Source organism: Vibrio sp. Vb0888, from assembly GCF_033338835.1.
Classification (GTDB): Bacteria; Pseudomonadota; Gammaproteobacteria; order Enterobacterales; family Vibrionaceae; genus Vibrio; species Vibrio alginolyticus.
Map to the genome: position 1 here is coordinate 57,672 of NZ_JAWOTL010000007.1, position 203,696 is coordinate 261,367.

At 44.8% G+C, this 203,696-nt stretch carries 169 protein-coding genes and 3 pseudogenes (1 of these 172 only partly in view); 83 read left to right on the top strand and 89 right to left on the bottom strand.

Going from position 1 to position 203,696, the window contains the following annotated elements:
* From R7P72_RS12035 to malK, 4 genes are all read right to left on the bottom strand, one after another.
* Positions 1-453, bottom strand: partial view of a polysaccharide biosynthesis/export family protein gene (locus R7P72_RS12035; RefSeq protein ID WP_005375265.1) — the 5' portion only. The gene continues 81 nt to the left of window position 1, outside the view; 453 of the gene's 534 nt are visible here — the first part of the coding sequence; its start codon is at positions 451-453; its stop codon lies beyond the left edge, outside the window.
* A 12-nt stretch (positions 454-465) separates the two neighbouring features.
* Positions 466-1,671 carry an outer membrane beta-barrel protein gene (locus tag R7P72_RS12040; protein ID WP_213906925.1) on the bottom strand — a complete coding sequence of 402 codons (1,206 nt, stop codon included), beginning with the start codon at positions 1,669-1,671 and terminating at the stop codon, positions 466-468.
* A 10-nt stretch (positions 1,672-1,681) separates the two neighbouring features.
* A complete protein-coding gene (locus tag R7P72_RS12045) occupies positions 1,682-3,082 on the bottom strand; it encodes an undecaprenyl-phosphate glucose phosphotransferase (RefSeq protein WP_005375269.1) in 1,401 nt (466 codons plus the stop codon).
* Positions 3,083-3,502: 420 nt separating this feature from the next.
* Positions 3,503-4,621: a maltose/maltodextrin ABC transporter ATP-binding protein MalK gene (malK, locus tag R7P72_RS12050; RefSeq protein WP_005375271.1), complete on the bottom strand. Its 1,119-nt coding sequence runs from the start codon at positions 4,619-4,621 to the stop codon at positions 3,503-3,505.
* A gap of 672 nt (positions 4,622-5,293) precedes the next feature.
* On the opposite strand from malK, the gene malE reads away from it, so the two are divergent.
* The 3 genes from malE to malG all read left to right on the top strand — a co-directional run bounded on the left by malE (position 5,294) and on the right by malG (position 9,029).
* The gene (gene malE, locus R7P72_RS12055) at positions 5,294-6,472 is read left to right on the top strand and encodes a maltose/maltodextrin ABC transporter substrate-binding protein MalE (protein WP_005375272.1); all 1,179 of its coding nucleotides are present in this window, start codon (positions 5,294-5,296) and stop codon (positions 6,470-6,472) included.
* Between the two features lie 79 nt (positions 6,473-6,551).
* Positions 6,552-8,126 (top strand): maltose ABC transporter permease MalF, encoded by a 1,575-nt coding sequence (gene malF / locus R7P72_RS12060; protein ID WP_005375273.1) that lies wholly within the window; start codon positions 6,552-6,554, stop codon positions 8,124-8,126.
* A 12-nt stretch (positions 8,127-8,138) separates the two neighbouring features.
* On the top strand, positions 8,139-9,029 hold the full coding sequence (gene malG / locus R7P72_RS12065; protein ID WP_005375275.1) for a maltose ABC transporter permease MalG: 891 nt from the start codon (positions 8,139-8,141) through the stop codon (positions 9,027-9,029).
* A gap of 367 nt (positions 9,030-9,396) precedes the next feature.
* On the opposite strand, the gene R7P72_RS12070 is transcribed toward malG, so the two are convergent.
* The 3 genes from R7P72_RS12070 to R7P72_RS12080 form a co-directional block, all read right to left on the bottom strand.
* Positions 9,397-9,642: a hypothetical protein gene (locus tag R7P72_RS12070; RefSeq protein ID WP_005375277.1), complete on the bottom strand. Its 246-nt coding sequence runs from the start codon at positions 9,640-9,642 to the stop codon at positions 9,397-9,399.
* 171 nt (positions 9,643-9,813) lie between these two features.
* Positions 9,814-10,299 carry an acyl-CoA thioesterase gene (locus R7P72_RS12075; RefSeq protein WP_005375279.1) on the bottom strand — a complete coding sequence of 162 codons (486 nt, stop codon included), beginning with the start codon at positions 10,297-10,299 and terminating at the stop codon, positions 9,814-9,816.
* Positions 10,300-10,444: 145 nt separating this feature from the next.
* Positions 10,445-11,350: a DMT family transporter gene (locus R7P72_RS12080; RefSeq protein WP_213906924.1), complete on the bottom strand. Its 906-nt coding sequence runs from the start codon at positions 11,348-11,350 to the stop codon at positions 10,445-10,447.
* A gap of 98 nt (positions 11,351-11,448) precedes the next feature.
* Here R7P72_RS12080 and R7P72_RS12085 point away from each other — a divergent pair, with 98 nt between their 5' ends.
* Positions 11,449-12,237 carry an AraC family transcriptional regulator gene (locus tag R7P72_RS12085; RefSeq protein WP_213906923.1) on the top strand — a complete coding sequence of 263 codons (789 nt, stop codon included), beginning with the start codon at positions 11,449-11,451 and terminating at the stop codon, positions 12,235-12,237.
* Between the two features lie 204 nt (positions 12,238-12,441).
* Here R7P72_RS12085 and R7P72_RS12090 read toward each other — a convergent pair whose 3' ends face one another.
* The 7 genes from R7P72_RS12090 to R7P72_RS12120 form a co-directional block, all read right to left on the bottom strand.
* Positions 12,442-14,133 carry an ABC transporter ATP-binding protein gene (locus R7P72_RS12090; RefSeq protein ID WP_005375285.1) on the bottom strand — a complete coding sequence of 564 codons (1,692 nt, stop codon included), beginning with the start codon at positions 14,131-14,133 and terminating at the stop codon, positions 12,442-12,444.
* Positions 14,130-15,740: an ATP-binding cassette domain-containing protein gene (locus tag R7P72_RS12095; RefSeq protein WP_005375287.1), complete on the bottom strand. Its 1,611-nt coding sequence runs from the start codon at positions 15,738-15,740 to the stop codon at positions 14,130-14,132. Before R7P72_RS12095 ends, R7P72_RS12090 begins: the two co-directional genes overlap by 4 nt.
* Before the next feature lie 264 nt (positions 15,741-16,004).
* Positions 16,005-18,185, bottom strand: a complete 2,181-nt coding sequence (locus R7P72_RS12100; RefSeq protein ID WP_104980108.1) for a TonB-dependent receptor — start codon at positions 18,183-18,185, stop codon at positions 16,005-16,007.
* Between the two features lie 94 nt (positions 18,186-18,279).
* Entirely contained in the window at positions 18,280-19,248 is a 969-nt protein-coding gene (locus tag R7P72_RS12105; RefSeq protein ID WP_054701806.1) for a siderophore ABC transporter substrate-binding protein, read from the bottom strand.
* A gap of 53 nt (positions 19,249-19,301) precedes the next feature.
* Positions 19,302-20,255 (bottom strand): iron chelate uptake ABC transporter family permease subunit, encoded by a 954-nt coding sequence (locus tag R7P72_RS12110; protein ID WP_213906922.1) that lies wholly within the window; start codon positions 20,253-20,255, stop codon positions 19,302-19,304.
* The gene (locus R7P72_RS12115) at positions 20,252-21,196 is read right to left on the bottom strand and encodes an ABC transporter permease (RefSeq protein WP_213906921.1); all 945 of its coding nucleotides are present in this window, start codon (positions 21,194-21,196) and stop codon (positions 20,252-20,254) included. Before R7P72_RS12115 ends, R7P72_RS12110 begins: the two co-directional genes overlap by 4 nt.
* Before the next feature lie 761 nt (positions 21,197-21,957).
* Complete coding sequence (locus tag R7P72_RS12120; protein WP_005375292.1) at positions 21,958-22,878, bottom strand: M14 family metallocarboxypeptidase; 921 nt, start codon at positions 22,876-22,878, stop codon at positions 21,958-21,960.
* Between the two features lie 172 nt (positions 22,879-23,050).
* Here R7P72_RS12120 and R7P72_RS12125 point away from each other — a divergent pair, with 172 nt between their 5' ends.
* Positions 23,051-23,956, top strand: coding sequence for a DUF808 domain-containing protein (locus tag R7P72_RS12125; RefSeq protein ID WP_005375293.1), 906 nt, complete (start codon positions 23,051-23,053; stop codon positions 23,954-23,956).
* A gap of 95 nt (positions 23,957-24,051) precedes the next feature.
* On the opposite strand, the gene pyrC is transcribed toward R7P72_RS12125, so the two are convergent.
* Both pyrC and R7P72_RS12135 read right to left on the bottom strand, forming a co-directional pair.
* Positions 24,052-25,080, bottom strand: coding sequence for a dihydroorotase (gene pyrC, locus R7P72_RS12130; protein ID WP_005375294.1), 1,029 nt, complete (start codon positions 25,078-25,080; stop codon positions 24,052-24,054).
* Between the two features lie 155 nt (positions 25,081-25,235).
* Positions 25,236-25,400 carry a YqaE/Pmp3 family membrane protein gene (locus tag R7P72_RS12135; protein ID WP_005375297.1) on the bottom strand — a complete coding sequence of 55 codons (165 nt, stop codon included), beginning with the start codon at positions 25,398-25,400 and terminating at the stop codon, positions 25,236-25,238.
* Between the two features lie 267 nt (positions 25,401-25,667).
* Here R7P72_RS12135 and R7P72_RS12140 point away from each other — a divergent pair, with 267 nt between their 5' ends.
* The gene (locus R7P72_RS12140) at positions 25,668-27,485 is read left to right on the top strand and encodes a hybrid-cluster NAD(P)-dependent oxidoreductase (RefSeq protein ID WP_005375298.1); all 1,818 of its coding nucleotides are present in this window, start codon (positions 25,668-25,670) and stop codon (positions 27,483-27,485) included.
* 83 nt (positions 27,486-27,568) lie between these two features.
* Here the strand turns inward: R7P72_RS12140 and nadE are convergent, their stop codons facing one another.
* Positions 27,569-28,399, bottom strand: a complete 831-nt coding sequence (gene nadE / locus R7P72_RS12145) for an ammonia-dependent NAD(+) synthetase (RefSeq protein ID WP_005375299.1) — start codon at positions 28,397-28,399, stop codon at positions 27,569-27,571.
* Between the two features lie 178 nt (positions 28,400-28,577).
* On the opposite strand from nadE, the gene R7P72_RS12150 reads away from it, so the two are divergent.
* Complete coding sequence (locus R7P72_RS12150; protein ID WP_258658355.1) at positions 28,578-29,111, top strand: nicotinate-nicotinamide nucleotide adenylyltransferase; 534 nt, start codon at positions 28,578-28,580, stop codon at positions 29,109-29,111.
* Between the two features lie 14 nt (positions 29,112-29,125).
* A complete protein-coding gene (locus tag R7P72_RS12155; RefSeq protein WP_017635276.1) occupies positions 29,126-29,608 on the top strand; it encodes a hypothetical protein in 483 nt (160 codons plus the stop codon).
* Between the two features lie 127 nt (positions 29,609-29,735).
* Here the strand turns inward: R7P72_RS12155 and R7P72_RS12160 are convergent, their stop codons facing one another.
* Positions 29,736-30,344 (bottom strand): hypothetical protein, encoded by a 609-nt coding sequence (locus R7P72_RS12160; RefSeq protein WP_064369671.1) that lies wholly within the window; start codon positions 30,342-30,344, stop codon positions 29,736-29,738.
* A gap of 191 nt (positions 30,345-30,535) precedes the next feature.
* On the opposite strand from R7P72_RS12160, the gene R7P72_RS12165 reads away from it, so the two are divergent.
* On the top strand, positions 30,536-31,645 hold the full coding sequence (locus tag R7P72_RS12165; protein WP_005385027.1) for a 1-acyl-sn-glycerol-3-phosphate acyltransferase: 1,110 nt from the start codon (positions 30,536-30,538) through the stop codon (positions 31,643-31,645).
* A gap of 73 nt (positions 31,646-31,718) precedes the next feature.
* Here R7P72_RS12165 and R7P72_RS12170 read toward each other — a convergent pair whose 3' ends face one another.
* Positions 31,719-32,318: a hypothetical protein gene (locus tag R7P72_RS12170; protein WP_318110545.1), complete on the bottom strand. Its 600-nt coding sequence runs from the start codon at positions 32,316-32,318 to the stop codon at positions 31,719-31,721.
* Positions 32,319-32,637: 319 nt separating this feature from the next.
* On the opposite strand from R7P72_RS12170, the gene R7P72_RS12175 reads away from it, so the two are divergent.
* Positions 32,638-32,910 (top strand): YnjH family protein, encoded by a 273-nt coding sequence (locus R7P72_RS12175; RefSeq protein ID WP_005375306.1) that lies wholly within the window; start codon positions 32,638-32,640, stop codon positions 32,908-32,910.
* An 88-nt stretch (positions 32,911-32,998) separates the two neighbouring features.
* Here R7P72_RS12175 and R7P72_RS12180 read toward each other — a convergent pair whose 3' ends face one another.
* Positions 32,999-33,298, bottom strand: a complete 300-nt coding sequence (locus R7P72_RS12180) for a YfcZ/YiiS family protein (protein ID WP_005385031.1) — start codon at positions 33,296-33,298, stop codon at positions 32,999-33,001.
* Between the two features lie 607 nt (positions 33,299-33,905).
* Between R7P72_RS12180 and R7P72_RS12185 the strand changes: the two genes are divergently transcribed.
* Positions 33,906-34,367 carry a TetR/AcrR family transcriptional regulator gene (locus R7P72_RS12185; protein WP_005385033.1) on the top strand — a complete coding sequence of 154 codons (462 nt, stop codon included), beginning with the start codon at positions 33,906-33,908 and terminating at the stop codon, positions 34,365-34,367.
* Between the two features lie 112 nt (positions 34,368-34,479).
* Here the strand turns inward: R7P72_RS12185 and R7P72_RS12190 are convergent, their stop codons facing one another.
* Genes R7P72_RS12190 through R7P72_RS12215 form a run of 6 tightly spaced genes read right to left on the bottom strand, consistent with a single transcriptional unit; the run spans position 34,480 to position 39,061 of the window.
* Positions 34,480-35,262 (bottom strand): heme ABC transporter ATP-binding protein, encoded by a 783-nt coding sequence (locus tag R7P72_RS12190; RefSeq protein ID WP_005385036.1) that lies wholly within the window; start codon positions 35,260-35,262, stop codon positions 34,480-34,482.
* Positions 35,262-36,299: a FecCD family ABC transporter permease gene (locus R7P72_RS12195; protein ID WP_054578656.1), complete on the bottom strand. Its 1,038-nt coding sequence runs from the start codon at positions 36,297-36,299 to the stop codon at positions 35,262-35,264. Before R7P72_RS12195 ends, R7P72_RS12190 begins: the two co-directional genes overlap by 1 nt.
* A 9-nt stretch (positions 36,300-36,308) precedes the next feature.
* Positions 36,309-37,178 (bottom strand): hemin ABC transporter substrate-binding protein, encoded by an 870-nt coding sequence (locus R7P72_RS12200; RefSeq protein ID WP_005375320.1) that lies wholly within the window; start codon positions 37,176-37,178, stop codon positions 36,309-36,311.
* Between the two features lie 28 nt (positions 37,179-37,206).
* Positions 37,207-37,620, bottom strand: a complete 414-nt coding sequence (locus R7P72_RS12205; protein ID WP_005375322.1) for an ExbD/TolR family protein — start codon at positions 37,618-37,620, stop codon at positions 37,207-37,209.
* Positions 37,617-38,315, bottom strand: coding sequence for a MotA/TolQ/ExbB proton channel family protein (locus R7P72_RS12210; protein ID WP_005375324.1), 699 nt, complete (start codon positions 38,313-38,315; stop codon positions 37,617-37,619). The genes R7P72_RS12205 and R7P72_RS12210 overlap by 4 nt, the downstream gene beginning before the upstream one ends.
* Positions 38,315-39,061, bottom strand: coding sequence for an energy transducer TonB (locus tag R7P72_RS12215; protein WP_318110546.1), 747 nt, complete (start codon positions 39,059-39,061; stop codon positions 38,315-38,317). The genes R7P72_RS12210 and R7P72_RS12215 overlap by 1 nt, the downstream gene beginning before the upstream one ends.
* A gap of 160 nt (positions 39,062-39,221) precedes the next feature.
* Here R7P72_RS12215 and hutW point away from each other — a divergent pair, with 160 nt between their 5' ends.
* From hutW to R7P72_RS12235, 4 genes are all read left to right on the top strand, one after another.
* Positions 39,222-40,592 carry a heme anaerobic degradation radical SAM methyltransferase ChuW/HutW gene (gene hutW / locus R7P72_RS12220; RefSeq protein WP_031778893.1) on the top strand — a complete coding sequence of 457 codons (1,371 nt, stop codon included), beginning with the start codon at positions 39,222-39,224 and terminating at the stop codon, positions 40,590-40,592.
* A 32-nt stretch (positions 40,593-40,624) separates the two neighbouring features.
* Positions 40,625-41,128 (top strand): heme utilization cystosolic carrier protein HutX, encoded by a 504-nt coding sequence (gene hutX / locus R7P72_RS12225; protein ID WP_005375329.1) that lies wholly within the window; start codon positions 40,625-40,627, stop codon positions 41,126-41,128.
* A gap of 56 nt (positions 41,129-41,184) precedes the next feature.
* A complete protein-coding gene (gene hutZ / locus R7P72_RS12230; RefSeq protein ID WP_005375331.1) occupies positions 41,185-41,715 on the top strand; it encodes a heme utilization protein HutZ in 531 nt (176 codons plus the stop codon).
* Between the two features lie 97 nt (positions 41,716-41,812).
* A complete protein-coding gene (locus R7P72_RS12235) occupies positions 41,813-42,349 on the top strand; it encodes an ATP:cob(I)alamin adenosyltransferase (RefSeq protein ID WP_005375333.1) in 537 nt (178 codons plus the stop codon).
* Positions 42,350-42,429: 80 nt separating this feature from the next.
* On the opposite strand, the gene R7P72_RS12240 is transcribed toward R7P72_RS12235, so the two are convergent.
* Positions 42,430-43,344 carry a chemotaxis protein gene (locus tag R7P72_RS12240; RefSeq protein WP_005375335.1) on the bottom strand — a complete coding sequence of 305 codons (915 nt, stop codon included), beginning with the start codon at positions 43,342-43,344 and terminating at the stop codon, positions 42,430-42,432.
* Between the two features lie 214 nt (positions 43,345-43,558).
* On the opposite strand from R7P72_RS12240, the gene ppiC reads away from it, so the two are divergent.
* From ppiC to R7P72_RS12270, 6 genes are all read left to right on the top strand, one after another.
* A complete protein-coding gene (ppiC, locus tag R7P72_RS12245) occupies positions 43,559-43,900 on the top strand; it encodes a peptidylprolyl isomerase PpiC (RefSeq protein ID WP_080276970.1) in 342 nt (113 codons plus the stop codon).
* A 343-nt stretch (positions 43,901-44,243) separates the two neighbouring features.
* Positions 44,244-45,548, top strand: a complete 1,305-nt coding sequence (locus R7P72_RS12250; RefSeq protein ID WP_005375345.1) for an MATE family efflux transporter — start codon at positions 44,244-44,246, stop codon at positions 45,546-45,548.
* A 172-nt stretch (positions 45,549-45,720) separates the two neighbouring features.
* Positions 45,721-46,482: an ATP-binding cassette domain-containing protein gene (locus tag R7P72_RS12255; RefSeq protein ID WP_005375347.1), complete on the top strand. Its 762-nt coding sequence runs from the start codon at positions 45,721-45,723 to the stop codon at positions 46,480-46,482.
* A 20-nt stretch (positions 46,483-46,502) separates the two neighbouring features.
* Positions 46,503-47,351, top strand: coding sequence for an ABC transporter ATP-binding protein (locus tag R7P72_RS12260; RefSeq protein ID WP_005375349.1), 849 nt, complete (start codon positions 46,503-46,505; stop codon positions 47,349-47,351).
* A complete protein-coding gene (locus tag R7P72_RS12265; RefSeq protein ID WP_005375350.1) occupies positions 47,341-48,855 on the top strand; it encodes an ABC transporter substrate-binding protein in 1,515 nt (504 codons plus the stop codon). Before R7P72_RS12260 ends, R7P72_RS12265 begins: the two co-directional genes overlap by 11 nt.
* 4 nt (positions 48,856-48,859) lie before the next feature.
* Positions 48,860-50,614: an ABC transporter permease subunit gene (locus R7P72_RS12270; protein WP_005375352.1), complete on the top strand. Its 1,755-nt coding sequence runs from the start codon at positions 48,860-48,862 to the stop codon at positions 50,612-50,614.
* A 178-nt stretch (positions 50,615-50,792) separates the two neighbouring features.
* On the opposite strand, the gene R7P72_RS12275 is transcribed toward R7P72_RS12270, so the two are convergent.
* On the bottom strand, positions 50,793-51,551 hold the full coding sequence (locus R7P72_RS12275) for a DeoR/GlpR family DNA-binding transcription regulator (protein WP_005375354.1): 759 nt from the start codon (positions 51,549-51,551) through the stop codon (positions 50,793-50,795).
* A gap of 274 nt (positions 51,552-51,825) precedes the next feature.
* Between R7P72_RS12275 and ltnD the strand changes: the two genes are divergently transcribed.
* The 6 genes from ltnD (at position 51,826) to R7P72_RS12305 (ending at position 57,965) form a co-directional block, all read left to right on the top strand.
* Positions 51,826-52,734: an L-threonate dehydrogenase gene (gene ltnD, locus R7P72_RS12280; RefSeq protein ID WP_005375356.1), complete on the top strand. Its 909-nt coding sequence runs from the start codon at positions 51,826-51,828 to the stop codon at positions 52,732-52,734.
* Between the two features lie 25 nt (positions 52,735-52,759).
* Complete coding sequence (otnK, locus tag R7P72_RS12285; RefSeq protein WP_005375358.1) at positions 52,760-54,016, top strand: 3-oxo-tetronate kinase; 1,257 nt, start codon at positions 52,760-52,762, stop codon at positions 54,014-54,016.
* Between the two features lie 11 nt (positions 54,017-54,027).
* A complete protein-coding gene (locus R7P72_RS12290) occupies positions 54,028-54,675 on the top strand; it encodes an aldolase (RefSeq protein WP_005385078.1) in 648 nt (215 codons plus the stop codon).
* Positions 54,675-55,451: a 2-oxo-tetronate isomerase gene (gene otnI, locus R7P72_RS12295; protein ID WP_047101720.1), complete on the top strand. Its 777-nt coding sequence runs from the start codon at positions 54,675-54,677 to the stop codon at positions 55,449-55,451. Before R7P72_RS12290 ends, otnI begins: the two co-directional genes overlap by 1 nt.
* 61 nt (positions 55,452-55,512) lie before the next feature.
* Positions 55,513-56,472 carry a D-erythronate dehydrogenase gene (gene denD / locus R7P72_RS12300; protein ID WP_085569322.1) on the top strand — a complete coding sequence of 320 codons (960 nt, stop codon included), beginning with the start codon at positions 55,513-55,515 and terminating at the stop codon, positions 56,470-56,472.
* Positions 56,472-57,965, top strand: a complete 1,494-nt coding sequence (locus tag R7P72_RS12305; RefSeq protein ID WP_213906918.1) for a GntP family permease — start codon at positions 56,472-56,474, stop codon at positions 57,963-57,965. The genes denD and R7P72_RS12305 overlap by 1 nt, the downstream gene beginning before the upstream one ends.
* Before the next feature lie 266 nt (positions 57,966-58,231).
* Here R7P72_RS12305 and rcnR read toward each other — a convergent pair whose 3' ends face one another.
* Positions 58,232-58,504 (bottom strand): Ni(II)/Co(II)-binding transcriptional repressor RcnR, encoded by a 273-nt coding sequence (gene rcnR / locus R7P72_RS12310; protein ID WP_005375370.1) that lies wholly within the window; start codon positions 58,502-58,504, stop codon positions 58,232-58,234.
* Positions 58,505-58,639: 135 nt separating this feature from the next.
* Between rcnR and R7P72_RS12315 the strand changes: the two genes are divergently transcribed.
* Entirely contained in the window at positions 58,640-59,716 is a 1,077-nt protein-coding gene (locus R7P72_RS12315; RefSeq protein WP_213906917.1) for a nickel/cobalt efflux protein RcnA, read from the top strand.
* Positions 59,717-60,266: 550 nt separating this feature from the next.
* Positions 60,267-61,826, top strand: a complete 1,560-nt coding sequence (locus tag R7P72_RS12320) for a methyl-accepting chemotaxis protein (RefSeq protein WP_031778895.1) — start codon at positions 60,267-60,269, stop codon at positions 61,824-61,826.
* 147 nt (positions 61,827-61,973) lie between these two features.
* On the opposite strand, the gene R7P72_RS12325 is transcribed toward R7P72_RS12320, so the two are convergent.
* Entirely contained in the window at positions 61,974-62,873 is a 900-nt protein-coding gene (locus R7P72_RS12325; protein WP_064376759.1) for a LysR family transcriptional regulator, read from the bottom strand.
* Between the two features lie 141 nt (positions 62,874-63,014).
* Between R7P72_RS12325 and accD the strand changes: the two genes are divergently transcribed.
* A complete protein-coding gene (gene accD, locus R7P72_RS12330) occupies positions 63,015-63,878 on the top strand; it encodes an acetyl-CoA carboxylase, carboxyltransferase subunit beta (protein WP_017821534.1) in 864 nt (287 codons plus the stop codon).
* Between the two features lie 31 nt (positions 63,879-63,909).
* Here the strand turns inward: accD and R7P72_RS12335 are convergent, their stop codons facing one another.
* Positions 63,910-64,887 (bottom strand): hypothetical protein, encoded by a 978-nt coding sequence (locus tag R7P72_RS12335; protein WP_053303803.1) that lies wholly within the window; start codon positions 64,885-64,887, stop codon positions 63,910-63,912.
* Between the two features lie 448 nt (positions 64,888-65,335).
* Between R7P72_RS12335 and R7P72_RS12340 the strand changes: the two are divergent.
* Together R7P72_RS12340 and R7P72_RS12345 are read left to right on the top strand one after the other, a co-directional pair.
* Positions 65,336-67,762, top strand: a pseudogene (locus tag R7P72_RS12340) (M9 family metallopeptidase).
* 282 nt (positions 67,763-68,044) lie between these two features.
* Positions 68,045-68,275: a PAS factor family protein gene (locus tag R7P72_RS12345; protein ID WP_005375384.1), complete on the top strand. Its 231-nt coding sequence runs from the start codon at positions 68,045-68,047 to the stop codon at positions 68,273-68,275.
* A gap of 77 nt (positions 68,276-68,352) precedes the next feature.
* Here the strand turns inward: R7P72_RS12345 and R7P72_RS12350 are convergent, their stop codons facing one another.
* Together R7P72_RS12350 and R7P72_RS12355 are read right to left on the bottom strand one after the other, a co-directional pair.
* Positions 68,353-68,730 carry a carboxymuconolactone decarboxylase family protein gene (locus R7P72_RS12350; RefSeq protein ID WP_042521541.1) on the bottom strand — a complete coding sequence of 126 codons (378 nt, stop codon included), beginning with the start codon at positions 68,728-68,730 and terminating at the stop codon, positions 68,353-68,355.
* Positions 68,731-68,788: 58 nt separating this feature from the next.
* Positions 68,789-69,145: a MerR family transcriptional regulator gene (locus tag R7P72_RS12355; protein ID WP_017821530.1), complete on the bottom strand. Its 357-nt coding sequence runs from the start codon at positions 69,143-69,145 to the stop codon at positions 68,789-68,791.
* A gap of 521 nt (positions 69,146-69,666) precedes the next feature.
* Here R7P72_RS12355 and R7P72_RS12360 point away from each other — a divergent pair.
* Positions 69,667-71,016, top strand: coding sequence for an alpha-amylase family protein (locus tag R7P72_RS12360; RefSeq protein WP_053350526.1), 1,350 nt, complete (start codon positions 69,667-69,669; stop codon positions 71,014-71,016).
* A gap of 108 nt (positions 71,017-71,124) precedes the next feature.
* Here the strand turns inward: R7P72_RS12360 and R7P72_RS12365 are convergent, their stop codons facing one another.
* A complete protein-coding gene (locus tag R7P72_RS12365; RefSeq protein ID WP_005375388.1) occupies positions 71,125-71,418 on the bottom strand; it encodes an ArsR/SmtB family transcription factor in 294 nt (97 codons plus the stop codon).
* A 245-nt stretch (positions 71,419-71,663) separates the two neighbouring features.
* Between R7P72_RS12365 and R7P72_RS12370 the strand changes: the two genes are divergently transcribed.
* Positions 71,664-71,957, top strand: a complete 294-nt coding sequence (locus tag R7P72_RS12370) for a hypothetical protein (protein WP_005375389.1) — start codon at positions 71,664-71,666, stop codon at positions 71,955-71,957.
* Between the two features lie 91 nt (positions 71,958-72,048).
* On the opposite strand, the gene R7P72_RS12375 is transcribed toward R7P72_RS12370, so the two are convergent.
* From R7P72_RS12375 to R7P72_RS12385, 3 genes are all read right to left on the bottom strand, one after another.
* Complete coding sequence (locus R7P72_RS12375; RefSeq protein WP_005385095.1) at positions 72,049-74,013, bottom strand: monovalent cation:proton antiporter-2 (CPA2) family protein; 1,965 nt, start codon at positions 74,011-74,013, stop codon at positions 72,049-72,051.
* Positions 74,010-74,627 (bottom strand): NAD(P)H-dependent oxidoreductase, encoded by a 618-nt coding sequence (locus tag R7P72_RS12380; protein WP_005375391.1) that lies wholly within the window; start codon positions 74,625-74,627, stop codon positions 74,010-74,012. The genes R7P72_RS12375 and R7P72_RS12380 overlap by 4 nt, the downstream gene beginning before the upstream one ends.
* Before the next feature lie 166 nt (positions 74,628-74,793).
* Complete coding sequence (locus R7P72_RS12385) at positions 74,794-75,219, bottom strand: universal stress protein (protein WP_005375398.1); 426 nt, start codon at positions 75,217-75,219, stop codon at positions 74,794-74,796.
* Between the two features lie 445 nt (positions 75,220-75,664).
* Here R7P72_RS12385 and R7P72_RS12390 point away from each other — a divergent pair, with 445 nt between their 5' ends.
* The 7 genes from R7P72_RS12390 to R7P72_RS12420 all read left to right on the top strand — a co-directional run bounded on the left by R7P72_RS12390 (position 75,665) and on the right by R7P72_RS12420 (position 87,482).
* Entirely contained in the window at positions 75,665-77,236 is a 1,572-nt protein-coding gene (locus R7P72_RS12390) for an ATP-binding cassette domain-containing protein (RefSeq protein WP_053303800.1), read from the top strand.
* Between the two features lie 206 nt (positions 77,237-77,442).
* Positions 77,443-79,602 (top strand): prolyl oligopeptidase family serine peptidase, encoded by a 2,160-nt coding sequence (locus tag R7P72_RS12395; protein ID WP_285437715.1) that lies wholly within the window; start codon positions 77,443-77,445, stop codon positions 79,600-79,602.
* Between the two features lie 528 nt (positions 79,603-80,130).
* Positions 80,131-80,922: a hypothetical protein gene (locus tag R7P72_RS12400; protein ID WP_017635247.1), complete on the top strand. Its 792-nt coding sequence runs from the start codon at positions 80,131-80,133 to the stop codon at positions 80,920-80,922.
* A 90-nt stretch (positions 80,923-81,012) separates the two neighbouring features.
* The gene (gene vmeP / locus R7P72_RS12405) at positions 81,013-82,155 is read left to right on the top strand and encodes an efflux RND transporter periplasmic adaptor subunit VmeP (protein ID WP_005391278.1); all 1,143 of its coding nucleotides are present in this window, start codon (positions 81,013-81,015) and stop codon (positions 82,153-82,155) included.
* Between the two features lie 10 nt (positions 82,156-82,165).
* On the top strand, positions 82,166-85,306 hold the full coding sequence (gene vmeQ / locus R7P72_RS12410) for an efflux RND transporter permease subunit VmeQ (protein WP_318110553.1): 3,141 nt from the start codon (positions 82,166-82,168) through the stop codon (positions 85,304-85,306).
* A 116-nt stretch (positions 85,307-85,422) separates the two neighbouring features.
* Positions 85,423-86,508: an OmpP1/FadL family transporter gene (locus R7P72_RS12415; protein ID WP_213906914.1), complete on the top strand. Its 1,086-nt coding sequence runs from the start codon at positions 85,423-85,425 to the stop codon at positions 86,506-86,508.
* Between the two features lie 176 nt (positions 86,509-86,684).
* The gene (locus R7P72_RS12420; protein ID WP_053307859.1) at positions 86,685-87,482 is read left to right on the top strand and encodes a hypothetical protein; all 798 of its coding nucleotides are present in this window, start codon (positions 86,685-86,687) and stop codon (positions 87,480-87,482) included.
* A 47-nt stretch (positions 87,483-87,529) separates the two neighbouring features.
* Here R7P72_RS12420 and speG read toward each other — a convergent pair whose 3' ends face one another.
* Positions 87,530-88,069 carry a spermidine N1-acetyltransferase gene (gene speG / locus R7P72_RS12425; protein ID WP_005375417.1) on the bottom strand — a complete coding sequence of 180 codons (540 nt, stop codon included), beginning with the start codon at positions 88,067-88,069 and terminating at the stop codon, positions 87,530-87,532.
* Between the two features lie 245 nt (positions 88,070-88,314).
* Here speG and R7P72_RS12430 point away from each other — a divergent pair, with 245 nt between their 5' ends.
* Positions 88,315-88,467, top strand: a complete 153-nt coding sequence (locus R7P72_RS12430) for a hypothetical protein (protein WP_005375418.1) — start codon at positions 88,315-88,317, stop codon at positions 88,465-88,467.
* 112 nt (positions 88,468-88,579) lie between these two features.
* Here R7P72_RS12430 and R7P72_RS12435 read toward each other — a convergent pair whose 3' ends face one another.
* From R7P72_RS12435 to R7P72_RS12465, 7 genes are all read right to left on the bottom strand, one after another.
* A complete protein-coding gene (locus R7P72_RS12435) occupies positions 88,580-89,629 on the bottom strand; it encodes a sensor domain-containing diguanylate cyclase (protein ID WP_053303796.1) in 1,050 nt (349 codons plus the stop codon).
* A 282-nt stretch (positions 89,630-89,911) separates the two neighbouring features.
* Complete coding sequence (locus tag R7P72_RS12440; RefSeq protein WP_005375420.1) at positions 89,912-90,763, bottom strand: carbenicillin-hydrolyzing class A beta-lactamase CARB-42; 852 nt, start codon at positions 90,761-90,763, stop codon at positions 89,912-89,914.
* 324 nt (positions 90,764-91,087) lie between these two features.
* The gene (gene copI, locus R7P72_RS12445) at positions 91,088-91,654 is read right to left on the bottom strand and encodes a copper-resistant cuproprotein CopI (protein WP_213889720.1); all 567 of its coding nucleotides are present in this window, start codon (positions 91,652-91,654) and stop codon (positions 91,088-91,090) included.
* Between the two features lie 76 nt (positions 91,655-91,730).
* On the bottom strand, positions 91,731-94,940 hold the full coding sequence (locus R7P72_RS12450) for an efflux RND transporter permease subunit (protein WP_213906913.1): 3,210 nt from the start codon (positions 94,938-94,940) through the stop codon (positions 91,731-91,733).
* A gap of 2 nt (positions 94,941-94,942) precedes the next feature.
* On the bottom strand, positions 94,943-96,661 hold the full coding sequence (locus R7P72_RS12455) for an efflux RND transporter periplasmic adaptor subunit (protein WP_053307856.1): 1,719 nt from the start codon (positions 96,659-96,661) through the stop codon (positions 94,943-94,945).
* 164 nt (positions 96,662-96,825) lie between these two features.
* The gene (locus tag R7P72_RS12460; RefSeq protein ID WP_213906912.1) at positions 96,826-98,217 is read right to left on the bottom strand and encodes a TolC family protein; all 1,392 of its coding nucleotides are present in this window, start codon (positions 98,215-98,217) and stop codon (positions 96,826-96,828) included.
* A 135-nt stretch (positions 98,218-98,352) separates the two neighbouring features.
* Positions 98,353-98,775 carry a hypothetical protein gene (locus R7P72_RS12465; protein ID WP_132936334.1) on the bottom strand — a complete coding sequence of 141 codons (423 nt, stop codon included), beginning with the start codon at positions 98,773-98,775 and terminating at the stop codon, positions 98,353-98,355.
* 315 nt (positions 98,776-99,090) lie between these two features.
* Between R7P72_RS12465 and fdhF the strand changes: the two genes are divergently transcribed.
* The 3 genes from fdhF (at position 99,091) to R7P72_RS12480 (ending at position 104,913) form a co-directional block, all read left to right on the top strand.
* Entirely contained in the window at positions 99,091-103,329 is a 4,239-nt protein-coding gene (gene fdhF / locus R7P72_RS12470) for a formate dehydrogenase subunit alpha (RefSeq protein WP_213906911.1), read from the top strand.
* Between the two features lie 93 nt (positions 103,330-103,422).
* Positions 103,423-104,349: an endonuclease/exonuclease/phosphatase family protein gene (locus R7P72_RS12475; protein ID WP_213906910.1), complete on the top strand. Its 927-nt coding sequence runs from the start codon at positions 103,423-103,425 to the stop codon at positions 104,347-104,349.
* A gap of 192 nt (positions 104,350-104,541) precedes the next feature.
* The gene (locus R7P72_RS12480; protein WP_027726579.1) at positions 104,542-104,913 is read left to right on the top strand and encodes a hypothetical protein; all 372 of its coding nucleotides are present in this window, start codon (positions 104,542-104,544) and stop codon (positions 104,911-104,913) included.
* A 76-nt stretch (positions 104,914-104,989) separates the two neighbouring features.
* On the opposite strand, the gene R7P72_RS12485 is transcribed toward R7P72_RS12480, so the two are convergent.
* The 4 genes from R7P72_RS12485 to R7P72_RS12500 form a co-directional block, all read right to left on the bottom strand.
* Positions 104,990-106,087: an ABC transporter permease gene (locus R7P72_RS12485; protein WP_213906989.1), complete on the bottom strand. Its 1,098-nt coding sequence runs from the start codon at positions 106,085-106,087 to the stop codon at positions 104,990-104,992.
* Positions 106,087-107,013 (bottom strand): ATP-binding cassette domain-containing protein, encoded by a 927-nt coding sequence (locus R7P72_RS12490; protein WP_213906909.1) that lies wholly within the window; start codon positions 107,011-107,013, stop codon positions 106,087-106,089. Before R7P72_RS12490 ends, R7P72_RS12485 begins: the two co-directional genes overlap by 1 nt.
* Before the next feature lie 4 nt (positions 107,014-107,017).
* On the bottom strand, positions 107,018-107,968 hold the full coding sequence (locus R7P72_RS12495; protein ID WP_005375436.1) for an HlyD family secretion protein: 951 nt from the start codon (positions 107,966-107,968) through the stop codon (positions 107,018-107,020).
* 207 nt (positions 107,969-108,175) lie between these two features.
* A complete protein-coding gene (locus R7P72_RS12500) occupies positions 108,176-108,967 on the bottom strand; it encodes a PhzF family phenazine biosynthesis protein (protein WP_005375437.1) in 792 nt (263 codons plus the stop codon).
* Positions 108,968-109,154: 187 nt separating this feature from the next.
* Here R7P72_RS12500 and R7P72_RS12505 point away from each other — a divergent pair, with 187 nt between their 5' ends.
* Entirely contained in the window at positions 109,155-109,688 is a 534-nt protein-coding gene (locus tag R7P72_RS12505; protein ID WP_005375444.1) for a YbhB/YbcL family Raf kinase inhibitor-like protein, read from the top strand.
* 19 nt (positions 109,689-109,707) lie between these two features.
* On the top strand, positions 109,708-110,487 hold the full coding sequence (locus R7P72_RS12510) for a helix-turn-helix domain-containing protein (RefSeq protein WP_005375447.1): 780 nt from the start codon (positions 109,708-109,710) through the stop codon (positions 110,485-110,487).
* A 36-nt stretch (positions 110,488-110,523) separates the two neighbouring features.
* Here the strand turns inward: R7P72_RS12510 and arsB are convergent, their stop codons facing one another.
* Both arsB and R7P72_RS12520 read right to left on the bottom strand, forming a co-directional pair.
* Positions 110,524-111,579, bottom strand: a complete 1,056-nt coding sequence (gene arsB, locus R7P72_RS12515) for an ACR3 family arsenite efflux transporter (RefSeq protein WP_005375449.1) — start codon at positions 111,577-111,579, stop codon at positions 110,524-110,526.
* Positions 111,580-111,664: 85 nt separating this feature from the next.
* Positions 111,665-112,006, bottom strand: coding sequence for an ArsR/SmtB family transcription factor (locus R7P72_RS12520; protein WP_005375451.1), 342 nt, complete (start codon positions 112,004-112,006; stop codon positions 111,665-111,667).
* Positions 112,007-112,276: 270 nt separating this feature from the next.
* Between R7P72_RS12520 and R7P72_RS12525 the strand changes: the two genes are divergently transcribed.
* Together R7P72_RS12525 and R7P72_RS12530 are read left to right on the top strand one after the other, a co-directional pair.
* A complete protein-coding gene (locus tag R7P72_RS12525) occupies positions 112,277-112,861 on the top strand; it encodes an NAD(P)H-dependent oxidoreductase (RefSeq protein WP_005375454.1) in 585 nt (194 codons plus the stop codon).
* Positions 112,862-113,028: 167 nt separating this feature from the next.
* Positions 113,029-113,394, top strand: coding sequence for a winged helix-turn-helix transcriptional regulator (locus R7P72_RS12530; RefSeq protein WP_005375456.1), 366 nt, complete (start codon positions 113,029-113,031; stop codon positions 113,392-113,394).
* A gap of 195 nt (positions 113,395-113,589) precedes the next feature.
* Here R7P72_RS12530 and R7P72_RS12535 read toward each other — a convergent pair whose 3' ends face one another.
* Positions 113,590-114,273, bottom strand: a complete 684-nt coding sequence (locus tag R7P72_RS12535) for a hypothetical protein (protein WP_005375458.1) — start codon at positions 114,271-114,273, stop codon at positions 113,590-113,592.
* Positions 114,274-114,786: 513 nt separating this feature from the next.
* Complete coding sequence (locus tag R7P72_RS12540; protein WP_005375460.1) at positions 114,787-115,326, bottom strand: redoxin domain-containing protein; 540 nt, start codon at positions 115,324-115,326, stop codon at positions 114,787-114,789.
* Positions 115,327-115,890: 564 nt separating this feature from the next.
* On the opposite strand from R7P72_RS12540, the gene R7P72_RS12545 reads away from it, so the two are divergent.
* Positions 115,891-117,648, top strand: a complete 1,758-nt coding sequence (locus R7P72_RS12545) for an SgrR family transcriptional regulator (protein ID WP_005375462.1) — start codon at positions 115,891-115,893, stop codon at positions 117,646-117,648.
* A 9-nt stretch (positions 117,649-117,657) separates the two neighbouring features.
* Here R7P72_RS12545 and R7P72_RS12550 read toward each other — a convergent pair whose 3' ends face one another.
* Positions 117,658-118,533: a LysR family transcriptional regulator gene (locus R7P72_RS12550; protein WP_017635840.1), complete on the bottom strand. Its 876-nt coding sequence runs from the start codon at positions 118,531-118,533 to the stop codon at positions 117,658-117,660.
* Between the two features lie 141 nt (positions 118,534-118,674).
* Here R7P72_RS12550 and R7P72_RS12555 point away from each other — a divergent pair, with 141 nt between their 5' ends.
* From R7P72_RS12555 to R7P72_RS12565, 3 genes are all read left to right on the top strand, one after another.
* Complete coding sequence (locus R7P72_RS12555) at positions 118,675-119,643, top strand: aldo/keto reductase family oxidoreductase (protein WP_033906813.1); 969 nt, start codon at positions 118,675-118,677, stop codon at positions 119,641-119,643.
* Between the two features lie 9 nt (positions 119,644-119,652).
* On the top strand, positions 119,653-120,039 hold the full coding sequence (locus tag R7P72_RS12560; protein ID WP_005375465.1) for a GlcG/HbpS family heme-binding protein: 387 nt from the start codon (positions 119,653-119,655) through the stop codon (positions 120,037-120,039).
* A gap of 167 nt (positions 120,040-120,206) precedes the next feature.
* Positions 120,207-120,587 carry a hypothetical protein gene (locus R7P72_RS12565; protein WP_005375467.1) on the top strand — a complete coding sequence of 127 codons (381 nt, stop codon included), beginning with the start codon at positions 120,207-120,209 and terminating at the stop codon, positions 120,585-120,587.
* 110 nt (positions 120,588-120,697) lie between these two features.
* Here the strand turns inward: R7P72_RS12565 and R7P72_RS12570 are convergent, their stop codons facing one another.
* The gene (locus R7P72_RS12570; RefSeq protein WP_005375470.1) at positions 120,698-121,030 is read right to left on the bottom strand and encodes a helix-turn-helix transcriptional regulator; all 333 of its coding nucleotides are present in this window, start codon (positions 121,028-121,030) and stop codon (positions 120,698-120,700) included.
* Between the two features lie 141 nt (positions 121,031-121,171).
* Between R7P72_RS12570 and R7P72_RS12575 the strand changes: the two genes are divergently transcribed.
* The 3 genes from R7P72_RS12575 to R7P72_RS12585 all read left to right on the top strand — a co-directional run bounded on the left by R7P72_RS12575 (position 121,172) and on the right by R7P72_RS12585 (position 123,943).
* Positions 121,172-121,483 (top strand): hypothetical protein, encoded by a 312-nt coding sequence (locus R7P72_RS12575; RefSeq protein WP_005375472.1) that lies wholly within the window; start codon positions 121,172-121,174, stop codon positions 121,481-121,483.
* A gap of 722 nt (positions 121,484-122,205) precedes the next feature.
* Positions 122,206-123,363, top strand: a complete 1,158-nt coding sequence (locus R7P72_RS12580) for an amino acid permease (RefSeq protein WP_005375474.1) — start codon at positions 122,206-122,208, stop codon at positions 123,361-123,363.
* Positions 123,364-123,595: 232 nt separating this feature from the next.
* Complete coding sequence (locus R7P72_RS12585; protein WP_017821612.1) at positions 123,596-123,943, top strand: hypothetical protein; 348 nt, start codon at positions 123,596-123,598, stop codon at positions 123,941-123,943.
* Between the two features lie 144 nt (positions 123,944-124,087).
* Here R7P72_RS12585 and R7P72_RS12590 read toward each other — a convergent pair whose 3' ends face one another.
* The 4 genes from R7P72_RS12590 to R7P72_RS12605 form a co-directional block, all read right to left on the bottom strand.
* Positions 124,088-125,959 (bottom strand): methyl-accepting chemotaxis protein, encoded by a 1,872-nt coding sequence (locus tag R7P72_RS12590; protein ID WP_005375479.1) that lies wholly within the window; start codon positions 125,957-125,959, stop codon positions 124,088-124,090.
* Positions 125,960-126,395: 436 nt separating this feature from the next.
* Positions 126,396-127,760, bottom strand: coding sequence for a YjiH family protein (locus tag R7P72_RS12595; RefSeq protein WP_005375481.1), 1,365 nt, complete (start codon positions 127,758-127,760; stop codon positions 126,396-126,398).
* A 455-nt stretch (positions 127,761-128,215) separates the two neighbouring features.
* A complete protein-coding gene (locus R7P72_RS12600) occupies positions 128,216-128,887 on the bottom strand; it encodes a YoaK family protein (protein WP_005375484.1) in 672 nt (223 codons plus the stop codon).
* Between the two features lie 153 nt (positions 128,888-129,040).
* Positions 129,041-129,442: a GFA family protein gene (locus R7P72_RS12605; protein WP_025768472.1), complete on the bottom strand. Its 402-nt coding sequence runs from the start codon at positions 129,440-129,442 to the stop codon at positions 129,041-129,043.
* A 200-nt stretch (positions 129,443-129,642) separates the two neighbouring features.
* Between R7P72_RS12605 and R7P72_RS12610 the strand changes: the two genes are divergently transcribed.
* Both R7P72_RS12610 and R7P72_RS12615 read left to right on the top strand, forming a co-directional pair.
* Positions 129,643-130,272 (top strand): hypothetical protein, encoded by a 630-nt coding sequence (locus R7P72_RS12610; RefSeq protein ID WP_005375490.1) that lies wholly within the window; start codon positions 129,643-129,645, stop codon positions 130,270-130,272.
* A gap of 124 nt (positions 130,273-130,396) precedes the next feature.
* Positions 130,397-131,680, top strand: a complete 1,284-nt coding sequence (locus R7P72_RS12615) for a peptidoglycan DD-metalloendopeptidase family protein (protein WP_025768471.1) — start codon at positions 130,397-130,399, stop codon at positions 131,678-131,680.
* Positions 131,681-131,786: 106 nt separating this feature from the next.
* On the opposite strand, the pseudogene R7P72_RS12620 reads toward R7P72_RS12615, so the two are convergent.
* Together R7P72_RS12620 and R7P72_RS12625 are read right to left on the bottom strand one after the other, a co-directional pair.
* Positions 131,787-133,607, bottom strand: a pseudogene (locus tag R7P72_RS12620) (putative bifunctional diguanylate cyclase/phosphodiesterase).
* 183 nt (positions 133,608-133,790) lie between these two features.
* Positions 133,791-134,678: a LysR family transcriptional regulator gene (locus R7P72_RS12625; protein ID WP_025768470.1), complete on the bottom strand. Its 888-nt coding sequence runs from the start codon at positions 134,676-134,678 to the stop codon at positions 133,791-133,793.
* 105 nt (positions 134,679-134,783) lie between these two features.
* On the opposite strand from R7P72_RS12625, the gene R7P72_RS12630 reads away from it, so the two are divergent.
* The 3 genes from R7P72_RS12630 (at position 134,784) to R7P72_RS12640 (ending at position 136,769) form a co-directional block, all read left to right on the top strand.
* A complete protein-coding gene (locus R7P72_RS12630) occupies positions 134,784-135,977 on the top strand; it encodes a multidrug effflux MFS transporter (protein ID WP_005375499.1) in 1,194 nt (397 codons plus the stop codon).
* A gap of 176 nt (positions 135,978-136,153) precedes the next feature.
* A complete protein-coding gene (locus R7P72_RS12635; protein ID WP_005375501.1) occupies positions 136,154-136,501 on the top strand; it encodes a hypothetical protein in 348 nt (115 codons plus the stop codon).
* Positions 136,502-136,634: 133 nt separating this feature from the next.
* Positions 136,635-136,769, top strand: coding sequence for a hypothetical protein (locus R7P72_RS12640; protein WP_017635854.1), 135 nt, complete (start codon positions 136,635-136,637; stop codon positions 136,767-136,769).
* A gap of 127 nt (positions 136,770-136,896) precedes the next feature.
* Here the strand turns inward: R7P72_RS12640 and R7P72_RS12645 are convergent, their stop codons facing one another.
* The 3 genes from R7P72_RS12645 to R7P72_RS12655 all read right to left on the bottom strand — a co-directional run bounded on the left by R7P72_RS12645 (position 136,897) and on the right by R7P72_RS12655 (position 139,848).
* Complete coding sequence (locus tag R7P72_RS12645; RefSeq protein WP_005375543.1) at positions 136,897-137,511, bottom strand: glutaredoxin domain-containing protein; 615 nt, start codon at positions 137,509-137,511, stop codon at positions 136,897-136,899.
* Between the two features lie 43 nt (positions 137,512-137,554).
* On the bottom strand, positions 137,555-138,412 hold the full coding sequence (locus R7P72_RS12650) for a DMT family transporter (protein WP_005375542.1): 858 nt from the start codon (positions 138,410-138,412) through the stop codon (positions 137,555-137,557).
* Between the two features lie 464 nt (positions 138,413-138,876).
* Positions 138,877-139,848: a porin gene (locus R7P72_RS12655; RefSeq protein WP_005375535.1), complete on the bottom strand. Its 972-nt coding sequence runs from the start codon at positions 139,846-139,848 to the stop codon at positions 138,877-138,879.
* A 609-nt stretch (positions 139,849-140,457) separates the two neighbouring features.
* Here R7P72_RS12655 and R7P72_RS12660 point away from each other — a divergent pair.
* The gene (locus R7P72_RS12660; protein ID WP_005375532.1) at positions 140,458-141,516 is read left to right on the top strand and encodes a porin; all 1,059 of its coding nucleotides are present in this window, start codon (positions 140,458-140,460) and stop codon (positions 141,514-141,516) included.
* A gap of 220 nt (positions 141,517-141,736) precedes the next feature.
* Positions 141,737-142,351 (top strand): fumarylacetoacetate hydrolase family protein, encoded by a 615-nt coding sequence (locus R7P72_RS12665; RefSeq protein ID WP_017635857.1) that lies wholly within the window; start codon positions 141,737-141,739, stop codon positions 142,349-142,351.
* Here R7P72_RS12665 and R7P72_RS12670 read toward each other — a convergent pair.
* The 3 genes from R7P72_RS12670 to R7P72_RS12680 form a co-directional block, all read right to left on the bottom strand.
* Positions 142,348-142,659, bottom strand: a complete 312-nt coding sequence (locus R7P72_RS12670) for an AzlD domain-containing protein (protein WP_005375528.1) — start codon at positions 142,657-142,659, stop codon at positions 142,348-142,350. The genes R7P72_RS12665 and R7P72_RS12670 overlap by 4 nt on opposite strands.
* Positions 142,659-143,369 carry an AzlC family ABC transporter permease gene (locus R7P72_RS12675; protein ID WP_054578691.1) on the bottom strand — a complete coding sequence of 237 codons (711 nt, stop codon included), beginning with the start codon at positions 143,367-143,369 and terminating at the stop codon, positions 142,659-142,661. Before R7P72_RS12675 ends, R7P72_RS12670 begins: the two co-directional genes overlap by 1 nt.
* Positions 143,370-143,448: 79 nt before the next feature.
* A complete protein-coding gene (locus R7P72_RS12680) occupies positions 143,449-144,276 on the bottom strand; it encodes an AraC family transcriptional regulator (RefSeq protein ID WP_005385198.1) in 828 nt (275 codons plus the stop codon).
* A gap of 229 nt (positions 144,277-144,505) precedes the next feature.
* Between R7P72_RS12680 and R7P72_RS12685 the strand changes: the two genes are divergently transcribed.
* Positions 144,506-145,138 carry a LysE family translocator gene (locus R7P72_RS12685; RefSeq protein ID WP_005375522.1) on the top strand — a complete coding sequence of 211 codons (633 nt, stop codon included), beginning with the start codon at positions 144,506-144,508 and terminating at the stop codon, positions 145,136-145,138.
* Positions 145,139-145,217: 79 nt separating this feature from the next.
* Positions 145,218-145,640, top strand: coding sequence for a GNAT family N-acetyltransferase (locus R7P72_RS12690; protein ID WP_053303770.1), 423 nt, complete (start codon positions 145,218-145,220; stop codon positions 145,638-145,640).
* A gap of 98 nt (positions 145,641-145,738) precedes the next feature.
* On the opposite strand, the gene R7P72_RS12695 is transcribed toward R7P72_RS12690, so the two are convergent.
* The gene (locus R7P72_RS12695; protein WP_213906908.1) at positions 145,739-147,433 is read right to left on the bottom strand and encodes a phospho-sugar mutase; all 1,695 of its coding nucleotides are present in this window, start codon (positions 147,431-147,433) and stop codon (positions 145,739-145,741) included.
* 330 nt (positions 147,434-147,763) lie between these two features.
* Between R7P72_RS12695 and coxB the strand changes: the two genes are divergently transcribed.
* Genes coxB through R7P72_RS12715 form a run of 4 tightly spaced genes read left to right on the top strand, consistent with a single transcriptional unit; the run spans position 147,764 to position 152,051 of the window.
* Complete coding sequence (gene coxB, locus R7P72_RS12700; RefSeq protein WP_053350487.1) at positions 147,764-148,927, top strand: cytochrome c oxidase subunit II; 1,164 nt, start codon at positions 147,764-147,766, stop codon at positions 148,925-148,927.
* Complete coding sequence (gene ctaD, locus R7P72_RS12705; RefSeq protein ID WP_017821601.1) at positions 148,924-150,555, top strand: cytochrome c oxidase subunit I; 1,632 nt, start codon at positions 148,924-148,926, stop codon at positions 150,553-150,555. The genes coxB and ctaD overlap by 4 nt, the downstream gene beginning before the upstream one ends.
* A 20-nt stretch (positions 150,556-150,575) precedes the next feature.
* Positions 150,576-151,115, top strand: coding sequence for a cytochrome c oxidase assembly protein (locus R7P72_RS12710; protein ID WP_017821600.1), 540 nt, complete (start codon positions 150,576-150,578; stop codon positions 151,113-151,115).
* A 51-nt stretch (positions 151,116-151,166) separates the two neighbouring features.
* Positions 151,167-152,051, top strand: coding sequence for a cytochrome c oxidase subunit 3 (locus R7P72_RS12715; protein WP_213906907.1), 885 nt, complete (start codon positions 151,167-151,169; stop codon positions 152,049-152,051).
* 24 nt (positions 152,052-152,075) lie between these two features.
* Here R7P72_RS12715 and R7P72_RS12720 read toward each other — a convergent pair whose 3' ends face one another.
* Positions 152,076-152,312 (bottom strand): DUF2909 domain-containing protein, encoded by a 237-nt coding sequence (locus R7P72_RS12720; RefSeq protein ID WP_005375504.1) that lies wholly within the window; start codon positions 152,310-152,312, stop codon positions 152,076-152,078.
* On the opposite strand from R7P72_RS12720, the gene R7P72_RS12725 reads away from it, so the two are divergent.
* Genes R7P72_RS12725 through cyoE form a run of 4 tightly spaced genes read left to right on the top strand, consistent with a single transcriptional unit; the run spans position 152,311 to position 155,551 of the window.
* Complete coding sequence (locus R7P72_RS12725) at positions 152,311-153,102, top strand: SURF1 family protein (protein ID WP_005375503.1); 792 nt, start codon at positions 152,311-152,313, stop codon at positions 153,100-153,102. The two genes, R7P72_RS12720 and R7P72_RS12725, sit on opposite strands and share 2 nt — an antisense overlap.
* A complete protein-coding gene (locus R7P72_RS12730) occupies positions 153,092-153,628 on the top strand; it encodes a hypothetical protein (RefSeq protein ID WP_025768462.1) in 537 nt (178 codons plus the stop codon). Before R7P72_RS12725 ends, R7P72_RS12730 begins: the two co-directional genes overlap by 11 nt.
* Before the next feature lie 11 nt (positions 153,629-153,639).
* Entirely contained in the window at positions 153,640-154,659 is a 1,020-nt protein-coding gene (locus R7P72_RS12735) for a COX15/CtaA family protein (RefSeq protein WP_025768461.1), read from the top strand.
* Positions 154,652-155,551 (top strand): heme o synthase, encoded by a 900-nt coding sequence (gene cyoE, locus R7P72_RS12740; protein ID WP_005375639.1) that lies wholly within the window; start codon positions 154,652-154,654, stop codon positions 155,549-155,551. Before R7P72_RS12735 ends, cyoE begins: the two co-directional genes overlap by 8 nt.
* Before the next feature lie 82 nt (positions 155,552-155,633).
* On the opposite strand, the gene R7P72_RS12745 is transcribed toward cyoE, so the two are convergent.
* A complete protein-coding gene (locus R7P72_RS12745; RefSeq protein ID WP_005375638.1) occupies positions 155,634-156,107 on the bottom strand; it encodes an FKBP-type peptidyl-prolyl cis-trans isomerase in 474 nt (157 codons plus the stop codon).
* Positions 156,108-156,120: 13 nt separating this feature from the next.
* The gene (locus R7P72_RS12750; protein ID WP_005375635.1) at positions 156,121-156,753 is read right to left on the bottom strand and encodes a thiol:disulfide interchange protein DsbA/DsbL; all 633 of its coding nucleotides are present in this window, start codon (positions 156,751-156,753) and stop codon (positions 156,121-156,123) included.
* A gap of 282 nt (positions 156,754-157,035) precedes the next feature.
* On the opposite strand from R7P72_RS12750, the gene R7P72_RS12755 reads away from it, so the two are divergent.
* Complete coding sequence (locus tag R7P72_RS12755) at positions 157,036-157,662, top strand: OmpA family protein (RefSeq protein ID WP_025768460.1); 627 nt, start codon at positions 157,036-157,038, stop codon at positions 157,660-157,662.
* Positions 157,663-157,853: 191 nt separating this feature from the next.
* Here the strand turns inward: R7P72_RS12755 and R7P72_RS12760 are convergent, their stop codons facing one another.
* From R7P72_RS12760 to R7P72_RS12775, 4 genes are all read right to left on the bottom strand, one after another.
* Complete coding sequence (locus R7P72_RS12760; RefSeq protein WP_005375631.1) at positions 157,854-158,213, bottom strand: glutaredoxin family protein; 360 nt, start codon at positions 158,211-158,213, stop codon at positions 157,854-157,856.
* Between the two features lie 111 nt (positions 158,214-158,324).
* Positions 158,325-158,867, bottom strand: a complete 543-nt coding sequence (locus R7P72_RS12765; RefSeq protein WP_005375629.1) for a hypothetical protein — start codon at positions 158,865-158,867, stop codon at positions 158,325-158,327.
* The gene (locus R7P72_RS12770) at positions 158,854-159,399 is read right to left on the bottom strand and encodes a YaeQ family protein (protein WP_005375627.1); all 546 of its coding nucleotides are present in this window, start codon (positions 159,397-159,399) and stop codon (positions 158,854-158,856) included. Before R7P72_RS12770 ends, R7P72_RS12765 begins: the two co-directional genes overlap by 14 nt.
* Positions 159,400-159,488: 89 nt before the next feature.
* Positions 159,489-159,698: a cold-shock protein gene (locus R7P72_RS12775; RefSeq protein WP_005375625.1), complete on the bottom strand. Its 210-nt coding sequence runs from the start codon at positions 159,696-159,698 to the stop codon at positions 159,489-159,491.
* A 365-nt stretch (positions 159,699-160,063) separates the two neighbouring features.
* On the opposite strand from R7P72_RS12775, the gene R7P72_RS12780 reads away from it, so the two are divergent.
* The 3 genes from R7P72_RS12780 to R7P72_RS12790 all read left to right on the top strand — a co-directional run bounded on the left by R7P72_RS12780 (position 160,064) and on the right by R7P72_RS12790 (position 163,256).
* Complete coding sequence (locus tag R7P72_RS12780) at positions 160,064-160,351, top strand: alternative ribosome-rescue factor A (protein WP_005375622.1); 288 nt, start codon at positions 160,064-160,066, stop codon at positions 160,349-160,351.
* A gap of 239 nt (positions 160,352-160,590) precedes the next feature.
* Complete coding sequence (locus R7P72_RS12785) at positions 160,591-162,033, top strand: diguanylate cyclase domain-containing protein (protein WP_005375621.1); 1,443 nt, start codon at positions 160,591-160,593, stop codon at positions 162,031-162,033.
* A 332-nt stretch (positions 162,034-162,365) separates the two neighbouring features.
* Positions 162,366-163,256, top strand: a complete 891-nt coding sequence (locus R7P72_RS12790; protein WP_017635872.1) for an RNA polymerase sigma factor RpoD/SigA — start codon at positions 162,366-162,368, stop codon at positions 163,254-163,256.
* 26 nt (positions 163,257-163,282) lie between these two features.
* Here R7P72_RS12790 and R7P72_RS12795 read toward each other — a convergent pair whose 3' ends face one another.
* The 7 genes from R7P72_RS12795 to R7P72_RS12825 form a co-directional block, all read right to left on the bottom strand.
* Positions 163,283-163,657 carry a hypothetical protein gene (locus tag R7P72_RS12795; RefSeq protein ID WP_213906906.1) on the bottom strand — a complete coding sequence of 125 codons (375 nt, stop codon included), beginning with the start codon at positions 163,655-163,657 and terminating at the stop codon, positions 163,283-163,285.
* Positions 163,658-163,765: 108 nt separating this feature from the next.
* A complete protein-coding gene (locus R7P72_RS12800) occupies positions 163,766-165,904 on the bottom strand; it encodes an ATP-binding cassette domain-containing protein (protein ID WP_213906905.1) in 2,139 nt (712 codons plus the stop codon).
* Positions 165,901-167,487 carry an ATP-binding cassette domain-containing protein gene (locus R7P72_RS12805; RefSeq protein ID WP_054577118.1) on the bottom strand — a complete coding sequence of 529 codons (1,587 nt, stop codon included), beginning with the start codon at positions 167,485-167,487 and terminating at the stop codon, positions 165,901-165,903. The genes R7P72_RS12800 and R7P72_RS12805 overlap by 4 nt, the downstream gene beginning before the upstream one ends.
* Entirely contained in the window at positions 167,477-168,901 is a 1,425-nt protein-coding gene (locus R7P72_RS12810; protein WP_054577119.1) for a TolC family protein, read from the bottom strand. Before R7P72_RS12810 ends, R7P72_RS12805 begins: the two co-directional genes overlap by 11 nt.
* A complete protein-coding gene (locus R7P72_RS12815) occupies positions 168,876-171,107 on the bottom strand; it encodes a response regulator (protein WP_054577120.1) in 2,232 nt (743 codons plus the stop codon). Before R7P72_RS12815 ends, R7P72_RS12810 begins: the two co-directional genes overlap by 26 nt.
* A 3-nt stretch (positions 171,108-171,110) precedes the next feature.
* Complete coding sequence (locus tag R7P72_RS12820; RefSeq protein WP_005375593.1) at positions 171,111-172,460, bottom strand: HlyD family type I secretion periplasmic adaptor subunit; 1,350 nt, start codon at positions 172,458-172,460, stop codon at positions 171,111-171,113.
* A 9-nt stretch (positions 172,461-172,469) separates the two neighbouring features.
* The gene (locus R7P72_RS12825; protein WP_031777210.1) at positions 172,470-172,838 is read right to left on the bottom strand and encodes a hypothetical protein; all 369 of its coding nucleotides are present in this window, start codon (positions 172,836-172,838) and stop codon (positions 172,470-172,472) included.
* 183 nt (positions 172,839-173,021) lie between these two features.
* Here R7P72_RS12825 and R7P72_RS12830 point away from each other — a divergent pair, with 183 nt between their 5' ends.
* The 4 genes from R7P72_RS12830 (at position 173,022) to R7P72_RS12845 (ending at position 195,959) form a co-directional block, all read left to right on the top strand.
* On the top strand, positions 173,022-192,272 hold the full coding sequence (locus R7P72_RS12830) for a tandem-95 repeat protein (RefSeq protein ID WP_285437713.1): 19,251 nt from the start codon (positions 173,022-173,024) through the stop codon (positions 192,270-192,272).
* Positions 192,273-192,704: 432 nt separating this feature from the next.
* Positions 192,705-193,058 carry a hypothetical protein gene (locus R7P72_RS12835; RefSeq protein ID WP_054577123.1) on the top strand — a complete coding sequence of 118 codons (354 nt, stop codon included), beginning with the start codon at positions 192,705-192,707 and terminating at the stop codon, positions 193,056-193,058.
* Between the two features lie 121 nt (positions 193,059-193,179).
* Positions 193,180-195,180, top strand: a complete 2,001-nt coding sequence (locus R7P72_RS12840; RefSeq protein WP_054577124.1) for a methyl-accepting chemotaxis protein — start codon at positions 193,180-193,182, stop codon at positions 195,178-195,180.
* Between the two features lie 299 nt (positions 195,181-195,479).
* The gene (locus R7P72_RS12845; RefSeq protein WP_318110565.1) at positions 195,480-195,959 is read left to right on the top strand and encodes a Dps family protein; all 480 of its coding nucleotides are present in this window, start codon (positions 195,480-195,482) and stop codon (positions 195,957-195,959) included.
* Positions 195,960-196,067: 108 nt separating this feature from the next.
* Here the strand turns inward: R7P72_RS12845 and R7P72_RS12850 are convergent, their stop codons facing one another.
* The 5 genes from R7P72_RS12850 to R7P72_RS12870 all read right to left on the bottom strand — a co-directional run bounded on the left by R7P72_RS12850 (position 196,068) and on the right by R7P72_RS12870 (position 200,345).
* Positions 196,068-196,682: an HAD family hydrolase gene (locus R7P72_RS12850; RefSeq protein ID WP_017634376.1), complete on the bottom strand. Its 615-nt coding sequence runs from the start codon at positions 196,680-196,682 to the stop codon at positions 196,068-196,070.
* A gap of 142 nt (positions 196,683-196,824) precedes the next feature.
* The gene (locus tag R7P72_RS12855) at positions 196,825-197,901 is read right to left on the bottom strand and encodes a PQQ-dependent sugar dehydrogenase (protein ID WP_213906903.1); all 1,077 of its coding nucleotides are present in this window, start codon (positions 197,899-197,901) and stop codon (positions 196,825-196,827) included.
* Between the two features lie 149 nt (positions 197,902-198,050).
* Positions 198,051-199,199 (bottom strand): L-threonine dehydrogenase, encoded by a 1,149-nt coding sequence (yiaY, locus tag R7P72_RS12860; RefSeq protein ID WP_005375581.1) that lies wholly within the window; start codon positions 199,197-199,199, stop codon positions 198,051-198,053.
* Between the two features lie 333 nt (positions 199,200-199,532).
* Positions 199,533-200,183: an isoprenoid biosynthesis glyoxalase ElbB gene (gene elbB / locus R7P72_RS12865; RefSeq protein WP_005375580.1), complete on the bottom strand. Its 651-nt coding sequence runs from the start codon at positions 200,181-200,183 to the stop codon at positions 199,533-199,535.
* A gap of 12 nt (positions 200,184-200,195) precedes the next feature.
* Complete coding sequence (locus R7P72_RS12870) at positions 200,196-200,345, bottom strand: hypothetical protein (protein ID WP_017634379.1); 150 nt, start codon at positions 200,343-200,345, stop codon at positions 200,196-200,198.
* A 120-nt stretch (positions 200,346-200,465) separates the two neighbouring features.
* On the opposite strand from R7P72_RS12870, the gene yddG reads away from it, so the two are divergent.
* Entirely contained in the window at positions 200,466-201,368 is a 903-nt protein-coding gene (gene yddG, locus R7P72_RS12875) for an aromatic amino acid DMT transporter YddG (protein WP_005375578.1), read from the top strand.
* Positions 201,369-201,519: 151 nt separating this feature from the next.
* Here the strand turns inward: yddG and R7P72_RS12880 are convergent, their stop codons facing one another.
* Complete coding sequence (locus tag R7P72_RS12880; RefSeq protein WP_005375571.1) at positions 201,520-202,413, bottom strand: cation diffusion facilitator family transporter; 894 nt, start codon at positions 202,411-202,413, stop codon at positions 201,520-201,522.
* Positions 202,414-202,589: 176 nt separating this feature from the next.
* Positions 202,590-203,468: a LysR family transcriptional regulator gene (locus tag R7P72_RS12885; protein ID WP_005375568.1), complete on the bottom strand. Its 879-nt coding sequence runs from the start codon at positions 203,466-203,468 to the stop codon at positions 202,590-202,592.
* A 108-nt stretch (positions 203,469-203,576) separates the two neighbouring features.
* Here R7P72_RS12885 and R7P72_RS12890 point away from each other — a divergent pair.
* Positions 203,577-203,696 (top strand): annotated as a pseudogene (locus R7P72_RS12890) (SAM-dependent methyltransferase); the annotation flags it as partial.

The following is a 203,696-nucleotide window of genomic DNA, read 5'->3' on the forward strand; positions in this document are numbered from 1 at the left end:
CGTTTTATGCTTGGTTAGGTTAATGCCTTTGCGTGAGGCTCTGTCGGTCAAGCCACCTGCTAGAGCGATGGCCTTCTCTATGGTTAACCCTGGACGGTACTCAAATCCACCAGGTTTCCTGACTTCGCCATTAACGTAAAACAGACGAAAGTTATTGATGGTGACCATCACTTTTGGATTGATGAGATAATCGCCTTTTAAGCCCGTTTCTATTTCGTACTTGAGTTGTTTTGGTGTTTTTTTGATTGCTTTAATTCGGCCAAGGTAGGGGTAATCAAAGTAGCCATCTGACGTTATTAGAATATTTTTAATCGTAAGATCTTCTTCACCATAGACCTGCACGGAAATGGTATCGCCAGTATCGAGTAAGTAATCTTCCTCGTTTGAGTCAGCGTTGACCAAAGTGCTAAATAGCAACAACGCTACACTCATGAATTTGATGAATGCCTTCATTAATAATCCTTTTTACAGAGAAAACTGTGCGCTTAAAGTCCAAATATTTTGTTCGAAGCTATAATCCGATCGGCTAGAGTTTTTATCTTGGTATTGCCAATCGGCTTGCAGCTGTATCCAACGTTTGATCTGATAATCGATACCAAAAGATAGAGTGTACCGATCGTCGTTTCTGGAGATTCCCGTGTAATCATCTTGTTGATAAACAGCACCTAAGCGAGTTGCAAGGTAACTATTCCAATCGTGCTTCAGGTTCAGTCGGTAACGAGTTTGTAGGTTGTAATCGCCATCTTGATCGGGGTTAACCGCCGCTTGAGTGGTTTTCACGCTGACTAGAGTTTGTTCTTGAGGCAACCATTCAAAGCCGATATCCCAACTAAAGCCTTTAAATGTCTCTCGTTTAGCGCTGTCAAAATCTTTGATTTGATAACCGAGTCGAGCGATGCCTTTGGTTTTTCCTGTGACTTCCCATTCGGCACCGGTGTAATAGAAACTGGTGTTGTTATCTTTCGATGGCTGCGCAGAATTTCGGTGCTGATACTCGGTTACGATTTGGTTTGTTCCGACTAACCAATAGGTTCTTGGCGTCGCTCTTAAATAGAACTCCAAATGTGCATTGGGAGCTCGAAAATCGTTGTATTTAGTTTTAGCGTTTGGGCGACCAGGCAAGCCGTCACGATAGTTTTGATAGGTTTTATCACTATAGCCTAAACCGAATTCGAGTCTGCCTTTGGCACCGTTAGATCCAAAGACATAATTGGTTTTTACATCGTTACGGTTGAACTCTATTGGTGCGTCGATTGCGTTACCATTACCTTCGGTAATATCTTCTCCTCGAACTTCATGCTGGGCGCGAAAACGGTAATCAACCACTAAACGATGACGATGATTAAATTCGAAAAAGTTGGAAAACTGAAAAGTGTGGTCGTCGAAGTCGTTGCGATCGTCAGATGAAAAGCCAGCTTTTAACTTATATAAAATATCTGCGCGATAGCGATTCCGTTCTATACGTGCTAGTAAGCTTGGTTCTATACCCCAAATATTGACTGACTCTACATTGCCGGATTTTTCCGCTTTATTGATGTTGTCATCTCCCTCGTAGAAAGTTTTTACGAGGGGAATCAACTCTATACCAGACTCGGTTTGGTAAGCCATCGGTTCTGCGAGCAAGTCAGTAGAAAACAGACTCAATGCTATTGCCATTGTCAGTTTCTTCATAATCTCAACCTTAGTAAGCGTTAGCACCAGTGAAGCCTTTGAAAACGGTCATAAAGATGATTTTGATGTCCATCCAAACCGACCAATGGTGGATGTAATCCAAATCAAACTCGACTCTCTTTTCCATTTTTTCTAAGGTGTCGGTTTCGCCGCGATAACCATTAATCTGCGCCCAGCCAGTAATGCCTGGTTTTACTTTGTGACGTAGCATGTAGCGATCCACGATCTGACGGTATTCTTCATTGTGTGCCACGGCATGAGGGCGTGGGCCGACAATAGACATGGTCCCTTGCAGTACATTGATAAATTGAGGTAGTTCGTCCAAAGAGGTGCGACGTAGAAATCCGCCAAAAGGCGTAATACGAGGATCGTTCTTTGTCGCCTGTTTCACGTTGGAACCTTGATCCATGGTTGTCATTGAACGGAACTTCCAGACTTCAATCTTGCGTCCATCAAGACCGTACCGATGTTGTTTAAAGATGACAGGGCCTTTAGACGTTGCCTTAATGACAATCGCAATGACGAATAGAATAGGGGCGATTAAGACCAAAATAATGCTCGAAAACAAGATGTCTTCAAACCGTTTTACCCAAGAAGAAATTCCAGCAAAAGGTGTATCAAAGACACTTAGTGTTTGAACTTGGCCGATCTGCGCCCAACGAGAATGTAAAAGGTTATAAGTGAAGAAGTCGGGAATCAGATACGTATTTGCGGTGGTATCTGAGAATTGGTTAAGAAGTGACGCAATGCGCTCTTTTGCGTGCATTGGCATCGCGATATAGACGTAATCTACTTCCCCTTTTTTAGCTCGCTCAAGGGCGTGGTCAACAGCTCCTTTAATAGGATAATCAGAATTTGGCAATCTGTCGGAAGATCGTTCGTCGTAAAAGCCATCAAAAAGCACGCCGTGTTCTGTGTGGTTTTGAATTTCGTTAGCTAGGGTAATGCCGTGAGGAGTTTGGCCGATGATGATCGCAGTGCGAGTGTTGAATCCTTTCTTTCTCAAATAGGCTAATCCGGTACGGAATGTTACTCGCCATGCTAAGAGCAGAGCGGGCGTAATCGCAAACCACAGCACTAAAATTGTGTTATCAAATAAGGTATGGACTTCAGAAAAATACAGCACAATAAAGATAAGTGCAGAAGTCACCGCCCAAGAAACACAGACAATAAACATCTGCTCTTTAAACGAACTGGTTCGCCAAGAGCGATACAGATTGCCGCTTTCTGCCATAAATAGAAAAGAGATGCCTCCAACGAAAGCCAATATGACGTAATCTTTCCCCATCGCAGTATTCATGTCTTTGAACACTAAAAGCAGCATAAAAGAGACGATGACAGCAAGATCTGAGATGCGATATAAAAAAGCGAACTCCATCTCATGAGAGCGGATAAGTCCTTTTTGTTTCATGACTCAGTTTCCCTTCTGACACGCTACCGCCCTTGGGTGTCTTCCCCAATTGCCGTGTCGTGAACGTTATTAGTAGTTAGTGCACAGAGCATTCTGTGGAATGCTGCTGAGTTTTTTGTCACGTGTAATTTCGTTGATAAGTGTAAAAATTTGCGTTGTTGAGGTAAGTGGAAATAAGAATGATATTTAGCCCTTTGGCTAAGTTTGGCGGGTTAGGAAAAAGCTGGTACTTACTTATGAGGGATGAGGAAAAGTATTAAAAATGAAGTATCAGTACAAAGACAATGGTTTATGTGAGGGTAGAAGAAACGGGTGATTTGATTCGTTCACGATTAATGATTTAGTATCGAATTGCTGATATTTATTAAGATAAAAAAATCCCTCTCAAGTGAGAGGGATTTTTGAGTAAGGACGAATGAACTATTCGACTTCTACGCCGTTTTCTTTGTATAGGCGGCGGCATGCGCGACCATCACTGTGGAACAGGTGACAACGATGAGCTGGAATACCGATCTCGATTTTATCGCCAGTGTCGACTGCAAGCGTGTCCGGCTGACGGAAAATAACGTCGGCGTCCGCGCCTTCTAGATTTAGGTATACTTGAGTTTCGTTACCTAGCTTCTCAACAATCATCACTTCACCGTGAATACTTGCATCAGCTTCAGAAGCGGATAATAGGTGCTCAGGGCGAATGCCTAAAGACATTCGGTCGCCGCGGTTAACTGTTGTACCATCCACCGGAATCCAGAAAGATACGCCGTTAGATAGTTGAACTTTGACGCGCTCTGCTTCTACTTCATCAATGAACACGCTCATGAAGTTCATTTTCGGAGAACCGATAAAGCCAGCTACAAAGCGGTTTTGTGGGTAATGGTAAAGCTCAAGCGGCTTACCAACTTGCGATACATAACCGCCGTCTAGTACAACGATTTTATCTGCCATTGTCATCGCTTCTACCTGATCGTGCGTTACGTAGATCATGGTACAACCAAGTTGGCGTTGTAGCTTAGTAATTTGTGCACGCATGTTTACACGCAGTGCCGCATCCAAGTTTGATAGTGGCTCGTCTAGAAGGAATACATTTGGCTGCGATACCAATGTTCGGCCAATCGCCACACGTTGACGCTGTCCACCAGAAAGTGCTTTTGGTTGGCGCTCAAGCAAGTGGCCTAGTTGTAGGATTTCTGCTGCTTGTTCAACACGCTTGTCGATTTCTGCTTTGTCTGCTTTTGCTAGTTTCAAGCCAAATGACATGTTGTCATATAAGTTAAGGTGCGGGTAAAGAGCGTAAGACTGGAATACCATACCAACACCACGTTTGGATGGTTCGACGTCATTCATGCGCTGGTCACCAATATACAAATCACCTGAAGTAATGTCTTCAAGACCGGCAATACAACGTAAAAGGGTAGATTTACCACAACCTGATGGACCTACGAAAACAACAAATTCACCTTCGTTGATTGTTAGGTCTACGTTCTTAGAAATCAGTACGTCGCCATACGCTTTACAAACATTTTTTAACGTGACACTCGCCATGTAGCTCGTCCTCGATCAATTTTTTATTATTCACCGCTCATCATTATATGAATTATCTAGCGAGCAGTAACAGTAGGAATCGGTAAGTTCTTGCGGTTGGTAAGAAAAGTAGGGTAGCACTTCAATAAAATGTCCTGAATAGAAGTGCTACCCATCATAGCCAAGTACGAGTTTCTCTCCCCCACATTATTCGTATTGTCTCCCCCGTGAAATAATTACCACAAACAACACTAATAATGACATTCCACTCGTCTGGCAATGCAAAACCAGCAAATCTTTTTCCTAATACGTAGGCACTGCTGGGAAAGGGTTCTTACCATCCACTCTTGGATGACTGCAGTTTCTAAGATTGTGCGTAGTGCGACATCCTCCTAATAGAAATAATTGTAGGGGGAGTAGAAAGGGAGGAGTAAAAAAGGAGGAGGAAGAAAGCAGTTGGTCGGAAATCACATTATTGCACCACCTAAAGTTGAAACCGATCACAGGAACTATCCATTTTGTGATTTGAGTCTCTTACCCTTGGCGATTTAGATCACGAAAATACGTCATAATTGTAAGGGCGTAGGGATTAGGAGGATGAGACATATTGGATTATTTCAGATGATATATGTCGAAATACGGCTGAACCTCAATGGACTAGCCCTACATCAAAAATATAAAAAGGATACGAACATGAAAAAGTTAAGCGCTGTAGCACTAGGTACTCTTGTTGCTTTGGGTTCTTTTGGTGCTAATGCTGCCATCGAAGAAGGACAACTTACTATCTGGATCAACGGTGATAAAGGCTACAACGGCCTTGCTGAAGTTGGTAAGAAATTTGAAGAAGACACAGGCATTAAAGTGACTGTGGCTCACCCAGATGGCCTTCAAGACAAATTCCCTCAAACTGCAGCGACTGGCGACGGTCCTGATATCGTATTCTGGGCTCACGACCGTTTCGGTGGTTACGCAGAAGCTGGCCTGCTAGCAGAAATTAAACCTTCTAAGAATATTCAAGAAGGTATCGTTGATTTCGCTTGGGATGCAGTACGTTACGACGGCAAATTGATCGGCTATCCAGTTGCGGTTGAGTCTCTATCTCTAATCTACAACAAAGACCTAGTTCCAAACCCACCAAAGTCTTGGGAAGAGGTTGCAGCATTAGATGCAAAACTTAAAAAAGACGGCAAGTCTGCAATCATGTGGAACCTAAAAGAACCGTACTTCACTTGGCCACTAATGGCGGCTGATGGCGGCTACGCGTTCAAATACACTTCTGAAGGTTACGATGTTAAAGACGCTGGTATCGCGAAAGAAGGCGTTAAAGACGCAATGAGCTTCGTAAAAGGCTTAGTTGATAAAGGCGTAATCTCTGCGGATATGGATTACTCCGTGTCTGAGTCTGCGTTCAACCAAGGCAAAACAGCGATGACGATTAACGGTCCATGGTCTTGGGGCAACATTGAGAAGTCAGGCGTTAACTACGGCGTGACTACGCTACCTAAGTTCCAAGGTCAATCTTCTAAGCCATTCGTTGGTGTTCTAACGGCTGGTATCAGCACTGCGTCTCCAAACAAAGACCTAGCAGTTGAGTTCATTGAGAACTACCTACTAACAAACGATGGCCTACGTATGGTTAACAACGATAAGCCTCTAGGTGCGGTAGCACTTAACTCGTTCCAACGTGAGCTTGATTCAGATACTCGTATCGCAGCAACAATGGACAATGCGATGAACGGCGAAATCATGCCAAATATCCCTCAAATGAACGCATTCTGGGGTGCGGCTAAGAACGCAATCATCAACGTAGTTGACGGTCGTCAAACTGTCGATGCAGCTCTTGCAGATGCAGAAAAACAAATGACTAAATAATTAAGTAAGACCTTTTTAAGGAGGAGGCAACTCCTCCTTACTTTTCTATATTTATTCTATATTCGCTAGCAGGTTCCCTATGCAGTCAGTTCAAGGTACAAATGCTATGACAGCACCAGAAGCCAGCCTTCCGAGCAGCAAAAAAGTGTTCATGAAATGGTCACTTTTAGGCACAGTCGGCATCATCAATGGCTACGCAACAATCCTTATGTATTCTCGCGGTGAGATTGCGTTTGCACTACTTACGCTCATTCTTACCGCTTTAGCGTTGTTCATCTTTGGTAGCAAAAAGACGTACGCACACCGTTACATCTACCCTGGTATAGCAGGGATGATCCTTTTCATTCTTTTTCCTTTGGCGTACACCATAGGTTTGGCGTTTACCAACTATAGCGCGAAGAACCAACTCTCTTTTGATCGCGCTCAGAACGTACTTTTGGACCGAACTTACCAAAGTGGTGATAGCTACCCGTTCACTTTGTATAAAACGGAGCAAGGCCATCAACTTGTGGTTGAAAAAGATGGTGAGCTACTTGCAAGCCCGACTTTTCAGCTTGATAACCTTTCAGCATCGGAGTTTGATCTTTCACCAATTGAAGAAGTAACGGGTGAAAAAGAATCAATCAAGGCGATTGTTAAGAACCGCAGTGCGTTGAGCAGTGTCGATTTACATTTGCCAAGTGGTGATGATATCCGCATGAGTGGGCTGCGCAAATTTGCTGCAGTTGTACCTTTGTACACATTACAAGAAGATGGTGAAACGCTTTACAACAACCGGACTGAAGAAACGCTACGTCCAAATATGGAAGTAGGTTACTACCAGCCTGTCGATGAAAATGGTCAATTTGTTGGTAGCACAGTGTCACCAGGTTTCGTGGTGAACATTGGTACCCACAATTTTGAGCGTGTTTGGAAAGATGATGGTATCAAAGAGCCGTTTATCAGTATCTTTATCTGGACCATTGTTTTCTCTGCGCTAACCGTATTGTTTACGCTTGTTATTGGTCTTGTCCTTGCCAGTGTGGTTCAGTGGGAAGCACTTAAAGGTCGCTCAGTTTACCGTTTGTTGCTAATCCTGCCTTATGCAGTTCCGGCGTTTATTTCTATCTTGATCTTTAAAGGTTTGTTTAACCAAAGCTTTGGTGAGATCAACATGTTGTTGGAAGGCTTATTCGGCATTAGCCCGGCTTGGTTCTCTGATCCGTTCATGGCGAAAACCATGATCTTAATTGTTAACACTTGGCTTGGTTTCCCTTACATGATGATTTTGTGTATGGGCTTACTAAAAGCGATTCCAGACGATTTATATGAAGCATCAGCAATTGATGGTGCGAACTTTGTCACGAACTTCACACGTATCACACTACCAATGATGTTGAAGCCGTTAACACCATTGTTGATCGCGAGTTTTGCATTTAACTTCAACAACTTCGTACTTATCCAGTTGTTGACTGGCGGTGGTCCAAACATGATTGGTACATCAGAGCCTGCGGGTTACACCGACCTGCTAGTAAGTTACACCTACCGAATCGCATTCGAAGGTGCTGGTGGTCAAGACTTCGGTCTAGCAAGTGCAGTAGCAACGCTTATCTTCCTATTGGTTGGCGCATTGGCACTTATCAACCTACGCGTAACTAAAGTAGCTCAGGACTAAGGAGAAATTACAATGGCAATGGTACAAGGTAAGTCATTAAAGTATCGTGTTTGGGCTACTCATATTGCAATGTGGGCATTCTTGGCACTGATTATTTTCCCTTTACTGATGATCATCGCGATTTCATTCCGTGAAGGTAACTTTGCAACGGGTAGCCTGATCCCAGACAACCCAACACTTGATCACTGGAAATTGGCATTAGGTTTCTCGGTGACTAATCCAGACGGTACAGTTACACCGCCACCATTCCCAGTAATGACATGGTTGTGGAACTCGGTAAAAGTGGGTGGTATTTCTGCAATCCTAATCGTGGCGCTATCAACCACATCGGCTTACGCGTTTGCTCGTATGAAGTTCAAAGGTAAGAACACCATTCTTAAAGCGATGATGATCTTCCAGATGTTCCCTGCGGTGTTGGCACTGGTTGCTCTGTACGCGTTGTTCGACAAACTGGGTCAGTACATTCCTTTCCTTGGTCTGAACACGCATGGCGGTCTGATCTTCGCTTACTTAGGTGGTATCGCACTGCACGTTTGGACCATTAAAGGCTACTTCGAAAGTATTGACTCGTCTCTAGAAGAAGCGGCGGCTCTTGATGGTGCTACACCATGGCAAGCATTCCGTTTGGTATTGCTGCCACTGTCTGTGCCAATCCTAGCGGTAGTCTTCATATTGTCGTTCATCATGGTAATTGGTGAAGTTCCTGTAGCGTCACTACTGCTTTCTGATGTAGACTCGTACACACTTGCAGTGGGTATGCAGCAATACCTATATCCACAAAACTACTTGTGGGGTGACTTTGCCGCAGCTGCTGTACTTTCAGCAGTGCCAATCACTGCCGTATTCTTACTTGCGCAGCGCTGGTTGGTTGGTGGTCTAACCGCTGGTGGTGTGAAAGGATAATCTCTTGTGGTCTGAGATTGATAAGAATAACTAGAAAAGGGCGACCACATGGTCGCCCTTATACTTAGCACGGATATTACAATTTTGGTTTGGCCGCCGATCAGTAATATCTTGGCTTTTATTGGCGTTACGCATAGCTGGCTGTTAGCTTAGTTCCTTACGATTCAATCACTAACAGTTTTTGTAACCATAACCTGAGTTTAGACTCAGGTTTTTTTATGCCTGTTAAAGGCAATTGTGCAATAAGTAGATAGAGATTAGCGGCTTTGCAATGGATTACACAGGGCTTGAATAATGCCCTGCGTAGCACTTCACATAAATAACTAGAGCTTAGTAAAAAGCTAAATTGAGGTAGGGAAGGAAGAGATTAAAACTCTCGGCTGGAAGGTGCGCATCCAACGTATTGAAGCAGCGTGTACAAACTTTCTTGCTGCAGTGCGACGCGACGAAATAGATTAGCAAAGGTAACGTCACCGCCAAAGCAAGTTTGAATGTAATGATTAATTTCTGTTTCGTTATACCCCTCGACGTACATGGTTCTCACCCACTGGTACTCGACCGCTTTTAAATTGGTCAACGTCTCTTCACTTAAGGTCGTTTCTTTTAGTCTCAAGATCCAAACTCTATCCAACTCTAAAATAATGGATGGATTTAAGCAAAGCTAGGTGAAGGATTTATGACAGAGAAGGGCGAGCGTGAAACAAATGGCAAAACCATGATGTTGCTCCACACTCTGGGTCTAGGTAACGTTGAGGTACTTAATAGCGTTCTTAACGGATGCCAGTTACTTGAGGTATTTAACGTGTGCTTCCATTTCTTCCCCAATCTCTTTACGCATGTTCATAAGACGGATAGCGGATTGCTCTAAGGCTTTGTCTTCATCTGACTCTGGAATCCATTTCGGTACATCGGTTGGTTTTCCGTTTTCATCTACAGCAACCATGATAACGATACAGTGAGTGGTGAGTCTGTTTTTCATTTGCTTTGGATCACTAGCTTGCACGTCAATCGCAATGTGCATTGAGCTTCGTCCGGTATAAATGACTTTCGCGCTAACTTCGACTAAGTTGCCGACATGAATCGGAGCAACAAACCGAATGCCGCCAGCATATGCGGTAATGCAATATTTACCACTCCACGCTGCAGAACAGGCGTACGCTGCCAAGTCGATCCATTTCATTACGGCGCCGCCGTGCACTTTTCCGCCAAAATTTACGTCGCTGGGTTCTGCTAAAAAGCGAAGGGTAATGTCTCTTTGACCACTGCTCATCTGTCTTTCCTTGATGGGTTATTGTTTTCCCAATTTAGCAGCAAGATGAATTTTCGGGAATAGCGAATGAAACAAAATATTAACTTTTATTCGAACGCTGGAAGTGACAAGCCACAGCGTAGTTCTGTGGCTTGGGGTGTAGATGTTAATTGGCGGTAGAGGCAACCTCAGAATTGGACAATGGTTTTCTCTGTCTTACTTTTATTTGCGACAGGATAACGCCAGAGATGACTAACAACCCACCAATAATATGGTAAGCGTAAATTTTCTCACCAATTAGTGTTGAAGCAAGTATGACGGAAACCACAGGCATTAGGTTCATGAACATAGCACTTGAATCAGCACCAATTGAATCAATCGCTTTGACCCACATCAGCGGCGCGAAAATGGAAGCAGCAATACCAGCATAAGCGATTAATGGTAGCGCGTCTTGGCTTGGTAACAGTTGCTCACTAGAGAGCCAAAGTGGTGTGAGCATCAAAACAGAAAAGAAGCCCTGCATGTAAACCAGAGTCAAACTACTGAATGGCATTTTCCAGCGTTTTAGCAGAACACAATAAGCCGCGTATACCATGGCAGCAACGAGCATTAAGCTGTCACCTTGCGTTAAGTCTTGATGTAAAAAGTAAGTGATATCACCGTGACCAAGCATAAATGCCAAGCCGCCGAGCGAAATGACACCACCGACGATACTTAACATTGATATAGATTTACCGAGCAATGGGACACTTAAAAACACACTGAGCAAAGGAACTAAAGAGGTGATCAGAGCCATATTAGAGGCCGTTGTTGTTAAACCGGCATAGTATCCAAGTGACTGGTTGAGAACCATACCAAGTAACGCAAGAAACGCCAACTTAGCTAAGTAAGGTCGAATAATGTGTCGTTGTTTGATGATTGCAGGCAGGCAAAATGGCGTTAGGAGTACCATTGCGACAAACCAACGGTAGAAACTCATCGCACTTGGTTCAATGGCGCTTGCTGCCATCTTGTTCACAATTGAGTTACCACCCCAAATCATAACGGTGAAAAACGGAAGTAAATAAATCATGAGAACCCTATAGCACAATTATTGATGGCGCTAGTCTGGCAGGTCTTTATAATAAAAAGTATCTCTTAAAAGACATCGTAAGCGATAGGAAGACAATTTTGAAAAAGAGCGACAGAAATCTTCACCCCTCCTTATCAATAGATCGTGCGCCATCAGATGTATTTATGAATTTCGAAGCGTTTCTCTCTAATACAGAAACACGAATTCATAGCCACCCTTGGGGGCAAGTGCAACTGATCAGCGGTGGGATTCTTGAGATGGATGCAGAAGACACAAGATTTCTAGCACCTCCACATCTTGCTATTTGGGTTCCCGCCGGAATTCGTCACACTAGCTACAACCGTAAGCCAATCGAATATTGTTCTTTGAACATTGCCCCTGAATTGACAGCGCATTTTCCTACCAAAACGAGCTTGATCAAAGTGACTCCAATCGTGTCATCTATTATTGAGGACTTTCGTCAGCGAGACATTAACGTGGCGCAAACTGATGAAGACAAGCGCTTGGTACAAGTGTTATTGGACCAGCTTGCAAAGCAAGAAGTCGAACATCACTTTTTACCGACTACCGACAATAAGTATCTTGAACCGATTTTAAAAGCAGTAGAAGAATCGCCGACGGATGAGATCAGTTTGGCGGAATGGGCAGAAAAAGTGCACACCACTGAACGCACGTTAGCGAGACATTGCCAGAGTGAGTTAGGCATGAGCTTTACTGAGTGGCGCTTACGTGTGCGATATTTACATTCTATGGAGTTGCTGCGTAAAGGGCAGACTGTGAAAGAAGTCGCTCTGACGTTAGGTTATAACCAAGCTAGCCCTTTTATCGCGATGTTCAAGAAATACTCCGGCATGACACCGGAGCAATACAAGAATCGATTGTTGTAAAAGTGTAGAGTCTATTTTTAACAAAATTGACAATGCGCTGTATGATGACCGACTCGAAAAGCTGATGGTATTGGAAAGACTTACGTCTATCTTGTGTCAGATTGAGTCAGAATTATAACCTTGAGAATTCGCTTTATTATTATTGCTTTACAACATGCCTGTAAGATTCTTTAGATGATACAATTTGCTAAAGTGACAAAAAACTCAATTGACACCGCTTAGATTTAAGTATTGATTGTTATTAGTTTCTTCAGCCGCCAATTTGTCCCTACTTTTCAAGGAAGTAGAGTTGTACTGTGCAACTATAACTCTTCTACCCTCAATCGTGAGTTCCAATGTGGGTGACCATATATTCTGATCGCGATGCGTCACAATAATCACGGTCGAGTTCAATGTTTGAATATGTTGAGCAATACTTTTTTCGGTTGCTTCGTCTAATGCTGCCGTCGCTTCGTCGAAAATGAGGATTGGCGCCTTTTTAATGAGAGCTCGCGCAATTGCGACTCTCTGTCTTTCACCTCCTGACAACCCTGAGCCTCTTTGTCCTACTGTTTGATGTATTCCTTTAGGAGATGAGTCAATAAGTTTGTCCAATTGTGCGTGTCTTGCAAAGCTCTCAACTTCATAATCACTTGCATTGGGATTACCTAACCGAATGTTATCCGCCAATGTGCCAGTAAAAATGACCGGTTCTTGAGCAACATAGGCTATATGCTGGGTGAGCACGTCATAAGGGATACTCTTTAGATCTATCCCTCCGAGCGAAATAAGACCTTGGTCAGGATCATCAAACCTTAGAAACAGGCCCAGTAAAGTGCTTTTGCCACTGCCACTGACTCCATTGATGACGACGGTATCACCTTGTTTGATCTCCGTGCTAGCATCTTCAAAGAGATCTAAATGGCCCACAAGGTTCAGTTCGAACTTATGGTTTTTGGGGGAGGTTGCAAATTGAGGATTAGGCTCAGGCAGAACAGGGACATTCGTTAACTGAGCGTAATTTTTAATTGAGGATTTTACGTCGTTAATCGCAAAGCCTGCCAACGCGAGTTCACCCAAAGGTGCAGCTGCACGGGTAATCAATATCAATAAAGCCAAGACTAATAAGGGTTGAGTAATCGGCTCTAAGACGAGATAGATGGCGATACCTGCAAGGGGTAAAATCGTTGCCAATCCTGATACTAAGGTTGCGATAGAAGCGTTACGATTAATAGTTGAATGAGCTTCTTCTTGTGCGTGCCAACTCTGTTCAATACGCTCGATTGAGCGCTCAGGCCCCGCTGTTGAGCGAAGTAACTCAAGGTTATCTATGAGCTCAAGTGTTGATTTAGTCGCTTGAAGCTCTGCGTCATGTCGGTCGCTATCTGAGCGACTTAGGTATCTTTGCGCCTTGTACTGAACGAGCAGTGCAACTAGTAACAATACGGCACTGAGTAGTGCAATTTCACCTCCTCCAACGACCCCAATACCGATAATTAAAAATATGGGTAACATTGGAGCGTGTAAAAATGTTTGTAGCTGATGAGCAGGAATGGCCATAAAGCCAGGTATTCCTCGTTCTGCTAGTTGGGTGAGCTGAGTTCTATGCTGATCATTAAACCAAGCTAACTTTGCTTTACTGAGCGAATGACCTACTGATGAATAAAGATCCCCAGCCAGTTTCGCACCAGAGAGAAATCCAGAACGAGTTACAATAACGGTAACTATCACAGTTAGAACAGCAGCTATTATGACGTTCAATGGTGAAGCTTGTTCGACAATAGATATTGCAAGAAATGTGTAAGCCGTTGCCTCAAATAATGCAACTAGTCCCCAACCTATAGCGACTCGATATAGACGGTGCTTTGCACTTTGTGGAATTGTCGAATTGGAATAGAGGGTATTGTGAGCCGTCATACTTCTTCATCCTGTCGTTGAGCCTTTCTGTTGAGCATCAATGTAGTGTCTGCAAGTTTCGCGAGTTCTGAGTCGTGAGTAATTATGATCAATATCTTGTCTTGTGTTTTCGCAAACTTCGCGAGATTTCTGATCACAGTGAAGGCCGTATTTTTATCGAGAGCACTGGTTGGTTCATCCAGTAATAGAACGTTGGCTTGAGTTAGAAATGTGTTAGCTATTGCGACACGTTGTTGCTCGCCTCCTGAAAGCACGCTTGCATCAGAATTGAGGTCAATCTTTAATTGAGCTTGTTGCAAAGCTTGGTTCAGCTCGTCGTCACTTGAACTTGGCGTTGATAGTTTCAAATTCTGCCTAATGGTAGTTTTGAGTACACCGATATCTTGGGGTACATAGCGTATGGCGGAGTATCGGGATATCTCAGAGAGTTTAGACAGTTGATTGCCTCCTAAGGTAACGAAGCCTGAAAGAGGTGTTTCTTGACCTGCTAATAGACGTAGTAACGTACTTTTGCCTGCTCCGCTAGGCCCCATGATGGCTGTAAATGAACCCCGTGGGAAGTAGTGGGAGAAGTTATCAATAATATTAACAGTTCCATTAGCCACTACGATATTTGATGCTTGTAGTGATAGCGGTTTTTCTCCCGCGCTCAAACTGCCACTTTCTATTTGTGGTTGCTGTAAAAAGTCGCTGATGTTCTTTGCAGCATTCTTTCCTGCGTTAACGTAGTCCAATCCATGGCCAAGCTTCAGTGCGGGTGATACGACGGCCAAACCAAAAAAGAATAGCGACGCCATTGCCACGGGACTTAATTCATAGCCAATGGTATAGGCCATTGCGAAAGTCGAAACCGCTTGAAGTAATGCGGTAGCAATTGCTGCTGGAAGGGCAACGCTACCAACCCATTTCACTATGCCGTGAGTAAAGCGTCTTGTGGCATCATTATAGCTGTCGAGTGCTCCTGCTTGCGTGCCGTAAATTCGATTTACTCGGATACCTCTTGTGTAGTCGTTTACTGCGGTAACGATATCACCCATTATTGTCATGCGCTCTTTGCCATGTTTAGCGGCGAACCTAGGTAAAAAGAGTAGGTAGTACAATGATGCAATTAGACCAGGGAGCAGAGTAAGCATCGCTACCGGACCTGTGAGATTCAACATGATAAAAATAGAAGTTGCGGGTACGACAATGAATGTCACGAGTTCTGAAGGCAAATGCGCAACCATGTGGTGAAGCGTGCTGATGTCTTCGGAAACTATGCGACGCAGTTGATTATCACCATATTGAGAGATGGTCTTGCTTGGCAAGCGCGTCAAGTGCTGAGCAACTTGGCGACGTAATCGAGTGGAAAACTGCGACTCGGCATCATGAACTAACCACGAGCCCACTGATGAGGCAAGTGCGCTAGCCGCCCAAAGTCCTATGGCACCGTAAATCCATTGGTTTGCAAATTTATCGATAAGGTTTATCAAGCATAGCAGTGCACCAACTTTTGCCACAGCGGCAAGTGCTTCACAAAACGTTCCCAAAGCAAGCTTCTTAATCGATGGCTTTAAGGCTGGCATTAAGCTAGGCGTAACGTAATGTTGGCTGATTTTACTTATCATATTGTCACCTTATCTAGCCTATCAAGCGAAAATAAGGAGAACGTGGTAGAGCATATTGAGCTCTTATCGTTTTTCATATAAAGCCTATGGAAGTGGACGTTGATGGATTATGTTTTGAATTAACTTTGGCCGTAGGTGTTGCGAGCTCTTTGTCTGCTTGAATGTTGAAGATGAGTACTTCCTTTGATTTGTTGTGAATTTTCATGAATAGCCAAATGGGAGTAAGTCCCCCTTAGAAGGCAGGCTAAAGGGGAGGTTGAGGGATTAGAAATCCGCAGTAGCTGACAGCATCACTGTACGTGGTGCGCCAAGAGCTAGGTCCGCATAGTGGGTGGTTGTCCAGTAATCTTCATCCAGTACATTGTTTACGCTAAGGCGCCAAACCACGCTTGTTTCAGCAATTTTTGAGTTGTAGCGTGCGCCAAGATCAAGAATAGTCTGTGCAGGTAATGCCTGAGTGTTTTGTGCATCAATGTATTGTTCAGACATATAGTTCGCTTGGCCGATAAGCGTGAGATCACGCATCGCAGGGAGGTTCCATTCTAATGCGAGTTTAGCTTGTAAATCGGGTAGCTTAGTTGCTTGTTTCCCCTCTTCTGTCACATCTGTTGCTTTTGTAATCTCTGCATCTGTATAGGCGATACCACCGATGAGTGTATAGTCCTTTGATAGTGTGCCGTAGAACCCCCATTCAATACCGCGATTGCGCTGTTCACCACCGAAAGAAAAAATGTTGGTATCCGGATCTTGGTACCCATTTGGCTTTTTAATCTCAAATAAACTGAACGTATGAGCAAAGCCGTCCAGGTCAAGCTTCACGCCTGCTTCAGTCTGTTTGGTTTTTTGGGGTTCAAAAGCCTCTCCTGCGTTTGCAGCGCTAGAGCCTGCTGTTTTCCCATTCGTTAAGCCTTCGGTGTAGTTACCATAAAGCGAAACTGAGCTCGAAACTTTGTATAATGCTGCAAGTGCGGGAGTGTAAGTACTTTCCTTAAACTTGGTGGTAGGAAGCGACATTCCGTTCATTATTATTCCAGATTCATAATCAATGCTCTGGTAACGCAAGCCGAGCGTGATTTGGTATTTCCCATCAACAAAAGATAACGTATCGGCAATGCCATAGCTGACCTGAGTTGAATCGATAGGTAAACCATAGTAGTTGTCGTAAACTGAATTTTCTGGTCCCCAAACAGGATCATAAATATTCGAGTTCCAAGGGGCTGGATTATTATTACCTGTTGGAGAATCATTTTTATCTTCTCTAAAGTAAGTACTATTCAGTACAAGGTGGTGTTCTACTGGGCCAGTGTCAAAGTTGCTACGAACACCTATCTCACCTGAAGTCCGTTTGTTCTCAAGCTTAACTGATCCGAGAGATACCTCTAGGTTACCCTCGTTATCGATGATTTTGATTCGTTGCGGTACATTTGAATGAAAATCTGTACGGCTACCACCCAATGCGCTGTATACAGTTACAGAGTCACTAACGCTTAGCTCCCCGCGAATCATCATCCCTTTATCTTCGCTATCATTGTAGGCCCAACTTGGCGTCAATAATGTGTCAGATGGAGGAGGTGATGGGATTTTGAGACCAGAAGCGATGCTTAACCCACGGTTTGCACCTTCAACTCGCTCTGTACTGTAGTAAAAATCTGCTTCAAGGAAAGCAATGTCATTACGCCAATCAAGGCTTAATGATGCAAGTTGAGTTTTGTTGCTTTGGTTGTTTATCGCGGTGTCTCCATCTTTAAATGCACCGTTGAAACGAATACCAAATTCTTCATTTGTACCAAAGCGACGTCCAATATCGATATGTCCTCCGAATTGAGTGTCCGATAAGTAGCTGCCGGTGAAAGATGTGATTGGTGTTTCTTGTGCTCTTTTTGTCACTAAGTTGATGGTGCCACCAACAGATCCATTCGGTGGCATACCGTTGAGCAAAGAAGCAGGACCTTTAAGTACATCAATACGTTGATACATTTCAGGAGAGGTTCGGTAATAAGGAGCGATACCATACAATCCATTAAGCATAACGTCGCTAATGTCTGAGTTGAAACCTCTTATTTTGAAACTTTCTTTGTTTAAGCCGGTTTCACCGCTGGTGAAAACAGAGGGATCAGAAGCTGAGATTACATCTGAGATATCGCGTGCTTGTTGGTCTTGAATGTGTTTTTCTGTGTATCCAATCGTATTGAAAGGCGTTTCCATGAAGTTTTTGTCGCCAAGCATTCCTATATTACTCGCGTGAGAAACTTTGCCAGCGGCATAAACTCTGTTTGCTTCACCATAAACTGTCATTGATTCATCTACGACTTCTTCAGCTTGAGCGATACTAATTGGTACGACAAAAGTACTAAATTGAAGTGAAATAAAGAGGGCGATATGACATGGGCTTGGTTTGTTTTTCTGTGAAGAGTCCATCGCTATCTGATGATAGTCATGAGTCATTATAGATTCCTTTTCTTTGTTTGGGCTAGCTCACATCCGTTCTGACGTCGATTGAGTGTTGAATTACTTAAGATCCAACTCATTGTTATTAGATTTAGCTTTGGTAACCTTTTAGGATGTCTTCAATTATGATTTTCAGAGATGTGATGCTTGCTGAAGTGATGTACCAAGCATCGGCATCAACAAAAACGACGTTGTCGTTTTTCCATGCTTTGGTTTGACGGAGTAGTGGGTTTGCTAAGTGTTCCGCATCAATGACAGGCTTTCCTTCCATTACTGCTGTTCGATCAATGATGTAAAGAATGTCTGGATCAGCTTGGCTAATGAACTCGCTAGAAATTGGCTGACCATGCAAACCTGTCTCCACTTTTTCACTCGCTGGTTTTACCCCCAGAACATCGAAAACGAAGCCATAACGAGACTCAACGCCAAATGAGCTGAAAGCACCATTGTTATGCATGACAACCAAAGCTTTTTCAGAACGCTCTTTCGTAACAGCGCGCACTTCTGCGACTTTTGCATCGATTTCGGCAACTTTCTGTTGGGCTAGCTCCTGCTTTTCAAAGATCTCACCAAGCTCTACAAGGTGTTTCTTAATGGTATCGACGTGATGGTCACGACTATTACGGTAGTTGATGTCAAAATGTAAAGTCGGAGCTAGTTGAGAGAGTTCTTCATACTGATTAGCATGTAGCGGAGTCATCAATACGAGATCTGGTTTTAGGGCATAGATCTTTTCCATATTAGGCTGAACTATCGCACCAAGATCCGCTATCTCAGGTGTGTCTTTGTATTTCGCTAGAAAGTGAGGAACAAAGTCTTTCACCATTCCTGAGATTGGAACATTTAGCTGATCTAAAAAGTCCACTTCGTTCATATCTAATGCTGCCACTCGTTGAGGGCGATGAGAAATAGTAGTTGCTCCGAGATTGTGTTCAATCACGATGAGCTTTTCTAATGGCTGAGTATCTTCAATTTTAGTTATTTCCGGCTCGCAACCTGATAAGGTTCCTAGAGCGCAGCAAGCAAGCGCGATACTCAAACGTAGGGGGCTCTTAAACATGGGGTATTTCCTTTTTGTCAGTGAGTTGTCTTTAAACAGGCGAGTAACAGTTTTCATATTTGGCTTCTTGTTCTTATCGTGATGGCTAGGAAATATCCCCCACAAAGGACATTCACCAAAATAGAGACGGTGGTTTTAAAGTTAAATAAGTGCTCTATCAGAAGTTGACCAGACAAGAACATGACAATTGCAATAGCACAAGCAACGAGCAATATGTGTCTGTAGTTCGGTGCGCTAGTAACGGAATAAGCAATATTGGCAATAAAAATTCCCATAAAAGCCGTTGGGCCAATCAAGCTCGTCGAAATTGCTACTAAAATGGCGATTACAGCAAAGAACTTTGGTACATATTGCTTATCATTTAGTCCTAATGACATCGCTTGGTCTCGACCTAGACCTATCACATCTAGCTCGCGTGACCATCTGTTAGCAAAGAGTGCCAAAACGCTTAACGCAATACTGGAAAAAAGTAACGTAGAAGGTTTCGCTCGCTCAAACGAGGTATAGCTGAGCCCTTGAAGGATAGAGAATTCTCCAGGGCTTATTCTGAGCTGGATAAATTGAGCAAGAGTTGTCAGCACCATTGTCAAAACAAAGCCAATCAGCAGAACTTGGTGCATGTCATGTTTAAATCTATTGAGTACCCAAGATTGAATCGCTAAGGAATACAACAGAATGAGTATTGCAGAGACAGCGAAATTACCGACAACACCTAATGTAGCAATGCCAGAAGTGCCCCCTAGTAATAAGAGTAGGGTTTGCCAAACCAGATAAACCGACTCATATCCCATAATGGATGGCGTAAGAATACGATTACCAGCTAAAGCTTGGAAAATAACAGCAGAGATGGCCACGCAGCTGCCCCCAATAACTATGGCACCAAGTTTAATCAGCCTCTTAGGGATGACGTAATCAAAATCCCACCCAGAGCTTGTAAAGATAAAGGCGATAGACAGTATGCAAACGAGTATAATGCTCACTCGTATGTTTGAGTAATGTGATCTCATACTCGTGCTCCTTTCAAAAGAAACACAAGAAACATGACTCCCCCGATAGCACTGGCTGTTAATCCAATTGGGACTTCAAAAGGAAAGGCAACAACTCTGCCTATGACATCGCAAAAAATAAGTAACGAAGCGCCGCCTAGTGCAACGATTGGTAGGGTGTTTTTAAGGTGATCGCCATATTTTAGTGCGACTAGGTTAGGTATGACTAAACCGATAAAATGAATGGCACCTACGGTCACCACTGTTATAGCAACTGTCACGGAAACTAGCATTAGACCCAAGGCGGCAGTGAACGCAATATTAATTCCTAAGTTGGACGCAACATCTTCGCCCATTCCCATCACAGTAAACTTATGTGCATATAAGTAAGTCAGTAGGGTGATGGGTAAAATCAAGAAAATTATTTCATAGTGTTCTTGGACCACTTTGGAGAAATCTCCCATTAACCAACCGGACATACTCTGTAAGATGTTGTTTTGATAAGCATAAAACTCCGCTATAGCACTTAGTACACTACCAAACATAAGCCCAATCACAGGTATTAACGCAGAGTTACTGAATTTAATTTTTCGTACGATGGCAATGTAGATAAGGCCAGCGGCGAAGCAAAATAGTACGGCGAAGAGCATACGTTCAAGCTTGTCTGAGGATGGAAGCATGACGATAGATACCAAAATACCGAGCTTTGCCGCATCGATACCGCCTGTGGTGCCCGGCTCAACAAAACGATTTCTAACAATATGTTGAAGAATAACACCACATATTGCGAGACCAGATCCGGTAAGAATTAGTGCGATTAGCCTTGGTAATCTGCTAGCAGTAATCGGTAGCCAAGCTTTGTCATCCATGGTCAGCAATAACGACAAATCTAGTTGGTTTGCGCCGACGAAAATTGAAGTTAAGCACAGTATAAAAAACAGGCTTACTACGTGAATACTCATACAGAATCTGCCCCAAAATAAAGTGAGTTTCTCTTAACTTATGACTTGGGGATGGAATACGAATAATGAATATCTATTCGCATATAGGTTCTAAATTCCAACAAAACATAACCAAGTTATTTTTTATAAACATTAAGGTCACAATCCAGCCCTCAAAGTATCACTAGGCCATACCTAAAAATTCAACGTGCTGATTTGGCTTTAAAACTGGATTAACTAGCAAAAGAAAAGTGCCGCTTTCAATGCAAAGAGAAAGAGGTTCTCGATTTAAAATTAAAATACAAATGATAATTATTTTCATTATATCTTTGTTTTTTCGGTTAAGCAATGAAGTTCATATGTGTTTCTCTAAAAAGATCAATCGCGTATAAAAAACAAGGCAATGGCTAATGCATGTGCTTTTGGGTAAGTGATTAAAAAATAAAGCCAAAGAGCATTAAGCTTTCTTATTGTTTAAGGATGTTTTTCGCTTCAGAAGCTCGTTGGTTGAGGTTTGATTTAAATGATATGACGATAGTTTGTTCAGGAAGAGGAGTTAGTAGTGACGATGATGTCTAGATGTCGTTTGTATTTAAGGATTTATTAGATACCGCATTAAAATAGCGTCATAAAGTCGTGATGCTTCGCATCTTCAGTGTTAGCGATGTTAATGCGGTAATTTCTAAGAAACTAGCGGATTAATGTCTCAACTTGCTTTTGGAGCAAAGTAAAGCTGATTCACAATTCAAAGACATCGTCAGTTGCTTTATTGTTAACCTGTGTTATTCGAGCTTACTTAGTACGTAATTCAGACCACCGACCACGGCTGCAACTTGCGCATCGTTGCATTCTTCGTCGGTCACCGTTGGGCTGTCTGGGTACACTTCCGTTGTCGTGCCGTAAACGCAATTTGTTACACCGCCACACAGGCCCAGTTTTACCATTGGGTAGTTGATAACGCCAAACTGTACGACGGGTGAACCGATGATTTCGCCGTTTTCATCTGCTGGTGCAATGTGAGTCACTTTTGCAACTGACTCAATGACCGCTTTTTGGAAGTCAGGCTGAGGGTTTTCACTATCTCCCACCGTGTAAAAGCCATCTGGGATCATACCTTCAATGTACTCAATACCATCACGAGCAGCTAAGGCTGGACGGAACTCAGTTTCGTCAGAATCTGTCGTTTCATGTAGATCAATGTGCATTAACACATCGCCTAAAGTTGCAACTAGCTTTATGAGGTTAGCGGACTCTTCGGCAGGGCTATCCTTATAGAAAGAGCGGTTTGGATCAATCGCGTTTGGATTCCAGCGGTTGATCACCTCGTAACCCCAAGGGCTTACGCAGGGTGCAACGACAATATTGAAATGCTCTGCATAGCGCTCTGCTTCTGTTTCTACAAACTTTAATGCGCCATGTACACCGCTGGTTTCGTAACCGTGCACGCCGCCTGTGACCAACACAACAGGTTTAGTTGAATCCCAATTGCGTGTTTTGATACAAAACAGAGGGAAGCGTGCCTCGTTGTATGAGAGCGCCCCATATTGTTCAACATCAAAACGCTCACGTAGGGCATCGATTTTACTGACGACTTCATCTTGGTAGCTACGTTTTACTTCTTGCGTTGCTAACCAAGCTTTACGTTCTTCTTCGTTCCAAGGTTGGCCAGGAGTACCGATCGGGTAAATGTATCCACTTTTCATCTATACTTTTTCTTTTGACTGCTGAAAGGTATCACAAGACTAGACCTGTCTTATCTTTACGGCAATATAAAACACCATTTGGGGTGGTATTCTTTGCAAAATCATCACTTTGATGAGTGATTCATTGGTGTTACATTTTGTTACTTACTCAATTTCATATAAGAGACCAAAAATGGCTGGAGCAAGTTTACTCACACTGTTGGACGATATTGCCACGGTGCTTGATGATGTCGCCTTAATGTCAAAAATGGCTGCAAAGAAAACCGCAGGTGTGTTGGGAGATGATCTAGCGTTAAACGCTCAACAAGTGTCTGGTGTTGCATCTGAGCGAGAGATTCCAGTGGTTTGGGCGGTTGCAAAAGGCTCATTCAAAAATAAATTGATTTTAGTTCCTTCAGCTTTACTTATTAGCGCGATTATTCCATGGCTTATCATGCCATTATTGCTAATTGGCGGCTTATTTCTCTGCTTTGAAGGGGCAGAGAAAGTACTTGAGAAAGTGTTTCCTCACCCGCATCCGCACGAAGAAAAAGAGGAGCTAGTTAATACTGGCGAGTCGATAGAAGAGTATGAAAAGCGTAAAGTTTCTGGTGCGATTCGAACAGACTTTATCCTTTCAGCAGAGATCATCGTGATTGCGTTAGGTACCGTGACAGGAGCCAGTCTTGTTACGCAAATTTTAGTTGTCAGTTTAATTGCAGTGATTATGACGGTTGGAGTTTATGGACTAGTCGCTGGGATTGTGAAGCTAGATGATTTAGGCCTTTACCTTGAAAGTCGCTCAAACGGTAAAGGTTGGGTGGCGAAAGTCGGAGGGGCCTTGGTCGCTTTTGCACCAAAGTTGATGAAGTTGTTAACCATTGTAGGAACTGCTGCGATGTTTTTGGTGGGTGGAGGAATTGTGGTGCACAACGTGCCAGCCATTCATCACTTTGTAGAGCCGATTATTATGAACTTTAGTGGTCATTCGGTTGCTACAGCCATTTTGCCTATTTTACTGAACGGTATTATCGGCTTTGTGGCGGGGTTGGTTGTGGTTGCGGTATGGACGATGGTTGAAAAGCTTCGTGGTCAATAATCACATCTAAAACATGAGACGATAATAACAAGGGTCATGACTTCTTTTTACAAAAAGCATGACCCTGTTTTATGGGTGAAACGTCAGTAAAGTACTTACTTCACTTTCCACTCGATCTGTTCATTTGCTCGAATAGGCACAACGATATCATTGCCAAATGGCATCGTTTCTGGCACATCCCAAGCGGATTTTTCTAACGTCACTGTATCTGTGTTACGTGCAATGCCGTAAAAATCAGGACCGTTGAAGCTTGCGAAAGCTTCCAAGTTTTCCAACTTGCCTTCTTTTTCGAAGACTTCTGCATAAAGCTCTAGCGCAGCGTGTGCAGTGTAAGAACCAGCACAACCGCAAGCCGATTCTTTTGCCCCTTTCGCATGTGGCGCTGAGTCTGTACCTAGGAAAAACTTCTTGCTACCACTAGTTGCTGCTTCGATCAGCGCTTGCTGGTGGGTTCCGCGCTTAAGAATTGGCAAACAGTAGAAATGAGGTTTAATACCACCCACAAGCATGTGGTTACGGTTGAAAAGAAGGTGGTGGGCAGTGATGGTAGCCGCTACGTTGTCTGAGGCGTTGTTAACGAAGTTTGCTGCGTCGGCGGTGGTGATATGTTCTAGAACGATTTTAAGATTAGGGAAGTCATTGACGATAGGAGCGAGGACGGTATCAAGGAATTCTTTTTCTCGGTCGAAGATATCAACATCGTGATGTGTTACTTCGCCATGAACCAGAAGTAACATTCCGACTTCATCCATCGCTTCTAAAACGTGATAAATGTTCTTCGCATTGGTCACACCGGAATCTGAGTTTGTTGTGGCGCCAGCAGGATAGAGCTTGGCAGCAACAATGTGTCCGGTTGCTTTAGCCTTACGTATTTCGTCTGGTGTCGTGTTATCTGTAAGGTAAAGCGCCATTAAAGGCTTAAACTGTTCGCCATGTTGCTCTTTGAGAATTCGGTCACGGTAGGCTAGGGCGAGCTCAGTTGTAGTAACAGGTGGGACGGTATTTGGCATAATCAGCGCACGGCCATTGTAGCGGCTGATGTCGCGAACGGTGTCTTTAAGAACTTCCCCATCGCGTAAGTGAACGTGCCAGTCGTCAGGACGAGTGATAGTCAGTGTTGTCATTAATTGCTCCCACCATTGAAAAGTTGTCTGATTGGAGCCTAAGCGCCGTATTTGCTTTTGAGCAAACGCTTGCGCTTAGGCGACAGGATGATAGAGGAATTGCCCTCATATTTCATCCCATTTTTCAATTTTATAAAGAGTGAGAGTGTAAGTGGTTACTTCATTGTTAACCAAAGCGCATGGATCGTACCTGGTAGAAAGAAGAAACACGTCAATATTAGATTAATCAAAAAGTCTTTATTTAGACCTTTCTCCATAAACACCGCGACAGGCGGAAGAAAGATACATAACAAAATCAGAACCAGTTTTCTTGTATCCATAATTAAGCTCCAAATCGATAAATGGGAGTAGTGATAACTTGGGTGAATTATGTGTGTCGTATCACACTTTATCAAACGGTATTTGGTCAGAACGGTGTTAAAAAACGCGAATATTGAGTGTAGTAAATACTTGTCACTAAAACCAAATTTATAAGAATATGGTTTCGAGAAAGTTGAAATGGATGAAGAGGCAGCAGACTCTGCAACTTAATGTGATTTGAGTATACAATACCGCAACAAATAAAAAACACCCGTAGGAAGAAGGCCATGTCGCAACCCGTTTTATCCCTAATTAATGTTTTTCCGGTTAAGTCAGTTGGCGGATTATCGCTGTCGTCCGTATGGGTTGAGAAGCAAGGATTGAGCTTCGATCGTCGCTTTATGATTGCGAAAGCTGATGGCTCGATGATCACTGCGCGAAAGTATCCGCAAATGGTAACCATTAAGTCTGCCTTATTGTCCGATGGAGTGGTGTTTAGTAGTTTGGGTATGGAGCCACTTAAAATCCGTTACCAAGATTTCAAAATGCAGGAGACACCTGCAACGGTTTGGAAAGATACATTTACTGCCTATACCACGACAGATGATGCAGATGACTGGTTTAGTCGTGTTTTGGGGCAGCGCGTTGAGTTGTTATTTAGTGGTGAGCAATCGAATCGTGTCCGTGAAAAGCTAGGTCAAAACGTCAGTTTTGCTGATGGTTATCCGGTTTTAGTGATCAGCCAAGCTTCACTTGATGAGCTGAATCGAAGAAGTTCAGAGCTGCACTCAATGGATCAGTTTCGTACTAACTTAGTTGTCTCTGATACTAAGCCATTTGAAGAAGATTCATGGAAGCGCATACGAATCGGTGAGGTAGAGTTTGAGTCTCTCAAACCTTGCGAGCGCTGTATCCTGACTACGGTGAATACCCAAAGAGGCACATTCCGTGAGAGCAAAGAGCCGCTCAAAACCTTGCAACAGTTCCGTGCAAACGATGTCGGTGGTGTGTTCTTTGGCCAGAATCTTGTCGCGCGAAATGAAGGCATTATTCGTCAAGGCGATAAAGTTGAAGTATTGGAGTACAAAGAGCCGGAGTTTTACGCAGATAACTCGCCAGTGCGCATGAAGCTTACATGTGTTGAGCGTGAAGAAATTGCCCAAGACTTTGTGACCTTATGGTTAGAGCCAAACAAAGGTTCGTTGCCTAATTACTTGCCAGGACAACACCTGCCAATAGAGGTGAATATTGATGGTAAGAAAGTGGGTCGACGCTATACCTTATCATCCAGTCCTTCTCGCCCGGGTCGTTATGCTATTTCTGTAAAGCGTATCGCGGGTGGAAGAGTCTCTAACTCACTCTTAGACAACTTACAAGTCGGTGATGTTTTAGAGGCAGAACAACCTGACGGTCAGTTCCACCTTAAAGCGCATGAAGCGCAGCCTCTGCTGTTACTCTCTGCGGGTAGCGGAGTAACACCAATGTTATCAATGGTGCGTTACTTAGCGGATCACAATCAGTTGGATAACGTGGTTTTCTACCATCAATGTCGCACCGAGAATGATATTCCTTGTCGCTCAGAGTTGGAGCAGTTAAAGCGTGAGCACCCAGGGCTAGAAGTAAAAGTCTGTTTAACGCAACCTGCTGTTGATTGGTTTGGTTTGAAAGGGCGTTTAAGTTTGTCACACATTAAGCAAATCAAAGATGTTGAACAGCGTCAGGTGTTTGTGTGTGGCCCGGATGGGTTTATGGATAAAGCAAAAAGTCTTCTACTAAGAAAAGGGCTGCCAGAGGAAAACTACCATCAAGAAGCGTTTGGAGTTTCTTCTCTTACGTCAAAGCCAGAGAAAAGTCTCGCTATTGACTTTAATGGAACGAAAGTCGTAGGCAACAACCAAAAAACGTTGTTAGATCAGCTCGAAGATGCTGGGAAGGTCATCAGCAATAGCTGTCGTGCAGGCTTATGTGGTGCCTGTAAAGTTCAGCTTACGTCGGGTCAAGTACATCATCCGGACGTGCCCGTGCTGACTGATGAGGAACGTGCAATGGGAACCGTATTGGCGTGTTGTGCTGTGCCAGAGACGGACGTAACAGTAACCAACTAGGCGAGAGCAACTTTGTCCTTCGACAAAAAAACGCTGCTATTTTTAGCAGCGTTTTGAGTTTTAAAGAGAGCTGAAAATATCGCTTAGTCGTAAATCGTCGGAATTGGCTGGCGTTTGTGCTGCGTTGCTTTGTAAATCGCTACCAGACGGTCACTCACTTGCTGTGGAACAGGTTTGCCCTCTAAGAAGTCGTCGATTTGCTCGTAAGTTAGGCTTAGCGCATCTTCATCTGCTTTTTGTGGAGCAAGCTCTTCTAAGTCTGCTGTTGGCACTTTCTTCACTAGTTGCTCAGGTGCACCCAATGTAGCAGCTACTTCACGAACTTGGCGCTTACTTAATCCGAACAATGGTGCCATGTCACAAGCGCCATCACCAAATTTAGTGTAGAAACCAGTGATGTTTTCTGCTGAGTGATCAGTACCAAGAACAAGGCCGCCTACGTAGCCCGCGATCTCGTATTGAGCAACCATGCGAGCCCGCGCTTTTACATTGCCTTTTACGAAGTCGACTTTTGCTGCATCAGTTGGTAGAAGATCTGTGCCTTCTAATGCAACGTGAGAAGCCGAATGAAGCCCGTCAACACCTGCTTTGATGTTCACCGATACAGAATGGGTTGGCTGGATAAAAGACAGAGCGAGCTGAGCCTCATCTTCATCTTTTTGCTCCCCGTAAGGCAGGCGAACTGCGATAAATTGGTAGCTATTGTTGCCCGCTTCTTCGTTTAGTTGGTCTACAGCCAACTGAGCTAAACGACCACATGTCGTTGAGTCAACGCCACCGCTGATGCCAAGAACAAGAGACTTACAGCCCGCTTCTTGCAATTTACGCTTAATAAAAGCGACACGGCGTTCAATTTCAAAATGCGGATCAATTGAAGGGAGTACGCGCATTTCGTCACGGATGGATTGTTCCATTTAGGGTTCCTTTTCCTGCAAATATTTCAGACTCTAAAGCACATTTGCTCAAATGGTGATAAACCATACAGTTGAGGCTCATTAAACGCGACTTTAGGGTCAAAAGCTGTAAAGATTAGTAGTATCATACCGAAATCATCAGATTAGAAAACTCTCTTCAACCAGGTAATCACCGGATATGAAAAAAATCGCCATTTTTGGTAGTGCATTTAACCCACCTAGTTTAGGGCATAAAAGTGTTATTGAGTCTTTGAGCCACTTTGATCTTGTGCTACTTGAGCCAAGCATTGCACATGCTTGGGGCAAGAACATGCTTGATTACCCAACTCGGTGCAAAATGGTTGATGTGTTCATCAAGGATATGGGGCTTTCTAATGTTCAGCGTTCTGATGCGGAGCAAGCTTTATACCAACCTGGACAAAGTGTGACGACCTATGCGTTGTTAGAAAAAATTCAAGAAATCTACCCAACTGCCGATATAACTTTTGTCATTGGTCCTGATAATTTCTTCAAATTTGCTAAATTTAGTAGAGCTGAAGAGATTACGGAACGTTGGACTGTTATGGCATGTCCTGAAAAAGTAAAAGTCAGAAGCACAGATATTCGCAAAGCATTGGCCGAGGGTGAAGAGATCGGCGCCTATACAACACCTTCCGTAAGTGATTTATTACTTAGTAAAGGCTTATACAGAGAAACATTGTCTGGGAACTGAGAGGTCAGATTTTCATGGTCAGAGTCGTTTTATTTAGTGCATGTGCGCTGCTTGTGGTGACACAAGCTCATTCCGCGTGTAACTATTTTTCTGATCGTTCCGTGGTGTTTGAAGATAACACGCTTCCAATCTGTGAAGAAATTTTAGATTCCATCGGCGTGTTAAGTACTGAAGCATTGATTTGGTATGCAGCGGAAGCGAAGCTTGAAGGACCAACAGAAAACTATTGGGAGGAGTGGGCGATTAAGCCGGAAGACACCCCACTTCTAACTCAAAACTTAGAAAAGAATTACTTTGGTCTTGGTTTTTGGATGCCGGAAGAGCTCCGAGACGAAGAGAGTAAAATGGATACAGAAGAGTGGCTTCGTAGTCACGGGTTGATGTTCAGCGTCGGTTTTGGTGATAAATCAGACGGACAGCCAAGAATGCGGTTTGATTATCGTTGGCACGAATATTATGACGCTGACTGGATGATGCAGATAGAAGTACCTTTCTAGACATCTCAAGCAAATGAAAAAAGGGCGTACATTATCAATGTACGCCCTTTTTGTTTTTACTTGAATCTCTACTTTCTGTATCCGTAACTCTACGTAATGCTGAAAACGTAGCTTGTTAAAGAGCAAGTTATAGCGCTTCTCCAAAGACTAAAAAGCAAAGCTGTTCATATTCTTCGGTGTTACCAGCAAAAAGAGAGTCAACAATTTGCTCTTCCTTCTTCCCCGACAGTTTCATTTTTCTTGCTTCACGTAGTGTTAGTACCAAGCAAAGCTCTTTAGAAATATTCATGTCACAGCCAGGAGTCCACTGATTGATGGTTCTTGTTAACGTTGAGTGCGCTAGTTTAGGAGACAGCGTCAATACTTCATGTCTTACTACTGTCAGTAGATCGGTTTGCAGATCCGAGCGTTCGGCTGTTGTTGCTAGCTTCTCGACGAGCGCTTTTAGTAGCGGTGAAGGCTTCACAAAGCCCGCCTGTTGTGAGAACTCGTCATTTAAACGCACAGAAAAATCACAACGATATACACGAGAATTAGGTAAAAAGGTGAGGGAGCTCAAACATCCTTGAGGAATCCAAAAATATTGGCCTGGTTCAATGGCATACTCCTGCTTACCCAATTTAATGACGGCTAACCCTTCGATGACAGATAGTAGACTGTGCTTCAGTGCTTTTTTACGCGCAGCTACATCAAGAAAGGGGTATTTAGCGTCGTGAAATTCAATTGCGTAGTTCATTATGAGTACCAGTGTTTTTTGGCGCTAAGGGTAACGTTAAACCCATACGATTCCAACCTGCTGAGAGAATTTTTTAGCATGATAAATGGTGGCTTAACTGGTATGACCATGTTAAAAGTATGGGTTGAAATGCTGCTTGTCAGCAAAACTATGCGTAAAATGTGCCAGCTTTTTTTGATATGTAATGAACAATGACAGCCAATACCGATCCTTATATTGAAATTCGTCCTTACAACGACGAAGAAATTCCAGCAGCGCTGGATCGTCTAATCCAAGATGATGAATTTATCACTGCTATCCTAGAACATCGCTTTGCTAATAAAGCAGCGTGGTTCAAAACGCTAATGAGCCCGATCCTGCGCATCTACCTGAAAGCCAAGTGGAGCAAGCTTGATTCTGTCGAAGCAATTCAGATTGAAGTGAAGAAGTATCTGAAAGATACATTGAATAAGACAACGGATGGCGTCACTTTTTCTGGTTTGGATAAGCTGGATAAAAACACGTCATACCTATTCGTTTCTAACCACCGTGATATTGCGATGGACCCTGCGCTCGTAAATTATGGCTTGTACCAAAGTGGGCACCGTACAGTTCGTATAGCGATTGGCGATAACCTGCTGAAGAAGCCATGTGCGACAGAATTGATGCGACTCAATAAGAGCTTCATCGTTAAGCGCTCTGCTAAAGCGCCTAGAGAAATGATGAAAGCATTGGGACAATTGTCAAGCTATATCAAACATTCGCTTGATACTGGCAATTCAATTTGGATTGCCCAAAAGGAAGGTCGTGCTAAAGATGGAAACGACTTTACTGATCCTGCGATTTTAAAAATGTTCCATGTTGAAGGTCGTAAACAAAAGATCAGCTTTGGTGAGTACACGCGTTCTCTGAAAATCGTTCCAGTCTCGATTGCCTATGAAAATGATCCATGTGACATTGCCAAAGCAAAAGAGCTGTACGAAAAAGCAGAAAATGGCCGCTATGAAAAAGGCGAATTTGAAGATATCGAAAGTATCATTCAAGGTATCGTTGGCTATAAAGGCCGTGTACATGTTGCGTTTGGTGATGTGATTGAGCAAGAGTTTGAAACGCCGGAATCTCTTGCTGGTGAAATCGACCGCCAAATTCACAACAACTACAAGTTGTACCCAATCAACTTGTTAGCTGCTGGGCATGAAGATTCGAGCATCATTACGGAAGCGGTTAAGCGTCATCTCGCGGATAAGTTGGATCAGCTACCTGAAGGCGCAAGACCTTATTTGGTGGCGAGCTATGCTAATCCTGTGAATAACCAAGAGTAATCTTCGTCACTGAACTCGTTGATTCAGAATGCCTTAAAGCCTCGGTCTGCCGGGGCTTTTGTTTATCTGCTCTTTAAGGTGCGACGGCACCACCAAGGGTTAAATTGCTGGGCCATTTTGTGATCCTGTTACCACCTAAATAGATATTCCCTTTCACCGTCATTGTGTCTGGAAATACTTTCAGCGCTGATCCTCCAATATAGAGATTACCATCAACCACCAATCCTTCAGGAAGATCAGAAATGGGAGTGCGAATAACACTTAGATCACCTTTTACTCGAAGTTTAGCTGGAAGCGATTTTAACGGTGTATCCGTCAGATTTAGGTAACCGCCTAGTTTGATACCTTTAGGCCAGTTTTCGATCTTACTACCTAGTAGGTTTGCATAGCCTTTTATCTTTGTTCCTGAGCGAATAACTTTGAGTGCGCTGTTAGTTGCTTCCAGACTGCCTTCAACATCAAGCCCTTTAGGCAAGGTTTTGATAGGGGTTTGTGAGATGTTTAAGTTGCCCTTTACCACTAGGCCAGAGGGTAGTTGGGTGTAAGGCTTGTTTCTAAGGTCAAGATTGCCGTAATTATCGATGTGACCAAACTTAGAATAGTAATCTAGCTCATATGCCAAAGGAGACGAGCAGAGCAGGATTGAAGTAAGGCATAGGGAAACAAAACGCATAGTCAAAGATTTAGTTAAATACCGAGATCAACAGGTGCTTATCTTATACTTAAATAAACCTATTATGCATTTTTTGCTCACAGTTTTTGATTCATAACTTAAATATTCAAATTAGAGATACACGTTAAAAGTGTGCGCTTCTTTACTGCGCTAAGTAACTTCAAGCTTACTAAAATGAGATAAATTAAATGATTGAATGTGAAGCAGACCCAAGTGTAGAGGTGAGAAAAATATCAGTAGATATTTGAATAATATGAGATTCTTCCAAGAACTTCACAAGGGTCCTTGTTAGTATTATTGAGGTTTGAGGGAGATTTTCATGAAGTTAAAAAGTGTATCTATTTTTACCGCTGGTGTTTTTGCAGTACTGCTGTCGGGTTCCGTTTTTGCTAAATCATACAGTACACCAGAAAACAAAGCGCTAATAGTTGCTGACGGTAAGGTAGGCCAGCGTATCTGTTACTACGATGATAAAGCCTACACCACAGGGGCCGTGATTAATGTTGAAGGCGTATTACTGATGTGTACCGCTGAGAACGATTTTGAAACCAATGGCTCGTTAAAGTGGGTCGTGTTCAAAAAAGATAAATAAACGCGCCGAAGTTGTCTGTTTCATTTAGAGCGGTTTAAGATTAAGAGATTGGAAAAATAAAAAGCGAGCATCATGCTCGCTTTTTTCATTAACGCGCGAGTGAGCGAGTTTTTAATTCAAAGATAAGTTTTTCAGCACTTACTTCAAATTTGAATCGAGCCGTCGCTTGGTTCGCTTCTTCGGTTATTTCTGAAACATTGTATTCAACATCAGCACATACTGATTTAGCGAGCTCGATGTATTTCTGTAGTTCAGACTCTAGCTCTGTTTTTGTCTGTGCGAAAACCGTTACGTCGGCAACTTCGTCACCTTCTTTGATGATAAAGCCTATCTCGCCAGCACAGCCGCAGGCCTCACATACTTGGTTTTTTTCTAATTCGACACTCATAACGAATCCTCTTGTAAATACTAAGGGTATTCTATCAGGTATTTGATCTGTATCTACAAAAATGACGACTTTTGCGTAAAAAAGGAACAGAATAGGCCCTTGTTAAGTAAGGGTTAAAGATTGGATTACTAAATCATCAAGAACGTTAATGTGATATATATCAACATTTAAAATCAATTAACGAACATAGTGACGAGATTTTGCTCAGTCCAGTTGAACTAATGGTTAATTTATAAGACTATTTCTTGATTGATTATTTTTAATAATTATCATTCTTGGTCTTTGAATAGTTTCGATGAATAATTGGCGCAAGGTTTTGATGAGACTAAATTTTCGCCTTATTTTGAGTAGCATGTATTGACAAAAACATAACTGAAAATTACACATTACGCAGTGTAAAGACGTTATGGTTTGGAACTCGACATGATATTAAATAGTCGCAATACATATACCCAAAGCGCTTTAAAGTGCAGCGCTTAGCAACCTGATTTCTAGGTTTTCGCTAATCGAACCGCATCGGCGAGCCGGGTATAATGCTAAGAATGATTTCATTCTGGCCTCATTTAATAGTGAGTTAGATGGATTTACAAAGAGAAGAGCTTAAAATATGCCAAAGCGTAGTAAAGAAGATACCGAAATCACTATCCAAAAGATCATGGATGCCGTTATTGATCAGCTACTCAGATTAGGTTACGACAAAATGTCGTACACGACGCTAAGCCAGCAGACAGGTATATCGCGTACCGGTATTAGCCATCACTTCCCTAAGAAAACGGACTTCACCGCCGCACTGGATGGCCGTATCTTTAAAATGTTTATTGAACACTTAGAGTTTGATAAAGGATTAAATGCATTTTCACAAAGTTGGATTAAAGCGCTGGAAGATGCTGAATTCCTCGCGATTTTACGACTGCTATTCCATCACATTGTCACCGCTGAAAATGCGCAAGAATTTGCTGCTAATGGTATTGACCGCTTATACAAAATGGTTGAAAGCCAGTTTGGTGCGGGTGGTGACAAAGAGCTTGAGTGGTTGATTGGTCGATCATTGATCCAAATGAGCAAGTAATAGCCTTTAAAGCACCAAATTCTGCCACTATCAAAGCAAAGGCCCGCAACTCTCATATTGCGGGCCTTTGTCGTATCGAAGTGTTTTAGAGACGGCATAGAGGAGATACGCTTTATGCTGCGGCATGCACTTGAGGGAAGTCTAGCGTCGGATGTTTTGTCACAATAGATCGATAGCCATAAACTTGCTCAATGCGCTCTGACGTTAGTGCATTCCATGGCGTGTCATCACAAACTAGTTTCCCGTTATGCAAGAGTACAAGGCGGTCTGCGTACTGAGAGGCTAGATTCAAGTCATGTAACACCACAACCACCGCTGCGTTTTGTGCTTTTGCCGTTTCACGAGCAATCTTTAACGTGTTGTGTTGGTGGGCGAGATCCAACGCTGAGGTAGGTTCATCAAGCATTAAGATTCGTTTTTCGCCAGATTGATGTAGTTGTGTCATCACTCGTGCTAGATGCAGTCGTTGCTTTTCTCCACCAGATAAAGACGGGTACAGGCTTTCTGCTAAATGCAATACGTCGGTTTGTTCCATGTAATGTAAAGCCAGTTTAGTGGTTTCTTTATTGGACAGTGATAGCGGTATTGCCCCCAGCTCTACTACTTCTCTGGCTAGAAATGGGAAGGTTAAGGTGCTGTGCTGCGGGAGCATTGCAATATGTTTGGCGCTTTTTTCAGGCTCCCAATCATGCTTTTGTTTACCGAAGTAGGTGATGTGATGATTCGAAGAGATCTCACCGCATAGAAGCTTGAGCAAAGTACTTTTACCTGCGCCATTGGGGCCGAGTAGGGCGGTCACTTCACCAGCTCGGATATCAATGTTGATGTCATCGAGCACCACACGGTTGCCATACGTCATCGAAATGTTTTTCCCCGATAAAACGATCTGGTTCATTACAAAATCTTCCCTTTTTGCTGGAACAATAAGTAGATGAAAAAGGGCGCGCCAATCAATGCGGTCACGATTCCAACTGGTAATTCAGCTGGTGCCACGGCAACACGAGCAAACATATCTGCGGCAGTAAGAAGCAGTGCTCCCATTAAGGCAGATATTGGTAATAGCGTTCGATGGTCAGGCCCAGCGAGCATGCGCCCTAAGTGAGGAATCACGAGCCCAATAAAGCCAATTGCACCACTGATGCTCACCGTAATACCAACACCCAGTGCAGAAAGTAAAATAAGCTGACGTTTGAGTTTTTGAACCGGAACTCCTAAGTGTCTTGCTTCTGATTCCCCTAACAACAGAGCATTCAGCGCCATCGACTTCTTCTGAAACCAGAGCAATAGGATGACGAGTGTTACAGCAGATAGAGCAATCCCTGACCAATTTGCACCAGCTAATGAGCCCATCGACCAAAGCGTCAAGTCTCGCAGCATCTGATCATCTGCGATAAAGTTCATGTAGCCAATCGCAGCACCCGAGAGCGCGCTGATGGCAACGCCGGCTAACAACATAATTGTAACTGAGGTACCAAACTTACTTGTGCCGAGTTTATAAACGAGAATAGTCGTTAGTGCACCGCCAATGAAAGCAAAAAGAGGCAGAGCCGCTAAGTTCATTAGTTGCGGATAGTTTTGGCTAAATTCAGCAAATACAACAATAGCGAATGCACCACCAAGAGCAGCGCCAGCAGACACACCAATGATACCAGGCTCGGCTAATGGGTTACGGAACAAGCCCTGCATAACCACACCACAAATTGCTAAAATGGCGCCGATGAACATACACAAAATGGTGCGAGGCAATCGGATTTCGTTAATGACCAACTGAATGTGAGGAGCGAGATCAGAACTGCCTCCCGTTAGGCTACGCAAACTGTCAGCAAAGCTAATGTTCATTGGGCCAACGGTAATAGAGGCGATAGCAATAAATGCTAAAAATCCACTAAGCACTGATAACGTCGTTGAAAGGGGGATGCGTCTTAACAACATGTCATGTCTCTATGGGTAAAGCAGTGCATTCAAGCGTTTAGCTTCTGCAAGGCTTTTAAGGCCCAAACCACCTACCAGAGCATGGCCATCAATCGTTATGATGTCTTTGTTCTTTCCAGCGGGTGTTGCAGCAAGAAGCGGCATTGCTTTTAAAATTGCATCGGCACCACCCAACGTTTCATAGCTGCGACCACTAACAAGAATCACGTCAGGCTGCATCTCTACCATCGCTTCTGTGGATAGAGGCTTGTAAGACGAGAGTTGTGTAGCGGCTGGGTTTTGTCCGCCGGCGAGTTGAATAATTGCATCGGGTGTCGTTTGTGAGCCCGCAACATTTGCAGGTCGCCCTTCATGGATCAGCAGAAAGAGCACTTTCTTTTTCTTCGCTTGATCAGGTTGGTTTGCATTGAGTGCTTGTACTTGCGCCTGGACATCTTGCTTTAAGCTTTCAGCTTGAGCTTTGCGATCCATAAGGTTCGCAATTTGATCAATACGTTGATAAAGGCCCTCGACATTTGCATCAGTATTAACGATTTCTACATCTACGCCAGCCGATTTCAATTGGCTCAATGTTGTTTTCGGCCCCATCTCATCAGAACCAATGACTTTTGTCGGACGTAAGGCGAGCAACCCCTCCGCTGAAAGACGACGATGGTAGCCCACTTTAGGCAGTTCCATTCCTTTTGGTAATTGACTGGTGACGTCGATAGCAACCAAGCTATCTTTAGCGTCGAGTTCAAGCAAGAGTTCAGTGACGGCGCTGCCTGCGCTAACAACGCGCTCTGAGGATGGCGTTTCATTGGCAAAAAGTTGACTACTCGCAAGTAGGGAAATAGCTGCCGTGACAACAGCATGAATAGTGATGCGTGTGTTCTTCATTTTGAAAGGATCTCTATCTTACTTATTTTTATGATGGCTCTTCAGTGAGTAACTGAGTTGCTTGAATTCCGTTTTCTTGTAAAAAGCCGAGAAGTTGTACTAGCGACTGAATATTCGCGGTTTTTTCTGCTCCAATTACAATCGGTTTATCGCTTGACTTACTCTCTTCTAACAGCGCGAGGGTAAAGTTGTCCCAATCGATATATGTCTTGCCGTTAATAGCCCAGTAAGGCTCGTCTTTAAGAATATTTACCGTGATGGATTGCTTATCGACATCTGCAACAGCCTGAGATTCTGTGCTCGGTAAATTGACGTCTAATGAATCGAGTTTGACCGCTGCGGTTAACATCAGGAAAACCATGACGATAAAAATAATGTCTAACAGCGGTGTTAAATCGGGGGTTAAACCGTTACGACTATTTTCTTGTGGTGTTTTAATCATTTAGTTGCTGCCTCAATCTTCTCAGAAGAGCGCAGTGTTACTTTTGAGTGGTCTGGCGAGACATGCTGTAACGAGATACCTTCAAGCCATAAGTTGACGTAGTTTAAAGTGTGCTCAAGCTTGGCGATTACACGATCCGCCCACAAACCAATGATCTGCGCTCCTGAAATGGCAGGAAGTGCGATAATGAGACCCGCGGCAGTGGTGCGCATAGCAAGACCTAGGCCGTCAGCCAAATCATTCGGAGTGATATTCCCCGTTGAAACCGCGATGCCTTTAAACATGTCAATTAAGCCAAGTACCGTACCAAGCAAGCCAATTAAAGGGCTTATGACGCCAATCAGCGTCAGCAAACGAAGGCCGGAATGCAACTGATGGCGTTTTTCTTGCAGCCAAATACCTGCGGCATCTTCTCTTAAAGATTTCGAAAACGAATGATGAGCAAGCAACATCGCAACACCACGGTACAGAAGCGGCCGCTTATTCGACAACTCTTCAGCAAGTGCTTCAAGTTCGCTCCCATTTGTTGGGTCTAATCCTGTGAGCTTTTGGCGAATGGCTCGCTTTCCTACACCAAGGCTAATTAACACATGGAATAATCGCTCGGCGATGATCATCACGGTTAGAGCTGAGCAAATGATCAAAGGCCATGTCATCAGCCCAAATTGAGTTTGTAATTCTTGTAGTTGTTCCATTATCCATCCAACTTAAAACGAACAGGTACTTGTACTCGGTGAGCGACTTTTAGCCCACCTGAAATATGTGGTGTAAATTGCCACTGTGTGATCGCACGAAGTGCTGAGGCATCTAGCGACTCTGTGCCGGAAGACTCAATCAAAACCTGTTTAATCTGGTTACCATTCTCATCTAGCCATATCTCATACAAGGCTACACCTTCAATACCGCGTCTTTGTGCAGATCTTGGGTAACGGGGTTGTGTTGGTTGACTCACAAACGTTGGTTTGTCGACCAAGACAGGCTGAGACGTTGCCCCTTTGGATTGGCTCGCAGGTGCGGATTGTTGAGCTACCGTCTCTTTCTTCACTGGTTCCGTTTTTTTCTTTGGTTTCGCTTCGGGCTGAACCTTTTGCTTTGTTACGGTTTTGGTGGGCTCGACCGCTTTAGGTTTAGATTGTTTAACCGGTTCAGGTTTTTTCTCTACTACCTTCTTCTTAACAGCGTCTTTCTTGACGACCTGTTTTTTTACAATCTTCTTTTCTGGTTCAGGTTGGTCTTGAGGCTGCTGCTCTTTTGGTGGCGCTACATTTTCTGGTGTAGATTTTTCGACAGCGGGAGGAGCAGACACAAGATTTAGACTTACCGAACTTGCTGGGTTTCCAGCCGGCATCGCGAACACCTTTGTCTCTTGAGAAACAAAAAGAAGTGCGGCATGGATGGCAAGGGAAGCACCTCCTGCAATGACATATCTTTGTACGTTCACGGAATATCTCGGGAAACTATGAAAACTTGGGCAGATTATTACTTACAATGGAAATAAGATCAATTATCAATTGCATTATCATTACGCTCAAATTATGATTCTTGCAGAATTTTTAAGATCAGCTTCCATCCCTTACATGATGGGAGTTAAGCGAGTATATATGAGCGTCGATATCGATAAGCTTGATGAATCAGTGTTGGGCAGTGATAGTCCTGATCCATTGCGATTTGCTTTTGTTAAGAAGCATTCTGCACATGCCGGGGGAGCGAGCGTACCTGTGCCCTCGTCTCAACAACAGGCGATTTTTTCGAGTATTACGGCTAACTCAATTAAAGCGACCAATAAGCGCTGTCTTTATATTCATGTTCCGTTTTGTCGCGTTCGTTGCACTTTTTGTAACTTCTTTCAAAATGCTGCAAGTCGCACACTGGTTGATGAGTACTTTGAAGCATTAATGCAGGAGCTTAGAGAGAAAGCGGCATTACCTTGGACACAAAATGGTATTTTTCACGCCGTATATATCGGGGGCGGAACGCCAACGGATTTATCTCCAATACAGGTTCGTGTGTTAGGCCAGGCTATCCGAGACCACTTTCCTTTGGCCGCAGACTGCGAAATCACCTTAGAAGGTCGCATCAATCGTTTTTCTGATGAGTTGTATCAAGGCGCTTTAGACGGTGGGTTTAATCGTTTCTCTTTTGGTGTGCAAAGTTTTAATACACAAGTGCGCCGCAGCGCAAAACGTTTAGATGATAGAGAAGATGTCCTCAAACGGGTGAGCGAGATCGCCAAAGAAGACAAAATTCCGGTCATTATCGATTTACTCTATGGCTTACCTTATCAAACCAAAGAAGTGTTAGAGCAAGATTTAAATGATTTCCTCTCGACTGGCGCACACGGACTGGACTTGTATCAGTTAGTGGTTGGTGGGTCAGCTCCCATGCTCAACCTCGTAGAAAAGGGAAAAATCCCGCCACCTGCGACCACACCAGAAAAAGCGGGAATGTATGAGTTCGGTGTGAACTTTATGGCCAAACACCATATGAAGCAACTGAGTGTGAACCATTGGGCAATCGATAACCGCGAGCGTAGTTTATACAATAGTTTAGCCAAGACTTATGCAGAGGTATTGCCAATTGGCTGTGGTGCTGGAGGTAATATCGGTGGCTACGGGATGATGCAACACCGCACACTAGAGACCTATATTAAAGCGGTCAAAGAAGGTCAAAGCACCATCGCGATGATGATGAAGCAAAGCCCTCTAGAACCACTTTTTTCTGCACTCAAATCTGCGTTTGACCGTGGCATTGTTCAAGCAAATCAACTTCCATCATTTATGGGAGAGGACGCGTTCGTGTTTTTATTGCCTCTATTTAAAGTGTGGCAAGCGAAAGGCTTAGTACAGCTACATGAACGTAGCGCAGTCCTTACTCTTGCAGGCAGCTTCTGGGCAGTGTCATTGGCTCAAAGTTGTATTCAGGTACTCACGTCAGAGATGAACGAAACGGTACCGAAAGCATTCAATAATTAATGAAAACAAATTGAACAAAAACGGAAGACACAATGGAATCAATCAAGCAACAAGTTGAAGTATTACTAGAGCAAGAACCACAATTATTGCCAGCTGCGATGGCAGAGCGTCTTGGCATTTCCGAGTTTGAGGTTGTTGCGGCTCTACCTCAGGAAATGGTGGCTATTGCACCAGGAGAGCAAGCGCAAAGCATCTTAGAAAGTTTGGTTGGTTTTGGCCCGGTGACGACCATCGTCCACTCTTTTGGTTCTATCTTTGAAGTTAAAGCGCCGTTTCCAAAAGGAAAAGTGGCGCGTGGCTATTACAATTTAATGGGTAGAGAAGGTGAACTGCACGGCCACCTTAAATTAGATAACGTTAAAAATGTCGCATTAGTCAGTAAACCGTTTATGGGTAGAGAGAGTCACTATTTTGGTTTTTTCTCAGAGTGCGGAAGCAATATTTTCAAGATTTATTTAGGCCGTAACGAAAAGCGCGAGTTGATTGAAGAGCAAGTCACCGCATTTCGCGCCCTACAAGCCGAATTAAAAAAGTAATCACAAACATAATCGAGGCTTAACTCGAATACTAATTAGTAAAGTCAGGTATCAATATGGATCAACAAGTTAAACAAGAGCGTTTGCAAGGTCGTTTAGGGCCAGAGATCAAAGAGTTTCGTCAGGAGCGCCGTACACTTCAGCTTGCAACTGTCGATGCAGAAGGTCGCCCGAATGTAAGCTACGCGCCTTATGTCCAAAACCAGGAAGGTTATTTCGTTCTCATTTCTAAAATCGCTCGTCATGCCCGTAACCTTTTAGAAAATCCAAATGTTTCATTGATGATGATCGAAGATGAAGAGTCTTCAAAGCAGCTGTTTGCTCGTAAGCGCTTAACTTTTGATGCGGTAGCAAATGTAGTTGAGCGAGACACAGAGATGTGGCAACAAGTTGTTGGACAAATGAAAGAGCGTTTTGGTGAGATTATTGATGGTCTAAGCCAGCTAGAGGATTTCGTTTTGTTCAACTTAAAGCCAGAATCGGGGCTATTTGTTAAAGGTTTTGGTCAGGCGTATCAAGTGTCTGGTGATGATTTAGTCGATTTTGTTCACCTTCAAGAAGGTCACAAGAAAGTCGAAAGTGCCTGATTGTAAACCGATCATATGAATGTCGCTCATTTGGCATAATGAACGTTTAAAGGGAGTTAGGTTATACTGACTCCCTTTTTTATATTGGAACAAAAGCATGAAACCTGTAAGTAAGGAATTGAGCGAGATTTGCTATCCGTTTATTTACGAGGACAGTCCGGTTTGTGACTTTGAAATTACAGCAGATGAACTTTGTAGTCGTATTGGCCTTGTTCTCGCTATGGAGTTGGACGAGTTTAGCCGCGATATACTGACAAGAATGCAGCCTAATGTTTATCATCTAAATGGTTCGGTTCGCGGGAAATTAGCGATTACAGAGACGGAAGTTGAAGAGTTAAAGGCCGATTATGCTTTGCTCAAGCAACGTATTGATGGCGGCTTCAAAGGCTTTGTTCTACCCGGGGGGCACCCGGCAGCCAGTCAATTGCATTTGTGCCGTTGCCAAGCTAAAAAAACGGTACGAGCATTAGTTGCCGTTGAACATACAGGTAAGAAGCAGCCCGCACCTATTTTGTTTCGTTACGCGAACTTATTAGCGAATGTACTTTACAGCCTAGCTTCTTATATTAATCATGCTCACCAAGTCAAAGAGACGGAATTCGTTTCTCGTAGTTACGCGATGCCAAAGAAGTGAGCTGAGAAATTAGCGGATGTGAGCATCAGGGATAGGACAAGCACTGCATTATATTCTCAAATCAACTCGTCCAATAAGAGTTAAGAAGTCATAGCTTTGGCTTCTAGCTCTTTTGCTCCGCGAAGCATCGCTTCGATTAGTTCTCCTGCATTGAATTTCTCAAGTGCCTCATGCGCGCCAACTTGGTGAGCTCTGTCTACACAGATTTCGCTCGATAACGATGTATGTAAAATGCGGTATGAATGGTTCAGAGAGGAATTATTCTGAACTTCAAATGCTAATTCATAACCGTCTAATCCGGGCATTTCAATATCGCTGACCAGAATATCAATTGGGCGATGAGCCGCAGCGTCACTTTTCATCAGTTCCAATGCATCTAAACCATTTTTACAGATTTGATACCCAATATTGATGCTATCGAGTGCGTCACACAGCTGTTTACGAGCGATGGAAGAGTCATCCACCAATAGAATACTGAGTGCTTTTAGGCGTTCTCGCTCAATATCTGTCAGCATTGGTATCTTTGAATTCTCGTACTGCGGATAAATTTTGGAAAGTAGCAGCTCCACATCCAGCATTTGAACAGTTTTGTCCTCGTAGCGAGTAATTCCAGTCACGAAAATATTTTTTCCAGCGCTCGGAGGTGGCGTTTCAATAGCTTTCCAATCACACTCAATGATCTTCTCTATACTACGAACCATAAACGCAACCACGGTTCGCAAGCAATCTGTCACGATCAAGTAGCAGCTTTTATATTCTTCTTCATTAATAGGACGAAAGCCAACAGCCGCTGACATATCGATCACTGGTACTGTTAAGTTACGTATCGTAACGGTTCCAATGACGTGATGATGCGAGTAAGGGATCTTTGTCGTTGGCATGTACGGGACGATTTCACGGACTTTTAGCGTACCGATAGCGAAACTCTGTTGCAGGGTGAGCTTAAACATCAACATGCCCTGAGATTGATTCGCTTTGCTAACGACTTTTGCCATGAAAATAACCTTATAAATACCACCGAATTGTGTCTAATCTAATCTTATCAGACGAAGGCTTCAACCATCGGAGAGACAAATGTGAGCTTTTTAGACAATCTTTTAGAGAATAGTGATTAACTGAGCAAAACTTGTTTGTATTTTAAACTCATTATGTAGACGATTTTATATTCCTCGTGTATTTGGGCCTTTACCGCTGAGCTATTATTAAGAAATGTTTGGTCTGTTAAAAAGGATTGGGTACACTTGCGCGACCAGAATAGTGAGAGATAGATCAATGGCAAATACAGCAGCCGCATTACATATTCTTGTGAAGCACAAAGAGCAAGCGGAAGACATAATCAAGCAACTGAAAAAAGGCGCAAAGTTTCAGACATTAGCGAAGAAGTATTCAACTTGCCCGTCAGGCAAACGCGGTGGTGACCTTGGTGAATTCCGCCGTGGTCAAATGGTACCTCAATTCGACAAAGTGTGCTTTTCTGGCGAAGTGTTAACGCCGCATCTAGTTAAAACCAAGTTCGGTTGGCATGTTGTAAAGGTGCTTTACAGAACATAAGGCTTGGTATCGACCTAAACATTGTCAGATGAAACCCACAAGCATTAAATATCATCTGTACGGTCTCTTTTCACCAATCACTACCGTTATGACATGGCAGATACATTCTGATCTGCCATGCTCAACCAAACGCTAATCTTTCCAAACTAGAAACTCATTTATATGCAGTTAACTTGGCTTTTCTCATAAGTCGTTATCCTATTTCAAGCTTTGGTATGAGAATACGTTGGCTGGTTGTATCAATTATCAATGCTATTCCTTGCTGGTGAACTTTGGTTCATGTTCGGGCGCCATTCGCATATGATAGCGACCTTATAAAAATTAATCTTGTTCATAATTTAAGATGTCCCTGACTCATAAAGACTATTTTAAAATCGCATTTCCTTTCATCGTTTCTACGGTAACCCAACCATTATTGGGGGCGGTGGACACCGCGGTGATCGGTAAACTCGGTGTGGCTGAGATGATTGGTGGTGTAGCGATCGGCACCGTCATCATGAATACCTTGTATTGGCTGTTTGGCTTCTTCCGCGTCAGTACTACCGGGCAAAGTGCAATCGCATTAGGTAAAAATAGCCCAGAAGATCAAGCGAGCAGCTTATTCCGTCCTTTCGTGCTTTCGCTCTGCCTTGGCTTGATTTTCATTGCGTTGCAGTCCGTGATTTGGATGGGGGCAGAGCTGATTATCTCCCCTGATGCAGTCGTGGCAGAAAACGCTAAGACTTACTTCGATATCATGATCTTTGGTGCGCCGTTTGTACTGCTGAACTACACCGTGATTGGTTGGTTGATGGGACAGGCGAAAGCCAAAGAAACCTTGTTCACGCAAGTGTTTGGTAACGTGCTGAACATCGTGCTGGATATCGTCTTTGTGTTGTACTTCGATATGGGCATTGCTGGCGTTGCGGTAGCGACACTTATCGCGCAAATTTCGACGTTTGTTATTGGTGCGGTGCTGGTGTTGAAAACCTGTCGCTTCCCGCTGTTTGATTACATTCAGACCGCGAAAATGACGCGTAAAGATCTCAAAGTTATCGCGTCTTCCAATATGGATCTGCTGCTTCGCACTGTGTGTCTATTGGTGTTCTTCAACATGATGGCGCGTGTAGGCTCTCAGCTTGGTTCTGATGTGCTTGCTGCGAACGCAATCTTGATGCAAGTGACCTTTATCGTCAGCTACATGTTCGATGGTGTGGCGAATGCGTCGAGCGTCTTCGCAGGTAAAGCCGTAGGCCAGAAGAATCCGACATTGCTTGATAACGTGATTAAGCTAAACACGCAATGGACCGCGGCGTTCGTTGTTGTCTTGACCTTGCTGTTAGTGCTGTTCAAACATCAAGTGGTGTCGTTATTTACCACTTTGCCAAACCTTGTTGAGCTGTATCTAGACATGAGCCCTTGGTTATTGGCATTTCCGTTGGTTGCTGGTTTTGGTCTTACGTTTTACGGCATCTTTACCGGTACAGGGACGACGCGACCAGTGCGTAACTCTACCTTTCTAACCATGGTGTTGTTCTTAGTGACCCAATTTATTGCGGTGCAATATTGGGGCAATCACGGTTTGTGGCTGGCATTCACTTTGTTCTACGTTGGGCGTTTTGTCTTCTTGTTCCCATACCTCGGTCAAGTTAAACAAAAGTGTCTTTAATTCACACTGTCACAAACGACCTAATTTAGATGTTCTTATGACAAGGGTGGAGCCATCTGCCCTTGCTGATAAATCTGAAAAAGGTGATGAAATAACCTTTCCGACTGGTTTCCTTGCTTTAACCCGCATGATATTATTTGTGATGTTATATTATTACATTTAGTTTGATGCCGTGATTTCTCAACCAATACTCTCCGTTAATAATCTCAGCCTTACAGACTCAGAACGCACACTCTTCAAAGACATTTCTTTTGAGCTGTTTCAAGGTGAAGCTCTTGCCATTATGGGACCTTCCGGCATTGGTAAATCCATGTTGTCGAAAGCCGTCGCAGGTTTTTTGCCGTCAGATATTTGGGTAGACGGAAGTATCCAGCTTAACAGCAGTGAAGTCGCACAAACTGCCATGCTGCAACGGAGTCAATCCCAGCGTCCCGCGGTCATTTTCCAAGATGCACTTAAAGCGCTGAATCCATTGGCGTCTGTCGAGCAACAACTGTGTTTGGCATTGACGGGCAACAAAACACGCTTGTCTTCAGCAAACCGAGAAACGGTGACGACCTTGTTGTCTCAACTCGGATTTGCAGATCCAAAAGCAGCATTGGCGCAGCATCCAAGCCAGTTATCTGGTGGTCAGCGCCAGCGTATTTGTATTGCGATTGCGTTGCTTGGTAGTGCCAACTTGATCATCGCTGATGAGCCCACCAGTGCGCTCGATCCAATCACCGAAGCGGAGATCCTTGAGTTGTTTCGCAGTAGTGTTCAGCAACGCAACATCAGTGGTTTGTTGATCACGCACGATCTATCTGCGGCTTTGGCGTGTGACAAAGTCTTGGTGATTGCGGACAACACCATGGTGGCTTATGGCGCACCTTGGCAAGCCATTCAGCAAAGTTCGCATCCTTTCTGCCAACAACTTGCGCAACTGCTGCCTTAACCTCATCTCTGGAGCCTATTTTGACTAAGCACAACTTGAGCGGGCACACGCAGCCTAAATCGGCGGAAGTTCGCTTTGAGCAAGCCAGTGTTCACTATTACTCCAAACCAAGTTGGTTGGGGGGCAAACCGTTTAAAGCGCTCGAACAATTGGATCTTTCCATCGACACAAAGAACATTGCGATTGTTGGTCCTTCTGGTGCGGGTAAATCGACTTTGATTGAGCTTCTGTTTGGTCTTCGTAAACCCACATCTGGTGAAGTGTATGTGTGTGGCTATCCGCTATCGCGTAGCTCGGCTAAGCAGCGCCAAGAGTTGTGCCAGCACATTCAATTGATTCCGCAAGAGCCGCAATCGAGCTTGAATCCTTATTACGCCGTTCGCCAGATCTTACTGGAGCCGCTAAGCAACATTGGTTTGACACAAGAGCTCAATGAGAAGGTGGAAAAGGTGTTGGCGGATGTCGGTTTGGATCTCACATTGTTGGATCGTAACCCGCAGCAATTATCAGTTGGGCAAGCCCAACGTGTGGCTATCGCCAGAGCTTTGATTGTTGAGCCTTGCGTATTGGTTGCCGATGAGCCAACCAGCAGCTTAGACCCCGTCAGTCGTAAACAGATTCTCGACTTGTTGGCAGGCATTCAAAAGAGTCGTCAGATGCGCCTGATTTTGGTGACACATGACCTCGATGCGGCACAAACCCTATGCGATGAAATCCTAGTGTTAGACAAAGGACGCGTTGTCGAACACGGCACGGCACAAAACGTGACAAATAACCCATCGCACTTGATCACGAGAGCCTTGATGAGCGCTCAACACAAAAGTAATGAATTCACAAAAACCATTGGAGAGGTTTCTTATGCACCTTAGTACTCCCAAGTTAGCTTTGTCGCTGGCTTTAAGCGCACTACTGACGGGTTGTTTTGACTCTGGCGAAAGTAAGCCAGATGCGGAAAAAGCAGCGGCACCGCAAGCAACGAAAATTCGCGTTGCCATGATGCAGCCACCACGCACAGGTTTGTCGCCACTTTCAGATGACGCGTTCAAACTGTCACGTTGGAGCACGGCAGAAACGCTAGTGAACCTAAACGATCAGTCGGTAGCAGAGCCTATGCTGGCAACGGAGTGGGAACAAGTTGACCCGATGACGTGGCAATTTACGGTACGTAAGGGCGTGAAATTCCACGATGGTTCTGACCTTGATGCCAACGCGGTTGTGAACTCTCTACAAAAAGCATTAGATGCCGCACCAAAACCACGCATTTTGGATGGTATCGAATGGCAAGTTAGCGCATTGGACGACTTCACTGTTGAAATCAAAACGACCTTTAACGATCCATTGTTGCCAAGTCGTCTATCTAGTCCACAGTTAGCGATCCTTTCTGGTGCTGCATACCAAGAAAACGGTCGTGTTGTGCCAATCAATGCGGGTACGGGCCCATTCGTTCTGACAGAAATCAACGGGACAACCAGCGCTAAATTGAAGCGTTTTGATGGTTACTGGGGTGAAAAAGCGAAAGTAGATAGCATTTTTGCGGAATACGTACCAAACGGTTTTGCTCGTGCTGCAGCGCTGCGTACCGGTGAGGCGGATGTCGTTGAAGCGGTTCCTGTATCGCAAATCGCGATGATGGAATCTTCACAGCTGCACGAAGTCGCAATGCCGCGTACCAACACGCTTTACCTAAACAATAAATCAGACGTGTTTGGCCAGTTCGGTTTGCGTAAAGCTGCAGCTCAAGCGGTTAACCGTGAGCAAATCATCAAAACGGTTTACGAGAACCACGCCGATTCAGCGAAAGGTCTGTTAGGTCCAGCATTGGCATGGGCTCAACCAATTCGTGATGCGAACCCTCGTATGGAAACCATGGAAATGCGCCACGCGAACGGTGAGAAGATCACCATCGGTACATTTACCGACCGTGCTGAGTTGCCAGAAGTAGCGGTGCTGCTAAAGCAACAACTTGAAGCGGCTGGCTTTGTGGTTGAGCTAGACGTTCGTGAATACGCACAAATCGAAAACGATGCACTAGCAGGTAAGTTCGATGCGTTCTTGTTGTCACGTGCAACGGTGCTGGATTCTGGTGACCCAGTGGCGTACATGCAAAGTGACTTTAGCTGTAAAGGTTCTTACAACCTAGGTCAGTTCTGCTCTGAAGAAGTGGACGCAGCATTGAAACACGCTGATCGTCAGCCTTTGGGTGAGAAACGCCAACAAGCGATCATCGAAGCAGAAAGCAAAATCCTTGAGCAATACGCTGTGATTCCACTGCTTCACGAGCGTGTAATCCAAGGTGAGAGTGACCGCGTGAAGAATGCACAACGTGACCCACGTGAGCGTCGCCTGATCGACCAGTTTACTGAGGTGAACTAACTCGATGTCGTCTGTTGCCAACATGCGCTCTCGTTGGAGCGCTTGTATGCCTGAATGGTTTACGCGTTTTTTGTCGCGCTTCCTGTCACTCGGGGTAGTGGTTGTGCTGGTGGGTTTGATGCCGGATATTGCAGGTATCGACCCAAGCCAATCAATCCTCCGTGCTCGTGCGGGTGCTCAACAATTGCTGACGGCAGAAGCTCTGCAAGCCATTCGAGAGGATCTTCAACTTGACCGCAGCGCTGCTGAGCGATTGTGGGATTGGTTGACGCTTGCCATGCAAGGAGACTTAGGTGTCTCTTGGGTGAGCGGCGCATCCGTGATGGAGAGCGTTCAACAAACCGCAAAAACGTCGTTACTACTGATGCTTACAGCGCTGGGCATGGCATTTGTAATGTGCATGGCGAGCGTGCTTTACACTGTGCGTCGTTGGCAACAGAATCGTTTAGACAAACATCATGACACGCTCAGTTCGGTGTTGGTTTCACTGCCGGAATACGTGATTGCTTCGCTGCTGATCATGGTGTTTTCCATTTGGTTGGGTTGGTTCCCACCTTATGGTTGGCAAGGCGTGCAAAACCTCTGGTTACCCAGTTTGGCAATGGCATTGCCTGCTGCTGGTTTGTTCGGTCGTTTGCTCAATGACAGCCTCAAGCGTGTATTAGATGAACCTTGGGTGATCACTTGGCTATCGGCGAACGTCAGTAAGTTTCAAATCTTACGCTTTGCCTTGTGGCGTGCCGTTAGTAACTTGATTCCTCAAATCGCAATGACGGTGATTGGTTTAACCGGCGGTGCGGTTGCTGTGGAACAGGTGTTTTCCATTCCGGGTATTGGACGATTGATCTTAGGTGCAGCGAAGTCACAAGATCTGCCGATGCTGCAAGGTGGCTTGTTGGTGTTGCTGGTGTTCTCGATGTTGATCAGCAGTGCGAGCATCTTATTGCAACGCTGGTTACTCGGGCACAGTGTCACAAGTGGCAAGCTGATCAGCAGTCACAGCACGTTCCGTTTTACCCAAAGCACCACCAAACGCATCGTCAGTGCCATAATCTTTGCCTTGCTGATTGGTTGTGCGGGATGGGCGTTAATGCGCGATCCTTACACCATCCAATTTACCCGCCTTGAATCGCCAAGCTTGGCTGCCCCGTTTGGTGCCGATGCGGTCGGGCGAGATCTGCTTGCTCGCGTTGGTGGCGGTATGATGTCGACAATCAAAATGGGCATCATCGCGACGTTCCTAAGTTTGGTGATTGGTTTGCTGCTCGGCTTCGTGACTCGTTATAGCCAAGGCTTAATTGAGATCACCAAAGGTGTGCCATACATCGTGGCGGGTCTACTGATTGCTGGTCTAACGGGGATGAACCCAAACAGTGCCTTGATTGCGATTGTTATGGTGTCATGGGCACCATTAGCGGCGCACTGTGCGAGCTTGTTGATGGAAGCCAAAGCGCAGCCATATACGCATCTTGCGCCCATTTGGGGAACCAGTCAGTGGCGAGTACTCCGTTACTACTTGTTGCCTTATGTGCTGCCGCCATTGATTCGTCATGCGTTTCTGCGTTTGCCTTACATTACGCTTAGCCTGACGTCTCTGAGTTTTATCGGACTTGGCGTTAAGCCGCCCGAACCTGAGTGGGGCTTATTGATTGCTGAAAACTTGCCTTACATAGAGCGCTCACCATTGGGTGTCTTGCTGCCAATCTTAGGCTTAGTTTTGATGGCAATTGCGGTGAATTTGATTTTTGATGACAAGTGACGAGCAGCGATAAAGCGAAGTGAGCTTCCATATCCCAGATGTAATCAGTAATTTGGTAATTTAGAAAACAAAAGGATGTGTTTTCTGCCAGAAAGTACACAGCACGGTCTATGTATATTGGAAGCACCTATAAATTAACGAGTATAAAAGTTACGCGAACTCAGATATTTAGGTAGTGTTACTCTTTATACACACGTAATCCTTTATCCGTTAATTCTTGAGTGACCACTTCGGATAGGTTTCGATCGGTAATAATTCCGTCCAATTGCTCGATGTCTAATGCATGAAAGCTCGCTATCTGACCGTATTTAGTTGAGTCTGAGATCAGATAATTGGTTTGTGCCGCCTTGATGATTGCTTTTTTAACGAGAACTTTATTTTCATTAGGTGTTGATAAGCCTTTCAAGCTCCAAGATGAAGTCGAAATAAAGGCGATATCAATATTTAGCCCATTCAAGAACTCTGCGACTTTTCCTCCAATGGTGGATTGGTTCTCGCGGTCAATTTTTCCCCCAGTGTGGTAAAGCTCACATTCACTGTGCGTCATAAGGAAAGCAGCAATAGAGAAGTCATTGGTGATCACTAAAAGATCATTACGATTTGCTATTTGATGGGCGATTTCTAGAGAGGTTGTTCCCGCATCCAAGTAAATCGTAGCGTCTTGACCAATTAACGTAGCCGCCAGCTTACCAATTTGAATTTTTTCATCCGCTTGTTGCTCGACCTTCGCATCATGGGAAAGTTCGGAATGTAGAGCTTGAGCGAGTTGCACTCCACCAGAAACAGAAACGACTTTACCTGAGGATTCAAGCTTCACGATATCACGACGAATGGTCATATGTGATACGCCAAGGTGGTCGGTTAAATCTGAAATGCTTAACACTTCTTGATGTGATAACAGGGATAATATGGTTCTTTGACGTTCTGCTGGGATCATAGTTTCACTTCTATATTCTTGTTTTTCAGTATCCTACCAATCTTTTCATTTGTTGTGAATATCTGTGAATTATGTTCTCAACGTTGTAAGAACAGCCTTCGCTTGTGTTAACTGCTCGGAATATCTCTGCCCATAAAGAGGTATATATCACGACATTGTTAATTTGTGTGAAAAAATGTGATTCAAAGCGAGGTCTTAGTATTAATCTTCACATATAATCACATCAACCAAACAAGAATTAACAAAGTTTAATAGACCAGAAGGCATTGTTTTTATGAGTGAAGTTCAATCTGTAGGTGTTATCGGTTTAGGCTCTATGGGAATGGGCGCCGCAAAGTCATGTGTGCGTGCAGGCCTAGATGTCTATGGTTTCGATTTAAATTCTCAAGCGCTTGAAGAGTTAGGTTCATTCGGTGCAAAAGCTGTTTCTACAAATGCAGTTGAGTTTGCAGATAAGCTTGATTCGGTTCTAGTTCTTGTTGTGAACGCAGCTCAAGTTAACACGGTCTTGTTCAAAACCGGTCTTGCTACAGCGCTTAAGCCGAATACGCCAGTAATGGTTTCAGCAACCATCTCAGCAGAAGACGCAAAACAAATTGAAGCGAAATTGGCAGAACACAATCTTGTGATGCTTGATGCACCGGTATCTGGTGGTGCTGCAAAAGCAGAATTAGGTGAGATGACTATTATGGCGTCGGGAGCGCAAAGCACATTTGATGCACTTGAACCAGTACTCAACGCAACGGCAGCTAAAGTCTACAACATCGGTGAAGCGATTGGCCTAGGCGCAACTGTGAAGATTATCCACCAATTGCTAGCAGGTGTTCATATCGCAGCTGGTGCTGAAGCAATGGCATTAGCGGCACGTGCAAACATTCCTCTTGACCTGATGTACGACGTGGTGACGAATGCAGCGGGTAACTCTTGGATGTTTGAGAACCGCATGAAGCATGTAGTTGATGGTGATTACTCCCCTAAATCTATGGTCGACATCTTTGTGAAAGATTTAAACCTCGTATCGGACACAGCAAAAGATCTCAAATTTCCACTTCCTCTATCAAGCACAGCACTAAACATGTTTTTGAGTGCAAGCAATGCTGGTTTTGGCCAGGAGGACGACAGTGCCGTTATCAAGATTTTTGATGGTATTGAGCTTCCAGGTGTAGAAAACAAACAGAAATAAGCGCACGTAAAACGGAGAAAAAATGATGTTATTAGGCGTTATCGCAGACGACTTTACTGGCGCAACAGACATCGCAGGTTTTCTTGTAGAAAACGGCATGCGCACAGTTCAGCTTAACGGTATTCCAAAAGAAGAGATTGATGTAAACGCAGATGCGGTCGTGATCAGTCTTAAATCTCGCTCTTGTCCTGTAGATGAGGCAATCGAGGATTCAGTAGCGGCGCTTAAGTGGCTGCAAGCAAATGGCTGTCAGCAGTTTTACTTCAAGTACTGCTCAACGTTTGACAGCACAGCAGAAGGTAACATTGGTCCTGTAACGGATGCACTGCTTGCAGAGCTAGGTGAAGCGTTCACCATTGTATGCCCATCATTACCAGTGAATGGTCGCACAGTTTACAACGGCCATCTATTTGTATTCCAAGACTTGCTAAGCGACTCAGGTATGCGTAATCACCCTGTGACACCAATGACTGATTCAAGCCTAGTTCGTATGATGGATGCTCAATCTCAAGGCAAATCTGGCCTGGTGAACTTCCAAATAATTGAACAAGGTCCAAAAGCGGTAATTGGGCGCTTTGAAGAGCTAAAAGTACAAGGCAACCGCTATGCAGTGGTTGATGCATTCAATGCAGAGCATCTTGTCACACTTGGTCAAGCGGCGAAGTCTCTAAAACTGGTAACTGGTGGTTCTGGTTTGGCTGCGGGTATTGCTAAGAACTGGATAGAGAACCTTGAAGATCAAAGTGATGCGAAGCAAGAGGGGAACCCTAAAAAGGCACCAACCGTTGTGTTATCTGGATCTTGTTCTGTCATGACCAACCAACAGGTCGCTGTTTACAAAGAAAAAGCGCCACACTTTGCTATTGATGTGAAGGCGTGTCTGACGGAAGAAGATTACTTAAATCAAGTGTTTGATTGGGTCATGACCAACATCGAAAGCGAGTTCGCACCACTGGTTTACGCAACCGCAGATGCAGCGGCGTTAAAAGCGATTCAACAAGAGTTTGGCGCGCATGCTTCAAGTCACGCGGTTGAACAATTCTTTAGCCAACTTGCAGTTAAACTTCAGCAGAACGGTGTGAAAAATTTCATCGTTGCGGGTGGGGAAACCTCAGGGGTTGTAACCCAAAGCCTAGCCGTAAAAGGTTTTCATATCGGTCCTCAAATCGCACCAGGTGTACCTTGGGTGAAGTCACTTGAAGGCGAGCTTTCTTTGGCTCTGAAATCGGGCAACTTCGGCGATGAACACTTCTTTGCCAAAGCACAGTCGTTTTTTGAATAGGTGAGGTTGTGATGAATAAAGAATTGATGACAGAACAACAACTGCGAGAGCAAATGGTCACTATGGCGCGCTCTATGTTTGAACGTGGCTATGCGACTGGCGGCGCTGGCAACCTTTCTCTAAAACTGCCTAATGGACACTTTCTGGCAACGCCAACTGGTTCTTCGTTCGGCCGCTTGATTGCTGAAGAGCTTTCGGTTGTGGATATTGATGGCAACCATATCTCTGGTGAAAAGCCATCAAAAGAAGTCGCTTTTCATCTGGCGATTTATCGAAATAACTCAAAGTGTAATGCGATTGTGCATCTGCATTCTACTTACTTGACGGCGCTTTCTTGTCTTGAAGGTCTAGATCGCGAGAATGCCATCAAAGCTTTTACACCTTACTTTGTAATGCGCATTGGCGAACTGCCAGTGATTCCGTACCTGCGCCCGGGCGACCCTCAGATTGCTGAAGAACTTGCGCAACGGGCTAGTGACTACCGAGCTTTCCTCCTGGCGAACCATGGTCCAGTGATCACGGGTACGGACTTTGAAGATGCAGTGGATAACGCAGAAGAGCTAGAAGAGACAGCGAAGCTAGCGTTCATTCTTAAAGACAGCAACATCCGCTACTTAACGGATACTGAGATTCAAGACCTAAAAGGGAGAGGTAAGTAATGGCTAAATTCGCAGCAAATCTGACAATGTTATTCACAGAAGTTCCTTTTCTAGATCGTTTCGAAAAAGCACACCAAGCGGGCTTCAAAGCGGTGGAATACCTTTTCCCATACGCATTCGAAGCGCAAGAACTAGCAAGCAAGATACAGCAGTTTGGTTTTGAGCAAGCGTTATTCAACATGCCTCCAGGTGATTGGGATGCAGGTGAACGAGGTTTTGCAGCTATTCCGGGGCGTGAGGATGAATTTAAAACGAGCGTCGAGACTGCGCTGATGTACGCCAAGGCACTGAACTGTAAAAAGGTTCACGCTATGTCTGGCATTGTTGATTCACGCTTCACTCGTGATCAGCATATTGAAACCTTTATCTCAAACATTCGTTATGCAGCGGATAAGTTTGCCGAACAAGGTGTTGAGCTGATGATTGAGCCACTCAACAATCGCGATGTACCGAACTACTTTGTTGCACATCAACGTGAAGCGGTGGAACTCATCAAACAAGTGGCTCGTCCAAACGTGAAATTGCAGCTCGATCTCTATCACGCACAAATTATGGACGGTGATCTGAGTACGTTGATTCGCGATGTGGCGCCATACACAGGCCATATTCAAATTGCTTCTGTGCCTGAAAGGCACGAACCATCGGAAGGCGAACTGAATTACCCACACCTATTCAATGTTTTGGATGACTCTGGTTACCAAGGCTGGATCGGTTGTGAATACAACCCAAGGCATAGCACGCAGCTGGGCCTTAGTTGGGTTAAACCATACCTATAACAATTTTAATTTCTATCCATAAATAACTTGAAACCAATTACAAAAACAAAGGGTCGTGACTATGAATATTATCATAACTGGAGGGGCGGGTTTTCTCGGAACCCTACTTGCCAAATCACTACTAAAAGAAAACAAAGCTGAAAGTATTACTATTGTCGACATTCAAAAGTCGCGCTTAGAGGGCATTGATGACCGAGTCGTTTCTTTAGTCATGGATATGACAAAGCGAGAAAATATAGACCAAGTTATTACTGCCGAAACGACACACATTTTTCATTTAGCGGCAATTGTATCGAGCCATGCTGAGCAAGATTTTGATTTAGGCGTAGCTGTAAATCTGACGACCACACAGTTATTGCTTGAGCGTTGCCGTAAAGTAAACCCTAATATTCGTTTTACGTTTGCTTCATCTTTAGCTGTATTTGGTGGTGATCTTCCGGAAACGATTACACCAATAACAGCACTTCATCCTCAGTCATCCTACGGGACGCAAAAAGCTATAGGTGAGTTATTGGTGAACGACTATGCCCGTAAAGGCTTTGTTAAAGCTGTATCCGTACGTTTACCGACTATTTGTATTCGCCCTGGGAAACCAAACCTTGCCGCTAGCTCTTTCGTAAGCGGAATTATTCGTGAGCCTTTGAATGCTCAAGAATCAAATTGTCCTGTAGACCCTACGCTAAAACTTTGGATATCGAGCCCGTCTAGAGTGGTTGACAATATTCAGTATGCAGGGCTAATGCCTTATGAGCAGTTAAATAATCTGTCCTATAGAACGCTTAATTTACCTGGAATTCAAACTACACCAGCTGAGATGATTCAAACAATGGACACTTTAGTGGGTAAGCAACTTTCTAATTATATTACCTATGAGCATGATGCGGGTATTGATCGTATTGTGAGTAGTTGGCCACAAAAAATTGATTGTACTAAAGAACTGGAGCTTGGATTTAAAGCAGACAGTAATTTCAAGGATGTATTACAACAATTTATTTCTGTTAACAATATGGAGATTGTCTAATGTTACCAACCTCAGTAATTGGACTAATAGTAGCCGTATCAGTCCTTGTTTTTCTTGTATTACGTACAAAAGTACATGTGTTAATTGCGATGTTAATTGCGGCATGTATCGCAGGTATTATTGGTGGGTTAAGTGTTGACGACACGATTGCGACCGTTAGCAAAGGATTTGGTGGAACATTAGGCGGTATAGGGATTGTCATCGGTCTCGGCGTTATGATGGGGGCTATTTTAGAGGCTTCTGGAGCAGGAGAAAGTATTGCCTATAATTTTATAAAGTGGTTAGGAAAAAAGAAAGAAGAGGCCGCTCTTGCTGTAACTGGCTATATTGTTAGCATCCCAATCTTTGTGGATAGCGCGCTTATCATTCTTTATCCAATTGCGAAGTCTTTGTCAAAAACGTCCAATCGCTCGATTTTAACGCTTACGGTTGCTCTGGCGGGCGGCTTGGTCGTAGCGCATCACGCTATTCCGCCGACTCCAGGACCTTTGGGCGTTGCTGGTATCTTTGGTGTCGATCTTGCCAGCATGTTAGGTTTTGGTTTGATGATCGCAGCGCCTTGTGTCATAGGTATTGTTTGGTATGCAAGATGGTTAGAAAAGCAGTTTCCTGAATTCATTCCAACCGAACATTTCTCGAAGTCTAGTGAGCAACTGATTAATGATCACAAAGAGTACATTGCAAGTAAAGAAGCGAAAGACCTACCATCTTTAAGTAAATCTATCGCTCCAATTATTATCCCAATTTTACTTATACTTGCGAAATCAGTGATGGGTTTATTAGAGGGGACTTTCGGTTTCGAAGGGCTGACTGTAACAACATTTGGTCAATTTATCGCTTTTATCGGCAGCCCTACTATTGCACTATCAATAGCGACGTTATTAGCGGTTTACACATTGGGTAATAACCTTACCAAAGAAGAAGCGAATGAAAAGATGGAACAAGGAATCTCCACTTGTGGCATCATTTTGTTAGTAACAGGAGCTGGTGGCGCGTTAGGTGCCGTATTGCGTGAAACGGGTGCGGGCGCAGAGATTGCTAACCAAGTTGCAGGGCTTCCTATTTCTGCGGTTATGATTCCATTTATTATTGCGACGTTAGTTCGTATTATTCAGGGCTCTGGTACAGTCTCCATGATAACCGCTGCTTCTATATCTGCCCCAGTTTTAGTAAATATTCCTGACGTTAACCTTTTATTCGCAGCGACGGCAGCTACGATGGGATCTCTATTTGCTGGCTACTTTAATGACTCGCTATTCCATATTGTTAATCGATTAATGGGGGTGACTGAGGTTAAGAAACAACTCATTATTTGGACTATTCCAACAACAATTGCTTGGGCTATTGGTGGTTCATTAGTCATGATTCTTAACTTATTCTTCGGATCTCATGGTTCAATCTTTGATCCTGTGTTACCACTTGCTGTACTTTTGGGGTGTGTTGCATTTACAAAATCTTACAGCGCTAAGCACGTCGAATTACAAGAGGTATAAAGGTTTACTTGTACTCTTCCATAAAGTAAAAACCTATCACAATATGTATTTTTATCAGATAGTTTAGAGTTTTTTAATAATATGAACGGCCCTATGTTTGGGCCGTTTTAGTTCTTATAAATAAACTATTTAACTTGAACCGATATAGGTTCCATTTTCAAATTAATCAATATGAAATGGAATTGTTATTTCCCGCTTAGTAAGCGATTACCTATAAAGGATATATTCGAGTTTAACCCTAGTGACTTTACTCTAGCGAAGTAGGGTTACTTTATATAAGAGTCCAGTACTTTTAATACGACTTCCATATCTTTTTCACGTTGAGTTTTGTCTTCCTCAAGTACGACGTGTTCAAGTAAGTGACCTTTAATTACTTCTCGCATCAAACCATTTACTGCCCCCCGAATAGCGGCAATCTGCTGCAACACATCTTGGCATTCATGCTCTTCTTCCAGCATTTTTTTAAGTCCATTCACCTGACCCTGTATTTTACTGACTCGAGTGTTGAGCTTCTTTTGATCTCTGGTTGTATGCGACATGTCTTATCTTCTTTAAGTTACGGGCAGAGTTATTCTAACTGATAATGTAGCACTCAATTTATACTGGGGGGTAGTATTTAATACTAGGGGGGAGTATAGTTTGCGATAAATTAGAATCAACAACAGAGAACAACAATGGATTTTGTCGCGTTACTACAACAAGGTAATGGGTGGTTCTTTATTCCCAGTGCCATTTTGCTTGGCGCTTTGCATGGTTTAGAACCTGGGCACTCTAAAACGATGATGGCGGCGTTCATTGTCGCGGTGAAAGGAACGGTCAAACAAGCCGTGATGCTGGGTTTAGCTGCCACACTTTCTCACACTGTAATTGTATGGTTAATCGCTGTTGGCGGGATGTATATTAGCCAGAAATTCACCGCTGAAGCGGCTGAACCATGGATGCAACTTATGTCTGGGGTCATTATCGTGACAACCGGCGTATGGATGTTTTGGCGGACATGGAGCGATGAGCGAGCTTGGAACAAAGCTCAGGATCATGCTCGCGATTGGACGACGCAAGTTGTGGATACAGGACATGGGCATGTTTCGCTTTCGATTACAGAGGAAGGGGAGCATCACCGTTTCCAGTTGCGAACACTCAGCGGTAAACCTTTAACTGCTGAAGGTATCAAGGTTTCGGTATCGAGTGATGGTTATCAACCTGCTGATATTTATCACTTTATAGAGCGTGATGGATACTTGGAATCGGCGTCTTGCATTGAAGTCTCTAATGGACTTTCTGTCACTTTGATCATCGGGCACCATGATCATACCCATGACTTTGATGTACATTTCCGTCCTGGTTCTCATTTAGAAAGCGAAGATAAGGAATATCAAGATGCTCACGAGCGCGCTCACGCTTTAGACATTCAAAAGCGCTTTGAGAATCGAGACGTGACGAATGGGCAAATTCTGCTGTTTGGATTAACGGGCGGTTTGATTCCATGCCCTGCTGCGGTAACGGTTTTGCTTATCTGTTTGCAGCTTAAGGCAATGACTCTTGGTGCGACTTTAGTTGTGTCATTCAGTATTGGCTTAGCCTTGACTCTGGTTGCTGTTGGCGTTGTGGCAGCAGTGGGCGTGCAAAAAGCGACATCTAAATGGAGCGGTTTGAATGATGTTGCACGTCGAGCTCCTTACTTATCGGGCGTCTTGATCAGTGCAGTTGGTTTATACATGGGTATGCATGGATACATATCGCTGACGAGTTAAACTCTGTGGTAAAGATTCTTTTTCTTTCTTTTTGCATTGGTAATGGCTTAATGCCTTGGTTTGCCTATTTTTCTGCCGATTTTTGATTGATAATCACTCGATCTGACATCGCTGCCATATCTACAAACCAAGTCATTCTCGCTTCATCAAGCATCTCGTATTACAACCGCTGCGATTGTGGCTCTAATATTCGAATCTGAGATACTAAATGATAAAACGGGAGCACTGACCAAAGCGATCCCGATAGTCAAAACGCTAATTAGAAGTCTTTTCTTTAATGTTCGATACCAATTTGGTCGCATAGTTAAATTTAACTATGCAAACGTTTCCTTTTGCGTACTCGTCCCTTCGCCAAACCTCGTAGAAATGTGACGTTTTGAAGACTTTTTTTCCTTCTGTCTAAAGTAATCGGGAACCAAGCAGATACATAGTTATAAAGTTATGTCTTGCTCTGCCAAACAGACCCAAAATGCAGTTTGGTTGGTTTTGGAGAAGAAAGGCTTAGCGCTCGATTAATGAGCATCAATTGAATTGTATTGAGACAATTATAATGAAAAGAATCATCTTATTAGCAGTCTGCGCCATGTTTGGTATTGCTGTCGTGGCGAGTATGGCATCAACGTACCTAATTTCGAGTCAGAAAATCGATGACATCATCTTAAACAAATCCCAAGTTCAAGCTGAGTTTCTAGCGGGAAATGCGAGTTATATTTTGGAGAACTCAGCCAATCCAATGCAAGATTTACAATCGCTTGTTGAGGGGCTGAAACAACGTTCAGACGTGAGTTATGCCGTTGTAATTGACCGTAACGTAACGGCAGTAGCCCACAGTGATAAGCACAAGCTGAACAAAACCTATAATGATGAATATACTGTTGAAGGCGCGACGAGAGGTGTTCAACAGTACTCAAAGTGGTATGCCGATGTCCAGAAAGTATGGGTGTTTGACATCATGGCACCAATTTATGTAGATGGTCAGTTATACGGTACTTTTGATATTGGTATTCCTATTACCGAAGTGAGCCAAGCGACGAATGGAATTATTACTTACCAGTTGATCTCTATGGTGGCGATCTTCGTTATGTGTGTTTTGATTCTGTCACTTCTGCTAAATAAGCTGATGAGACCGCTTTCTGCGCTTAAAGACGCTCTACAAGACATCTCAAAAGGAGACGGAGACTTAACCGTTCGTTTGCCAGCGAAAGGTAATGACGAAGTCGCGCAAATTTCTTCTGCTTTCAACGTTTTTGTTGGGAAAGTACATGAGATTATTACACAAGTTGTAAATACTGGTGTGGAGCTTAATAGTTCAGCTGTCGCTTTGCGTGGGCAATCTCAGCAAGCGCTCACAAGAGGGCAAGAGCAGAACGAGCAAACCATGCTGGTTGTCACATCCATGAACGAAATGATTGCGACGGTCAATGAAATTGCCTCCAATGCTGCCGGGGCGGCAAATGCTGCGAGTGCAGCAAGTAATGAAGCGCAAGATGGCTACACGACGCTAGAAAGAACCAAAACGGCGATGACTAATCTTGAAAACGAGATGAACAGCACTTCCAACATTATCGTGAGTCTTGCTGAAAATACTCAGTCGATTGGTAGTATTCTAGAGGTGATTAGAGGTATTTCGGAGCAAACCAATCTATTGGCTCTCAATGCGGCTATCGAAGCGGCACGCGCTGGTGACGCTGGCCGAGGTTTTGCAGTAGTCGCTGATGAAGTTCGCAACCTAGCGACTAAAACGGCTCATTCTACCGATGAAATTGACAATATGATTCACCAGCTACAAACTGAAGCTCAAAGTGCGGTGAATTCAATGAGTAATAGTAAGACTCTTATTGAAGAAGGAACGGCAGAAACTGAGTTAGCTCGACAGGCTTTAGAAGCAATAGCTGCACAAGTGACGACTATTTCAGATATCAATACTCAAGTAGCAACCGCAACAGAACAGCAATCAACGGTAGCAAACGAAATTAATATGAACATGGATACCGTCAGCCACTCAGTGAAAAGTGCGCTAACGGCGAGTGAGCAACTAGAAGCATCAAGTCAACAACTCGCGGAGCTATCGCGAACACTCGATCGTCACGTAGGAGCGTTTAGAATCTAAACGCCAACTGACCCTCTTTAATAAAAGCCAGTAAATGTTAATTGCTGGCTTTTTTATTTGAAAAAATCGAGTCTCAAATCGCTTAGCGGTGTTTGTCCTTTCTAGACGATAAAACAGAATACGATAAATTAGTTGAGTAAAGCTTAGCTAGGCGTTAAGTTTTGCGTTTTGCTTTAAATGTTCAACAAACATAGATATTTTCTTAGCTACATGTTTTCTTGACGAGTAAAAGGCGTAAAGCACTAAATCCTCAGGTTCGTACTCTAGAGTGACGATTTCTAGCTCACCATTTTTGATCTCATTTTGGCATGACTCAATTGGCAATATTGCGTATCCAAGCCCTGATAACGCGCCATATCTGGCGAGATGACCGCTGTTTACTTTGAATGAAGATTGCACAGTTTGAGTAATATGGCCCCCAGCAGGGTTTCTGAATACCCATGGTGCACCATTTACTGCGGTAAGCGTCGTGATGCAGGGAACATGACTTAGATCCGTAATTTTGTAAGGGGGGGCGTATTTCTCAATTAGTTGAGGCGCGGCTAAAATGGCACTGGGCCAGCGTTTTATCTCTCTCGCCACCCAGTTACTGTCTGACAAAGTCCCTCTATGAAAACTCAAAATGACATCAAAGCTGTCAATAACATCATCTTTAGGGTTTAGCGTTGTATCGCAAGACAAAGAGATTGACGGGTATTGCGTGCAAAAGGTGACAACCGCTTTGGCCAGTACAGGTGTGTCTGGCATAAGAGTTCGCAGTTCCCCTGTTACCGTGTGCGAGTGGCGCGTTACCGTTTCTAGTGCGGCGTTGAGTTGCTCCAATAACGGACGAGTGCTGCTATAGAGCTCTTCTCCAGCCTCGGTAGGCGTCATTCGCCTTGTTGTTCTATTGAACAACCTAATGTTTAACTTTTCTTCAAGCAGGGCAATGTGTCGGCTGATATTTGATGTTGGTATATTCAAACACTCAGCGGCTCGCTTAAAGCTGTTGTTCTCATAAACACAGTGAAAACTTTTTAACCAGATTTGGTCAACGTTATCAAACATTTCATTATCCCACTTTATTGGATTATCAAGCCAGCATATCGCACTTTATCCCTGTACTAAGTTACATACAATTTTATTTACAAGTTTAAGCGAACAAACAACGAGATATCGCGCTAGAACGTAATCAATAGTGGTGAATTTATGAGCTGGTTAGAACGGTTATTTGAGAATAAAAATATAATAGGTTCGCGCAAAGCGTCTATCCCTGAGGGCGTTTGGACAAAGTGTCCTGAGTGTGAACAAATACTTTATCGTGCCGCGTTAAAAGAAAATTTGGAAGTATGCCCTAAATGCTCATATCACATGAGAATGGCTGCGCGTCAAAGGTTGATCTCTTTTCTGGACCATGGAACACAACAAGAGTTGGCAAGTGAGTTGGAGCCACAAGATATTTTGGGTTTTAAAGACTTAAAGCGATATAAAGAGCGAATTGCTTTAGCACAGAAAACGACTGGAGAAAAAGATGCGTTGGTGGTGATGGAGGGCAAGTTATTGGGGCTGCCTGTTGTTGCGTGTGCATTCGAATTCTCTTTCATGGCAGGCTCGATGGGCGCAGTGGTTGGCGAGAAGTTTGTCCGAGCAGTTGAAAGCGCAATTAATACAAAATCTGGGTTAGTATGTTTTTCCGCTTGCGGAGGGGCGCGCATGCAAGAGTCTTTGGTGGCACTCATGCAAATGTCAAAAACCAGCGCCGCGTTAAACCACTTATCTGAGCACAGATTACCCTATATCTCAGTATTGACGGACCAAACTTATGGTGGCGTCTCGGCGAGTTTAGCCATGTTAGGAGACATCAATATTGGTGAACCTAAAGCAAGTATTGGCTTTGCGGGAAGACGGGTCATTGAGCAAACGGTACGTGAAAAGCTACCAGACGAGTTTCAGCGAAGTGAATTTTTACTAGCGCATGGTGCGCTAGATATGATTGTCGATAGACGTGAAATGCGCGATCGCGTTGGCCGCTTACTGGCTAAGTTAACCAACGCGAGGGTGGTCTCAGAATAGGTTGTATTAAAGTTAGACTTAGTACTTGCGTTTATTGAGCCGTAATCATTACAAACCGTTCATTTTGCCCCCATCTTGGTTCCGCATTCATTAGGCTGAGATCCAACGCCGTTTGGTATGGGTCAACAGCAAAATGGTCGCTTACTAACCCCCAGAGCATCCAGTTGATTGCGGTTTCATTCTCGGTAAGCTCTTCGAGTGGCGCTTGGAGGAAAAAGTACTCATCTTCGCCATCGTAACCGAGCCGATCATAGATAATGTTGCGTAGCTCTCGATCCAAATCATGTTGGAGGTTGATTGAGTCGTACAGTTGCTCTTCTGTTGGGCCATTCTCATGGTGATAAACATTGCGTTTTGACTCTTTGTGTAAAGTACCTGCGCCAGTTTCAATGCTTACTTTCTTTTGCGAGTGTTGCTCAAGAACTTGAATGATTTCATCCTCTAGTTGATCGAGTTTACTCAGCAAAACTTGATTGTTTATGTCACCAGCGGGGGAGGCCATCGTTTGGAAGGCTTTCACTCTCTCGTAGACTGCTTTCCCGTGAGGAAGGGCTGCAAAACACTGTTCTTGGAGCGCTTCATTGGCTTGCCAAATGCCCGAGTAGAGCTCGTAATCATGTGTATATGGTGGAAGCTCTTCAGTATCTTCCCCTAATAATTCTCGCCAGCGCTTTTGCCACTGTTCTTCTTTTGCGTGTTTTACACGCGCGTATTGCTTAACCCAGCGGTTACGAAGTTTTACCCCAAAAATGGCAAGTCCCCATGGAGCGAGCAAATAAAAATAATAGTGAGAAGAGTTATCCCAAAAGTAACCGTAAACGTAAACACCAAAAGCAAGCACCCAAGTTCCAATAGTACAAGCAATAACCCCGGACATTATTGATGATTGGCGCTTTGTTTCTCTTAATGTATTACCTTCAGCACATAACCAAAAAATGCCACCAAAAACAAAGGCAAACGTTGTCATGAAGTAGGCAATCCCCGCTCCCAAAAATCCCCAAAGTGACATGTATTATCCCTAGCCAAATATCTGCTTTATTCACTCATCAATGACTGGAGGAGTAAATGTGTTTGATTTGGCGGAGAATTTACCATTAATGCCAGCCTTTTGATATGCACTCGATGACTTATTGGGAATGAGTCACAAATAAAAATAGATGGTATCAAGCATCAAAATTTAATTTAGAACCTTTGATTGTCGTGAACTCTATCTGGAAGAGTTAAGGGGGGCGTTTAAGGGCAATTTTCCTCATAAAGTCGTTATTTAGAAAAAGGTAAATTAATGTTTTTATTGATAATTGTGAGTTTTTTGGGAGTGGGATTGCTCCCATTTAATTAGAGTAAAAGACCTATTTTTGGGAGCGGTTTCATAAATTTTATGACACTGATTTCACTGTTTGAGCTGTAAAGAATATAAATCCCCACTCAATGTATGTTAATAATCAATGAGTGTTGTTATGTCTCATATCCGTTTTTTCCCGCGCCATCGTTTGGCGCTTGCTTGTATGCTAGCGAGTGTGTCTGGCTTCTCTTTTGCACAAAATCAGTGTGCTGTTGCTGATTTACAACAATCGCGAGATCTGGCTACTGCCGTTTCTGGTGCTGAGTATGATTGCTACCACGCTTGGTTTTCAGCACCTTCAGAAACGCTGAATGATATCTATAGTGAAGCGAGCCTAAGCCGTATCCAAGTCGCGCTGGATCAAGAAATCGCTCGCTATCGTGGTGAAGCAGATCAAGCTCGTATTCTAGAGAACCTAGGCGAATTTATTCGAGCGGCCTACTACGTTCGCTACAACGCTGGTACTGGTACACCTGAGTTTTCGCAAGCGTTGAGTCAGCGTTTTGCTCAGTCGACGAACCTATTCCTAAACAACCCTCATGCTTTGGATCAAGGTCGTGAACAAGTTGGTGCAATGAAGAGCCTGACTTTGATGGTTGATAACGTTAAGCAGTTGCCGCTGACCATGGATAGCATGATGGCCGCGTTGATGCACTTTAATCGTGAAACCGCGCAGGACACGCAATGGGTTGATGGTTTAAACAACTTGTTCCGCTCTATGGCAGGCCATGCGGCGAACGATGCGTTCTACCGATACATGGCAAACAATACACACCATATTGATACGTTGGTGAAATTCGCATCTGATAATGCTTGGGCATTAGATACGGATGCAAGCTTTATCGTTTTCAATGCATTACGTGAAACTGGTCGTTTGCTCGCGAGCCCAGATCAGGAGACCAAACGCAAAGCATTGGCAGTAATGCAACAGGTGATGCAGCGTTATCCACTGGGTAGTGAGCATGACAAACTATGGCTTGCTGCCGTTGAAATGATGAGCTACTACGCACCAGAAGGCCTAAATGGTCTGAATATTGAGCAAGCCAAGCAAGATTTAGCTGCACGTGTAATGCCAAATCGTTTTGAATGTCAGGGACCTGCCATTATTCGCTCTGAAGATCTGACCGATGCTCAAGCAGCGAAAGCGTGTGAAGTGCTAGCGGCAAAAGAAGCCGACTTCCATCAAGTTGCGAATACGGGTAATCAACCTGTCGCTGATGATTAGAATGATCGTGTTGAAGTGGCGGTATTCGCGAGTAACGCTAGTTACGTTGATTACTCTTCATTCCTATTTGGTAATACAACGGACAACGGTGGTCAGTACCTAGAAGGTGACCCTTCAAAAGCGGACAATACTGCGCGTTTCGTCGCTTATCGCTACGCGAATGGTGAAGATCTCTCTATCTTGAACCTAGAACATGAATACACGCACTATTTAGATGCACGATTTAACCAATACGGTTCGTTCAGCGATAACTTGGCTCATGGTCATATTGTTTGGTGGCTAGAAGGTTTTGCTGAATACATGCATTACAAGCAAGGTTACCAAGCTGCGATTGAGCTGATTGCAGATGGTAAACTGAGCCTTTCCACTGTGTTTGATACCACTTACTCTCACGATACCAATCGTATCTATCGTTGGGGTTATCTAGCTGTTCGATTCATGTTAGAAAATCATCCACAAGACGTCGAAAGCTTGTTGGCATTGTCGCGCTCTGGCCAGTTCGAACAATGGGCACAGCAGGTGACGTCTTTAGGTCAACAATACGATGCTGAGTTTGAACGTTGGTTGGACACATTAAAAGTGGAACCTGAGCAACCTGGTACAGACCCAGAAGAACCAACAGAACCAACAAGCCCTGAAGCACAAGTGACTGAATTGACGGCGAACCAAAGCCTTCAGCTCAGTGGCGAAGCATACAGCGAAAAACTGTTCTACGTTGATGTTCCAGCCAACACCGTTAACTTCAATGTATCTATTGAGGGTGCGGGTGATGCGGATCTTTACATGAGCTACAACAAAGTCGCGCATTACTATGATTTCGAAATGAGTCAATATGCTGATGGCAGCAATGAAGAGATTGTGTTTGAACCAGAGCAAGATGGTTACGTTAAAGCGGGTCGTTACTACATCAGCTTAACTGGACGTGATAGCTATGACTCAGTGAATCTTGTGGCTGCGTTAGAAGTGGAAGCGCAAACACCGCCAACCCAAGTGCAAGATGATTTAGCACCTGTGGTATTAGAGTCTGGTGAAGCCAAAATGCTTACCGTTCACAAGCAGCGTTATGCAGCAGTTTATGTGCCTGAAGGTGTTGAAGAGGTTCGTGTATGGCTAACGGCTCACTCTCAAACTGGTAATGTCGATCTATACGCGAGTAGGGAGCATTGGCCTACAGTAGAGCAGCACGAGTATGCGTCCAACTATGCAGGCAGCAATGAATACCTTGCGATTCCTATGACTGAAGCAGGGTACGTGCACTTCGCTCTTCAGGCTCCAGAGCAAGGCGATGACGTTGAAATGCTAGTGCACTTCAACTAAAAAAATTCGATTAACTAAAGTCGAGATAAAACGTCGCTGATACAGCGACGTTTTTGTTTATATCGGACACGATTATAAACAAACAGCGGCGAATGCTAGTTAATCGGCTGATCTATCGAGTTATCAGTTGCCCTTTTTCTAAACGACTTTAAGTTTGTATTGCAATTTACCGAGTACATAAACTTTTTTAGCGACGCGTTCTGTGACCTAGCTTCTGATTTGTGCTTCCCAAATGGATACAATATATATGCACCCCGTGCAATAAAGTGAAAAGGGAAAGACATGAAAACGCTTATTTATGAAACGTTGATTAGCCTTGCTAACCAAGAACCAGAACAACATGCAAGAATCCGACAAAATCTCTATGAACAGTTGGATCTGCCGTTCGATAAGCAGCTGGCTTTGTATTCTTGTGCCCTTGGTCCTGCAAGTTCAGGTAAGTTGGAGAGCAGTCAAGGCATTAACAACGCGGTAGATTGCGCAGTTAAACTGCTTGAAACTCCTGAGCGCTAATTCACTCGTTGTTTTAATCACGGCCCGATCCCCAAGGGCCGTTTTTAATTGCGGTTAAATTGATGTCAACGTTGTTATTACTCTGCTCTTTCCGCTAGCACTTCTTTGAATGCAAACATGCCGTTTAATGCCGCGGGAAACCCTGCGTAGACGGACATCTGCAAAATGATCTCTTTAATCTCATCCTCGCTACAGCCTACATTCAGCGCTGCATTTAAGTGCACTTTTAGTTGCGGCGCGCAATTCCCCATTGCCGTTAGCGCGGCGACGGTTGCGATTTCTCTCGATTTTAGGTCTAAGCCCGGGCGAGCATAAATATCGCCAAACGGATACTCAATGGTGTACTGAGCTAAATCTGGACAAATATCTTGTAAGCTTTCGATGACATTATGACCAGCGTCGCCATCAATTTGAGAGAGTAGTTCTAATCCTTTGTTAAAGCGCGATTGTTCCATCGGTATGTTCCTAGTGAATAAATGTAAACACACCTTAATCGTTAGAGTTAACTCTAAGTCAACGAACTTTTCCACTTGTATACAAGGCAATTTTTTCTTCTAGAGCCGATAAGTGCTTTTTCTGTTGCTCAATGTGGCGTTTGAGGTTTTCTTGGTGTTGTTCTAACAGGGCTTGACGTTGTGGTACAGATTGAGAGCCGACTTCCCTTAATTTGGCATACTCTAGAATCTCTTCAAGTGGCATTGCAGTTTCTTTTAAACGCTTAACAAAGCTTATCCAGTTTAGATCTTTCGAACTATACATTCGATGTCCACTCGCGTTTCTATGGACATGTTTAAGTAAACCGATTTTTTCATAGTATCGAAGAGTATGAGCAGATAGCCCGACGAGGTCAGAAAATTCTTTGATATTCAATATTATCCTCCAAGGTAGAGCATACCCCCATAGAGATAAGCTAAGTTTCGCATTTTGAAGTCATTTCGGGACAGATACAAACAGAAATCTTTAGTCTTTTAACACTAGGTATGGCGATTTACTGGATTTTTGAAACGCGCCAAACGTGATCCACCTGCCAGTTTCGTTTTATTAACAATTGATTACTCAACGGGTTGGCTTGGCTATTTTTATCCTTTGGGCCTATTTTAGGGCGTACATAGATCTTATGTTCTATCTTTTTAAATTGAAGTTTTTGTCAAGCAAAACAATGCTTTAGGTTTGTTTTGGGCTATTTGGGTTGTATGTTGTGTGCCCGTTATTCACTCAGAACGATTTATCGCTGTGCAATGGATGAGTCGCTACGCCTTCGATTTCAGCCTTGAGTTAGTGCTAAAAGGGTGAGTGCCTCTGATGAATAGCTTTTATAATTTCGATTATTGAATTCACTCACAAAAAAATGCAAACAAGTAATCGTGAGTGGAAACGAGCAGGAGAACAACATGAGTGGCTCACAGGAAACACAATCATTCGGTGCAAACGTTATCTTACATGCGTTTGATTGGAAGTATGCTGACATTGCCCAACGAGCAAAAGAAATCCGCAAGCTTGGTTATGGCTCTGTGTTGGTTTCGCCACCAATGAAAAGCGCACACGATGAGCGCTGGTGGCAGCGTTATCAACCACAAGATTATCGTGTTATCGATAATGCCTTGGGTGATACCAAAGATTTTATTCATATGGTTCGTGAACTGGAGCAAGTTGGTGTGTGGGTTTATGCCGACGTAGTGTTTAACCATATGGCAAATGAGGCCCACCTTCGCAGAGACCTTCAGTACCCAAGACAAGAGGTCTTGGAGGAATACCAGAACAACAAGCAGAAATATCAGTCGCTAGCGTTGTTTGGCGATCTATCTCAACCACTTTTTGATGAAGAGGACTTTGTTGAAGCATTCGGCATTAAAGACTGGAAAGATAAGTGGCAGGTTCAAAATGGACGTATCACAGGTGGACCAACCGATCCTGGCTTGCCAACTCTTCGTGTTTGTGACCATGTCGTTGAACAGCAGCGAGCGTACCTAACGGCGCTGAAAGCTATTGGTGTGAAAGGTTTTCGTATTGACGCTGCGAAACACATGACGTTAGAGCATCTTAAGCGTGTTTGGACAGACGACATCACGCGGGATGTGCATATATTTGGTGAAATTATTACCGATGGCGGTGCGACGGAAGAAGAGTATCAGCTGTTTCTTGAGCCGTATCTACAGGAAACTCGCCTAGGTGCGTACGATTTCCCTTTGTTCTCAACCATGTTTAAGGCGTTTGCTAAAAAGGGCAGCTTCAAGTCTCTGATTGATCCCTATTGTTTTGGTCAGGCTCTGTCCCCCGGTCGTGCGATTACATTTGCTATCACACATGATATTCCTAACAATGATGTCTTTCTTGATCTCATCATGGACGAGGAAAACGAATGGTTAGCTTATGCCTATATTCTAGGCCGAGATGGTGGTGTGCCGTTGATTTATACCGACTTAAACACCAGCGGTATTAAAGGCAAAAATGGTCAGCCAAGATGGCAGGGTGCATGGAGCGATCCGAGAATGGCAAAAATGATCCAGTTCCATAATATGACGCATGGCGAGCCGATGAGTGTTCTTGAAGGTAACGATGACATGCTCGTACTTAAGCGAGGTGACAAAGGTATTGTGGTGCTTAATAAATCACAGCGTCAACAGTCTTTGACATTAAAAATCGATGGTAATTGGGTTGATTTGATGACAGAACAAATCATTCCAACTGACGGTAAGTTAATCGTACCATCTAAGTCGTCAATGTTACTTGTCGCGAACTAGAAGATGTACACACCGAGGTTAGCAACTTCGGTGTGTATGTTTTTCATCGTCATTCACGTTCTGCTGAAGTTCAATAGAAACTCAAACTCTCTCGTTTTTGCTAGAAATTTATGAGCACTCGTTAACGCAACATTCTGCTTTTAAAAAACCAATTACGTCATCTAAGCACTGATACTCTGCAACACAAAAAAGGGTTCTACCCTCGCGGCGCTGGGTGAGAAGACCAGCTGAAGCAAGGCTCGAGATATGATGAGAGAGAGTGGATGCTGGAATGCCAAGCTTTTCTTGTACGCCGCCTACCGCGATACCTTTGTATCCCGCTTTGACGACTTCTTTGTAAATACTTAAACGAGTCGGATGCCCTAACTCTTTTAGTGCTTTAGCAACGGCTTCAAGCTCCATACTGACCTCTAAAGAATGACCACAGTAATTTTGTTTCGATAATAGGGAAAGTCTCGGTAAATGCCAACTATTACGATCTCAGAACAATTTAAATCAGATGAGATTCATACTGGCTCATGCCTTCATGACAACAATTGTCTGTTCTAATGAGACAGATCAATCTTCATTATTATTTCACGCCACGTTCAAAATCCCTCGTCTACACTCAATGTTGAGTTGTCAGTTGGCAGACCAAGGAGGCGGCCATGATTGCGGTTCATAGAGATTATTGTTTGTCTAACAGTTCGGAGTTACATGCCCACGTTAAAGTCAATCCTGTCGGTAAATTAGAAGTTGAGATTGTTGAACTTCAAGAGCGCCACACCACAGAGTTTGATGATTTGTCTTTTGAGAGTCGTGGGTGTGAAACTCGAATCTGTGGTAAAGAAGACACAACTCCGTGGCAGTTCAATCTTGCAGTTACTGATGCGTTAGAGCTTTCTCATTTAGTGGAAGAAGCAAACGAAGAGTATGAGATTTTAATGAATGATCTTATGTAATATCGAGAAGATCATTTTATCCTGCACGGCGTGTGGCTCTGTACTGAAAAAATAAAAACCTCCCAAGTGGGAGGTTTTAATATGGAGTGCGTTATCGTTGGATAGGCTCTTCTCTTGGTGGTGTTAGCTCTTGGACGTTATCTTCATTAAAATCATCGGCGTAACCTTTAGGTGGCGGTGTCCAACCACGTTCTGACCGCGATAGTTTGTCATGACGATCTTTTTGCATCTCTTCCGCCATTTTCTCCTCTAACTGAATAAACAGTTGTCGGAAATTGTTGTCATAGCGTTCACCTTCAGAATCATCCTCCCAAGCTTTGTAAAGTATTTCTGACTTACGTGCTTCAACACGCTTATATGTCGCCTTCTGTTGTTCAACAAAGAAGGGGTGAATGCCAAGGGCTTTCATTGTGTGACCGCCCATCTCCAATGCAGAATGGTAGGTCTCTGATTCAATAATATCAGCCCCCGCTTGACGCAAAAGATAGCCATGTCCACGGTCAAAGGCACGTGCAATCACTGTTACTTTTGGGTACGTGTGCTTAACGTACTTCACCAGTTCTACACTCGATTCTTGGTTATCAATCGCCACAACCAACGCAGCGGCGTGCTCAATGCCGGCTGTATGTAGCATATCTGGTCGAGTCGCGTCGCCAAAATAGGCGCGAGTGCCAATCTGGCGCATGTTATCGACTTGGTCAGATTGATGATCAAGTACCACGGTAGTCACGCCGTTTGATACCAATAGGCGATTCACTATTTGTCCAAAGCGGCCGATGCCGGCGATGATCACCGTGCCTGTTTCCTCAATCGTATCGCTTTCGCGTTCATTTGACTGGCTTTCAAAGCGCGGCAGAATCACTCTATCAAACAGAATAAACAAACCTGGTGTCAGGAACATCGAAATCGCAACCACTAACGCAAGAGTTTGTGAAAGTTCAAATGGGATGACGTGGTTTTGCACTGAAAAGCTTAGAAGCACAAAGCCGAATTCACCTGCTTGAGCCAAGCTTAGGGTAAACAGCCAGCGGTTGCTGCCTTTCACCCTAAATATCAGTGCAAGAATAAACAGCACCAAGGCTTTCAAAACCATCACGCCAATGGTCAATGCCATGACCAACCAGAAATCACCAAAAAGGACCGAGAAGTTGATCCCTGCGCCAACGGTAATAAAGAACAGACCTAACAATAGACCTTTAAATGGTTCGATATTGGATTCTAACTCGTGGCGGAATTCACTGTTCGCCAATACAACGCCAGCCAAGAAGGTTCCTAAGGCAGGAGATAAGCCCACTAAACTCATCAGTGCAGCGATACCAATGACAAGCATGAGTGCAGTTGCGGTAAAGATTTCTCGCAAACCAGAGCTAGCCACATAATTGAGCAGAGGTCGACTTAAAAAGTGTCCACCAACGACGACGATTGCTATCGATGCTGTGATTACAATGCCGTATGCCCAGCCGGGTAACCCCGCAACGAGGCTTAATTCTTCATGGTGCGCTGCGGCTGTTTGTGCTGCGGACTGTGCCTGTTCAATTAATTCAGGTAAGGCCAATAGGGGAATGAACGCCAACATTGGTATCACTGCAATATCTTGAAAAAGCAACACGGAGAAAGCGTTTTGTCCACCTTCCGTCTTCGTTAATCCTTTTTCGCTAAAAGTTTGCAAAACAATCGCAGTAGAAGAGAGGGCGAAGATCAAACCTATGGCTAAGGCTATGGTCCAAGGCTGGTCAAAATACAAGGCAATACCCATAATCGCCGCGACGGTACCACCGACTTGCAGACCTCCTAAACCCATTAAGCGATTGCGCATCGCCCACAACATTTTGGGTTCGAGCTCTAAACCAACGAGAAACAGCATCATCACCACGCCAAACTCGGCAAAGTGCTGGATTGTTGTTGTTTCTTCACCGACTAAACCGATAATTGGGCCAATGACCACACCTGCGATGAGATAGCCTAAAACGGACCCAAGTCCCAAACGCTTAGCAAGTGGGACTGCAATTACAGCAGCAATCAAATATATGAAGGCTTGTAAGAATATTCCTGTCATGAAGCCTCCTTAATGAGCTCTGGCAATGCGCTGTTAAGCTTGATTAATGACGCCGCAGCTTCAACATCCAACCTATCTTCGACTAAAGCTGTTAGCAGGCTCTTGTACCGCTCAACATGACGAGGGATTCGCCCTTCTTCATCTGCTGTACGTGCGCCAAACATCGCGAGAGGGGCAATGTAGTTCATGCCGGTCAGTGCGGACATTTGTTCAATGGGCGCAAGCAGTTGACGAATCGTAAAGTGGTTGTAGCCCTCTGCCTTATAAGCTTCTTCTTTGCCCCCTGCAGACAGCACACAAAGCATGGTCTTGCCTTGCAGTGCTGTGCCATCTGTACCGTAAGCAAAGCCATATTCCAAAACCAGATCTTGCCACTCTTTTAAAATCGCAGGCGTTGAATACCAATATAGTGGGAATTGGAAAATCACCACGTCATGCTCACGTAAGCGTTGCTGCTCACGGTCGATATTAATATCGAAACGAGGGTATTCGCCATAGAGATCAACACATGTCACGCCTTCAATTTTTTGAGCTTCTTTGAAAAGTGGAGTATTCACTTCTGAACGATGCTGGGAAGGATGAGCAAAGAGAATGAGTACTTTTTTATTTGCCATAGGGATCCTTGCTATCTAAATAACCATGCCCAGTAGGAGCGCGGGTTGGTTAGAAAATGTAACTCATAAATGATCGCCAAGCTAGTTTGGAAAACTGTTTAAGCTGTTTCAATATCAATAAAAAACCACCAAATAAATTGGTGGTTTTGGGAAGCGTTACGTTTTACTAATCATGAATAGGGACGACTAGAATATCCACCGGTGACTTGTTAATTAAGTGTCTGGAGTAAGAAATAATCTTGCTCCAGAAATCTTGGTGGTGACCACAAATCAGAAGATCCACTTCTTGCTCTTTAATGGTGACCTCTAATTTATCAGCCAAGTCGCCAGTACCTACGAAGAAATGTTTAAGTGGGTAATCCATGTAATCACTAAATGTTTTTAAACATTCCATTGAATGCTCATTCAACGGCCTTTGATCCGGGTTTTCTTTGATGTCTACAAGCTCACGATAGATTTCTCCGTGCGTACCATCAATATGAATAAAGGAGATATCGGAGTCGAGATAGTTTGCCATTGATACCGCTCTGTCGATAAGCACGGTGCTTTCATCTGACAGTTCGAGTGCAACAAGGATATGTTTGTATTTCATAACCACGCCCTTATGTGGATTATCTTTACCCTAAGCATAGTATGGCTTGGATAAAAATTGTGTTGCTAAGATCTCGAAATTGTTCAAAGACTTGTTAAAAAGTTAATGTGATATAACAACTTACTGTGAAACTTTCTTTTTGTTCACATTTGGTTAGAAAGCTTGCTTTTTGAACAAAAAAGCGGCTACACTCTGCGCATCATTTCTCTAGGAGATTACGCCAACATGAAGAACTAAACCTGTCATCCATATTTTTACTTATTTTTTGGATCTGCAGGGTTAGTAGGCGTAGCTCACTTTCCGATATTTCTTTGCAACAAGACGACTTTTTGATTTGACGTATATCGTCGAACTTTACATAGAGCTTAATGCGTTTGTGCACGCGTTTTGTTGCAATTTCAAATCATAGCTACGGCTGTTGTCCCTGTCATACAGGAGGCAAATTATGCCGGTTTTACAAGCTTTTAATGTTAGCCATCAGTTTGATAATGGCGATACGCTATTCCAGTCTACTTCTTGTTCCATGACTAAACGACGTGTTGGTTTGGTTGGGCGCAATGGCATCGGTAAGTCGCTTTTGGCTTCCATTTTGGCGGGCGAAACTCAGCCTGCCAGCGGTGTTGTGACTGCTCCCTCTTCTTTCATGATGTATCGCCAGCAGCCGTCTGATCTGCTTTCAGGTCAGCAATCGATCGCCCAGTTTCTGGGCAAAGATGCGGTCTTGCATGCTTTAAAGCAGATTGAACAAGGTGATGTTTCTGAACATTGGTTCGAACTGGTTGGCGAGCAGTGGGATATTGAATTAAAACTCAAACAGCAGCTCGCTGCGATGGGATTACCGCAAGACCCTGATTTCTCTTGTGCTCGGCTCAGTGGTGGTCAGTTGGCACGTTTGCAGTTATGGCAGTTGTTTGAAAACGAAACGGAGCTTTTGATTCTCGATGAGCCATCCAATCACCTTGATACCGAGGCGAAACAATGGCTGATAGAGTCTATGACGCATTTCAGCGGTGCGATTTTACTCATCAGTCACGATCGTGAGCTGCTGCGAGAGATGGAGGAAATTTGGGAGCTATCGGGCCTAGGTTTACAGGCTTTTGGTGGAAATTACGATGTGTACGCCGAGAAAAAACGCACTGAACTGCAAGCGATCGAGAGGCAGTTAGCGCAAGTCGATAAACAGAAAAAACGGTTAGCCGAGCAAGCCCAAAAAAATCGCGAAAAAGCAGACCAACGCGCCGCGCAAGGGAACAAACTGCGCAAAGACGGCAGTCAGCCCAAAATTTTGCTTGATGGAAAAAAGGATAGCGCGACCGCCAGCGCCTCAAATCGCAATAAGAATGAGCAACTCAGACAAACGCATTTACAAGCCAAAGAACAGGCGTTGCAATTGCGACATGAGCAACTCAAGGCGCAAAAGCTTTATCTTACAGATAATCCGAACCGTTCGCGAAAAGTATTGTCGATACAAGAAGGTATATTACCTTTTGGGAATTCTACACCTATCACGTTGCAGATTTTTGCGAACGACAAAGTCCATCTCAAAGGGAGAAATGGCTGCGGAAAATCAACCTTGTTAAAGACGTTGCTTGGCGAGTTATCGTTGCAGAGTGGTGAGCTGAAAGTGAATACGCCTTTGTATTATCTCGACCAACATTTTGGTGCAGTGAATCCAAATCTTTCGTTACTTGAAAACGTGATGGAGAGCTGCCAGGAGATGACGGAAAGTGAAGCGAGAACCTTATTGGCCGGGATCGGTTTTCGTCGAGATGCTGTGTTTCGGTTGGGGCGCCTACTGAGCGGTGGCGAGAAGATGAAGCTCGCGATGCTGATAGTCAGCCACCAAAACTCTCAGCCTTTGCTGCTGCTTGATGAGCCAGATAATCATCTCGACCTCGAGTCAAAAATAATGCTTAGTCAGGCGTTAAATGTATACAAAGGTGGATTTGTTCTGATTAGTCACGACCAAGATTTCGCTTCTGAGTCTGGGGTTTTGCGCCAAATCGAGCTGACTTAGACGAAAGAGAGTAAACGTCATCGTAGCTCTTCAGTATTGTTCCCAAGTTCTACACTTCCACTTACTAGTTTGTAGAACTGGAAGGAAATGAGGGAGTTAGGATGGCTTTCACAACTCGTTTAATGAAATTAGATTCATTTTGTCGATATATAGTAGAGTTCTGATGTATTGCACAAAAAGACAACAGAAAAATAAAAAGGAATTTCATGAAAAAGAACACCCTAGCACTCACAACCGCTCTCGCACTCGGAAGTGTGTTGTCTGTGGCGCATGCCAATGAAGCGGCGCAATCGTCGGTTGAACAGGTAAGCCCGAAAGCCATCACGTATCCAACCACACAAAAAGTGGATATTGTCGATGACTACTTTGGTACAAAAGTGAGTGATCCTTATCGCTGGTTGGAAGACGATCTCAGCCCAGAAACCGCAGAATGGGTGAAGGCGCAAAATGCAGTGACGTTTGATTATCTGGCGAAAATCCCTTACCGCGAGCAGATTGAAGAGCGCATCACTAAGCTCATGGATTACGAAAAACAAAGCCAGCCGTTCAAAGAGGGTAAGTTCACTTACTTCTACAAAAATGACGGGTTACAAAACCAAGACGTGCTTTATCGGCAGCTAGGTGATGGTGAAGCAGAAATTTTCCTCGATCCAAATACTTTTAGTGAAGATGGCACCACATCGTTAGCGGGAGTGAGCTTTTCACGAGATGGATCTTTGGTTGCATACAGCATTTCGGAAGGCGGTAGCGATTGGCGCAAAGTCATTGTGTTAGACACAGAAACCAAAAAGCCCGTCGGTGAAACGCTGGTGGATATTAAGTTCAGCGGCATCAGTTGGCTCGGCAATCAAGGTTTCTATTACTCAAGTTATGACAAGCCAAAAGGGAGTGAACTTTCCGCGAAGACAGACCAACACAAGCTCTACTTTCATAAACTTGGAACGAAACAAAGTGAAGACCAGCTGATTTTTGGCGGCTTTGAGGAAGAGAAATACCGTTATGTTGGCGGCTATACGTCGGATGATGAACGCTACTTGTTTATCTCAGCCAGCGTATCGACATCGGGTAACAAACTGTTCTTTAAAGATCTGAGTAAGCCAAACAGCCCGCTTAAAACCATTTTAGATAACACCAGTTCTGATACTTGGGTGATAGACAACCAAGGCACGAAACTGTACTTGGTTACGAACCTTAATGCGCCGAACAAACGCGTCGTGACGGTGGATGCGAGTCAGCCGCAACCCAAAAACTGGAAAGATTTGATCCCTGAAACAAAGAACGTGTTACGTGTTTCTACCGCGGGTGGCAATTTGTTTGCGAGCTATATTGTTGATGCGATCTCGATGGTGAAGCAATACGACATGAACGGCAAACTCATCCGAGAAATCAAATTGCCTGATATTGGCAGCGCATACGGTTTCTCGGGTAAAAAAGATGAAACCGAAGTCTACTATTCTTTCACCAACTACAAGATGCCCAGCACTACGTATCGTCTGAACATCAAAGATGGTGATAGCGAGGTGTACTACAAATCTAAAGCGCCATTTGATCCAGCTTTGTATGACTCTCGCCAGGTGTTTTACACCTCAAAAGACGGAACAAAAGTGCCGATGATCATCACCTATAAAAAAGGGACACCGATGGACGGCAGTGCACCAACCATCCTATATGGTTATGGTGGTTTCAACATTAGCCTCACACCATCTTTTAGCCCGACACGTGCGGCTTGGTTGGAGCTTGGTGGTGTTTACGCGGTAGCGAACATTCGTGGCGGTGGGGAGTATGGTAAAGAGTGGCACAACGCTGGCATTCAAATGCAAAAGCAAAATGTGTTTGATGACTTTATTGCTGCGGCTGAATTCCTAATTGATGAAAAGGTAACGTCATCAAACAAGTTAGCCATTAACGGTGGATCGAATGGTGGCTTGTTAGTGGGGGCCGTTATGACGCAACGTCCACAGCTGTTTAAAGTGGCGCTGCCAGCAGTCGGCGTACTGGATATGCTGCGTTACCATACTTTTACCGCAGGTGCTGGTTGGGCGTATGACTACGGCACGGCAGAGCAAAGTAAAGAGATGTTCCAATATCTGAAAAGTTATTCGCCGGTGCACAATGTAAAAGCAGGGGTGGAATACCCAGCAACATTGATTACAACCGGTGATCATGATGACCGTGTTGTTCCTGCTCACTCATACAAATTTGCTGCTGAGTTGCAATCGAAGCAAGCGGGGTCAAATCCGACCTTAATTCGCATCGAAACCAATGCAGGACATGGTGCAGGCACACCAACGCGTAAAATAATTGAGACAAATGCAGATATTTATAGTTTTGCACTGTTCAATATGGGAATAGAGAAACTGCAATAGTGCGAATTGTTTGCGTTTTAGTTATCGAAACGCATCGGCGCTTTATCGCTCGATAATAAAAGGGAATCACAGAGAGTGACTCCCTTTTTATTTATTATAGGCCTACTATTCTAATCTGATGCTAGGCTAATCAAACTAAGGTTTTTTAAATTATTATAATGTTCTAATTAATCTGAAGAGTGTTGTACGATCGAAATGAAACATTGATCGCGATCACCTAAATCCATTGCACTCTCTATTTATATGGTAAAATTAATTAATCATTTGTTCTAATGATAATTGAATTTTCATAAGTTTTAATATTTCCTTCTTCATTGGTATTACCAAATTTCAAGTTATATAAGATATAAGTAGCGGTGATTGAACTTTTACGATGCTTTATTTTATTTTAATTAAAACGTCGAATGTTTCGTCATTATTGAATTTGCTTTGATAATTTATGTTATCCAAAGCGAGTTGTGTTGCTTGCTATTTATGATGACCTCATGACGTGAATAATTTTATAATCATTAAAATGGATACAGTTTTATGAATTTAGTGAAACCGTCTGTTGCCATTATGGTTGCAGCCCTACAACTCGCGTCTTCTGCCTATGCGCAGACAAACAATAACGAAGAACTACAAGATATGTCTGACCCACTTGCGGTATACACCCAAGCGGGCTTTGGTATTACTGATAAAGGCGCGAACATCAAAATCGGTCAAACTTATCAATCTAGCCAGCCTGGTACCATGGCGATGAACATCATTGAAATGAAAGGCATTGGTGGTGAGCTATTTGGCATTCGCGACAATGACGATCCAATATATGCCAACGTTGATGACAGCATTGACTCTTTCAGACTACGTAATTTCCAAGTAGAAGTCGCAAAAGGTCTAGGCCGTCAATTAGATGTAAACTACGACGTTGATAACGATAAATTAGATGCATCTTATAGCTTTATTCAAGGCCTACCTAAGTTTGGCATGTTGCAGTTATTTCCTTTGGCTGGTGCGGGTGTCACTATTGCTAATGATTTTAGTGGTGATGACAAAGGTTATGAAATTCCAGGTACTTTCACTGTTGTCGGTATGTACTCAAAAATTGAATTAACCGATAAAATCTGGATTAACTACAACCCAATGTATATGCATACATTATCAGGGTCTAGTCAATATAAAGATACTTATTACGCGGGTGAAGATAATATCTTAACTCATGAGTTTGCGTTGTCTTATCAAATTAATCCTCGCGCAAATATTCGTTACTTTGCAAACTGGAATGAGCACGTTAATTTCGGTGATGGTGATCACCGTATCGAATTTAACTACCAATTCTAACTCCCTCGTTTATTTCCAGAATAGAAAGTGCGTTTATCCATATATTTAAATATTTAGGCTAGGGCACTTTCTACATAAAGTAGGTTTATCATGAAAGCCAAATATAAATTTGCGTTGGTATCTATTGCTATATCTTCTGCATTACTATCAGGATGCAAAACTGGCGATATCGCAACGAAAACTGCCCAAGCACCCTCTGTTGAAACCGTTACCCTAACCGAAACAAAAATCACTCCTTATCATACTTTTATCGGTCGAACTGAAGCGGTAAATGACGTTGATATTATGCCTCGAGTCGGTGGCGAATTAACCGCGATTCATTTTAAAGATGGCGATATGGTCGAAAAAGGCCAATTGCTGTTTGAAATCGACGACCGTCCTTACAAAGCGGCACTGGCGTATGCAAAAGCGTCGTTGCAAAAAGCAAAAGCACAACTCGTTCAAACTACGCGTGATGCAGAACGTGTGAAGAAACTTATCAAAGATAAAAGCATCAGTGAGCAGCAATACGATGACGCCATTGCTGCGCACGCCGCAGCGATTGCCTCGGTAGAAGAGGCGAAAGCGACGCTGGTTTCAGCAAGGCTCGATCTTGAATTTAGCTCTGTGCGTGCTCCTTTCTCTGGCCGCGTGGGTTTCAGCAACTTCCGAGTGGGTGACCGTATTTCGAAAATTCAACTCGTTCCTCTTGTTTCGATCACTCAAATCGACCCAATTCGCTTTGGCTTTGATGTTGATGAGAAGCTCTACCGCCGCGTAAGAAGCGCGATTGATGTGGCTCATCGTAACGATGATAAACTGGATGTTGATTTAACACTGACGCTTTCAGACGGTTCATTGTATCCGCTTGATGGCAAGATCTACGCCGTTGGCAACAAGATCGATTTAGAAACAGGCTCAATTCGAGCAGAAGCACAATTCGATAACCCAACTTACGCGCTTATGCCGGGTGAATATGGCAACTTGACCATCAAGCTGCGCAACAAAACCATTGATGGTTTGCTTATCCCATCGGCGGCTGTTCAGCAAGACCAAGCGGGTGACTACGTCATGGTGGTTGGTGATGATCACGTGGTGTCTCGTCGTAACGTTGAACTCGGTCAGACCTACGGTGTGAAACGTGCTGTGCTGACTGGTTTGGCGGCTAACGAAAAAGTCATCGTCAATGGTCTACAAAAAGTGCGTCCGGGTGCAACGGTGAAAGACGTTGAGCTACAGAGTGAACAAGGCTGAGTGAGTACTGATGTTAAGTAAATTTTTCATTCACCGGCCGAAGTTTGCTTTGGTGATCTCACTGGCGATGACATTGATGGGTATGATCGCCCTGAAAGTCTTGCCAATTTCTGAGTATCCTCAAATCTCTCCAACGGTAATTACGGTGAGCACCATGTATCCGGGTGCAAACGCGGACGTGGTTAAAAAGACCGTAGCACAACCGATAGAAGCCAAAGTCAACGGCGTTGAAGACATGATTTACATGTCTTCTGTGATTGGTAACGATGGCTCATACACATTGCGTATTTACTTCCGAGTGGGCGCAGATGGCGATATGGCGCAGGTTCGTGTGAACAACTTGGTGGCACAGGCGACGTCGTCTCTACCACAAGAAGTAAACCAAATCGGTGTGACGGTTAAGAAGAAATCTTCCGACATGCTGGGCGTTATCACACTGCGTTCTCCGAAACAGTCTCACGACAGTATCTACCTTTCTAACTACGCGGATCTCAATATTGTCGAGCGTCTAAAACGTATCGAAGGTATGAGTGACATTACGCTGCTGGGTAAGAAAGACTACTCAATGCGTATTTGGTTGAACCCAAATAAACTGGCTACCTTGAAGCTTTCTGCTAGCGATGTTATTGGCGCAATTAAAACGCAAAACATCCAAGTGGCGGCGGGTAAGATCGGTGGTATGCCAGCTCCAGGTGACCAGCAATATCAATATGTTTTGCAAACCAAAGGCCGCCTCACTTCTGCGGAAGAGTTCGAGAACATCATCATTCGTGCGAGCAAGAAAGGTTCTTTGATTCGCTTGAAAGATGTGGCTCGTGTGGAAGTTGGTGCACAAGGTTACGAAGCTGATGGTCGTATGAATAACGAACCAGCCGCCGTTCTGGCCTTGTACCAGTTGCCGACCGCGAACGCGCTAGACGTGATGGAACGCGTGAAAGAGGCCATGAAAGAGTACGAGAAATCGTTCCCAGATGATTTGGTCTACGACATCGCGTATGACTCTACCGAATACGTAGAGACATCGATTGATGAAGTGTACGAGACGCTGGTGATTGCAGTACTTCTTGTCACCTTCGTTGTGTACGTTTTCTTGCAGAACTGGCGAGCGACCATCATTCCAACCTTAGCGATTCCGGTTTTCATCATTGCGACGTTCGCAATCATAGGCGTGATGGGCATGACCATTAACACGATCTCGTTGTTTGGCTTGATCCTCGCCATCGGTATCGTGGTGGACGATGCGATCATCGTGGTAGAGAACGTGGAGCGGGTTATCCATGAAGAGCATTTAGACCCGATTCCGGCCACGATCCAAGCTATGAAAGAAGTGACAGGGCCAGTATTGGCAACAACGCTTATTTTGTTGGCGGTATTTGTACCGGTTGCGCTATTGCCGGGTATTTCTGGTCGAATGTTCAACCAGTTCGCGGTCACCATCTGTGTATCGGTGCTGCTCTCTGCGATCAACGCATTAACGTTAACGCCAGCGCTTTGTGCGTTGATGTTGAAATCTACTCACTCGCAACCTATTGCGCCTTTGCGTGCGTTTAACCGAGGTTTTGAAGCAATAACGCGCAAATACCAAGGTTTAGTTGGCTTCTTGAGCCGCCGCATTGTGCTGAGTATCGGTGTTTATGGCGCGCTTATTGCGGTGCTGGCATTTGCGTTCATGACCGTACCTTCTTCTTTCGTTCCGAACGAAGATAAAGGCGTGTTCATGGTCGAAATGCGTTTGCCAGACGCAGCAGCATTGCAGCGTACTGCACCATTAATGAAGAAGTACGTTGATGAGCTAAAACAGATGGAAGGTGTGGAGAACGTGGTTTCGGTTGCGGGCTTCTCGGTAATTAACATGGCGTCGATTCCAAACTCGGGCATGTTGATCATCAAACTGGATAACTGGAGCAAACGTAAAGACCCTGAACTACACCAACGTGCGTTGATGAACAAAGTTAACCAAATGCTGAACTCAACGCCAGATGCCGCTTCGTTCGTTTTCGCGACGCCGGCAATCAAAGGCATGGGTGCGGTGGATGGTTTCAACCTTGTGCTGCAGGACAACTTGGGCCGTTCTCCACAAGAGTTGGCAAAAACAACCGCTGATTTTGTTGCCCAAATCAATCAACTGCCTGAAGTGGCGCGTGCGTTCTCGATTTTCCGTGCGAACATTCCGCAACGCTACATCGATATTGATCGCGATAAAGCGATTTCGATGGGCGTACCGTTGAATGAAATCTTCAGCACACTGCAAGCACAGTTGGGCGGTGCCTACATTTCTGACTTCAACTTGTTTGGTCGTTCGTACCAAGTGAAAGTGCAAGCAGAAGAGCAATACCGTGACAACATCGACGACATCGACCATCTGTTTGTTCGCTCAAGCTCTGGAAAAATGGTGTCACTGGCAACGCTAGTGAAAGTGAAGCCGATCTTCGGCCCTGATACCTTATCGAACTACAACATGTTCAGTTCTGCAACCGTGAACGGTGCGCCAGCGCCAGGTTACAGCTCGGGTGATGTTGTAAAAGCCATTGAAAAACTGGCTGCGGAATCTTTGCCAAGTGGTTACTCGTACGAGTGGTCAGGCATGACTTACCAAGAGATGAAAGCAGGCAACATGGCACCAATCGCGTTCGCATTGTCTTTGCTGTTCACCTACTTGTTCTTGGTGGCTCAGTACGAAAGTTGGACCATTCCTGCTGCGGTAATGATGGCGGTTCCAGTCGCGATTCTCGGCGCAATGGGCACGCTACTGCTGGTGGGACAACCGTTCGATTTGTACGTGCAGATTGGTGTCGTCATCTTGATCGGTATGTCCGCCAAAGTGGCGATTCTTATCGTGGAATTTGCCAAAGTTCTGCGAGAAGAAAAGGGCTTATCCATCATTGATGCTGCCAAAGAAGCTGCTCGAATTCGTTTCCGTGCAGTACAGATGACCGCATTCGCCTTCATCTGGGGGGTATTCCCGTTGGTGATTGCATCGGGTGCTGGTGCGGCATCTCGTCACTCACTGGGCTTTGCGGTATTCGGCGGCATGATTCTCTCTACGTTTGTAGGCACGTTGCTGACGCCGGTGTTCTTCGTGATGATGCAATCTCTGCGCGAGAAGTTTAAGCGAAAGAAACCCACTGAACTTGAGGTGAGCGAGCAATAACGCTGATTTCAACTGACTCCACAACACCCCCACGCTGTGTGCGATTGGCCAATGCCTTTCATTGATATACAACCACCGTCGCAGCGTGGGTTCCCCAAAAAATAATAGGTTTTAGCATGAAAAATCTTTCAAAAATCATCGTAGCGAGCTCTCTACTGACGTGTGCTGCTGCGCAAGCGGGTGGGTTATACCTTTACGAAACAACAGCATCGGATATTGGTTTGGCATCCGCTGGTATGGCGGCTCGTGCGCAAGATGCCTCAGTAATGGCAGCAAACCCGGCTGGTCTGGCGAATGTTTCTGGTAAATCTTTCTCTGGTAACCTGATTGGCCTTTACGGTGACGCGCAACTAGACACGATGACTGGCGATGCGGGCAACGTGATTGGTTTTGTTCCTATGGCGTCGGCATTTTACAGCCAACAAGTAAACGACAAATGGACGCTGGGTATTGGTCTGTATGGCAACTACGGTCTTGGCCTCGAGTACGAAGGTCTTTTGAATAATCATTTAGATATTCCTACAGCAACGACGCAAGCCTTAACCATTCAACCTTCCGCTTCTTACCGCATCAATGATCACTGGTCTGTGGGTGCGGCGCTTGGCATTCAGTACGGTATGTATGAAGTGGAAACGAAGGGAGCCCTGAACTTCAATGACGAAGACCAAGATACTCAGCTCAACGGCCGAGTAGGTGTGCTTTATGAGGCAACACCAGGCACGCGTCTTGGGTTGTCTTACTCTTCTGAAACCGAATTTGAATTCGACAATAGTAACTCCATTGCTCCACAACAACTGATCTTCAGTGCTTACCATGAAGTGAATGATGACCTAGCGGTGATGTGGAACGTGAACTGGCAAGACTGGAGCGAATACACAACCACGCTGGGCGTAGAGACACAAGACACTTACCAAATCGCATTGGGTACTCAGTACAAACTGAATGAAAAAATGATGTGGAATGCAGGTTTTGCATTCGATACCAGCATGTATGAAAGCCAATCAAACGGTGACATTACCGTTCCTACTGGCAAGGCGTACCGCATTGGTACAGGCATTGATTACAAATTGGATTCAGAAAACTCAATTGGTTTCGCGTTTGAAGCGATCTTGATGGAATCGTCAGAAACGCCACGCTCACAAGCTGGCTTTGATGAGCCTGCGCTGTACTTCATGAGCATGAGCTACAACTGGAAAAACTAATCATTCCTAATCGCTAAAACGCCTTCCTTACAGGCCATTCTACCCTAACTACCTGCACTGGATGCTGTCACGCCATCTAAGGTAGTTAGGGCGCTTTTGTCACATCCAGTGAGTGATGATTCAAAAAATATCTGCGCAGCTAAGTGCGGGTATTCAACATCTCAAAGGACTAAAAAATGAAAAACAAACTAGCGTTAGTGTGTACGACTTTGTTGGTCAGTACGCTGGCTCATGGTGCCGAGCATCGAGTAAAAGACAATAAAAACAAGTTGGCGGATGACCCAACAAAAGTCATCACGAAATTTGGCGCGTCGTACGCAAACAACTACGATTTTGATGATCAAAACATCTCATTCTCGGGCTCACTTGCGCTTGACCAAGCGCGCAAAATTAACCTGCGTATCAATGATGATGCGAGCGAGTGGCGTATTGGTGGCTCGTGGTTGTTTCCGGTCGGTATCGTGAACTTCAACTTCGGTAAAAATGAATACGTAAACGGCGCGGATCAAACCAACTACAGCGTTGGTACCTTTATGCCGCTAAGTTATTTCGGGATTGAGCCAGCAGGCTTCCAAATTTTCCCAATGGCAGGCTATACGTACAACACTGGTGATGTTCCTGTTTGTGACGGTGCAGAAAGTAGCCACTGTAGCGAGCCTAACTTTACGGGCACGCCAAGTGCAGAGAATGGCTTCAATATGATGAGCTCTTCAGGCAGTAGCGGTTACGTTGGTGTATTTGCGCTGAAATCGTTTACCAAAGAGCTGACGTTAATCAGCTTCGCAGCGGGCACTTACGGCTCAGAAAACAGTGAAGGAGAGAATTACAAAGGCTTCTTTGGTGGGATCGGTCTTGGTTACCTTGTGAACAGACGCCACTCGTTTAACGTAATGACGTTTGTCATGGACAACAACACCTATTTGGATGAAGCAGACAAGCGCATCGTATTATCATATCAATATCAATTTGAATAAATAAAAACGCAGCCCAAATAGCTGCGTTTTTACTTTGATAGAATGAACTAGTGAATTGAGTTGTTTTCTTCGATCTTTTTCTGGTACTGGTGTTTTAATATATACATGCGCTTAACATCGCTGTAAGCGCCGTTAATAAAGTATTCTTCTACAAGGTGACCTTCTTCAATAAAGCCGCATTTTTTGTATAAGTGAATAGCGACTTCGTTATCCACTGCGACTAATAAGTAGATTTTACGTAGATTAAGAATTGAGAATGAGTAATCTAACGCACGATTAATCATCTCTGTCGCATAACCTCTGCCTTGATGCTCTGGGGCGATGATTATCTGAAATTCCGCGCTGCGGTGAATGTAGTTAATCTCGATCAGCTCAACTAAGCCAATTACGATGCCGTCTTCATCTTCGACGACAAAACGCCTTTCAGCGTCATCATGTATATGTTTTCGATAAAGTTCTTCGAGCTCGTCATAAGACTCGTAAGGTTCTTCGAACCAGTAGGCCATGATATTTCGGTTGTTATTCAGTTCATGAATAAAGCGCAAATCAGAACGCTCTAATGCACGCATTTTTAGGCCTTTCTTCATCATTTTTCTCCAATGAGGGCGGAGAATACCTCCGCACTTGATGCTAGAAAATATTACCGTATTTCACAAGAATAGCGCATCTTTTTTGGAAAATATCCTGTGATTTTCAATGTGGAAACTTAGAGTTCACGACAAATATAAATTAATCTTTACGATAAAAAACTCGATTAGGTGCTTTGCCTAATATCGTATTAAATACCGCGCAACGACTTAGTGTCTTAATCTAAACAAACAAGGTATTCAATATGTTTTCAATCGGTGACGTAGTAGTAGCGACTAAAGGTATCGATCTTGGCGAAATGGTTGTTACAGGTTTAAGCAGTGGCGGTTTTTACACACATGTAAAAGCAGGCGAAAAAACACTAACTTACCCAGCTAAAGATCTTAAGAAAGCATAATTAAATTTGCTCATTCTTATTTTTAGCTGGCTTAAAGTTCGTATTAGTTATTTTAAGCGGGTTAGAATCGATAAAAGGTAGCGCAATGAGTCGCTACCTTTTTTTATTTTTTCTACCTTTCTTCACCAATATGAAACTCAACGCGATTTCTTCCGGTTTCTTTTGCCTTGTAAAGTGCTAAGTCGGCGCGTTTAACGAGTGGTTCAAATGAGTCGTCGAGACGACAGACTTGAGTTACCCCAATACTCGCGGTGAAGCTCATATCACAACCTGAATGTTGAACGGTCGTCGTTTCTAGTGCATTACGAATCGTTTCTAATGTGTCTAGAGCTTGCTGTGATGAGCGACTTCTTAATACGATGGCAAACTCTTCACCGCCAACTCTGGCAAGTAAGTCACAATCAAGTAGATGACTTTTAATAGTATTAACTGCATGGATCAGTGATTTATCGCCTGCGTCATGACCAAATCGGTCATTGAGGCTTTTAAAATTGTCGAGATCTAAAATAGCAACATGGAAGTCAATGCCCTGGGTTCGGTATTCATTTAGGCGGCTTTCGATTTGTCGCATGAACTCTCTGCGGTTTGGAATACCTGTTAGATCATCCGTCGTGGCGAGGTGCTCCATTTTCATGATCTGTATATGAAGGGCAATGTTTAAAGCAATCCAATTAGCGATGCACTGAAGCTGTGCCGCTTGTTCGTTTGTGTAAATGTGCGTTTGATGATGCGCAACATTAAGCGTTCCTAGGCAGACTTTACCGTGCATTAAAGGCGCGTCCATACACGTACCCATACCATTGGATGCGAGCATCACACAATCGATCTCATCAGATTGAGTAACATCGTCGCAGATCATCAGTTGTTGCTTTTTGAACACTCGGCCAACAAACGCTTGATGAATGGGCACTAAAAATTCAGCGGGAATCGCTTTACTACCAGAGAAAGAGTAGACCTTTAAATGATCATTGTTTTCATAAAGTGTGATACTCGCACGGTCAGAATTAAATATGCGATTTATCCATTCTGCCACCGTATCAAGTACTTGCTGTAGTGTTTCCGATTGAGCTAAAAAGTGAACAAACCCTATCGGCATACATATCGGACTTTCCATGTTTTGCATCGATAAGTCATCAGGGTTAAAAGTTCTTTCAAGTCTCAATAGACATCTCCTTGGCAATGTTGCAAATACCAACAATAAATTACGTGAAGCTATTTTGTAGAAAATGTGCTTCTTGGTAAGAGTATGGTTCAATTATCGCCGTTTGTGTGCATTTGGTTGCTTAATGTGGGCGTTAACTCACCCTAAATAAGTAAATCTTATACCTATTTATAAGTAAGTCATTACTCAATAAGTGGTGTTTTTAAGATGGAAGTACAGAATGAGCCCTTCTGGAAGAGAAGGGCTAGAAAAGGATACAAATAGGGTCAGGTGAGTGGTGACTTAATTGTCTTTATACTTTTGTAAAATCAACTGACTTATCTGCGCAACGAGTTGGTCCCTAGCTTGAAGTGAGAGCTCGGTTTCTGTGACATAAATACTAATGTAAACAGGTCGATGATTTTCCTTCCATATAATCGCGTTAATGCCACGCGAACCATGACCTCCCGCACCAGAACGGTCTGCAATAGACCAACCTGTTGGTAATACAGAACGCATTAACGAGTCTGAAACTTTGTTGTCCTGCATCCAGATTTTTAATTGTACACGAGACTCATAAGACAACGTTTCGCCTTCGACCAAAGTTCGAAGAGTGTTTAGTATGGCGTTAGGTGTGGTTGTGTCGCGGCTGTCGCCTGGTGTGGCTTCGTTCAAGCGAGGTTCTATTCTGTCTAGGCGCGTTGCTTTATCTCCAATTGTTCGCAGAAACATTGTTACGGCCTTAGGGCCGCCAATTTCATTTAATACTAAGTTGGCTGCGGTATTATCACTCATTAACATAGCGGCTTCACACGCGTGCTCTATGCGTGTGTTTTGGCCTGCGAGCTTATCCATCACTGGAGACCATACAACGATACTGCGCTCATCGACTTTTGCGGTCGCATTTTTACTTAGCTTACCGCTGTCCATATCACTTAGCATTTTGGCACAAGCTAGGGTTTTGAATGTGCTCATGAGTGGGAAGCGTTCATCGCCACGGTAATCCCAACGCTCGTCTGCTTGGGTATCCCAAACTGACACCCCAATTCTGCTTGAGGTTTGTTGCTCGAGGAGAGAAATGTCCTCATTCAGTTGGGACGCGTAACTTAGGGTTGAGCAAACCATTAGCCCAGCCAACAAAAATAACTTTTTCATGGATCGTGTTCTTCAATTTTAGTTTTAGTTCGCACGGTAGCGATGTCACGTAAACTATAACGAGCCAGTACTCTAAACACTGTTAAATCTATGTCTATTTTATGTAGGATTCTTTGCAATACGCTTAAACGGTCTCAATATGGGGAGAAGAGTGTTGCTATCAAGGCCTGTAGTTTGGCTTATATATTACGTCGGTGATTCGGTCACAAAAATATCTTAGCGAGAGACACTGGCTCAGAATTTCTTATCATGAGCTAACGAATAGTTTGATCCAGAAATAAAAGGAGCTGAATCATCAGCTCCTTTGTCTAGTTGGATAATTACTTACAGTTCAATCTTTTTAACCATGCCCGATTCTGCATGGCCCGGAATGTTGCACGCGAACTCAACCTTGTTGTCACCGTGGAAGTGCCACAGTAATTGCTTCGCTTTACCCGGTTCTACCGTCACAGAGTTGCCCGAGTCGTGCATATGATCACCGCTCATTGTCTTCATCATTTCACGATGTTCTAGCTGCTCTTTAGCCGAACCAATCGTAAACTCGTGGTTGATCTTACCGGTGTTCATGACTACAAACTGCACCACATCGTTTGGCTCAATCTTAACGTCTTTCTTGAACTTGATGGTCATGTCATCACCCAAGATAACGTGTACCACCTTGTCTGGCTTTGCCCCTTTTGCTGGCATACCAACAGTCGACATGCCCGGCATATCCATCATGTTTGAATGGTCCATTTTACTGTGGTCCATCTTCATGCTGCCGTGGTCCATATTTTCATGCTTCATATTGCTATGATCCATGTTCGCGTGGTCCATGTTTGAATGATCCATTTGAGCAAACGCAGTCGTTGTTGTTAGGGCTAGAGCAAGAGTGATTAGTGTCTTTTTCATTTTTATATCCTTGTTTTAATTCATTAATAACTTGGTTGCTTCCCCCCAAACGGCATGTTTGAGGGGAAGGTAGGGATTAAGCGTTGTTACCAGTGCGATCTGTGTTGTCGGCGTTTTCGATTTGGTTGCCAGCTTGCGTGCTTGTTTGGCTCGGAGTTGAGTTGTTTGGGCGCAACTCACGTTGTTTCCACAGCTTGAAGATGGCTGGAAGTACCAACAGCGTCAGCAGCAGTGCCGATGCCATACCGCCAATCATTGGCGCGGCGATACGTTGCATGACTTCTGATCCTGTCCCTTCGCCGTACATGATCGGAATCAGACCAATAATGACCGTCAGTACCGTCATCATTACTGGGCGAACACGTAGGCCTGCACCTTCACGAATGGCATCAGTTAGGTCTTTCGCCTCAAGCTTCTGTTGGCTCTCTTCTGCATCGAGTTTTTTGTAGTGCCACGCTTGGTTGAGGTAGACGAGCATGATGACCCCAATTTCAACCGCGACGCCTGCGAGGGCAATAAAGCCGACCCCAACAGCAATCGAGAAGTTGTAGTTGAGGATATGCATGAGCCACAAACCACCAACCATAGCGAGTGGTAGCGTAAGCATGATGATCATCACTTCGCCGACGCGACGGAAGCTGAAGTAAAGCAGCAGCATAATGATGGCGATGGTGATTGGTACCACGACGCTCAAGCGGTCTTTCGCACGCTCCATGTATTCGTATTGACCAGACCAAGCCAGTGAGTAACCCGCAGGAAGTTCCAATTGATCAGCAACAACCTGTTGCGCTTCTACGACGTAAGAGCCAAGGTCACGACCATCGATGTCGACAAATACCCAGCCGTTCGGGCGTGCGTTTTCTGTCTTGATCATCGGAGGGCCATCTTCATAACGAATGTCCGCTACATCAGCCAGCGCAATACGAGCGCCATTTGGTGTCACTAACGGTAGGTTTTGCAGTTTAACCACTGAATCACGGTAGTCTTGTGGGTAACGAACGTTGATTGGGTAACGCTCCAAGCCTTCAATGGTTTCACCCACATTCATGCCACCCACCGCAGTGGAGATCACTTGCTGAACGTCTTTGATGCTTAAGCCGTAACGCGCTGCTGCACGACGTTTAATGTCGATCGTGACATAACGACCACCTGCTACACGCTCAGCGTAAACCGATGCCGTGCCTTGTACGCCATTAAGAATTGGCTCCAGCTGAGAACCGATCTTCTCAATCACTTTCAGATCAGGTCCGGCGATCTTAATGCCGATAGGGGTTTTGATGCCCGTTGCCAACATGTCGATACGCGTTTTGATAGGCATTACCCAAGCGTTAGTAAGACCAGGGAACTGAACCAACTTGTCGAACTCTTTGCGCAGTGACTCGGTTGTTACCCCTTCGCGCCATTGATCGCGTGGCTTCAACTGAATCACGGTTTCAATCATGGTGAGTGGCGCTGGATCGGTTGCGGTCTCAGCTCGGCCAATCTTGCCCCATACGGTTTTCACTTCAGGAACGGTTTTGATCAGCTTGTTGGTTTGTTGTAGAAGCTCGCGTGCTTTACCAATTGAGATACCCGGATAGGTCGTTGGCATGTACATCAAGTCGCCTTCATCCAGCGGCGGGATGAACTCGCTACCCAGTTTACTGGTTGGGTAGTAAGCCGACGCCATCAGACCTAATGCGATAACAATCATGGTCTTAGGGTATTTTAAGCTGGTATTCAACAGCGGGCGGTACAGCGCGACCAAGCCACGGTTAACTGGGTTTTTGTGTTCCGGTAACACCTTACCGCGAATGAAGTAGCCCATAAGTACAGGCACGAGCGTGATTGCCAAACCTGCTGCCGCTGCCATGGCGTACGTCTTAGTGAACGCAAGCGGCGAGAACATCTTGCCTTCTTGGCCTTCTAAGGCGAACACCGGTACGAAGCTAAGAGTAATGATCAGCAATGAGAAGAACAGCGGTGCGCCGACCTCTTCTGCGGCTTTGCCGATTACTTGCCAGCGGTTTTTGTCGGTCAGTGGCGTTCGTTCAATGTGCTTATGAACGTTTTCAATCATCACGATTGCACCATCCACCATGGCACCGATGGCAATCGCGATACCACCAAGGGACATGATGTTGGCATTGATGCCTTGCCAATGCATTACGATAAACGCAGTGAGAATACCGACCGGTAGACTCAGAGCGATAACCAATGAAGAACGAATGTGGAATAAGAACAACGCGCACACAATCGCAACGACGATGAACTCTTCTGCAAGCTTCTTCCATAGGTTTTCTACCGCTGAATCGATAAGGGTAGAGCGGTCGTAGGTTGCAACAATTTCCACGCCTTCTGGTAGGCTGCGTTGCAGGTCTGCGAGTTTGTCTTTGACTTTCGCAATCACTTCACTGGCGTTCTCGCCAAAGCGCATTACGATAACGCCACCCACTGCTTCACCTTCGCCATTCAACTCTGAGATACCTCGTCGCATTTGTGGACCAAGGTTAATGTCTGCGATGTCTCCTAATAGCAACGGCGTGCCTTTCTCGGTGACTTTTAGCGGCAGTGATTTTATGTCTTCAATGCTGGTTAGGTAACCCGTGGTACGAACCATGTGCTCGGCTTCGGCCACTTCGATAACGGACGCGCCGGTTTCTTGGTTACCGTTTTGGATTGCCATGTTCACTTGTTGCAGAGTGAGGTTGTAAGCACGAAGCTTGGCAGGGTCAATCTGCACTTGATACTGCTTCACCATGCCGCCCACGGTCGCAACTTCAGAAACGCCATCAACGGTTTGCAATTCGTACTTCAAGAACCAGTCTTGCAGGCTGCGAAGATCCGCCAAATCATGCTTGCCGGTTTTGTCTTGTAATACGTAGCTGTAAACCCAGCCCACGCCCGTTGCATCAGGACCTAGGGTTGGTTTTGCGTTCGGTGGCAGCTTTGGTGCTACTTGGCTCAAGTACTCCAACACGCGTGAACGTGCCCAGTACATGTCGGTATCATCGTTGAAAATGATATAAACGTAAGAGTCACCAAAGAAAGAGTAGCCACGAACCGTCTCAGCACCCGGCACGGCAAGCATGGCGGTGGTGAGTGGGTAAGTAACTTGATCCTCGACGACTTGAGGAGCTTGACCCGGATAGCTTGTCTTGATGATCACTTGCACATCAGAAAGATCCGGAATCGCATCAACAGGCGTATTCTTTACACTGTAAAGTCCGCCTAATACAAGGGCTAAGGTCGCGACCAACACTAGGAATCGGTTGCTCAGTGACCAACGAATAATAGCATTGATCATAATTAACCCTCGACGGCTGTTGTTGCAGGAACTAGCTGTTTAAGAACGTAGTCAGATCCTTGTTTTTCAACTAGAAACCGAACTTTCTGTCCTTCTTCAAAACCCGATAGATCAACGTCTTCTCCCACAGAGAAGTTCATCTCACCTGCATCCCAGTTCCATTCTGCAACCGGTAGGTGGTTTAAGGTGATCATGCCAAAATCAGCCATCAGCATGCTAATGTCACCAGTTAGCCAAACTTCTGCTGCAATGACGCTGTTGTCTGCCTTATAGTCAACGATTTGGTACTGACCGGACTCCGTCTTTTGCATTTCAAATTCGATAGCCTGACCTTTTTTCAAGTCACCCATCTCAACGCCATCTGCGAAAGTGAAGTTCATTACCATGCCCGGCCAATCCCATTCTGGTACAGGCTGGTGGTTGATGGTCAGCATGCGGTGATCTTTCATTACGTCTGTGACCTCACCTTTGGCCCATGCTGTTTCTGCCGCTGCTTCTACACCATTGATGCGAGACAGATCCGCAGACTGGCTTGATTCAGAATCGAGCATGAAGTGAGATGAAGTAACGATCTTATCGCCTTGTTTAAGTCCTTGTAATACTTCGATTTGTTCGCCAGCTTCGCGGCCAACTTCAATTCGAGCAGAACGGTATTTGCCATCACCTTCCGCCAGAACAACGCGAGTCATACCGCCAGAGCGGATAACAGATGACTTAGGAATCGTTAACACTGCGTCGTCAGTGACAGGCTGCAAGGCAATATTGGCGAACATGTTTGGCTTCAATGCGCCATCTGGGTTAGGGAATTTAAGACGCACACGCAACGTACGTGTTTTCGGATCGAGGATTGGGTACACGTAATCTACGACACCTTGCCATTCATTGCCCGGAATCGCGTCAAGGGTCATCGTGGCTTGAGAGCCCGCTTTCATCCAGTGTGCTTGACGCTCAAAGACTTCTGCATCAACCCAAACATTGTCCAAAGGACCTGCACTGATCACCGCTTGAGCAGGGGATAAATAGCCACCTTCACGCACGTTTAAGCTCGCGATAACGCCATCAGCAGGCGCTTTGATTTCAATGGTTTGCGATGCTTTACCACTACGAGTAATGGATTTGATTTGAGCGCGGTCAACACCAAGCGTTACCAAGCGTTCGGTCGCGCCTTTTACAAGACCTTTGCGGCCAGTGCGGTACGCATTCAGCAATTCTTCTTGTGCTTTAACCAGTTCAGGAGAGTAGAGAGTGAAAAGCACATCGCCTTTCTTCACTTTCTCACCCACGGCATTGATGTAGAGTTTTTCTACCCAACCCGCCACACGAACGTTGGTTTGCCATAACAGACTTTCATCAAAGGCAATATAGCCAACCGTTTCGATGCGTGGTGATAGCTGTTGTAGTGTCGCGTTTGCGGTTTTAACCCCGAGGTTGTTCTCTACTGAAGGGTCAATAGTCACTGTACCCGGTGCGTCTTGTTCACCGGATAGGTCTTCTGCGTAAACCGGAATCAAATCCATGCCCATTGGGGACTTACCCGGCTTGTCGCGTTTGTAATTCGGATCCATTGGGGCAACCCAGTAAAGCGGATCATTAGAGCTTGCAGCAGATTCGCCACCCATAGCACTCATGTCGTGAGTCGAGCCCGTAAGAAAATGATTAGCACCAAACCCTAAAGCACCACCAACAATCAGCGCGATGGTTGCAATTTTAAATGTTTTCATTGTTTTACCTTATTTTCCCCTTCACATTTGACGCTACAGCGTTGTTGCCTGCTCTCGTTCACCCAAATCACATAGCAGATCCCTTAGTTTGTTAGGGAAAGTGCTCATGGGATTCTCTCGTTTGCCGCCTAGCTGTAGCCCCAACTGTCTTGGGGAATCACAAATTAATATGTCGAAATAGAGCGAGCTTCCGGTGAAGCCACTTGATAGTCGAAACCACCGAGTAGGGTGGCTAAATTGCTGTTTGCGATGTTGAGATCGGTCAGTAGGCGTTGTTGCTCCAATTGCAGAGCCAACTCGTCAGTCGTGGCGGAAATCACATCGTTAAACTGCGCTGTGTTGTTTTGATAACCCCGCTCAACGGCTTGGATGCGCGCTTTCGCTTGAGGCAATAAGGTGGATTGATAACGTTCTAAGCGTTGGGTTAAGTTGCCGCGATCAACCAGCAAAGTGTTCACCTTGGCATTCATCTGCGTTAGTAAGGTGTCCTTTTGTGATTGTGCCGCGCCAACTTGGTATTGAGCGGCCGCGAGATTGCGATCTTGGCGGTCACCCGTAAACAACGGAATGTCCATGGTGAGGTAAGCGCTGACCAAGTCTGATGCTGGCTCACCCATCATGTTGTCGGCTTGGCGGTAGGCGTACATTACTTCGACGCCAAACTGCGGGTTGTAGGCTTGCTCAGCAATTTCCACCTGCGTTTTATTGGCAGAAATGCTGACGTCGGTCATCTTAACCATCGGGTGTTGGCTGAGTTGCTGATAATGCTTGGTGGAACCCTGACTGGCAGCAAGTTTGCTGTTCAGTGTGTCCCAATTAAGTTGATTGCTCGCATGCAGGGCCTGTTCATTCGCCAACCAATCTGACCCCAACCATTCGGAGAGTTGAGAGATAAGACGACGTTGCATTTGTGCGTTGGCTTGCAGTTTCTCATCCAACTTGCTGACTTGTAATTGAGCATTGAGTAGGTCTTGCGCTTCACTCTTACCAATCGAATAGTTGGTTTGAATAAAGCTTTCCATCTCCTTCATCAACTTGCGGTTCTCAAGCAAGATTTGCTCAGCGCGTTGCTGGTAACCAAGCTCTAACCAAAGTTGAGTCATGCTGTTGGCTACCTCAAGCTCACGAGCATGAACTTGAAGCCCAAGGCCGTCGGCTTGTTGATTGGCTTTCTTCTGCTGTAAATCAAGCGTAGAGCCACGCTCAAACTGTTGCATTAAACCAACGGAGATGTTGGTCATTGGGTCTTCATCGAATTTGAAGCTGTCGACAGGCAAGCCGCCAAAACCCACTTTCAGTTTTGGGTCCATCAAGGTCGCGCTCGCGACGCCCGTTTCACGCATGGCAGCAGATTGCGCAGAGTATTGCTTACGATTGCCATCGTTACTCAAAGCGACGTTGATCAGTTGGGCAAGCTTGGTCGTTGAAGCTCGCTCACTTGATGCGGAATTTTGCGCTGCGTGCGTCTCTTTACCTGCGGCGTTAACCAAGGTTGGCGCAGCGACCAGAGCCACCATAAAAATAGGTGCAGCTAAGCGGTATGGTTTGATATCCATAATCTAAATCCAGTGTTCGCCGGATCGATGGAGGTGCGGATTTTATTGCGGGAACAGTAAAGCCTTGTTACCTCATCGTTCAGGCGCATTAAAACAACCTGCGATACACGCGCAGGGTCGAATGCTAGGACGGATTTAGGCTATAGGAGGTCGGTACAGGTCGCGGCTGACGTGTACGACTGGGGAAGCAACTTCAGGAGTAATGGTTGCGCGATAGACGACGGGCATTGGGCTATTGATAGGATTCGGTAGGGGGACGAAAACTATCGTACACGCGGCAGTGCAGCAGGTATGAACCATGCCGGAGCCTCCACCACAGTTCATGCTGGTTTCTCTTGCATCGCCATCTTCGGACAGAGAAGCGTCTGTCATGGAGACGTCCATCATGCCAGGCATACCGCAGTGTTCGCTGTCACTCATCATAGAAGGATGATGAGCCATGCCAGTAGACATCATTTGAATATTCATCAACGGCTCACTGTTCGCCACACTAGATACCAATAGTACTAGCGTCGTGAAGAGAGTTAACCAGATTGTATGCAGCGATTTTAAGTGCATACCCTTTCCCATGTGTTTGATGAAAATGATGAAAACCCTTCGATTCTAAAGGTTAACCTAAGGGTAAGGTCAATCATTTATTACTCTTATTATCAAAATAGTCCAACCCTTCAGTTTTCGCACTTTCGAGGGAGTAAAACGTTTGTTAAACACCGAGTGTTGAAAGTTAGCGAAAGAAGCCCTCGCTTTTTATGACACGTGAAAAATGTGGTTTATAAGTTTTACATCACACTAACTTGTCTTACAAATCATTATCCTTATAGAATGTATGGTTTTACTTGTGCAGATTTGGATTTGCTTTGCTGCGGGGGTTGCATGATAGAAATTGTCATCGATGGAAAATATAGAATTGTAGAAGAGGGTCTAACCCTTTTAGAAGCAGCAAAAGTGTGTGGGGTCGAGATCCCATCGCTGTGCGGAATGAACAAAAGTAATGAAAAAGTACCGTGTGACTTGTGTGTAGTTGAAGTCGAAAGTGGCGGTACTAAGCGTGCGTGTGAACTCGAAGTTTACCGCGGCCTTAATGTGGTCACGCAATCAGAACAATTAAGCGAGCACCGCAGAAAAGCACTCAACCGCATCATGACGGACCATTACGCCGATTGTGAAGCGCCATGTAAAACCGCGTGTCCAGCGGGTGTAGATATCCAATCGTACCTTTATCACATCGCACAGAACGATCATCAAAAAGCGATTGAAGTGATTAAGCGTACGCTGCCTATGCCGTTATCGATTGGCCGCGTATGCCCTGCATTTTGTGAGAGCGAATGTCGCCGCTCGTTAGTCGATGAACCAATTGCAATTCGTCAGCTAAAACGTCATGCCGCGGATGCGGATTTATCTGCGCATGAAGCCTACGTACCAGAAAAGAAATCAAGCAAAGGTTTGAACATTGCCGTTGTTGGCGGTGGTCCTGGTGGTCTAACGGCTGGCTACTACTTATCGAATGAAGGCTACGACGTTACGGTCTTTGAATCCATGCCAAAAGCGGGCGGTTGGTTGCGTTATGGCATTCCAGAATATCGCCTACCAAAAGACATTCTCGATAAAGAAATCGAATTGATGTGCCGTAATGGCATGCAGGTTCGCACCAACCAAAAACTGGGTGTGGATTTCACACTTTCTCAATTGAGCGAAGAATACGATGCAGTGTGTTTGGCTGTCGGCGCGTCTCAAGCGGTCGAAATGCATTACACAGGCAGTGACCTTGAAGGTTGCTACTTAGGCGTTGATTACCTAAAAGATTACGTTACTGAGCAAAACTACGTCACGGGTCAGAAAGTCGCGGTGATCGGTGGTGGTAACACGGCAATTGACTGTGCTCGTACTGCGCGTCGTGCTGGTGCCGACACCACGTTGATTTATCGTCGTACTCGTGACGAAATGCCAGCAGAAGACTACGAGATTGTCGAAGCGGAACACGAAGGGGTGAAATTCCACTTCTTGACCAACCCTGCTGAAAATCTTGCCGATGAAACCGGACGCGTGAATGCGATTCGTCTAGAGCGCATGGCATTGGGTGAGCCAGATGCATCTGGTCGTCGAAGCCCTAAACCAACAGGCGAGTTCTTCACCGAAGAGTTCGACACCGTGATTGCGGCAGTATCGCAAAAGCCAGATCTGAGCTTCCTCGAAGGAGAAGATTTGTCGATTCCACTTACGCGTTGGAACACCTCCGATGCAGATGAAAAGACCATGCACACAGGCACGGGTAACATCTTCAGTATTGGTGATTTCCGCCGTGGTCCAGCAACGGCAGTTGAAGCAGTGGGTGATGGTCGCGTTGCGGCAAAAGCCATTGACCTGTTTTTGAATGGCGATATGGCGGATATGCCAAAGGCGGCGTTCAACTCACGAAAAGAGAAGAAACTTTCTCAAGTCGACCCGCTTCACTTCGAGAACATCCAAAAAGTCGCTCGCTCTATCATGCCTGAACTGACTCCAGCACAACGCGAGCAAAGCTTCGCTGAAGTGGAGTTAGGCTTTGATAACGAAGAAGCGATGAAGGAAGCGGCGCGCTGTCTAGAATGTGGCTGTCAGGCAAATACCGATTGTGCGCTGCGTGATTACTCCACTGAATATGAAGCTGAGCAAAGCTTTGACTTCTCCTTTCAGATTAAATCACACCAAGATTGGTTAGATTTTCGTGCGAAAGACTTGCGTCATAAGTACGAAGTTGACCGCAGTTCTGAGTTTATTGAGTTTGATGCTAACCGCTGTATTAGCTGCGGTCAGTGCATCCAAGCGTGTCGCGACAAAGCCGTGCACGGTGTACTGAACTTTGTGTGCGATAAACAAGGTCGCCCTGCGTTACGTCCAGACGATCGTCCACACTTTGGAAGTAACAAGAATGGTTTAACTCTGATGGGCGATTCGAACTGCGTGCAATGTGGTGCGTGTGTTCAAGTATGTCCAACGGGGGCGATGGTCGATAGTCGTGACCGTTCGCAAGGTCGCACTGAAGATCTGAAAGCGGTCGACACCATTTGTACATACTGTGGTGTGGGCTGTAAGTTGACTATGTTCGTGGACGAAGCAACCAATACGATTCGTTACGTGAAAGGCGGTGACTCGCCGGTGAACCAAGGCATGCTTTGTGTGAAAGGGCGCTTTGGTTTTGACTTCATTGGCAGTGAAGAGCGTCTTACCACGCCATTGATTCGCAAAGACGGTTGGTTGCAGCCTGCAAGCTGGGAAGAGGCAATTAAACTGATTGCGAGCAAGTTCTCTGGCATCAAGCAAGATTTTGGCAGCAACGCATTAGCGGGTTTCTCTTCAGCAAAAACCACCAATGAAGACAACTACGCGTTCCAAAAATTTGTCCGCCGTGAATTGGGCACCAATAACGTCGACCACTGTGCGCGTTTGTGTCACGCATCGAGTGTAACCGGTCTTGAGGCATCACTCGGTAGTGGTGCAATGACCAACGACATTCCAAGCATTAAGCACTCGGATGTGATCTTTATTATTGGTTCGGATACTACATCGGCGCACCCGATTATCGCTTCACATATCAAACAAGCCATTCGTCACCACGGCGCTCGCTTGATTGTGGCTGACCCGAAACGTGTCGATATGGCAGAGCATGCTGAGTTGTACATGGCGCACCGTCCGGGTACGGATGTGATGCTTTTAAATGGCGTCATGCAGCAGATCATCAAGAACGGTTGGTACGATCAAGAGTACATCGAAGAACGTGTCGACGGCTTTGATACCTTGTTGCGAGAAGTGATGTCGCCAGCTTACAATCTCGATAAAGTGGAGTTGGTGACGGGCGTAAAAGCTGAAGACATTCAAGCAATGGCGCGCATGATCGGTACGGCAGATCGTACGGCTGTTTACTACTCGATGGGTATTACTCAGCACACGACAGGTCATGACAACGTGCGTTCTATCGCTAACCTGCAATTGCTGTGTGGCAACATCGGTATTGAAGGTGGTGGTATCAACCCGCTGCGTGGTCAATCAAACGTGCAAGGCGCGTGTGATATGGGCGCTTTGCCAAATTGCTACCCGGGCTATCAAAAGGTATACAACCCTATTGTGCGTCAGAAGTTTGCGATTGAATGGAACGCGCCAAATCTGCCGTCTGAGCACGGGTTAACGTTGACTGAAATTATCGATGCAGCTTGCCATCGTGACGTTCGTGGTATGTACATCATGGGTGAGAACCCAGTGTTGAGTGACCCGAACCAAGCGCACGTGATTGAAGGTTTAGAAGCGCTCGATTTCTTAGTGGTGCAAGACATCTTCCTAACGGAGACTGCACAATACGCGGATGTGGTTCTGCCTTCTTGCTCGTTTGCAGAGAAAGCGGGTCACTTCACCAATACGGAGCGTCGTGTTCAGCGTGTGAATCCGGTTGTCACGGCACCGGGTGAAGCGAAAGAAGATTGGTGGATTATCCAAGAGATCGCCAATGCCATGGGCAGTGATTGGGACTACCGCTGCGTGTCTGATATCACTAATGAAATCGCACGAGTGACACCTCAATACGCAGGCCTTCGTTGGGAGGCGATCACGCCAAATGGCGTGCAATGGCCGAGCAACAAGAACAACCCGGCAGGTACGCGCATCATGCACCAAACCCAGTTTACTCGTGGTAAAGGGCAAATGGTGGGCGTACCGTTCCGTTATGCGGCTGAGCTGCCAGATGAAGAGTACCCACTGGTGCTTACTACAGGTCGTGTACTTGAGCAGTTCCACACTGGCACCATGACGCGCAAAACCAAAGGGTTGGATAACCTTGCTGGTCCACGTGCGATGGTGAGCGTGGAAGACGCAGAAGCGCTAGGTATCAGTAATGGTCAGCGTCTGACAGTGTCTACACGTCGCGGCAGCATTGAGATTAATGCTTTTGTGACTAAGCGAATTCAAAAAGGAGTGGTGTTCATCCCATTCCATTTTGTTGAGTCGCCAGTGAACCGCCTAACGACAACGGCGACTGATCCACATGCGAAGATCCCTGAGTTCAAAGTTGCTGCGGTTAAAGTGGAAGTGAGCGAAAAAGCGCTGCTCACAGAGCCTGCAACGGAAGCGGTTCATTCCATTTAAGCCAATCTGTTTAGATACAGTTCAGCAGTGCACTGGCGAGTTGGGCGATTACATATAAGCTTATGATATGTAATCGCTAAATGAGCCGTGCGTGTGCTGAGAGTCATTAAATGGGTTGTGTTGTTTCTACCTGCCTCAATTTGGCTGGTGGCAAGGCAATATCATGATATTTGGTGGGCGGAGAATCTAACTTCGATTCCCGCTCTCCTTTTATTCGTCTACCTAGGTTTTGCTTTGGTACTTTTGGTTTGTCGTCACTGGGCGAAAGCCATTTTCTCTGCTTTAATCGGCTTCGCTTCTATTGCGTTTCTCTTACCCACTCAAATCACAAACAACCAAACCTGCGAAAATCCGCTGACAATAGTCCAATTCAACCTGTTCTACGAAAATCCGGACATTAATCAGTTCATTAATTACTTGCTTAAACACCCTTCGGATTTGGTGGTGATGCAAGAGCTCTCGCCTCAAGTGGGGGAGAAGCTTCATCTTCTTGACGACATTTATCCTTTCTATTATGGCGGCCAGCGCGGTGTTGGTTACCCGTCAAATCAGATGATTTTGAGCCGCTATCCTTTGGAGCCTGTTTCGATTTATCACACCCCAGATGGTCAAGAGGTGATTCGAGCAACATGGCAAGTGGACAACCCAATTACCTTAATGACGGCGCATCCGCCCTCGCCAAGAACTGAGCCGTTATGGCAACGCCGCAATGCACTGATTCGAACCATAGAAACCCTTACCGATTTGTACCCAACACCAGAAATGATCGTGATAGGGGATTTCAATCTTTCTGCTTCAAGCCCGAGGTTTAATGGGCTGTTTTCTCGTTTCCAAACTCAACCTGTTGCCAGTTGGCCAACATCAGTGAAAGGCTTGCCGGTTCCTGCTTTCGCCATGATAGGGATTGATCACCTCTGGCTTAAGTCAGAAAACTCAAATCGGAGAATCTGTTCAAGAGCATCGACAGATCAACCGAATGGCTCTGATCACAGGTTGGTGACGACTCTAATCGGGCAATGAGTTAGTACTTTCTATTGGTAAAGTGTCTAGTTATTTAGAATTAGGTTAAATCGTGGTGTGGCTTGTCATGGAATTGACGGACTCTGACCTTAAGTTGTTATTTGGGTGAATTCTTTAACCTAAACTCCATCCGCTTCCTATACTGAGAATATAGAGAAAAGCAGAAATTCATAATGATAAGAGGCAACTTGTATGACAAGAACTACCTCAGCAGTGTTAATACTTATTTTAATGAGCGCCTATTTTGCCTATAACCGTTTTTACGTTTATCCGCAAAAGCTAGAAACACAGGCGGAATCGATGCTGATCCAAATGGCCAACCGTGAAGAGTGGCTTGACGTACATGAGATGATGGAACGTGTAGAAGCGCACAAGGCGCATCTGGAGTTGAACGCAGATATCACCTCAACCAGCGGTAAACGTGCATACAGCGAAGGTTACATCACCTATAGCGACCGCAGTCGCAACGTATGCAAACAAGTGGTTTTCAACTTCAAAATCAATTCGCTAAGAAGTTATAGCATTTCAGACCTGCACGATTGCTCTTTAGGTGAGTACTACTGATCTCGCTACGATAATTGATGATTCAACAAAAACGCCTCCAAATCCGGAGGCGTTTTTAGTTTTGGAATCTGATGGGTTAATCGAGTGATTTTTTGAAGCGCAATGACGCAACAATTAAACCTATCACCGTAAAGCCCAGTAGCCAGACTGTATCTCGCCATAGCTCCATTAAATCTGCACCGCGCAACACCACACCCCGAATAATACGCATGAAATGTGTGGCTGGTAGGGCTTCTGATATCCATTGTGCCGCGACGGGCATTCCTTCATAAGGGAACATAAATCCGGACAGAAGAATCGACGGCAAAAGAATAAACACCGTCATCTGCATGGCCTGAAGTTGTGTCGTCGCAATGGTGGATATCACCAGACCTAAGGTTAAACTCGCGGCGATAAACAACAGCGTGCCAAACAATATCTGACTAATGGCGCCGTTTATCGGCACACCAAATATCCAGTGCCCCAAGCCTAAAATGATAAACACCTGAATCAGACCAACAAAGATGTAGGGAATGATCTTCGCCACCATGAGCTCGATGGAGTGGATTGGCGTAGTAATCAGTAACTCTAAATTGCCGCGTTCTCGTTCTCGAACAATGGCTGCACTGGTGAACAAGATCATCGTCATAGTTAGAATCACGCCCAATAAACCGGGGACAATGTTCACCGCCGAGCGCCGACTCGGGTTGTAATACAGCGCAACTTCAAAGGTTTTGGTTGGGGCAGGGCGTATCTCAAAATCAAAATCCGTTAACGGCATGGTTTGTAGTGAGAGAATTGCCGAGCTGATCATGGTGTCTGAACCATCTACAATCCACTGCCCAAGCTCTCGCCCATGCACCATACGTTGGGTTAAGTCGCTAGGCAAAATTAAAGCCGCTCGCACCAAACCGTCTTGAATGGCTTGTTCTGCTTCAGAAGCGGTAGCGAAGGTTTCGACCACATCGACCACTTGCGTGACTTTGACGGACTCGGTAATTACACGCCCGGCAGTACTGCCACTTTGATCGACGACGCCAACGGGGATGTTGCGAATATCCGTATTAATGGCAAAGCCGAATAGCAGAAGCTGAATCAGGGGGATCATTACGACCATGCCAAAGGTAATGCGGTCACGTGAAAGCTGACGGATCTCTTTGATCATCACCGCTTTCATGCGGGCAATAGATTTCATCATTGGCGACCTTCTCCCGTCACGCTGACAAACACATCTTCCAAGCTCGGGCGAGCAATGTTCATCTCGCAGCCCTCAAGCTCAGGAAAGATTTGGGTTAACCATTCGATCGGTTGTTCGATGTGCTGGTGGATCAAAATGCGTAAGCGAATGCCGAGCTGTGCGGCTGAGCGTACTTCTTCGCGCTGAATGACTTTCTCTTTTAGCTCGCGTAGGTTGTCCGCTTTGACTTCGACGATGTTAACGCCCATTTGCGCCATGAGTTCTTCTGGCTCACCATCGGCGCGGATTTCGCCCGCTTCCATAATCGCTAGACGATGACAGCGTTCTGCTTCGTCCATGTAGTGCGTAGTGACCAGAATCGTCGTGCCTTGGTCAGAGAGGTCAAACAACTGCTCCCAGAAATCGCGTCGGTTCTCTGGGTCAACCGCAGATGTGGGTTCATCGAGAAACAACAGTTCTGGTTTGTGCATAGTGGCTGCGGCGAGAGACAAGCGTTGCTTCTGGCCGCCACTCATTCCACCGACGCGCTGTTTACGCAATTGGTCGAGACCGTAGGTGGCTAGTTGTTCTTCGATGCGAGCTTTCAGCGCCTTGGTTTCCATACCAAAGATTTGTCCAATAAACTCAAGATTCTCTTGAACCGTCAGGTCATCATAGAGGGAGAACTTTTGCGTCATGTAGCCAATCTTGAGGCGCAGAAGCTCAGATTGTTTTGGGATCTCTAGCCCGAGTACATCGACATTGCCTTCGCTTGGGCTAAGTAAGCCAGTTAACACACGAATAGTTGTCGATTTGCCACAGCCGTTAGGACCAAGAAAACCATAAATACTGCCTTTGGGCACATTAAGCGTGATGTTGTTGATGGCGGTGAAGTCACCAAACTTCTTCACCACATTTTCAGCTTGAATCGCGTATTCGGTCATTGGCTTACTCCACCAAATCCACTTGCGCTGGAATGCCCGAAGGCAAGGATTGTGCGGAGTCTTGTAGGTCGACTTCTGCAAGGTACATCAAACGCGAGCGTTCTTCTTCGGTAAGCGCGAAATAAGGCGTAAATGAAGGCTCAGTCGCAACCCAACGAACGGTGCCGCTATAAGGTTGCTCAACGCCATCTACATGCACGTTAACCGTTTTACCCGGGACAAAATCGACTCGGTAGTTGGCAGGAACATAAACGCGAGCGTATGGGACGCGACTGGCTTGTATTACAGCAACCACGCCATTCACAGGAACGCGTTCGCCAAGGTTAAACGGTAGGTTATCTAACAAGCCATCTCGCGTGGCGGTGATGGTGAGTTCTGCCAGTTTTTGTTCTTGCAGTGCCACATCGGCTTTTGCTGCCATGAGTGCGGCTTTCGCTTGTTCAATATCTTCAGGGCGAGAGCCAGCCGTCAGTTTGCTGAACTCTTCTTGTGAGGAGTCTAGCTCTGCACGGGCAGAATCTCTGGCTGCTAAAGCGGTGTCTTTTTCTGATTGGCTGATGAGTTTTTTACGAACTAACTCCGCTTTACGTTGGTAGTTCTTTTGCGCTTCAATCAATTGAGCTTCCGCTCTGGCAACGCGAGCTTGCGCTGCGGCAATGTCTTCTGGTCGCTCACCATTGGTCAATTTCAAAAGATAGGCGTCAGCCTTGGCTTGTTCGGCAACGGCGTGAGCTAAAACGGCTTCTTGGTTCTTTGTATCGAGCTGAACCAGCACTTCTCCTTCGGTGACTTGGCTGCCTTCCTTAATGGGTAGGGCACGAATTATCTCGCTAGAGGTGGCAGTGAAGGTTACGCGGTCACGTTCTAGTGTACCAAGGGCTTGCTGTCCGTCATCTTTGGAACAGGCAGTTAAAAGAGTCAGGGCTAGGGTGCCAAGAATGATTCGCTTCATCATGCGACGCTTCCTCTAAGAAGGTGAGCTCGAACTCGTATCAAGCTATAGAAGAGTATGGGACTGCATTCAGTGTAACGTGAGTCAGTTTTGTCCGGCTAGGAAGTTAATTCCTTCAATATTCATCAATTGATTAATTATTGAAGTTGGCTTGATCCTGCGGAAGCCGTGCTTTACTTGGCTCTTTTAAGTTGATTACATGAATATCATTTAAACAAAAATCTTGCCTTTCATGTAGAGCACGCCGTCGCCAGACACTCTTACTTGTTCGCCAATAACTTCACAATGAAGAATACCTCCGCGCTGAGAAGCTTGGTAAGCAACCAGTGATGTTTTGCCTAATTTTTCTGCCCAGAATGGTGCTAATCCAGCGTGAATCGAGCCGGTTACGGGGTCTTCGTCACCACCATTTGCAGGCCAAAAGTAACGCGATACAAAGTCTTGTTGATCACCTTTCGCGGTAACGACCACATCGTAAGGAGCGAGTGTCTTGAGGTGCTCTGAACGGTATTGAACCTCAAGTACCTCCTGCTGGTTGCCGACCACCACGAAATACGCTTGAGGGCTAAGCAGTACGCGTTCCACATCGCAACTTAGGCCATCAATCAATGCCGAGGGAATATCAGAAACGGCTTTTGGAGGACGAGCAGGGAACGTCATCTCGATCTTACCTTGCGCATTCTTCTCTACGGTGAGGGTTCCTACTTCCAGAGTATGAAATTCAATCGTGCCATTAATGCCAAACTCATCAAACAGCACTAACGAAGAGGCCAGTGTTGCGTGTCCACAGAAATCGATTTCAGTAATCGGAGAGAACCAACGAATCTCATATCGGTTTGCGCCAATGGATTTTAGAAAAGCCGTTTCCGACAAGTTGTTTTCTGTCGCGATATTTTGCATCAATTCTGGGGCTAGCCATTCCTCTAACGGTACGACCGCTGCTGAGTTGCCTTTGAATTGCGTATCGGTGAAGGCGTCCACCACGTAGATATCCAATTCCATTTTCCTTCCTTGTTCCGTGAGCGATTAATTAGCATAAACCAAGTGCAATTAAGAGAGTAAGAAATTTGTGTTAGAATCTTAAAGTGTCAAAATTATAGATTATTTTGTGTTTTTTGATACTTACTGACAAGGATTCGGACTGCTGGGTACTTACACTAGTGTTGAATTCATTGAAAGGAAGAAAAACATGAAAGCGATCTACAAATCAGTTTTGGCATTGAGTGTTTTTGCGGTCGGTTCTGCCCATGCATTTGAACTCGTGAGTAGAGATATTCAAGAAGGCCACCCGATGGCGAAGACATTTGAATACTCTGGTTGGGGATGTGATGGCGGGAATCAATCACCACAATTGATGTGGAAAGAAGCTCCAAAGGGCACAAAAAGTTTTGCGATCACCGTGTATGACCCCGACGCGCCAACAGGCAGTGGTTTTTGGCATTGGATAGCGTTTAATATTCCATCCACCGTTAGCGAACTGCCTCGAGGCATTGATATGAACAAGTTAGGCGGCAAAGAATCTCGTATTGACTACGGCACAACGGGGTTCGGCGGCGCGTGTCCTCCAAAGAATGATGGGATGCATCGTTACCAGTTTACGGTGTGGGCATTGCCAACTGAAGAACTGAATTTGGATGAAAACACGCCACCAGCCATTGTAGGGTTTACTTTGAATAGTGTTGCTTTGGGTAAAGCGACATTAACCACGACTTACACGCGATAATTGAATATAAGGGGAGAGAATGGGTCACCAATATCAGGTTACGCTGTTTCGTGCGGAGCAGCAGCAGAAGCTTCGTAATGTCAGGATTCACTCCCCAAGCCTTATTCAGATTGTTAAGGGGAGTAAACATCTTTTCTGGAAAGATGGAGTACTCGACATCCATCATCCAAATATCATGCTTTGTGAAGCAAATGCATCCCTAAATTTTGAAAATCTTCCTCTACAAGGGCGATTTCTTTCTCGAATGTTCAGTTTTCACTGTGTGCCTAGCGATGAAATGTTGGAGCTAAGCATGAGCAACGCATTAGGAAACTATGTACCCGTTGTTGAGACAGATAAAGCATTGCAAGCGACGTTAAATGCTTTGTTTTCGTTTGAGCGGGAAAGCTTAAGTGAAGCGACACAACGCTATTGGATTATGGGCCTATATCAGCAGCTAGCTGAGAGAGGGTTATTGCATCGGTTGTTCTCGAGTTCACATATCTCTTTTAGTCAGAAACTTAGTCGTTACTTATCGCGCTCTCCAGGGGAGGAGCATCCATTAGATATGGTCGCGGGGCACTTTGCTATGAGCCGAGCAACATTGATACGCAAACTGAAACAAGAAGGTACTCAGTATCGCGAAGTATTGGCAGAAGTCCGCTTAAATCACGCACTTTACTTGATGCAAAATGGCTCGTATAACGTTGCGCTGCTCGCACAGTTGTGTGGTTATCAGTCAGAGGGGCGTTTTAGCCAACGCTTTAAAAGTAAGTTCGGCCTAACGCCCAGTGAGTATATTAAAACGGTGGTGAGTTAATGTTTTACCGCTTTTTTATTTTTTGTGCTTTTTAGGTTAACCATAATATTTGGTTTTCATTCGCAATGCTACGTTCACCAAAGCAATCAATACAGGCACTTCGATCAGTGGACCAATGACACCAGCAAAAGCTTGGTCTGAGTTTAGGCCAAACACCGCGATAGAAACCGCAATAGCCAATTCAAAGTTGTTGCCTGTTGCTGTGAAGGCAATCGACGCATTTTTGTCGTAGTCGATGCCCATTTTCTTACCAACGAAGAAGCTGACAAAGAACATCAACACAAAGTAGATAGCCAGTGGAATTGCTACACGGAATACATCCATTGGCAGTTCAAGAATCATCTCACCTTTTAAGCTGAACATCAGTACGATGGTCGCAAGTAGGGCGATAAGGGTAATTGGTGAAATGCGTGGGATGAACACGTCGTTGTACCATTGCTCACCTTTCGCAGCGACCAGCCATTTACGGCTTAGGAAGCCCGCTAGGAATGGGATACCAAGGTAAATCAGAACGCTTTCCGCGATGTCCATCATCGAGATATCAACCACGAAACCTTCGTAACCAAAGACTGGTGGCAACACAGTGATGAATAACCATGCCATCACACTGTAAGTCACGATTTGGAAAGCGCTGTTTAGTGCAACTAGGGCTGCACCGTATTCTTTGTTACCGCCACCGATATCGTTCCATACCAATACCATGGCAATACAACGAGCAAGACCAATCAGAATGATACCAACCATGTAACCCGGATGATCACCTAGGAAAGTCAATGCAAGGATGAACATCAAAATAGGGCCGACAATCCAGTTCATGACCAAAGACAGCGTGATCGCTTTTTTATCTTTCGTCACTGTGCCTAGCAAGTTGTAGTTCACCTTTGCGAGTGGCGGGTACATCATCAAAATCAAACCAATCGCTAGCGGTACGTTTGTGCTACCAACTGACATTGACTCGTTCCACTCAGCAACTTGAGGGAATGCTGCGCCAATACCTACACCGATTGCCATTGCCACAAAAATCCACACCGTTAGGTAACGGTCCAAGAAGCTCATTTTGTCGCTGGCACTATTTAAAACTTGAGTAGTCATAGTGTTCTCTTATTCGTTTATCGTCGAAAGGCGATAGTTAAGGGTATAGTTTATCTCTGCACGCCTGAACAGCGTGCAAAGGGCATTAATCAAATAACTTGGAAAATCCTAGATTGAACTGATCAAACGCGTCGCGTTGAATGCGGTAACACACCTTAGGTGGGTTTGGCTCGGCGCTGATAAAGCCTGCTTGCTTTAGAATACGCAAGTGCTCGGAAACAGTAGATTGCGCAAGACCCAGTTCAGAAACCAAATCACTGTTCAAACAACCGCCCATGGTATCGAGCGTGTGCAGGATATGCAGAATGCGCAAACGTGCTGGATGCGACAAAGCTTTTGCTTGCGCTGCTAGAGTTTGTTCTTTCTCGAGCTGTTGTTGCGTTGTCTGAAAAACAACTTCGCACGTGTCCTTGCACTTATCACTCATTCGCTGGCCTTAATAGTTAATCGTCGAATTACGATAGAGTGTACGCCTGCTCTGTGAAAGATGCAACAAATCGATGAAAAAATTAATCGGGAAATAGCGATGAATAAAAAGTTGAAAAAATATATCTTTTAAAAACAGAGATATAATCAAAAATTAAGTAGGTTACTAAAAGTTAACTAATTGCACTATATTTCTAGGTTACCATAATAAACCACATCCGACGCACAATGGTTATTGCGTCATCTTGTGAACTTATTTAAAGGTAATCCCATGAGCAACGTACTGATCATCAATGCACACGAACCATCACCATATTCAGAAGGTCGTCTAAATGCTTCTCTTGTCGACAAAGCACAGACGCTTCTGCAAGCAAAAGGCCATGAGGTTCGCGTTGTGACAATGCAAGATGAGATCAACGTAGATGAGCAACTCGCACACTTTGAGTGGGCTGATCGCGTGATCATCCAAAGCCCAATCAACTGGATGTCTGTGCCTTGGTCATTCAAAAAATACATGGACGACGTGTTTACTGCGGGTATGGGCGGCGCACTATGTGCATTCGATGGCCGTAGCGCAGAAGAACCAAAGAAAAACTATGGTACAGGCGGCACTCAAACCAACAGCAAATACATGCTGTCACTGACATTCAACGCGCCAGAAGAATCGTTTGATGATGAGAACGAATACCTATTCCAAGGTAAAGGCGTGGACGATTTGATGTTCCACATGCACGCTAACTTCCGCTTCTTTGGTATGTCAGCACTGCCTACATTTGCTTGTTACGACGTGATGAAGAACGCAGATATCGAAAACGATTTTGTTCGTTTTGAAGCGCACATTAACGAAAACTTCTAATCCTTTTAGAAAGATAGTGCGAACTGAATGATGAATTGAGATGGACTGCTACATGCGGTCCATTTTTATTTGTTTGCGGCGAGGTGACGTTTTTATTACTCTAAAGCACTAAATGTATCTAGCTTACTTTTCATTACCTAGATTAGGTGCGTATCTTGAGGTGTATTGTGGAAAGCAGAATCAGTGTAGATAGCAAAGGTCGTAAGTCAGTGGCGAACGTATGTGCGGAGCCATGTGCTATCGAGAAAGGGATGCGTCTAATTGGTGGTAAATGGAAAGGTTCTCTGATTTATCATTTGAAAGACGGCCCAGTTCGTTTCAATGACTTAGCACGCATGCTAGGCGGTGCAAGTAAAAAGATGATCGACCAACGTCTTAAAGAGCTAGAAGCGGAAGGTATGGTGGTGCGTAAAGTGATCAGCGACCGCCCAATTGCAGTCAGCTATGAACTAACAGAGTTCGGCCGTACCGCACTTAAGATTCTTGATGATTTGCGAATTTGGTCTGAAAAGCATCAAATTGAGCTTCGTTAAGACCAAAGTAGTTAATCGCAAACGTCACTCTCTTTTGAAAGCTGATTAACAATACATCGCCGTTTATACCCAAGTAACTTAGATGTGCTTCATTAAAATCGTAATTTGTTTCGTAAAACAACGTACTCTTTCGAGTCAGGCATATCGAAGCTACTTGAGCATAATCGTACTTTTTAAGTTTTTGATTTTTAGTTATTATTTTATCATACTTAATAAGTTGTAGAATAAATCACTCACTTCAGTTGAATTTAAAAAAGCACTATTTAATTCCAGTTTCTTTTCAAAATCGGAATATTTGTCGAATTCCTCTTTCTCAACTAAACCTATTGGTGAGTTGTCGTTAACATGGCTTTCATATTTTTTGATGGTATATAATTTAGACTTTTCGTCAAAATATTGAATTATCTTAATGTTAACGTCAGGTCTCTCCGTATTATACGTGATCGTAATTTTTTCATAATCTTTATTAATCGGAGTCGTAAGCCCTGTAGGGTAGATGATTTTAAACCCATTAATGTCATTCTTCTTCGTGCTTTTATAATGTTTTGAGTATGAAAAGTTTTCAATTGCACTTTTAGTGACGATAATTGACTCACCTTTCTTTAAACCGTATTCGGTACATTCATAATCGTCAACAACCGTAGAATTTCTTTTCTTTTCAATCAGGTAGGACATGCTTGCAGATGTCCCTCCGTGTTCCAGTTTTTGTTGGTTTACAGAACAATAGAAATGACCTTTGTCCACCGTCATTGCGTTGATTTGTTCCGGATTTGAAATGGTGGGATGTATATCTTTTGCTGGATCGTTGTCGCTTCCTCCTGAACCGCATCCAACTAATCCGATACAAACGGCCATATAAAGCAAAGAGATTTTATTCATACTGTATTTCTCAATTAAGATGTGTGATTGCAAATAACGATTAATTACATTTTTATAAAGTGAAATGTTTTTTATTTTTAATTGAACGGTGTTTTATTGTTAATTTAATCGTTTGCTTTTATTTTGTCTCTTACGGTATCTATGTTTTCATTTATGGTGTGAATTGTTAGAAGTGCACGATTGTGAGTTGCAGTAGGATAATAATCGCTAGCTAACTACTTGTGTAGGTATCGTTATGATTTATACATCCGTTAAGTCTAAGTTTTTAGTCTTAATTTCATGTGTTTATCGTGAAAGTGACTTAGAAGTAAATACTTAACGTCGTTTGAGGGGAGCCTGAGCTTCACTGATCTTGTTTTTCATCAAGGCGTTGTATAATGAACAAGGACTCTATTTCCAGCTTGTTGATACATATCAGATCTCACGGATCTGATATGCATTCCAAGTTATTCTCACTGAGGCAAGAATCCTAGCTTATTTAAGGATAGAAAGTTTACTTGGGTGTAGAAGATATTAGTAATCCAATGTGCCACGGATAGGGTAGTTATTGTTTGGATCGCGAATCCATGCCAATCCGCGTGATAGCGCGCCAAGCTCAGGGCGAACAAACGGGTTGTTTGAAATATCCACCACGTGTAAGTCGCCGTGTTCATTCACCACAAACAGACCTGGTTCTGCGAAATTATGATCGGTTTCCTGTTCAGATCGAGGAATAGATACATACAAGCCTAGCGTTTTCATTTGTTCTTCGGTCAGGCCGTAAGCGATAGAGAAGCTGATTTCGAGTTTCTCTAGATGCCCCTCTAGCTGTGCTTTTGAGTCGCCAGAAACGGCAAGAATATCGACGCCAGCATCAGCGAAAGCCTGTTTGTAACTCTCAAGCTCGTTGAGGTACTTAGTACAAAGAGGGCAGTGTTTACCACGATAAACGAATACTGCTCGCCAAGTCGCATCACCTTGCGGCTGACCCAACGTTACGCTTGAACCATCTAGCAAAGTGGCTTGAAGATGAGGGAAGCTGTCGCCCGCTTTAAGTTTCACTGAAGTTGCCATATTGACTCCCGAATTGGTGGTGTATATCCATGAATGCCCCTTTCTCAACAAAGCGATTGGGGGATGAGACTTCAATGTAGACTCTGTTTTGCGGTGTTTCAACTAGTTAACTTTTAGTAACCTGCAATAAGGTAGTAGAGTGCAAAAGATGAAAAAGCAGAACTTAAGATACAACGAAGTGGGGGTGTAGTATCAGGAGCTAAGTTCTGCTTGAGGTTAGGCTATGACCACTGGAACATATCGTTAAGATAAACCAGAGTCATCACTTCTATTTTATTACTCGATTGAGCTAGGCGTTGCTGAAAAAAGTACGCCATCATTGGCTTCTTCATTTTTTCCTCCTTTAGCTGACGAGTAAATTATGTGTATAAAAGGGGATATAAAAAAGAGAGTGCTTTTGTTGGCTTTTTTCCTAATAACGTAAATATATGGGGCTTTAAAGCCGAATTTGGAGGTTAATTGTGGAAAAGGGGAACAGATAATTAGGAAGTTTTCTTATTTTATTACCGCCAACTTAAGTAAACTATTCCTATCCACAAACTTCACAGATCTAAGGTTGATTCAGTGTCTGATCTCAATTTGTTTCGCTATTACCAACGATTACTCTCGTTTAGCGTTGGTGATGAAACAAAAACCACGTTACAGGACATTGCCGACATCATGTTCACTTCTTCTCGGCATGCTCGTAGCCTGCTAACGCAGATGCAGCAGAAGGCGTGGTTGAGCTGGCACCCGAAAGCTGGGCGGAATCAACGATCGACTCTTATTCTGAATATGGAGTTAGACGTTTTAAAAGAGAGCTTGGCTCTTGAACGTATCAAGTTAGGCAAGTATGAAAAAGCACTGGCGATATTAGATGAAGACGAAATGGCATTTGGCCGTTTGTTAAAAACAACGTCTGGTGCTTCTGTTCAAGAAGGACAGCTCAATATTCAATTAACCTATAAGCGAATGTTTGAGCGCGTCGTTCCACATCAACTTCAGCGTAGCAGCGAACGTTTCTTATTAAGGCAAATCTATTGTTGCTTAGTTTCGAGTGATCACAATGGGAAAGTGCAACCAGAACTCGCACATCACTGGCGTTATGACGAAGACACCTACGAATGGACTTTCTACCTTCGTCCAGGTCTGACTTTTCATAATGGTAATTCCATTGATGCAGAAACAGTGGTTAGCTTGTTTGCAAAATTGAGTTCACTACAGTATTACGAAAAAGAGTTGGCACATGTTGCTAACATTACTGCGCCAACGCCATTGAAGGTTGTTTTTAAGCTTAATCGAGCTGACTTGGGCTTTGCTGGACTTATTTCTGGTGTGAAATACGGCATTCAACCAGTAAGCCAAGTTAACGTAGCGAATAACAAGCTGGTGGTCGGAAGTGGCCCATTCTCTGTTGTCGAGCACAATGAAAGTCGTTTAAAACTGCAAGCATTTAATGGTTACTATGCATGTAGAGTTCTAACGGATTTGGTGACTATCTGGATTGTTAATGACGAGCAAATGGAGAACCCGTCATTGGCAGCAAATACGTTGCAAAGGGATGCTTCGCCCGAGGAGGATTTGTGTGGACACTATATGTCGACGCAAAACCGAGAAAACTCATCGGCGAGCAAGCGTAGTCGAATAGAAGATGGTTGCTTATTCGCCTTATTTAATCAGCACGCTAAGCACAAACTCTCTTTAGCGCAGCGCCGTTATACTAGTGAGCTAATTCAACCTGAGCACTTGGCCGAAGTGATGCGCCGCGAGAATATTGTATTTGGGAGTATACCCGCTTATAACCTGCTACCAGGTTGGAAGCCAGTGCTCCGTCCGTTTAGTGAGCCGCTTAAGTTACCTAAACACATTACGATAGCCGGATATAACTATACCGCATTGCGTCGCTGTGCGCGGGCTATTTCTAATCGTTTGGCGAGTGTTGGCAGTAAAGTAGAAATTGTTATGTATTCCTACCGTGAGCTGAACGAGAAGGCTAAGAACGGTGAGCTAAATGAGACGATGGTCGTGACGAACATAAACCTAGATGATAATCGTCATGCCTCAGCGTTCACGAACTTCTTCAGCAACGCTGTGCTATTCCACACTTTGGGAGAAAAGAACGCACAATGGTTAGATGAACAACTACAGAGAGTCAGATCTTTCGTTCCACTTGAGGACTACCTTAATGCATTGGAGCCAATTGCATCGACGTTGATCAGCGAGTATTGGATTGCACCCATGTTCCACCATACACAAACTTTGCGTTTCCAAGGTGTTTTAGAAGACGTCGCTCTTACTAACTGGGGTTGGCCAGATATTCGCTCGGTGTGGTCTGCGGATTAACTGCCTTAGTTATATAGCAAAGTGCTGCTTCACGAATTCAATGAAGGCTCTGGTTTTCGCCGATTGATAGATGAGCTGCGGATACACCAAGTACACCGCGTTGTGCTGGTGGTCGGTTTCTTCCGATAAAACCTGCACTAGACGGCCGTGCTCAACGTCTTGTTCGACAAAGTAACTTGCTAACCGAGCAATGCCATTGCCAGACAGGGCTGATTCTTTGAGTAAGCGGTTTTCATTGCTTGAAAGCCAACCTTGGGTTTGAACTGTTCCCGTTTTTAACGGCCACTCTTTTTGATGCAATGTGGTTAAGCATTGATGCTCTTGTAAATCATCTAATGTCTCCGGCGTACCTTCTTCTTGCAGATACTGAGGAGAGGCAACCAGCCAGTGGTGGTAGTCCAAAAGGTGATGCGCAATCATATTCTCTGGCGGCGTTCTTGTCGCTCGAAACGCAAAATCAACGCTGGTTTCTGTCAGATTAAACGCTTGATAACTAGAAAGGATCTCGAACTCTACGTTTGGATGTAAAGCGCGAAACGCTACGCACAAATCATGCAGCACCGCTTCAGCAAACATCTTGGGAGCGGTAAGACGAATCAGACCGTCTATTTGTTCAGATCGCTGACTTAAACTCTTTTCCATTTCCATTACGCGGCGTTTGAGATCTTCCGCTTGTGCAAAGATCGATTCACCTTCTGCCGTCAATCTCACGCTGCGTGTGGTTCGAACAATCAAAGGCGTTGCGAGTTCCGATTCCAATCGCTTGATTTGTTCCGACAGGTAACTTTTAGAGATACCAAGTTGCTCTGCTGCTCTAGAAAAGTTGAGTGTTTGAGCCACTTCAGCAAACAGCATCAGTTTTTCGATTCTCTTATAATCTGCCATCTTTATTGCTCGCTTTAATTGTTCGGTAACGAGGATAATGAATTCGATTTTACGGTATTAAACTAATTTTTACGAACGGTAAGATGGTTCGAGTTAATTTAAGAAATTGAAGATGCAGAAATCGGAAAAGTGAGAATAACGATGAACAATCCAACACTACCGCTCGCCAAAACCTTACCTAACGTTAGCCGCTTGGTCTTCGGCTGTATGGGACTTGGAGGGGAGTGGAATCGCAACCCATTAACCGCCCAAGATGAAAACCAAGCTTATGCCGCTGTAGAGGCAGCATTAGAGGTTGGCATCAATCTCTTTGATCATGCGGATATCTACAAATTCGGTAAGGCTGAAGAAGTGTTTGGGCGCATCTTAGCCAATGACTCAACCTTACGAGAACGAATGTATCTGCAATCAAAGTGCGGCATCCGTCTAGGAGATGAGCAAGGTGTTAAGCAGTATGACTTCTCTGCCAAATGGGTGACGGCTTCTGTTGAGGGCATTCTTGAACGCCTTGGCGTGGAAAATCTTGATGTTTTGATGCTGCATCGTCCTGATCCTTTGGTTGAATTTGAAGAACTGGGCACAACGCTAAAAGCCCTGAAACAAGCTGGCAAAGTTAACCACTTCGGTGTTTCTAACATGAACAGTGCTCAAATTGACCTTCTTCAACAAGCAACGGGCGAAGTTGTTGTGGCGAACCAGTTGGAAATGAGTCTGGCTAAGTCTGACTTTATTAAGCAAGGCATGGGGCTTCCTTCGTCGGAATCTGACTACGTTGCGGGAACACTGGAACATGCCCGTAAGCATAATATCCAACTGCAAGCGTGGGGCAGTATGGCGCAAGGAAGATTCTCAGAGCGTGGTTTACATTCTGATGATCACAACACCAGACAGACGGCGGAGATGGTGATGGCGCTAGCAGCTGAATATGGCGTGTCGTCTGAGGCGATTGTTTTAGCCTTCCTAACGCGTCACCCAAACCAAATTCAGCCTGTTATTGGTACTGCAAACCCACAGCGTATTCGCGCTTGTGCTCAAGTAGAGAACGTCACGCTATCACGTAGCCATTGGTATGGCTTGTTCGAGAAAACCCTTGGTCATGAGATCCCGTAGGAGAGAAAAATGAAATACGTACAAGTTCAAACTCTGATTCAAACGGCATTGGAAATTGCGACTGCTCGCAAGCAGAACATTGCGGTTGCCGTGGTTGATACACATGGAGAATTGCTCGGTTTTGCCCGAATGGATGATGTGAGTGTGCAAGCAGGTTTGTTGGCACATAACAAAGCTTACACCTCGGCTAGAGACCGTCAGCCTAGCGGCAATCTGGGTGCTTGGGCTCGTGAGACGGGTAAGCAGTTGAGTTATTGGACTGACCCGAAGATCACAGGCTTTATGGGTGGTGTACCTGTAGAACAAGAGGGGAAAGTCGTCGGTGCAATTGGTATCAGTGGTTTGGCTGAGCAAGATGATGAAGCACTTGCGATGGAAGTATTAAACGCGCGTTGAGTATAATGTTTATCAGTAGGTGTGATGCTTTGTCCCGCTTTGTACTCACTGTAGGGACTCAAGTTCACAGGCTTCGTCGAGTCACAGTGCTATCTAATAGCCTGAAGTAAGCAGAAGTTGAAATCGCGAACTATGATTAATTTATTTGAAAGCTTTGAGGCCTAAATATGTTTCATAAGGTATTCGTTTCGCTATTTTTTGTTCTCCTCTCAGGCTGTGGTACGAGTGACAGCGCGTTAAAAGAGAGCGGTTATGATGAAGCTTATATCCAAGGCTTTCATGACGGTCGGCATAGTGGTATGCAAGAGGCAGGGAATGATTTTGAACACTATATTAAGGACGAAACAAGGTATCAAACCGACTCAGATTATCGACAAGGCTGGGATGCTGGTGAGGTAGAGGGTAACAAGTTACAAAAGCAGGCGACCGCGATAGGACAAGGCATGATTGATAATTCGTATGAAGAACGTGATGTCTTTGATCCTGATAAAGTGGCGAAAGATGCAATAAAAGGCGTTGATACATCGGAATTAAAAAGCCTAGAGTAACGGACTGATATAAAGAATAAAACTCGTCATTTGACGAGTTTTATTTTTGTCTAAACGATTCATGTTTCAACGCTCAACAGGACATTCACGTTTGGGTATGAGTAATGTGGTTAATCACCTTTCTTGTTCTTTTGTTCAAGGATTAACGATAACAGGCGAACGAGCAGGGACTGAGCTTCCGGTGAGAGCAATCGCGCCACGGCCGTTAAGTCATTTGCTGTGACATGCTGAACATCACGTACATCTAAGGCAATATCTAGGTCAGTCAAATGAAGCGAACGCAATATGGCACGATATTGTGAGAGTTTAAGATCGGACTCTCCGCGCTCGATCCTTTGATATGTTTTTACGCTCATTCCAGCGATGTTTGCCATTTGCTCACGGGAGAGGCCATTCGATTTTCGTCTTGCGATCAGTGCTTGAATTATAGGGTCTACCTGCATGTGCTCTCCTGAAAGGACAGTTTTGACCTAAACGGAGCAAGAAGTGGACCAGTTTAACCACCACATATTTACCTGCTTTGCAATCAGTATAAAAATAACTGTCTTATAAAAACGTAAATATTTTAGTCAGTTATTAACTCAATGGAAAAGTATCAATCATACAAATCAATAGAAACGAAAGCTTCTATTCGCAAAATGCAACGCATTTTAGATCATTTATTTAGTGAAATTGATCAGCAACATCGTGAGACTAAAGAGAATGTTGTGACACTGATTCAACAGTCACAACAGCGATTGATGAACTACAAAGAGCTTTACCTTCACAAAGAATCGATAAGTGAAGTAGAGCTGCGGATGGCGCATGAAAACATGAGTGAGACTGAGAAGCAGGTCGCCGATATGGGTATTCCAGTGTTAACTTATATCATTGGCGCGCTAGATAAAGCGTATTAACACAGTCGTAAAGTCGGGCGATACAAGATTTACGCAATTTCGATCAATTGATGACATCTAAAAGAAAGGATGCAAATGCTGGGGAACCACACCCAGCATTCGGACACTCATTTACCTATATTTTCGAACCGTAAATCAGTGTTTAGAGGTATGTGAACCGAACGTGTCGGTACGCAGCGAATAATAGCGATATTGTCCGATCTAGGCTACGTCCTCGGAATCTAACACCTTCACTTAAACTGTAAATTAATCTGTACACCCAGCCAAATTGAGCCATTGAGCACGTTCTTCCTTCTCTTTAAGCGATAAAAGACTAATTAGTGACGAAAAAAACAACACATCTTAGGTAAAAGATAAGAGCTGTTAAAATATATCGCTATAAGATTGACCTTTTGCTTTTCAATCGTCCTGCTTATGCCTTACAATCTTTTCGAACCAAATCCATTCATAACGAATGGGGTTGATGAATTAAGATGAACAATTTTGCTTCGAACCCAAAGTTGCGCACATTTCATCAACGATGACATCGCCAAAAACGACTCTCAAGTGTTCATGTGCAAATGATTAACCACCTTTTGTTGCGTGTCTTCTTAGCCATACAGGGCTCTTGTAACATAGTGCTCTTGTAACCAAATTTTGACTAAGTCGGAGCGTTTTGTTGTGTGCTTTAGATAAAGCACAACTGGCGAGAAATTAACGGATTGAATTTAGAGGTATTAACCGTGAACCTAAAACTTGTCGGCAGCTCCCTGATCGTTGCAGGTACTGCTCTTGGCGCTGGTATGCTTGCTATACCAATGGTGCTTGCTCAATTTGGCCTCCTTTGGGGCACTCTTCTTATGTTGTTCATCTGGGCTGGAACGACTTATGCTGCGCTGCTCCTTCTTGAAGCCAGTTGCAAAGTAGGTGGTGGTGTGAGCATGAATGCAATTGCTCGCGAAACGCTTGGTAAAGGAGGCCAGTTGGTAACCAACAGCTTGCTTTACGCCCTGTTAGTTTGTCTATTAATGGCTTACATCATTGGTGCGGGTGATCTCGTACAAAAAGTAACAGCCTCAATTGGGCTTCCAACATCTACGATCTCAAGCCAAGTCGGTTTTACTCTTTTAGTTGGTATCATTGTTTCGGCAGGTACAGGGGTAGTAGATAAGCTGAATCGCGGTTTGTTCCTAGGCATGATCGTAGCGCTGATCCTGACACTTTTTGCGCTTGCACCAAGCGTCTCGTTTGAAGGACTTGATGAGGTTGTGAGCGACGATAAAATGGCACTTATCAAAACCAGTTCGGTGCTTTTCACCAGTTTCGGTTTTATGGTCGTGATCCCATCGCTTGTAACTTACAACAAAGAAGCGAGTAAAACACAGCTGCGTAATATGATTATCGTGGGCTCAACTATTCCGCTTGTTTGTTACCTATTATGGTTGTTAGCGGTTGTCGGCAATCTACCACCTCATGAGCTTGTTCAATACTCCAACGTAACAGAGTTGATCTCGGTACTAGGTCAGCAATACGAGGGCTTAGAGTTCATCCTATCCATGTTTACTGGTTTGGCACTACTAACGTCGTTCTTAGGTGTTGCAATGGCGCTATACGATCAAAATGCAGACCTACTGAAAGCAAGTAAGCCAGTGATTTTTGTTACTACTTTTGTGCTACCACTATTAGGTGCTGTATTTGCGCCAGAACACTTCCTAGCTATTCTCAGCTACGCGGGGATTATTCTTGTGTTTCTCGCGGTCTTTGTTCCATTATCAATGACCATGAAAGTGCGTCGAGTGCCGGTAGAAGATGACAATATTTATGAAGCTGGTGGCGGCGCAATGGGAATGAGCATGATCTTCCTATTCGGCTGTTTCTTGCTGTTTGCCCAAGCAGTATAAAATCACGCTAGCTTATTTAAAAACTGAGCCGCTCGTAGTCAAACGGGCGGCTTTTTTGTATTCATAGCCGAACCCAGGCCACTCGAAGTCATCAGCATTTGTGATGTTTGACGTTTCTCTGATAATCACGGTTAGCGCTGACTTTTTAGTAAAACTCCTTAGCGAAAGGCTGACATGTACAGTGATTCACCCTTCTATTATATCGATGTTGATATGAATAAGAGGCTCTGTTGTGTCAAAGCAATTATCTTTTGCCATGGTTGGCGTTATGTTGTCTTTAGGTGTGTTGAGTACAGAAGCGGTGGCTGACCCGAAGCATAAGCATGGACATCGGTACGATCACCATCATGCGCATCACCACCATCATAAACACAAGCGCAAGCACAAGCACAAGCATAAACACAAACATCGTGACGTTATTTATGTGGAGACCAGACGACCAAGGCGCAGTTACTATTACCATGACCGAATTCCTCGGAATAGTACCTACATAAAGATTGGAGATTTCACTTATCTAAAAGTGGACGATCGTTATTATCGCCGTTCTAATGATCGCTATATCCATGTCGAGTTCAATTAAACTTGAAAGGGCACATAGTCGGCGTTCTTGTAATGTTGAGCTTAATAGCAACAACATGTCACATGTAACATCGACCAATACTAGGGTTGAGGGTTAAAAACAAAAACAGCGAGCCGGTGCTCGCTGTTTTTGCTTAAATGAGTGTTAGACAGTAAATCTATTTAAGATTTGATCTTGTTTATGTACATCTTCTTGTTGCGCCTGCATCGCGTCGTTGGTTCGATTTGCCGATTCGGCGACTTGAGTCGATAGGTCTTTAATATTCACCGTATTGTTGTTGATCTCTTCAGCGACGAGGCTTTGCTCTTCCGCTGCTGAGGCAATTTGCAAGTTCATATCGGAAATACGCTGAATCGCGTCACGAATGCGTTGTAACGCACTATTTGCTAAACCCGCTTTTTCAACGGCCTCTATAGCACTACCTTTGCTTTGATGCATGGCATTTGCCACAGAAGAAGCGCCAGATTGTAGTTGCTCAATCATAGTACGAATCTCTGTTGTCGACTCTTGAGTACGTTGTGCCAGTGTACGGACTTCATCTGCAACAACGGCGAAGCCTCGGCCAGATTCTCCCGCACGTGCAGCCTCGATTGCGGCATTCAACGCGAGTAAGTTCGTTTGGTCCGCAATATCGTTGATGACTTTTAGAATCGTTTCGATATTGGCGGTAGCAGATTCCAACACTTGTACTTCTTCGACTGCAAGGTCAATGCTATCGGAAAGCATGTTTATCGTTTGTGTCGATTCACCAACGATAGAAGACCCCTCAACCGTTGCTTGGTCGGCTTCTTTGGCTGCACTTGCCGCACCTTGCGCATTATTAGCAACCTCTGTCGCGGTGACAGACATCTCATGCATCGCGGTAGCAAGTTGTTCTAGCTCTTGCAGCTGAGTGTGAATTGCGCCTGCCGAGCCTTTTGCGCCCTCAGCGGTGATTTGAGTTCCGTTTAAAATTTGATCAGAAATACGTTTCGACTCAATGATTTGCTGTTGTAAGTTCTCCATGAACGTATTGAAGTTTGTGGCAAGCTCAGAAAACTCTTGGTCAGTATCTGTTTCGAGGCGTTGTGTAAGGTCGCCTTTCCCTGATGCTACATCTTTAATCGCATTGTTTAGCGTGTCCAAAGGACGCATGAGAGTGCGAATCAACAGAGTTAGGGCGATAATAGATGCAATCACGGCAATGATTGAATAAATAATAGCGTTGTTACGAAGCTCTCCTACGGCAGAATAGGCAACAGCTTCATCGATCACCGAACCTACGTACCAGTTCTCGCCAGGAATGTGAGTCAGGTTAACCATGTAGCGGTTGCCATCAATCTCAACATGTTGTGCTGATTGCGTAAGTTCGATTTGTGGGAGGTAGCTACCGACTTTCTCACCGTTGTATTTACTTTGAGGGTGAGCAATGGTTGTGCCATCAGCGGTGACCAAAAATAAGTAACCAGCATCAAACAGATTCACTTGGTTGACGAGATCAGAAAGGGTAGTTAATTCGAGGTCATAAAACATACCGGCTAAAAACTGGCCATTTTCTTTTACTGGCGTACCAACAGAGATGATAACGTTTTTCGAAGACGCATCGACGTACGGATCGGTTACGACCAAATCGCCTTTGCTCTTAGCTGCAATAAACCAAGGACGCTGACGTGGGTCGTAGTCTGGGCCCGCATCCCAGCCGTCGTCATTTTCAATCACAAAGCCATTACTTTCATAACCAAAACCGATGGCAAGGAAGCTGCTTTTTGGCGTGGGTCTTTCAAGTATGTTTTGAACATAGCTATGTGAACTGGGGTCAAGCTCAATCACTTCAGTAATGGAGCGAGCGAGATCCTTCTTTGCATTCATTTCTGATTGCACAGTGTTACCAACACTGGTCAATATCTCGTTTACACTTGAGTCGATTTGCTCCTGAGTTTGGGAGCGGATGGTCATAACTTGTTGTGTCGACAATAACGACACGGTAATTAGCAGCAAAAATGAAGAGGCTGTGACAACCTTATGTCTGAATTTCATGAGCTTTCCTCTGATTCTCCCGGTTGGTTCCACTTTGCTTTCGCCTCTTTTAAACCGAGCGAATTGGGCATAAAGAGAAACCTATTGTGTTTGGTTATATTTTTATCGACATCTTTGTCAAAAACATGAACTCATTTGTCGTCTTTTTTAACTAAATTTAAACAAACCGACAATTTACGTTAAAACTTGTGAGTGTGATCATGTTTGCGAGCTCAATTAATGAAATCGTCATAATGAAAATAATTGCTTAACAAACAGTGGCATCAACTGGCTTTACAGGTGAGGTGATGAAAATTTTGTTGGTGCTGAAAGGTGTTTTGTTGAAGTTTTGTCTTTGTAAATTATGAGCTTTTTACTAAAAGCCTAATGTGGACGGAGTTTTAGGTATAAAAAAGGCCCCGACGATGCGGAGCCTTTGTTAATTGACGTCTCGATTTTAGAAAATAAGATGAGCAACGCCAGCAATCACAGGTAACGTGATTAGCGTACGTAAAATGAAGATTACGAAGAGCTCTACAATGTTTACTGGAATTTTGCTGCCTAACAGTAGGGCACCTACTTCCGACATGTAGATAAGCTGAGTTACTGACATTGCCGCAATAACAAAACGTGTCATTTCGTTATCGATTGAGGCCGCTAAAATTGCTGGAATAAACATATCCGCAAAGCCAACAACGATTGTCTGTGATGCTGCAACAGCTTCAGGGACTTGCAGTAGCTCTAGGTATGGGATAAACGGTTGACCCAGAATTGCAAATACAGGCGTGTATTCTGCAATCACCAATGCAACGGTACCAAGACCCATAACTACAGGTAGTACGCCAAATACCATGTCGACTGCGTTGTGTACGCCTTCTTTAAATACAGACTGAACCGATGTGACTTGACCAGCACGCTTAAGAGCTAGATCCATACCCCAAGAGAATGTGGTGTGGCCTTCTGGCACTGCATCTGCGTCTTTATCTGGGTTGCTGCCGTCAATGTAGCGATCTTTCTTCAGACTAAGCGGAGGCAGGCGAGGAATGATAATCGCTGCTACGATACCAGCTAGACAGATAGCGCCGTAGAAAGGCAAAAATAAGTGCTCTAGTTTTACCTGAGCGATAACAACTAGGCTAAACGTGATCGATACTGCTGAGAAAGTGGTCCCGACAACAGCCGCTTCACGCTGAGTATAGAACTTATTTTCGTATTGCTTGCTGGTTAGCAAGATACCAACACTTCCGTCGCCTAACCAAGATGCCATACAGTCAATTGCACTGCGGCCAGGTAGGTTGAATACCGGACGCATTATTTTACTGAGTAACGCACCAAATAGCTCCAGAAGACCGAAGTTCAAAAGAAGCGGAAGCAGTAAACCCGCGAAAATGAAAACGGCAAACAGAGTAGGTAGGAGACCAGTAAGAACAAGCCCGCCAGTGTTCTCTTCCCAAATTGCTTTTGGACCCACTTGGAAAAACGTCATTAACACGGCAGCGCCGCCGATTAAACGAACAACGAGCCAAAGTGGAGATGGGTTGAAGAGACCGTTTAAAAAACCATTACGTAAAATTGCAGCTGGCTTAAAAATTTTGCAAAGAACAGAAGCAACGGCCATGAAAGCGATGATAGTGGTGACGATAGCAATCAAGGTATCGCCTAACACCGCTGGGATGACTTTTGCCATCACGGCAACGGGAATGGTTAGGCCGCCATCGTAAGAGATCGGAGCCATAAAGAGTAGAAGACCAATTAGGGAAGGGATGAAAAACATCCAAAAGTTGCCCTTAGGAGCTTCAGTAGCATTAGTGGTGTTATGCATAGTTGTCTCGTGTTACTACTAGTCAATACTTGCCATTTCCATGACATAAATATTCACTAAACATCCGTATTTAATCACAGTTTTGCGGAGGGTACCCGCAAACTGCATCCATTGCAATACTATTCATTAAATACATCTAGTTATTCAGCCGATTTGTCGGGTAATTGGTCAAATAACGTCTAAGTGTATGCGAATATGTTGCTTGTGTTAGAAAATTGTAGCACGAGGGGCGAATTGCGCAGTGAATTATGGGGCGCATTGTGACTGGAATAATAAAATGGTAAACAAATGTGATTTTGATCTAACTAACTTCTTTGCCAGAAATTCAGTTAGCCTTATCTATTTTAAGGTTTTTAGTGGTGTCAAAATACCGTTCAGCGTTTCTTGTACCGTTGCAGTGTGAACCTATTGAGCCAAATCCGATTGAAGCATGTCGCTTCAATCGGATCGAAATTTTATGCTTTTTGTTGACGGCTAAGTATGTATAGGTAACTCCAGTAAATCAGAGCCGTAGAAAAAGCCAATATTGCTGGGAAAACCAGCGTATATAAACCATATACCGTAAATAGAGCCGCTCCCGCGACGCCGCCAAACAAAAAGCCAAAGAAAATGAATAGGAATAATTTTGCTTTACGTCGGTCAAATTGACGACCTCTCAAGCTCTCTCCAATCATAATCCCTAGATCGGTGATGATTCCGGTCATATGTGTGGTTCTGACTACTGCGCCGCTAAACGTGGTGATCATTGCGTTTTGTAATCCACATGCTGCTGATGCTAGATATTGGCCGTACAAATCCCCTTGCACCAAAAAGCCCAAGCTGAGTAAGAGCAAGCTCCCTTCTATGCACAGTGCAACACCATATCTTCGCCCTAGTTTTAACGCACTGCTTTCAATAAAAAAGCCGCTAAAGGCAGCGCCAATCAAAAAGCTAAATACGATGAAGAGCAGGTGAATGGAGCTATCCACACCTGTTAGCAAGCTGTTCCCTAGCTGAGTTACGGTTCCCGAAAGATGAGTTATCGCTTGGTGTTGAAAGCCGAGAAGACCAACGGCGTTGACGCAGCCCGCGAGAAGAGCTAGTAGAAACGCGCCATATTCCACCCAACGAGGAAGTCTGGAAATCACAATAAACCCCCACCAAATATTAGGAGCCGATTATAACGCTCACACCGAGTTACGAAACCCTTTACAGTAAAACTCGATTGATCATTCTCAAAAAAATCTCACTTATAGGGTGTTTGTCCGAGCCAAAGTAAATATGTGAACGTGGATTGCCCGCTAGCAGATGTGTTCCGTTGTGCATTCGAAACTCACCCACCCGTGTTTCATTTGTTCATAGACTGAAACGGTAGGTTGGTGGAACTCTTTATCGGTAAATAGACCGACGGGAATGATCATGATTTCTGGGTATGCAGCAACGAACAACCTCATTGTCGTGCCGCAGGATGGACAAAAGTCATACTGAACCTCACTGCCATCATCGCCAATTCGGGTATAGCTAGTGACTTCACCGTTTAAAGTGACGTGTTCTTTTTCAAAGCGAGCTTGTACCCCAAAAACACTGCCAGTTCGTTTTTGGCATTCGAAGCAATGGCAGACAGACGTGTGGGTGGGCTCTCCCTTACAACGGATCTCAACTAAACCGCAGGCGCACTCGCATGTATGAATGGTTTTTGTCATCGTGATTACCTATTTGTCCCAATACACCAATAGACCTAGAGCACAGAGCTTGTGTCACTAGCTCGTTATGAGCTCTGGACTTGAAACTATTTGGATACAATCAGTTTAGTTTAATTTTGAAACACTTGAAGAGGTGAAATCATTTGGGTATACAATGGTATACTCGCTTTTCGTTTATACCTTGAAACAAGGAACTCTTCATGACTCACAAAAAAATCCTGCCGATACCACTTATTCTACTTATTCCAATCGTTTTATTGGTTGTGGTTGTGATCGCAGGTGTTTATCGTTTTAGTTTGTCTGATGACGAGATCATGGCTAAGTTTCCTCAAACAGAAGTAGAAACGAACGTTATTGTGCAAGAGACGCTTGGCATCACTGCACGTAACCCTTGGACGATCCAAGTACCCGAGCAGGGTGCGGTCACTTTTCTTGATGAGTGGGATAAAGAAAACGGCTATTTGATCGGTGACTATGATGCAGGTGCGACAAAAGGTCAGGTACTTGTTCCAACTGCGTCGATTAGTCAGCGTGAGATTGAAGGTGTTTCATGGGTTGTTGCACCGATGATTGTAACGACACAAGGTAGCGGTTCGTTTAACTATGTTGGCTTGTTCAAGTTTGACCCCGAGCCGAGCCGAGTTGTACTTTTAGACAGTATTTTTGTTGGTGACCGCGTGAAATTTACTCAGCTCGAATGGAAAAGTGATACAACTATCACTCTTTCATATTTAGCGCACGGTGACGATCAAGCAATGGCAGACACGCCAAATCAATTCAATTCATCCACATTACAGCGTGTAGGGAATAACTTACATATGCAACAGTGATGAATTTTTTTTGAGTTCTGTAAAAATTCAGTATTTTCTGCGCTAGATCTCGAAATTTCCTAGTGATTTCTTATTCGGGAATGCATAAGCTATGAGCCTTGTTTGAAAGGAGATAGTAATTCCCGTGTCTACAAATGAAATTACAAGACGGTTGCCGAATCTGACAAGTCGTAGAGCGCTGCTGTTATACTCCTTGCCAGTTTTAGTTGCGATTGGTGTTTCTCACTCTCTCAAAGAGTCATCTTTAACCAAAACCATCGCATTGAACCTACCTGAATCTCAGGTCGTTGAAAAAATTCTTGATGCGACAACTGCCGAAGTTGTCACTCCCCCGAACTTCGAATATCAAATCCAAGCAGGTGACAACCTAAGCACTATTTTTAGTCAGCTCGGTTTCGGTTACAGCTCGTTAATGAAAGTAATGGAAACGGATTTGAACTACTTGGCACTTGATACACTTAAGCCGGGCAATACGCTCCGTTTCTGGCGTGATGATGCGACAGGCGAGTTAGCGAAAATGGAACTGCAATTTTCTATTGCAGATAAAGTGGTCTACAAGCTGAATAGTGATGGTAGCTATGACTTTACTGATATTTCCATTCCTGGCGTGTGGAGCCAAGAACCTTTAGTTGGCGTTATTCAAGGCAGTTTTTCTTCTTCTGCGAGTCGTTTAGGTTTAACGTCGGCGGAAGTGAGTCAAGTCGTAAGCTTACTCAAAGAACAACTTAACTTTGGACGTGATCTTCGTGCAGGTGATCGATTTGAAGTTGTTCGCCGCTCACAAAGCATCAATGGTGTACCAACAGGTAAGAACGAAATTGAGGCGATTAAGATTTATAATCGCGGCCGCGAGATCACCGCTTACCTTCATACTGATGGTCAATTCTACAATGCCAAAGGTGAAAGCTTACAGCGCGCATTCCAGCGTTACCCTGTAAGTAGCCGTTGGCGTATCAGTTCTGGCTTCAACCCTAATCGTTTACATCCAGTAACGGGGCGTGTTGCGCCGCACAACGGCACTGACTTTGCTGTACCAACCGGTACACCAGTCGTTTCTACTGGTGATGGTACAGTGATCATGACTCGTAAACACCCTTATGCGGGTAACTACGTGGTTGTTGAGCACGGCAGCAAATACAAAACCCGTTACTTACACCTAAGTAAGATTTTGGTGAAGAAAGGGCAAAAGGTTTCTCGAGGCCAGCGTATCGGTCTTTCTGGTAAAACAGGTCGAGTGACTGGGCCACACCTTCACTATGAGTTGATTGAATACGGCCGTCCAGTTAACGCTATGCGAGCAAATATCCCAATGGCGAGTTCTGTTCCTAAGAAAGAGATGGCTACTTTTGTCGCGAACAGAGATGAAATGGATAGACTATTACGCGATAAAGAGAAAGCAGTGCTGTAATAAAGTACTTCGCTCAAAAAACAAAAAGAGACTAAGCATAGCTTGGTCTCTTTTACTTTGTGCATTAACTAGATTTGAATTCTATGACAGCAGTCTGTTCAGTACGTTAGGCACTCCGTACTTCACGTTCATTTATCAGGTGTACGATTTCTTCAACACTGTGTGGACGAGAGTAAAAATAACCTTGGATGTAGTGGCAGCCCATTTCAATTAACTTTTGCAGTGCTCTATCGTCTTCTACGCCTTCGGCAATCAAATCCACATCAAGCAGCTCTGCCAATTGCGCTATCAAAAACACCACTTGTTCAGAGGTTGTATTTGAGAGCATGTTCTGCACAAAGGTAGCATCGATTTTGATGCTATCAATCGGATAATTGTGTATATAGTTCAAGCTTGAGTATCCCGTACCAAAATCATCCAGTGCGACTTTAAAACCCAAGTATCGCAACGAGTTAAGTACCATCTGTTCACGGCCACTTTGTGAGAGTAAGACGGTCTCGGTGAGCTCTATAACAAAGTCTTTTGCTTCGTGCTGATACTTTTCAACCATGTTGGTTAAGTGATTAATATAACGGTTGGAATCAACCAGCTCATACGCTGAGCAATTGATGGAGAGTTTGACTTTATAGCCTAGGTTCGCTTCGAGTTCTTGCTTTGCGATACACGCGAGTTCAATAATCCGTTCACCTAACTCGATAATCAGGCCTGATTGTTCGGCAGCTTCAATGAACTCCGCTGGAGAGATATTTCCATAGATATTGCTATTCCAACGAGTCAAAATTTCAAAGTAATTCCAGCGGTCGCTCGTGATATCGACGATCGGTTGAACCACTACATACAACTCATCGCTGTCTTGTATATCAGTACTTAGCTGGATTCGCATTGCCTCAATAAGCTGCGTCCTACGGTGGTATAAAGCACTAAGGTGTGTGTCGTAATGCTAAATCCGTGTATCGCGGTGTTTTTTACAATCTTTGAGAGCGAGACTGGCATTCAAAATCAGCTCATCGCTGTTCAACATATGTACTGGGGCACGCGCAATACCAATACTAACGGTGAAAGAAATCCGGTTAGATTTGTCGCTGTAGCCACTTTCAATTTTGTCGAGTACTTCCTGACACACGGCGACAGGATCTTCGTCGTACGTGATGAAGGCGAATTCATCTCCTGCGACACGGAACGCATTGTTTGGCGACGACAAGCTCTGTTGAATGGCGTTAGCTGTGAACTTAATGATTTGGTCGCCGATATAGTTTCCGTTGATATCATTGATCGATTTGAAATTATCGATATCAAGATACGCCAAACTGAATGGGCGAGTCGCCTGCTGCGTTAATGTCTCCAAGGTATCAGCTAAACAGCTACGGTTGAGCAGTCCAGTTAGGTTATCATGCGATACCTCATAGCTAAGCTGATTAAGAAGCTTATCTGAACGTTCACTGACCCACTTTTCACGTAAGCTATGAATAATGACATTGGCATAAAATCGGTGGAAGTCGAGGATATCTTGCGCTTCTTTCGCGTGGATGCTTCGGGTAAAGGTAGACAGTAAAATTCCCAGAACTTCGCCATTTTGTGTCTTCAATGGCAGGCCAATGTAAGCTTGAATGCCATCTTCTTGAAACATCTGATCTTCAGGAAAACGCTTGTATACCTGGTCTTGATAGAAAATATGTTCGCCAATGTCTTTCGCCACTTTTTCACAGGGGGTGCCTGAAAGGTGGTAGCTTAGGTTGTCTGTAATTTTTCCATTGCTGGCGAAGGAAATGGTATGAGCCGAATGCTGAAGATGCGCAACTTCTACAACGCAAGTGCAATGGCTCTGCAAGTGTTGATGAATATCTAGCGTGACTCGGTTTAGCTGAGCCGTGCCGTTTAGCTTCAATATCTCATCAATTTTGTGGAAACTGATTTGTACCTGACCCATTGAGCATTTCACCTAGCGTTGTTATTAACATATCGTGTAAGACACGACGAATTATTATTTGATATGCATCAAATAAACTATCGGTTACTAAGGCAGATTTTTCAAATTTTGTGAACGAACAAATCATTATTTTCATGTTTTTATGCTTGAACCTTTTAAAGGTATAGCGATAAAAACGCTAAGCTAGGCGCGCTTCTCCTCTTCTAATCGTGATTTGAGATAATCGAGGAATAGCTTAGTCCGGGTATGCTGATAATCCAGCTTTGGATAGTAGGCATATACAGTGGCTTTATCCGCTGTGATATCGGGCAGGATAGGGACTAACGCGCCGGATTTGAGATCATCTTTGATCATGACGTTGTTCGTCATCAGAATACCCATGCCTCTTTTGGCACCATGAAACAGCGCTTCTGGGTTAGTCGTGGCAAAGTTACCGGACAAGCTGATACGTTTACCTCGATTGGTTTTGATTTCTCGTGAGGGCTTTTCACCCCAAATCAGGACATTATGCTCTGTCAGATCCTCAACGCATTGTGGGGTGCCGTATTTTTTTAGGTAACTAGGCGCAGCGTAAAACTGGGCTTTATGTTCGAAAAGCGCAGTGGCTTTGAAACTCAGAGAGTTCAGTTGCTCTAATTCCCGGCTAATAAACAGGTCTAAGCTTAGCTCTGGCAATTGGCCTGGTAGCGTTGTCGTTAATTGAAGCGTGATGTCTGGATATTTATCAAGAAAATCATCAAGATAATGAACTAGAAACTTGGAACCAACGGCCAGCGTTGCCCCAATTTTTAATAGCCCCGCTGGTGATTGGTTGACTGAGCGAGTTTCATCTAATACCGATTGCCATGAATCAAGCTGACTTTTTGCTCGTTGATAAAACAGCGCACCAGCTTCAGTTTGGCTAATTGAGCGGGTCGTACGTTTGAGTAGTTGAACGCCAATTTTATCTTCTAGCCATTGAACTCGCTTACTGATAGCTGAGCTGGTGGTATTGAGTTTCCGCGCTGCTGCATTAAAGCTACCTTCTTCGACCACACGAATATAACTCTTCACGCTTTGAATCCAGTCCATTATGTCTCCTTGGGAATTAATTCCTTTCCAACTTAGCTGATTATCATCTTTGAGTATCAAATATACACTGTTTGCCATCAATCTGTCACAAAGTAGGAGGAACGTTTGCGTAAAACACCATTGTTATTAGCGATGATGATCATTGCCACAGGCCAAGTTGGCGTTAGTATTTATCTTCCTTCTTTACCATTGATTGGTCATGACTTGAATTTGCCGCAACATTCGATTCAGAATCTCGTGACGCTATTTCTCGTTGGCTTCGGTATCTCTCAGCTTTTTTACGGCCCATTGTCTGATGCGATTGGTCGTCGGCCGGTGTTTATTCTGGGGCAAAGTGTATATCTAGTTGGTACGGTTATTTGCATCGCGTTTTCGGACAACATTGTTGCCCTTGAAGCGGGACGGTTACTGCAAGGCCTAGGAGCGGGCAGCGCTTCGGTACTTGGTCGGTCTGTACTGCGTGATAGTTATGACGGTATGCAATTAACCAAAGCGCTATCTTATATTTCAGTCACTGCTTCAGTGATGCCAATTATTGCTCCGCTGTTTGGTGGCTGGATTGCTTTTCACCTGAGTTGGCATGCTGTCTTCGTGTTTGTGCTGATTTACTTAATGGCAATTTTTACACTTGGTTTATTGGTGCTGCCAGAAACGCTGCCTTATCCGAAGAGAAAATTTAAAGTAGGCGAAGTAAGCGCGAACTATTTGCGTCTGTTAACGAATACACAAGTGATTGGTAGTGCGAGCTACAACTGGCTTAGTTATTTATCGGCTCTGGTTACGCTCTCCTTGTATCCATTTTTAATGCAACAAGAGTTAGGATTAACGGCGGCAGATTACGGCTCTTTGATGATCATACCATCAGTTGGTTTGCTGACGGGTAGCTTAGTGCTGAATTTGATCAATGCTCGTTACAAAGCTCAGCAAATCTTGCTGATGGGTTTCGCGATTGTTGCTGTTGCTGGCTTCATGTTGTTGGTTATCCCCTTCAGTGTATTTTCATTGCTGACGGCATTCACGTGTTTAAGTTTTGCTCAAGGGATGTCATTCCCAGTATCGATCAGTTTGCTACTTTCACCACATAAGCAACAGGCAGGCGCGGTTTCTGCGCTATCTGGTTCTATTCAAATGTGTTTAGCAGGTTTGTTTGGTGGGTACTTAGTAGACTCATGGGTTACGAATCAGCAGCAGCTTGGGGTGTTTTATTTGTTTATTGCGTTACTTTCTTGCTTTGTTCTTGTACTAAGCCAATTTCGTAAAGTGCCAGAAGGGACGGTTCAAGCAGAAACTTCCATCTGAATATACTTGCAACCAGAAGGTCGGCTTTCTAAAATGCGCAGCTAAATTAAGTCTGGCCTGTTGTGTATACTGAATGACTTGGTTTGAAAGGAAGAGGGCGAACCTTGATACTTCTCTCAAGCTTGGAATACATTTCTGCCCAATGGCTATCCGATCTCTAATCGTTAGGTGAAAGAATGCAACAAAACGAATTTGAAACACTGGTAAAAGAAATTACTCAGCAAGAAAGCATGCCAAAGGCACTTGAAATCTTGAAGGCGTGTGAGGAAGAAGAAGTTGCACAAGCGGCGCAATCCCTAACGGGTCAGTTTGGCCTTGCAGAAGTTGATGGTGAGAAACGTATTTACCATATTACCACTCAAGAAGATGAGTCCGGAGAAGAGCAAGAATACGTAGAGCACGTCATGAATGAAGGCGATCACTTGATCAAGTTTGCAGCGTGGTTCTTTGAAACATTCTTTGAAATCAAACAGAAAGATACGTACGTCGCAGCGGGTAAAACATACCAACAACCTAAGCGATAGACGCTCATTTCAAGAAATCCACGAAAACCAAACTGAAAGTTAATTACAAAATAAATGTGACTGGAGTCTTGTTTTTATCTAATTGTGGTGTAAAATTACTACATAGTTAAGTCAATACATTCAGGAGAAGGTCATGGGTAACGAACTTGGTGGTGCTTATATTGGCCAGATGATTGCAAAAGACGCGATGCACAAAGCGCTTTACGGTAAAGCGAAGAAGAAAAAAGCTTCTGTTTTTGCTCGTGTTATTAAAAAACTGGCGAAATAATTTAAAAAGCCCTGATTGAAAAATCAGGGCTTTTTGCTTTTCTCTGTTTTGTTGTTAGTAAGTAGCCAACATATTGCACAACATTGGCAAAACGCTACTCAAAGACTGATGACATTTAAATCTAGAATTACGCGGATTGGCTTGGTATCTCCACAACATTGTTAGGCACTTTATCTAGCCCCTTTGCTGATAACCACTTTTCTAAATCGTCAGCGCCTCCAATATATTTTCCATCTAACCAGATTTGCGGCACTGTTACCGGTGTTTTTTCGCCAATGATGGCTTTTACTTCAGGAATCATGCGGTATAAGGCGGCGCTGTCTTTAACTACATCATGGTACTCATACTGAACGCCAGCCTCGTCAAGTAATTGTTTGGTTTTGACACAGTAAGGGCAAGTTGCTTTACCATAAACAATGTTGCCTTTTAGCTCATCGCGTTTTACCCACTCAGCAATAACAGACTGTACAAGCACACCCCGATTCAATGCTTCTCCTTGGCTGATAACTTTCCCTTCGACAAGAAGAATGGGTGCATGCCAAGCACCAGCTTTTAATGGTTCCCACCAGTGCGATAACCAATCTTTTACTTCAAGTTCAACGGGCACATCGGCTAGTTCGTTTTCAAAAGTATCCTTTAAAATATCTTTGGTTAATGTACATTCACCACAAGGAATATTGACTTTGAATGGGCCCCAACTACCAGCCCAGCGATACAGTGTAATTTTGATTGGTTGACTCATATGGGTTCCTCATTTCCTTTCCTGAAAATATAGAACTTTTAAATTAGATTTTTCTTTCAACTAACTTTGTCTTTTTCGCTTCCCAATGCGTAATAAACGCAATAGATGCAATAATAATCGCAGCACCTAACCATAAACGACCAGGAGGCACCCAACCAAACACCAACCAACCAGCAACAACATTCAAAGGCAGTTTGGCGTGATCAAATGGTTGCACAAATGAGGCGTCTGCTACTGCATATGCTTTAACGATAGCCCATTGAGCGAGTGCTGTAAGTGCACCTGCGGCTAAAAGCACACCCCATATCGTCCACGTATCTGGCATAGTAAACGTCGGTATCGCTAACAAGATATTAAATGGCGTTATCAGCAGTAATAAATAGACGACCATGGTTGAAGGCGGATCGTTTACCGACATTTTTTTAACCATTAATGAATACGCTGCCCAGAAAAATGCGGCGCCAACAGGGAGCAGGGTCGCCCATGTAAATGAGTCTGCCCAAGGCTCAAGAATGATCATGGCACCAACAAACCCCGTCAATGTAGCGAGCCAGCGTGCAGTACCTACTTTCTCTTTGAGTAACAAGCCAGAACCAACTGTGGCAAATAACGGGGAGGTCATGAGAAGTGCAATACCTTGCCAAATTGGAACTGGGTAAGCGAGAGCCCATAACCAAAGTTGAATCCCGATAACAGAGAGAAAAATGCGGAATGCATGCCAGCCAAAGTGTTGGGTTCTTAAAGAACGTCTAATCCCAAGTGTACGTAGGTAGGGCAGAATAACAAATAAGGCGATTGCATATTGGAATAACGCAAATGTGGTGGAGGAGACACCAAAGTTGATGCTAGCAATTTGGGCGAAGCTGTTCACTATGGCGAATGCCAAGCCAGCTGTTAGCATCCAGGACGCACCTTGAACAGGATGATGATTCAATTGAAAAATTCCAGTTTGATAGAGGTGGCGGGATCATACGTCCTATTGTTTTTCGCGCCAATAAAAAAATGCCTCCCAGAGGGAGGCGACATTACCAATTCAAAGGACGTGCCTGTTATAACAGGTACAAAGAACGAGAAGCACAAACGCTGCCATGCATTTGCATAAATAATATTGCAGAACACGTGCCAACTTTTATATATTTGATTTTAAATGGTTTTTTGGTTTTTCTATGTTGTCGATTAGATGAAATGCACTAACTTAGTGATCAATCGCATTAAAAGAGGGCAGAAGTAGGCGTCGTTACGCTCGTCTTTCATTGCTGAGCGATGCTTGGATAGTGTGAAAACTTATCGAGTTGTGTTGGGTTAAATAAAAAATGGCCAGCAAAGGTGCTGGCCAAGTGGACTCGCTCTTAGGACAAGAGTGAATTAGAAATCGTAACGTACGCCTAGGCGCAGTGTATCTTCGCCTTCTGTTACTAGACCTGTTGTTGCATCTTTTGCTTCATCAAGTTGGTTGATGTAGTAAGACAGGTAAGTACGGAAGTTGCTGTTTAGTTTGTAGTAACCAACAAGCTCGATACCTTCAACGGTGTCGTACTTTGAACCGTTGTCTGGATCATTCTCTTGAGCTGTGTATAGAGCTGCAAGTGTCACTTTGCTTGCTACTTTGTAGCTTGCGACTAGCTCGTAAGCCGTAAAGTCTTCAGAGTCAGTCAGGGAACCTTGAGAATAAGTACCTGCTAGGTAAAGGTTGTCCATCGAGTAAGCGATACCACCTAGAATTTGATCTTCAGAGTTATCTTTATCTACATCGCCACCAGAGTATGCAAGACCAAAGTCGAGGCCCATTGGTAGTGAGTACATTCCAGAGATGCCGTATTTATCTTCGTTATCGCTAGAGTTTGCTTGGTAGGTTGCTTGAAGTTGTAGTGCATCAAACGCACCACGGTATGCGAAAACGCTGTCTTGCTTATCAGAAGACGAATCAATAACTTGCTGAACACCAGAGAATTCAGTGATATCCGTCATGTCAGAGATGATGACTGCAGCCATGTCTTGACGACCTACAGAGAAAGCACCGATATCAGAGTCGACGCCTGCATACATGTAGCGGTTTTTGAATTCACTCTTGCCCGTTTTTTGTTCGGCTTCGTAAACACCGAAAGCAGAAAGGCCGTTGCCGATGTCTGTTTTACCTTTTAGGTTAAGACGAGCACGGCTTTTATCTTCCATAGAACCTTCAACTTCAGCACCGTCTGAACCGATGAAGTCACCACGAAACTCAACGCGGCCGCCAACTTTTAATTCAGTACCGTCGTTTTTGTATACAGTTGCTGCGAATGATGGTGCTGATACCAATGCTGTAAGAATTGCAGTAGTTAGTGCTGCCTTTTTCATTTTCTTATTACCCTAGTTGTAATCGATGGGCTTTCTTGCCCGATGTGTTGATGACGCTAAGGTAAAGGCTGAAAATGAAAGATAGATTTCTGTTAAGTTATGATTTGATTGCACTTTTATTGCTGGCGAGAATAAGTGCCCCTTCTCATACCACTTATAAAAAGAAAGGTTTATCTTTTTTGAGGTTTTTTCCTCTCCGCTGAAGACTGTGTTTTTTTCAAAAAGTTCCTGAATTGTTTCTTGACCCTAAATGTAAGTAAACATTTCAATTCGGCAGGGAAGTTTGGCCTAAAAATAGCGAATCATCAGCTATTTGTGAGCTAACTCTCTCTAAAGCATTTCTTATTGTAAGGTTTTTATTTCTCGATTTTTTGAAGGCTAAGTAAACGATTGCTTTTTAGGTTTTGTCTGAGATCTTTTCACTCGGTTGTCAGGAACTAATCAAATAAAGTATCGGCAGTTGTTACACAAAGGTAAAACTAATCTGGTGGAAACGATGCCTCGGATAGCCTTTGTATTCCTCTCTTTGTTCATCATTTCGTTTTTACGAAAGTGAACCAAAGCCGGGTCTAAAACTGACTAACCAACTAATAAGTAATGGATTTAGAAATGAATAAAAAATTATTAGCAGCGGCAATCGCGGCAGCAACCTTCGGTACTCAAGCAGTTGCAGTGGAACTATATAATAACGATGGCACAACATTTTCGATGGGCGGCCACGTTTCTGTTAATTTAAATGGATCAGAGCAAGGTGACACGGATGTGGGTACTAACTCTCCTCGTATCAATATCTCTGCGACACAGGATTTGGGTAATGGCTTCACCGCAGACGCACGTGGTGAATGGGCGCTAAACTACTTAGACGGTGGTGAAGAGTCGTTTAAAACTCGTCTAGGTTACTTAGGTGTAACGCATGAGGTTTATGGTCGTGCAGTAGGTGGTACGCAATGGTCACCTTACTACGATGTCGCAGGTATTGCAGATATGCCAATCGCGTTTGCCAACGACTTCATCTATGACGATCATGGAAACCTTGGCACAGGCCGTGCGGATAAAATGCTTTCTTACCGTAATGCCATCGAGTTGGGTGAAGCGGGGGTGATCAACTTTGGTCTTGGTTGGCAGGGTGCAAACGATGATTACACACGCAACGATGCTGGAGTTATAACTGGCGGTGCCAAATACGATGACCGTGTGCAAGCTGCGCTTTCTTACTCAATCATGGGCGCTAAAATCGGTTACTCTTACAGTGGCGGTGATTTCCAGCACCCTGCATATGCAGGTAAGCACACGGCGGAATCACACGTTGTATCAGCATCTTACGGTGCGTACGGCCAAGGCCTATTCCTTGCTGCGGTTTATGGTTCAAACGAAAACATGAACTTCAGTGCAAAAGGCGACCGTTTAGAAGAAAGTGATGCGTACGAAGCGATCATCGCATACGCTCTAGCAAACAGCCTAAACTTGAGTGTTAACTATGAGATGGTGGAAGGTAAAGAGTTTAAGAGCTCTAAAACAGAAACTGCTCGTGAAGAAATGGCACTACAAGCAGAATACAACTTCACGCCTAAATTTGTTGGTTACGCGGGTTACCAGTTTGACCTAAATGACGACAATGGTCGTGAAACTGATGACAAATGGGCGTTAGGTGCTCGTTACTACCTATAATAGGATTTAGCGAGAACTATTATTCAGCTCATTGATCTAAAGCCAGCCTCGTGCTGGCTTTTTTGTCTATTTGTTTTACAAATACTTTGCTGTTTCAATTAGATGATACAAAACTCAAAACGGGGTGAATGTCTTATTTTTTACACTAGAGGTTGCTATTTAGTGTCGTTAAGTCAATAGGTTAGATTATGATGGGATTTTTGTTTTGCAGGGAAGAATGATGAGTGTTATTCAAGTTGAAGAAAAGAAAGTAGAAGTGGGTAAAGTGCTTTGTGTTGGACGAAATTACGTTGAACATATTCATGAGCTTAATAATGCAATGCCTGAGCAAATGGTGGTATTTAATAAACCCGCAACTTCCGTATCAACAACTCTGCGTTCATTCCATCAAGAGCCCCTTCATTATGAGGCTGAAATCTGCTTTTTGATCAAGGATGGACGTTATTCAGCGGTTGGTTTGGGATTGGATCTGACCAAGCGTGGTTTGCAATCCTCGCTTAAAAATCAGGGGTTGCCGTGGGAGCGAGCTAAGGCATTTGATGGCTCTGCTGTGTTTAGTCGGTTTGTCTCTTTGGATAACATTGATATCAATGATCTTAACCTTGAGCTCTTAATCAACTGTGTTCGTGTACAAAAAGGTCACGTTAACCAAATGCTCTATCCGCCGCTAACTATCCTGGATGAATTAACCAGTTACACAACACTTCAAGATGGCGATGTAGTGATGACCGGTACACCAAAGGGCGTTGGTGAGGTACATGAAGGTGACATCTTCCTTGGTCGATTAAAGTGTGGCGATGTCACCTTGTTGGAGATTGAGTGGTTGGCGGATTAAAGCCAAATTCGTAGAACGAGAAATACCACCATACTGATAACCGTCGTTAAAAGAACATTTTTAGTAAAATACGCGATTAAAGCAGCCAGTATGGCAGCCAGTAAAAATGGGTTTTGCACATTGACGCTGAGCTCCCCATCTGGAATGAAAACGATAGGTGCCCAGATCGCAGTCAGTACTGCTGGGCTAGCGTAATTGAGTACTTTTTGAGTGCGCGTCCCTAATCGCAATGGTAGCTTGGGTTCTAAAAACAAGTAGCGGCTGGTGAAAACAAGTACCGTCATCAGTAAAATAGCCAACATGATCATTAGCGTTTCTCCTTTACTTGTTCCACAAAGTAACCAGTAAGCATGGCTAAAATGCTCGAAATCATCAAACTTCCCTCAATTTGATAATAGGTTAGGGCAACCGAGCTCACCAAAGCCACAAGAACACTCGCGAGCACCGCTGCATTTTTAATAGTCGGAACTACAATTGCGATAAAAGTTGCGGCCACAGCAAATTCCAAACCCATTTCGTTCAGTTCAGGGATTAGACTTCCCGCAATAATGCCCGTCAATGTCGCGACATTCCAAAACAGGTAAAAACTCAGACCAGCCCCAAGTGCATACCAGCGATTAAATTGTTTATCGGAATGGTGGCCTACAATCGCAAACAGCTCGTCAGTAAGTAAGAAGCCGAGTGATAATCGCCATTTTAGAGGGAGCGGTGCAATTTTACTGCGCATCGATACACTGTAGAGGAAGTGTCGAGAGGTGATAAAAAACGTTGTCAGTAACATGGTCACTAGACCTGCTCCCGTTTTAATCATTCCCATCGCGACGAGCTGTGCAGAACCTGCGAACAAAATGGCGGATAGTGCTTGTCCTTCCAAAGGGTGAAGCCCAGTATCAATTGCGAATGAGCCTGCGAGTAAGCCCCAAGGGAGCACTGCGATACTCAGAGGCATCATCGCAAGTGTACCTTGCCAAAATAGCGTGGCTTTTGATTCTTTTTGTAACGGCAAAGTGTGGTCCATAGTTTCTTCTTATTTATTCCTAAATCAGATTACCAAGATAGCTCGGTAGTCGCATAACGCCTTGTACAATATTGCTGCTTTAGCTGTGACGGACGTATTGGCCGGGAGTGACGCCCATGGCTTTTTTAAAGTGTCGATGCAGATGGCTCTGATCATGGAAGCCACATTCTTGTGCCACGTCTGAAATTTTTTGTCCCATTTTTAATAGCTTCTTCGCCATACGTAAACGTTGCTGAATTTGATAGGCATGAGGCGGAAAGCCAAATTGCTTTTGAAACTCTCTCAGCAGATGAAAAGGGCTTAATCCAGACAGTTTCGCGAGTTCTTCTAGTGAGACGTCCGTTTGTGGAAAGTCTTCCAAAAATTCTCTGACTAGCTGCACTTGTCGCTGAGCTCTGGTTGACTCTTTCAGTGGTGCCCGATGAGTGCTGTGTTTACTGGCTAGCTTGATCAACGTGCCGTAAACCAAAGTTTCTCTCAATAAACGGTTGTCTGATTTTTCTAGTGTTTCAAATACCAGTCGTAACTGACTAGCCAGCTCAGGATCGTAAACCACAGGTTGAGGGAAATAGGGCAGAGCTACATTTGGTGAGCCAAGCTCTTGTCCTAAAGTTTGAAACTGCTGAGGTACGGGGTACATTGCTTTGTATTCCCAGCCGCCTTCCGAGGCTGAATGCCCGTTGTGTACTTCATCTGCATTAACAAGGATGATGCTGTCCTGTGGCGCGATATGATTCCCGCCCGTCCTAAAAAATTGTTGTGCCCCTTTTTCGATGACACCAATAGTGTAACCTTCGTGGCTATGGCGTGAAAAATTCTGCTTCTCATACTTTGCATCGAGAAGCTCTAAACCTCCGAGCTCTTGAGCTATCTTGAAGGTAGCGATTTCCTTATTCTTTTCTTTCATCTTTATCCGGTCTGCTCAAGAAAATCATTTTAGAAGTGTAACGGATCCATCGTGCTTATTTTTGTACAAAATTGCTATTCGATTTTGATAAACAGGCGAATTGATTGCTATTTTTCATATGGGCAAACTATGATTTTTATTTTTTGAATTATCTTGGCTATTTTGGGCTGGATGATGTCATTTTGTTGGTATAACATTCGCCGCCTTGTTGTAGAAAAGCGGTTTCATCATGATTGATTTATCTGTACTTCCTGTTTATCTCACCGCAGTAGTGGCGTTGTTGCTGTTACCAGGGCCCGATATGTTACTGATAGCGAGCTCTAGTATGAGTTACGGTAAGAAGGTCGGTCTTTTTGCTAGCTTAGGCAATGCGACGTCTGGTGTTATTCTTACTTTGCTTGCTGCGATGGGAGTATCTACCCTGATTGCCATGAGCCCAATAGCCCTTAAAGTCCTTCATCTACTAGGTGGCGCTTACTTGTTAAAAATGGGTTGGGACTGCTTACGAGCTGAGGCATCTTCGGCTCCAGAGCTTGATGGTCAAAACAAAATGGCATCAACTTATTATCAACGTGCTTTGATGAGTAATTTGCTCAACCCTAAAGCCTTGGTCTTTTTTGTGATGTTTTTGCCGCAGTTTGTCTCAAGCAATATCACGGCATCTTCTGGTGAGCAGATGCTAGCGCTAGGGTTGTTGTTGAACGTTCTTGGCTTGTCATTCAATTTATTACTTGTTGGGTTAGCAGGCACATTGGGCAAAGGGCTGCTCGAGAACGAAAAGTTCCGCACGTATCAACATAAACTAATGGGGTTAGTGTTTGTTATTCTGGCGTTGTGGATGCTGAGTAGTTTCGCCTTGTAAAGTTATCATATTCCATCAGAAAGCCAGCAATTGCTGGCTTTTTGTTTTAGGATATTGGTGTTTCCTAGGGAGAGGGTATATGAAGCTTGAATTTTGTTTAAATCCAGATCAAACAGACCTTGATTTTGTTCGTGAAGGTATTCGATCTTATAACCGACTGCATTTACCTGAAGGGGAAGTGCATGCTGTAGGCTGTTTCGCAAAAGATGAGAATGGCAAGATCATGGGTGGCTTGACTGGCGAAATGTTTAAAAATACGGTATTTGTTGAGTTTTTGTGGGTAGACGCTGAAAGTCGAACCTCTGGTCTCGGTAGCCAATTAATGTCGATGCTAGAACAAAGAGTAAAGCCTCACGGGGTTACCCATGTTTATTTGGATACCTACAGCTTTCAAGCTCTTGAGTTCTATCTCAAATTAGGTTTTGAGAAAGTGGGGCAGTACTCAGGCTATCCTGTAGAGGGCATCCACAAGTACTTTCTACAAAAGGAAATTGCAGGCTAGGGAAAGCACGGGTTAGCTTGACTTGTTCTAGTTAAAATCAAAAAAGAGGCGCGAATTTGCGCCTCTTGTTGTATCAAATATCTATGTTTCTCTTTGACTTACAAACTTTGCTGGTGCGCGTCGATAAGTTCGTTCATCTTCGCTTCTGCTGCTTGCTGTGCTTGTTCATAGCTCATATCCGCAGGGAAGAGGTTGATGACTTCGTAGTAACATTTTAGTTTTGGCTCAGTACCAGAAGGACGAACAATCACGCGAGATTGATCTTCTAGGTGATAAATCAATACGTCACTTGCTGGTAAGTCAATGGATTCTTCAGAGCCGTCGTCAAACATGCGAACCGATGTTTTAAGATCTTCGGTTACTGCAACTTTTTTACCAGCAATCTCTGTTGGTGGATTTGCTCGGAGTTTGTCGCCGATTGGTGGAGAGTTCGGGTCGAGAGCGATGCTGCGTTGTGCGTTGAAGTAGAAACCGTGCTCGCGGTACAGCTCTTCCAGTTTATCCCACAGTGTTTTGCCTTGCGCTTTATGCTTGCCTGTTAGCTGTGAAAACGCGACGATTGCAGATAAACCATCTTTATCCCACACCTTGTTACCCACGGTATAACCGAGCGCTTCCTCATAAGCAAACAAGAATGGGTTGGTTTCTGTCTCTTGTTCCATGGCAACGTTAGTAAGCCATTTAAAGCCAGTTAATGTTTGATAGTATTGTGCGCCATGCGCCTTAGCGATGCTACTCAGCATTCTTGAAGATACGATGGTGTTGCCAACCAAAGCGTTAGGTTGCTGTTCCAACAAGTAATCGCCAAACAGTGAGCCCACCTGATCACCCGTTAGCATTTGATACTCGCCATCTGGGCGTTTAACTGCCACGGCAAAACGGTCCGCATCTGGATCGTTAGCGCAAGCGATATCGGCATCTACGGACTTACCTAACGCCATCACCATATCCATTGCACCGGCTTCTTCAGGGTTTGGGAAGTTGACGGTTGGGAAGCTTCCATCAGGTTCGCGCTGTTCCTTAACACTTGCCACTTTTTGGAAGCCTGCGTCGGCAAGTAGCGTTTCCGCCATATTCGCGCCAACGCCATGCATTGCGGTGTAAGCAATAGATATATCGGTATTGTTGTCAGGAGTAAGCAGCGCGTTTTCGTTCATTGTCTTACGGTAAGTTTGGTAGTAGTCGTCTTCCAACCAAACTAACAAACCGTGCTGTTTTGCATCATCGAGAGACATTAAAGGTAATGGCTTCGTTGTTGCGTCATCAATTTTCGCTGCGATTCCAGAGTCGTGTGGAGGAATAATCTGTGCGCCATTCTCCCAATATACTTTAAAGCCATTGTATTCTGGTGGATTGTGACTGGCAGTAACAACAACAGCGGCCGCCGCATTCAATGTACGGACACCAAACGCGACAATTGGGGTTGCTGCAACGTCATACGTTAGGTAAACCTTGATACCAAGGGCCGTCAGTACGGATGCGGTATCATGCGCGAATTGTTTTGAATCGGGACGACCGTCGTAGCCAATAACGACACCACGACTCGCGGCATCCTTGACTTGCTCAAGCAAATAGTTCCCTAAACCAGTGGCGGTCTCTTGAATCACCAAGCGGTTCATTCGGTTTGGACCTGCGCCCACTTTGCCACGTAAGCCTGCAGTACCAAAGGCAAGGCGTGAGCCAAAGCGATCAGTAAGCTCTTGTTCATTGTTCGTATCGACGAGGTGTTGTAGCTCTTCACGAGTCTTAGGATCAGGGTCTCGTTTTAGCCATTGCGTAATTAGTGCTGTCATATCAATCATTCCTTAGTAGGGGGAGCCTACTTTCTTGGACACTTCGTTTGGTAAGTATCTCAATGTTTTCTTTTAAATCAATGTAAATGGTTCTCAATTACATTTCAAAGAGGGCAATCGATAAACCGAATTAATTTTTCTTATCCGAACAAAATTTAATCATATTTAATTTCTTGAAGAACCTTGGAACTATAACTAGCCTTTTAACATAAATATAACAAACCGTGTCGAAATCGTAGTTTTTGTGATTTTTCGTAAAGTTGTTCGATATTTGCATCGGGACGCAAGGAAGCTCGCGTAGGCGTAGCGGCTGAGCAGAGGAGAGATCTTTTGAAAAGATTAACGACTACTCTAGCCTTATCACTGAATGTGATTTTAATCACATTTTCCTCTTTTGGTTGGTCAAAGGAAAATGACTACAACATGACAAAAGGGGTCACAGAGATAAGTGGGCAAGTGTATGAATTACATATGCTGATTTTCTATATCTGCTGTGTAATTGCTTTGATTGTTTTTGGTGTGATGTTCTATTCCATCTTCCGTCATCGCAAGTCAAAAGGAGCAGTTGCCGCACATTTCCATGAAAGTACAAAAGTGGAAATTATTTGGACGGTCATACCCATCATCATTCTTGTCGCTATGGCGATTCCCGCAACAAAAACTCTAGTAGCAATGGAAGACACAAGCCAATCGGATATCACGGTCAAGATCACAGGCTCACAATGGAAATGGCATTACAGCTATTTTGGCGAAGATGTTGAGTTTTTTAGTTTGCTTGCCACCAGCCAAAAACAAATTGATGGAATCGAAGCTAAAGGCGCACATTACTTACTGGAAGTAGATAACCCTTTGGTGTTGCCTGTGAATCGCAAAGTGCGTTTTTTGATGACTTCTGATGATGTCATTCACTCTTGGTGGGTACCGGACTTTGCCGTCAAGAAAGACACCATTCCAGGTTTTATTAATGAAGCATGGACAAGAATTGATGAGCCAGGCGTATATCGCGGTCAGTGTGCGGAGCTATGTGGTCGTGCACACGGATTTATGCCAGTGGTGGTGCATGCGATGGAAGAAGAAAAGTTCGATGAATGGCTAGCGAGTAAGAAGGAAGAACTCGCGCTTCAAAAAGCGGCGGCACAAGAAGCGCTCTCTCAAGACTTATCTATGGACGAATTGATGTCGCAAGGCGAATCGATATACACGGCGCGTTGCGCTGTGTGTCATCAGGCAAATGGTGAGGGGATTCCGGGTGCATTTCCCGCGATTAAAGGCAGTCCTATTGCAACCGGAGACGTTACAGAGCACATAGATATTATTGTCAACGGTCGCCCAGGCACCGCAATGCAGGCTTTTTCTAATCAGTTAAGTGACAAAGAAATTGGCGCGGTTATCACATATCAACGAAATGCATGGGGCAACGATACTGGCGATACAGTGCAAGCATCCGATGTGAATGCCTTTAAGGCACAAGACAGTGCTAAGGAGGAAATATGAGTAAGCCAATAGATAAGGCAGTGAAGTCTGCGCCAGCAGAAGCCAGTGCGAACAGTACCATTGCGATTGATGATGGTCACGAGCATCATGCCCCCCAGGGCATCACTCGTTGGTTGTATTCTACAAGTCATAAAGACATAGGCACCCTCTACCTTTGGTTTAGCTTTGCGATGTTTCTAACAGGTGGTGCGATGGCTATGATCATTCGTGCCGAACTGTTCCAGCCAGGGCTACAGCTAGTCGATCCGCAGTTTTTTAATCAAATGACCACGGTACACGGTTTAGTGATGGTATTTGGTGCGGTGATGCCAGCATTTACGGGTCTTGCTAACTGGATGATCCCGATGATGATCGGCGCTCCTGATATGGCGCTGCCGCGCATGAACAACTTGAGCTTTTGGATCTTACCTTTTGCATTTCTTATTTTGTTGAGCTCGTTGTTTTTACCTGGCGGCGGTCCTGATTTTGGTTGGACGTTTTATGCTCCGCTGTCCACGACTTATGGACCAGATAGCACTGCGCTGTTTGTATTCTCTGTGCATATCATGGGTATCAGCTCCATTATGGGCGCGATCAACGTTATCGTGACGATCGTAAATATGCGAGCTCCGGGAATGACTTGGTTCAAGTTACCAATGTTTGTTTGGACTTGGCTAATCACCGCTTTCTTGTTGATCGCGGTTATGCCGGTACTAGCGGGTGCGGTGACCATGGTTCTTACTGACAAATATTTCGGGACTAGCTTCTTTGACGCAGCTGGTGGTGGTGACCCGGTAATGTTCCAACACATCTTTTGGTTCTTTGGTCACCCAGAAGTGTACATCATGATTTTACCGTCGTTTGGAATCATCTCCGCCATTCTGCCTGCTTTCAGTGGTAAGAAGCTGTTTGGTTATCATTCGATGGTTTACGCGACGTGCAGCATTGCATTGTTATCTTTCCTTGTGTGGGCGCACCACATGTTTACCACGGGGATGCCAGTTTTTGCTGAGCTCTTCTTCATGTATTGCACTATGCTGATTGCGGTACCAACGGGGGTTAAAGTCTTTAACTGGGTTGCCACCATGTGGCGTGGAGCTCTGACATTTGAAACGCCAATGTTGTTTGCCATTGCCTTTATTGTGCTGTTTACCATTGGTGGCTTCTCGGGACTGATGTTGGCGATTGTGCCGGCGGACTTCCAATATCATGACACTTACTTCGTAGTTGCCCATTTCCATTATGTGTTGGTATCTGGTGCGGTATTCTCGATCATGGCAGCGGCATACTACTGGCTACCTAAGTGGACGGGTAATATGTACGACCACAAGCTGAGTTTATGGCATTTCTGGTGCTCAATTATTTCCGTCAATGTCCTGTTTTTCCCAATGCACTTCCTAGGCTTAGCGGGCATGCCAAGACGCATACCGGATTACGCCATTCAGTTTGCTGATGTTAATCAAATAGTATCAATTGGTGGGTTTGCATTTGGGTTGTCACAACTGATCTTCTTATGGTTGGTGATCAAGTGTATTCGTGGCGGGGAAAAGGCTTCTGCAAAACCGTGGGAACGTGCGGAGGGCTTAGAGTGGACAGTGCCAAGCCCTGCGCCACATCATACGTTTACTACACCGCCTGAGATTGACTAGCAAAGAGTGGGGTGAGTGACATGAAACCGAATCCATCAAACAAGAAGCTCACAGTGAAGTTACTTTTGGCGACCCTGTTAATGTTTGGCTTCGGCTATGCACTGGTCCCACTTTATGACGTGATGTGCGACGCATTGGGAATCAATGGAAAGACAAGTGAAGTGGCCGCTATTCAACCGACAGGTATGCAGCCGGACATGAGCCGAACTATTCGCGTGGAGTTTATGGCGCATGTAAGCCCAGATATGCCTTGGGAGTTTAGACCCAAAGTGATTTCGATGGATGTTCACCCAGGTGAAGTTGTGCAAACTGAATACCTTGCATTTAATGAAAGCGGGCAGAAGTTGGTGGGGCAAGCCGTTCCTTCTGTTTCTCCCGGGACTGGAGCTGCTTACTTCAATAAGATTGAGTGTTTTTGTTTTAACCAGCAGCCTCTGGATGGTAAACAGCAAGCTCAAATGCCGTTGATTTTTTATATCGAACCGGACTTGCCTGAGTCTATACACACGTTAACGCTGTCTTACACACTCTATAAACTTCCCCCTCCTACAGGCTCTTAGCCACTCAGGGAGAGAGATACAGACCAAGGTTGGTCAGTAAGGAGAGAAATTATGAGTAACAAGCCAGGAACATATTATGTTCCCGCTCAAAGTAGCTGGCCGATCATCGGTGCATTTGCTCTGTTTTTGGTTGCTGTTGGCGCAGGCATGACCGTCCAAGGGACACAAAGTGGCGGTGCAGTGGGAACCATTGGTGGCATTGTGCTAGCGGTGGGTTTCTTGTTCTTGCTTTACATGTTGGCTGGTTGGTTTAGTAATGTGATTACTGAATCACTGAGTGGAAAATACAGCTCGCAAATTACTCGTTCTTTTCGCCAAGGAATGAGCTGGTTTATCTTTTCTGAAGTGATGTTTTTTGGTGCCTTTTTTGGTGCCTTATTTTACGCCAGAATGATTTCTGTGCCTTGGTTAGGTGGGGCAGATAATAACTTCATGACTAACGAAGTCCTGTGGCCAACCTTCGAAGCGATGTGGCCACTCACACTGACACCGGGGGGAGAAACAACACAAGCTATGCCGTGGCAGGGCATACCCCTTACCAACACTATCTTGCTGCTATTGTCGTCTATTACGCTACATATGGCGCATATAAGCCTTGAACAAGACAAAAGAACGGCACTGATTGTTTGGTTAGAGATAACCATCGTACTTGCTGGCTTTTTCCTATATTACCAAGCGGTTGAGTATGTTCATGCTTATCAAGACATAGGGCTCACGTTGCAGTCCGGTATTTACGGTAACACGTTCTTCATGTTGACGGGATTCCACGGTTTACACGTTTGTCTTGGGACTATCTTCTTAATCGTGCTGCTGTTCAGAATCGCTAAAGATCACTTTTCGCCAAAGAACCATTTTGCCTTTCAAGCGGGCAGCTGGTATTGGCATTTCGTGGATGTGGTTTGGTTATGTCTGTTTGTGTTTGTTTACGTATTTTAGGCTCAGTGTGAACTCTTGGTTCGACTAATAAGGGCGAGGGTTTGGTGCTAGCCAACCCGAGCTGAGCGCAATAAGCAAAAGGACGACCACCAAAGCGGAGAACATGACTCGACGGCCTAAGTAATGACTCATGGGTTTGTCTCTTTTTTCAGGATTATCTGGGTCTTCACGAACCATTTCGATAAGCGCTTTTGCGAGGTTGAAGATAATGAAAAGCAGCAAAAGGACAAGCGTCAGTTTGAATAGAAATACGGTGGACATGGCACCTCCGGTTTCATCATTGTTGTTATCAAGACAATTATGGCTATCGAAACGGTTTTGGGTTGCAGTTGGTTTAACTGTGGTTGTGTTTTCTCTTTTGGTCAAACTGGGTTTTTGGCAGTTTGAGAGAGCGCAAGAAAAACAAGCGTTGGAACAAGCCATTCTCGCGCGTGCGGATAGTGCGTACCAAGCACTAAGCGTCGTTCTTGAAGACAACGACTGGCGAGAGGAAAGTATCCTCGGGAAAAAAGTGGAAGTTAATGTTGTTCCTCAGGCGTTTCCCGTAATTCTGTTAGACAACCAAACGCATCAAGGCAGTGTGGGATATTTAGCATTTCAGATTGTATTGACGAGCGATGAGCCTAGTACCTATGCGTTATTGGAGCTTGGTTTTGTCGAGGGAAGAGCAGATCGCTCAATGTTACCAACGGTCACCAAACTCGATAATCCGACTTTCATCACAGGACGCCTGTACCGAAAATCTACTAATCCACTGAGTTCAGAGTTAATGCCGGAAGTTGGTGATGTTATTCGCGTGCAAAACCTAAACATCGCGCAATTGAATCAGCTACTGAATATTGAACTTATGCCCGCAGTCTTGCAGCCAGACAATTTAACTCGTTGGCCCTATGACTTTCCTTGGAATCCATTGCCACTCAATAGTGCCAAACATTTTGGCTATTCGATTCAATGGTTTTCGATGGCAGGTGTTTTCTTATTACTGACTTTAATTGTTTTTGTTCGTTGGCAAAAAAAGTTGCGTCACATGGAGGTGAAGCATGACATCTAAAGTAACCAAAGGACGACTAATGTTGATTGCGCTGGTTTGTACGTTCGCGCTTCCCGCTGTCATTGCAAAAGTCATTCTCACACAAGGGTGGTATCAAAGCGGAGTGACCAATAGAGGCGAGTTAGTCGAACCATACACGACGTTAGAGCAACTTGGTCAAGAGTCACCTCTCAAAGACCATGGTTGGCAACTCGCTTATGTATTGCCTAACGAATGCACTGAAGAGTGTAAACAGCAGCTTTACCTGCTTCAGCAAAGCCATGTTGCTTTAGGTAAGTATCAAGAGCGAGTAGTGCCAGTCGTTTGGCAGACTGAGCATTCAGATCCCATAGAAGTATCGATGTTAGCGATGCAAATGAATGAATTGGTTACCGCAAAAGTGAAACCTGGGCAAATGTTGATCGTTGATCCTCTTGGGCAACTGGTGATGTCTTACTCGCCGAAACCAAATGAGGACTTAGTCCTATTGAATAAAGGTATGTTGGCGGACTTACGCAAGCTCTTAAAACTGTCACGAGTCGGTTAGAGGAAGTGCATATGAAATTAATTCAGTTGGTTAGATTCAGTGTGCTGCTAACTCTCGTGGTGATCATGTTAGGGGCATATACTCGCCTTTCAGATGCAGGGTTAGGTTGCCCGGATTGGCCTGGTTGTTATGGGCACTTTTCTGTGCCACATCAAGAAGAAGACGTCATACGTGCTAACCTGAACTTCCCCGAGCGGGCAGTAGAGCATGAGAAAGCATGGCTTGAGATGATTCATCGCTATTTTGCAGGAACGTTAGGTTTAGTCATTTTTGCGATGGCAGCGATATCAGTAAGGTCTGAGCGTGTAAATTCAACCATTCCGATGTTGCTCAGCGTATTGGTGATTGGGCAGGCACTTTTGGGAATGTGGACAGTTACTCTTAAATTAATGCCCGTCATCGTGATGCTTCACTTGCTCGGTGGTTTTGTTTTATTGGCGTTACAGGCGATTTTTTACTGCCAATTAAAAGCGCAAAACAATCTCTATTTCTCTCCATCTTCTAGCTCTCTGAGAGGCTTTTCATTGTTGGTTTTTCTGGTTGTTTTGGTGCAAGTGCTCCTTGGAGGATGGACTTCGTCAAATTATGCTGCGCTGATGTGTACCACACTGCCGATTTGTGAGGGAGACTGGATGAGCCATCTCTCATGGAAAGAAGCGTTTTCTTTCTGGCAAACTGGATTCGAGAATTATGAATTTGGTGTCTTGGAGTATCCGGCAAGAATGACTATACACGTCACTCATCGTATAGGTGCTATTGTTACCGCCACCGTGGTATTGGCTTATAGTATTGGGCTTATGAGGCAAGATTCTCATCATTCACAGAGAATCGGAGGGTGGTTGTTATTCACTCTGGTGTGCCAAATTATGCTGGGTGTAAGCAACGTAGTATTTCAACTTCCTATCTATGTCGCGGTGGCGCACAACCTTGGTGCCGCTGTTATGTTGAGTCTCGTTTGTGTTAGTCAGTTTTACTTGTGGCAGGGTAAAACGGCTTGGAATTACACCGCGAAAGGAGTTCGCTATGAGTAAAGAAATCGCGCTGTCGTTAAATGGGCGAAAGCGACTAAGTTCCGTTTATTTGAAGTTAACGAAACCTAAAGTGGTGGCGTTAATGTTGGTGACGGCAGTAGTAGGGATGAGCTTAGCCCCGGTTGATGATTTCCCCTGGTTGCAGGCGGTAGTTGGCCTAACGGGGATTGGTCTGATGGCAGGGTCTGCGGCAGCGTTTAATCATCTAATTGACCGCCGAATTGATGCGAGAATGGCACGCACACACAAACGACCATTGCCATCGGGTGAGACTAAACCATCATCGGTGATAGCCTTCGCTACAGTTTTAGGTGTCTTAGGGTTTGTACTTCTATATGCGATGGTCAACCCGCTGACGGCATGGTTGACTTTGATGAGTTTGCTCGGCTATGCGATGGTATACACAATGTACCTCAAACGTGCTACGCCCCAAAATATCGTCATTGCAGGGATTGCCGGTGCGATGCCGCCTCTTCTCGGTTGGACTGCTGTAACAGGGCAATTACATGCGAATGCTTGGCTGCTCGTGATGATCATTTTTATCTGGACGCCACCACATTTTTGGGCTCTGGCTATTCATCGTGTCGAGGATTACCGCAAGGTAGATATTCCCATGCTGCCAGTGACACACGGCATTGAGTACACCAAAACTTCTATTCTGTTGTATACGGTGCTATTGACTTTGGTTTGTGTCCTACCGGTTTTGGTTGGTATGGTCGGCGTGGTGTATCTTTTTGCCTCGCTACTACTCAATGTTGGCTTTATGTACCATGCATGGAAGCTAAAATATGCACCAGAGCCAAATACCGCGATGGAGACGTTTAAATTCTCTATCTATCATCTTTTGGCGTTGTTCATTGCATTGCTTTCGGATCACTATATTGGTTTTTAACCTTTCTTAAAACAGAAAACGCCGCGTGGTTCGCGGCGTTTTTGGTTTTGATACTTTGGCTTTAAGACAAAGCTTTCTAGATTTATTGAATTTCTAGTAGTTCAACATCAAAGATCAAAACACTTGCTGGTGGAATTGGGCCAGAGCCACTCTTACCATAGCCAAGCGTGCTTGGTACGAAAAGGCGGATTTTCTCACCTTCTACCATGTATTGTAGACCTTCTTGCCAGCCTTTAATGACTTGGTTAAGACCAAATGAAATAGGCTCACCACGATTAACAGAGCTATCGAATACCGTGCCATCAATCAAGGTGCCGTGGTAGTGTACTTTTACTTTACTTGTTGCCGTTGGGTGAACCTCACCTTCGCCTTTTTCAAGAACCATGTATTGAAGGCCACTTTCTGTTGTGATGACGCCTTCTTTTTTCGCATTTTCTAGTAAGAATGCTTGGCCTTTGGCAAAGTTTTCATCTGCTACTTTATGGTTTGTCCAAGTACGGTAAATGAAAAAGCCCGCCAAAATAAAAATAATAAGAGGAAACAAAAATTTAGACACGTAATCTCCTTGTCTATTTAGGTTGTTTTAGCAAAAAGTTGATGGTTTCTGCCATGGCTTCAACGCTGTCATGACCACCAGTAATCACTTGATATTTTCCGTTTACGATAAAGGCTGGAACGGAGTTAATTTGGCCGCGAGTCGTGATCGCTTCTGCCTTAGTGATGTACTCAAACAGCGTTTTTTGCTGTGCTTCATCTAAATGGTAAGGGCTGATAAGGTTGCGAGACTCAAAGGCTTTCTCTACGGCGATTTGGCGTTCCTCAGCCGTTGCATCGGCACCCATTTGCACAGCAGTAAAAAGATCCGCCATAAACGCTTTATCTGGTGTTGATTCAAGCTGCATTACGGCAGTATAGAAGATGATGGCGCTCACTTGTGCACTTTCATTGAACGTTACATGCATTTTTTCAACGCTTTGATCGGTCAATGATTCAATTTGAGGGACAAACTCTTCCATTGAGCGGCAGTGGCCACAAGTTAAAGAGAATGCTTCAGTCAGGGGAGCTAAATCATATTCTTCAAGGGATACTGGCAAAACTTCGTATTGTTTGCCTTGCTGAGGCTGACTCTTGCCGCTATCGCATGCCGACAAAGCCATTACGGCAACAACAACAGCAAAGCCTTTCGATATGGTTTTTAACATAGTAGTGCTCTAAATGAGAAATTTGCGTTAGTTTATCGGTTAACGATAGTGACTAAAACCATTAAATAACAATAAAGTGAGACCATTGGTAACAGACTTTGCCTGACGTATGGACTGTAAGGGTAGGGTATTTTAGTGTTGCGTTTTATTTGAGAGATGATTTTGCATTGACTCCAGTGGCATGAACGCTGCATAGACAAACCAATCGGTGGACAAAAGCGCTAAAGATTCGGCGTGTTTTGTCGACACAATGAACAAGAGTTTTTCTACGTTGGTAATGGTATGAAGCATTGGTTTTTAATTGTTTGTGGCATTCTGGCCGGGTGCAGCAGCCTCGATCAAGATATGGTCCCTGGTGGGAACATTTTAGATACAGCTCCTAAATCAAACACTGAGCTGAGACACCCAGAGTGGGGATACCCGAGCGCATCCAATGTGGCTTCTTCCCCTCGTTCATATCAAACGGCGAGGGCGTCAGTAAAAAAGTCGCAAAACGTGACCTCTCTGGAAATGTTCCTGAGCAGGCATAACATTCCTCACGAGACGCTCAGTGGTGGTCACCTGATGATACGTTTGAAAGAGCAAGTGCATTTTCAAACGGGTTCTGCACGGTTATCTGCTCAATCTCAAGACTGGATTCGAAACATTGGTCACTATCTGGCGGGAAGAACTGATGTTGATGTCGTGATTGATGGTCATGCGGATAGTACGGGAGCTGAAAGCTTCAATGACACGCTATCTGAAAAGCGAGCTCGTGAAGTAGAAAAACAACTATTGGCGACGAGTATTCCACGTCAACGAGTGTTTTCTAGAGGCTTCGGAGAGTATGTACCGAAGTGCAGCAATGCGACAGCGAGTGGTAAAGCTTGCAATCGGCGCGTAGAGCTAACATTGATCGTGGATGAATAACGCAGACGTTAGGCGGTAATCTTCGTTGTGTTGTTCTCGCATCCCCGTTATTTGCTTAGTGGAGTTTAAGTTCGGAGTTGAGCAAGAAGACTGAATAAGGAAAGCTCGCACGGCAACATTTAGCTAGAAAAAATAGAAAAGAGGCACCGTTAGGTGCCTCTTTTACATCCGCCAATGTTCATAGGGGGAACTTAGGCAAATTCTTTTTCAACGTAAGCGACGATGTCAGATGACTCGTATAACCACTGTGTCTCGCCATCTTTTTCGATACGAAGACAAGGGACTTTAACTCGCCCACCACCTTGCTCTAGTTCAGCTCGATGAGTCGGGTTATTTTTTGCATCACGTAGCTCAATGTTCACCGATTGACGCTTCATTGCACGGCGGACCTTTACGCAAAAAGGGCAGGCTTCAAATTGGTAAAGTGCGTATTGTTTCGCTTTTTCATCAATACGTTGCTGTTCTTCTGCGGTGCGCTTAATACCACGAGGTGAGAACACCGCGTTCAGCAATAAGATAACCTTGCCTAAAATCCAACGGATAAACTTCATAATGATCCCTTGATGTTCATTGGGTAATTGTCCTTTAAGAATGCAATCATGATGCTTGTTGCACTGAACGTGAAGTCTATCAGTTGTTTGAAATGGATAAAACCATGTATTTTATGCGGAAAATAGACGTTTAAACCAACCCCAAAAGCCACTTGCTGAAGCCGGACGGGCTTCTTTACCTTGATAAAAACTTTGCATGAGTTCGGTTCTGAATGCATCAACGTCCATGCGTTTTATGACAAGCTCATGCTGCAATGTATTTTGAGTCTGCTCGGCATGATCGTGCGCTAAGCTGAAATCCATATTTAAATAGCCTTGCGTGTATAACCAAAGGTGGGTGACTAAGATTAGGTCTTCAGCAGATTGGTTAGTAAACTTATCCGCGTGCTCATTACCCAAGGAGTCAGTCAGAACTTGCTGCATACGCTGGGTAGAGTGAGCATGTTGCTCGTAGTTAGCACTTGCTTCAATATGTGATTTGGTCAAAAGGCCAAGCAGGTGAAGAGTAGGTGCTGTTGTGGGTTTGTTCTCACAAACTTTTGTAAATAGTTGTGACTGTTCTTTTAACCAACGTCGCTTTGCTGCTTTATGTTCTTTAACAAAGGGGATTTCTTCAAATCCCATCTCTTGACTCAGTTCACTAAGAGACGTCATGGTTTTTTAGTTCCTTCACCGTTACTTCGATATGTTGATCATTGATATCAACAAAAATTGAGCTGCCAGTAATCATAACAGAAAGGCTAGTACCTCGGTCAAGGTGCTGACAAATCAAGTCGATAGCGTCATAGTCAAAGCTCTCTACGTTGACGGGAAGCATTGAGAACTTTCCTGACATTTTGTCCCACCAGACAGCCGCTTTGGTGTTATAAGTGTAAACTTTTACATGCTTTGCGAGGCGAGAAGCTTTCTTAATTCTGTCTGGTTCTGGTTCGCCAATTTCAATCCAGTGAGTAATGCTTTGATCATCGCCAACATGCCATAAATCAGGCTCTTCAATCGTAGAGAGTCCTTTTGTAAACTCTAGATTGCTTTGAGCATTTAAACAGTAAGCTAGAATGCGAGCCAACATTCGTTGCGGCTTTTCAGAAGGGTGAAGGGCGATAGTTAGATTTTTAGAATCGTAATAGTCATTATTCATATCGGAAATGGCGATACGAAATTTGTAAATGGTTGGTTTAAGAGCCATAGATTTATATCGTTTTGTTGGCAAAATAAGTTTTAGGCAAAAAAATAGCCAGCTTTAAAAGCTGGCTATCGTATCAAATTCTTTAAGAATTAAAGTACTTTGATTTGCTCTGCTTGAGGGCCTTTTTGACCTTGAGAGATAACAAATTCTACTTTCTGGCCTTCAACTAGAGTACGGAAGCCGTCACCAGTGATTGCAGAGAAGTGAGCAAATACGTCAGGACCGTTTTCTTGTTGAATGAAACCGAAGCCTTTAGTTTCGTTGAACCACTTAACTGTGCCAGTAGCTGTGTTAGACATGTCTATTTCCTAAATATCTAAATAATGTAATCTTTCGCCTCAACGGCGCTTATAGCGTGGAAAAATAAATTGCTATTGCGTACCACAGGACGACGGGTTACAAGTAATCCAACGAAATGTGAAAACAAAGAACTTTCTTTCTAGCCGTGTTTGAGTCTAGGTTAATTCCACGAAGAGTCAACATATATTAGTGCTTTATGGACAAATATTTGTATTTAGTCACTATTTAACCAGCATGTTTTTGATTAAATTTCAAATAAATGACGGTGATGTGAAGTTTTTTAGCATAAAATTCAACTAAATCTATAAATTTGACTTATTTATATAATTATTGTCCAATCTGGTTCGACCATTAAGGAGGATTTATGGCAAAGCGTAAAATCAGTCCTCAACCGAGTGGCTCACAACATGAGACCGACTTCGGCAGAGGTGAAATCAAAGACAACGCGTTAAAAGCGGTTGTTACCAGTCAGCTGTTCCAAACACGAGTCGTTAAAGCGAAAAAAGGTAAAGGTAGCTTCAGCCGTAAAATGAAGCATAGAGGCAAAGAGCCCTGTTCAAAGTTCTCCCCAAGGTGGATTTTGAATAGGGCTTTTTTATTGGTACTAGGTGTTTGCAAAACTGATGATATTCAATTTTTTAGTACCAGATAAGTTTTCCTAATTTATCATGTACTGCTTCAACTGCTTCAACTGCTTCAACTGCTTCAACTGCTTCAACTGCTTCAACTGCTTCAGCGAACCAAGCGTTGAAAGTACCAATTAAGTACTAAAACTTACTAAGTTAGATTCATATCAATAAGCGTCACTTCCTGTATTATGCAACTCTACTATATCTTTAGTCTAATCAAACAGCCGAGATTATGGTTTAAAAAGACTGGTGAGAAGTAGGTATGTCATCGACGAGTTATGGTACTTATGGTTGCAAATGTAAAAAAGCGTGTGCTTCTTTATTACTACTGTGGCTGTCCATTTGTCCGATGGCGCATGCGCACAAATCAGAGTCTCATTCTTTAATTGTTGCTAACTCCAAAGCGTGGAAGCCGTTCTCTTATCTTAGCCCAGATGGTGAACCTAAAGGTATTTTAATCGACTTTTGGAAAGAGTACGCGGCGAACAACCAAATCGACGTTCAGTTTCTCCTTTTGGATTGGGATGCTTCTTTACAAGCCGTAAAAGAGGGTAAGGCTGACTTTCACGGAGGACTTGTCTACTCGCCCGAAAGAGCGAAGTATATGGACTTTGGCGCAGTCATAATGCCTATCCAAACCAAATTGTACGTAAATAAAGATGTACTTTCGGTTGATATCAGGAGTGTTTTAACTGGCGAAATGACGCTGCCAATTGGCGTTGTTAAAGGAAGTTACGAGTCTGAGTTTGTTCAGACGAATTACCCGAATGCACCTATCGCAGAATACATTAACAATGATTCGATGATACAAGCCGCCGTCGATAAAAAGGTGCTGTACTTCGTTGCAGACCTGCAAGTTGCTAACTTTTATATGGCAACCACGCCGGGAGCGGGTATGTTTGTCCCGACAATTAGCTTATATAGTAAAGATCTTCGGATTGCAGCAGGAATGCACAGTGCAACTTCCATTTTAGAGGTATCACGAGCGTTTGAAAAAGTCATCGATACGGATCGTGAGCGGATCCTCACCCGTTGGAGTCTGGTGAAAACGGTTTATCCACTTTATCTTTTCCCTATTGCTATTTTCATTATGGCGGTCGCAACGCTTTATCATATTTTTGCCCTCAAACGTATGGTTGCTCTTCGGACAAGGCAATTAACGATTGCCAATCAGCAATTGCTGGAGATGACGTTGACGGATTCTCTCACAAAGCTATACAACCGTAGACACCTGATTGAGCAATTGGCGCTACTGAATCATTTGAAGCGAAACTTAACGGTGATGGTGTTTGATATTGATGATTTTAAATCAATCAATGATCGATATGGCCACCTTGCTGGAGACCGAGCAATAGTTGCCATCGCAGAAGCCGCTAAGTCGATGACTGATGACCGAATGACATTGGCGAGAATTGGAGGAGAAGAGTTCGCACTCGTTACGTCTTCTTTGTCAGAGCGAGAAGCGCTCAATTTTGCCAATATGCTTTGTAAAGCCGTTTACGATCAGCCTGTTATACTGGGCGGACAAGCAATTCATTTGAGTATCAGTTTGGGCTGTGCTTACTATCCTGAGTTTACCCACATCGTGAGCTTGCAAGATGCTGACGAGTTGATGTATCAAGGTAAGTCTGAAGGAAAGAATCGTGCAGTTTTCCAAGTTATAACAGACTGTCAGCTTCAACCTGCGCTTCGTCAAGTGAATTAGATCTCGTTAATTCAACTATACTTCAAACCGTCCTCAAGCCTCAAAGTTTTAGTCAGAGTAACGTGGTAAGCGTTAACGATCACGTTGCGTTGTTTTCTTTGAGGCCAATTTGCGTACAAATACTTGCACTTTCATATATATAACCCCCCACCTGCTCACGTTTTTATCATAGAAGCAGTAATTGTTTTAAAGTGATAAGCGATTTCTTGGTAAAGATCAGAACCCCTGTCTACACTCAGTGTAAAGTAATGCATATAAAGCATGATGCATACAGTGTTGTACAAAAACAATTAAAGAAGATAAGAAATAAGTTGGCTTGAGAAGGACGGGGAATGAACAACGAATGCTTTGCTAGGTTCCGAGCTGTCACGGATGAACTGTCAATGAAAGAATCGTTGTCAGTTGGGAAAGACCCTTATGCTCACTATCTCAAAGATATTGTGGGCATTGATTTGTTGTCTCGTGAAGAGGAGTTGCATTACGCCAAACTTAATCGAGCTGGTGATGAAGAAGCGCGCGAAATGTTGATTGAGTCTAATCTTCGACTTGTTGTGAAAATCGCAAAAGGCTACCTCAAACGGCCAGGCAATAACTTTACTCTGCTCGATTTAATAGAAGAAGGTAACATTGGTTTGATAAAAGCGGTCGATAAATTCGATCCTGAGCCAGGCTACCGTTTTTCTACTTATGCGGTATGGTGGATTCGCGAGAATATAGAAGCGGCATTAATGAACAATGGCCGCACGGTACGTTTACCTGCTCATGTGTGCAAAGAGATAAATAGCCTGGCTTTAAAAAAGCTCGATGCGTCAAAAAGTGAGAGCAAAGAGTTGTCTATTTCTGAACTCTCACGCTGCTCAGGGGTGAAAGCAGAACGTATAGATGAACTTGTTGCTCTAAGTGGTTTTATTGATGTATCGACCACGGCGGACCTACATCGTGTTCCATTTGTTCTTGAACTGTGTGAAAGTGAGTACACGCCAGATCCACAACAAGACTGTGAAAACCAGTGCTTTACTCAAGCCATTGAAAATATTATTAAAACTTTGCCAACTAAGTTGCAGAAAGTCTTAATCCATCGATTCGGATTATTTGACCAGAGAGTGAAAACCTTGTCGGAAATAGGCTTGTTGTTAAACGTATCTAACGAGCGTGTTCGTCAGATGCAGATAGAGGCGGTTGAACGCGTGCAGAAACGTCTCCGATTCGATGGTTGGGTTTAAGATTTTTAGCCCCTTATCCTAGCCGATTAATTTACTGGCTTGCTACTCTGTTCTTCCGTAAGTAACAGCAGCTCAAGCTGTGCTTTAGCTGCTGCCTCCAATCTCCATACACTCAATAATCGGTTAAGTGCTGCGCGATAAGTACGACTTTTGAGTAAAAAAGCGAGCGTACTTGTGTAGTTGTTTACGACTTGCGCTTGTGTCTCGACTAATGCGGTTTTGTTTTCGATGTCGATGTGTTGAAGGTTAAAGTCAGGAAGAAACGCACACTCATACCATACCTCGACAATCTCGCGGATTTCGAGTTCTTCTTCAGGCACATCAAAGTCCTGTAATGCGTGGTTTTCTGGTATCGCTGATAAATAAACCACATCCAATTTGTCAGCAACAAATGTATACATCTGAATCCTAAATACCTCTAAATCTCGGTCGAATCATCTCTCTGGTTTATATCTTTGTCAATTGCATCTGTCTGATTAAAGAGTTAATTGTGAATAAGCGCCACAGTATTAACTTAAGCTGTTTAAGTATTTGTCTGTTAAGCCAAAATATTTCAAGTTGCCGTCTGGCTCTAATACCAAACTCATGTTCGAAGTGGCGATCAAGCCCGGATCGTTGGTAGAGAACACCACGGTTTTGTTTAGCAATTTATCGGTGAACAAGCGGTTGAAGTACTGGGCATTTTCTTGCTCAGCGCCATTAAATGGCTCATCGATGATGATCAGTGATTGTTCACAACTTCCAAGCCCCAACGCGAGGCGCAATTTCTGTTGAATACCGTTAGGTAAATTCTTGCATTTATCTACGCTTAGCTGAGTGTCCAGGCCTTGTGGCAACCATGTATCTAGCTCAAAGAAACTCACCATTTCACGCATTTTTTCTGTTGGGATTAACCCATTATGCAAGATGAAGTTAGTCTCCAAGGAGCCTTCAAAAATATGCAGGTTAAACGGGACGTAGTTAATCGAGGTTCGATAGCGGTAACTGTTGAATTGTTTGATGTTATAACCGTCCACCGAAACTGAGCCTTGATAGCGTTCCTCTAGCCCAGCGATAATAGAAATGAGCGTCGTTTTACCGCAACCTGTTGGTCCACAAATCACAACTTTTGCGCCCGGTGGAATTTTAAAACCAAGATTAGTTAAGCCTGTTGCCGCACCACTATAACGATGGCTCACACCAGAGCCGACGATACTACCTTGAAATAGGCGAATAGGGGGGCTTTTCTCTAACGTTAGCTTATCGTCATTCATCGCCATAAGGTTGTTGATTTGCGCAGAAGACGCCTTAATGGATTGGAACTTAGAAATAGAGTTGTAGATGCCCATAATAGGCCCCAACGCCTTCCAGACTAAAATTACGGTAGCAAGCATTGCACCTGCATCGGAGGTGCCGTCCATCACGCCGATAACGGCCGCGACGATACTTGCGGTACCAATAACCTGAATCAAACTCCCGCCTGCTGCCTGAACCCTGCTATTAGTCACTGAAACATGTTCTGCATCGTTGGTGCTTTGTAAATGCGATGCGCTAAAGCGGGACTGGATAACACGCAATAATGGCAAGCCTTGGATGGTTTTTATACCACGAAGAATCTCATTCCATTGGTAAGAAACCATGGCGTTGGCGCGAGAGCTCTTGGACGTGGCTTGCGAGTAGATGTAACGAGAATAAACACAGAACACCAACATTAGAATCAACCCCGCCATAACGACTAGCGCTGCGGTACCAGACATAAGAGCAATGGCAATAATGAATACGATAACAAACGGCATGTCGAAGTAGCTTAATGTTGACTCTGCGGTTACCAAACGGCGGAAAGTGTCGATGTCCTTCAATCGTGCTAACTGAGAAGAGACACCAGCGGTAGATGTCATCGAATAAGGAAGCCACAACAGTTTGGATATTACGTTTTGAGAAATATGCACCGCCAAATCCTTTCCTGATGTGGCGATGATGTTGACCCGCATTTTCTTGAAAAAGTATTCCGAGAACCCAACAATCACAGCAAATAACGTGAGCCAATAAAGCGTGGCTTGCGAGCTAGAGGTTAAGGCGAAGTTGTACACACTCATAATAAAAAAGGGCTGGAGTGCGCCGAGAATGCTGACCACGAAGCTGAGAATAATCAGGCTTTTGAGTTCATTGTTGTAGCGATAAAACGCGTATTTAATCCAGTTACTGCGGTCTTGAGATTCAGGTGGCGGTTCTCGGAATAAGCGGGAGTATTCGCTGATCGAGACCAACAAGCACGGCTTCTTGCAGAGCGGGTATTCAATGGTGTTGTTATTTGTGTAATCAAACAGGATCAGTTTGCCGTCTTTAGTGCCCAAGAAAATCGCAGTGAGGTTTTCTATCTCGATAAAACAAGGATGAGGGTGTCCCTCGATGTGCTCCAACGTTTTTAATTTGGTGACGTCACAACGGTAACCAAGGCGTTCAATCGTAGCGATAAAACTGTCGCTGTCTTTTGGTTTAGGGATAAAAGCGTCGCTGAGGATAGAAGGTGTGCCTTCCCATTCAAGCGCTATGAGGGTGTAAGCTAAACCACGAATCAAAGGTGACTCATTGTATCGCTCGTCATAACTGCGAGCCTCAAAGTCCAACAAGCGCTGAGGGACATTATTAAAATCAACCAAAATACTCATTGGTCACCTCCGGTAAGTTTGACGCGTTTGAGGCGATGATTGAGTTTGTCCATCTTGTTGCTGACGATGATGAGGATTTTGTCGTTGGCGCGATAGGCGGTGCTGGTCAAAACCAATCGAGCAAAGTCGTCATCATAAACACAGTCGATGTCGTCGAAGATCAACACACGTTTGTTCGCGAGTAAGGCACGCACTAACAACAAGGCATAAGCGACTTGGCGCGAGAATGGGTTGCGTAAATGTCCTTTAAGCTCGGTGTAAAAACCAGCGGGAAGGGCATCGATTTGTGCTTTCATGTTCATGGTTTCGCAAAGCGCAAATGCCGTGTTATTTAAGCTCGGGCGGAAACAAGTCAAGTTGTCGATGATGGTGCCTTCGACGAACGAACTGGTTTTGTCGACCATGAGCACGCTATTACGCCAGACGTTGTAATTGACGTCATCAAGTGGTGTCTCGTTGATTTGAATATCGAGCTTGCTGTCGGTGTTTTGCCGCGTAATGCAATTGGCGAGGTGGGTTTTGCCTGTGCCGCTTTTCCCTGTCAGCAAGTAAGCCTGACCGCGTTCAAACTCGATGCGTTGTTTTTCCGAATACTTCACCGAGATGCGCTCGACTTCTGTCGTGTCATTTTGTTGTTCTACAGATGCCGCAAGCTCAAGCAACTCGGCGATACGTTGAATATGAAGCTTGTTCAACTCCCAGCGGCTCACCGTGCGCATTACTTGCTGGTATGGCGCGAAGTAGCGGTTGGTAAGCATGATGATAGCAGCCATGATGCCTTGGCTAGATTGCATGTTGATAACTGCCGTTGCCAAAACCACCACCACACAAGCTATGGAGAGCTGTTGTATGAGCGACAAGATAAGGCTGAAGTTCGATTCGATTTGCTCGTATTTGATGTTCTCGACTTCACGCTCTTCCACCATTTGTGTCATGAGGCTCTCAACGCGATATTCCATATTGCGCGCTTTGATATCGAGTGGGCTAGAGATGATCTCGATGATTTTCGACGTGGTTAAGCCTTCGATGTCGGATTTGTTTTCTAGACTGTTGATTTTTTGCTTGGAAAGACTGAGTGCGAACACCGCCAAAATGATGGAGGCGAGCAAGATGGTCACCCCTGCCCAGATGTTGATCAGACCGATAATCAGAATGGTCAGTATGCTGACGGCAAGGTTGATCAATGCCCGTACAGATTCTCCGCCAAAGAAGGATTTAATCTCTGGAATGGTCGCAATACGCTCTAGGTATTCACCGGGTTCTAGACGACGAAACTTCGATATCTCAGCCAAACAGATTGATTGAAACACCTTGTTGGTTAAGTTGGTTTCGAATTGCTTCATGATCACCGACGAAATCTTCTCTTCCTGATTCTTTAAGTGATAGTCGAGGAGGATGGTGATCAAGATAATGGCAAACAGAAGAAACAGCGTGTCTTTGGCTTGGTTAGGTAAAACACGGTCAAAGATAATAAGAATCGAAAAGGGCAGCACTAAACCAAACAGTGTTGAGATGACCGTTGAGAAAGTCAGATAACACTTGTCAGCAAAGTTAATCTTTTGGGAAAAGTGCTCAGTTTGCATTGCGACCTCCTTCCTTAATCGATGGTTTAGAGAGAAGGTGTTTTGGAACTAAGTCTTGATTGCTTCTGCCTTCGATATCGCTCATCAACTGCATGATGCTTTCGATAGATTGAACCGATAGCATGCCTTTGATTTGCTCAAGATTGATCGATTCAATGATGTAGTCATAGCGCGCGCTCTCGTAATCACGTAGTGCGCTGAACAGTTTACTTTCCGCTGCCAGTAAGTCGGTAATGGTTCGCGTACCAAGCTGATAGGCGCGTTGAATGCCTTTGTAGGAAGCGTAGTTGGCACGGATGATGTTCTCGTAACTGCTGATGGCGCGGGAGAAGTCGTTAATGTTGAGTACTGAGGTGTTAACGCTATTGCGCGTCGCGAACAATGAATCTTGGTACAGCAGCTCGGTTCGCTCGATGGCAGTCGACGATTTTTGATAACCGTAGTAATCCGAACCGCCGGAGAAAATTGGCACATTCAAGTTCAACCCGACGCTGGTCGAGTTACTGTCCCCTGTTGCGGTTGGGTCGGTTCGGTCATAGTTGTTCGCATCGTCGTAACGGTAACTGGCAGAGAGCGATACGGTCGGCACAAAGTTTGAACCGCTTTCTTTCAAGCCTCTTCGGCTGCGCTCGACGGTTTTCTTCGCAACCAATAAGTCGTTATTGAGCTTCAAAGCTTGTTCAAGAATCTCACGTTGTTCGGATTCGCTGATTTCCTCCAAGGGAACACTTTCGTAGATGTCTTGTGATGGGGTGACTGGGTATTGAACTTGAATCTCTAAACCGTTCAAAATTACGCGCCGGTCTTTCTCTAAGGTTCTTAAGCGATTGGCAATGCCTTCTTTCTGGGCAATTACCTCATACAACTCGCTCGCCGCAGTGTTGCCAAGTTCCACGTTGCGACGCATTTGGCGCTCACGTGTTTCAGACGATTTAAGTTCTACTTGGGTGGCTTTGATTTGCGCGTTGTTTTTGAGGTATTCGAAATATTGCGTCGCGATTTCAGAAATGGTGCTCTGGATTTTGTTCTCGTGTTTGATTTCCTCAATGTTGAAATCCAGCTTAGCGGTGCCGTATTTGAAGATGTCGCCAAGGTTAAACACCGATTGCGATAAAGACACGCTGTAGCTATTTGAGTTGTAGCTTGAACGTTTATCTGGTGTTCCCGTTAATATGGTCTCGTTTTCATTCCATGTTGTATCAGCGGCACCGTTTAAAGAAGGCAGGAACTTAGAACGGCTAATGTCGATGTTGTATTCGTTTTCTTCCACGCCTTTGTCACTAGCGCGCAGAGATAAATTGTTTTCCAAGCCGAGTTTGACCGCCTCAAGCAAGGTGGTCGCCATTGCCGAAGGAGCATTGCTCAATGTAAGCGCTGCCAATACGCAGCTAGTTAAGTTTCTGTACCGCCACATACTTGTTGATCACCTTGATGATTTCGTCGTTTTTATAAGGTTTGCTGATCACGTAATCCATTCCAGCTTCGATACAAGCTTGGTGTTCATTACTGCTGGTCAATGCTGTCGCGCCTATGATGGTGCAAGGGTTTTGTCCGCTCTCTTGTTCGTATTGTCGAATGCGTTTGGTTGCTTCAATACCGCCCATGCCAGGCATGATGCAGTCCATAAAAATGATGTCCGAGCGCTGATTCATGAAGTGCTGAACAGCGTCTGCGCCATCGCCAACGGTGTCGGCTTCGTATTCTTGCTTGCTCAAAATACGTTTGAGTAGAATCTGTTGAACACGGTCATCTTCCACAATCAGGAATGAGCTGTTCTCCATCTGATCTTCTGAGGCTTCCGCTTCCATGATTGCTAAAAGATTGGGGATAAACTCATATGGAATCGCAGGGGAGTTCAGAATCTTGTCGACAAAGGTATGGCTCTCTTGCGCTTGCTGAGTGCTAGTGACCGAGAGCAGCAACTTGGTGTTCGGGTGATTGCGCAGTTGCGATTTCACCGTTTTGCTCAGTGAGGGCAGCTTGTTTGGCTCGAACGTGTCGGTCAGCATGATGGCATCGTATTCGCCAAAGGTTTTTGCCGCAGAGAAGAGTTCGTTCGGCGTTCGAATTGGCGTAATCTCTAAGCCCAAGTTGACTAACATTTTGCTCATCACATCAATGCGCAGCTGAGAGTTGGCACACAGTAATAGGCGCTTATTGTCGAAGCGAGTTTTCTCGGTGTGGAAGCTTTTGGCTTTCAAATCGAGCTGAATTTGAAAACGTTCCTGATTGCCCGATTGATACCAATGGCTCTCGTAATAGCCATAATCTTTCAACACGCTTTTCGCCAAATCGTCTTTGGTTGCAGTGTGCTGTTTATGGTCGCTCCAGTGTAGGGTATTGAGCTTGGCAAGCGGCACATCCAGCGTGGTTAAGAAGTTTAGATTGATGGTCAGGCGAGTGTTTTCAATGTCTGACGCCGCACCTGATTCAATGGTGACAAACAGTTTCTTGTCGGCTTTGAGTTGGATGGCATTTGATAGCTGTAGGAACAACACCCAGAATAAGCTGGTGGATTGTCCTTCAACACGGTTTGGTAGGTTATCCGAGATAAAGCAGTCTAGCTCACCTTCATTTCGCTGCACTTTTGAACTGATGTGAATCATCAATTCAGACAGTACATTCAGCAGTGAAAACTCTTTCGATTTGCTCTCGGTCCCTTGTGAAATGAGTCGGTTGTAGTTCTCTGCCAATTCAGACAGGGTATTGGCAGCCGAGGTTATATCTTGCGCCATCAACACGCCGCTCTCATCGGTCTCTTGAACGAGATATTGCACGCCGCCGTTAATGGTGTTGGTGATGCCACGAATCTCGTAACCAATCAGAGCATAGAGCTGCTTGTAGAGATCGTTATTGCGTTTTTGTTCTTCGAGTTTGCTGAAAATCAGTTTTAGGTGAGAGTAGATCTGACGCTGCTTCGGATTGATGCTCACTTCATTCAGCAACTCTTCCAACCTTTGTAAATCCAGTTGTTTGAGCTCTTGATAAAGCTCATCGAATTCTTGGTCAATGTCACGCTCATTCGAGCTGGATTTTTTCAGCTTAAGGATTGCCACCAAGTTCGATAGCACTGCGATACCAACCAGTACGACAACGACCACAAACAACCAAATGAAGAACTCGTTTTTCTCCATCATTAGGTCGCTCGCATGGTTGTTAAATATGGTCCGGTAGTTGTCGTCCATTTGTAGGTAGTTATTGGTGAGCGAGAGGTACAGTGCCAACACATCGTCGCGTGTTTTTTGGCTGTCTGAGAAGCGATTGATTGCCAGTTCAAGCTGCGTGTATTCGGTCGCGCCCACCAAGCTAAACTCGGTTTTGTTGAGTGACGCGAGCGACTTAAATTGGTCAATTTCGTCTTTCAGAACCTCAAAATCAAGCTCTGTTGTACTGCAATAACGTGCGCTTAAACAGCGTTGAAGCGTTTGAATATCAAACTCGATAGTTTGGTTGAGCTGTTGAGCTTGAACCAAAAGAGGCGCGTTTTGCACTTTCTCGACTGAATCCACTTTGTCCCAAGAGATATACAAATAAAAGGCGAGGGCAGCCAGCATCAAGCTGAAAGCAATGCTTAGGCGCATAACAGGAACGGAAATATTGTAAGAAGGCTTGCTACTCATCCATCACCTCTCATCGAATGCGTCTTCGATAGCCGACATAACCGGCTTCGCTGCGTATTCGATAACCCGGCGTGAACCTGTTTTCACGTCTGCGGTAAACTCCATATAAGGGGACAGCTTGTATTGTGTACCTCCGCGCTCTAGATAGTTTTGACTGATTTGGATTTCCGCGAGGTAGAATTCAGCGTCTTCTTCTTCATAAGAAGAACGGCTGATCGATGCAATTCGACCTTCCAAAAATCCGTATTTGGCAAAGTTGTAGGTATCCATCTTCACTTTGACCGCTTGTCCGATTTCTACAAAACCCATGTCTTTACGCGGGATCTTCGCCTCTCCATGAAGGGCGTTATTGATCGGTGCAATGTCCGCGATGCTTTCACCTGGCGGTATCACAGCGGAGCGGAAATTGAAGTGCACTTTATCTACTACACCGTCAATAGGGGCGTAAACCACGAGGCGATCCACTTTATCTGAGTGTTGAGGACGTAATATACGTTTCAACTTTAAGTCCTTGTTTGCTTGAATGATTTGTGCTTGATACTCGGCATTACGATTCTCCACCAAGTCTCGGTACTGCTTCTCTAGTTTGTCGAGTTGGAAGCGCTCATTCATGACCGACTCATCAAGGTTTTCAATCTCACGCACCATGTTTGACTCTTGAACCTGCATATTCAGAACATCGACGTAAGACGCCATTTCCTCCTTGTACAAGGTGTTTTTAATATTGAGCTGCTTGCGTATTAAGGAGAGCTGGTTCTCGGAGCTTTTACGGCGCTTGAGCATTGAATCAATAAGCGAATTCTTATGTTGGATATCGTGAGTGATCAACTCTTCATTGGAACGGTTTTTAGAAAATTCTTGCTGCCAGGTATTCATGTTGACTTGCACTAATTCTGGGTACTTTTCGATGTAGGCAGAAAAATCGGGTTCCACCATATCGCGCAGGCTTTCGTAACGAATCTTGTCTAGCTCAAGCTGAATGATCTCTGTGTTTACCGTATCAAGTTGAGTGTTTCTATCCAGAGAGCGAAGGCGTGCAATAGGTTGACCTTCATAAACCACTTCGCCTTTGCGCACTAGCATTTCTTCTAGAATACCGCCTTCAAGGTGTTGCACTTTTTCGATGTCAGATTCGAGCAATAGCTCACCGCGCACCGACACCACAATGTCGATACGAGCCTGAGATGCCACGGCGATAGCCACCATGGAAAGCAAAAAGATAACCAGCAAGGTTTTGTGTACGCTGGTCATTGCACTGGCTAGCACGATTGTATCGTCTGTTGTTACCTTCGAAGCTTCGTTGTTCGAAACGAGCGCCTTTTTGAGGTGATGTTCTATTTGCTTATTACTCATGAGCCACCCCTACGATTCACTACCTGTGCGGCTATCGATTGAATTTTCGATTTTTAACAGCTGGCTAATTTGTTTGTTTACGTTGTTAAGCTCGGTTTTAACGTCCTCAATCAATTCATTAGGAGCAGGAAAATGGTGTTTGTTTAAGTGTTCAAGCTTTGCCAATTTTGGTGGTAAGTCGTCATCACATAACAAGACGAGAATGGTCTTTAGTCTTTTTGAATAACATCTGAGTGCTTCAAAACGGTTTTGTTTATGCAGCATCTCAATATCAATCCCTGCGTCACTGAAATCTTGGTAAAAATCGCCTAATAGCAATTGCAGCCCTTTATGGCTATTGTCGACTGAGCGCAACAGATTTGTCATATTTATCATTATCCCACCGCACTAATTGCTTTAATGACAACAAGTAAGGATCTTTATACTGGGTTTTCAAATTTTTTTGTTTTTATAGAACTCGAAATGTATGAAAAAAGTTGTATAAAAAAGTTGGTTTCTAAAAATGGTGTCCTTTACTGCCTCTAAACACGATCAGTTAGCTAAAAAGCAACGGAGGCTGTAATGGCAGGCGACACTAATCAAGAAAAAGACAATGAAAAGCTTAACGATGCGGTAGAGCAAACAGAAACGAAGGATACGGGGACAAAAGAAGAAAAACAGCAGTCGACCGTCTCTTCGACTGTAGCGACCGGTGCTGAAAGTGCAGATGCTGTTGATGAAGCCAATCGTGCGATGGAAGAAAATCCTAGTGGCGCGGGTACGGAAGAAGAAGCAGTGAGCTCGGGTGGCGCAGTTCAAGAAGAGGATACTGAAAGTAGCAGCGACTCTGACGCTGCACAATCCAATGTTGTTGATAGTGTAGCTTCTAGCGGAGAATCAGGTGACGAGGCTCTGGGCAGCGGTGGTTCGGATTCTGGGGCGGGTGCCCAAGCGGTCGGTGGTGGTGATGCCTCTGGCTCTGAAGGTGGTTCGGACGCAGAAGGCAATGAAGCGCAAGGACAAGCGGCACAAACTTCATCTGCGCCAAGTGCGTCTTCAGACTCTGAAGGTTCTCAAGGTGGTGACGAGCTAGATTCAGAAACCACTGAAGAGAGCTTCGCGGTGGATGTACAAGACACCAGCGAAGAAACCACGACGCAAGTAGAAGACGATTTCGACTCCGAAACTACGAGCGAAACGTTCCAAATTAAAGTCGAAGGTGAAAATGACGCGCCAGAAGTAGGGCAAGATCTGGCATACATCATGGATGAAGATGGCACTATTACCTTCACTCAAGAACAACTTCTCGGGTACGCGAGTGATGTTGATGGCGATGATCTTGCCGCATTCAACGTGCAAGTGGGTGCTAATGCATCAGTTGTGGATAATGGTGATGGCACTTATACCGTCACACCTGATACTGATTTCAATGGTGAACTCGACTTAACGTTTGATATCAGTGATGGTCAAGAAACCGTTTCAAGTTCTATCGATTTAACCGTTCGTCCAATCAATGACGCACCAGTACCTGAAGATAAAACCTTTGAGGTGGAAGAGGACGGCACGCTGATCTTCACCGATGCTGACCTGCTTGCTGGCGCAACGGATATTGAAGGCGATAACCTAACCGTTGAAGGTGTGAGCTACGACGGTGGCGACGGCATCCTGACCGACAACGGTAATGGGACATACACTTTTGCGCCAAATGAAAACTTCAATGGTGATGTGAACTTCAGCTTTGATGTTTCCGACGGCACGGATACGGTTTCAGCCAACATTGATGTAAGCGTCACACCTGTCGATGATGCGCCAGTATCTGGCAATCTTGCTTACTCGGTGGACGAAGATGGCTCGATTCGTTTGAGCCAAGAGCAGTTGTTGTCGCAAGCTTCCGATGTGGAAGGCGATGCACTGACGGCGTCTAACCTTTCGGTAGATGGCAATGCGACGGTGACTCAAAATGACGATGGTAGCTTCACCATCACGCCGGACGCAGATTTCAATGGTGATATCGACATCAGCTTCGATATCTCAGATGGCACGAATACTGTTCAAGCAACCGCTGACCTAACCGTTAACCCAATCAACGATTTACCTGTTCCTCAAGACCAGCAGTTTAGCGTGGAAGAAGACGGCACGCTGATCTTTACGGATGCTGACCTGCTTGCTGGCGCAACGGATATTGAGGGCGATAACCTAACAGTTGAAGGTGTGAGTTACGATGGTGGCGACGGCATCCTGATCGACAACGGTAATGGGACTTACACTTTTGCGCCAAATGAAAACTTCAATGGCGATGTGAACTTCAGCTTTGATGTGTCCGACGGTACAGATACGGTTTCTGCCAACATTGATGTCAGTGTTACGCCTGTCGATGATGCGCCAGTATCAGGCAATCTTGCTTACTCGGTGGATGAAGATGGCTCGATTCGTTTGAGCCAAGAGCAGTTGTTGTCACAAGCTTCCGATGTGGAAGGCGATGCACTGACGGCGTCTAACCTTTCAGTAGATGGCAATGCGACGGTGACTCAAAACGACGATGGCAGCTTCACTATCACGCCAGACGCAGATTTCAATGGTGATATCGACATCAGCTTCGATATCTCAGATGGCACGAATACCGTTCAAGCAACCGCTGACCTAACCGTTAATCCAATCAACGATCTGCCGGTTCCTCAAGACCAACAATTCAGTGTGGAAGAGGACGGCACGCTGCAATTTACTGATGCGGATCTGCTTGCTGGTGCGACCGACATTGAAGGCGATGACCTTTCTGTAACGGGAATCAGCTATGAAGGCACCGATGGCGTTCTAACTGACAATGGTGATGGCACATATAGCTTTGCGCCAAATGAGAACTTCAATGGCGATGTGAACTTCAGTTTCGACGTGTCTGATGGCACAGATACGGTTTCAGCGAATGTAGATGTGAGCGTCACGCCGGTGAATGATCCTCCTGTGGCTGGTTCAACGTCTTACACAGTTCACGAAGACAATTCTATTACCATTTCTGACGCGCAGCTGTTGGCAAACTCTTCGGATTTAGAAGGGGATGTCTCGATTGATAGCGTGAGCTACTCTGGCAGCGATGGTGTGTTGCAAATCAATGGTGACGGCACGTACACCTTCTCTCCAAATGAAAACTTTAATGGTGAAGTGACGCTTGATGTTGTCGTCGCTGATGAAGAAGGCGCAACGGATGCCACCACTGCTGGCATTACGGTGCTGGAAGTGAACGATCCACCAGTCGCAGGACCAACTTCTTACACCATTGATGAAGATTCAGTTCTGACCTTCAGTGAATCGCAAGTGCTGCTGAATGCCTCTGATGTGGAAGACGATGTAGAGCTTGTTGGCATTAGTTACGATGGTCCGGATGGCATTTTCACCGTTAACGATGATGGCACGTGCAGCTTCGCGCCAAACGAGAACTTTAACGGGCAAGTTCAACTTGATGTGACCATTCGAGATGAAGATGGAGCAGAAGTTGATACCGTCATTAATGTGAATGTATTGCCAATCAATGATGCGCCAGTATCGGGTGATTTGGCTTACAGTGTTGATGAAGACGGTGCGATTACACTCAGCCAAGAACAGCTTCTTTCTCAAGCGTCTGATATTGAGGGAGATGGTCTGACTGCTAGCGATTTGACTGTAGATGGAAACGCAACCGTCACAGCGAACGACGATGGCAGCTTCACGATTACGCCAGATGCGGACTTTAATGGTGACATTGATATCCAATTCAACATTACAGATGGCACAGACACTATCAAAGCAACGGCGGATCTAACGGTTAATCCAGTTAACGATCTTCCTGTTCCTCAAGACCAGCAGTTCAGTGTTGAAGAAGATGGCACGCTTCAGTTTACCGATGCAGACTTGCTTGCTGGCGCGACCGATATCGATGGCGATAACTTAACGGTTGATGGCATTAGCTACACAGGCAGCGATGGTGTGCTGACTGACCACGGTGATGGTACTTACACCTTTGCACCAAATGAAAACTTCAACGGAGACGTCAGCTTTAGTTTTGGTGTTTCTGACGGTACTGAAACCGTACCAGCAAATGTGGACGTGAGCGTCACTCCAGTGAACGATCCTCCGGTTGCGGGTTCAACGTCTTACACGGTTGATGAAGACAACGCGATTACCATTTCTGACGAGCAGCTTCTGGCTAACTCTTCGGATGTGGAAGGCGCAGTGTCCATCGATAGCGTGACCTATTCAGGCACCGATGGCGTATTCCAAGACAACGGTGATGGTACTTACACCTTCATGCCGAATGAGAACTTCAGCGGTGATATCAGCCTTGATGTGATTGTGGCGGATGAGCAAGGTGCGATTGACGAAACGACCGCAGGCATTACGGTCATTGAAGTGAATGACCCTCCAGTTGCCGGTCCAACGTCTTACACGATTGATGAAGATTCAGTACTGACATTCAGTGAGTCACAAATTCTTGCTAACGCATCTGATATCGAGGGTGATGTAGAGCTTGTTGGCATCAGCTATGAAGGCTCGGATGGTATCTTTACCGTCAATGGCGATGGTACTTGTAGCTTTGCGCCAAACGAGAACTTCAATGGTCAAGTTCAGTTGGATGTGACCATTCAAGATGAGAATGGGGCAACTGTTGATACGCACATCAATGTCGACGTATTGCCAATCAACGATCCACCAGTATCGGGTGATTTGGCTTACACCATCAACGAAGACAGCTCAATTACGCTAAGCCAAGAGCAACTGCTTGCCAAAGCGGGCGATATTGATAGCGAGAACCTTGAAGCCATCAATCTATCGACAGATGACAACGCGACAATTCAATACAACGATGATGGCAGCTATACCATCACACCGGATGAAAACTACAACGGTGACCTAGATCTGACCTTCGATATCATTGATAACGATGGCGGCTCGGTACAAGTTGGTCTGGATATTACGGTTAATCCTGTGAATGACTTGCCACAAGCGCAAGATCAACAGTTCACGGTAGAAGAAGATGGCACCTTGCTGTTCACGGATGCAGACCTATTGGAAGGTGCATCGGATATTGATGGCGATGATCTGTCTATCGAAAACGTTCTCTACACAGGTGCGGATGGTGTACTTACCGACAATGGTGATGGCACTTATAGTTTCGCGCCGAATGAGAACTTCAACGGTGATGTTCAGTTCACATTCGATGTGTCTGACGGCACAGGTTCAACACCAGCATTCATTGATGTCAGCGTGACACCAGTGAACGATCCACCGGTTGCCGGTTCTACGTCTTACACGGTTCAAGAAGACGGTCAAATCACCATTAGTGACGAGCAGTTGTTAGCTAACTCTTCTGATGTGGAAGGCGATGTAGCCTTGGCGAATGTTAGCTACTCTGGTAACGACGGTAGCTTCGTGGACAATGGCGACGGCACATATACCTTCACGCCAAATGAGAACTTTGACGGTAACATTTCTCTCGACGTTACGGTTATCGACCAAGATGGTGCAACGGATACAACAACCGCAGGCATCGATGTTATCGCGGTGAACGACGCACCAGAAACGTCAGGCATTCAAGCGGAGGTGGATGAAGATAACGCCATCACCATCACGCAAGAACAATTGCTTGCGAATGCGACAGACATTGAAGGTGATGACCTTGTTGCCAGCAATCTACAAACCAATGACCCGGATGCGACGATCGTAGCCAATGACGATGGTTCTTTTACCATTACGCACACCGAAAACTTTAACGGTGAGTTGGACTTTACTTACAACATCAGCGATGGCGAAAATGATGTTCTGACCACGTTGGATCTGACCGTTAATCCTGTCAACGATGCGCCAGAAGCGGGCGACGAGATCTTTATTCAAGCGGAAGAAGACCAAACAGTGGGTGTTTCTCTGCGTGAAGAGCCTGCTTTACGTCTCGACCAAGCCCCTGAAAACGGCATCATTGAAGCGAATCTAAATGACGAATGGGTACAGCTAGAAGTCGGGCAGGAGGTTCCTGCAGACACGGAAGTGCGCTTCATTCCAAATGATGATGCATTGGCGAACGGTACGCATACGAGTCAAATTGGTACCTTTGACGACAACGCTAGCCTCGATGATTGGGGTACTGCTGTTGACCCTTACACACGTGAGTTTGTTGATGGTGATTTGAAAGTTACCGTTCAAAGTAATGATGACCCACTCGGTGCGTGGAATGGTAAAACACACATCGGTCACGGTATTGGTGATACTGACCGTCAAGGCTTGAGCGGTGATGAAAAACTAACTGTGACCGTTGAAGGTCAAGATATCAACGAAATCAGCTTCCACCTAGATGGTCTAGGCGGCTGGTTTATGGAAGAGTCTCGCCACTTTACCGAAGTCGAAATTCGCGCATTCAACTCCGATGGTGACTTGATCGACTCGATGACTTACCACAAAGAAGATCGTGGTAGCTATGAGACGGATTACACTCTAACGGTGAACGAGCCGGTGTCTTACTTTGAGCTAGGTACGATTCAAGGTAACGGTACTTACGTGGTTCAAAACATGACGGTTTCGCAAACTTGTCATGATGAAGCGGTGTTCACATCTATTGGCGTGGACGGCACGGAAATCACGGAAACGGTAGAGCTTAATATCCGTGAAGGTGACAGTGAAATCGAACTGACCGCTGACCTGCCAAATGTGACCATTGATACCGAAGGTTCTACGCAGTTTGCCTCTGTGGTAATTACAGAAGAGCAGCTTTTAGCACAAGCGAGTGATATCGATAGTGACGTTCTTGATATTCAAAACCTTGAGCTGGTGGGGGACAACGCGGAGCACGCTACGTTAACCGACAACGGCGATGGTACATGGACAGTCACACCAGATGAGAACTTCTACGGTGAGATTGAGCTGGGTTACCAAGTTACGGATGGTGAACTCACTGACGACAACATCATCAACATCAACTTCGAAGCAGTAAACGATGCGCCAATCGTTTCTGGTCCGATTGTGTTGTCGACTGATGAGGATGTGGGCATTACGTTTAGCGCGGATGATTTGCTTGCCAATGCAAGTGACGTGGAAGGCGATGCGCTGTCTATCTCTGATATCTCTTACAGCGGTGATAACGGTGAGCTTGTCGACAATGGCGACGGCACTTACACCTTTATGCCGAATGAAAACTTCAATGGTGAAGTCGACATCGATTACAAAGTCTTCGATGGCACCGATGAAGTCGATACCCATTTAGATCTGACCGTTATTCCGGTCAACGATGTGCCAGTCCCTGGTGCACCGCTGCATACTCAAATGCTAGAAAACGGCACCATCATCATCGAAGCAAAAGACCTGTTATCAGGTGCGACTGATGTGGATGGCGACATTCTGCATATCGAGAATCTACTGCTTGTTGACCAGTCACAAGGTACGTTGACAGATAACGGCGACAACACCTTTACCTTCGAGCCAACTTCGAACTTCTACGGTGAAGTGAACTTGACCTTCGACATCAGCGATGGTCAAGCAAGTGCACCAAGCACTGCGAAGATCGATGTTGAGATCGTCAACGAAGGTCCAGAGGTTAGCGGTCCAGTTGATGCGGTCGTTGATGAAGATGGCTCAATTACCATCACTCAAGAAGACTTGTTAGCGAACGCGACGGACGTGGATGGTGACAACCTTGAAGCGGTGAACCTATCGACCAACGATCCTAATGCAACTATCGTTGAGAACGCTGATGGTAGCTTTACGATTACACCGAGCGAAAACTTCTTTGGTGAAATCGAATTTACTTATGACGTAACTGACGCGATTGAAACCGTCGCTGCGGATCTAAACCTCACCGTTAACCCAGTGAACGACCTGCCAGATGTGCCTGATTTGTCCTTCACCACAGAAGACGGTGAAGCTATCACGATTACTGAAGCAGAGCTGCTGGCTCAAGCGACGGACATCGAAGGCGATGACCTGTCTGTTGTTAACGTGACGAGTTTAAGCGACACGGTTCAAGTGACAGACAATGGCGATGGCACTTACACATTAACGCCAGAGCAGGGCTTCTTTGGTAATGTTGACCTCACGTTTGATGTGAGCGATGGCACCGATGTGGTGGCGGCAAACATCGACTTGAAAGTTGAGTTCGTCAACGACGCACCAGAAGCAGCGCCAATCGTGGCAGACGTGGACGAGGATGGATCTATCCTCGTGACACAAGAAATGCTGCTTGAAAACGCCAGCGATCAAGATGGTGATGACCTGTACGCAACGGCATTAGAAACCAATGATCCTAATGCCTCTATCGTGGATAACGGTGACGGCACCTTTACCGTTACGCCTTCACAACATTTCAATGGAGACATAGAGTTTACTTATGAAGTAAGCGACGGTGAATTGAGTGTTGCCAATGAAATGACATTGACGGTGAACCCAGTCAATGACATTCCAATTGTTGCGCCTGGCATGTACCACATTGAAGAGGATGGCAGCATCCTGTTCACGCAAGAAGATCTGCTAAGTGGTGCGATTGATATTGATGGTGATGACCTCACTGTTACCAGCATTAATTACTCGGGTGATGAAGGTACTGTAACGGACAACGGTGACGGTACATTTAGCTTCGTACCAGAAGAGCACTTCAGTGGTGACTTGCAGTTCAGCTTTACGGTTTCTGACGGTACTGATGAAGTTGAGCAAGACATTAATGTCCATATCGAAGCCGTGGCAGATGCGCCAGACCTAGTCATCACTGATGGCGATGGTCGAAATGTGGATGATCAAGCAATCTTGGTTGAGCCAGGCGGTATTGTTGAAGTGAACATCGCCGCAGCATTGGTTGACCAAGACTTGTCAGAAACGCTGACTGTGACCGTTGATGGCGTTCCAGAAGGTTCGGTGATCAGCTACGACAACGAAGGGGTACTTAACGATCAAGACAACGGTATCACCAGTTTTAACGATACTGAAATCACGGTTACCTTTGAAGGTGAAACCGCGGGTTACCAAAACGCAGCTGGCTATTACAAAGTTGATGAAGACGGCAATATCACGGGCGTTGAAGTGGTGTACGAAAACGCCTCTCAAGTTGGCGGAGGCGGTGACCTCATTCCGGGACAAGATCAGTTCAGCTTCCAAATCTCGGAAGGGGAAAGCTTCAACCTATTCTTGATTCCTAACGGTCATAACTTCAATGACTTTGCGTCCATGCAAGATGGTCAGTATGAGTTCCGTGCGGCAGATGGCTCTCCTGCGAACATGGATACGGTCGACCCACAACTCGTGTTTGTGGGTGCTGATGGTTCTGAAACCGTGATTCAAAGCCAATTTGGTGATGCAGTCTTCCATGGCGGCACAAGCTCAGAGCTCAACCAAGATGGCATTGAACATACTCGAACTACTGTGAACGAAGACGGTGAACTGGTTTACGGCTTTGAAGATCTCTACGGTGGCGGCGATGCCGATTATAGTGACTTCAACTTCACCATTGATGTAGGTGAAGTGAACAGCCAGATCTACAGCGGTGAAGTAACAGTCGGTCCAGATGGTTCTGTAACGCTTCCAACCACAGCAATTGAACAAGAGCTACAGATTCAATTGCCAGAAGACTTTAACCAACAGCTAGAAATCAATGTAACGGCAACGGCGACAGAGCTATCAAATAATGATTCTGAAACCGTTTCTCAAACCATCTACGTCAATGCAACGGGTGCTCACATTGAACATACGCCTGAAGCATTGCCTGTTTCTGCTGTGGTTGAAGAAGATGGTTCAATCCTAATCACGCAAGAAGATTTGCTCGCTAATGCGCGTGACTTGGATGGAGACCAACTGACAGCACTGAACTTGGCAACGGATGATGAAAACATCACCATCACAGACAATGGTGACGGTACTTACACCTTAACGCCAGATGCGGACTTTAATGGTGACATCACCTTTACGTTCGATGTGTCTGACGGCGATGATGTTGTCTCAACCAACCTTGAGTTATTGGTGTCACCAGTTAACGATGCGCCTGAACCACAAGATCAAGCGTTCACCATTGGTGAAGATGGTGTGCTGACCTTTACTGATGCGGATCTCCTAACAGGCGCTACCGATATTGAAGGGGATGACTTATCTGTTGAGGGCGTCACTTACACAGGCGCGGACGGTGTTCTTACTGACAATGGTGATGGCACATATAGCTTCGCACCAAACGAGAACTTTAATGGCGACGTGAACTTCACTTTCGATGTTTCCGATGGCACGGATACCGTGACGGCGAATATCGACGTAAGCGTGACGCCGGAGAACGATCCACCGGTTGCAGGCAGCACGGCTTACACCGTTCATGAAGACAATTCGATTACCATTAGTAACGAACAGCTGTTGGCTAACTCGTCTGATATAGAAGGCGAAGTGGCGATTGATAGCGTGAGCTACAGCGGTAACGATGGCGTGCTGGAAATCAACGGTGATGGTACGTACACCTTCTCACCAAACGAAAATTTCAGCGGCGAGGTGAGCCTAGATGTTGTCGTTGTCGATGAAGATGGTGCAACGGACTCGACCACTGCAGGCATTACTGTGATTGAGGTAAATGACCCACCAATCGCAGGTCCTACCGCATACACTATCGATGAAGACCAAGTTCTAACCTTCAGTGAATCGCAAGTGCTACTGAATGCTTCGGATGTTGAAGGGGATGTTGAGCTAGTAGGCATCAGCTACGACGGTCCAGATGGCATCTTCTCAGTAAACGGTGATGGTACTTGTAGCTTTGCACCGAATGAAAACTTCAACGGTCAAGTACAGTTGGATGTGACCATTCGCGATGAAGATGGCGCAGAGGTTGATACTTACATCACAGTCGATGTCTTACCAATCAATGATGCACCTGTATCTGGTAACTTGGCGTACAGCGTTGATGAAGACAATTCAATTACGCTAAGCCAAGAGCAGCTACTTGCTCAAGCATCGGATGTAGAAGGTGATGCGCTGACTGCGTCTAACCTAGTGGTTGACGGTGATGCAACGGTTACGGCAAACGACGATGGTAGCTTCACTATCACGCCAGATGCGAACTTCAATGGCGACATTGATATCACGTTCGACATCAATGATGGCAGCGACACTATTGTTGCAACGGCGGACCTAACGGTTAACCCAGTTAATGACTTGCCGCAGCCAGAAGATCAAGCGTTCACCATTGGTGAAGATGGTGTGTTGTCCTTCACTGATCAAGACCTGCTGGATGGTGCAACGGACATCGATGGCGATGACCTATCGGTAGAAGGTGTCACTTACACAGGCGCAGATGGTGTCCTAACTGACAATGGAGATGGTACCTATAGCTTCGCACCGAATGAGAACTTCAATGGCGACGTGAACTTTACCTTCGATGTTTCCGATGGCACGGACACCGTGACCGCGAATATCGATGTGAGTGTGACGCCAGAGAACGATCCACCAGTGGCAGGCAGCACGTCTTACACGGTGCATGAAGATAACTCGATCACCATCAGTGATGAACAGCTACTAGCGAACTCATCGGATATTGAAGGTGATGTATCGATTGATAGCGTTAGCTACAGCGGCACAGATGGTGTGTTCCAAGACAATGGTGACGGTACGTACACCTTCTCGCCAAACGAGAACTTCAATGGTGAAGTGAGTCTAGATGTTGTCGTGGTCGATGAAGACGGTGCGACGGATTCAACTACCGCAGGTATTACAGTACTTGAGGTGAACGATCCACCAATCGCAGGCGCGACCAGCTACTCAGTGAACGAAGACGAAGTCATCATTATTAGCTCTGAGCAGTTATTGGCGAACGCTTCTGACGTTGAAGGTGAAGTTGCGATTGATAGCGTCAGCTACAGCGGTTCCGACGGTATCTTTACTGACAACGGTGACGGCACATTCAGCTTCGCACCAAACGCCAACTTTGATGGCGATGTGAGCCTAGATGTTGTGGTTGTTGATGAAGACGGTGCAACTGCGGCAACTAACGCAAACATCGATGTATTGCCAATCAACGATGCGCCAGTATCGGGCAACTTGGCTTACAGTGTCGATGAAGACAATTCAATTACGCTTAGCCAAGAGCAGCTTCTTGCTCAAGCATCGGATGTAGAAGGGGACGCGCTAACCGCGACTAACTTAGTGGTTGACGGTGATGCAACGGTTACTGCAAACGATGATGGCAGCTTTACCATTACGCCTGATGCGAACTTCAATGGTGACATTGATATCACGTTTGATATCAGTGATGGTTCTAACACCTTGGTCGCGACGGCAGATCTAACGGTTAATCCAGTTAACGACCTACCACAGCCAGAAGATCAAGCGTTCACTATTGGTGAAGATGGTGTGTTGACCTTCACTGACCAAGATCTGCTTGATGGCGCAACGGATATTGATGGCGATGACCTATCGGTAGAAGGTGTCACTTACACTGGCGCTGATGGTGTCCTAACCGATAACGGTGATGGGACCTACAGCTTTGCGCCAAACGAGAACTTCAATGGCGACGTGAACTTTACCTTCGATGTTTCCGATGGTACGGACACCGTGACCGCGAATATCGATGTGAGTGTGACGCCAGAGAACGATCCACCGGTTGCGGGCAGCACCTCTTACACGGTGCATGAAGACAATTCGATCACCATCAGTAACGAGCAGTTATTGGCTAACTCATCTGACGTCGAAGGTGAAGTAGCAATCGACAGCGTGAGCTACAGCGGCGCAGATGGCGTGTTCCAAGACAATGGTGACGGCACTTACACCTTCTCGCCAAACGAGAACTTCAATGGTGAAGTGAGCCTTGACGTTGTGGTTGTCGATGAAGACGGTGCGACGGATTCAACCACCGCAGGTATTACGGTACTTGAGGTGAACGATCCGCCAATTGCCGGCGCGACCAGCTACTCAGTGAACGAAGACGAAGTGATCACCATCAGCTCTGAGCAGCTATTGGCGAGTGCTTCTGATGTTGAAGGCGAAGTCGCGATTGATAGCGTCAGCTACAGCGGCTCTGACGGTATCTTTACTGACAACGGCGATGGCACATTCAGCTTCGCGCCAAACGAAAACTTCAACGGTGATGTCAGCCTAGATGTGGTCGTGACCGATGAAGACGGTGCAACGGTAGCAACCAATGCAAATATTGATGTATTGCCAATCAACGATGCTCCAGTATCAGGTGATTTGGCTTACAGCGTGGATGAAGATGGCTCTATCACGCTAAGCCAAGAACAGCTTCTTGCACAAGCAGGCGACGTAGATGGCGATGACCTAACCGCGGCGAACCTCACTGTTGACGGCAATGCGACCGTTGTTGCGAATGACGATGGCAGCTTCACTATCACACCAGATGCGGACTTCAATGGCGACATTGATCTGAGCTTCGACATTACGGACGGCGATGCGACCATTCAAGCCACTGCCGATCTGACTGTGAACCCAGTGAACGACCTACCAACGGTTGGTCAACCACAGTTTGTTACGCAAGAAGACACCAGTTTCACCTTCACCGAAGAGCAACTGCTGCAAAATGCAGGTGATATCGATGGTGATAACCTAACGGTTGAGAACGTTGCTTCTGACAGTGGTACGTTAGTCGACAACGGTGACGGCACTTACACCTTCGCACCAAACGAAAACTTCGATGGCAACGTGAACGTGACGTTTGATGTCAACGATGGCACTGCAACGGTTCCTGCTGAAGCGAACATTGATGTTCAATCTGTGGTTGATATGCCAGAGTTGTCGATTGCTTCGGACTTGGTGATTGCGTCTGATAACTTCGAGTCTGGCTCGAACGGTTGGAACGCGAACACTGAAAGCTCTCAAGGCTTCGAAACGGGCGACATGCTGGGTCGTATTGGTGGCACTGGCGGTGATGAAACGGTCAGCAAAACCTACGAGATCCCAAGTGATGTTAATGAAGTGAATATATCGTTTAGCTTCTACGAAATCGATTCTTGGGATGGCGAGTCGTTCCAAATCTTTGTGGGTGGCGAACAGCTAACCACCTTGGAGAACTCCGCGTTCCGTACTCAAGATGGTACGACAACGCTATACGATTCTGACGGTAACGAAGTGGGTGAAGTGATCCACGGAGCCTCTCAACGTGAAGGCTTCAGTGGTTGGAATGACCAAGCTCACCAAATCAACCTGACGGTTCCTGTCGAGGATGGCGAACTGCAACTCGGCTTCGGTTCAACCTTGAATCAAGACGTTTGGGATGAATCGTTTGGTATCGACAACATCGAAATCACGGTAGCGGATGCGGATTACCAAATTATTGGTACCGAAGATACACCAGTGCCGCTTGATATCGATGCAGCGTTAAGCGATACCGATGGTTCAGAAAACCTCTCAATCTTGATTGAAGATGTGCCAGAAGGCAGCGCACTATCAGCGGGTGTCGATAATGGTGACGGCACTTGGTCACTACAACCAGGCGAGCTAGAAGGACTAGAGTTTATCCCTTCTGCGGACTTCAACGGCGATGTGACGCTAACCGTAAATGCAACCTCTACGGATGTGGATACAGGTACAACGGCGACAGCGACGCAAGATGTGACGATTCATATCTCGCCAACCAATGATGCACCAGAAGTAACGGGTGACATCACTGCAGTCACTGCCGAAGACAACAGCATTACGCTAACTCAAGAGCAGTTACTGGAGCACGCTGTTGATATCGATGGCGATGACTTAAGTGCAATCAACCTGAGCACCAATGATGAAAATGCAACGGTTGAAATGAACGAGGATGGCAGCTTCACCATTACTCCAAGCGAGAACTTCTACGGCGACATTGAGTTTAGTTACGATGTCACGGATGGCGAAGAAGTGGTTGCTGCTGGTCTTGACCTAACCGTTACACCAGTCAATGACGCTCCAGAGCCACAAGAGCAAGCGTTCACCGTGGGTGAGGACGGTCTTCTTACCTTTACAGATGCAGACCTATTAACAGGCGCGACGGATGTAGAAGGTGACAACCTAACAGTTGAAGGCGTGACTTACACTGGCGCGGACGGTGTCCTAACCGACAATGGTGATGGCACGTACAGCTTCGCGCCAAACGAAAACTTCAATGGCGACGTGAACTTCACCTTTGATGTTTCTGATGGCACGGATACCGTGACCGCAAATATCGATGTAAGCGTGACGCCAGAGAACGATCCACCGGTGGCAGGCAGCACGTCTTACACAGTACATGAAGACAACTCGATCACCATTAGTGACGAGCAACTATTGGCTAATTCGTCTGATATCGAGGGTGATGTTGCGATCAGCAGCGTGAGCTACAGCGGTAACGACGGTGTGCTAGAAATTAATGGCGATGGTACTTACACCTTCTCACCAAACGAAAACTTTACAGGCGATGTTAGCTTAGATGTTGTCGTGGTTGACGAGGACGGCGCGGTTGATACAACAACAGTGGGTATTACCGTTCTTGAGGTGAACGATCCACCAATCGCAGGCACAACCAGTTACACCATTGATGAAGATGAAGTCATCACCATCAGTGCAGAACAGTTGTTGGCAAACTCTTCCGATATTGAAGGTGAGGTAGCACTAGATAGCGTGAGCTACAGTGGCAGCGAAGGTATCTTTACCGACAATGGTGATGGTACGTTCAGCTTTGCACCAAACCAAAACTTCAATGGTGAAGTGAACCTTGATGTTGTAGTCGTGGACGAAGATGGTGCGACCGCTTCGACGACGGCAAACATTGATGTTCTGCCAATCAATGATGCTCCAGTATTGGGTGACTTGGCTTACAGTGTCGACGAAGACAACTCAATCACGCTAAGCCAAGAACAACTGTTGGCTCAAGCATCGGATGTAGAAGGTGATGCACTAACCGCTTCTAACCTAGTGGTTGACGGTGATGCGACAGTAACTGCTAACGACGATGGCAGCTTCACCATTACGCCTGATGCGAACTTCAATGGTGACATTGATATCACGTTTGATATCAGTGATGGTTCTGACACCTTGGTCGCAACGGCAGATCTAACTGTTAATCCAGTTAACGACCTACCACAGCCAGAAGATCAAGCGTTCACCATTGGTGAAGATGGCGTCTTGTTGTTCACTGATGAAGATCTGCTTGATGGCGCAACAGATATCGATGGCGATGACCTATCGGTTGAAGGCGTGACTTACACAGGTGCAGACGGTGTCCTAACCGATAATGGTGATGGCACTTACAGCTTCGCACCGAACGAGAACTTCAACGGTGACGTGAACTTCACGTTTGATGTGTCAGACGGTACGGATACGACCTCTGCCAACATTGATGTGAGTGTGACGCCAGAGAACGATCCTCCGGTTGCGGGCAGCACGTCTTACACCGTACATGAAGACAACTCGATCACCATCAGTGACGAGCAACTACTGGCTAATTCGTCGGATATTGAAGGCGACGTAGACATCAGTAGTGTGACTTACAGTGGCAACGATGGCGTCTTCCAAGACAATGGCGATGGTACGTACACCTTCTCTCCAAACGAGAACTTCAATGGCGAGGTTAGCCTAGACGTTGTAGTTGTCGATGAAGAGGGTGCGACAGACTCAACCACTGCGGGTATTACCGTTCTTGAGGTGAACGATCCACCAATCGCAGGTGCGACAAGTTACTCTGTCAATGAAGACGAAGTCATTATCTTCACGGAAGAGCAACTGCTAGCGCAGTCAAGCGATGTGGAAGGCGACGTGAGCCTAGAAAGCGTCTCTTACAGTGGTAGCGACGGCATTCTAACGGCGAATGACGATGGCACTTATAGCTTCGCACCAAATGAAAACTTCAACGGTGGCGTAAGTCTAGATGTAGTAGTGGCTGATGAAGACGGTGCAACTGCGACAACCAACGCGAACATTGATGTATTGCCAGTCAACGATGCTCCGGTATCTGGCGATTTGGCTTACAGCGTCGATGAAGACGGTTCAATCACATTGAGTCAAGAGCAGTTACTGGCTCAAGCGGGTGACGTCGACAGCGATAATCTAGAAGCAGTGAACTTAACCGCGGTAGCCAATGCAACCGTTGTTGAGAACCAAGATGGTAGCTTTACGATTACGCCTGATGCGAACTTCAATGGCGATATCGACCTAAGCTTCGACTTGATTGATAACGATGGTGCGAGCGTGGAAGTGGGCGTCGACCTAACGGTGAACCCAATTAACGATGCGCCGCAATCAACGCCAGTGAATATTGCTGGCACCGAAGATACCACCATTCTTATTACGCAGGACATGTTGCTTGCTAACGCGACAGACATCGACAACACCTACGATGAACTGTCTGCTGTCGACCTAGTGATTGATGAGCAATACGGTGACTTGCTAGACAACGGTGATGGCACTTGGTCATTCACTCCGGCAGAGAACTTCAATGGTGATGTGCCAATGTCGTTCGGTGTCAGCGATGGTGATTTAGTTACGCCGGTTGAAGGCAATCTAAACATCGAAGCGGTTAACGATGCACCAGAAGCGCCAACCATCCAGATGCAAGGCGAAGAAGATGTGGTCATGGTGATTGACCCTGCTTACATCGCTGATCAAGTTACGGATCTTGATGGTGACGAAATCAGCGTAGAAAGCATCACGGTTCGTGCGCCTGCAAACGCGACATTAACCCAGCAACCAGATGGTATGTACCATTTGGTAACCACTCAAGACTTCAATGGTTTGGTGGAACTGGGTTATACCGCGACGGATGGTGAAGAAGTGGTTGAAGGCTCGTTGAATGTGGATGTTATTCCAGTCAACGATGCTCCATTCAATGTGGGTAATGCCTTTATGGCAACCGACGAGGATGGCGCATTCACCTTCGACGCTGGCGACCTGATGAACTTGTTCGGCGATATCGACACTGAAAACCTAGTCGTATCACGCATTATCACCGCAGAAGGTGAAGATGGTGGTGAGGTAACAGACAACGGTGACGGTACTTGGACATTCACACCGACTGGCGATTTTGCAGGGGTTTCTGACTTGCAAGTTGTGGTCAGTGACGGTGAGTTTGAGACGGTACTTGATGTACCAGTGTTTGTTCGCCCTGTTGCGGATGGCGCAGTCATCACAACCGACCATGATGGTCCGTTAGTCTTCGGTGAGGACGAAACGGGTCACCTAGGCTTGAATGTCGGTCTAATCGACGATTCAGAAACGTTAAGTAACCTAGTGATGACTGGTTTCCCTGTTGGCTTCGAAGTTACGGATGGTGTGAACACCATTACCATTACGGAACCGGGTCAATACATCGATTTGAACGAGTGGGATATTTCAGACCTGCAAATGACGCCTCCGGCTGACTTTAATGGCGAGTTCTTCGTAACCGTGACCGCAACAACGGTGGATTACGGTGACGAGCCAGAAGAGTTCGAAGATGGCATCGATTCAGGTGACTTCGAAACCCTAGCGGGTGAGCCCGTTATCCTAACCGCTGATGACCTAATCGGATTGGCAGAAAACGTAGACGCTGACGCGGGTGATGAAGTGAAATTCGTTCACCTAGCTGATCGCAGCCAAGGTGAGATTGTCGATAACGGTGATGGCACATGGACATTCAATCCAGCACCGGGCTTTACTGGTGAAGCGGATATCGCTTATGTGATTGATAAAGACGGTGTGCTTCATGATGAGCAAACAGGCGTGGTCGTGAAAGAAGACGCACCACAAGAGAATGCTTCTCCAGAAATCGACAGCATTTCTACCACAGAAATGGCAGCGGATGGCACCTTGTCGTTCACCAATGACGACATGCTATCGACATTGAGCGATGCAGAAGGCGACAGCTTGAGCATTGAATCAGTGAGCCTAATGGAAGGTCAAGGTGTGATAGAGACCGATAACCAAGGTAACTACCAATTCACACCAGCAGAAGGCTACACCGGAGATGTTCAAGTTGGCTTCATTGCAACTGACGGTGAAAACCGCATTGAGAGCTTCTTTAATGTCGACATCCAAGGTGAAGGTGAAACCACAACCAGCGAAGGCTACGCACTGGCTGATGATGGTTCACTAACCCTAACGGAAGCGCAGTTGATTGATGAGCTTGGCATTAGCCCTTCAGCAGAAGTGTTGGATGTCGCCGATGCAAACGATGCAGGTTTCTTCGCGAAATCAGGTGATGAAGAGTGGACATACTGGCCGAACGATGACTTCGATGGCAATTTAGCTATGGATGTTCAGGTCAACGATAACGGTGAAGTATCGACTCAGAATCTGAGCATCCAAGTTGCGGACGATTCAGCGCAAAGTGACGAGCCACAAATCCAAACTGCTCAAGCATCATCAGAGCAGCAAGTTGGCGAAGCGCAACAGCCTGAAGAGCAAGCAGCAAACGGTGCAGACAGTGAAGAGGAGAGCGCAGCTGATGTGACTGCAGCGCCAGGCGATACCATTTCTATCTCGGTTCCAGATGAGGTCAGTGGTAACGAATCGGTGGATTATGCAGAAATGTCCGGTCTACCTGATGGTGCATCAGTAAGCAACGCACTGGATAATGGCGATGGCAGCTTCACATTAAGTGGCAACCTGAACCAACCAGTATCGGTTGACCTACCAGAAGGTTACGAAGGTACGAGCGAAATCCAATTCCAAGGTTACGACGAATTGGGCAGCGCGGTAGAAGGTGCGAGTGGCACAGTTGAAGTTGAAGTCGATGATCAATACACCATGCAAGGTTCTGCGCAAGATCAGCAACCAGACATGGCGGGTATGGAATCTGGCGGCAGCGACTGGACAAGTGCGGGAGGTCAAGATCAAGGTGTTGACTTCACGGATGACTCTGGCAGCTTCGACTCGGATACTCAAACGGGTACTGACCAAGGCAACGATTTCGATCAAAGCTCAATGTAACCAGTCCTAGACGAGGGCAGTGTCATTGCTGCCCGAACCAAAGCCATGCAGAGCCTACTTTGCATGGCTTTTTTGTTGGTCTTCTTTCTATGAGCTCTAGAAAAAAACTTGGAAATTGAAAAAAGTATTCTTAGCTAGTTTATACCCAAGTAACCTCGAGATGTTAGGTTCAGCGAGAATGGCTTGGTTTGTAGACGCGGCGGCGATTTAAAGGTCTAGTGGGTCTAAATCAAGAATCGACAACAAAGTATACAAACCAAGACAGCTCGCCCTTCGGGAGCGTGTCATTGACTTGGCTTCTGTGTCAAACAACTTGGAAAGAGCTGACTATTACGCTGCGTTGTTTTCCTTGACCCCGAATCAATGACAACGCTCTGAATCCTGCATCTTGAAGTCACTTGGGTATAAGAGTCATTTACAAGGAGGAGCGACATGTACCGTTATGTCAGTTCGCCAAAAGCGTCAAAGTACATAGTACCGCCGCCACTGCATCGTGAGTTGTCGTGTATGGATGTGCCGGAGTCAGAACTAGAGATGCGTGAAATTCTGAACAATTGGTTTGCCGATGGATTGGCGCCGATCATTCAAAATGAAGACAATGACATCTCTGCTAATGAGCAACAGCGCTTTAAGCAGCTCAGCCGCACGGTGGGTGTGCTACTGCGTAATAAAGATTACTACTTCGCCACTAAGCGGATTCTTTCGTTGTGGGATCAAGACTGCTTAGAAACGACTTACGTTAATTATCTGATTTTACGTAGTGAGCGCATACCATACTTCAAATAAGCCCTATTTATCGGCTTAAAATAGTGATTTACATGGTTTTCTTAGTAACTTTTGATACCAGTATTTAACATTTTTGTAAACATCGTTATATTTAAGGCTCATCGTTGTCAGGAGTTTATGGATGAACCTTACGATATCAGGGAAGTTGCAGCTCAGTTTTGTGCTGCTAGCCGTACTTTTTATGGCATCAGCGGTATTCACGTATCGCAACGTCACCACCGTAGAGCAATACGCCTCTTCGTTACTTAAATCTGATCTACCGACCGTCGACACCAGTCGCGGTATCCAACAGTCCGTTCAAGCGTCGCTGTCTTCTATTCGAGCCTACATGTTGCTAGGTGGCGATGAAGAGGCTAGCGCACGTCTCAGTGAGGACGTACGCAATATCATGGCTTCAACAGACGAGTCGCTTCCGACGTTGCAGGCTTTGATCTCTGAACAGGATTTTCAAGCGATTCAAAACCAGTGGGATGCGGTCAAAGTCTCTTTGAACAAGCTGATTGAACTTAGCCACAGTGACGAGAACTTACCCGCGCACAACCTCTTTATTAACGAAGCGGCACCCATTGCAGAAGTTGCACTTGATCAGCTTCAAAGCTTAATCAATGAAGAGTCGGGAAACCCATTTGGTGGAGACAGAAAACGTCTGTTTAAAGTCTATGCCGACAGTTATACCTCCCTCGCCAATGCTCTGTCCGCCTTGCGAGATTTCCTGTTGTACGGGCAGCAAGATCACCTAGATAAATACCACGACTTGATTAAATACCACAATCAGTCTGTGGCGGAAATCGACAGTAAACTCGACAGACTAACTGATAACGACCAATCATTGTGGTCACTGTTTAAGGAAATGCAGCAACTGTACTTTCCTTTAGCAGAGCAGGTAATTGCATTGCGTCAATCGCCAGAGTGGAACGAATCAAACTTGCTGATGGCGAATGAACTGTTGCCAGCAGCGGATGCCCTAGACCAAAGTTTAGAAACGATCGTATTGGCTCAGCAAAGTCGTGCTGATCAAAGCGGACAGGGTATTAATCAGTCGATCAAGAACGTACTGACCACTATGTTGATTGCAGCGGCATTGGTTTTGTTTGCCGCAGTAGCGATTTCAAAATACATGGGCAATACCATTGGTCGCCGAGTGAAAAACTTGTCGGAGCGTGCAAAGACGATCGCTTCAGGAGACGTTTCTCAGCCCCCGCTCACCGTTGTTGGGAAAGATGAATTGGCAGACCTTACCGATTCGATTAACCGCATGAACCAATCGTTAGCGAGCATCGTGGCAGGGGTGAGTGAGAAAGCGCACCAAGTGGATACCAGCATGGGGGCTTTATTGGAATCGGCGCAAGTCACCTCATCGAATGTAGAACAGCAACAGACCAGCATTGTTGAAATGGGAAGCCAATTGGATGAAATCGCTTTAGCAGCGCGTAACACTCTAGATCAAGCCAATCAATCTGTGCAGAAGCTTTCTGATTCAAAAGGCGAGATTGAACAAGGTCGCGATGCTTTAGAGCAAAACAAAGTCACCATGGAAAGTTTGCACGGCAGCATTGAAACTGCGAGTACGCAAGTCACACAGCTAAGCAAAGAGAGCGAAGCCATTGGTCGAGTGACGGAAGTGATTGAAGGTTTGGCAGAGCAAACTAACTTACTGGCATTGAATGCCGCGATAGAAGCAGCGCGCGCAGGTGACCAAGGGCGAGGCTTTGCGGTTGTGGCGGACGAAGTGCGTATGTTAGCGACGCGCACTACTCAATCGACGACGGAAATCAACGGCATTATCAACGCGATTCAACGCTCGACCAATTCGGTGGTTGAGGAGATTGAACACAGTCAATCACTTGCGGAGCAGGGCGCTGAGCACATTGAAAAAGCGGTAACTCGTTTGCTTGTTACTACTGAGCAAATAGGTTCCTTGAATGAGCAAATGGCAGAACTTGCAGCAGCGGCAGAGCAGCAATCTCATGCGACCAATTCGATCACTGGATTGATGTCCGGTATTACTCAATCAGTGGATGAAGTTTCGAATAACAGCCAACGTGCATCAGAGACATCATTGCAAGTAAAAGAGCAAGTTACTGAGCTGAATCAACAGATGGCAACTTTCAAAACGGCGTAGATAAGGTTTACATCTTTCATCGACTTTTGAACGTTAACCAAATAGTAAAAAAGCCCCAATCCTTTTTACACAAAAAGGGTTGGGGCTTTTTGTTGGATGATACGCCGATATTCGTCTGCTTGCTCATTGGATTTGGCTATTTAAATCATAGCTAAAACCAAATTCTCTTCGCCGAGCCGGAGTCGTAATATGACTCCATCGGCAGCAAATACTGCAAAAGAATTTTTAAACTTTATACCAATCCCGGTAAGAGAATCGTTCGTTACTACGATTGGTATCATCCTTCTAGGAGCAAGATTATGAACAAACAAGTAAGCCTAATTGGTCTAGACAGCGAACAATCAGCACAACTAGCTCAACAGCTCAATCAACTGTTAGCGCATTACCAAGTGTTGTACATGAACTCTCGCGGTTACCACTGGAACATTAAAGGTGCGCAATTCTTCGAACTGCACGTAAAATTTGAAGAGATCTATACTGATCTACAAACAAAAATCGATGAGCTTGCAGAGCGTATTCTAACTTTGGGTCATACGCCAGCACACGCATTCAGCAACTACTTGGAAGCAAGTGAAATTAAAGAACATCAAAACGCGACTTCTGGTGAGGAGTGTGTACAAGGTCTGGTTCAAGGCTTTAGCGTTCTACTTCTAAAACAGCGTGAGATTCTACAAAACGCGGGTGAAGCAGATGACGAAGGTACAGCGGCATTGATAGGTGACTACATCCGTGAGCAAGAAAAATTAATGTGGATGCTTAACGCTTACCTACAAGGCTAAGCAGCGCATCACCCAAGCAATCCTTGGGAACGCATGAAACAATCGGGAATAAGTCATAAGGGGCACGTTGGTGCCCCTTTTTTTGTTTGCGTATTTTATATGTGTGCTTTAGTTGCGTGGTAAGGATTGGAAACGGCTCAATAAATCGCTGAGTTCATTAAGCGCCAACGAGGCTGAGTCATTGAAGGTTTCTTGATTCCCATGGTGAACAAGGCAAGAGGGCATCTGCGCGTTATACGCGGCCTGTAAGTCGTAAAGGTAATCGCCGACATAAAGCACTTCATCAGGCATCAAACGCCACTCTTTCGCTAATACCTGCAGAGACAAAGGGTCTGGCTTGGGCGGGAAGCATTCACGAGTGATGACTCGCTCCACTGAGATTTGGTTGTGTTCTAGTTTGCGCTGCGTGGCGATTTGGCAGTTGCGCGTCACGATAGCGGTTTTGATTTCATTTTGATGCAAGTGGGCGAGCAATTCATGGCAGCCAATCATTGGAGCAGACTGCTCAGCATCAGAAATCTCGTAATCAAATATCACGTTATGAGCGTGCTCTCGATGATGAGGATGCTCAAGTGCGTCGACAAAATCCAATAGATCTTCACTCTGCGGACAACCTAGCTGTTGTCGCAATTCGCCGAAGTTCATATCAGAACTCACCAAGGTGTTGTCTAAATCAAACACCACGGCTTTAATTTTATCGAGCTGTAAAGGGAATGGAATCATAATGACCTCGTACAACTTAACCGAACTATCGTTTTAAAAAACAAAAGGTTATTGTTAAGTTTAGATTCTTCTGCTTATATTGTACGAAAATAAATCACTAGTACGTCACAAATTAAATAGTCTTAACGATTTTAGTGTTTGATTACCTTTCCTCAAGACGAAATATTTTGCCGCTGTCGGTAGAAAAGTAGATATAACCATCGGGGCTGATGGTTATATCTCTTACTCGCTCACCAAGATTCTCCATCAATCTCTTTGATTCGGTGAGCTTGCCATTCTCAATAGAGACCACGTTGATGTGCGCCAGTTTCAATGCACCAGCGAGGATTTTTCCGTCCAACTCTGGGTATTTATCGCCACGGTACAAAATCATATTGCTGGGTGCGATAGAAGGGATGTATACCAACTTTGGATCTTCCATTCCCGGTAACGACTTAGCTTCCCCGACGTCCAACGGACCCCAATATTCTTTGCCATGAGAGACTTTTGCCCAGCCGTAGTTCGCGCCTCTCTTGATTATATTAATTTCATCGCCGCCGCGTGGTCCATGCTCAATCGACCACAGCTGTTTTGTTGCTTCGTCGTAAAACATACCTTGTGGGTTGCGGTGCCCGTAACTCCATATCTCAGGACGAGCTTCGGAAGGTTTGAATGGATTGTCTTGTGGAACCGAACCATCAAGGTTAAGACGCAGAATACTGCCAGCATGGGTTTGAGTGTCTTGCCCATTATCACGTTTACCACGGTCACCGATTGAGAAGTAAACTTTGTCGTCTACAAATGAAATTCGACTGCCGTAGTGGCGACCCGTGTCGGTGATGGCATCAGCAACAAAGAGATCTTTCCAACCTACAAGCTGATTGTTTTGCAATTGCGCCGTCGCTAACGCCACCGTATTGCCTTTGCTCGTGCGCTTGCTGTAGGTAAAGAAGAGTTGCGGGTTTTGCGTATCGGCATTCGGTGCGAGCGCGACATCCAATAAGCCAGCTTGCCCACTAGTGTTCACATCGGGGACGTTAAATAGCTTTTGAGGTTTGCCTAATGTGATATCCAGCAGCGAAACCGTACCGTTCTTTTCATTGACGATAACGCGTTGGTTATCTAAGAACTCGATTCCCCAAGGGATCTGAAATCCACTCGCCACTTCGTTGGCGCGGTATTCGGCAGTGTTGGCAGAAAAGGATAAACAAGCGAGTAGGGTAGCAGCAATCGTTCTCATGGTTCCTTCCAATATGAATCGTGTTAATACTTAAAAGCTAACACTAAAAGACTATGTTTGGCAGAGATTCACTTGTATATGAATGTAAAAAATCCCCGATACGAGATCGGGGATTGAATTAAGGCTAGAGAATTGTTTATGTAGCGAGATTACATCGCTTCTTCGAAGATCTTAGAGATTTCTTCGTGAGTTGCTTGTTTAGGGTTAGTGAAACCACAAGCGTCTTTCAGTGCGTTGTCTGCTAGTGTTGGGATGTCTTCTAGTTTCGCACCAAGCTCTTTAATACCTGCTGGGATACCCACATCTTTCGCTAGAGTAACGATAGCGTCGATTGCTGCCGCTGCACCTTCTTCAGCAGACATGCCTTCTACGTTTACGCCCATTGCTTTTGCTACGTCACGTAGACGCTCAGGACATACTTGCGCGTTGTAACGCTGTACGTGAGGTAGAAGAATCGCGTTACAAACACCGTGTGGAAGGTCGTAGAAACCACCTAGCTGGTGTGCCATTGCGTGTACGTAACCTAGAGAAGCGTTGTTGAACGCCATACCCGCCATGAACTGTGCGTATGCCATTTGTTCACGAGCTTCTAGATCTTCACCGTTTTTCACTGCTGTGCGTAGGTAAGCTTGGATAAGCTCAATCGCTTTGATTGCTACTGCATCAGTGATTGGTGTTGCCGCGATAGATACGTAAGCTTCAATCGCGTGAGTTAGGGCATCCATACCTGTTGCCGCAGTTAGCGAAGCAGGTTTAGCGAGCATTAGCTCTGGATCGTTTACCGAGATAAGCGGTGTTGTGTGCTTATCAACGATAGCCATCTTAATGTGACGCTCTTCGTCAGTGATGATGCAGAAACGCGTCATTTCAGATGCAGTACCTGCCGTCGTGTTGATTGCAATAAGTGGCATCATTGGTTTTGCAGACTGGTCTACGCCTTCGTAATCTGCGATTTTGCCGCCGTTAGAAGCAACAAGCGCGATACCTTTCGCACAGTCGTGTGGTGAACCACCACCTAGAGAGACAACGAAGTCACATTCGTTATCAGTAAGAAGTGCTAAGCCGTCGTTAACGTTGCTGATAGTTGGATTTGGTTGAGTGCCATCAAACACAACGGTTGCAACATCGCGCTCAGTGAGAAGGTCTTGAACTTGTTTGACTACACCGATTTGGTTAAGGATCTTATCCGTAACGATCAAACCTTTTTTAAAGCCTTGAGATTGGATGCTGTCTGCTGCGTCTTTCAAACAACCAGCGCCCATTAGGTTTACCGTAGGGATAAAAAATGCACTTGTCATATTGGATAGCTCCGTCGTTATTTTTAATAATCTTTCTTAATTTGCCATTTACTGTCGCACATTCGTTTCCAGATTGAAGTTGATCTGAAGCAAGTTTACCTACTTAGAGGTACTTGCAAGAGAAAAACTGTGACAGTGATCTTGTTGCACTGCGTATAAGTGCAACACTGATATAAAGTAGAACAAATATGAAACTATGGACGCAAACGATTGGCAGAAATTGACTTCTGACGCGGATATATCTCTAAATTCGACTAAAGTATAAAAAATCCCCATTAATAACTTAATTATCAATGGGGATAGAGAAGTGTTTTATAAGATAACTACTAATAATTAAGCTATTTTAATCAGCTTTGATACTAACTTTTCGATACCTGAAGCCGCTTGAGAGATATTCTCTGCCAACATGTAAGCAGGGGTTGAAAGTACGAGGTGTTTTTCATCAAAAACGATGTCTTCGACAGGGCACATGGTGTGTTCACCGCCCATTTGATTAAATGCTATTGAGACTGCCTCATCGTTGCCTACCGTTCCTTTCACGCCTTGCTCATAAATCATCGGAATAATGACAGGAGAAATACACAGATAGCCAGCTGGTTTTTTCGCATTAGCAAACGCGCGACAAGCTTGAGCTACGTGTGTGTTAATGGAGCACTCTGCACCTGAAACGGCGAAGTCGGTTAAGTTTTTCGCAGCACCAAATCCACCTGGAAGCAGTAGGGCATCGTATTCATCAACGTTAAGTTTGGCAACATCGCCAATGTTTCCGCGTGCGATACGAGCTGATTCGATCAGTACGTTACGGGTTTCATCCATTTCGTCACCAGTTAGGTGATTGATGACGTGGAGTTGGTCAATGTTAGGTGCAAAGCAGTGCCAAGTTGCCCCTGCTTTCTCGATGGCGTAGAGCGCCAACACTGCTTCGTGGATCTCAGAACCGTCGTAAACGCCTGAACCACTTAAAATGACTGCGACTTTTTTCATGTTTGGATTCCTTTACTCTGAACGTTCCTTAGATTGCTCTTCGCTATCTAGACCATGCGTTTCCGAATGTGTTTTAACGTTTTCACTCTCGTTGTCATCTTCATCATAGTAGCGCACAACAAAGGGTGTAAGCATAACACTAGAGGGCAGAAAATGTTTCATATCGACTCCAACGGCTTAATAGAATGATTTTTATACTGATTTTTATAAAACAGTACGTTGAACCTGATCATTTTTGAGTTAAGCTGACGTTTCCTTTGGCATTCGTGAGTGGTAGGTCACATGAAATCAGTGCAATTTCGTTTCACACTTTATGGTTGTATCGCGATTCTCTCTTGGAGTTGTCTGCTTGGCATCGCGAGGTTGGTTACGGAGAGTTTAGGTCCTGTAGGCGGGGCAGCCATGTTGTACTCTCTTAGCTCTGTTTTCCTTCTTATCGTGGTCGGTATTCCAAAGTTGTCTTACTTTTCTCCCAAGTATCTTGCGCTTGGTGGTGCGATGTTCGTCTGTTATGAAATATTTCTCGCTCTATCTTTGGGATATTCCAACTCGCGCGCGCAGGCAATTGAGGTGTCGATTGTCAATTACCTTTGGCCCGCACTGACGGTTTTATTTGCGGTCCTTGGCAGCAATAAAAAAACAAACTGGTTGCTTTATCCCGCAGTTACGCTGGCGTTTGTTGGGGTTGCTTGGACTGTGAGCGGTGAGAATGGCTTATCCATAACTCAGATCATGTCCAATGTTAGTAGTAACCCTCTGGTGTATTTTATGGCTTTCGCTGGCGCGGTTATATGGGCTTTTTATTGCAACTTAACCCAAAGGCAGCAATCTAAACATAATGCGATTACCCTGTTTTTCATTGCAACAGCTGTTTCGCTTTGGGTCAAATATGCGTTTACCGATGAGCCAACAATGACATTCAGTTGGGAAGCGATGGGGTACTTAGTGGCTTCTGCGGCTTTAATGGCTGGTGGTTATGGTTTATGGAACATCGCGATCGTTGGCGGCAATATGGTTTTTCTCGCCACCTTGTCTTACTTCACGCCCATTTTTTCCGCTTTATTTTCTTCCATTATTCTTGGCGTAACTCTGAGCCATAGCTTTTGGCAGGGCGTTGTGATGGTAACGGTGGGCTCGCTGATGTGTTGGTTAGTTACCAAAGAGAAGCGCGAAGCGGCTGGGTAAGTTACCAACGAGATCAGAGAATTTAAGTGAGCAACGAACAGATCTCCCTTGCGAGCTGTATTCGAATACGAAGCAACTAAATCGAAAAAATTAAAAAAGCTCCCGAGATTGGGAGCTTTTTATTGAGTTTTAACGGCTCTTTGGTGGCGCTCTAATAAGCGACGTTCAAGTGTAGTTGAAGCTTGAATCTGTGCTTCGACAGTCGCTTGATAAGCTGCTTACGAGTGTGCTCTAGTGTGTCAAGCTCCAATGTGTCGTCATCAATATGTACGTCCACATTTACTCGTAGCTCTTGGCCTACCTTCGTTACGCCAGCCAGTTTCAATTGATGCTCAGTCACTTTTTCAATCTCAAGAACATCTTTGCCAACGCTCTGACACAGCTCTTTGCTTGGTGTCATCATTAGTAGTTCACGTAAGGCACCTACTAGCATATCGAACGGTACTTTGAGGAAGTAAAAGCCCATTAAAACCATCATCATGGGGTCGGCATATACCGCATACTCAGAGAATGGCGTTAGTGAAACAGCCCAAGCCGAGATAAATCCTACGGTCACCGCCACACTTAGCAGAGTATCCATTTGCCACTGTTTTTTCTCCGCTTCAATCAAGCCTGATGAGAATCGGCGGCTGCGTTTCGCCATAAACCACCAAGCGTAACCACAACCGATAACATTCACGAAGCCGAATAAGGTCGCAATAGAAGCATCGACCTCACGACCTCCAGACATCAATGCTGATATCGCAGAGTAGAGAGAGAAGCTTACAACCACTAAAATGACGGCTGCTTTTATCGCAATAACGATTGGTTCTAAGACCGCTTTTCCAAATGGGAATACAGATTTTGAAGGCTTGTTAATATAGTAAGAAGCGGCCAGTGACAATAAAGTTAACAGTAAGCTGACCAAAGAGTAAACACCGTCAAAAACGATGACAATTGAGCCTACAAGCAAGCCAAGTACCATACCACCAGCAGCGAACCCAGATGCCAAAAGGGCTGAAATGGTTAGAATACGGTTTTCGTTTTTGCTTGTCCTGTCACACATAAAAGATGCCTTTGAATTTTAATACCTTACTATTCTTCGCTCATAAGGTAATTTAGGCAACCACAAAGTGACCAGTAACTAATCTAAAAAATTGCGTTTTTATTTATGTTGTTATAAAACAATGGCTTACTGTGGTTTTTTGGTGTCAGTAAAATTGACGCTCACTGATAAAATGTTTAGAAGTCAAATAAATACTCGCTCAATTTATCTGCTAACCACGTCATTGCTGGATGCTCAGTATGGCCGTTAGGTGAAAACATACAGTAGTCTTCTTGCGTCAATCCGTATGTGTGTTTGATAACGGCGAGCTTCTGCTGACGAAGGTAATGGCGGATTAATGGTTCTGGAAGCACGCCCCAAGCGTCTTCTTCTAAGATGGTGTTCAGCATGTAGTCAAAACTCGAAAAACCAATATATCGAGTCGAGAAAGGTTGCAGTTCAGGGTTGTCTTTCTCATTTAGGTACACCATTAGTGCTTGCATCTGACTACGTAGATCTTCGTCTGAGACACGGCGCATCTTACTTAGGCGGTGTTCTACACTGCATACTGACATCATACGTATCTTGCCTAATGGGTTATATACGATACGAGGATCGTCTACTCGCTCATAATCAACGCCGAAAGCAAAATCTACTTGGTGGGTACTGACCAAGTTGGCTAAGTCGCCACTGGATGCCAAGATTAAGTTGAAGGTTGTTGAAGGAAAGCGGTTATTCAATGTATGAGATAATTCTTGCCAGAGATCATCAGGTAAGGAGTCGTCACGTGCTACCCAAACTTCCGCGTTAAACCCTTCCGAGATTTGAGCGCAGGTCTTTCTGACCCGTTGTGCGATGATAAGTAGGTGTTCGCAATCTTTGTAAATGGCTTTCCCAGCTTCAGATAGGGTGAGCTGGTTGCCAGTTCGGTTAAACAATTCAACGTCGAGATCTTTCTCTAATGCCTTAATCGACATACTGAGTTTGGTGCGATTGCAGTCGAGTTGCCTTGCCGCTTCAGAAACAGAACCACACTCAGCGATGGTGCAGAAGGCTTCTACTTGAGTTAAGTTCATGATTTGACACAACCAATAAATGAATTCAAATAATTTGGGTATTATGCAGATGCGCTCCCAAAGCCATGAAAGATTATCGAAAAAAACGCGAATCCGCCAGATAAGTCTATGGTCTTTTAACGGTTTTGCGGTAATCTATGTGGGTTACAAAAAGTGAACATGGAGGCCACGATGGCACAAGATTGGGACGGCTTAGCAAAAAACTGGGAATCAAATCCAGCAACAGAG

Bases quoted from the DNA above. Each gene is read 5' to 3' on its own strand.
- R7P72_RS12040 (WP_213906925.1), bottom strand. From the start codon at position 1,671: ATGAAGAAACTGACAATGGCAATAGCATTGAGTCTGTTTTCTACTGAC.
- R7P72_RS12045 (WP_005375269.1), bottom strand. From the start codon at position 3,082: ATGAAACAAAAAGGACTTATCCGCTCTCATGAGATGGAGTTCGCTTTT.
- malK (WP_005375271.1), bottom strand. From the start codon at position 4,621: ATGGCGAGTGTCACGTTAAAAAATGTTTGTAAAGCGTATGGCGACGTA.
- malE (WP_005375272.1), top strand. From the start codon at position 5,294: ATGAAAAAGTTAAGCGCTGTAGCACTAGGTACTCTTGTTGCTTTGGGT.
- malF (WP_005375273.1), top strand. From the start codon at position 6,552: ATGCAGTCAGTTCAAGGTACAAATGCTATGACAGCACCAGAAGCCAGC.
- malG (WP_005375275.1), top strand. From the start codon at position 8,139: ATGGCAATGGTACAAGGTAAGTCATTAAAGTATCGTGTTTGGGCTACT.
- R7P72_RS12075 (WP_005375279.1), bottom strand. From the start codon at position 10,299: ATGAGCAGTGGTCAAAGAGACATTACCCTTCGCTTTTTAGCAGAACCC.
- R7P72_RS12080 (WP_213906924.1), bottom strand. From the start codon at position 11,350: ATGATTTATTTACTTCCGTTTTTCACCGTTATGATTTGGGGTGGTAAC.
- R7P72_RS12090 (WP_005375285.1), bottom strand. From the start codon at position 14,133: ATGACGGCTCACAATACCCTCTATTCCAATTCGACAATTCCACAAAGT.
- R7P72_RS12095 (WP_005375287.1), bottom strand. From the start codon at position 15,740: ATGATAAGTAAAATCAGCCAACATTACGTTACGCCTAGCTTAATGCCA.
- R7P72_RS12100 (WP_104980108.1), bottom strand. From the start codon at position 18,185: ATGACTCATGACTATCATCAGATAGCGATGGACTCTTCACAGAAAAAC.
- R7P72_RS12105 (WP_054701806.1), bottom strand. From the start codon at position 19,248: ATGTTTAAGAGCCCCCTACGTTTGAGTATCGCGCTTGCTTGCTGCGCT.
- R7P72_RS12110 (WP_213906922.1), bottom strand. From the start codon at position 20,255: ATGAGATCACATTACTCAAACATACGAGTGAGCATTATACTCGTTTGC.
- R7P72_RS12115 (WP_213906921.1), bottom strand. From the start codon at position 21,196: ATGAGTATTCACGTAGTAAGCCTGTTTTTTATACTGTGCTTAACTTCA.
- R7P72_RS12120 (WP_005375292.1), bottom strand. From the start codon at position 22,878: ATGAAAAGTGGATACATTTACCCGATCGGTACTCCTGGCCAACCTTGG.
- R7P72_RS12125 (WP_005375293.1), top strand. From the start codon at position 23,051: ATGGCTGGAGCAAGTTTACTCACACTGTTGGACGATATTGCCACGGTG.
- pyrC (WP_005375294.1), bottom strand. From the start codon at position 25,080: ATGACAACACTGACTATCACTCGTCCTGACGACTGGCACGTTCACTTA.
- R7P72_RS12135 (WP_005375297.1), bottom strand. From the start codon at position 25,400: ATGGATACAAGAAAACTGGTTCTGATTTTGTTATGTATCTTTCTTCCG.
- R7P72_RS12140 (WP_005375298.1), top strand. From the start codon at position 25,668: ATGTCGCAACCCGTTTTATCCCTAATTAATGTTTTTCCGGTTAAGTCA.
- nadE (WP_005375299.1), bottom strand. From the start codon at position 28,399: ATGGAACAATCCATCCGTGACGAAATGCGCGTACTCCCTTCAATTGAT.
- R7P72_RS12150 (WP_258658355.1), top strand. From the start codon at position 28,578: ATGAAAAAAATCGCCATTTTTGGTAGTGCATTTAACCCACCTAGTTTA.
- R7P72_RS12155 (WP_017635276.1), top strand. From the start codon at position 29,126: ATGGTCAGAGTCGTTTTATTTAGTGCATGTGCGCTGCTTGTGGTGACA.
- R7P72_RS12160 (WP_064369671.1), bottom strand. From the start codon at position 30,344: ATGAACTACGCAATTGAATTTCACGACGCTAAATACCCCTTTCTTGAT.
- R7P72_RS12165 (WP_005385027.1), top strand. From the start codon at position 30,536: ATGACAGCCAATACCGATCCTTATATTGAAATTCGTCCTTACAACGAC.
- R7P72_RS12170 (WP_318110545.1), bottom strand. From the start codon at position 32,318: ATGCGTTTTGTTTCCCTATGCCTTACTTCAATCCTGCTCTGCTCGTCT.
- R7P72_RS12175 (WP_005375306.1), top strand. From the start codon at position 32,638: ATGAAGTTAAAAAGTGTATCTATTTTTACCGCTGGTGTTTTTGCAGTA.
- R7P72_RS12180 (WP_005385031.1), bottom strand. From the start codon at position 33,298: ATGAGTGTCGAATTAGAAAAAAACCAAGTATGTGAGGCCTGCGGCTGT.
- R7P72_RS12185 (WP_005385033.1), top strand. From the start codon at position 33,906: ATGCCAAAGCGTAGTAAAGAAGATACCGAAATCACTATCCAAAAGATC.
- R7P72_RS12190 (WP_005385036.1), bottom strand. From the start codon at position 35,262: ATGAACCAGATCGTTTTATCGGGGAAAAACATTTCGATGACGTATGGC.
- R7P72_RS12195 (WP_054578656.1), bottom strand. From the start codon at position 36,299: ATGTTGTTAAGACGCATCCCCCTTTCAACGACGTTATCAGTGCTTAGT.
- R7P72_RS12200 (WP_005375320.1), bottom strand. From the start codon at position 37,178: ATGAAGAACACACGCATCACTATTCATGCTGTTGTCACGGCAGCTATT.
- R7P72_RS12205 (WP_005375322.1), bottom strand. From the start codon at position 37,620: ATGATTAAAACACCACAAGAAAATAGTCGTAACGGTTTAACCCCCGAT.
- R7P72_RS12210 (WP_005375324.1), bottom strand. From the start codon at position 38,315: ATGGAACAACTACAAGAATTACAAACTCAATTTGGGCTGATGACATGG.
- hutW (WP_031778893.1), top strand. From the start codon at position 39,222: ATGAGCGTCGATATCGATAAGCTTGATGAATCAGTGTTGGGCAGTGAT.
- hutX (WP_005375329.1), top strand. From the start codon at position 40,625: ATGGAATCAATCAAGCAACAAGTTGAAGTATTACTAGAGCAAGAACCA.
- hutZ (WP_005375331.1), top strand. From the start codon at position 41,185: ATGGATCAACAAGTTAAACAAGAGCGTTTGCAAGGTCGTTTAGGGCCA.
- R7P72_RS12235 (WP_005375333.1), top strand. From the start codon at position 41,813: ATGAAACCTGTAAGTAAGGAATTGAGCGAGATTTGCTATCCGTTTATT.
- R7P72_RS12240 (WP_005375335.1), bottom strand. From the start codon at position 43,344: ATGGCAAAAGTCGTTAGCAAAGCGAATCAATCTCAGGGCATGTTGATG.
- ppiC (WP_080276970.1), top strand. From the start codon at position 43,559: ATGTTTGGTCTGTTAAAAAGGATTGGGTACACTTGCGCGACCAGAATA.
- R7P72_RS12250 (WP_005375345.1), top strand. From the start codon at position 44,244: ATGTCCCTGACTCATAAAGACTATTTTAAAATCGCATTTCCTTTCATC.
- R7P72_RS12265 (WP_005375350.1), top strand. From the start codon at position 47,341: ATGCACCTTAGTACTCCCAAGTTAGCTTTGTCGCTGGCTTTAAGCGCA.
- R7P72_RS12270 (WP_005375352.1), top strand. From the start codon at position 48,860: ATGTCGTCTGTTGCCAACATGCGCTCTCGTTGGAGCGCTTGTATGCCT.
- R7P72_RS12275 (WP_005375354.1), bottom strand. From the start codon at position 51,551: ATGATCCCAGCAGAACGTCAAAGAACCATATTATCCCTGTTATCACAT.
- ltnD (WP_005375356.1), top strand. From the start codon at position 51,826: ATGAGTGAAGTTCAATCTGTAGGTGTTATCGGTTTAGGCTCTATGGGA.
- otnK (WP_005375358.1), top strand. From the start codon at position 52,760: ATGTTATTAGGCGTTATCGCAGACGACTTTACTGGCGCAACAGACATC.
- R7P72_RS12290 (WP_005385078.1), top strand. From the start codon at position 54,028: ATGAATAAAGAATTGATGACAGAACAACAACTGCGAGAGCAAATGGTC.
- otnI (WP_047101720.1), top strand. From the start codon at position 54,675: ATGGCTAAATTCGCAGCAAATCTGACAATGTTATTCACAGAAGTTCCT.
- denD (WP_085569322.1), top strand. From the start codon at position 55,513: ATGAATATTATCATAACTGGAGGGGCGGGTTTTCTCGGAACCCTACTT.
- R7P72_RS12305 (WP_213906918.1), top strand. From the start codon at position 56,472: ATGTTACCAACCTCAGTAATTGGACTAATAGTAGCCGTATCAGTCCTT.
- rcnR (WP_005375370.1), bottom strand. From the start codon at position 58,504: ATGTCGCATACAACCAGAGATCAAAAGAAGCTCAACACTCGAGTCAGT.
- R7P72_RS12315 (WP_213906917.1), top strand. From the start codon at position 58,640: ATGGATTTTGTCGCGTTACTACAACAAGGTAATGGGTGGTTCTTTATT.
- R7P72_RS12320 (WP_031778895.1), top strand. From the start codon at position 60,267: ATGAAAAGAATCATCTTATTAGCAGTCTGCGCCATGTTTGGTATTGCT.
- R7P72_RS12325 (WP_064376759.1), bottom strand. From the start codon at position 62,873: ATGTTTGATAACGTTGACCAAATCTGGTTAAAAAGTTTTCACTGTGTT.
- accD (WP_017821534.1), top strand. From the start codon at position 63,015: ATGAGCTGGTTAGAACGGTTATTTGAGAATAAAAATATAATAGGTTCG.
- R7P72_RS12335 (WP_053303803.1), bottom strand. From the start codon at position 64,887: ATGTCACTTTGGGGATTTTTGGGAGCGGGGATTGCCTACTTCATGACA.
- R7P72_RS12345 (WP_005375384.1), top strand. From the start codon at position 68,045: ATGAAAACGCTTATTTATGAAACGTTGATTAGCCTTGCTAACCAAGAA.
- R7P72_RS12350 (WP_042521541.1), bottom strand. From the start codon at position 68,730: ATGGAACAATCGCGCTTTAACAAAGGATTAGAACTACTCTCTCAAATT.
- R7P72_RS12360 (WP_053350526.1), top strand. From the start codon at position 69,667: ATGAGTGGCTCACAGGAAACACAATCATTCGGTGCAAACGTTATCTTA.
- R7P72_RS12365 (WP_005375388.1), bottom strand. From the start codon at position 71,418: ATGGAGCTTGAAGCCGTTGCTAAAGCACTAAAAGAGTTAGGGCATCCG.
- R7P72_RS12370 (WP_005375389.1), top strand. From the start codon at position 71,664: ATGATTGCGGTTCATAGAGATTATTGTTTGTCTAACAGTTCGGAGTTA.
- R7P72_RS12375 (WP_005385095.1), bottom strand. From the start codon at position 74,013: ATGACAGGAATATTCTTACAAGCCTTCATATATTTGATTGCTGCTGTA.
- R7P72_RS12380 (WP_005375391.1), bottom strand. From the start codon at position 74,627: ATGGCAAATAAAAAAGTACTCATTCTCTTTGCTCATCCTTCCCAGCAT.
- R7P72_RS12385 (WP_005375398.1), bottom strand. From the start codon at position 75,219: ATGAAATACAAACATATCCTTGTTGCACTCGAACTGTCAGATGAAAGC.
- R7P72_RS12390 (WP_053303800.1), top strand. From the start codon at position 75,665: ATGCCGGTTTTACAAGCTTTTAATGTTAGCCATCAGTTTGATAATGGC.
- R7P72_RS12395 (WP_285437715.1), top strand. From the start codon at position 77,443: ATGAAAAAGAACACCCTAGCACTCACAACCGCTCTCGCACTCGGAAGT.
- R7P72_RS12400 (WP_017635247.1), top strand. From the start codon at position 80,131: ATGAATTTAGTGAAACCGTCTGTTGCCATTATGGTTGCAGCCCTACAA.
- vmeP (WP_005391278.1), top strand. From the start codon at position 81,013: ATGAAAGCCAAATATAAATTTGCGTTGGTATCTATTGCTATATCTTCT.
- vmeQ (WP_318110553.1), top strand. From the start codon at position 82,166: ATGTTAAGTAAATTTTTCATTCACCGGCCGAAGTTTGCTTTGGTGATC.
- R7P72_RS12415 (WP_213906914.1), top strand. From the start codon at position 85,423: ATGAAAAATCTTTCAAAAATCATCGTAGCGAGCTCTCTACTGACGTGT.
- R7P72_RS12420 (WP_053307859.1), top strand. From the start codon at position 86,685: ATGAAAAACAAACTAGCGTTAGTGTGTACGACTTTGTTGGTCAGTACG.
- speG (WP_005375417.1), bottom strand. From the start codon at position 88,069: ATGAAGAAAGGCCTAAAAATGCGTGCATTAGAGCGTTCTGATTTGCGC.
- R7P72_RS12430 (WP_005375418.1), top strand. From the start codon at position 88,315: ATGTTTTCAATCGGTGACGTAGTAGTAGCGACTAAAGGTATCGATCTT.
- R7P72_RS12440 (WP_005375420.1), bottom strand. From the start codon at position 90,763: ATGAAAAAGTTATTTTTGTTGGCTGGGCTAATGGTTTGCTCAACCCTA.
- copI (WP_213889720.1), bottom strand. From the start codon at position 91,654: ATGAAAAAGACACTAATCACTCTTGCTCTAGCCCTAACAACAACGACT.
- R7P72_RS12450 (WP_213906913.1), bottom strand. From the start codon at position 94,940: ATGATCAATGCTATTATTCGTTGGTCACTGAGCAACCGATTCCTAGTG.
- R7P72_RS12455 (WP_053307856.1), bottom strand. From the start codon at position 96,661: ATGAAAACATTTAAAATTGCAACCATCGCGCTGATTGTTGGTGGTGCT.
- R7P72_RS12460 (WP_213906912.1), bottom strand. From the start codon at position 98,217: ATGGATATCAAACCATACCGCTTAGCTGCACCTATTTTTATGGTGGCT.
- R7P72_RS12465 (WP_132936334.1), bottom strand. From the start codon at position 98,775: ATGCACTTAAAATCGCTGCATACAATCTGGTTAACTCTCTTCACGACG.
- fdhF (WP_213906911.1), top strand. From the start codon at position 99,091: ATGATAGAAATTGTCATCGATGGAAAATATAGAATTGTAGAAGAGGGT.
- R7P72_RS12480 (WP_027726579.1), top strand. From the start codon at position 104,542: ATGACAAGAACTACCTCAGCAGTGTTAATACTTATTTTAATGAGCGCC.
- R7P72_RS12485 (WP_213906989.1), bottom strand. From the start codon at position 106,087: ATGAAATCTATTGCCCGCATGAAAGCGGTGATGATCAAAGAGATCCGT.
- R7P72_RS12490 (WP_213906909.1), bottom strand. From the start codon at position 107,013: ATGACCGAATACGCGATTCAAGCTGAAAATGTGGTGAAGAAGTTTGGT.
- R7P72_RS12495 (WP_005375436.1), bottom strand. From the start codon at position 107,968: ATGATGAAGCGAATCATTCTTGGCACCCTAGCCCTGACTCTTTTAACT.
- R7P72_RS12500 (WP_005375437.1), bottom strand. From the start codon at position 108,967: ATGGAATTGGATATCTACGTGGTGGACGCCTTCACCGATACGCAATTC.
- R7P72_RS12505 (WP_005375444.1), top strand. From the start codon at position 109,155: ATGAAAGCGATCTACAAATCAGTTTTGGCATTGAGTGTTTTTGCGGTC.
- R7P72_RS12510 (WP_005375447.1), top strand. From the start codon at position 109,708: ATGGGTCACCAATATCAGGTTACGCTGTTTCGTGCGGAGCAGCAGCAG.
- arsB (WP_005375449.1), bottom strand. From the start codon at position 111,579: ATGACTACTCAAGTTTTAAATAGTGCCAGCGACAAAATGAGCTTCTTG.
- R7P72_RS12520 (WP_005375451.1), bottom strand. From the start codon at position 112,006: ATGAGTGATAAGTGCAAGGACACGTGCGAAGTTGTTTTTCAGACAACG.
- R7P72_RS12525 (WP_005375454.1), top strand. From the start codon at position 112,277: ATGAGCAACGTACTGATCATCAATGCACACGAACCATCACCATATTCA.
- R7P72_RS12535 (WP_005375458.1), bottom strand. From the start codon at position 114,273: ATGAATAAAATCTCTTTGCTTTATATGGCCGTTTGTATCGGATTAGTT.
- R7P72_RS12540 (WP_005375460.1), bottom strand. From the start codon at position 115,326: ATGGCAACTTCAGTGAAACTTAAAGCGGGCGACAGCTTCCCTCATCTT.
- R7P72_RS12550 (WP_017635840.1), bottom strand. From the start codon at position 118,533: ATGGCAGATTATAAGAGAATCGAAAAACTGATGCTGTTTGCTGAAGTG.
- R7P72_RS12555 (WP_033906813.1), top strand. From the start codon at position 118,675: ATGAACAATCCAACACTACCGCTCGCCAAAACCTTACCTAACGTTAGC.
- R7P72_RS12560 (WP_005375465.1), top strand. From the start codon at position 119,653: ATGAAATACGTACAAGTTCAAACTCTGATTCAAACGGCATTGGAAATT.
- R7P72_RS12565 (WP_005375467.1), top strand. From the start codon at position 120,207: ATGTTTCATAAGGTATTCGTTTCGCTATTTTTTGTTCTCCTCTCAGGC.
- R7P72_RS12570 (WP_005375470.1), bottom strand. From the start codon at position 121,030: ATGCAGGTAGACCCTATAATTCAAGCACTGATCGCAAGACGAAAATCG.
- R7P72_RS12575 (WP_005375472.1), top strand. From the start codon at position 121,172: ATGGAAAAGTATCAATCATACAAATCAATAGAAACGAAAGCTTCTATT.
- R7P72_RS12590 (WP_005375479.1), bottom strand. From the start codon at position 125,959: ATGAAATTCAGACATAAGGTTGTCACAGCCTCTTCATTTTTGCTGCTA.
- R7P72_RS12595 (WP_005375481.1), bottom strand. From the start codon at position 127,760: ATGCATAACACCACTAATGCTACTGAAGCTCCTAAGGGCAACTTTTGG.
- R7P72_RS12605 (WP_025768472.1), bottom strand. From the start codon at position 129,442: ATGACAAAAACCATTCATACATGCGAGTGCGCCTGCGGTTTAGTTGAG.
- R7P72_RS12610 (WP_005375490.1), top strand. From the start codon at position 129,643: ATGACTCACAAAAAAATCCTGCCGATACCACTTATTCTACTTATTCCA.
- R7P72_RS12625 (WP_025768470.1), bottom strand. From the start codon at position 134,678: ATGGACTGGATTCAAAGCGTGAAGAGTTATATTCGTGTGGTCGAAGAA.
- R7P72_RS12635 (WP_005375501.1), top strand. From the start codon at position 136,154: ATGCAACAAAACGAATTTGAAACACTGGTAAAAGAAATTACTCAGCAA.
- R7P72_RS12640 (WP_017635854.1), top strand. From the start codon at position 136,635: ATGGGTAACGAACTTGGTGGTGCTTATATTGGCCAGATGATTGCAAAA.
- R7P72_RS12645 (WP_005375543.1), bottom strand. From the start codon at position 137,511: ATGAGTCAACCAATCAAAATTACACTGTATCGCTGGGCTGGTAGTTGG.
- R7P72_RS12650 (WP_005375542.1), bottom strand. From the start codon at position 138,412: ATGCTAACAGCTGGCTTGGCATTCGCCATAGTGAACAGCTTCGCCCAA.
- R7P72_RS12655 (WP_005375535.1), bottom strand. From the start codon at position 139,848: ATGAAAAAGGCAGCACTAACTACTGCAATTCTTACAGCATTGGTATCA.
- R7P72_RS12660 (WP_005375532.1), top strand. From the start codon at position 140,458: ATGAATAAAAAATTATTAGCAGCGGCAATCGCGGCAGCAACCTTCGGT.
- R7P72_RS12665 (WP_017635857.1), top strand. From the start codon at position 141,737: ATGAGTGTTATTCAAGTTGAAGAAAAGAAAGTAGAAGTGGGTAAAGTG.
- R7P72_RS12670 (WP_005375528.1), bottom strand. From the start codon at position 142,659: ATGATCATGTTGGCTATTTTACTGATGACGGTACTTGTTTTCACCAGC.
- R7P72_RS12675 (WP_054578691.1), bottom strand. From the start codon at position 143,369: ATGGACCACACTTTGCCGTTACAAAAAGAATCAAAAGCCACGCTATTT.
- R7P72_RS12680 (WP_005385198.1), bottom strand. From the start codon at position 144,276: ATGAAAGAAAAGAATAAGGAAATCGCTACCTTCAAGATAGCTCAAGAG.
- R7P72_RS12685 (WP_005375522.1), top strand. From the start codon at position 144,506: ATGATTGATTTATCTGTACTTCCTGTTTATCTCACCGCAGTAGTGGCG.
- R7P72_RS12690 (WP_053303770.1), top strand. From the start codon at position 145,218: ATGAAGCTTGAATTTTGTTTAAATCCAGATCAAACAGACCTTGATTTT.
- R7P72_RS12695 (WP_213906908.1), bottom strand. From the start codon at position 147,433: ATGACAGCACTAATTACGCAATGGCTAAAACGAGACCCTGATCCTAAG.
- ctaD (WP_017821601.1), top strand. From the start codon at position 148,924: ATGAGTAAGCCAATAGATAAGGCAGTGAAGTCTGCGCCAGCAGAAGCC.
- R7P72_RS12710 (WP_017821600.1), top strand. From the start codon at position 150,576: ATGAAACCGAATCCATCAAACAAGAAGCTCACAGTGAAGTTACTTTTG.
- R7P72_RS12715 (WP_213906907.1), top strand. From the start codon at position 151,167: ATGAGTAACAAGCCAGGAACATATTATGTTCCCGCTCAAAGTAGCTGG.
- R7P72_RS12725 (WP_005375503.1), top strand. From the start codon at position 152,311: ATGGCACCTCCGGTTTCATCATTGTTGTTATCAAGACAATTATGGCTA.
- R7P72_RS12720 (WP_005375504.1), bottom strand. From the start codon at position 152,312: ATGTCCACCGTATTTCTATTCAAACTGACGCTTGTCCTTTTGCTGCTT.
- R7P72_RS12730 (WP_025768462.1), top strand. From the start codon at position 153,092: ATGACATCTAAAGTAACCAAAGGACGACTAATGTTGATTGCGCTGGTT.
- R7P72_RS12735 (WP_025768461.1), top strand. From the start codon at position 153,640: ATGAAATTAATTCAGTTGGTTAGATTCAGTGTGCTGCTAACTCTCGTG.
- cyoE (WP_005375639.1), top strand. From the start codon at position 154,652: ATGAGTAAAGAAATCGCGCTGTCGTTAAATGGGCGAAAGCGACTAAGT.
- R7P72_RS12750 (WP_005375635.1), bottom strand. From the start codon at position 156,753: ATGTTAAAAACCATATCGAAAGGCTTTGCTGTTGTTGTTGCCGTAATG.
- R7P72_RS12755 (WP_025768460.1), top strand. From the start codon at position 157,036: ATGAAGCATTGGTTTTTAATTGTTTGTGGCATTCTGGCCGGGTGCAGC.
- R7P72_RS12760 (WP_005375631.1), bottom strand. From the start codon at position 158,213: ATGAAGTTTATCCGTTGGATTTTAGGCAAGGTTATCTTATTGCTGAAC.
- R7P72_RS12765 (WP_005375629.1), bottom strand. From the start codon at position 158,867: ATGACGTCTCTTAGTGAACTGAGTCAAGAGATGGGATTTGAAGAAATC.
- R7P72_RS12770 (WP_005375627.1), bottom strand. From the start codon at position 159,399: ATGGCTCTTAAACCAACCATTTACAAATTTCGTATCGCCATTTCCGAT.
- R7P72_RS12775 (WP_005375625.1), bottom strand. From the start codon at position 159,698: ATGTCTAACACAGCTACTGGCACAGTTAAGTGGTTCAACGAAACTAAA.
- R7P72_RS12780 (WP_005375622.1), top strand. From the start codon at position 160,064: ATGGCAAAGCGTAAAATCAGTCCTCAACCGAGTGGCTCACAACATGAG.
- R7P72_RS12785 (WP_005375621.1), top strand. From the start codon at position 160,591: ATGTCATCGACGAGTTATGGTACTTATGGTTGCAAATGTAAAAAAGCG.
- R7P72_RS12790 (WP_017635872.1), top strand. From the start codon at position 162,366: ATGAACAACGAATGCTTTGCTAGGTTCCGAGCTGTCACGGATGAACTG.
- R7P72_RS12795 (WP_213906906.1), bottom strand. From the start codon at position 163,657: ATGTATACATTTGTTGCTGACAAATTGGATGTGGTTTATTTATCAGCG.
- R7P72_RS12800 (WP_213906905.1), bottom strand. From the start codon at position 165,904: ATGAGTATTTTGGTTGATTTTAATAATGTCCCTCAGCGCTTGTTGGAC.
- R7P72_RS12805 (WP_054577118.1), bottom strand. From the start codon at position 167,487: ATGCAAACTGAGCACTTTTCCCAAAAGATTAACTTTGCTGACAAGTGT.
- R7P72_RS12810 (WP_054577119.1), bottom strand. From the start codon at position 168,901: ATGTGGCGGTACAGAAACTTAACTAGCTGCGTATTGGCAGCGCTTACA.
- R7P72_RS12815 (WP_054577120.1), bottom strand. From the start codon at position 171,107: ATGAGTAGCAAGCCTTCTTACAATATTTCCGTTCCTGTTATGCGCCTA.
- R7P72_RS12820 (WP_005375593.1), bottom strand. From the start codon at position 172,460: ATGAGTAATAAGCAAATAGAACATCACCTCAAAAAGGCGCTCGTTTCG.
- R7P72_RS12830 (WP_285437713.1), top strand. From the start codon at position 173,022: ATGGCAGGCGACACTAATCAAGAAAAAGACAATGAAAAGCTTAACGAT.
- R7P72_RS12835 (WP_054577123.1), top strand. From the start codon at position 192,705: ATGTACCGTTATGTCAGTTCGCCAAAAGCGTCAAAGTACATAGTACCG.
- R7P72_RS12840 (WP_054577124.1), top strand. From the start codon at position 193,180: ATGAACCTTACGATATCAGGGAAGTTGCAGCTCAGTTTTGTGCTGCTA.
- R7P72_RS12845 (WP_318110565.1), top strand. From the start codon at position 195,480: ATGAACAAACAAGTAAGCCTAATTGGTCTAGACAGCGAACAATCAGCA.
- R7P72_RS12850 (WP_017634376.1), bottom strand. From the start codon at position 196,682: ATGATTCCATTCCCTTTACAGCTCGATAAAATTAAAGCCGTGGTGTTT.
- R7P72_RS12855 (WP_213906903.1), bottom strand. From the start codon at position 197,901: ATGAGAACGATTGCTGCTACCCTACTCGCTTGTTTATCCTTTTCTGCC.
- yiaY (WP_005375581.1), bottom strand. From the start codon at position 199,199: ATGACAAGTGCATTTTTTATCCCTACGGTAAACCTAATGGGCGCTGGT.
- elbB (WP_005375580.1), bottom strand. From the start codon at position 200,183: ATGAAAAAAGTCGCAGTCATTTTAAGTGGTTCAGGCGTTTACGACGGT.
- R7P72_RS12870 (WP_017634379.1), bottom strand. From the start codon at position 200,345: ATGAAACATTTTCTGCCCTCTAGTGTTATGCTTACACCCTTTGTTGTG.
- yddG (WP_005375578.1), top strand. From the start codon at position 200,466: ATGAAATCAGTGCAATTTCGTTTCACACTTTATGGTTGTATCGCGATT.
- R7P72_RS12880 (WP_005375571.1), bottom strand. From the start codon at position 202,413: ATGTGTGACAGGACAAGCAAAAACGAAAACCGTATTCTAACCATTTCA.
- R7P72_RS12885 (WP_005375568.1), bottom strand. From the start codon at position 203,468: ATGAACTTAACTCAAGTAGAAGCCTTCTGCACCATCGCTGAGTGTGGT.